Source organism: Flavisolibacter tropicus, from assembly GCF_001644645.1.
GTDB classification, from domain to species: domain Bacteria; phylum Bacteroidota; class Bacteroidia; order Chitinophagales; family Chitinophagaceae; genus Flavisolibacter; species Flavisolibacter tropicus.
Map to the genome: position 1 here is coordinate 1,095,760 of NZ_CP011390.1, position 230,686 is coordinate 1,326,445.

The window sequence follows — 230,686 nt, forward strand, 5'->3', positions numbered from 1 at the left end:
AAAAAGAACGTGCAGAAGATCTATCTAAACGAATCGAAAGTGCCTTTTTCAATTTCAAACCCCAAACCTCAAACCTCAAATTAAATACCTGCTACCTGATTTGGAAAGACCCTTACATGACGGTAGGAGGCGACACCTTTATACATAACATTTTATCACTTGCAGGTCTGGAGAATATCTATGGTTCAAAACAACGTTATCCAGAAATCACAATTGCAGAACTTCAGACTTTAAACTGCGACCTCCTTCTTCTTTCCTCAGAGCCCTATCCTTTTAAGCAAAAGCATATTGAAGAGTTACAGGCTCAATTGCCCCATACCAAAATCCTGCTGGTAGATGGGGAAGCCTTTAGCTGGTATGGAAGCAGACTTCTGCACACACCAGCCCATCTTCAGCAATTGCAAGAAGAGATTGCCTCACTTATATAGTTATATTTACTAGTGGCCTAAATTACAATGCATGCATAAGTCTATGGTAGAATGCTATTTTGGAAACGATAATGAGGCATCACAAAACTGGGGTGTATGCGCTATGAATTTCGGGCAGAATATACAGGTGAATAAGCCAATATGCCTTTATAAAATGAGCATTAACGTTAAAGATCTTAAGGAGTGGTCAGAAAGAGTTTTTAGTGAGATAAAAGCTGATGCCCAAAATTTTCCTAACGATTGGGGAAGGCTTGGCCAGATTCTAAAAGAATATGATGGTATAGATTTTACAGCACTTTTAAGACTGGATTCTTTAGTAGCCTACGAATTTGCAGTTGACTTTGCTTATGAAATACTTTTGGATGTAGAGAAAAAACATAGGTCACCACCTCTAGTAAGTCCAGTTTATTTATTATACACCTTCGATCGAATAGAGTTATCAGAACAACGACTTTTTATTTATGGGAATGCTATTAAAAATAATCAAATAATTATTCCTCAATAATAGATGCAGAACGAAACTGATAAACCCTCCCGGAAGAAACCCTTCTTCCCTGTTAATAAGGAATTACGCAATTACCTGAAAACCCATGGACGTGAAATAGCCCTTCCTATTTCCTATTCCGATTTGGAGCGTATCTCCTACTCGGTTCCTTTGCGCGACAAACAAGGGCGTGATACGCTTTGGGAAAAGGCCTTGTATGATATGAAAGAGTGGAGCTTTCTACGCGAAAGCCTCATTAACCTCTACGCCATTTTAAAAACGGAAGGCGATTATACGTTTACCAAACATTTGGACGTAGCGCGTATCGATTATTGCACGTTTGGAAATTCTAACCCATTTCGTATCCGTATCGTTAACCGCTTTAACGACAACTACGACCATTACTATATAAAAAAGGAAGACGCCTCTCGTATTTATGGACTAGAATTAGAACACATCCTTTCGCCGAACCGGATTACCTACCTTACTGGAAATGATACATTGGTTGAAGAACATATAGCCGGCCTGCCTGGCGATGTATTTATTCAAAATCATATACATCTTCCAGAAACCAATAAGATCCGCTTAGCCAAAGAATTTGTCAAGTTCAACGAGCGGTGTTTTATCCGCCTCTTGGGCGACATGCGTAGCTACAATTTTGTAGTAAATGTATCTCCCGATATTGAAGATTACCAGTATCGAATACGGGCTATCGACTTTGACCAACAGTCTTATGAAGGGCGCAAAAGTCTTTATCTACCCCAGTTCTTTAAAGAAAACCTGCCGTTTGTAGAACTAACACTAAAACACTTGAACGCAGAAAGTATTGCACAATACCAAGCAGAAGAACGCACCCTTATTGCTTTACGCATGGCAGCTAAGCGTTATCGTGTAATGGACCTGTTAAACATAATGAGCAAGGACACCATTTCAACAGATGAAAAAAGAAGGAAACTAAAACAAGAGTTGGCAGATCACTTTCAAACCACCACCCTGCTAAAATGCCGCACAATGGGCGAACTTGTAAAACAGGTACTCCGTTTCTCCTTACGGCCACACCTAAGTCGTATTCAGCAAAACCTTGGAAATATCACTGATTAAGGAAGTAAATAATGTATGATTAATAGTATTATTGATTCTGCAATAGTCAAAGACTAGAATTGCTCGGAACTGTTTATTGACTACTACGAACTTTTACATGTGTATAATTTTACCAACCTCCACCTAATGATTTATAGAGTTGTACAATGGCTGTAAGCTTGCCTCGCAAAGCCTGAGACTCTTCAAATTGAGCATCAAAGAGATTGTCTTGCATTAATATTACTTCAACATAAGAAGTGTAACCATTGTCATACCGCGCATTTGCTAGTGTCAGCGCCTTCTGTGCTGCTTCTACCTGTTCTCTACGCAAGCTATGCTCTTCTGAATAAGTTCTATATGAGGTAAGTGCATTGTCTACATCTCCAAATGCAGCCAATACTATTTTCTGGTATTGTTGGTAATTTTGTTCAAACCGTTGCTCTTGTGCTATTACCGCATTTTTTCGCTGTCCAAAATTAAAAACAGGCCCGGTAATATCTGCAAAACCATTAGCAACTGCCCCCTTACTATTAATGAATGAACTTAACTCCGGGCTGGCAAACCCAAGTATTCCTGTAAGGCTAATGGTTGGAAGCCGGTTTGCCTTTGCAACACCAACCAGTTCAAATTGCGCTTGCATCGATTTTTCTGCAGCCATAATATCTGGCCTTCTTTCCAACAATAATGAGGGAATACCAATAGGAATATCAGGTGAAACAGTTTGATCAAAGTTGCTTAACCCCCTTGATACACTACCCGGACCTAAACCCATTAAAAGTCGAAGAGAATTTTCTATAATTACAATTTGCCTCTTCAATGAAGGTATGGTTGCTGCTACAATATACTCCTGTTGTATAGCTTGCAGTTTATCTACTTCAGCAACATATCCTTTGCTAAACCGGTCCGAAATAATTCGGGTGTTTTCTTTTCTGCCTGACAATGTTTGTTGAGCAATTAGAAGCCGGTTATCAAGATCTCTCAATAAAAAATATTCAGAGGCTGCTTCCGCAACTAGGCTTGCCTGTAATGCATTCCGGTTTTGAACTTCGGATAGAAATTGTGCTACAGCCGACCTACTGCTGTGCCTTAACTTTCCCCATATATCCAATTCCCAATCCAATACAGCGAATAAATTTAATAACCCACCTTCAATGCCACCCGGCACTTTTTGCGCTTCACTGCCGGCATGGCCGCCACCTGCAGATGCTGAATAATTAAGTTGTGGGTAAAGGTTTGCTTTGATAATTGCCGATTGCACACGCGCCTCTTCAATTCTTGCAGATGCGGTAAGCAAATCTCGGTTATTATAGATTGTGGTTCTGATAATAGTTTGTAATGCCGTATCCTGGTACAAGTCAAACCACTTTACCAATGATGAGGTATCGGTTGCTGTTGTATCTCTGTAAGTAATACCCGTGGGAGCTGTAGGTTGGGAATACTTTTTTCCTACCATACAGCCTGATAGTAAAACAAATACACTGAAAAACAGGTAACGATATAAATGTTTTACTTCCATTTTTTATGCATGTTCTGTTGAAGTAGATGCAGTGTCATTTTTCGTGGGCACTTTTTTCTTTTTTCCTTCAATTAAGACATAGAATGCCGGAATAAGCAATACACCTATAATGGTTGCAGCTAGCATGCCTGCAAATACTGCCATACCCATTACTTTTCGCCCTTCCGCTCCTGCACCAGTTGCTGTAAGCAACGGCACCACACCAAGTATAAAGGCCAGCGATGTCATTAGGATCGGCCGGAAACGAAGTCTGGCTGCATCTAGCGATGCTGGCAAGGTGTCTTCTCCTGCATCCCTTTTCATCTTGGCAAATTCCACGATCAAAATCGCATTCTTTGCATTCAACCCAATGAGCATTACCAACCCGATTTGAGCAAATACGTTGTTCACATAACTAAGTGAAAAAATGCCGGCAATTGCCAGTCCAAGGTAGGCCCCCATAACAGCCCATGGTGTTCCCAACAGCACACTGAAAGGAAGTTTCCAGCTTTCGTACTGCGCAGCAAGAATGAGGAACACAAATAAAAGTGCCAACAGGAAGGCCCTGCCCCCAGTACCTGCTGCCGCTTCTTCTTGGTAAGACATATTGCTCCACTGGTAACTCATATCAGCAGGCAATACTTCTTTAGCCACTTCTTTCAGGGCCTTCAGGGCTTGGTCAGAACTATACCCCGCAGCAGGCACACCATTGATTTCAGCAGCGCGGTAGATGTTGAAGTGATTGGTATATTGCGGTCCGGAGGTATCTGAAATTTGAGCAATTGTTCCTATAGGAATTGTTTCCCCACTTGCATTTGTAACATAAAATTGCTGAAGATCCTCTGTCCGCATACGGAAATCCGCATCCGCCATGACATAGGTTTTGTATTGGCGACCAAATTGGTTAAAGTTGTTGACAAATGATCCTCCAAGCAGGGACGAGATTGTGCTGTTCACTTGAGCAAGGTCCAATCCAAGTTTATCGACCTTCTCCCGGTCTATCTGGATACTTTTCTGTGGCACATTGGCACGGAACAGCGTGTATATCCTGCCGATCTCAGGACGCTGGCTGGCGGCTGCTATAAACCGTTGCGACTGCTCTGCTAGATACTGAGGTGTATTTCCTGCACGGTCCTGAAGCATCATTGTAAAGCCGGCACCATTTCCCAATCCCAAAATCGGTGGTGGCCCCACTGCGATAACAGTGGCTTCAGAAACCTTTTTCATGCACAGCGCATTGACCTCTCTGACAACATCCAAAGCTGTTTTATGCCGGTCATCCCAAGGGGTTAAGGTGATGAAAAATGTGGCTGCATTAGGCGCTACCGTATTGTTCAAAAGATTATTACCGTTTACTGTAGTATATAACGCTATTTCCGGAATGCTTTTAAGGATGCTCTCTACCTTTTGAGTTACTTTATCAGTGCGCTCCAGGGAAGCAGCATCAGGCAGTAAAGTGCTTATGATAAAGTATCCCTGGTCTTCCTCGGGCACAAAACCAGATGGAATCTTTTTTCCTAAAACTACAGTCAAGGCAATGATACCGCCAAGGATCAAAAGCGAGATCATTAGTTTGCGGGCAAAGAAGTTGGCCACACTCACATAACCATTTGTAAAGCGGTCGAACATTCGGTTGAACCCCGCAAAAAAACGCGCAAGAATTCCTCTCTGTTCTTTTTTGGGCTTTAGTAACAAGGCGGCAAGCGCAGGACTTAAGGTAAGCGCATTCAATGCAGAGAAACACACGGATATTGCAATGGTAAGCGCAAACTGCTGGTACAATCTTCCTGTAATGCCTCCCGTGAACGCCATAGGAACAAATACGGCCGAAAGTATTATAGCGATGGCGACAACCGGTCCTCCTACTTCTTTCATGGCTTGGCTTGTTGCCTCCCGTGGCGCCATTCCGTGCTCAATGTTATGCATAACCGCTTCTACAACCACAATGGCATCGTCAACCACTAGGCCAATAGCAAGAACGAGCCCAAGTAACGAAAGCACATTCACAGAAAACCCAAGCAGTGGAAATACAATAAAAGTACCGATGAGCGAAACAGGAACAGTGAGTAACGGAATTAACGTAGCCCTCCAGTCTTGCAGGAAGAGGAATACCACCAGGATCACTAAGATCACTGCTTCTATGAGGGTATGCATGATTTCATCAATACCAGCTGTTACCGCCGTTGTGGTATCGAGTGAAAAATCCATCTTCATATCAGGCGGGAAACGGTTTTGCAACTCTTCCATTTTAGATCGAACCGCTTGGGCAACGGCAAGCGCATTGGACCCGGGGATCTGGTAAATGGCAATAGTAGATGCACTTGAGCCATTGATACGGCTGTTCATGGTGTAGTTCTCAGTTCCAAGTTCAATACGGGCAACATCACTCATCCGCACTAAGGCGCCTCCAGCGTTCGATTTGAGGATGATATTAGCAAACTGCTGCTCAGTAATAAGACGCGATTGTAAAAGGGTTGTAAATGTATTTTGCGTTCCAGGGGCTGCTGGTTCACCTCCAAAACTTCCGCCCGGGCTTATCACGTTTTGAGCCTTTAATGCACTGATCACTTGCTGTACAGTAAGATTATATTTTGAAAGAAGATCTGGTTTCACCCACACGCGCATGGCATATTCTGATCCGCCAAATACAAACACATCGCCAACACCATTGATACGTTTGAGTTCGTCCACAACGTTTATAAATCCATAGTTGTTCAGGAATTTGGAATCATAGGTACTGTTAGGAGAGGAAAGTGAAACCAACATTAGCGGAAATGTGAGCGACTTCTTTGTGGTCACACCCAGTGCAGTTACCTCTGGTGGAAGAAAGGGCGATGCCTGTGATACACGGTTTTGAGTCAGCATGTTGGCATTATCAAGGTTCGTACCTACTTCAAAAGAGACTTCCAGTCGGGTAGTTCCATCATTAGCATTTACAGAACGCATATAGAGCATGCGCTCTACTCCATTCACTTGTTGTTCAATGGGTGTAGCTACTGTTTGTTCCATGTTAACGGAGTTAGCACCCGTATAGGAGGCGTTAACCTGTACCATTGGCGGGGTGATCTCAGGGTATTGTGATACCGGAATACCGCGCAGGGCCATAAGGCCCAGAAGCACCATGAATATGGATAATACCATCGCAAAAATTGGTCGTCTTATAAAAAACTCACTCATGAATTTGTATAAAGAAGGTTACATCCCTTGTCCTGGTAAATTATTTTATAGAAGTAGAATCGTAGGAATAGGAAGTCATAACAGGTTTAATGGTTATGCCCGGCTTAACGATAGAATTGCCTACAAGCGCAACTTTATCTCCGGGTTTTAAACCTTCTGTAATAACCCAGTTGCTTCCCACACGAGGCCCGGTTTTTACAGGTTTCGGATTTATCTTATTGCTATCATTTACCACAAAGGCCATATATACACTTTGCATTTGGTTAATTGCCTGTTGTGGCACTAATATGGCATTGGTAATTTCCTCCGATTTAAATCGCACTTTCACATATTGTCCGGGACGCAGCAGCTTTGTTTTATTTTCCACCAATGCTTGTACCAATAGCGAACCGGTAGCCGGATCTATTTCGCGATTAGCAAAATCAAGCTTTCCTTCTTCTGGAAATACAGAACCGTCATTCAATATAAACTGCACGCTAATATTCTTCAATCCTTCTTTGCCTAATCTCTGACTATATTTTAAATAGTCATTTTCAGTAATGGCAAAACGAACCCGCATGGCGCCTACCGCTGAAATGGTGTTAAGAGGTGGCTGTCCTACATTTTTTACATAATCGCCAACCTGAACAGTTGTAATGCCGATAATGCCGTTGATAGGTGCATTGATCCTTGAATAACTTAACTGTATTCGAGCATTGTTTAATGCAGCTCTTGCAGCAACAACCGCCTGAACCTGTGCATCATAAGTAGCCTGTGCTGCATCAAGATCACGCTTACTTAATGCATTCATTTCGGCAAGCGGTTTTACCCTATCAAGGTCTGACTTGGCTTTCACTAATAAAATGTTTGATTGAGAAAGCTGCGCTTGTGCCTGCTGTTCTCTATCCCTTAATTCATCATCTTGTATAACATATAGCAATTGGCCTTTACTTACTACCGAACCCTCCTTAAAATTGATGCTCCGCACCCAACCTTCCACTCTTGAGCGTAATTCAACATCAGATTGGCCAAACGTTTGCCCCACATATTCTGCATATACAGGCACATTACGCTGCACCGCTGTTATCACATTCACCTCAGGAATAACTTGTGGTGCTGCACCTTCTTTTTTGCCTTTGCAACCACATAAAACAATGAAGGAGAAATAAAGAAGTAGTATTGGAATATTTCTCATGAAATAGCCTAAACAAAATGCTCTGTCATCATTTATTCGTTTATAATACTGCGATCTTGAAGTATAAAGAGAAATAGTTAAGTATGTCGCTAAAAGAGAGGCATACCCGATAATCTTACTCAATGATTCCATCCAAGAATGCTTCAGGCATGTACCCATGCGGGTATTGGACAAGGCTTTACTTTTAATGGGTCTTTGTAACCCCTTTAGCAAATTTTCTACTACCATAATAATAGATGTATCATTCATACAACTTTTATTTCCTAACCATACACAACTCCCCTAAAAGAGTCATTTTTACAAAGTTGAGTACAGTATCGAAATGTAGTAATAGTAACAGTTTAACATAAAGAAGACACTTCAAAAGCGCCATTCTCTAGTTTCATTTTGATTTTTTGGCATTGTTCTTTTACAGAATCAAGCTCAACAAATTATTTCGTACCAAAACTGCTGAATATCAATAGGCTAAGGTCTTTGCTTAGCCCCCTTCAATTCTGTCTTTTAGCTAGTTTTATCAATTTGTAGTTTCCTAAATAGCCGACGTGATTCCTCTGGGGTTCTAAAGTTTTAGCGCCACCTAATGCCGCTATATAGTAGTTGTCTTCCCCTTCAATCAAAACAAAGTTTACTTTAACAAAAACTGATTCCACCTTAACTCAACAACAGAGTAGACCAGCGCCTTTTATCCCGCCCTGTATTTTCAGATTCGCCTAATTATCATAGACGTGTGGAATATACAGCGCATAAAGTATTTACGCATAGCAGCAGTCTTTAGTTTCTAAGCTCCCTGCTCCCAACGTTGGGAAGGTATGCTTACAGTAACTTGCCTATGCTAAATAATAACCAAGATATTGGAGCATTGCTGTGCGTGGATGCTCTCCGCCCTAAGCGGACCGGAGGCGTGCGCTTTTGTATCAAGTCAAAAGATAGAAAAGACAAATAGTGAAGGAACACTAAAAACGAAAAGTCTCTTATCCTGCAAATCCAAATTAGAATTCCACCAATCCGCGGTCCGCCCTTTAGGAATTCTTTGCCAACTGAATTAAAGAGAAATGTATCTTCGTAAGGAACGATGCTTGCTTTTGGGAATGATAATCTTTAAACCCGAAAGTTAAAATCATGAAGAAATACAAGTCTGGCGTTTTGTTCGGAGAAGAACTGGAAGCGCTTTACAAAGATGCAAAAGCAAACGCCTTTGCATTACCTGCAGTAAACACTATTGGCACCAATAGTATCAATGCTACACTGGAAACAGCCGCAAAGGTCAACTCTCCTGTAATTATTCAGTTTTCAAATGGCGGCGCCCAGTTTATTGCTGGCAAAGGCATGCCCAACGACAACCTGCAAGGCAACATTTCTGGCGCTATATCAGGGGCCTTACACATTCACAATGTGGCAAAGTATTATGGTGTCCCAGTAGTGCTGCATACTGATCACGCTTCACATAAATGGTTGCCATGGATTAGCGGATTAATTGACGCTGGCGAGCAATATTTTAAAGAAAAAGGACAACCACTTTTCAGCTCACACATGCTGGATCTTTCAGAAGAACCAATTGAAGAAAACATTTCTACTTCAGTAGACTTCTACAAGAGAATGGCTCCCTTAAAAATGGGTATTGAGATTGAGTTAGGCGTAACAGGTGGTGAAGAAGATGGTGTAGATAATAGTGGCGTTGAAAATGAAAAGCTTTACACACAGCCTCATGAAGTAGCCTATGCGTATGAAGAGCTACGAAAAGTCGGCAACTTATTTACAGTGGCTGCAGCCTTTGGTAATGTGCACGGTGTATATAGCCCGGGCAATGTAGAGTTACGCCCCGAAATTTTGAAGAACAGCCAAGAATATATTCAAAAGAAATACAGTACAGACCCTCAACCTGTTTTCTTTGTTTTCCATGGCGGTAGTGGTTCGCCTCAACACCAGATCCGCGAAGCAATTAGCTATGGAGCTATCAAAATGAATATTGACACCGACCTGCAGTGGGCGTTCTGGGAAGGTATCCATGGTTATTATAAAAAGAACGAAGGCTATTTGCAGGGCCAACTGGGTAACCCCGAAGGTGAAGACAAACCCAATAAGAAATACTACGATCCTAGAGTTTGGCTGCGTAAAGCAGAAGAAAGCTTTAGTAAGCGCTTGGAAGTAGCATTTGAAGATCTTAATTGTATTAATAGAAACGCCTGATAATAAGAGCCCTGCTAACACAGGGCTCTTTCATTTTATGTCACCAGTACACATTATGTCAATGGTACACAGTTACTTTGCTAATATTTGGCATCTCCTATCTTTGCCGCACTAATTAAAAAACGATTGCTTTCTAAAACCTTACCATTATGCCAAAAAACATTTCTGAGTTATTGGGCGACAAGGCAGAGTATTTATTAAACCACCAATGCGAAACAATTAGCAAGAACAGCTTGCACTTACCTTCTCCAAATCATGTAGATGAAACCTGGATCAATTCTAACCGTAACAATCAGGTATTGCGCAACATGCAGGCTTTATTAAGTCATGGCCGTTTAGGTGGCACAGGCTATTGCAGCATCTTTCCTGTAGACCAGGGCATTGAACACAGTGGCGGTTCAGCATTTGCACCAAACCCCATCTATTTCGATCCAGAAAACATTATTAAACTGGCTGTTGAAGGCGGATGTAACGCAGTAGCTTCTACTTATGGTGTATTAGGCATTATGAGTCGTAAGTATGCGCATAAAATTCCGTTCATTGTAAAGATCAACCACAATGAGTTCTTAAGCATGCCTAACCGCTTTGACCAAACCATGTTTGGTACCATTAAAAGCGCATGGGATATGGGAGCAGTAGGTGTAGGTGCTACCATCTATTGGGGTTCTGCTGAAAGTGCTCGTCAACTTAAAGAAGTTGCTGAGGCTTTCGAATATGCTCATCAATTGGGTATGGTTACCATCTTGTGGTGCTACCTGCGCAATAACGCCTTTAAAGTAGATGGTGTTGACTATCATACAGCAGCCGATTTAACAGGCCAGGCCAACCATCTGGGTGTTACCCTGCAGGCCGATATCATCAAACAAAAATTACCAACCAACAATGGTGGTTACAATGCAACCAAGCATGGTAAAACCCATAAGCTGGTTTATGAAAAATTATCTTCTGATCACCCAATTGATCTGACACGTTACCAGGCATTAAACTGCTACAATGGTCGTATTGGCTTGATCAACAGTGGCGGTGAAAGTAAAGGTGAAAGTGATATGGTAGAGGCTGTAACCACAGCAGTTATCAACAAACGCGCAGGCGGTATGGGCTTGATTCTTGGCCGTAAAGCCTTCCAGCGTCCATTTGGCGATGGAGTAGAAATGCTGAATGCTATTCAGGATGTATACCTGGATGATTCTATCACTATTGCTTAATAAAGTAGTAAAGCACAATAAAGCCTCACTAACTAGTGAGGCTTTTTATTTGTTTCTTCTCCAATATTATTCCTCTATTTTCAAGCTAACAATTCATTCATTGTATAGCATATTATTTGCTCATTACGTATACTATGCCAATAGATAAACCATACGATGTTATTATAGTGGGTGCCGGTGCCGCAGGCCTCATGGCTGCTTGGGAGCTTATAGCAGCGGGTAAATCGGTATTAATACTTGAAGCCAGAAGCCGCTGTGGCGGTCGCATCCTAACTATAACAGATGACAATTTCCCTATACCAATAGAATTGGGTGCCGAGTTTGTACACGGCAATTTACCAACTACAAAAAAACTGGTAAAAAAAGCAGGAACTAAATGGCACAAAGTAAAAGGCAGCTTTTGGCAACATAGGCACGGGAGGCTGTTCCAAAGTGAAGAACAAATTCTTGGTAGTGATAAAGTATTGAATGCTTTGGATGAAGTAAAAGAAGACATACCCATCGCACAGTTTTTAAACACCTTCTTTCCGGAAGATGAGGAAATTAGAGAGGGGCTTAAAAGCTACGTTGAAGGCTACTATGCGGGCGATATAAACCGTGTCAGTACGTTTGCCCTGAAAGAAGAATTAGAAGAAAGTGATGACGAGGATTACCGCATTGAAGGTGGCTACAAAACAATCATAGACTATCTAGTCAAAGAAGTACAAGGTCAGGGATGCAAAATAATGCTGGACACCCCTGTTTTAGCTATCGAATGGAAACCAGGCGAAGTAATGGTTGCTACTAAAAACCAAACCTTTCAGTCAGAGATGGTTATTATTACCGCCCCGTTGGAAGTTTTACGGAATAATACCATAGCCTTCTTCCCTACCTTACCTCAATTACATGAAGCGTTAGACAGTTTAGGTTACGGACCAGCCATCAAAATTTTATTTTCCTTCAAGACAGCTTTTTGGGAAGAAAACAGTGAGTTAAAAGACCTATCCATGCTCTTTTCTGACGAAGTCATTCCAACCTGGTGGACGCAATTTCCCAAACAAGTACCGGTATTAGTTGGCTGGGCTGCTGGTGGCCAAGCTAAGGATTTAGTTCTTCTTGAAAAAGAAGAGTTGTGTGAAAAAGCACTTCATGCATTAGCAAACATTTTAAATGTTTCAGATGCATTCCTAAAAAAACAACTAAAAGGTTGGTGCCTTAACAATTGGAGTAAAAATCCATATACCCGTGGCGCATATTCTTACGATACGGTCAATGAAAACCAGTTTAAGAATACAATAAAGGCAGGTATAGACAATACGATTTTCTTTGCGGGTGAAGGTTGGTTTCATGGATTAGAACTTGGAACAGTAGAAGCTGCATTTAATAGTGGCAAAGAAACAGCGCAACACATTATAGCCCGCTCTAAAAAGAAAAACGGAAACTAAAGAATACACCAAATCGTTTCCCGGTATAAGTAGGTGAAATATTGCTTGGCAAGGCCCTCCAAACAAAGTCTACACGTAATACTCGGAATATATTATCAACCCCTGTTCCAAGCTCTAAATAGGTTTTACCATCTAGTGTTTGAAAAGGATGCTGACCTACAAAGTTCAGCTGTTTATTAGCATCAGATAGCCTACCCCACAAAGCCTTAGCTGTCCAGAACTGTCGAAAGCCAAATCTCCGCGTTGGCAATAAACGAAACAGGCCATTACCAAAGTTGTGTTCAAAATTGATCCCCGCATATTTATCATGAATAAACTCATAGCGGTTGATCATATTGTAAGCATAGCGGTTGTAATAATAAATTTCATTACCCGGTGCTATATCCAAAAAAACATAGGGTAAAGTACCAAACGTTTTCCCGGCAAACACATTGTAGTAAATACTACCAAAGGGTGGTATCTTTTTAAAATTGCTGACACCTACCATTATTTTATGATAATCATACGCACTATTATTAATACCACTTATTCCCTTTGTGTATTTGGCTTCTATTATAGGGTAAGGACTTCCCAAACTGGTGCGGTAAAAGGTATTTTCAAGAAACTTTTCCAAGTAGGCAAAACGTAATCTTACAGAAGCCTCAAACGTTGTTAGCGGATCAGCCTTAGATTGCGTAAACAATTCCTTCGATGGCAAGTTTTGAACGGGGTTATAGGCTTTATGCCTTCCAGAAAGCAGTACCGATAATCCACTATGCCATTCTTTAAACCCATCCAAACGATACTCTTCTAATTTGATATACTTGATTGGCACCCCATTTTTTCGGATGGCCAATGCAAATATGTTGTCAGAGCTGATCTCACCATAATAATTCTGCCCATAATCAAAGTCATTTACATAAGAGCCGTATAAATAGCTTCTCGGACTTCTATTCAATAAATACATGGCATCAAACTCACCCTTAAATTTCTGATCTTTAAAACCATAGGCGCCGTATCCATGAAACACTACCTTTTGACTAAACTTACTATTTGTAGCTAAATCAAAGCGCAGTCGCAAGCCTTCTACATAATTACCAGATATCCAATTCTGCCAAGGGCCAATTTGAAACTTATTAATATTATAATAGCCCGTACTAATAAAGTTGATCGTATTAGTAGCACGCTTAAAGGCTGGCAAACCCAACAGTGTATCTACCATCTTATAGATACCCTTTTCTGTAGCGCTTAAATCTTCATGGCGCGAGGCCTCCCAAAAAGTGTCAGTTTTCACCAATGCATCTTGGGGCAATACTGTTTCCTCAGTCTTTTTATTTTTTGCCAGTTCCCGCTCTACAGAAGGGTCATTGATTACAATATTCCTATAGGTTGTTGTCTTCCGCCCAATAAAGGATAAACCACTTTTGTTCAATGGGCTGATATCCACAACAAACTTATCTTTCGCTAAAAACCAGGTACTATCATTAATTAACTGGTACTCCTGAATAAGACTTATTTGATCAACAAAATTTACGTTAGCATCCTTACCTAAGCGAAGGTTTAATTTTTGAATAGCAAACGTACTATCGTGTACCCAACCATCACCTTCAAACGTATTTTCGCCTTTTCGTTTTGGAGCAAAAATGAAATGCACCAGGCGTCGGCCATTTACATATTGTGTATCAAGTACTTTATAATTATAATAATTATCGCCATTATCACTTAGTGGGCTTACAAACTGTCTGTCAAATACCGGGATAAAGTTGTTGTACACGTTCACCACTTGGTCCATTCCACCTAATAACCGCGCGGCACTTTCATTTTGAATGCCCAATGTTTTCACCCCTTTAAAAACTTCCCTTCGACGTACTGGCGATTTTTGATAGTAGTATTGGGAGATGGCTTCACTCATATAAGCCGGCAGTATAGGTACTCCGTCTGAAGTATCAATATTGTCAAAGATGAAGGAGAAGGGTTTCATAAATGGTGCATTCACCCATTTATCTTTCTTAATATTCTTAAGATCGAGTTCTAGCTTATTGTATAATTCATATGTGAAGTTGTCAAAACGAAACTGGTTATTCTTGGGTTTAAACTTTACCATTCGCTTCCAAAGCTGCAACCCTCTATTGACCTTTGCTTTCACTACTACACCAACATATATTTTACCTGGTATCAATTGAACCTGCAGCCGAATACTATCTTTTTTCAGAGTAGTGAAGTCAATTGGATAGTTGAAATCTTCATAGCCTACTGAAGTTATTTGTAGCGTATCGATTGTTTCTGCGGGTACTTCCAGATGAAATGCACCTGAAGAGTCAGCTAGTTTACCTATACCTGATTTTTTAAATCGAACTGAGGCAAAAGGAACAGGTTCTGCTGAGTGCTGATCAGTAACAATACCTGTAATTATTCTAGCTTGCGCCGCGGCCCATTGTGTAGCACTGAAAAATAAAAGGAACAAAAATATTGCACGTAATCTTTTCCGAAGCCCAGGCATCATATTGTAAAGTTACAGTTCAGTTAGTTCGGATATGTACAATAACAATACCTTAATATCAGATCAAATCTAGGTTTCTGGTATAATTTTTCTGTTATAGAACAGAAAATAGTGTGTTATGAAAGGTGCAAGATCTCAAAGAACCATGCAAAACAAACAGCAAGTTGGTCACCGCCCAACACCAGAAATAAGAGATAATCTGGATAGTCGTAAAAATGAGGAATACGATACTAAAGGCGATGATGTAACGCACGGTAAGAAACCAGTGCATTCTGATAACCAGATGCGTAAAGGAAAAAAGAAGCCGTAAGTAAGTACTGTTTTACTAGTAAGAAATTGATTTAATAAAAGCCCCTTTACGGGGCTTTTTTATAAGCATTCAAAAAACTATCTTGCTCAAAACATATAAAACTAACATGACTTGTGAAGAAATAATGCAACAATTGGAGGCTATGGGAACTGAAAGTTGCAAAAAAATATTTTTAAACCATGGGGCAAAAGAACCTCTCTTTGGAGTAAAAGTGGGTGATCTAAAAACCATTCAAAAAAAGATCAAAAAGAACCATGCACTGTCCTTGGAGCTCTACAGAACGGGTAATAGTGATGCGCAATACCTGGCAGGATTAATTGCCGATGAAAAGAAGATATCAAAAGAAGAATTACAGGAATGGGCCAACAATGCATCCTCCAATATACAGAGCGAATATACCGTTGCCTGGATTGCAGCAGAGAGTGCTTTTGGTAATGCACTTTCATTAGAATGGATTGATGCAAAAGAGCCTCAAGTACAAGTTTCAGGTTGGTCTACCTTATCCAATCTGGTAGGCATAAAAAAAGATGAGGAATTAGACCTGGCACATCTTCAACAACTTTTGCAACGTGTTACCTCTACAATACATACTGCCCCTAACAGGGTTCGTTATGCTATGAATAATTATGTGTTGGCTATAGGATGCCATGTAAAAAGCTTAACAGCGCAAGCCATTGAAGCAGGCAAAGTTATTGGCCAGGTAATGGTAGACATGGGTGGAACAGCCTGCAAAGTACCTTATGCGCCTGAGTATATTGAAAGGGCTGCTGCTAAAGGGAAAATAGGTAACAAAAAGAAAATGGCACGATGCTAAAATAGAAGGGAACGACTACTGTTAGTTAGTATTGTCGTTCCCGGTTTTCAACAATTTCACAGGCGTTTCAAGTCTGTGTAATTGAAGAGAAGGATGCTTGTAAAATCTTAGAAGTTAAAACAAACATCCATAAGTATAGTTACAAGGACTATGCCAAGAGGCAGGCGCACGCCCCCGGCCCCTAAAGGGGAGGGCCAGGCTAGTCAATGGTCATTAGTCAATAGTCATTGGCCAGCCCACAAAACCAGAAGATCAAACCTCTTATAATAAAAAAGCACTCCTTTAAGTGGAGTGTTTTTTCGTTAAACCTCTTGTCCTATTATTTATTGAAAATTGATCGTTGAGCATTGAGTATTGAACATTCCTTCACTTCTTCCTTCATTATTCCTTGTTCCTTGTTCGTTATTCTGCTCGGCCCTCCCCTTTAGGGACCGGGGGCGTGCGCTGGTTAGTTCGATTTCGTCAACGGCCTATATGGATTCTGATACCACATACCATCGATTTCCTTTACTATAGCTTCAATCTGACGGTCGGTTTCATCTCCCTGTATATCGTAGGGCTGTTTAAGACTACTACCAAAGAAGAATGCAACCGTTTGGTACATCCTGGCCGATAGACCACCTTTATACTCTTTAATGATCTCGTAGCAATCATTACCCGTTTGGCGGTTGATCAATTTCATTAAGATCTTACCTTGATAAACGGAAAGGTTACTTAGAGGATCAGCAAACTGCGTTTTTAATTCTTTCTCTCTTGATTTAATATAAGCCTTCCGGTCCGATTTAGAAGTAACACCCTCTAAGTGAGCTCTTACATCATTTAGCGTGGCACCAGCTGTACGTGCATAGGGATAGGTTACATATACAGCGTTTCGCAGACGGTTATATTTGGCTAACGCCTTAGCTAATTTATCGGGAGGAAGATTAGACACATAGGCCATTTCCAGCTCCTTATAAGGCATCAATTCACCCTCATAATTGATGACGCTAACGATAATAGTATCCTTAGCACCCCATTCAGGCTTTTGGGTGGATTGAGCAAATAGTGTATTACAAAAACACACTAAAAGGAACAGAAAAAAAACACGATATAGTACATTCAAACGCATACCTTATTTCGGACACCTTTTAGGAGACCATGAAACTACGGCAAACGCTGTATATAGGTGTATAGAAAAATCTAAATTTTCTGAAGTTTATTCCGATTTAACTGAACCCTACGAACTGTACTTACGGCAAAACCGGCCACCATTATGATTGTCCCAAGCCACAACAAATTGATCATAGGAAACTTATAGGCCTTTAAGGTCAGGTACTGCATTACAGAATCCGATTCTTTAACACCCACTTCTACCTTATTACCCTGTACTTTTTGTAATTGCAGCACCAAACCTTCTGCTGCTATCGTATCAGGAAAAGACATTAGGTTACCGCCCTTATTGATCAATAAGGGATCTACAGTATAAATAGACTCACTCTTGGCAAATACTTTTATTGTAGCAATGGAAGCACTATCCGTTGGAGACATGCCTGCCCCCGGAATATTGTCCCTAGAACTTACATTCTCCACCACAGCAAAACCTTTTGAATAGAAAAGCGTATCACCGATGTTTACGGTCTCAGTTTTAAAGGTGGATGTATCCTTTGTTTTATTTGGATCAGGCAAAGAGGTAATGTATGTAAATACATCATAACCTAAATGATGCTTGGCATCTGGATTGGCCATCAAGCCCTCATTACCCTTGTAATTAATAAATGCATTGGGTTTTAAAACAAAGACTTCATTGTTCTCCTTGTTTTCAAACTTCAGGTGATAATACCATAAAGGCTTCTTAGGATGCGCAGAGTCTTTTTCATACGTCACCCAATACTTACCCATATCGGTACGCAAGCCCTTTACAAGCGTAAGATTCTCACCTGGTTTTTCTTTACTATCCTTACCAAAATTGATAAAGATCCCGCTCGTATTAAACGAAATCGTTTCTTTTTTAGAAGATGAAATTAAAATACCCACCAACATCAATCCAAAGCCCAAGTGCGAAATAGAACCACCTGATACTTTTAATTTACCATTCAATCCTACCCAGATGTATGCTGAATTGGCAATAACAGCATAAACGCTACTTACTATTGCTAACCAGATAGCTCCTAAATAGCCAATACCATAAGTATTGTAATTAATGCCACCAAAGGCCAGTATCAACGATGCGATTACTACAGAAGCCAATGTCGGCCATAATAAGTTGCGCCAAACAAACTTGCTACTGGTGTTCTTATACTTTAAGAATTGTGTAAAGGCTGTAAGAATACCAAGGATAATGGCAACAAAAATCTGGATACGGTTATAAGCAAATACGGTATCCTCGCTAAAGGCTAATGGTTTGAACACTTCAGTTCCTCTGCCCACAAACAAACCTGCTATTTTGTTGAATACAGGCAAGGAGGTCATGCAAATAATGGTAACCGCCGATAAGAATAACACCAATGAACCGATAAACATCCAAAACTCACGGCTGGAAGTTTCTTCTTCCTTAGCAATATGTGGCAACAGCTTGAAACGCTTAATATATAGCACCAATGAAGGCAACAGAAACGCCAACACAAATGCACGTAAATGCCATTTAGTGATTCCCTCGCCGGTAAACGCATGTACAGATGTTTCCTGCAGATCTCCGCTACGTGTCAGGTAGGTTGAGTATAAAACCAGTAATAGCGATAAAAGGATGAACAAAAATGTAGAACGCAGTGAATGTCCGGTATGCTTATATATCAGCATGGTATGGATACCGGCAACCAAAACTAACCAAGGCACCAGTGACGCATTCTCTACCGGATCCCAAGCCCAATAACCACCAAAGTTTAGCGATTCGTAAGCCCAGGCAGCGCCCATCATAATTCCCAATCCTAATACACCAGCTGCAAATAAGGCCCAAGGCAAAGCAGAACGAATCCAGCCACTATAATCCTTTGTCCATAAACCAGCAATGGCATAAGCAAATGGGAATAATACAGAGGCAAATCCAAGGAATAATACCGGGGGTGGATCACCATCCAGTAGTTCTGCAATAATGGGTTAAGGTCGTTACCGTCTTGTACTAAGGATAAATAATCAGGACGGGAGAAAATTGGTGCAACTAATTCATTACGTAATAGGGTAAATGGATTAGAACCAACCTTTTGTCCAAAGAAAGTGAACCCAACAATCATGGTAGCTAAGCAGAGCTGCATAAAACTAACCACTGTCATTACTGGTGCTTCCCATTGCTTCTCCTTTTTAATAACAACTAAGCCCAATATACAATGCCAGAAGCTCCACAGAAGAAAACTACCTTCCTGTCCTTCCCAGAAACAGCTCAGCAAGTACTTCATTTCCAGTGCCTTACTACTATGCTGCCAAGCATATTTATACTCAAAAAGATGGTTACTGATAATATAAAATAGAATAGCAAATATGCTAACTACAGAAACCGCTTCAGCTACAAAAAAAATGCGGGCTAATTGACGCCAGCGCAGTTTATCAGCTTCCTCTTTATGAGTTGTGCTAAAATAATAGCTTACCGTTGCTGCCAATGAGGCTACGAAAGAAAGCAGTACGAAAAAATGTCCCAGTTTTCCGGGAAAGAGGTGTTCACCTATAAAGTCCATTCTACGTTAGTATTTGTATTCAGTTTGGTCAGATGCTCCAGTTGGTAAATTCTTTTGCGCTTGTTGCATATCATCCTTGTACTTAGAAGGACATTTCATTTGCAGTTTAGTACACTCAAAATGACCATCGCGCATATATCCGTTAAGATCAATGCCTTCACTACGTTCAATATCAGTAGGTTTTGCATTGTTATATAATACTTTAGTACGTTTCCCATCTTGGTCAAACGCATAAAAAACAGTCTTATTAGGGTCTTTTACCTGATCATATTCAACAGGTGCGGTTTTATCCAACTTAACCTTTACTACTACAAATTGCTCTTTTTTGCTGGCAGCAGAAGCAAAGGTCTCATAAGTAGTTAAGTCCTTGATAAAGAACGACATACCGACAATTCCTGCAATAACAAGAACTAGAAGGATGATGTGTATTTTTTTCATAATGGTATATCTGCTGTGCAAAGGTATATCAATTGAGGTTTGCTCCTCTTTAACAAGAGAGCATTTTAATCTTTATATAATGTTTTCACAAAACAATAAGTCATATAGAACTGCTTTGGACGCTATTAAAGTCCATTCACGTTGACCTTTACTCCTTGCTTTCTGGTCGATTAAACAACTATATCCAATCTATGATGTCTCGTATATTTCTCGTCTCTATTAAGGGCGAGATATATACGAGACATATACGAGTTATAAATGAGATATTGCAGGTTGAAGGGCTTATTGAAGAGCCTCTTGCTTTATCACCGGGAACTGAAAACTTGCAACTATATAGTCTTCTAACCAGTTTTTTAACCTTTATATAAATACACGATTTTGCTACCCGGTCAAACGGGAGTAACTTGCACCGCTTTTAAAAAGCGTCAAATATGACAGATCTTTCCGCTTTTGACCCTAATGGTTTAGGAAACCCGAACAATAACATCTTTGGTCTTCCCTTTTCGGAAGAAGATGCCCGTTTAGTTATCATTCCAGTTCCTTGGGAGGTTACAGTGAGCTTTGGCTCCGGTACAGCCCGGGCCTCTGAGCAAATTATGCGTGCATCATTGCAGGTAGATCTTTTTGATCCCGATGTACCAGACGGTTGGAGACAGGGCTTTTACATGAGAGAAACCGATAAAAAGATCCTATTGAAGAGCGACTACCTCCGTAAGGAAGCAGAGCTCTATATAGACTATATTGCCAATGGCGACCTGGTAGAGCAAAACCAGTTCATGTGTAAAACCTTGAAAGAGGTTAATGAAGGCAGCCACTTTCTAAACAACTGGGTCTATCATCAAACTAAGTCCTTACTGGATCAAGGTAAACTGGTAGCCATGTTGGGTGGAGACCATAGCACGCCTCTTGGCTTTTTCAAGGCTATTGCCGAAAAACATGGCGATTTTGGTATTCTGCAGATAGATGCGCATTGCGACCTTAGAGAAGCTTATGAAGGCTTTGTATATTCTCATGCCAGCATTATGTATAATGCTTTGAAAGAAATTCCACAGCTGCGAAAACTGGTTCAAGCTGGAATCCGCGACTACTCTCAGGGAGAATTGGAATTTATCCGGGAAAATCAAGACCGGGTTAAAACCTATTTTGACCGCGATATTCGCTACCGCCAATATGAAGGGGAAACTTTTAAGCAGATTACCGATGATATTATCAGCCAACTGCCTGACAAAGTATATATCTCTTTTGATATTGATGGTTTAGATCCTAAACTGGCGCCCAATACAGGTACACCAGTACAGGGTGGATTTGAAACAGACCAGGTGTTTTACATTTTCAACAAACTGCATCAATCAGGAAAACAGATCATTGGATTTGATCTGAATGAAGTGAGTACAAGTGAATCAGGTTGGGATGCAAACGTTGGAGCCCGCGTCCTATTTAAATTGTGTAACTTACTAGTAGCCAGTAACCCAGCATAATTATGCATAAGCTAGCAGTAAAAATTGAAGGTATTGAACGGCGAAAGAGTAGTACAGGATTACTGCACATAATTGCAGGCTTCTTTCTGTTCATGAATGGCGTTACCTATTTACGCCAGATGAATTTTGAGAAGATAGGCCTGGTACTGCCTTTTTTCCTGGTAGCAACTAGCAGCCTGCTTTATGGCTTTTTCAGAAAGCGGTTTGACCCAGGCGCTCAATTGAATCACTGGATACGACTACTGCAGTTTTTGGCTTTTACCACTTTGTTTATAGTGTTTTTAGGTTTTTCTCAAACACCGCAGATTATTGGTTTACTGTTATGGGCAATAATAACGTTGTTCCTTATGTTCACGGAAAGAAAAGTGTTTCATGATGCTTATCTCCAAGTGAAAACAGATGGCATACATGTGCCAGGATATCTAAGGACCAATGTCATTCCATGGGGACTGATTGAGAGCTTTATTGTTCGTACAGATTATGTAACCATTCTGAGAAGAGATCAGAAATATGTGCAATTAGAAGTCTTGCATGATCTTGGCAAACAGGAAATTGAAGTTATTAACCATTTTAGTAAACAACATATTGATCAATTTGCGCCCAGCGTGGTGCTTCCTTAAAATAACTACGTGTCATTAACTCCATACATATTATACTCAGACGGGAAAGGAAACATTTTTGAAGACACATCGCTCTACGTAGTAGGGCGTAGTGGCTGGGATGCAATGCCTATTCCGGAAGATCATTGGATTGAACTGCCACAAGGCGGTAATTTATATGAGCTACCAGGCCGTAGAGGAATTGGTATTGATGTAAAGACGGGTGAAATGCGCCTTTGTGAAAAAGGCTGGGCAGTTGCGGCTTTTATTCCGCCTGCACATACCGGCTTTTTTATAGCAGCATTTGAAACAGCACCTGACGCTCCTACTCTTCCTTTGTTTTGCTACACAGCAGTAGGTTGGCACGATGATAAGTTTTATGTACCGGCAGTTCGTATTGAGGAAGATATCCGCCAAGAGTGTGGAGGCTTTGATGAAAACAAAGTAAAGGCTGGTGTAGAGAAGCTTATGGATGCCTATCCACACAATCGATTAGTTGCTCACTTAGCCAACAATTGCGCACTCACTTACCAGTGTCCGGCTGCCCGCAACTATTTCATTGGCCGTTGGGAATGTCCCATTCCAGCTTCACCAGCTTGTAACGCCAACTGTGTTGGTTGTATCTCTTTCCAACCAGAAGAGGAAAGCATAGTATCAACACAAGATCGCTTAACATTTAAGCCTAGCGTGGAAGAGATCGTTGAGTATACGGTACCACACCTGGAAAGCGCACCCTATCCTATCGTAAGCTTTGGCCAGGGTTGTGAAGGCGAGCCACTGTTGATGTGGGAAACCATTCGTAAAGCTATTATTGAAATACGCAAGCATACTCCTAACGGTAGTATCAATATTAACACGAACGGCTCAAAACCAGATGCAGTAAAAGCCTTGTGTGAGGCAGGTTTAGACAGTATTCGTGTAAGTACCAATTCAGCGCGCAGAGAAATCTACATGCCGTATTACCGCCCTAACAACTATGAGTTTGAAGATATTATTGAGAGCTTAAAGATTGTTGATAGTTATGGCGGCTGGACATCGATAAACTATTTTGTATTTCCTGGAATGACTGATCGTGTTGAAGAGTATGAAGCCTTACGACAGCTCATCAAAGACACCAACCTGAAAATGATCCAATGGCGCAATTTTAATATTGACCCTGATTGGTATTTAGGAAAAATTGGGGTTGCCGATAGCGGTGAGATCATTGGCGTTAAGCAAATGCAAGAGCTGATCCAGGAAGAATTCCCTAACTTGAAGTTTGGCTATTATAACCCTCCAATGGAACGGATAAAAGGGAACTATAATAAAGATTTTGCCCACTAAAAAAGTGAACTAAACAATAAAGCCCCGCTAGTAGCGGGGCTTTTGCTTGTAAGAAAGTATGATTATTGAACCACTAATTGTCCTCTGATTTCACCACCTGGATTTGCAGCGGTGTGTATATTGTAGTACAACGCTTGTGATAGCGCCTGGCTTTCCTGCTGATCAGTTAACGTGGCAGTACTTGTAACTGTTCCTGATGCGCCAGCACCTGTAGGTAATGGAATAGCAATTAAAACACCTGCTGCTGTATTTCTATCCGCAGGTCCATGAAAGTGGGCTGCTGTAGGCGCGCCAGAAAGGCCAGTCCAAGTTATCGTATAGTTCAGGATGTTAGTATTGGGATCATAAGTACCAGATATAGTAGCAGTTGCGTTTGTTGTTACAGGAGTAGGTCGCTCTTTAGCACCAGTTGCTTGTTCTCCTGTAATTCTTAATGTTGATGCCTGTTTATCATCTTGAAATCCAAGGTCACTTTGACAAGATATTACTGTAAAACTTGCAAAAGTTGCCAGCAGCAAAAAAGGCCGACTAATTATTTTTACGAGCATGGTTAGGTATTTTAAGGTTAGAAATAGTGGAGCATATTTCGTACCATTAAGTTAATACGCTTTTCTTGCAATCCGGTTGCCTAATCTGCCACATAATTAAAACAATGACCAAAAAGATCATTATTGTTGGTGCTACTTCAGGAATTGGTAAAGAAATGGCTTTACTCTATTTACAGCAAGGTCATCAGGTAGGTATTACAGGACGGCGTCAGCAATTGTTACTTGAAATACAGAATAGTTATCCGCAGCAAACCTTTATAGAATCATTTGATGTTCGGGATACGAATGTGACGCTTTATCTGGACAAACTAAACCTGGCAATGAATGGATTTGATATCCTTATTTATAATGCTGGTGTAGGCCACCCTTCCAAAGAGCTGGATGCAGCCAAAGAAAAAGAAACCACGCTTATCAATGTAAATGGTTTTGTTGCAATTGCCGATTATGCGTTTAATTACTTTAGAGAACGGGGGTATGGTCAACTAGTTGTAATATCCTCAATAGCTGGACTAACCGGCAGCAGTTGGGCGCCAGCCTATAGTGCTTCAAAAGCTTTCATGAGTAAATATGCGCAAAGCCTAAACATGAAAGCCTATGCGCTGCAAGCCAATATTAAAGTCACTGATATTAGGCCAGGCTTCATAAACACAAAAGAAGCAGATGGCTATAAGAGATTTTGGGCAGCCACTTCTCTTAAAGCCGCAAATCAAATCATTAGAGCTATTGAGAGCAAGAAACGTGTAGCCTATATTACCAAACGCTGGTGGTTAATAGCTATGTTGCTAAAGGTTTCGCCTTACTGGCTGTATAAGCGCTTTTTATAATTGTTAAAAGTATTGTAACAAGCTTTGTCTATAAGGCAATTTATCTAACTTTTCCACCGTTTTACAGTCAAACCAAGAACAAATACATTTGTATGAACAATACGATCACTATGTCTGCTGAATTTGAAAGACAAAAAAATGTCAAAGCAACGGCTATCACCTTTGGGATAGCAGGCGCCTTGGTATTGTTGTTCATATTGATTAAATGGCCGCTACCTACTGTAGAACCCATACCTGTACAGGAATTTATTGAAGTGAATTTAGGCAACAGTGATGTTGGATCTGGAGACGATCAACCCATGTTACCGGGTATGCCAGCTCCTTCAGAGCAACAAGCCTATACGCCTCCTACCCCTGTTCAATCTCACGTTTCGGATGCTAAAGCTGTAGAAACAGATGATCGGCCAGAGAATGATGCACCTGCTGTAAAAACGCCTACTGTCTCAAAGCCAAACGCAACTCGTATTGATAATGACAATAAAGTAGAAAAACAACGCCTAATCCTGCTCCTGTAGTAGCCCAAGCACCTCCTAAACCCAAAGCTGTTTTAGGAAGAACTGTTGGAGGCAATGGTAATGGAGGCAATGGTGCTGACACGTACAAGCCTGGAACGGGTGAAGGTACTGGTAACGGAGAAGGCGATCAGGGTCGTGTTGGCGGAAGCCCGAATGGACGTGATTATACAGGAACACCCAGCAACTTTGGTGTGCGCGTCATGAACATACCGCAACAAAGTTTTGAAGAAGACTTTGACAATAATGCCACAATAGCCATGGAAGTAGTAGCTGATGCCAATGGCAAAGTAACTTCTGCCACCTATACTTCTAAAGGCTCTACAGGAACTGCTACGCCTAGAATGAAAGAGATTGCACGCGACCTGGCATTCAAATTAAAGATTGGGCCAGCAGATGGCGTTCAGAAAGGCGTTGTAAAATTTAATTTCAGAGTAAAATAATCATTCAGTCATCCCACTTACTTTTGTGACCGCGATGACGTACAACCAAACTATTGAATATCTTTTTACAAAGCTGCCAATGTTTAGCCGCATTGGCAGTGCTGCATTTAAGAAGGACCTTACCAATATTAAAATACTCTGCGATCATTTAGGCAATCCTGAGCGTCAGTTCAAAAGCATTCATATTGGTGGCACAAATGGAAAAGGCTCTACCAGTCATATGCTAGCATCGGTATTACAAACAGCCGGATATAAAACGGGTTTATACACCTCTCCTCACTTATACGATTTCCGCGAGCGCATTAAGATTGATGGCCAACTGGTACCAGAAGACTTTGTTATTGCCTTTGTAGAGCAAATAAAGCCACTGGTTGATGATGTACAGCCTTCCTTTTTTGAAATTACGGTAGCAATGGCTTTTAGCTATTTTGCTCAGCAGAAGGTAGATGTAGCCGTTATAGAGGTAGGCTTAGGTGGCCGCTTAGACAGTACGAATATTATCCATCCAGAGGTTTCTGTCATTACCAATATTGGCTGGGACCATATGAATATTCTGGGTGATACTTTAAAGCAAATAGCTATTGAAAAAGCAGGTATCATTAAACCTGCAACCTCTGTAGTTATAGGAGAAAAAAATAAAACTACCAGTCCAGTTTTTCAACAAATAGCCGCCAATCAAAAAGCACCAATATTCTATTCTCAAGATCGTTATGCGGTTTACTCTTATAAGCTACAAGTGTCTACTCTGGAAGTAACAGTAGCTGATTTGAGTAATGGCTTAGAAACAACCTATATAACCGACCTGCCGGGTATTTATCAAACAAAAAACATTTGCACCGTTCTACAAACAATTGAAGTATTAAGAGAAAAAGGATTTGCCATTAATACTGATAGTATTCACTCAGGGCTTCAAAATGTACAGAAAATTACGGGGCTTGGTGGTAGATGGGAAGTGCTCAAACAGAAACCAACTGTGGTCTTAGAGGTAGCCCATAATGAAGATGGACTACAGCAGATGATAGCTCACTTAAAAGCTTTATCCTTTCATCAGCTTCACTTGATATATGGAATGGTAAAAGATAAAGAAGCAGATAAAGTACTAAAACTACTACCAAAAGAAGCACAATACTATTTCACACAAGCCCATATACCCAGAGCGCTGCCTGCAGCAGAACTCAAAGAAGTGGCTAGTAACTACGGATTACAAGGCAATACTTATGAACATGTAAATACAGCTTTACATGCGGCGTTACAAACAGCAAAAGAAGATGACCTCATTATTGTTTGCGGTAGTATCTTCCTGGTAGCGGAAGTAGATAAGCACGCGTTATAAGCGCATCTCTCCCAGCTTGATCAACCCATACATGATACAGTTAACATGCAAACTTTGCATGATAGTGTTTTGAAGCAAAAAAGCTTTCACTTCGGCTATAGAATGAAACAACACTTCCACATCTTCTGTATCATCTAATTGTTGTTCTGCCACTTTTCTACCACCTGTAGCTAAAAACATATGTGTAAAGTTGGTTGTAGTAGCTGGATTTGCACATATCTTACCTAGATAATGGTACTGCTCAAACTCATAACCGGTTTCTTCCAATAACTCTCTTCGACAAGCCTCCTCAGGGGTTTCTCCTTCATCAATTACGCCCCCGGGAACTTCAATACCTACCTGTCCTAAAGCATGACGGTATTGTTTTACTAAAACTACTTTATTGTCTTCGGTTAGTGCTAAGACATTTACCCAATCTGGATATTCTAAAACGTAGTAACCCGAAATAACTTTACCATTTGGTAATTCACAGGTATCCTTTCGAACAGTCAACCAATTATCCTTATGCAAATAAGTAGACGCTAATACTTTCCAGGTCATAAGATTTGAGATTTGAAGTTTAAGATTTGATATTATCTATCCTTAAACTTCTGTCCTTTATAATCAGACTTGTTTAGATAACTGATAAAGCCTGCAATTTTGCTTGCTAACTCTTCGTATTCTTTGATAAGGTTTGTGGCAACTTCCAGCCCGATGTATTTAAAGTCAATTGCCCTATATAATTGAGATCCTACTTCACCTGCAGAACCTTTTGAGAAGGATAGAAAGTTAAAAAATTCTAATTGACTCCCTCTCTCGAACCCTTCTGCAATGTTATCCATTACAGAACCTGCAGCAGCTCTGATCTGACTACAAAAACGAAAGTCCTTTGCAAAAGGTTCAGGTTGTGTAAGCCCATAAACCTTTAATGACAAAGCACGAGCATCCTGCCATATTTGTAAATCCTCAAAGCGTTTGATGGTAGCCATAATTTCAAACCTCAAATTTCAAATCCTAACTCCACCCTTTCTGCTCACGCAGACTTGTAATATGTGCGGTATGGTGCCGGCTATGCCATGCATACATACCCAATAAATACCATAGGGTCATTGTTTTTTTACTTTCCGGGTGATAAACAGTCCGCTGCCAATCAGCATCTGTAAAGAATTTCAGGAACTCGTACCAGCGTTGGTGCAAGGCAAACAATAAGGTAAGCGAAATATTGATGGGTAAATTCTCTACGTCTTTCGTTATGGCCCACAGCTTTTCTTCATAAGGCTTAATCGTTGGATCCACCTCTGTAAACCCTAACTTAAATCGGATATACGCATTCATATGACTATCAGCCACATGATGAACTAGCTGATGCACCGTCCAGCCTCCTTCCCGGTAAGGCGTTTGCAATTGCTGTTCATCCAGATTGACCACTGCATTTTCTAATGCCTGTGGCAAAAAACGGATATCAGCCAGCCATTGTTCTTTCTGTTCTTCAGAAAATGGCCTTGGTTCATATTGCCCTACCGGGTAGCGAGGATCTGTTTGCATTTGTATGAATTAGTCTAAAACTTTGATCAATTCTACATCAAATACCAATGTAGCACCACCAGGTATACCAGCTCCGGCACCTCTATCACCATACCCAAGATTAGAAGGTATCCATAAACGCCACTTACTTCCTTCACTCATCATAGGCAACACAATCTGCCAGCCTTGGATTAACTGGTTTACACGTGCCTCAAACGGTTGCCCTCTTTTATAAGAAGAGTCAAACTCTTTTCCATCCAACAATGCGCCAGCATAATGCGCTCTAACCATAGAGTTCACTCGAGGTTTAGCCCCAGTGCCTTCTTGCAATACCGCGTACTGCAAACCTTCTGGTAATTCAGTTATGCCTTCTTTGGTTTTATTAGTGGCCAGGAAGGCCGCACCTTCTTCTTTCTGTTTATTGATTTTATCCATCATAGCTTTCTGTAATTTTTCTTGCAGATTCATAAATCAATTTATTCTTCTTGTAAAGAATGTCCGGTTAATGAAATAAACACATCTTCCAGGTTGGCTTTTTTTACCTCTTTAGGTCGCTCAAAACCTGTAGATACCAAATCATCAATTAGTTTATCGGGCGTAGCCAATGCTACAATCTTACCTGCATTCATAATGGCTACCCTATCACACAAGTACTCGGCTTCATCCATATAATGTGTAGTAATAATTACCGTTGTACCAGCTTTACGTATCTCACGTATCAATTCCCACAAATTACGCCTCGCCTGCGGATCTAGTCCTGTTGTTGGTTCATCTAAGAAAATAACCTTTGGCTGATTGATCAAAGTGGTAGCTACAGAAAAACGTTGCTTTTGGCCACCACTCAACTCTTTTACTTTTGCCTTTGTCTTATCTGTAAGGTTTACTTTCTTCAATAGTTCCATGGCATCAACCTTTCGATTGTATAAACCTGAGAATAATTCAATTAGCTCCAACAGGTTTAAACTTGGATAAAAACCACTGGTTTGCAGTTGCACCCCAATAATTTTCTTTATCTCATTGGGCGACTGATCCAAGTCAATGCCATCTACAAAGACCTTACCTTGAGACTTATCACGTAAGGTTTCAATGATCTCCAGTGTCGTGGATTTGCCAGCGCCATTAGGACCTAAGAGGCCAAAGATCTCACCCTCATATACTTCAAACGAGATGCCTTTGACCGCTTCAAAACTTCCGTAACTCTTTTTAAATCCTTTACCGAAATGATTACCTTATTCATGCCTGAACAGTTGAAGCAACAGTAGTTGTACAACTTTCCAATTCATCCATCATTTGGCTGCTACCTACAAAAAACGGAGAACGCTGATGCAATTCGGAAGGCTCAATATCTAAAATAGGTTGTATACCATTCGTAGCTCTTCCTCCTGCTACTTCTACGATAAAGGCAAATGGATTACACTCGTATAACAAACGCAGCTTACCCTTTGGCTTATCAATTGTACCAGGGTACATGAAAATGCCTCCTTTAATCAGGTTGCGGTGAACATCGGCAACCATGCTACCTATATAGCGTTGGGTATAAGGTCCGCCATTATCTTTTGTCTTGTTTTGACACAAATTGATATACTTCTTCACCCCATCTTCCAGTTGGAAGAAGTTGCCATGATTAACAGAGTAAATCTTTCCAGAGTCTGGACATTTAAGATTTGGATGACTTAAGCAAAATTCACCAATAGATGGATCTAGGGTAAAGCCATTCACTCCACGACGAGTAGCATATACCAACATGGTGGAAGAACCATAGATCACATAACCAGCAGCAACCTGATTTCTACCTTTTTGCAGGAAGTCTTCTTTAGTTACAGGAGTGCCTTTAGGAGAAATACGTCTGTATACAGAGAAAATAGTTCCAATAGAAACGTTCACATCAATATTGCCGCTGCCATCTAATGGGTCAAAAAGACAAACATATTTTGATTGATTACTTACATCGTCATCAAAGGCTACAAAATCATCCAACTCTTCTGAAGCTATACCAGCACAGCTTACACCGCGCTGCAACACACCCATAAACTGGTTATTAGCATAAACATCCAGCTTTTTCACCTCTTCGCCCTGCACGTTTACCGTACCGGCATCACCTAAGATGTCTACTAACCCAGCTTTATTTACTTCTACATTAACGCGCTTTGCAGCTAGGCCTATATCCCGCAACAAGGAACTAAGTTCACCGGTTGCATGGGGCAAATTGCGAAGTGATTGGATAGTAAATTCGTCTAGGGTTAAAACTGTACGATTAATAGAGCTCATTTTGAGTGTGGTTTATAATATATTGGCAAAAGTAAGGGTATTAATATCGTGTACAAGGTAGCTAAACAGGCAATTTCGCTACCAATGCTCCTACTTTTTATGAGGAGTTTTATTTATAGATATCCTAGTCTTTTACTATACTTTTAAAATTATCTTGTTTCGTTTATTAAATTTATAGCCCCTATTTAAATACAATTATGAAACAAAACCTCTTACTGCTTATTCTTATTTTACCTGTTTTGTCATTTGCTCAAGAACTGAAACTGGTGAGAAATAAACTTTCATACTCTTTAACTGAAAACTATTATGTTCTGTGGAGTAACAAAAAAGTAAAACATGGATCCTATAAAGTTGTTGATGACAAAAACAGGGTGCTTGTAAAAGGGAATTATAACAATGCCGTAAAAGACGGTATATGGGAATACTATAATGACAATGGCACGCTGACTCAGAAATACGACTTTTCGAATAGCTTACTCCTGCAATTTTCTGGCGACTCCCTCTCTATTGTAAAATCCAGTTATGAACTTTTCAACAAACCCCAAAAAGATGATGTAATCGACGTTCCTTATAAAATAGGGGGAGATTTTTATCTTTTAAGTCTCTTATACAGCCAGAAGAACATTCCACAAGATATAGTAAAAGACAAACTCAACGTTGTAATGACCTATATTCTAACAATCTCTGAGAAAGGTAAATTAGAAGATTGGACCGCAATATATAAAGGGGAGTATTTTGATCAAACAGTTCATGAGTCTGTTAAAAACTTACCTGCCGATGCTTATGAATTCAATCCAGCAATGGTAAATAATGTGCCCGTAAAGAGTAAACTGATTTATACCGTTAACCTGAATTATGACATGATTCAAGTACCACGTATGAACTATATTGTAACACAGAAAAATTAATACTTCAGAAATAGCGGCACGATCAAGCATTAAAGACTTGATCGTGCCGCTATTCACAATTTTAATAAGTAAGATTGACTATTAAGCAATTCAGGCAAATAAGCAAATACTACAATCTTCTTCCTTTATTTACATCGCCAGTCTTTGCTTCCATATCAAGAGAGATGAACAAGAGTGCTTAAAAAAATCAACAATCAGCCTATCATTTAGGCATCTTTGTTGTAAAGTTCAGCATTCATGAAAGTATTCAAATTTGGCGGGGCCTCTGTTAGCACCTTAGAACGCATTCAAAACCTACCTACTATTCTGGAACAATATAAAAGTGAAAAACTACTGATTGTTGTTTCAGCTATGGGAAAAACCACCAATGCACTGGAGAAAGTAGTAGAAGCATTTTTTGAAGGTAAGAAAGAAGAAGCCTTACAACTTTTTGAAAACCTGAAGCATCAGCATTCCCAACTAGCTGAACAACTACTAGGAAAACCGCTAGATCAATTAATAGACTTTTATACTGAAATAGAATGGTTATTACATGACAAACCTGTACGCGGATTTGATTACTACTACGACCAGGTAGTATGTGTAGGCGAATTGCTTTCTACGTGTATTGTTAGTCATTATTTAAACCATTCAGGTGTACATAACCAATGGGTTGATGTAAGAGATGTCTTACGCACAGATAATAATTTCAGAGATGCGAATATTGACTGGACTTTTAGTAAAAATAAAGTAAAGGATACCATTGAGCCTCTTTTACAAAAAAGTAGCATCGTACTAACACAAGGCTTCATTGGTGCCACAGATGAAAATGAGAGTACTACACTTGGCCGGGAAGGAAGTGATTATACAGCAGCCGTTTTTGCCAACCTACTAGATGCCGAATGCCAAACCATTTGGAAAGATGTACAAGGTGTAATGAATGCCGACCCCAAACTATATAGTAAAGCCCAATGGATACAGGAGTTGAATTACAATGAAATGATAGAAATGGCCTACTATGGTGCCCAGGTCATTCACCCCAAAACCATAAAACCACTTCAAAACAAAGGCATTCCCTTGTATGTAAAGTCATTTATTCATCCGAAGGAAGAAGGAACCTATATCCATAATGCTAGAATTGAAAACCTACCTCCTATTATTGTTTATAAAGAAAACCAGGCGTTGGTGCAGCTAAGCTCCCGCGACTTTTCGTTTGTGGGAGAAGGCTTAACGGCCAAGGTGTACAACATATTTGAAAGCCTCAAATTCAAACCCAACCTGACACAAAATGCTGCCATCAGTATGCTTTGTGTGGTAGATAATCAAAGCGATAAGGTGGAGAACTTTGCTTTGCGTACATCTGACTTCTTTGATGTACAAGTACAAAAAGACCTAACGCTATTGACTATCCGCCATTATAATGATACCATACTACAAGAACTTTGTGGAACCCGGTCAGTGTTACTAAAACAGCAAACACCTGAAACGATACAAGTACTGCTGGATAAGGTATAGAGCGCAAAGAATAATGAACATGGGAATAGGAATAAAGAAGGAAAAATTGGAAAGGTGAAATTTGAATTGAGAAATGAAGGAGAAAGAATTAGGGATTGGGAAATGAGAAAAGGGAAAAATCAAGGGAGAATGAATAATGAGTGATGAGTAATGAGAATTGAGCGGGAGGGTTTTGTATCTTTAAGCTCTTCTCATTAAGGGCATATTCCGTGCTTTTTATTACATTTTTTTATTATTTCATGCTGCTTGCAGGCTGGCTGCCCACACAGTGTACCGTGGCAAGGGGGCAGGTTAACCGGTTGAGGAAGGGAATTGATACGGAGTTAAGTAGGCTTCCATACGGAGTAACTAAGGAGTGGATACGGAGTAACCATGAAGGGACAGAGGAGTGGCCATGAAGGAACAGAGGAGTGGCCATGAAGGAAGTACCAAGGATTAATGAGATTTGGGGAAGGATTGACAGGATTAGAAAGAGTATGATTTTGATTTACTCCATAAAAAAGCACCCCTTAAGGAGTGCACTTAAATTATAAGAAAGTTTGAATTAATACCATGCCGTGCTAGAACTCCCCTTTAAGGACCAGGAGTATGAGAGGCCGGTTCAATCACAAAGCCTTGTTTGATTTTCTTCGCTACAGGTTTCTCCTGTAATATAGCAGGCTGCCAGGTAGGCATTTGTTCTAAAACAGTGATCAATTCATCGTCAAAGTCTTCGTTTACACCCTTTAAAACTTTAAAATTAGTAGGCGTACCATCAACATCAACAATAAACTCAACTTGCACGTAGGCTTTTTTGGTACCAGCTGGTAATGACTTTGACAAGGCATGTCCCATTTGAGCAAGGTATTTCAAAAAACCATCTCCACCGCCGCCAGTGAAATAAGGCCAAACATTCACCACATCTGCCACTTCTTTAATATCACGATTACGATGAGGAACAGGCACCTTTTTTACAGGTGGCGGAGGCGGTACTTTTTTAGACAAATTGGCAAACATATAATCACCCTGCGGGTTGATCATAATAACCGGCAATTGATGAGTAAGCTCAAAATGATCATACACGCTTTCCAATCGATCAGCAAATATTCTTAACTGACCGTCTGTTTTTGTTAACTGGGCCAGGTAATCAGCACTTTTTTTATTACTATAACGGATTGGGAAAATATGAACAGGAATAAAATCCTGACCAGAATTTTTAGCATGTGCCGCCAAAATGTATAATTCTTCAATCTGATCGTCCTTCACAGGAATGCAGCCCACTGTTACACAACTGCCATGAATATAGATATCTCCACCCGGACGGGCACTATCACTCAGTATGCGATCTGAAGCGTTGGGATAATTTAAACCCAGAGAAAGATGATAATTACTACGCGGATTCAATTCATTAATGTAGTAAAATCCTTCTGGCACCTGATAATCGCCTTCAATTCGCTTGGGGCCAAGTGAACCGGCTAATGCACAGATCTTATAGGTCTTAAAAAGCTTAAAAGGCTCCTTCTGGTCATTTTTTACCCATACCTCCAATTGGCCATCATACTTAAAAGAGCGGATATACATGTACTTGACCGGCCACTCTAAACCTTTCGATATGAACTGCTTATGCAGGGTATCTTCTTTTCGCCTCAAAGCATCTCCCGGACGTGGAAGTGTACGTTGGAAATTAATAAATGAATAATCCAATTGGGCTTCAGCACCAAACAGGGTCAATGTCAACAGGACGGTGAGCAAATACTTCATACGCTTAAAACAGTTCATACCGTACAGGAAAATTCGTCATTCAAATGCAAAGAAATTCTCAAAATGATTACAGGTTACCTCTGGCCTCTTGTTCGCGCTCTATGGCTTCAAACAAAGCTTTAAAGTTTCCTTTACCAAAGCTCTTAGCTCCTTTACGTTGAATAATCTCAAAAAACAAGGTTGGGCGGTCTTGTACCGGCTTAGAGAACAGTTGTAATAAATAACCTTCATTATCTCTATCAACCAATATACCCAGCTCTTTTAATGGTTCCAGATCTTCATCAATATGCCCTACTCTATCTAACAAATCGTCATAATAAGAAGTTGGCACTTTTAAAAAGTCTACTCCTCTACTCATTAAATCTCTTACGGTTTTAACAATGTCATTGGTAGCTAAAGCCACGTGTTGAACACCTTCACCATCCCAAAACTCCAGGTATTCCTCCACTTGCGATTTCTTCTTACCCTCTGCTGGCTCATTGATAGGAAACTTCACAAAACCATTGCCATTGCTCATTACCTTACTCATTAAGGCAGAATATTCAGTAGAAATATCCTCGTCATCAAAAGACAAGATATTTTTGAAGCCCATTACATCTTCATAAAACTTCACCCAAGGATTCATCTGGTTCCAACCTACATTACCTACGCAATGGTCTACATATAATAAGCCGGTATCTGTAGGTGCAAAATGAGGATTACTCCATGCCCTATAGCCAGGCATGAAGGCACCATTATAATTTTTACGCTCTACAAAAAGATGTACCGTATCGCCATATGTATGAATGCCGCTTAATACTACTTCACCATTAGTATCCTGAAGGCGGTGAGGCTCCATATAACTTTTACCACCACGCTTTGTTGTTTGCTCCCATGCATCTGTAGCATCGTCAACACGCAGTGCTAATATTTTCACTCCATCGCCATGTTTGTAAATATGATCGGCGATATCATTATTAGCACGGATAGGAGTAGTTAATACAAATGTCAATTTGTTCTGACGTACCACATAGCTGGCGCGATCTTTCATACCTGTTTCAGGACCAGCATAAGCAATGGCCTGAAAACCAAAAGCACTCATATAATAATGTGCGGCCTGTTTGGCATTGCCTACATAAAATTCAACATAATCAGTTCCTTGTAATGGCAAAAAGTCGGCAGCGGTTTGCGCTTGCTGCTTCTCAGCTGTAGCAGTTGACATATTCGTTTTTTAAATTTATTTTCTTAAATACACCATGGGAAGGCTTATGTCTCGCAATCGTTTAATCAACCTTCCAATGGAGCAACAAATTTAGAAAGAATGCCTCAAACATTGGTTTAAGGTTTAATGTTTCATGCTTAAAGACTAAAGAGAGTCCACAAGGGGAAACAAATGCATTTTACAATATCAACTTTAAACTTACTCCCAACCCTAAAAGACATTAACTTTAAAAGCACAAACAGCTTTATGGAAAGCGAAAAAATAATCTACGAAGCCGGTCCGTCCCAGATCTTAAACCTTTCCTCTTATTTAATTGGTATTGTTTTAAGCGCAGCTATAATTACAGCAGCTATCCTGACTGAAAACAACTTTGTATTGCTTTTACTCTTACTACCTGTTGTTTACTTACTTTTAAAATGGTTAACCATTCGGTCTATAAAACTAACCTTGACCGACCAGCGCATTATTGTTTCAAAAGGTGTATTTAATAAAGTAACCAATGAAACAGAGCTTTACCGGGTACGAGATACCTCCGTAGAGGAGCCGTTCTTTTTTAGGATATTCGGTTTAGGAACCATAATAGTTTATACAACCGATGAGGCTACCGCTACACACCGTTTTGTAGCCTATCAACAACCTCACTGGGTTAAAGACCAGATCCGTAATTATGCTGAAGTTTGCCGCCAACGAAAACGCTGGGGCAATGATAATGTGCTGCTGCATGACCATTTAGGCTAATAGCCGAATGGATAGGTTTCCGGCATTTTTTCGCTATGGGGCTGCAAGTGCAGCGGATGCAAAGCCTGCGTTTCATCTAAATAAATAAAGGCATCATACCGTTGTGACATTACAGAAGGCACATAGTTGCCATAGCGCTCATGGGCAGGATTATATACTACACCAATAGCCCTATGGTTAATAGCCTCGGAATATTGCTTTCCTACTTCTGGTTCATTAAACAATAAATAACGATTGGCTGTACTTTGCCGATGCAATGTATGCTCAACACTTCCCTCCCTTGCCTTGGGTACATCTAACTCTTGCATAGGCGCTCCCCATTCATCGCCCGCTATAACAGAACCTTGATAAGAGCCAAAGCCCACCAGATATACCTTATTTATACCATATTGCTCACGGGCCAATTGGCCAATATTGATCATCCCTGCACGCTTCATACTGGTTGCCCGGGCATCACCAATATGAGTATTATGCTCCCAAACAATTCCTTTAGCATTATCTCCATGAAACCTCATTAACCGATCGAGCGTTTCCATCATATGGGTATCCCTTACATTCCAACTCTCATTATCAAACGACATCATGCTACGATAATACTTTTCAGCGTTAACAGCAATCAAAGCATTCTGTTCTGTATTAAATCCGGCCTCTGGGTCGCCATCTAGAAAAACAGCTTTGCTGCGAACTTCCTTTAAAAGCGCCAGTACTTTGTCGCGGCAACTCAGTTCAGTTAACGAAACCCTGGCATAGGCATGCTCATTATCTTCATAGGGTTCAAAACACCTAATAGCCTTTTTAGCTACCTGTGCAGCTTGCGGATCTTCTTTTTCCAGGTAAAGCACCATTTCTCGCATACTATCCCAAAGACTATAGACATCTAGTCCATAAAAGCCCACTTTTTGGTTTTGGGGTAAATGCTGATTATATTCTCTTAGCCATTCGGCTAGTGCGGCTATCTCCCAATTAGCCCACATCCAGGTGGGCCAGCGATCAAAAGCGCCAAGCACCTCTCTTATATTATTGCCGCCATCTTTATAGCCCTTTACAAATCGATTGATCTTGTAACAATCGGGCCAATCGCCTTCTACAGCTATAAAACGAAAACCTTCTTCTTGAATCAACCGTTTTGAGATAGCCGTTCGCCAGGTATAATATTCATGAGTTCCATGGGATGCTTCGCCCAGCATTACAACAGGTCGGTCTTCTATATCATTTATAAGTAGAGTTAAATCCTGCGCTGTGTTTAAAGGATACATGTGCTGATTTTGTTTTGTCAGCACAACTCTTACGCCAGAAGGTTTATTGGAAGAAAAGTAATTGTATTTTCCTATTTCTTATTTAAAGTAAAGAAGTAACCAAGGTGGATACCTATTAAAGAAACTGGCTCATTACCCCATATTCCAGCTTTGTATTTGCTTGTAACATGTGCACTTTGATACCGCACACCTACATCCACTTTATTGAATTGGTAACCTGCCCCTGCCACCCAATAAAAGGCTCCAACGGATGAGCGTATCCAATCTCCTCCTTCATCAATCTTTCCACCCAGCTCACCATATCCAGCTTGTGGTTCTATATAAAAATGATTGAAGTAATGCTTATAACCTACCAGTACAGGAATTAATCGAACTTGTGTCTTTTGGCTACCAATGAAAATAGTATTTTCAAAAACCAACCTAGGTTCTATCTTGTATATAGATACACCTGTTTGAAATGTTACTTGTCCACTTTTACTAATTCCATAAGCACCCTTTATAAAACCACCCAAACCCATATTGCCATTTTTGGGAAAGCCTGCTTCTGCAATTATACCCAATTGGTTAATTTTTCGTTGAGCAAAAAGCTGATTTGGTTTTGAAACTAAAAAGACAGCTATACAAGTAGCCATTAGAAAGATTCTCATTTAGTTAGTCTTTGGTTATTTTAAGTATAGATATCAGGTTCCTTATTTAAACAATAGTTGAAAATACAACTGCCAATACTAATTACTGCTATTGGTTCTCCTTTTTACTATTATTAATTAGAATCGAAGTCTAAAAATCCGAAATCGGTTAAACTCCAAACAGTCATTATCTTCGCCTCATGCTAAAAGTCGGTATCCTCGGTGGAGGTCAATTAGGCAGAATGTTGTTACAGGCAGCTGCAAACTATCAGGTAGAAACCTTTGTTTTAGAAAATGATGCGGCCTGTCCAGCCTCCCATTTGTGTCACCATTTTACAAAAGGTGATATCCGTGACTTTGAAGCCGTGTATCAATTTGGCAAAAACCTGGATGCCATTACTATCGAAATTGAAAACGTAAATATTGAGGCATTAGAAAAGTTGGAACAGGAAGGTGTTAAGGTTTACCCTAAACCGACTGTTCTTAGAACAATTAAAAATAAGATTCTTCAAAAGGCCTACTATAAGGAACATGGCATTCCAACCGCTGAATACATTATTACAGAAAATTTAGCTGATACCCGTCAACATCATAGCTTTTTACCTGCAGTTCATAAAATAGGAGAAGGCGGATATGATGGCCGAGGCGTACAATTACTAGATACAGCTGAAGACCTCGAAAAGGCTTTTGATGCTCCAAGTGTATTGGAGAAAAAGATCAAAATACAGAAAGAAATAGCGCTAATGGTTGCTGTTGACAACAATGGCAAAACGGTCCTTTACCCACCTGTGGAAATGGTCTTTAACCCTAACCTGAATTTATTAGATTACCAGCTCTGCCCTGCTGAAATATCAAAAGAAACACTTTGGAAAGTTGAAGCCATCACCGTTTCTGTAGTCCGCAACTTTAAATCACCAGGACTTTTTGCAGTAGAATTGCTAGTAGATCAACGTGGGGATGTTTTTGTAAATGAAACAGCTCCTCGTGTGCACAATAGCGGGCATCATACTATTGAAGCACATTTCAGCTCTCAATTTGACATGCTCTGGCGAATTATTTTGGGGCATCCCTTAGGCAATACAAAAGCCATACTCCCTTCCATCATGGTAAATCTGGTTGGAAACGAAGGATTTTCGGGTCCTGTTAAATATGATGGTTTAAATGAAGCCTTGTCTATTGAAAATGCATTTATCCACTTATATGGTAAGCTGGAAACAAAACCTGGTCGCAAAATGGGGCATATTACTATCATGAGTGCTGAAAAACAAGACCTGATACACAAGGCGAACAAGATTAAACAGTCACTTTCGGTAATATCCTAACTCATCCTTGATATTAACCGCTCATCAGCCGTTTAAGGTTAATTAAAGTTAATGGCACGGCTCTAAGAGTATTTTAAGACCGTTTTGTTTTAATTAGAACCTACTTTTGACGTTCTAACACCAATTGAGACACAAGTGAAACGTTCTTATTTATTTTACTCGTTAGCATTAGTCTGTTCCCTATCCATTTTGGCCACTTCTTGCGATAGTAAGCGCAAAAAAGATGCGGCTGCACAGCAGAAAACGGGACCTCGCCCGCCTGCTAAAGTTGATGGTTATATAGTGCATACCGAAACGGTAAGTGACGCCATTGATGTTCCAGGAACCATCGTAGCTGGAGAATCAACCGATATTCATCCAGAGGTTGCAGGCAGAATTATTTCGCTAAATGTAAGGGAGGGTGCCTTTGTAAGTAAAGGTGCTGTTTTAGCCAAATTATACGATGCCGACCTGCAAGCGCAACGACGCAAGCTGGAAGTGCAGCTAAAGATGGCCCAACAAACAGAAGACCGATACAATCAGTTACAAAAAATTGGTGGGATAAGTAAACAAGACTACGATGTTACTTCTTTGCAGGTTAGTAACATTCGTGCTGACCTTGCAATTATCAATACAGAAATAGAAAAAACTGTTATTCGTGCTCCTTTCAGTGGTAAACTAGGCTTAAAAGCAACTAGCATTGGAGCGTATATAACGCCTCAAAGCATTATTACTTCTATTCAAAAAACAAGCGGTCTACGTGTTGACTTCAATGTCCCGGAAAAATATACTGGCGTGGTTAAAAACGGCAAATATGTAAATTTTACGGTAGATGGAAGCACCCGAAACTATACAGCTGTTGTAATGGCTACAGAGTCAGGCATAGCAGAAGCCACCAGAAGTCTTACCATTCGTGCGCAAGTTAAAGGCGAAGAAGCAGGGCTTGTACCAGGAGGATTTGCAAAAGTGCATGTAGCCTTTGATCCGGATCCTAATGCTTTAATGATACCAACTCAGGCGATTATACCCCAAGCTCGCGGTAAGAAAGTATACGTATATCGTGACGGCAAAGTTGATTTTGTAGATGTAGAAACAGGTATTCGGGACTCTTCCAATGTCCAAATTACCAGCGGGTTAACGAAAGGTGACACTATTATTGTTACAGGATTACTTAGCCTGAAACCAGATTCAAAAGTTACCATCCGCAAAGTAGTTAATGGCACAACTTCACAGCCTGATACTAGTGCGGTAACACAAAAAGCTGCGCTATAATAAAATTGAGCAGCTTCGTTGAAGTAGAAACCATATTAATTAAATCCCCTCTCTTTTGAGAGATATAGGATTGAGTTATGAATTTATCAGAAATCAGTTTAAAGCGGCCGGTTTTAGCCATAGTGTTGAACATTATCATTGTAGTGTTTGGCGTTATAGGCTTTAAGTTTTTAGGTGTAAGAGACTATCCGGCTATTGACCCACCAAATATCAACGTACGAACTTCTTATGGCGGTGCGAACCCAGATATCATTGAAACCCAAATTACAGAACCACTGGAAAAGGCCATCAATGGTATTGCAGGCATTAAAAACATTACATCCAGTAGTAATGCCGGTTCAAGTAATATCAACGTAGAGTTTGATTTGGGTGTAGACCTTGAGGCAGCGGCAAACGATGTAAGGGATAAAGTATCCCAAGCATCACGTTCTCTGCCCTCAGACTTGGAAGCTCCTCCAGTAGTATCAAAAGCCGATGCCAGCTCCGACCCTATCCTCTCCATGACCGTGCAGAGCAATACACGCAACCAATTGGAGATATCAGAGTGGGCCAACAACGTTTTGGTTGAGCGTCTACAAACCATACCCGGGGTTAGTGCTATTCAGATTTGGGGAGAGAAACGCTATGCTATGCGCATTTGGTTTGATCCAGAGAAGCTGACGGCTTATGCGCTTACCCCTGGCGACGTACAGCAAGCCTTATTAAGAGAGAACGTGGAACTACCATCTGGCAAAATTTCTGGTAATGCTACTGAGCTTACTGTGCGCACATTTGGCCGTTTGAACACAGAGGATGAGTTCAACAATATTATAATTAAAAATGTCAACGGTTCAGACATACGTGTAAAAGATATTGGCGAAGCTGTTTTAGGACCAGAAAACGAAGAGTCTCAATTAAGAGAAAGTGGTATCCCAATGATTGCATTAGCAATCATACCACAACCTGGCTCCAACTATGTATCCATCTCTAATGAGTTTTATAAGCGATACGAGCAGCTTAAAAAAGAAATGCCACAGGACATTACAATGAACATTGCTCTTGATCAGACTAAGTTCATTAAGCGCTCTATATCGGAAGTAGAAGAAACGTTGATGATCTCAATTGGGCTCGTTGTATTGATCATCTTTTTGTTTTTCCGCGACTGGCTGATTGCTATCCGTCCGTTGATAGATATTCCTGTTTCGCTGATAGGGGCCTTCTTTATCATGTACCTCTGTGGGTTTACTATTAACGTATTATCGCTACTGGCCATTGTTTTAGCAACAGGACTGGTTGTGGATGATGGTATAGTTGTAACCGAGAACATCTATAAAAAGATGGAACAGGGGATGAACAAGTGGAAAGCAGCTAAGGAAGGTTCAAAAGAAATCTACTTTGCTGTAATTGCCACGTCGATCACGTTGGCTGTAGTATTCTTACCAATCATCTTCTTACAGGGCTTTGTGGGACGCTTATTCCGTGAGTTTGGTATAGTGGTGGCTGGTGCGGTATTAATTTCAGCGTTTGTATCATTGACTTTGACGCCAGTACTGAACGTAAAAATGAGTAAGAAGGATGTACACAAGCATTCCTGGTTCTATATTAAAACAGAACCTTTCTTCCTGGGGATGGAAAATGGATACAAGAGGCTGCTTACGAGCTTTATGAAAGTGCGGAGATTGGCATGGCTCATTGTTATTATATGCGGCGGCTTAATAGCATACATAGGGCAACAGCTTCCTTCTGAATTGGCTCCAATGGAAGACAGAAGTCAATTCCGTCTTCAGGTTACAGCACCCGAAGGAACGGCTTACGACTACATGGATCGCTATATCGATAGATTAACCACTTTCATGTTGGATTCTGTGCCGGAAAAACAAACGGTACTATCTATTACAGCGCCGGGGTTTGCTAGTGGCGCCACTAACTCAGGGATGGTGAGGGTAACCTTAAAAGATCCAATGGAAAGAGAGCGTTCCCAGAAAGAAATCGTAGAAATGGTAAACCGTAACCTTCCAAAATTTAATGAAGGAAGGGCTTTTGCCATTGAAGAACAAACGATCTCAGTGAACCGAAGAGGTGGACAACCGGTTCAGTTCGTAATTCAGAATAACGATTTTAATAAATTAACCCAGATACTACCTCGCTTTTTGGAAGAAGCTAACAAAAGCTCAGTTCTACAGGGTGTCGATGCTGATTTAAAATTCAATAAGCCAGAACTTAGAATTAATGTAGACCGTTTAAAAGCTAGTGAACTAGGCGTTAGTGTTGAAGATGTTTCACAAACCTTACAGTTGGCTTTGAGTAACCGTCGCTTGGGGTACTTTACCAAAGAAGGTAAACAATACCAGGTTATGGGCCAGGTAGCTCGTAAAGACCGTGATGATCCAACTGACTTAAAAGCATTATATGTAAGAAATAGAGATGGTCAAATGATTAGTTTAGACAACTTAGTTTCATTTGAAGAGGCCACTACACCATCTACCATTTACCATTTTAACCGTTTCAAATCAGCTACTATCTCTTCAGGTTTGGCGCCAGGCAAAACTGTTGGCGATGGTATTAATGAAATGGAAGCAATAGCAAAAAAGCTTTTGGATGAATCATTTTCAACGCAGTTAACAGGCACAGCCAGAGACTATAAAGAAAGTGGCAGCAATACCAACTTTGCGTTGTTCTTAGCCTTGGGATTAATCTTCTTGATCTTGGCAGCACAGTTTGAAAGCTTTATCGATCCATTGATAATTATGGTAACAGTACCATTGGCGATAGCGGGTGCCCTACTCTCCCTTTGGATCTTTGGACATTCGTTAAACATCTTCTCACAGATCGGTATGATCATGCTAATAGGTCTGGTAACAAAAAACGGTATCCTTATCGTTGAGTTTGCCAACCAGAACCGCTTGCAAGGCATGGGCAAAATGGAAGCTGCTATTTATGCCTCAAGTCAGCGCTTACGACCTATCCTAATGACCAGCTTAGCCATGGCATTGGGCGCCTTACCTATCGCACTTTCATTGGGTGCTGCGGCTACCAGCCGTATACCATTAGGAATTGTGATTGTAGGTGGTATCGTATTCTCATTGGTCTTAACACTATTTGTTATACCTGCTATGTACTCATTCCTATCTTCTAAAAAGAAGAAAAATGAGTTGGAAGTCATGGAAGAACAAGAACTACTAGAACAACAAAATGCAGCTTCGGTTGCACATACTAAAGCAAGTATTGAAAACTAGAAAACTTGCAGGCTTAAATTTAATTCGAACATGAAACTTAAATATAGTGTTTTTGGCTTGGGGCTTATGTTGGTGTCTGTATTGACACAAGCGCAAACCCGCCTATTAACATTGGAAGAAGCCGTAGCTACTTCTTTAAAGAATAATTACGATATCCAATTATCCAGGAATGATTCCACACTGGCTGCCCTTAACAACTCCTATGCGAACTATGCATTCTTGCCTCGCTTAAATGCAGGAGGTGCCTATATTCACAACGCCACTAACCAGCGTCAAGAACTGGCCAGTGGAGCTAAAAGAGGTGGCGACGTTAAATCCAATAACCTACAAGCGTCGTTAAACTTAGACTGGACGTTGTTTGATGGATTTAAAATGTTTATCACTAAAAAACGTTTAGGGGAATTAGTTGAGTTAGGCGAAATTCAGATCAAAGCCCAGGTAGTAACAACAGTTGCTGATGTTATGCGTGTCTATTATGACATTGTACGCCAGGAACAGCTTCAACGGGCTATGGACGAACAAATGCAACTAAGTGAAGAGCGCTTAAAGATTGCCCAGTATAAATTTGATATTGGAACAGGAGCAAAACCAGACGTTCTTCAGGCTCAAATTGATATGAATGCACAACGTTCAGCACTGCTAACACAACAATCGAATATTGGTAACCTGAAAGAGCAATTGAATAACTTGTTGGCGCAGCCTTTGAACACGCAGTTTTCAGTGGCAGACACTACAATTGCTTTCAATACACACCTTACACTTGATTCCGTTCAAACGGGTTTGACAGCATCTAACCCTGATTTACTTTTGGCTAAACAGAACTTAGTTTTAGCAGACCTCACGCTTCAACAACGTCGTGCTGAGCGCTTCCCTACTATTGAGTTTAATTCAGCATACAATTTCAACCGCACACGTAACCAAACAGTGGTAAATGAAATTACGCAGCCTTTATTAAATCAGAATAAAGGATTAAACTATGGAGTTACGGCTACTATTCCATTGTTTAATGGATTGGAAAACAGACGACTTACCAAGGCCGCCCAACTTGACATTGACTATCAGCGCCTTCAATACGATCGTAATTTGGCGCAACTTAATACGAACATAGTTACCAGCTATCGCAATTATGACCTCTATAAGCGCACATTGGCTTTAGAAGAAGAAAATATTAAACTAGTACGTGAAAACCTATTCATAGCCAGAGAACGCTACCGCTTAGGCATCTCTACATTCATAGAAATGCGTGAAGCGCAGATTAACTTGGCTGAAGCAACCAACCGGTTAATTCAGGCACGCTTTAATACTAAAGTTTCAGAAATAGAGTTAATGCGTCTAAAAGGAGATATAATTAAATAAGACACATTAAAACTTGCGCTAAACGGCCATCTCCAATCGATTGGAGATGGCCGTTTTCTTTTTGAGAAAAGTTGCTACATATCATTTTAAGATTTCTTACGAACTTCGCAGCTTGCATTAATTGCTCAAAACGTTTTTAATAGATGAACAACAAACAAGAATCTCCCTTGGTAGGCATAATTATGGGTAGCGATAGTGACCTTCCGGTAATGAAAGCAGCTGCTGATATCTTACAATTCTTTGAAGTTCCTTTTGAACTAACTGTAGTATCAGCACACAGAACGCCACAGCGTATGCTGGAATATGCTGAATCAGCTGCCAGTAGAGGTCTTAAGCTAATTATAGCAGGTGCTGGTGGAGCAGCACATTTACCAGGTATGGTAGCAGCCATTACACCATTACCAGTAATTGGCGTACCTATTAAATCCTCAAATTCTATTGATGGTTGGGACTCAATCCTATCAATCCTTCAAATGCCCAATGGAGTGCCTGTTGCTACTGTTGCCCTCAACGCAGCTAAAAATGCCGGAATATTAGCCGCTAAAATTTTAGGCACTTCTGATGAAAATCTGCGCCAAAAGATCGTAACCTACATGGAGAACTTAAAAAAAGAGGTAAATGAAAAAGTGGAGCATTTACAGCATAGCGGCTACCCTAACCGCTTTGATGTTAAATAACGCTAAGGCACAGTCTGTAACATTACTAAAAACTGAATACTTAGAAAATTACCCATCCGCATCAGGCATTGAATATAACAATGGTAAGCTCTATATCATGGGTGATGATGCCACCCAGTTACTGGTTTTAACCACAGATTATAAACCTATTGATAGCGTAACCATTTTCCAGCAAAGCGGTAAGCGTATTCATTACTCAATCAAGCCAGACCTAGAGTCGCTGACTTTTTGCAAGTACAAAGGGGAAAAATACCTGGTGGCTACCGCATCTTTTTCATCTGAAAAAAGAAACACATTATATGCATTTCCTGAAAATAATCTAAGCCGCTATAAAACAATTTCTACAATAATTCCAATTCACTACCTAAAGAAAATCGGCATTAGTGAACCCAATATAGAAGGATCGGCTGTAATCAATAAACAGGTGGTGATAAGCAATCGTGCCAACTTTAATAATCGCACGAACTATTTGGTCTCAATTCCTATTAAAAAGCGCTCATTAAAAAAGTATACGCATTGGAAAAAATCTGCAGTAGCTTTTCAAAATTTAGTGAATACTGTTGGCATTTCTGGACTAGAATACTCGCATGAAAACGATCTGCTCTTCTTTACAGCATCTACAGAAATTACCAAAAGTGCTACTGAAGACGGTGCTATTGGTGAAAGTTATTTAGGGTATTTCAACAACTACTCAAACAAAACATGCAAGGCATCAATTGCTCCCGACAAATTAATAAACTTATCAAAGGAGCTTAAAATTGGTAATCAAAAGATAGAAGGTGTTTGCATAGAAAGCCATGAAGGAAATACATACTTCCTTCATTTAGTTGCCGATAATGATGATGGCCGAAGTACGCTCTATAAAGTAAAACTAACGCTTTAATTATTTTCCGTTAAGACAGTAAATTCTTGCTCTAAACCTAAAGAATGCTCATATAAAGCTTCGATAAATTCATGCCCCCAACGGGAGTAGTAGTAGCCTATATTATCAACACGCTCTTGTAGGCTGTTTTTAGGAAAGAGTTTGTTTTTAATAGTCTCAATCTTTAGTTTTTGTTCATTGAATTTCCGTTTTTCTGCACGTAACATTTTCTTCTCTAATTCTTGCAACCGATGCAACGCTTGTTTTTTTATGGCAGCCACATGTTGAGCCAACGTAGGGTCAATATTTTGTGCTTGATCATATATAGAATCATATAAAGCACTCGCGCTTTCCAGCTTACCATTTAATGCAAGATCATGCACTGAATGCTGTTTTACAAGAGAGTTTAAGATAACTTCATTCGGCTGAAAGATAGTTTCAAGTGTGAGGCCTAATTTTTCTATCTTTTGCTGCCAAGACTTCTCTAGTACCAAAAAGGAATTCCTTAAAACCAGTACAGGAAAAGGTACATTAAAGTGTTTAAAAAGATCTTTCAATTGCAGCCAATAAGCAATCTCTCCACCACCACCTATAAATGCAATATTTGGCAATATCGATTCCTGGTATAAACCACGTAAAATAACATTGGGACTAAACCGTTCTGGATGTACGCTTAATTCTTCTTTTAATTCAGATGCTGTAAAGACTATGTCTGTATTATGAACAATGAATTTATCACCACTGCTTTCAATTCGCTCACGAATAGAATTTTGCAGATAAAATAAATTTATATCACGGGCGTGTGCCTGTTCATTGTAATGTTCACTTAATTTCCCTCCTGTATTACTTACAATTTGAGATGGTGCATGCAGAAACAGATCATCTTCAAATACCTGTTTCATACTTATTTTCAACAAAGGTTGGTCTGCAATCAATACGATTAATCCATATGAAGAAAACAAGCTATGCACCAGCTTTAATGTCGCCTGTTGTATAGTGTTACCTTCTTTAAAACAGTTTCTAAGCGTATCTATCCATTCTTTACCGTAAGGATAAATGGAAAGCTGCCCTTCCAGCGTTGCCAATAATGACAAAAGGCTGTTGTCAACCAGCATTCGCCCTACAGCCCCCGTTTGAGAGGTAGCCCACTCATATTTTTTTCCTTCAACAGTAAAGTGATTCAATTCCGCCAAATCCGCATCTTCAGATCCCATATAATAAACAGGAACAAAGTCATATTCAGGCAATTGCTTTTTCAGTTCGCCTGCCAGCTTTATTGCATGAAGAATTTTATAGATAAAATAGAGTGGACCAGTAAACAAGTTAGGCTGATGGGCAGTACAGACAGTGAACGTAGTTTCCTTAGCCAACAATGTTATATTACTGTTTACCTTTTCGTCAACGACTAGCTCTTTATATTGTTCATTTAATGTAGCAACCAAAAGAGGTCGATCTATGGACTGCTTTTGTTTTCTAGCGATGAGCTCCTTTATGCCATCAATAGTTGGATGCTCCTCATAAAATGGAGATAATGTAGCAGCTCCTTCCAAGTAATCTAAAACAATTTTAGTAAAAGCTCCAGTCTGTTGGTATGGAATACGTTGCGCAGAAAACATGGGTTAAAAATACTCACATCTTGTCAATGTGTAACAATTGACGCTTATGTTAACTGATTATTTACAGACTAACATATGATTGAATTAGGCTGGTCAGTTTGCTTCAAAAGGTATATACTTTGAAATAGCTCAAACTTCAAGGATTCAATTTTTCTAAATTTATTGTGTTTAAAGGATTTCATTTAACCTTCAGATTAGTAGTATTCGGTTACACAAACAATAAGAAAACGAATCAATTTATACTAATTACTATTCCTATTATATTTGCTTTTAGTCATAATTATCCGCCATGCCCATAATCCTTTATGTAGACGACGACATAGACGATTTGAACTTTATGAAAGAAGCTTTTAAGGAAATTGATCCTTCTGTTAGTGTTACAGAGGTTAACAATGGCGTAGAAGCGTTAAAACATTTAGAAGCATTGAAATCTAGTCCGGCTTCGTTTCCATCTTTAATTATAATGGATATAAATATGCCTTTAATGGATGGACGTATGACTATCAAGCGTATCAAGGAAGATGCCCTTTTACGCCCTATTCCTATTGTGGCTTTTACAACCTCTAATAATCCAATGGACCGCTTAGTTTGTGGTCAGATGGGCGTAAAATGTGTACTCAAACCAAACAGCGCTGCGGAACTGAAACAAATAGCCAAAGGCTTTTTACTGAACTACGTTTATTCTTAAATAGCAAACGCCTATTAAATATTTACTCTGATCGCCATTATTCATTGGTCATCTCCTTTGCCATCCTACCTAGTTGTTTTAATCCTGTTTCTAACTCCCTACTCCATTTTAAGCCATAGCTTAACCGGATACAATTAGAGTATTGATTTTGAAGGGTAAACATAGGACCAGGAGCTATACTTATTCGTTGGCGATGGGCTTTCTCATAAAGTCTTATAGCATCTATTTTTTTGTTCAACTCTAACCACAATACAAAACCACCTTGGGGTTTTGTTACCCGAGTATCTTCTGGGAAATACTCTCCTATGGCCCGTAGGAACTGTAAACTATTGGTATGAAGAATACCTCGCAGTCGGCGTAAGTGGTTCTCGTAACGCCCATTTTCTAAGAAATCTGCTACTACCTGTTGTGTAAGAGTACTTGCTGATCCGCTATGTAACAAACTTAACCGTTTCACTTGTTCAGTATACTTTCCCGCTGCCACCCAACCTACTCTATACCCTGGGGCAAGTGTTTTTGAAACAGAACTACACCATAGAACATTGCCCTCTTCATCAAACGATTTACAAGATAAAGGACGACTATTACCAAAATAAGTGTCGGCATAGAGATCGTCTTCTAGTAGAGGAATTTCATGTTTAGACAACAAAGACACAACTTCCTTTTTTTGTTCATCGGGCATACAACTGCCCAAGGGATTATTGAAATTGCTTACCAGCAAACAAGCCTTTATTTGTGGCATCACTTTTTTTAAAGCCTCAATTTCAATTCCTGTCTTAGAATTAGTAGAAAGCTCCACTATATTTAACCCAAGACTTTTCGCCAATTGTAATATCCCAAAATAGACAGGACTTTCAACAGCAATGGAGTCACCACATTTTGTTACAGCCATAAGGCTAAGAGCCAACGCATTTCGGCATCCGGCTGTTATAACGATGTCTTCTTCACGGAGTTTGCCTCCCCATGTAAAAGACCAGCGAGCAATCTGCCGTCGCAAGTCTAAATTTCCTTGCGCAAGTTCATAACCCGTACCACTATACGGCAAATTGCGCATAGCATGCAGTACAGCCTTATTGAGTTTGGCGATAGGCAACAATTCATCTGATGGAACGCTCAATGAAAATTGAGTCAGCTTGTTATCACACAAACTATCATTTACCCTCAATACTAAATCGTCAATATAATTATTTGACGTTTCAGAAGTTGGGTGGCTAGTAAACGGACTTTCCAAAGATTTATGAGACAGCTGGGAAACATAATATCCCGACTTAGGACGAGATTCAATTAGCCCTTTCCGCTCCAATTCAAAATAGGCTTGTGTAGCAGTACTCATACTTACTCCTTGCTCTCGGCACACAGTTCTGATAGATGGCAGCTTATCTCCCACCCTTAATACCTCTTTGAATATTTGAAATTCAATACCAGCAGCAATGCGTTGATATAATAATTCGTCTTGCATAAACCCTAATCTGTACCGGTCAAAGGTATCAAAACTGTATCTGTACTTGTATTATTATGACTCAGAACTTTGCTTCATAATCAACATTCACTCACCATGATCATTTTAAATAGTTCATTAGCCGATGTGAACACCATCTTTAACTTGTACAACCAAGCCACAGAGCACCAGAAAAAGGTATTTACAAAAAATTGGGTAGGCTTTGAAAAGAGCTTAATAGAAGCCGAAATCCTGGAAAATCACCAATGGAAAATTATAGTTGATGGTCAAATTGCGTGTGTTTTCGCCACTACTTTCAATGATCCTCTTATATGGGAAGAAAAAGACTTAGAGCCCTCTATTTATATTCACCGCATAGCTACAGCCACCGCCTTTAGAGGGAATGGCTTTGTAAAACACATTGCCAACTGGGCAGTGCAATATGCTAAAACAGTAAATAGATCATTTGTAAGGCTTGACACATGGGGTGGCAACATTAAACTGAATCAATATTATATGGACTGTGGCTTTACCTACCTGGGCACTAGAAGCTTAAAAGATAGCAGCCGTTTACCTGCACACTACAAAGAAGGCGAACTGTATAGCTTATTTGAAATCCCGGTTTAATAAAAAAGGCTAAGGTAGAAACCTCAGCCCGCTTTAAAATCCAATATCCTATGAAAAACCATATATACCTCTACAATTAAGATGCCATTTGATTTATAGGCTCTAGCGAAGGCGATTCTCTATTTCTAGAGATTAACTGAGTAAATGACTATCGAAAGCAGGCAAACAATTCCCCATTTTGCCTTTAATGACCCTATAGAACTCAATTAGAGCTATCACTCAACGCAAATTTCTATTATAGAGTGAAATAAAATAAATGTATTTGAAGGGCTCAAATCGCTCACTCAGGGCACTACAAAAAGATTCAAACTACATGAATTTTAATATTGGGAACATGATGTTGCAATTTGTTTCACCATCATGGAATTCGTAATGCTCTATAATTCCTCCCTCTCTTTTAAATATGTATTTTGCAATCAATTCCCTTTCCCCTAACCATTATACATACCTATGCTGTATGTAACTGCCTTTCAAATAGCCGACAGTATTGATATTAAGGGTTTCAAAGCAGCCTTCAAGGCTGAATTACATTACAGCGACTCTGATGAGCTATTTTATATCCCAGACAATGGTCAATACATCTATGTCTTTAAATATGGCGTTGTTTGTTTTTTGAATTATGATGCAATAGAGATCACCGGCTTCCTACAAATCATTAACCCTTACTGCAAGAACTATTTAGGAGAAAGTTTAAATGAAGAATTCTTAGTTAAAACCGGGGCTAGAGAGACGCGGATCGGCTACAACAGAATCGAAATTGAAGAACCAGCTATCGATGTGTTACGCCTTATAATGCTCAATGTTTCTCAATCGGTAGCTTTAGACTATTATTCCGAACTTACAACTAAGCTGTTGGAGGATACCAATTTCCACACCCTGATCCTAGAGCAAAAGGGCCGCCTTAATATTTCTGGCCGCAACCTAAAACGCTATATTGGCAAGACACTAAATTTAAAGAATCGCATTATCGAGAACCTTTACATTTTCGATTCTCCACCTGAAACCTGGGAAGATGAAAAACTAAATAAGATTGACATTGATTTGAAACGCACATTTGACTTACAAGAACGTACACGCAACATTTCAGAAGGACTAGGCATTGTAAAAGAAAACCTGGACCTATTCAAAGATCTACTACAATACCGCCATAGCAGCGTTCTAGAATGGATAATAATAGCACTGATCTTTGTGGAAGTTGTTAACCTCTTTATAGAAAAACTATTCCAATAGTCAGAAATACTATTTTGCTATTTCAATCTTTATTTTCTTCCCTTTTACTTTTTCATTTTTAATCAATTGCAAGGTATGACTAGCCTGGTTTCTTCTTACTGCTACAAATGAGAAAAAATCCTTTACTTCAATTAACCCAACATCTTCTTTCTTTAGCTTTCCCTTATTTGTCAGGAAGCCTACTATATCTATTTTATTGACTTTATCTTTTTTACCAGCACCCACAAAAAGAGTCACCCACTTTGACTTCTCCGGCACGGCATTTTTTTCCGGAACAGTTAACTCCTCAACTGGTACTGATATGTAAGGCGGAATTGCCTCTTCGCTATTTAAGATTAAAATAGCCGTTCCACTGGCATCCATGCGAGCCGTACGTCCATTTCGATGAGTAAAAATGTCTTCGGTTGCAGGTAAATGATAATGAATAATGTATCGGATATTGGTAATATCCAAACCTCTGGCCGCTAAATCAGTTGTTACTAAGAATTGAATACTTCCATTACGGAATTTTGCCAATGCTACTTCACGATCACGTTGCTCCATAGCACCATGATAAAAAGTGCTTGTTATTCCTTTTTCGCTTAATAGCTTATGCACTCTTTCCACCGACTCCCGGTGATTGCAGAAAATAATAGTTGAACGACTCCCGATGAAGCATAGCAGCTGGAACAAGGTGTCAATCTTATCCTTATCGTCAGAAACAATGTACTGAACAGATAAGGCTGCTTTAGGTGTTGCATCTGCAGGCAAAAAATCCAATTGTTCAAGTGTAGCTGCCCTACAAAATCAGGTACTTCTACCGCCTGGGTAGCAGAAGTCAATATGCGCCTTTTAATATTTTTAAACGCAGAAATAACAGTGGCTACTTCCTCCTGGAAACCGAGCTCAAGCGATTTATCAAATTCATCTAATACAACAGTTTCTATTGAATCGACAGTAATATTGCCACGACGAATATGATCAGCCAATCGGCCTGGCGTACCAATAATTACGGCGGGTGGTTGTATTAGATTATTTTCTTCAATTTCTCTTTTATGGCCTCCATAACAGCAAGTTACTTTTAGCCCTGTACCCATGGTACGGAACACCTGTTCTATTTGCAAGGCCAACTCACGAGACGGTACAATCACTATTGCCTGCGTATTCTTGTTATGGCCATCAATATGCTGTAATACGGGTAGTAAAAAGGCCAATGTCTTTCCCGAACCTGTAGCAGAAAGGATCATTACATTGTCATGTTTTTTAGTGGCTTCAATTGAAGCCTCCTGCATTTCATTTAAGTTTTCAATATTTAAGTTGGAAAGTATGGTCTCTATTGAGTAGTGCCGCTTATGCATATCGGCAAAAGTACGAGGTATCGACTGTTACTTTGTGATATTCAGTCAACTATTGCATTCATCGCTTAAATTTAACACAAGTAACCGTTCATGCCTTGAAAGCTTGATACTACATTGCTTTCCAATCGTTCTTACTTACAACATCCAGCTTTTCAAAAGCATTAAGTTTATTCAAATCTAAAATAGTGGTTGCATTATCAGCTGACTCATGGTACATGGGCTTAAACTTTGCACCCCATATAACTTCATTATAGGTATATGACGTACGCTGCGTTACCTGGTTGGAAAAAATGGAATCAAAGCCCGTCATTTGCACCATCACCTCCAGGTCCGTCTGTTTTATTTCTTCTTCCGTTAAATTTAATAAGGGGCTCTCACCATCTATTGGGTGTACAACTGTCCAGTTCATATTAAACATATCAATGCGAGAACGCTCAAGTGCCAATTGAAAGAATTGATATTCTGGCCTATCATCATTGGGTAAAAGCAAAGAAATGGTAACATTAACCCGTGCTTCAGTAAGGTGGTGATTGCCTTTGTAAGGCACCATGCGGAACATAAATGCCCAACCATCTTTAAATGGACTTATCAATGCATTTTCGCTAAACGACACAAAAGCTCTAGGCCTGGAAAATCGCCCATACAACAAGCCGGTTACTAAAGCAAAGAACAACCATCCACAAAACGCTTCTATTGATGCCACAATATCAGCTCCATCACTTACCGGATTAATTCGTCCGTACCCTACCGTGGTAAAGGTTTGTGAGCTAAAATAAAACAGCTCTCGAATACGCCCCCAGCTTGTTTTTGAAAGTAACCCCTGCAGCTGGTCCTCGCCAATGAGGAAATAAACACATGTAAACAAACTATTTACTATTAAATAAAATGCAAGGATTAAACCCAGAAACCTCAACCAGGACAGCTCTAATAAATAGGAATAAACACTTGTTCGATTCAACCAGGGAATTCCTCTTTTATGCAAATTGAATGTGCCGTCCTTATTAAGAAAGCGTCCTCCGATATTGCTGGCCTGTGCTCCAAATCCCGTATCTGGATTCTTTTTTGAAAAAGGGTTGATTTTAAAAGAAGGCATGTTGCAGTGTTTTGCAACCACAAGGTAAATGTTTGTGTAAGAAATTCAGGAATTATAGCAATAGACTACTTCGTTAGTTATCAGCAGTTAATTCACCTAACTCAAAACGAGCGGTCACAGCTTTTTTGCTTCCTTGTTTATTCAGCGTACTAGAGTTACCTGGACTAATATCGGAAAAATAGATTGTTTCTGAATCTACTAACCGATCACCCTTTTTATAATAGAAAACGTTTACAGCTACCTGTTTCAACTTAACTGTACCCGTGTTTTGAACTGTAATATGAATCTCTTTGATACGGGTACTATTTTCTCCTGGCACATACCGGCCATCCAATTCTGCGGCCTTAATAATAGGAACCTTTGGCACTTCATCTTCTATTGGTGAGCTAGGGAGCACAGGATGAATGGCTAGTTGGCTATCTTTTGATTTCTTTTTTGCTATTTTATCCTGAATATCCTTTCCAGCAGCATCATCTTTGTGCAGTACTTTTCTCATAGAATCAATAAAGGCTTCCATAGTAGTTCGTTGACTATCAGAAACCTGTTGCGGCATAACCGTTTTACTTTCTACTGGAGCTGAATATTGATGCCTTTCTTTTGGCTTGTCCGCTTTTGCTTTATTTTCTACTGCATCTTTTTGTTTGTAAACAGGCCATACGATCTCCTTGTTTTTACCAGCCAATACAAATAAGATAAACACAGCACTTACGGCCCCAAAGGCTATCCAGCCCTTATAATTTAAGTTCGTTTCTCTTTTTTTATGCTTTTTACCATGCAGCCAATCCGCATAATCCTGCTTCAGATCTTCAAGTGAACGAGCATATTTTGTTTGTACATCTTTAGCTTCCTGTTCGTTTTTTTCATTGTACGCTTGAATACGCTGATAAATCGCATTTGCCTTTTGCTCCAGCATTTCAGCTGTTATCTCATTTTCTTCCTGCACCATTACCGCCTCTGAGTCTGGAATAATAGTATGCGTAACAGTTGGTAAAGCGGGTTGAGGTAGCGGTTCTGGAGTGATAGTTGCGGGCGTTGCGCCAATTACATAGGATTTCAGATCTTCTATTTCAGTTGGATACCGCCAACAGGCGCTTTTTCCTTCTACCCAAATAAGGTCATATGGCCGCAGCTTTAATTGTACCAGTTCGTCCAAGTTATATGGACCTTGTTCTTTATTATTACGAAGAATGCGGTACATTATCCTAACAGATTAGCTTGAATAGATATGCAAATCTTAATCCATAGGCGAATTTTCTCTTTTACTGTGGTATATCTAAGTTACGATATTAATTAGTGACTTAAAATAGAGGTGTGATCAGATATAAAAATCGCACGCCTACTATTTCGCCACGTTTTCTTCTTTCTAATAGTGCATACAACCCTCGCTGAAGTGTTGTTCTACCAGGCAAGTTTTATTCAGCCATTGGTTTTCGCTCCGGCACCAAATTGGATAGGTGCATTTGCATAAAGCCACTTAAATTAAAAGTATTTGCTCTTGAAGTTTCACCATTAAGCAGCAATTTTGACATTCAAACTCATCTATGCGGTTTTGGCTTTTTACTATTCTGGTATGTTGTTCTCTAAGTAGTTTTTCTCAAAATACTTTCCGCGCTGTCATTCAAAGCAGATCCACTAATGAAGCCTTAAAAGGGGCAACTATAAAGATTAATCAATCCATTTCCTTCAGTAACGATAGTGGTTATGTAGAGGTAAAGAACTTGCCTGCTGGTGAAATTAATGTAGAGGTTACTTACACTGGCTTTGAAGCGCAAGCTTTAAAATTCGCCATACCCGATACATCTGTACACCTGATTCTTCTGGCAAATGAACATAATGAATTGGAGAATGTAACGATTGTTGCCTCCACGCGTACCAACCAACGAATTGAAAATGCTCCCTTAAAAGTAGAAGTAATTGGACAAGAGGAAATGAGTGAGGAAAACACCCTTAAGCCAGCCAATATTGCCAGTATTCTTGGCGATGTAAGTGGTATACAAATTCAGCAATCTTCCGCTGTATCAGGAAACGCCAATGTGCGCATTCAAGGATTGGATGGCCGCTATACTCAAATCCTGAGAGACGGCATGCCCCTATTTGAAGGCTTTAGTGGAGGCTTTGGTGTTCTTCAAATACCGCCACTAGATCTAAAACAAATTGAATTGGTTAAAGGCGCCGCTTCTACCCTTTTTGGCGGTGGGGCAATTGGTGGCCTGGTTAATCTCATATCCAAAAAACCTTCGTTTAAACAAGAGGGGGAATTAACGTTCAACCAAACAACGCTAAAAGAAAGCAATTTCAACACCTATTTAGCAAGAAGAAACAAACATGTTGGCTATACATTTTTTGGCGGCCTCACGCATCAGGATGCGGTAGATGTTAACAAAGATGGTTTTAGCGATGTTCCTAAACTGAATGCCTATATCATACACCCCCGCTTTTTTGTTTACCCTGCCCAAAATCTGACGATTGCCATTGGGTATTCCGGAACATTTGAAACAAGAAATGGTGGCGATATGCAAGTATTAAAAGGACAAAAAGACGCCATACACCAGTTCTTTGAAGAGGATGCCTCCCAACGCCATACCGGTGATGTTCAAGTGCAATATGCCATTGACCAACAACATACAGTAGAGCTTAAAGCCAGTACCAGTGCGTTCACTAACGGTATAACTACAGATGTACATTATTTTAAAGGTCGCCAGCTCAACTACTTCTCCGAGCTATCTTATGTACTTAATAATCCCACGATCAGCTGGGTGTCGGGTATAAACCTTTTGGGAGATGAGTTCACTAAAAAACCTTCAGACCCCATATTGTTAGAAAACTTTGACAACAATACCATTGGCGCATTTACACAACTAACGGTTCGCCTACCCCATCAAACCACTTTAGAAACAGGCTTAAGAGGTGACCACCACGACCAATATGGCAATTTCTTCTTACCCAGAATTGCTTTCTTTCATCGGTTTAATGAACAATGGGCGACTCGCTTAGGCTTTGGTGCTGGTTACAAAACGCCAAATCCTTTATCGCCACAAACAACCGACTACGCCATAGAAACTATAGCACCATTACCGCCAACTGCAGAAGCTGAAAAGTCACTTGGCTATAATGCAGAAATTAATTTTAAACAGCGCTTCTCTAACGGAGCTTCATTGTTTATTAATAACGCCTTCTTCCTAACCCGGTTAAAGAATCCGATAGTTGCCAATGAGCAAACCGACGGCAGTATTCTTTTTGATAATGTAGGAAGTAATGTTACTTCAAAAGGATTTGATACGTATGTGCAGGCAAATCTGCACGACTGGGAGTTGTATGCTGGCTACACATTTACAATTGTGAATAGAAACTATCTGGAAGAAAATAAGTTCATGCCGCTTACACCCAAGAATCGCTGGGCCTTTGTAATGGTGTATGAAGTTGGTGATAAATGGCGGTTTGGGTTAGAAGGTTCTTATACCGGAAGCCAGTTCAGAGATAATGACACAAAAACACCAGCCTATTTGTTTATGGCTGGTGTGGTATCAAGACACCTTGGTGATCATTTCACCGTAGTATTGAATTGCGAAAACTTGTTGGATTATCGTCAAAGCCGGCATGAAAGCTTATATACCGGAACTATTACTAACCCAGTATTTAAGCCTATCTGGGCCCCTATAGATGGTAGAGCTGTAAATCTTGCCATTCGCTGGAATTGGGCAAAGAAAGTGTAAGCAATTATTTACCGCTTACCACTTCACCTTCCAAGTCATAATCATAGGCCTTGGTGATCTTGACATTATAGAAAGATCCGGGTTGCAGCTTTTCTGAAGTTTGTACAATTACTTCATTGTCCACTTCTACACTGTCAAACTCTGTACGGCCTAAATAGCGACCAGCCTCTTTCTTATCAATTAATACTTTAAAGGTCTGTCCTACTTTCTCCTGGTTCTTTTCATAACTGATCTCCTGTTGCACGGCCATGATCTCCTCAGCACGGCGCTGTTTCTCTTCAGCAGGTACATCATCTACCAATGCATAAGCAGGTGTATCTTCTTCATGTGAATAGGTAAAGATGCCCACACGGTCAAAACGCTGACGCTCCAGGAACCCTTTTAATTCTTCTACATCATCTAATGTTTCACCAGGAAAACCTGCAATCAATGTGGTACGCAGACAAATACCCGGTACTGTTTGACGAATATTCTGAACCAGGTCTTCCATCTCTGCACGGGTAATCTGACGGCGCATCGCCTTCAGCATATTATCAGCTGCGTGTTGCAGCGGCATATCTAAATAGTTGCAGATGTTGTCGCGCTCGCGCATTACATCCAATATCTCCATCGGGAACTTATGCGGATAAGCATAGTGCAAACGGATCCACTCAATACCTGGCACATCACTCAAACGTTTCAACAGATCGGGCAGCATACGCTTTTTATACATATCCAATCCATAATATGTCAACTCCTGCGCAATCAGCATGATCTCTTTTACACCGCGCTTGGCCAGTGTTTCCGCTTCTTTCACCAGATCTTCAATAGAGCGGCTTGTATGGTTACCACGCATTAAAGGAATAGCACAGAAAGCACACGTACGGTTACAGCCTTCAGCTATTTTCATATAAGCATAGTGTTGTGGAGTGGCCAGTAAGCGCTCTCCAATCAATTCACTCTTATAATCGGCTTCAAATCTTTTTAAGATCAGGGGCAATTCCATGGTACCAAACCAGGCATCCACTTCCGGAATACTTTGCTCCAGGTCATCACGATAGCGTTGCGTCAAACAGCCCGTTACATATACTTTATCAAGCTTACCTTTTTGTTTCAGGCTTACTTGCTCAAGGATCGTATTCACACTCTCCTCTTTTGCTTTATCAATAAAGCCACAAGTATTTACAATAACTATGTTATGATCACGCTTAGTGCTTTCATGAACTACATCAATTTCATTAGCCTGCAGCTGCCCGCTAAGAACCTCGCTGTCTACCATATTCTTGCTACAGCCTAATGTGATAATGTTGACCTTATCTTTTTTGAGTGTTTTTGCTTTCATGCGGCTGCAAAGGTAGCCGTATTCTATATTTTATCCTGTTTAGGAATATGTAAATAAGTTTGTAGCTATTGGTAAGGCTTAGATAAAAGGATATTATGCGATTCAGACACCTATATAGAGAGTTTACAGAAAGCGAAAAATCGGGCGGAATTGTTCTTTTAGGATGCACCATTCTTTCTCTTTTATTAGCCAATAGTGGCTGGGGCGAAACCTATACCCATTTCTGGCACGAGGAGGTTAACCTCTCCTTTCCTGCTGTCAATCTGAACTATTCTGTAGAGCAATGGATCAATGATGGGCTAATGACCATCTTCTTTCTGCTGGTAGGGTTGGAAATAGAGCGCGAGCTCTATGCAGGGGAGCTTTCTAACCTTAAAAATGCCACACTGCCTATTGCAGCGGCGATTGGCGGAATGTTAGTGCCAGCTGCCATTCACTTTTTCTTCAACAAAGGCACAGCTACTCAATCGGGCTATGGCATTCCTATGGCCACGGACATCGCTTTTGCTCTTGGCATACTGGCTTTATTAGGCAGGCGTATACCGCACTCTCTAAAGATCTTTTTAACAGCCCTGGCTATTATTGATGACCTGGGCGCCATATTAGTAATTGCTATTTTTTATAGCGGCGGAATTGCCTGGGGCTACTTACTAGCCGCTTTAGCCGTATTTGGCTTACTTCTTCTATTTAACCGCTTTAAGATACGCAGCCTGCCTGTTTACATTGTATTTGGTATCATCATGTGGTATTGCATGTTGCAGTCCGGCGTTCATGCTACCATAACAGGCGTTCTTTTCGCCTTTGCCTTACCCTTCGATAAAGATGATGACAATAATATCTCCTACCATTTACAGCATTTTCTGCACAAACCGGTGGCTTTTGGTATCCTCCCTCTTTTTGCCTTAGCCAATACAGGTATCATTCTTAATCCCGGTTGGTATTATCATCTAACAGAACGTAATAGCTTAGGTATAATCCTGGGGTTGGTTATTGGAAAACCACTTGGAATCACATTGTTTAGTTGGTTACTAATCAAACTTAAATGGGGATCTCTACCGCATCGAGTAAGCTGGAAGCAATTAGCCGGAGCCGGCATGCTGGGCGGTATAGGATTTACTATGTCCATCTTCATTTCCAATCTGGCTTTTAAGGATAGCGAATTGATTCAATTCTCTAAAATATCTGTACTGATAGGCTCCCTAATAGCATCCCTTCTTGGCTTACTATTTCTATACTTTGCAACAAAGAAACCTATTAAAGCCAGTCATAAAGCCTCAGCAGAAGTATAATCTCGCTAATACAAAAGAAATAAAAAGTCCAGCCTAAGCTGGACTTGTATCATTATGAAGAAGATATATTCTAACGTATCGATTAAACCTTGTTCAAGCTAAACAAGCTATCTACAAATTCATGCTTGTCAAATACCAGCAGATCTTCCATCTTCTCACCCACACCAATAAACTTCACCGGAATTTTAAACTGGTTGGCAATAGCTAGTACCACACCACCTTTTGCTGTACCATCGAGCTTAGTAATAGCCATAGCGGAAACATCTGTTGCAGCCGTAAATTGTTTGGCTTGCTCCAAGGCATTTTGGCCAGTAGAACCGTCCAACACCAGCAATACCTCGTGAGGGGCACCCGGCAATACTTTTTCAATACTACGTTTGATCTTACTTAACTCATCCATTAAGTAAAGCTTATTATGCAAACGGCCGGCCGTATCTATCAACACCACATCTGTTCCACGTGCCACAGCGCTCTGCACAGTATCAAAAGCCACTGCAGCCGGATCAGAGCCCATTGCTTGCTTTACGATAGGTACACCTGTTCTTTCTGACCATATAGTTAGCTGATCAACCGCAGCAGCTCTAAAGGTATCAGCAGCACCTAATAAAACCGATTTACCTGCCTTTTGGAAGTTATATGCAAGCTTACCGATAGTAGTAGTTTTTCCGACACCATTAACCCCAACCACTAAAATGATATAGGGCTTTGTAGGCAGATCGGTATGGAAATCATAGCTGTTAGAAGAAGGTGCATCAACCAGAATAGCTTCAATTTCTTCTTGCAATATCTTATTTAACTCACTTGTATTCAAGTATTTATCTTTAGCTACCCGCTGCTCTATCTGGTCAATGATCTTTACGGTGGTTTCAATACCCACATCGGCAGTCACCAAGGCTTCCTCCAAATTGTCAAGTACCTCTTCGTCTACAGTGCTTTTACCAGCAATGGCTTTAGAGACCTTGGAAAAGAAACTGTCTTTTGTTTTTTGTAATCCTTCGTCAAGGCTTTCCTTTTCTTTCTTACCAAATAGCTTGTTGAAAAATCCCATAGTGACAATTCTTACCCCCAGCCCCTAAAGGGAGCAGCCAGACTACTTTGCCCTTTTTTGACCTGAAGGATATTTAAATGATTAAGAAACAGAGCTTTACGATGTAATTTATAACCCAGGGGAAGTATACCCACGGAGCCATCTACCATCAATTTAAAGACCTATTAGGGCTGCAAGATACTAAGCGGATGGAAAACAACCGACATTCAGTACCGGACATAATAAAAGCTGCCCCATGGATATGAGGCAGCTTTCAGGAAAATTTACTAACCCTATAATTATTTTTGAGCTAAGAAATCTTTCACTTTCTCTTTGTGAACGATTTGCTCTTTAAAGGTATAAGCGCCAGTCTTAGGGCTGCGTACAGCTCTAATCACTTTGCTCCAGTTCTTTGCTTCAGCTGCTGCTTTAGCATCTTTAGTTTTCGCGTTCTTTGAAGCTGCTTTTGCCATGATTAATTAATTTGAATAATTTGATAATCAGCTATTGTGCTAAAGGAAAAGGCATACGCCACTTTCCAAATTGGCACATGGCCAAATTTATTTAATTTCTTTATGAACAGTAACCTTCTTCAGGTTTGGGTTGAATTTTTTCAACTCCAAACGCTCAGGATTGTTCTTTTTGTTCTTTTCAGTAATGTAACGGCTAGTACCAGGCACATTAGTGGTTTTTTGCTCAGTGCATTCCAGAATTACCTGTACGCGGTTTCCTTTCTTTGCCATTGTTAATTATTTTAGATATGTTGTCCTTGAGCTCTTAACTCTTTTACAACAGTTAATAAACCTTTTTTGTTGATCGTACGGATTCCGTCAGCAGTAAGCTTTAAAGTAATCCACTTATTCTCTTCTGCTAAGAAAAATCTCTTGGTTTGCAAATTAGGTAGGAAACGACGTTTGGTCTTGATATTAGAGTGAGACACCTTATTACCACCAATTGGCGTTTTACCAGTAACCTGACATACTCGTGCCATGACTTTGGAAAATTTTGGAGTGCAAAGGTAGGGGAAAAAGAGTAATGTAGAAAGGAAAAACGAAAAAAGTCTATAAATCTTTCGTTTTTAACGTTTAGCACATACCTCAGAACTTGCTCAAAGATAGATGAATGTTGAGTTCTAAGTCAAGAGTCAATGGTCATTGGCCGATGGTGAAATCTGAATAATATATAGAGACTTACTCTCTACCCCACCGCCAGGCTGTGCTGTCAGGGATCAGACATCTGGGCTGCTTTCCCGTTTTAGTCCTATCACAACGCTGCAACCCAGTCCTTATTTAATGCTGTCCCGTTCACGCTCTGGGGCCCTCCTTGAAAAATGATCCCTTTCACCAATTTTCAGGTCTTCATCCCCTTTCCTTCGATTTTCCTTCGATTCTTCTTCGATATTGCTTCGATATTCCTTCGATAGCTAGGATCGAACGAAATACGGTGCAAATAGGAAGAAATGTCCTTGTATAATAATATATGACTGCCTTTTTCTGATGATACGGTATTCATTATCTTCAAACTCTCTGCTGGTTATTAGGACAACTGAACGCCATTACCTCCCATAAATAACAATCATAACTATATTATACAGATTAAGAATATCAGGTACATAATCCAATTAATCCATATTCTAAAGCCAACCTATCTGCGGTCCCTTTTGAACGTATCTTATTTTACTTTAGCTTCGCCACGCGAAAATGTTAACGAAAGTCAAACCGTTAGGAAGGTGTTTTTTAACGATTGGCTCGTTGATTGACCCATAATTGTAATTCTAAAATTTAAATTATCATGGCATACGACGTTGTAGTCATAGGCTCAGGTCCAGGTGGTTACGTAGCCGCAATCCGCGCTTCTCAGCTTGGCTTAAAAACCGCGATCATTGAAAAAGAAAGCTTAGGTGGTATTTGCTTAAACTGGGGTTGTATCCCTACCAAGGCTTTATTGAAGAGCGCCCAGGTATATGAATATATTAAGCATGCTGCCGATTATGGTATTCAAGCCAGCGGTGAGCAAGACTTTGGCGCCGTTGTAAAGCGTAGCCGTGGTGTAGCCGATAAGATGAGCAAAGGAGTTCAGTTCCTGATGCGCAAGAACAAGATCGATGTGATCATGGGTTTTGGTAAGGTTGTAGGCAAAGGAAAGATCCAGGTAACAGGCAACGACAACAGCACACAGGCTGTTGAAGCTAAACATATAATTATCGCAACTGGTGGCCGCAGCCGTCAACTGCCTTCTATGCCAATCGATGGCAAGAAGATCATTGGCTACCGTGAAGCTATGGTGTTGCCTCAACAGCCTAAGAGCATGATTGTAGTAGGTAGCGGCGCCATAGGCGTTGAGTTTGGCTACTTCTACAACAGCATGGGTACTAAAGTAACCATCGTTGAATTCATGCCACGTATTGTGCCTGTTGAAGATGAAGACATTTCTAAAGAATTGGAAAAGAGCTTCAAAAAACAAGGTATCGATATTATGACCAACGCAGAAGTTACGAAAGTAGATACTTCGGGCGCTGGCGTAAAAGCTACTGTAAAAACAGCCAACGGCGAGCAAGTATTGGAAGCCGATGTACTGTTAAGCGCAGTAGGTGTACAAGCTAACGTAGAAGGTATTGGCTTGGAAGAATTAGGCGTAAAAGTAGAAAAAGGCCGCATTTCTGTTGACAAATTTGGCCAGACAAATGTTCCGGGCATTTATGCAATCGGTGACGTAGCTCCTGGTCAGGCTTTAGCTCACGTAGCATCTAAAGAGGCTATCATTACCGTTGAAAACATTGCCTACAACGAGAAAAAATACAATCACCAGCCTGAGCCTTTGGATTACGCTAACGTACCAGGTTGTACGTACTGCACTCCAGAGATTGCTTCTGTTGGTTATACTGAAAAACAAGCTAAAGAAGCTGGTTATGAAGTGAAAGTGGGCAAGTTCCCATTAAGTGCGTCTGGTAAGGCTTCTGCTGCCGGTCATACCGAAGGTTTTGTAAAAGTGATCTTTGATGCTAAATACGGCGAGTGGTTAGGCACACACATGATCGGTTACAATGTAACAGAGATCATTGCTCAAACCGTTACTGCCCGTAAGCTAGAGACTACTTACCACGAGGTATTGAACTCTATTCACCCACACCCAACCATCAGCGAAAGCGTGAAAGATGCAATTGAGGTGGCTTATGGTGAGGCGATTCACTTGTAATAAGAACTAGTTAAGAACTAGGATTTATAAGATTAGAAGGATTGGGAGGAAACTTCCGATCCTTCTTTTTTTTAAATTATATCTAGTAAAGAAAGAAGGCAGGAAATATCTCTTTGTTTAAACACAAAGAATGGTTGCATAAAAAAGGAGGCTAAAAACTAGCCTCCTTTTCTCTTTCAACTCTTTTATCTCTTAGTTCGCGAACACCTTCTTCAACAAGTCTGTGGCACGTGCTGCAGGATCTTTACGGATCTTTGCTTCCTCCTGTCCTATCTGGTAGAAAACGCCAGTCAATGCCTTTTCAGTTACATAGGCTGACAGATCAGGATTTACTTTTTGCGCGCTAAATTTATTATAGTTGGTAAATACCAGGTTCCAGTGTTTGGTAGCATCTACTTTTTTCAATGAGTTTTCAATAACTGGGCGGAAAGCTTCGGTCAAAGATGTGATTGTACGGTCTTTTAAAAAGTTGGTTGCGGCATTATCGCCACCCTTCAAAATACTCATACCATCTTGAATGGTAATCCCTTTAATGGCATTTAAAAAGATTGGCTTTGCTTCTTTAGCAGCATCTTCAGCGGCACGGTTCATGGAAAGAATGGCATTGTCTACCAATTTACCCATACCCATGCTACGCAACGTCTTTTCTGCCTTTACAGCTTCTTCAGGCATTAATATTTTTAAAACAGCATCTTTAAAGAAACCATCTACTGTAGACAGTTTTTGTGTTCCTTTTTCGCTACCAGTTGCCAAGGCTTCTTTCAAACCGTTAATGATCTCTTCATTGGTAAGCCCTCCTTTCAATGAGGAACTATTGTTTAATACTTTTCCTAATATACCACTGCCAGAGCTGGAAGTAGTGGTCGATGATTTTGTGGTGTCTGTTGTTGTAGCTTTCTTAATAAGTCCTTTCAATCCCTGCGCCTGTAACAAGCCAGCCGACATAGACAATGAAAGTGTAAGGATAAACGTTTTTTTCATAGACGGTGTTTATACTTTCGAAAGTAAGTATTGAGAACTAAATAGTCCGTTAAAAGCAAAATCAATTAAGAAGTTTTTTCCTATACAACACGAAACTTAAATGAAGTTGCCATTACATCATCGACAAAAGGTTGAATGATAGTTTAACTATAAGCAGTATAGTTTTCTGATTTACAAGTGGCACAAAACTTAACTTTGAGGTGAGCTGGCTTAGTTTCCTAGGGAATATTTTTATTTTAGGCTATTATCCTATCTTTTAAAAAAGAAAGCATGAAAACTCATTTCTTATTTTTAATTGCCTTCTTTATCACAATAGCCTCTTTTGGTCAGATTATATCAAGAAAAAATAGTGATTTTCTACCTACGCTTACCGGGGCGTCACTTGGAAAATCAAAACCAATTAATATAGTTGAGGGAACACCTTTCTTTCAAAATGAATGGGCGAAAAGTAAATTATTTACACCTGACGGGTTTCTTATCCATAACATTCCGACTAAGATCAATCTATTGGAAAACAGTGTTTATTATTTGGATAGCAATGGAAAAGAAGCAGTAGTAATTACACCGCTTAGTGAAATCATTTTAGAACAAACAGGCAAGCCAACGCCTGCTCACTTTATTGACGGACACTTACTACCAAATCCCAAAAAAGGATGGTACCAACTGCTTGTCAATGATACTATCTCTCTTGTAAAGGGGGTTCGTAAGTATTATGAAGAAAGAATACCATATGGTGGCTCACCTGAATACAGATTAATAAATCAAGAATCATATTTCGTTTATTTCTTTTATCAAGAATATTATGTGAATAAACCGTCTGACTTTACCAGAATTTTACCTTCAAGAAAGTCCGATATTGAAAAACAAATTAAAGCCCTTGATAAAAAGTTACCATTGGAAGATCAAATCACATTAATTGCCTCTTATTGCAACACACTACCTGGTTTGCGTCGGTTTAGTAACTAAAAAGCAGTTCATCAAGTACATTTGTTATTCAAGCATTCTCTATGATCAGCATTTGGGAAAAGGAAACCTTCTTTGCACATCAGGATATTATCATTGTAGGCAGTGGCTTTGTTGGCTTATGGTCGGCGTTCTTTCTGAAAAAGAAACATCCGAATCTAAAGATCACTATTCTGGAACGTGGCACTATACCCACTGGTGCCAGTACCCGAAATGCTGGTTTTGCCTGCTTTGGCAGCTTAAGCGAACTGGTGTCTGATGTTAAAACCATGGGGCTAGACAAAACCCTATCGCTGGTAGAGATGCGCTATAAGGGACTTGAGCGGATCCAAAAGCATTTTGATGCTGATGCTATTGACTTTGAGATGTGTGGAGGTTACGAGTTGTTTGATCAATCTATTACATCTGAAAAATTAGATGAGGACATACTATACTTGAATTCACTCCTAAAAGACATAACTGATACTAAGAAAACATTTAAAAAAGTAGATGAACGCATTTCCAGCTACGGATTTGCCAGTACCTCTCACCTTGTAAAAAATAACCTAGAGGGCTATCTTCATTCAGGCAAACTGGTACAGGGGCTGTTGCAACGCGTACAAAGTATGGGTGTACAAGTATTGAATGGCATAACCGTAACCAGTATTGGTCAAAAAGATGATGGCGTGGAACTGATAACGGACCAACCCTATCATTTCACGGCATCTCAATTATTGATCTGCACTAATGCTTTTAACGAGCTGCTTCCAGATGTAGATATTATTCCTGCACGTGGCCAGGTGTTATTAACCTCTCCTATCCCTAATCTGCCTTGGCAAGGCACCTTCCATGCTGATGAAGGCTATTATTATTTCCGCAACCTGGGTAATCGTGTACTATTAGGTGGCGCCCGCAATAAAGCATTTGAAGCAGAAACAACTACAGAAATGCAACCATCTGATTACATTCAGCAGGCTCTGGAAGATTACCTGGAAAATACCATTTTACCACACTTCAAACACCAATATACCATTGAACACCGTTGGGCCGGCATTATGGGTATGGGTAGTGATAAATCGCCCATTGTGAAAAAACTAGCACCTCACATTTTTTGTGCAGTGCGCATGAGCGGTATAGGTGTTGCCCTGGCACCTGTTGTAGGAAGCCAGGTAGAAAGTATGATGCGCTAAAGCTTCACTATTTTCTCATTGATCATTTGACCACTGTTTCTACTTCGTAAGAAGTAGATGCCTTTTTGCAGATTGCCAAGGTGCATCTTTTGTTCTTTATTAGTAATAGAAACACGTTGAATAACAACACCGTTTACGTTTACTAGTTGCAGCTCGCTACCAACCCAACTGGCGTCTAGACTGACAACTATTTCGCTGATAGCGGGGTTAGGATAAATATTGGCTTTATCGGATAACACTGGTACTGGTACCTTTTGCGGCACATCCTCTTCTTCATAAGGTGTACTCACTTCTGAAGACCAGGGAATGCTCAGCCCCTTAGAATAAAGCAATGAGGCACGTTCCCCTCCGTCGCCGAACAGACTACGCATCCTATTTTTTTGTCCTGTAGTAAACATTTGCATACACGCATCATCTGCATAATCCATAAAGTTCATATACATAGTACCATTGACGCCATTGTTACAGGACTGACGCATGCCTGAAGGGCAACCTACCGTGTAGGTACTTTGAGGAGGCGTATCACTAACCAGATCGTCGCCACAATATTTGTCGCCCCACATATGAATTAACCCCAGCCAGTGACCTACTTCATGCGTACCGGTACGTCCCATGTTGAAGGGTGCCGCAGTTCCCATTCCAAATGCAGAAGGACTTAATACTACGCCATCCACTTCTGGTGCATCGCCCGGAACACTGGAATAGCCCAGGATGCGATCCATAGCGCCTACCCATATATTCAAGTAGCTTTTGGAATCCCAGGCATTGCTGCCTCCACTAGCCGAAAACTTGATCTTATCATCGGCATCCCATTGTTTTATGTTTGTTTTTTTACGGACTATACCTGTAGTAGCACGACCCTTAGGATCTACTGTAGCCAAGGCAAACTCTATTTCTATATCAGCCGAAAGTGATTTGAAACGATCGGGTATCTTGCTGGTATCAGCATTTTTCCTTCTAAAGTCGCGATTCATTGCCTCTATCTGGCTTAAAACTATAGCATCAGAAATAGCATTATTACCATATTCAAGTATATGAACAACAACAGGAATGCGAATAACACCAGCAGGCATTTTAGCAGTAGTACCAGTAACTCCATTTGATTGGTACTTCTGAATAAAAGTTTCTATTGCTGCAGCCTTTTGTTGAAGGCTATTATTTTTAGCAAGCCGTTCTATACGATAAGGTGCACTGGCACATTCACGTTGCGCGCCAGCCATCATTGCAACCAATTGCAATGCGATGAGTAAAACTGTCCTCATTAAATCCAGGGTTTAGGAATGAGCACAGGGTAAGCGGAATAAGGTCGCTTTCTTAATAAGTTACGGAATACAGAATGAGGGATAACGGAATAGGTTAGCCATTCGCAGGAACTGGAAAATTGAATCTAATAAGGATAAATGGGGGAAAATGATCTTTTTGAGGATACGGACAAATGGAGTGTAGTCTTAAAAATACACTTTCCCCCGAATATTCAAAAATGAGACCACGTATTTTTGTTTAACAAAGTCCTTTTTTAGTAACCCCTATTTTTGTTAGATGAATCGTTTAGTTTCTTTTTTAAGTCTGACTGCAGCCGTATGTTTAACCAATTGTAATAGCAATACAGATGTACCGGCTAATGAATCGCCTGCTGAAAATAAAAGTAGCGTAGCTGCCTTAAGCTATACAGTTGTGGCATCTTATCCTCACGACACCTCCTCTTTTACCCAAGGATTAGAGTTTTATAAAGGTCAGTTATTGGAAGGTACTGGAATGGAAGGTCAATCTAAACTGATGCAGGTAGACCTGAAAACGGGTAAAGCAAGCAAACAAATTAAGCTGGACTCCTCTTTATTTGGAGAAGGAATAACTGTATTGAATGACACCTTATACCAGCTTACTTGGCAAAACAAGAAAGTACTGGTTTATACAGCAAATGATTTTAAAAAGATCAAAGAGTTTCCACTTAATACGGAAGGTTGGGGTATTACTAACAACGGCAAGGAGCTGATTGTAACTGATGGTAGTAGCAACCTTTATTTCTATGAACCTTCTACTTTTCGTTTAATGCGCACCCAGGGTGTTACGGAAGATGGCAGTCCCTCCGTTAACTTAAATGAGCTGGAGTATATCAATGGATTTATTTACGCTAACCAATGGCAGTACCCTTACATCTTGAAAATTGATCCTAATAGTGGTCATGTATTAGGCAAGATGGATCTGACACAATTGACTACCCGCGCCAAAGCGGAGAATCCAAAGGAACAATACTTAAATGGTATTGCTTACAACCCTGAAACAAAGAAGGTATATGTAACCGGTAAGTACTGGCCGGAGATATTTGAGATAAGTTTTGCGTTTTAAGCGCCCCTGTCCCCCGAAGGGGGAACTTAGATTAAACCCTCTTTACTATAAAATGACGATTCATTTAATAAATCAGTTTAAATGAGAAAGCCTCCCTTAGGGAGGCTTTCTCATTATGTTTAAAATACAAAGTCTGTTTAGGAGATAAAGGTTTATTAGACCTAAGTTCGCCCTTTAGGGACAGGGGGCCTATTATATAGATCAACGAGCTGCATTTCTCCTTATTAGCAAGAGCTGCCAGGTTGGAGCGGAGGCCACTGATGAACGATCCGATCAGGCTTGTTTTGCCGTGACGGTATTTGCTGCTTAACATACTGATGTAAAAACTATCAAACCACATAGGCTTCTCATTGATAACCAGCAGACCATGCTCTTTCATGAGCGTCTGAATGGACTTGGGCGTAAAATGATAGAGGTGGCGAGGAACATCATAGGCCGCCCAAGTAGCACCATAAATAGAAGCATCTACTGATTGGTAGTTGGGTACAGCAATAAATAAACGCCCATTAGGCTTTAATAAGCTTTTCAATTGCTCAATATAAGCATGCAAATCATGCACATGCTCTAGTACGTGCCATAAGGTAATAGCATCAAAGGAAGCAGGTGTAAGAGAGAACAATTCAGCTGAATCTCTTAATTCTAAACCATACAATTCCTTAGATAAGCGGCGGGTACCTGCATCAGGCTCTAAGCCAGTGGCCTCCCACCCTTTTTCTTTCATGGTATGCACAAATGCACCGATACCGCATCCTACATCCAGCAAAGAACCTTTAGAAACACCTGTCACCTGCTGAATCAATTTGGCCTTTTGCTCTAAAGTAAGCTTCCGTACACGCTGGTACATTTGATTGACCAATCCTTTACTAGTATTAGTATGAGAGATATAGTCTTCGGATTGGTAATACGCTCCAATGGATTCTGCATTAGGAATATCTTGTGTAAAGCGTAGGGAGCAGTCACCACATTGCCATATCACAAATTCTTCGTTGCTTACTGTATAGTCTTTAACAGTCAGCAAAGGATTGATAGCAGTACTATTACATACAGGACAATGGGTATAATGCACACGTTTATTCATACAGCGTGCAAATTAAGCGCATAAATTGGAACCGTCAGCAAACATCTGACAGGGAACTTCCTATGTAACCAAACTTTTGCTGGGAGCCGGAGGAAAGCGGTGAAAAGCCTTTTACATAAAACAGATAGCCAATAAAGAGTAGTGCCAACGCAATCAATATCCAGACAATGATCATCAGATAAGAACTGCGGGTTTCTTCGTGCAAGAGCTCTGCGGCCTCATTTGACTGCATTTCTTTATCACCAACGGTTACTGTATGTGATACGTTTTCGCGCATTACCTTATGCGCTTCTACAGAAGTCAGCTTATTTTGAAGAAGTGACTGAAAAACAATTCCTGTAGCCCCTTCTTCCAAACGTCCAATACCGTTCCATTCAAAAGCCTTCTGTGAAATAGCCTGTTTTAATTGTTGTCCCAGTGCTTGTAACTGCTGACTGACTTCACTGCTTCCCATATTCATTGCTTCACTCATAAACGCTATTTGCTGATCATTAACTGAATCGTGTTGATCAAAAACAACTGTTTTAGAAGGAGGCAGAATCAGGCGACTTGCAAAATCTAAGGTAGCTGGCTGGTGTTTTAATTCAAAAGAACCAATTCCAGGAATAGCTACCTGTTTATGTTGCAGCAAATATGTTGTAAGCGTTGTAAGCACTAATTATTGGGTTTAGCGAACGAAAATACGACGCCTCCCAGAAAATTAAAGCCATAAACCGGATATTGTGGCCAACGTTGGTATTCGCGGTTCAAAATATTATTGAATTGGGCCCACAATTTTACGTTTTTCACAATAGCAAACTCAAGTCCTGCACTCAGATCCATAGAGCCTTGTAAGCGTTTACTGCCGTCTTTGACCATATACCAGCTTCCGTCAAATGCATAAAGATCTGTTTTTAAATAAAGGTCTTTCAATAGTTGCAGGCGCATTGCGGTTGTAAACTCAAATGGCAACAATCCCCATGCCTTTTCATTCACATCCAGATTTGTATACTTATTTAATTGCAGCTTAGAGGTCAAGGAGAACTTCTCACCTACTGTATACCCCAGCTCTCCAGTGAAATTAATCACTTTAGCATCGGGCTCGGTTACAACAGTAAAGGCTCTACCTGTAACAGTATCATTTACGTAAAGCGGTAAATTGGTGATAGAGTTAAGTCCCAGTTTGAGATTATAAGTAAAATGATCCGTTAATGAACCTTTTATACCGCCAAAGATTTCCTTAACACGGGAATTATTAGAAAAGCCTGGCGCCCAGATCCAAGGGTTATAATCAGTAAATGAGCGGAATGTGTTGCTACGCATATAGCCTAACCAGCCAACTTGTATTGTAACTTCTTTATTAGGTGTGCTGATCTCTGCACTTATATTTGGCAACAACTTAAACTCATTATTGTCCCAGGTAGGTTTGATTCCACCATTTAGCACTATACTTGACGTTTTCACCAATAATGATGGTGCAAAGGAGAAGTAACTGTTCTTAATCGTTTCAAGCGACTTTGGAGAATAGCGGGTTACATTTCCTTCTAATGCCACATTTACTTCAAACTGATTTCCAAAGGTTTTACGCAATGGTAGGTTAAAATAGGCATTAGTTTCTCTATTGCTAAGTTTGTCGCTAAACACGTTGAGCTCAAACTCCGGAGCATAGGATAATCCATAAGGAGTTTGATTGATATTATGGAGACCAATACGGGTGCTGAAGTTTTGATATTGCACGCGAATTGAGTCATCCGGAAAATCCAAGCTCTTGGGTTCAAAGCCGTAACGGTTATAGCGGTCTACGCTTCCGCCGAAACGACCAGTAAACTCCAGGTTATGGCCTGGCTGCACATAACCGTTCATTTCAATATCCGTATTGCTGAACTTTTGATTTTCAATTTTCCCTTTAGAGGAAATGTGACGGCCATATATATTCAGGCCTGCATTCTGTCCGTTACCCATGGATAGGCCAGTTTCAAAATATGGGGTATTGAAATTACCATAACCGAGTTTAGCATAGTTCCAATTATCCCATTTTATAACTGAATCAATGTTCATAGCCACAGGACGTAAAGAGCCTGGCTGAAAGGCAAAATTCAAGTTCTGATTAGGGATAGCATATTGTAAACGAGGACGGTTTGTATCGGCTGTAGCAGGTGACGCATTGAAGTTGATCTTTGCTGCATCTTTCAAAACAGGCTTAAATGCAGACGTTACAATTACATCTCTTTTACGAATGGTATCTTGTGCCATTACAGAGCCGCTAGCAACTAATCCAGCCAAAAATAAAAACGTTGAACGCATAGTAATATCTTGATCTAAAAGAATTATTTATTATCTGTCTACTTTACTGCTTTGCTTTTCTGCAGCGGTCACCTCATCCAACTTGCGCTGGGCCTCGCTCTTCAAATCTGCATTTAAGCTATTTTCTACAATGCTCTGGTAAGTTGCCTTAGCATTGAAATAGTCTTTTTGCTTGAAATAGATATCACCTAAAAGGATATAGGCTTTTGTTACCCAGAAATCATAAGAGCCAGACTTGTTGATCACTTCAAAAGCCGCTTTTTCAGCATCTGCAAAACGACTCAGCGTAAACCAGCTATTGGCAATTTCATAACGAGCTTCAGCAGCTAAGGCCCCTTTATTTACGCTCACTACATTTTTAAAGGAGTTGATAGCCACATCATATTCGCCTTTGATCTGAGATGATTTACCAATGGCCATATTGGCCAAAGATTTATCATCGGCCGTACTACCCTTTTGTACTACAAGGTCTTTTGCATTCTCAACAGCCTCAGCCCATTTTTGCTGCTGGTACTGGCTACGAAGCAATCCGCGCATAGCCTCCAGTTTGGTTTCCTGGTTGGCTGTTAAGTTCTTTAACTGGGCAAAGTATTTTTCAGACTCTGCATAATTTTTGAGTTCAAAGAAATTGATACGGGCTGCCGCTAATACAGCACGATCAGCAAAACGGTTGGGAGACCTTTCAGCCACTACGGCCAAATGGCTCATAGCGTTATTCCAGTCTTTACGCTTGTTGTAGATATCGCCTGCATAGAAATGAGCATCTACAGCATACACGCCTGTAGCAAAGCGTTGCAGGTATTGCTCAAAACCACTTAAGGCAGCATCGGTATTACCATTTTGAAATTGCAGTTCTGCAGCCGAATAGGTCAGAGAATCTTCAGCACTTACTGAAAGAGGCTTGCCTGCCTGGCGCGCTATATCGACATATTCATTTGGCTTACCTTGCTCTTTATAAATGTTCTTTAAGTTATCCAGTGCTTCATCAGCCTCTTGAGAGTTTGGATAATTATTAATTACTTGTCTGAATTGAGCAACCGCTTCATTTTGGCTATTCATATTGAAATAAGCAATACCTAGCTTCAGAAAAGCTTGTGGTTTCAGACTCGTATTCCCTCCTGCTTTAGTGATATTGTTCAAATAAGGAATTGCCTCACGGAAACGCTCTTCTGCCAGATAGGTATTGGCAATTTCCATATTGGCATCCATCACCAATGAGGAATTAGGGAACTTCCTGATCACCGTATTCAGTGCATTAATTTTTTCTGTTGAATTATTAATACCTGAAATCATGGCTTTTTGATAGGTCGCATAGTCTTCAGCCGGCCATGAGAAGCGAATTATATTATCGTACATAGTTTTAGCCTGTGCGTAATTGCGACTCATAAAATAGGCATCTGCTGTACGCAAATACGCGTCCTGCGTTAAGACATCGGAGCTTAACGAAACGTTTTTAGCTAATGGCTCAAAGAAGGTTTTAGAAACGGCATAGTTCTCTTTGCGGTGGTAAGCATAACCCAAATTGTACTTAACTGTACGCTCGTTAGCTTCGCCGCTGGTTGGAGCACCGGCATTTAAATAGGCGTAATAATACTTGATAGCATCATCAATATTGTTATTGCGATAGGCCAACTCTCCTTTCCAGAAATTGACAAATGGTAAAACAGGAGCATTATTGGGATCCTTCAATGCTTTATCCAATAAAGCATCCGCTTCTGCCAAACGGCCATCATTAATCAATTCAGTTGCTCGTCCAAATAAAATGCGTGGATACAATCGCTTAGTGTTAGCGGATGGATATTTTAAGCTTTCCAACAAGGTCATTGCCTCACGATAGTTATTGGTATTAGTCAATGCCCCTACCAATAAATCGGTTGCTTCTTCATTATATTTTGAGTCTGGATAATCATTTATAAAAGAACGCAAGCTTTTTAGTGCCTCGTCCTGGTATCCAAGTTCATAAGAAAGCTTCGCATAGTTAAAGCGGGATATTTCTCTTTGCGTAGGGTTGCTATTATTTACCGATGAAAACAGAAAGGCATTACGAGCGTCGCGGCGTTGATTGGTTTTTAAATAGGAATCGCCCAGCAAGTACATAGCATGCTGACTTAATGAATCTTCTTTACCGCTTAACTGCTTAAAGCCCTCAATAGCTTTTGTGTAATTATTAGCCTGGTAGTACGAATAAGATAACTCGTACAGATCCTCACGACGCACCTTTTCGGCCTTGGCTACATAGGTTTCCAAATAAGGAGCTGCCTTTGCATACTCTTTACGTTCAAAATAGGCATGACCTAACAATTGCTTCAGCTCTAACTCATATTGTTTGGCTTTGCCTTGCTGTATTTTTGCTTCAGCATATTTCACAGCTTCCTCCTTACGCCCTTGAACATAATAGATCTGGGCAATGTAGTAAGGAACTACATCTTCATAAAGCTGTTGATTTTCAACTACCTTAAATGATTCCAATGCTTCCGTATAGTTACGATCCCTGAAAGCAATAAAGCCATAGTAATAGTTAGCATCGATGTAATTGGGATCGTCCTTCATTTGGCGGATGGAATTCAACAATGGCTTTGCCTGTGCAAACTGCTTTAAGTTGAAATAGGAATATCCCTGATGAAACTTCATGTCCGCGATCTCGCGGTTATTTAGGTTAGCAATATTAGTCGCCTCATATAATGAAACTGCTTCAGCAAACTGCTGTTTGCGAAAACGATACTCCGCCAGGTGGAAATTCATCATTTGCACACGAGCGTTATTCTTTGAGGTGGTAATATATTGAAGGGCATCGTATTCTGCCCTATCTTGATTTTGTTGTAAAGCTGCTACGGTAACATAATAGTCTATTTCCTGTGCCATTAAGGCATTATTGACACGATCTGTTTCTTTTAAGGATTGTTGAAGTTCTTTTAATATAGGATAAGCCAGATTGTATTGTCCTTTCTGAAAGTACTCCTTTGCCATTTCAAATCGCTCATGTGGATTCTTAAAAATAGCATGCTGTTGGGAAAAGCCAGCATATGTAAGAGCGCTGAAAGAAAGGACCAAACCAATTTTCTTCATAATAAAGCCTTTAGCCGTTGCAGATAACGTTTTGATAGGTATAAATATTTTACCCATCAACAAAATGACTTCCAAAGAAAAGGAAAGTTTCTTTGGCTTAATCTATTTAACAAAATATTGTTAAGTTGTTTTTTTACGTAATAAAACAAATTCTATTGTATCATTGCCGCGGAAATATCCTGATATGAAACAACTATTCAGTACGAAGACTTCTGATTCTGCTTTTTCCTTTGGCATGCTGGTATTGAGAGTATGCGCCGGTATATTAATTTTAGTCAATCACGGATTGGATAAGTTGATGCATTTTGCTGAAAAAGCACCTCGTTTCGCTGATCCCTTTCATATAGGTTCCACAACTTCATTAGCCTTAGTTGTATTTGCCGAATTCTTTTGCGCAGCCTTTGTCATTCTTGGCTTATTTACGCGTTTGGCAGCATTCCCATTAGTTATTGCTATGGGCGTAGCCTTATTTTCAGCAAATAGCGGCGCCTTCTTTGGCAAAGGTGAAATGGCTGCCCTGTACTTAACCTGCTTCTTAGCCATCCTTGTAATGGGACCTGGCAAAGCTAGTCTTGATCGTTTTGTTGGAAAATGATTTGGATAATGGTGAGTGAGGTAAGACGAGAGAAAAGGTCCACGGTCGACAGACGACAGTCCACAGAAGGAAAAACATTAATCAGTAAGGCATAGGCCAACACACAAACCAGAAGATCAAACAGCATTCCATAAAAAAAGCACTTCGTTGATGGAGTGCTTTTTTTATGGAATGTTTCTTCCTTCATTAAACATTGATTACTGATAATTGAGGATTGTAAATTTCCTCCTCCCTTTATCCTTTTTTGTTCACTATTCCTTTTCTTCTCGTGGCAGGCAGCCCAAAGTTCTCATACACGATTATAATCAGCCTTCCAATTTTGAATGGCCCGCTTGATATCATCATTGCTCAAGCTTTCATCAATGGCCCGTTGCGCCAATTTTGGAAATTCTGCATCTGAAGCAAAACGTAAGGCAATGATCTGCCCCATACGAAGGCGCGCATCCAATGGTTTGCCTGTTAAGATATAATGGCGTAAATTTTCTTCTACACGAATGACTCGATTTTGTGTCTTTAAAGCAAATATCCTTGCATGAAAGAAGGCGCTGATTAACAAAAGCGTCAATACCAATATCAGCGATGCGGAATATACAGTTTCAGAAGAAGCGTGAACCAAGTTTACAATAGCTCCAACTAGAACAATTGCCGAAACTGGAATAGAAATAAAATGATAAGAAGGTGAAAAACGACGATGATTTTTATAGTTCTGGCTCATATGTATTATTTAAATAAATAGCTTACTGATCTTTATTTTTAGTTTATTTTTTCACGATTGTCGTTTTAGCTTTCACAATAACTTTCCTTACTTTAAAACGTCCAACACCTTATACATTTTTTGTATGAGTGAAGATGCAGAACCATTATAGTTATTAACCAAAAAGGAAAAAACATATTCAGTTCCGTCTTTAGCCTTATGGTAACCACAATATGCCTTTACGCCTCTAATAGTGCCGCTTTTCATTTTCATACCATTGTATTCAGGTAATGACAAATAATATCCGCTATACCAAGATTGCTTTTGAGCATGTTGCAAAACGGTTACTTGTGCATGTGTAGTTACCCTATTAAGGGGAGATAATCCAGAGCCATCAACCATATTCAGTTCTATGGCTTCTATGCCCTTCCCTTTCCAGAAATCTCTCACCAGATCTACTCCTTCATCAGTGTCACCCATGCCTTTCTTTTGAAACGCAAAGGTTTTGACCAAGGCTTCACCATACAGGTTGATACTTTTCCGGTTAAACCAGTAAACAATGCTGTCCAGAGGAGGCGATACCTCTGTATGAATAACCGTACGTTTTGTATCATCGCCATAAGGGTTGTCTACGTTTTTGTAACGGTTTTCTAAAGCGAAGTGTTTTAAACTATCATCAATCGTTGCTGTAAACTGATAATTGGGATCTGGTAAGGCTCCGGAAATTGTAAAGTTTGTTTCGCCTGCTGGAATCGTTCCCCTGATCACTCCTTTTCCTTCATCAAGCGGGAAATAGATATAGGCATTATCGCCAGAGCCTTTTGCGCCTGCGGTTGCTTGTGACTCCAGGCTATACCGGTATAACCAAGGCTTTGTTTTTTCAACAACTACTTTACTACCAACTGCAGCGCCTGATGAAAGAAAAAGATCATATTGGTTTTCACGCCAGTTTAGTCCGGTAGCTCCTGCCCCATAATAATTAGCAATATCCTGCCAGATCCAACCATCTGGAATGGCTTCCGTATTCCATTTCCGATTATCAACTGTTATAGCAGCATAACTCTTAATGCCTGCTTTTTTTACTGCATTGACTATACGTGAGGCGACCTGATCTTCTTTTGTCTGCAGCCAACGCCAACTTCCTAAAGTAGGATCGCCAGAAGGTGTAATGATCAAACGGCCCTGTAATACTCCATTTATAATTGGGTTGGCATATGATAGTTCTGTTTTATAAGTAAAATCTTTACCTAAAAGTTCATACGCAGTTGCACTTGTAATAATCTTTTGCGTAGAAGCCGGTGCCAAACCTATCCTACTGTTTTTATCAAATATTACGTTGCCAGTCTTGCTTTCGATAACATATAATGATGATAGAGCACTCCGCAATTGGGTATCATCTTCAAAGTTTTTAAAAGCCTGCGCCAGACGTTCGTTCACTGTTTGTGCACATACAGTAGTAGTAAAACCACAAATGATCAAAAGGGACAGAATACGTTTCATAACATTCGGTAACATTGTGCTAAAATTAGTTCTTCCTTATAAATATAAATGCATGCGCTCTATTAATGCCTCCATCATCACCATCGGAGATGAACTATTGATTGGTCAAACGATAGATACCAATAGTGCTTTTATTGGGCAGTCGCTGAACAAAATTGGCATCTGGTTAAAACGACGCGTAGCCGTGGGCGATGTAAAAGATGAAATTTTAAATGCCTTACAGGAACAAAGTAAAAACAATGATATCATCATTATTACTGGTGGCTTAGGACCTACTGCAGATGATATTACCAAACCTGCTTTATGTGAGTATTTTAATTCCAGTCTCATTGTTGATGAAAATGTGTTGCAGCATGTCACCAACATATTTGCCCGCTTCAATCGCCCTATGATTGAGCGCAATGCCAAACAAGCTGAAGTACCGGATAATTGCCTTGTATTACACAATGAACGTGGCACTGCTCCAGGTATGTGGTTTGAAAAAGATGACGTAATCTATATTTCGCTTCCGGGTGTACCGCATGAAATGAAAGGGCTGATAGAGCACCAAGTAATACCAAGATTATTACAAAAGTTGGAATTACCTGCTGTATCGCATCGAACACTATTAACAGCAGGCCAGGGAGAGTCGGTTATTGCTGACAAACTGACCACATTTGAGGCAGCTTTACCTTCTCATATAAAACTTGCCTATTTACCAGCCTATGGCATGGTACGCTTACGACTTACAGGTCGCACTAATGATGCTTCCACATTGGAAATTGAATTAGGTGAATACTTTGATCAATTAAAAGGCCTGGTTAACGAATGGATGGTGGCTGACAAGGATATAAGTATAGCGGAAGCCATCATACAGCTTTTTAAAACTAAGGGAAAAACGCTGGCTACAGCTGAAAGCTGCACGGGTGGGTATATAGCACACCTGATCACATCTATTGCAGGTTCTTCAGCCATTTATAATGGCAGTATTGTTAGTTATGCTAACAGCGCAAAGGAAAATCTTCTGGGTGTGGAACCAAGTACCTTGCAAGAATTTGGCGCTGTTAGCGAGGAAACGGTTCAACAAATGGCTCAAGGCGTATTAAAAGCCATGAGTACCGATTATGCCATTGCCACTTCCGGCATTATGGGGCCTGATGGAGGATCGCCCGAAAAGCCGGTGGGTACTGTTTGGATCGCCGTTGCCAATAAGGAGCGCACAAAGGCCATAAAGCTCCATTTTCGCTTTGATCGTCAACGCAATATTGAGCTTACAGCCCACACGGCACTTAACTTATTACGCCTATTTATCTTAGAAGAAGAAAAGGAGTAAAAGCGATTAATCTGGCTTTCCTTATTTTTGACGGCCTGAACCATGATTTGGTTTGACGGAAGCGATTGCTTGCTTTATTATAAACTCGTCCTTCAAAACAAAGGAGCCAATATATTTGCGCTCTTTAATCAGGGTTCTTAAGCTGATTACAAACTAAAAAAAACGACAAACAACTATAATTGTATGGCTACTGTAGACCTGGTAATGCCTAAGATGGGCGAAAGCATTATGGAAGCGACCATTCTAAAATGGCATAAGCAAGTAGGCGATCCTATAAAAATGGATGAAACCGTTTTGGAAATTGCAACTGACAAGGTGGATAGTGAAGTTCCTTCAACCGCAGAAGGCGTATTAGAGGCAGTTCTGTTTAACGTAAACGATGTTGTACCTATTGGAACTGTAATTGCCCGCATTAAAACTGGCGCTGCGGCTTCAACTTCTCCTGCTCAACCAGCACCTCAGCAACAAGCTCCAAAACAAGAGGCAACAATTAGCCAACCCCAGGCTCAAGTTCAACAAACAGCTCCTGCTGCACCTACTGCTTCAGGATCAGCCAATCGCTTTTACTCTCCTTTAGTGTTAAATATTGCAGCACAGGAAGGTGTTAGCATGACCGAACTGGAAAACATTCCAGGTACAGGTAACGAAGGCCGTGTAACTAAGAAAGATATCCTGCAATATGTAAGTGATAAAAAAGCTGGCAAGGTTAGTACACCTGCTGCTAAACAAGAAGTTGGCAGTCAAAAGGCTTCTGCGCCAGCTACTGTTAACCAACTACCCTCTGTCAGCCAACAGCCATCAACTACGACATACTCTGGCAATGTAGAAATCATTGAAATGGATCGTATGCGCAAGTTGATTGCCGACCATATGGTGCGCAGTAAACATACCAGCCCTCACGTAACATCTTTCACTGAGGCAGATGTTACCAACCTGGTTATGTGGCGCGAACGTGTTAAGAAAGAATTTGAAAAGCGTGAAGGCACTAAGATCACCTTTACGCCACTTTTCATTGAGGCAATAGTTCGTTGTATTAAGAAATTCCCTCTGATCAATAGTTCTCTGGACGGCTCCAACATTATTGTTAAGAAAGATATCAATATTGGGATGGCTACCGCCTTACCAACCGGCAACCTGATAGTACCTGTGATCAAGAATGCAGATCAGCTTAACCTGGTAGGATTGGCTAAACAAGTAAATGGCTTGGCTGATAGCGCACGCAACAACAAGTTGAAGCCTGAAGATATTGCTGATGGCACTTTCACATTAACCAACGTAGGCACTTTTGGCAGCTTAATGGGTACGCCTATTATCAACCAACCTCAAGTAGCCATATTAGCTGTAGGTGCTATTAAAAAGCGTCCTGTAGTTATAGAAACACCACATGGCGACAGCATCGCAATTCGTCATATGATGTACCTGTCTATGAGCTACGATCACCGTATTGTAGATGGCAGCTTAGGCGCAACCTTCCTGACAGCAGTTGCCAATGAATTGGAAAACTTTGATTTGAAGAGAAGTATCTAGAACTAGGATTACCAGGATAAAAATGGATTAGTAGGAAATAGTTGGATAAAGAAAAGGCTGCATAAAAATGCAGCCTTTTTGCTTAAAACAGCTCGTGCTAAATGAAAAATTATATTGTTACGTATTGCTTTTGCAGTTCGGCTTTAACTCCTTTCTTCTCTGCTTTTTTACCTACCCAACGCAAACCCTTTTCCAAAACAGATTGCCATCCAGGCAAGTTAGACTCACTTAAAGTTAGCAATATAGCCAAATGATCTAATGTAGACGGTATCCCTTTCTTTGTGCATTTCCCATCTCTTGCGAGCCCATATGCAATTTGCAAGGATTCTTCAAAGCCCCGACAGCCCGGGTTTATGGTTACAGTAAAGCGACACGATTCGTTTGATTCATTAAAGAAGCGGTGAAGATCATAAGATTTGGCTGTGATCACATCCCCAGGATAGAGTGTATGAATAACCTTACCTACCTGCACCTTCAATTCTCCTTCTATACACTCAAATCGTTCCTCATAAGCTTTGTGATAATGTATACCATTGCCACCGCCTGCAGCCAAAATAACATCTACTAATGTATACTTACCGTTTGTTTCTTCGGTTGTTTCCAGGAAAGTGACGTAGTCTTTTTGAATTGGATTATAAATAGTCCTTGATTCGCTCATGTTAAGGTATTTTGGAATACAAACATGCTACGCGGAATCAGCAACCGCAATAAAGAAAGGAACAAGCTGCCCAAATCAGGGCATGAATCGTTTATTTTCCAAAATGACCCACTTTAAACGAGTACTTCTTCCCTTTTCTGTTAATAATAAAAAGGTCGCCGTATTGAGTTTCCGGGAGATCCTTTAATTGTGCCTTTGGATAGAATCGATTCACCAGATCGTCAACCGTATTCGAGTGCCCAACAATCAATACATTACCTTTTGGCAGTGTCTTTACTTTTGAAACAAAGGAAGTATCTCTATGATCATAGGTTTGAATACTGACACCAATGGCCTCACTTAAAGGCTGTGCTGTTGACTTAGTGCGTAATGTATTTGTTGAGTAAATATGTTTTATTTTTTTGTCCTGCAGCTGCGATTTTAATGCTTCAGCACGTTCTTTACCAGCTGCAGACAAAGGAACATCACTTGACATATTCGCAGTTTGCGTCTCCTTCTCAGCATGTCTAACTATAAAATAGGAAGTGGTAGAACAGGCTTGTAACAAACAAGCCACCAGAAGTAAGAATGTGAATCTTCTCATAAAGCAGAACTTTTTCCAAATCTAAGCTTCTTTATAATTGGCTTTTTTTTTAAATTAGGTTTTATAAAATCTGGTGTACTATGAAGCAATTGTCAGAAACCTGGTTTGCCGAAGGATATATAGATTTTGAGTTGAAGAAGTATACACTATTAGCCTACTTGCAGGAAATACATAAGTACTTCAATGAAAACAAACTATACCCACAACTCTCCGATTTGATTTTCCACTATAACAATCTAGTAGCCTTCCGCGAAAACAAAAAACATCTCCAAGAGCATTTTCCCAAAAAACTAACGGGCCTACAACTTGAAAAACTTCAAATGCTTTACGAACAAATGATAGAAGATGATGCCTTAATGCAGGAGCTTGAAGAAATCATTTATTATTCGGCCGACGAAATGAAAACAACCATCAGCAACGGTGCTGAGATCTATGAGTATGTAGAAAACACACTTACAATTTTGCCTGTAGGCTTAGTACCGCTGGATAGTCATGAAGGATATTTCTTTTTGAGCACTGGAAACGCCCACTCAACACGTGTTTATCAATACCGGCTCTCCATTTTTGAAAAGCACGACGAACGATTCAGAAGTATGCAAACTGCCTATATCGATATCATGAAGCGCAGCATGATCAATACATATGAAAGCATAAAGTATGAACTGATCAAAACCCGTAATGAGCTTCCCAATCCGGCTGTGTATAGTATTGAAACTGAGCTTCAGTTTCCTGTTGAAGAAACGTTGCTACCAATTGCCAAGCGCAGTTTGGTGAAGTTTATTACTACAGCTGCTTAGAACTAGGATTAGAAGGATGGGGAGAAAAGCTGCGAGTTATGAGCTGTGAGTTACGAGAAGAGAAAGGGAATTAGCTGATTAGATGATGTGCCAATTAGCTGATGGAGGACAGATTACAGTTGACAGGAGGAAAGTTTGCAAAGGATAGTTGAAAAGTTTACAAGTTGACTGGTTGACAAGGAGGAATTTTCTTAATCTAACGATTACTTATAAAAGAAAAGCTGGCCTGTAAAGCCAGCTTTTCTTTTATTCTTTGAATTGCTGTTTAGCGAACTAAGATTGGAAGCATTATAACTGAAGGGGTGCTACTTTATAGTCAACGATTTCTAAGCCCCATTCTTTTCCTTTCTTCACAGCAGGCACACCCTCAACCAGCCATTTGGCAGGCTTCTCTCCTTTCAACAACCAATCGAAATATTGCTGCTGACGGATTTGGATATCTTTTCTGTTTTTGCGTTCTACCAGGTTATGCGCTTCACCATTATAGTTCAACAACCAAACCGGCTTTCCTAAACGACGCATAGCTGTAAAGAACTCAATACCTTGATACCAAGGTACTGCACCATCAGCATCATTGGACATTATCACCAGTGGGGTTTTTACTTTCGGCAATTGGAATAAAGGTGAGCTTTCAATATACTTATTAGGTGCTTCCCATAAAGTGGCGCCAATACGGCTTTGTCCTTTTTCGTACTGGAACTGGCGGTTATTACCGCTTTCCCAACGGATACCACCATAAGCACTGGTCATATTTGCTACTGGTGCACCCGCCCAAGCGGCTTTAAACATAGAGGTTTGTGTAATTAGCGCCGCTACTTGGTAGCCACCCCAACTTTGCCCTTGAATAGCCATATTCTTAGCATCTACCCAGCTATTTTTTGCTAATGCCTGTGCGCCGCTAACAATATAATTATAAGCATCTTTACCGGGTTGTCCCTTTGTATAAGTAATATCAGGAGCAAACACCAAGTAACCACGGCTTACATAAAATGGAATGTTTAAGCGGCTTGGTGTTGGGCTTGGTGCATTATAGTTATACAAACCATCACTAAGCTTTTCATAGAAGTAAATGATCATTGGATATTTCTTCTTAGGGTCAAAATCTTCCGGCTTATATAAAATACCTTCAGACTGTTTGCCTGTAAAGGTCTTCCAAGTAAACAATTCCGCTGTGCCCCAGTTATATTGTGCCTGCTGTGGATTCAACTCACTAAGCTTGGTTGCTTTATCACCTACCTGTACATACAAATCAGGAGAACTTGTATAGCTTTCTTTTGTATAAATAACAGCAGGTGCATCCTTTGCCTTTGCTAATAAATTATAATTATAAGCGCTGGTTTCAACTACTGGATTTAACACCACCTGGTCAGTTAAAATGCCTTGTACTAAACCAGCTTTTTTAGTAGTTTCATTTTGTACGCGGAAGTAAAGTGGTTGCCCCGTTGTAAAGAAACGCTCTTCATTATCCAATCTAACATAACGATAAACGTCTTTCTTAGAGCGGCCATTACCTGTAAGATTTACAGGCTTTTGTTTACCTGTAGGATCAAGGCGCCACATATCATAGCGATCATATACATAGGCAAAGCTGTCATTCTGATGCCATGTAAAAATACCATATGGGGAAGGGTCACTTGGCACATCGTTCTCTTCATTGTATAAAGGAACTTTCATACCGGAAGTGATATTTTTCAGGGATTGACCGTCCCAAGCCCAGTAGTTGCGGTTTTTATTATCATAAAGCACAATGTACTTGCCCGTATACGAGGAAAAAATCTGTCCACTATGATTCTTCTTCACCAATGTCATTTTACCTGTGGCTACTTCTAAAGCATATACATCCTTTAATGTATTACCACTCCATTGTGAGGCTACTCTGCGACCCGTGTCAGTTACGGCAATAAAGTATTGACCATCTCCTTGTGCTGTTTGGTAAATAGTAGGAATATCTTTAGATCCCAAAGGCTCCATCTTATTTAGGGTAAAGTCATATACGGCCAGGTAACTACGCTTCAGGTCATTTTGCAGATTGAACAATTGCTGTGTTTGCAAGTAATCATCGTTATAATGCCACACATCCACCTTAACCAAATCGATATCAATCAGTGAAGTATCTTTTGGAGCAACAATAGGCGCTGTTCCAAAGAAGAGACGATTGCCATTTTTGCTGAAGGTAATGGTACCATTTTCACTAACTGTATTACCGATCCTCATTCCACACGATTTCTTATCAACAATAAGGGTAGCACTATCATCACCTTCATTGTAAACATACAACTCATAAAAACGCTGTAAAGCCTTAGCACTGGTATCGCGTTCCGCTACAAAAGCAGCTCTGTAACCATCTTCTGAGAAGGTAAACCCTTTGAAATCGTTTCCCCCTTTCAAAATCGTATCCAGCTTACCGGATGCCAGGTTGTAAAGAACAACCGCATTTTTGCTATTAGCATCGCGTGCTGACTTACTAACCCGCATCATCAATTTCTTTCCATTGGGGCTAAATGTATAATCCACTACGTTCTTGAACGTCTTATCCTGGCTAGAACCTAAACGTTTTAACACCAGGTCGCTACCGTCAGTTGTTGTTGAATTACCTGTTGGCTCGTCATCTGCATCAACCATATCTCTATTGCCACCTTTGATATTCTTTAACTCCGTAACCAAAAGCATCAAGGAATCCAGTGATCGCTTTAAGCTATCAACTGTTTTTTGTGTAGGTGCTGATGGTTTTGAAGCTACCGGCTCTTTTTCCTTTTGGAATGCTACCCATCCAGCAGCTTTCTGAGGTGTTTTGAATGATTTTATCTTAGCCGTTTTCCAAAGATTATCTTTTCCTAACTCCATAATAGCAATAGAGTCCTTTGGAAAATCTTCCGGCTTTTTCTTTTTAATACGAGCATCCCGGGTATCCTTGAAAAAAGGTTTGATCTTAAATACCACAAAACGGCTGTCTTCTGTAATTACAGGATTATAGCCACGTGGCACCATTTTCTTGACAGCGGAATTCGCACTGGATTGAATAACCAATTCAGCATCACCTTCCTGAGGGGTAACGGTATACACCACCCATTTTCCGTCATTACTAATTGTGCGCTCGCCTATACTTTGCCATCCATCATAAACCGAGTGGTCCAACGGCTTTTTCTGGGCAAAGAGAAAAAGAGGAGAAATAAACAAAGACAGTAAAACAGTTCTCATATACTATGGTATAGCTTGATGCATAAAATTAAGGGAAAGCATAATGTAATTGAACACGGATTGGAAGATTATACTGTTTTCAGTTGAATAGGCTGGTAAGGGAAATCTAAAAAATTAAATGTCGAAATCCCAAATGGTAGCGACAAATTCTAAATAACAAAATCCAAATTCCCAATTCCAAATTCCCAATTCCAAGAGGAAAGAGCTATAGGTGCTAGTGCTTTTTCATCACTATGCGGGCGGTGTGTAGGGCTACGGCTAAAATGATTAATCCGAAACCAAGATAGAACCAGTTGTTGAATACTTCGTTCTCATGAAAGATAAGAAAGGCTAATAAAATTCCATATACAGGCTCCAAGGTCAAGGTAAGATTCATAGTAAAAGCCGATATGTTCTTCAGGGAGCGTATATACAAAAAGAAAGTAAAAATGGTACACACCCAGCTCAATATCACCAACCATAGCCAATCCAAAGGTGCCGGTTTAGCCAAAGGAATATGAAACAAATAGTTATAAACCGGCAATAAAATACTGAGACCAACAAAACCTCCCGTTAATTGATACAACGTAATGCTTTTGGGTTCGTAGGTATCGATCATTTTCTTATTAAGCACGGATACAATTACCGTCAGAAGTGCAGAAATCAAACCAATAATAATCCCAACAGAAAAATTGAGGTGGGTGTTATAGATCACTACAATTCCTGCAATGGCAAATAGCCCCAAAAGGATCTCAAAGGGATCAAATCGTTTCTTTAGCACCAATGGCTCCAGCAATGAGGACAACAGCGCTGAAGTAGACAAACAGGTGAGCGAAATGGTTACGTTAGAATACTTGATACTGCCATAAAAGCAAACCCAATGCAACGCTTGAATAGTTCCAATAAGACCTATGTAAAGAATGGATTTAGTAGGAAGCTTTTGAATCTTTTTCTGTAGGCCATATAACAGCCATAAACTAGCCACTGTAATTAACAAACGGTACCATACCAACCAAGTTTCGCTTAAACTGATTAAGCGGCCAAGCACACCCGTAAAGCCCCATAGGAATACAGCAGCGTTTAGTTGGAGTAAGGCTTTCTTCATCGGTTGGGAATAGTAGACTTTAGTAAGTTCCTGTGTCTATAAGTTTAAATGTTTACGAGTTTACATGTTCGCCGTAAGAAAGCAATCGTTCTATATATAATCAACAAATCTGTGGTCACTCCTATTATGCCTTAGCATGTGTCTTTTTAACACGTCTACGATAATCCTTGAATAAACTGGACCAGCGAAGATTAATTACACCCAACACACCTTCTTTGATAATGCCTTTACTCATTTTAGATTCACCGAATTTTCGGTCTTCAAACTGAATAGGCACTTCTATTATACGACACCCCAATTTCCAGGCAGCATATTTCATTTCTATCTGGAAAGCATAGCCCACAAATTGGATGGCATCGAAGTTAATGGCTTCTAAAGCTTGCTTTTTATAACAAACAAAGCCAGCTGTAGGATCCATTACAGGCATCCACAAAATCAAACGTGTATAAAGGGATCCACCTTTGGAAAGGGCTATTCGATTTTTTGGCCAGTTCTTTACGCCACCACCTTTTACATAACGTGAGCCTATGGCAACATCGGCCCCCTCTACTTTACAAGCATGGTATAAGCGAGGGAGATCGGCAGGGTTATGGGAGAAATCGGCATCCATTTCAAAAATGAAATTGTAACCTCTTGCCAGCGACCATTTGAAACCATGGATATACGCAGTACCTAAACCCAACTTACCTCTACGCTCCTCTAAAAAAAGTGAATTTGGGTATTGGCCTTGCAACTCTTTTACAATTGTTGCAGTGCCATCGGGTGAACCATCATCAATGACTAGCACATGAAAATCCTGCTGGAGATCATGTACCGCCCTTATGATCTGGGCAATATTCTCCTTCTCATTATATGTAGGTATGATAACAATCTTCTCCAAAAGGGGTAATTCTATTTTTTCTTTAACATGATGCGAGTGTAGATCTCGGTTAGCTTTTGTTTCGTATTCATGGGAAACTCACCTTTCATCATCCAATCGTAATACTGAGGCTCCGCTTTGAGCACATCAGCAATAGTGCGTCCTTTATGTTTACCAAAGTTGAAAACCTCTTCACCTTTGTCATTATAAGCAAAGCGACGGGCAAAGTCAATGATCGTATCATCGCCAACAGCCTTGATAATTGAATCAATGCTGTTGCCAAGCTGCGGATAGCGATCTACCTGAGCTGACAGGATTTCAGCAGTAGCTGTTGCATCTACTTCAGCTCCATGTGCACCATCCAGCTCCTTATTGCAATAAAAACGGTAGGCAGCCGACAGCGTACGTTGCTCCATTTGGTGGAAGATCTTTTGTACATCTACCACTTTCCGGTTTTTCATATCAAAGTCCACATCGGCACGGATAAACTCCTCTACCAGTATGGGCATATCTAGGCGATAGGCATTATAAAAGGATAAGTCACAACCGTCAAGAAACTGTTTGATCTCTTGCGCAGTTTGTTTAAAAGTAGGCGCATCTTTTACCATTTCATCCGTAATGCCATGAATCTCACTGATATTCTTGGGAATAGGCATTTGCGGGTTAATGATCTTACGTTTTACAGTACGGTTACCATCTGGCAGATGCTTAATAATGGCAATTTCCACGATACGGTCGGTAGACACATTTGTACCCGTAGCTTCTATGTCAATAAAAGCCAAGGGCTTCTTCAGTTGTAACATTCCTCTGGGTTATATAAGTGGTAAAGGTAAAATATTGTTGTTTTCCAAGTCGTTAATATTATCCACCCACCTTGGTAATGTGTTTGGCAAAAGCCTCTACATCCATTCCATCATAGTTTCCAGAGCTCATAAGCAGCACTACTGAATTGTCAAACTGGCGTTCTGCCAACCATTGCTCCAACTCCTGCTTCTGATTCAAGACCTGAAGATTCTCTTTACCAAAACCGGCTTTAACCATCTCTTTTTTCAACTCCGGCATCCGTTTAAGCTCTAAGGCGTGTTTACTGTAATACACAGCTGCCTCTTCAGCCACATTTAAAACATCTTTGTATTCTGTCATAAACTGCTCATTCAAACTACTATACGTGTGTAGCTCAAGCAGGGCAACCAGCTTACGATCAGGAAATTGTTCTTTTACCGCATCAATAGTTGCTTTCACTTTGGAAGGTGCATGCGCAAAATCGCGGTATACTGTAGTTGTATTATTCTTACTGAGTAACTCCAAGCGTTTGGCCGCCCCGGTAAAACTTCCAATAGCATGGACAAAGGCTTTAGCTGATATCCCTAACTGCTTACATACCAGCCAGGCCGCATGCATATTCAGAAGGTTATGGTTGCCAAATACTTTTAAAGCGGTTTCTTCCCCTTCTATACACACACGTGTTTCACCATTGCTGATGGTATACGATGGAACAGAATATGGATAGTAATGAATATCCTTGCGGCCTATAGAAGCCACTAAGTCTTTTAACGTTTGATCGCCTTCATTATAGATCAAATATCCCTCTGGCTCTATTTTATTGATGAAAATGCGGAACTGCTCCAGGTAGTTGTCAAAAGTGGGGAACACATTAATATGATCCCAGGCAATACCGGTTAGGATAGCTATATGAGGGAAAAGAAAGTGAAACTTTGGTCTTCTTTCAATAGCGCTGGCCGGATATTCATCTGCTTCACATACAATAATGGGTGCATCAGTAATATCTACCGACTGGTTAAAACCTTCCAGACGAGCTCCCACTAAGTAATCGAATGATTTACCAGCATTCTTTAGCACATGCATCAGCATGGCAGTTGTGGTGGTTTTGCCATGGCTTCCACCTACTGCTACTCTTGTTTTATTTTGACTTTCCTTATAGATATACTCAGGGAACGAATAAATAGGTAACCCCAACTCCTTTGCCTTTATTAGCTCCGGATTATCAGCCTTTGCATGCATACCCAACAGCACGGCATCCAGAGCCCCTGTAATTCGCTCTGGAAACCAACCGATTACACTGGGAAGAAGCCCTTCCTTTTCCAAGTTAGACTTGGCAGGCTCAAAAATTTCGTCGTCACTACCTGTAATTTGGTATCCTTTTCGCTTTAAGGCTATAGCAAGTTGGTGCATAACACTGCCGCCGATTGATATAAAATGGATATTCATTATGCTTTGTTAAGTAATTTTCAAGGCTAGTTGCAATTTCCCTACCTCTTTTCCACCTTGGAGTAAAGAAATGTAGAGATGGGTGTTTACATTTTCTACCTTTGTAAAATATCTGGCAAAATAAACCGTTTTACAACAAACCCTTTTTGCAATGAAGAATAAAATTTTTGCTTTCGTTCTTTTACTATCTACTGTAGCTGTTATGAGTTCTTGTGCGAGCTCTCGCAGTAAATATGGCTGCCCTGCTACAGCATACCAGTATAAGGCAAAGCATCATATTTAATTAGGATCACTTTTTAATTCGTATAGTATGTCATGGATTGCGTTAACCAGCGGGGCCCAGCTGGATGAAATTGTGAAAAAATCGGCCGAAAAGACACAAGTAATCTTTAAACACAGTACTCGATGCTCTATCAGTTCCGTTGCCCAACAACGGCTGCAAAAGGGTAAGCTTCCTGAAGATATAGACTTCTATTATTTGGACTTATTGTCGTATAGAGGTATATCTAACCAAGTGGAAGATACGTTTAAGGTTCATCACGAATCTCCACAGGTTTTGGTTATTAAAGATGGCAAGTGCGTTTATGATGAAAGCCATTTGGCGATATCGATGGACGAGATCGTGGATCAAGCTAAGGCGGCGTAGCAGCGCGGCAGAAGCCGGGCTCGTGAATGGTGAGTGGTGAATAATAAGTAACCGGCACACAAAGCCAGAAGATCAAATTCTCTTACATTATCAAAGCACTCCGATGGTGGAGTGCTTTTTCTATTTATTGACATTTCTATTCTTCTCTCATCTTTCTTCCATTATCAGCTAATTGACACATCCGCTAATCCCCTCCTTTTCTCCTTTGCTCTGTGCGAAATTATATAGCGAAGCGCCGGCCACCAGGCCTGGTGCACGTTGGGCATCGTTTTAACATTTCTCTAAAACCATTGATTTTACAGCGTTTACATCAATCTTATTGTATTTAGATAGTGTAATTCTCCCAAAAACTTGTTTCCCTACCTTTTTAGTATGGTAATATCTTTAAAGGAGAAATTATGGTGAGGCGGATGTTTATTAATTCCCGATAACCTGAACATATATTCATATAGCAAGCAATCGTTCCGTCCGCTGTGTCTACAGTGGACTTTTTTATTTTATCACCTAATCAAAACCCTATAGTATGTTTAAAAAGCTGGAAGCTACGTTCCAACGGCCACTGATCAGCCTGAAGTTCAGCAAGACCGGAGCGCTACCCTTTATCATCCTTTTTGTATTGGTTTGGCTCTGTTTAAAATTTCCCAGCCTCCCTGCCGCTATCCCTTCCTTTCCATCGATCAGCGCCGCCGATACAGCCTGGATGCTTACCGCAACCGCATTGGTCTTAATTATGACGCCGGGACTTGCCTTCTTTTATGGCGGCATGGTTAGCAGAAAGAACGTGTTATCTACCATGCTTCAAAGCTTCATTTGCATGGTAGTTATTACTGTACTATGGGTCACCGTTGGATTTAGTTTAGCTTTTGGTGATTCTATTGGTGGTATCATTGGTAATCCTTCCAGCTTTTTTATGATGAAAGGTGTAATGGAAGGAGCTCCCTGGAAATTAGCTCCTACGGTGCCGTTGATCGTATTTGTGTTCTTCCAGCTAAAATTTGCCATAGTAACACCAGCACTGATCACTGGCGCCTTTGCTGAGCGGATACGCTTTACTTCCTATTTAGTATTTATTTGTTTATTCTCCTTATTCATTTATAGTCCGCTAGCACATGCCACCTGGCACCCGGAAGGTATCCTTTTCAAATGGGGTGTATTGGATTTTGCAGGTGGTACTGTAGTGCATATGAGCGCTGGAGTAGCCGCTTTGGCCAGCGCACTTTATATGCGCATGCGCAATGAGCCTTCGCATAACCCTGCCCGTATTACGTATGTATTGCTAGGCACGGGTTTGCTTTGGTTTGGCTGGTTTGGTTTCAATGCGGGTTCCGCCTTCGGTGCTAATAGTTTAGCCAGCATTGCATTAGGCACAACTACAACCGCTTCTGCAGCAGCAGCATTAGCATGGGTAGCGTTCGATGCCATGCGTGGCAAAAAGCCTTCGGCTATGGGTACCTGTATTGGTGCAGTAGTAGGCTTGGTGGCCATTACGCCTGCGGCAGGCTTTGTTACTATTCCTCATTCTATTGTTATTGGAGTTTTTAGCAGTATTGTCAGCAACCTGATGGTAGAACTAAGAACACGAACTTCCTTAGACGACACACTGGATGTGTTTCCATGTCATGGTGTAGGCGGTATCATGGGCATGTTATTAACGGGCGTATTTGCTCATAAAAATATTAATAGCGCTGTGACTACCAACGGGCTCTTTTATGGAGAAAGCAAGCTCTTTATTGTACAGTTACTGAGCATGCTAGGTGTTTTTGCGTTTGTGCTTATTGGAACAATGATCCTCTTAAAAATTACAGATGCAATTACCCCACTAAGGGTTAGCAAACGCGAAGAAAGCCTAGGCCTTGATAGGACACAGCATGGCGAAAGACTGTAAGCAACGCGAGGCCTCGCACGCCCCAGCCCCTAAATGGGAAAAGGCCTATGCGCAAAAGATCAGACACTCTTATAAAACAAAACCACTCCTTTACCCGGAGTGCTTTTTATAGGGAAAACCAAAATCCTTCTAATTAAAATTATCCTATTCCTTCCTCCTAATTCTTTAATCTCCCCAATTCCTTCACTTCTTCCTTCATCATTCCTTGTTCCTTGTTCATTATTCCCTTGTTACTTGCCTGCTACTCCTACGCTCCTTCATAGCTACGCCCCTGTCCCTTCATAGTTACTCCGTATGGAAGACTAGGTTACTCCGTATGGAAGCCTACTTAACTCCGTATCTCACCCGTACCTCGGCCGATCCTTCGGCCGATCCCTCGGCCCCTACCACCCCCATACCTTAACCGTATGTCGTCACTTGATCAATGTTGTAAACTGTAAAAAATAGTAAAGAAAACTGTAATAAGAAGGGCGAAAATTGCTCTAAAAGAGAAGACCCTAAAGATACAAAACCAGGCTCTCTTCCCCCAATTCCAAATCCCTAATTCCCAACTCCTTCTATCCTCCGCGCTTATCGGGGCCATCTGCGGGAGACACTTGTGCGCAGGAGCTCCATTTAGTGGCCTGGGGCGTTCGTAAGCCTCCTTTCACGTTTGACGTCTCAAGTTTCACTATTTGCCTTCCATTTGCTCTATGAAACCTCTTACCTTCTCCATATCCTTTACTCCGGGTATGATCTCGAAGCGGCTGCAGATATCGACAACAAAAAGATCTTTTGCAACTTCGTCTTTCATGAACTCATGTACCAGATAGGCATCTGTTGGTTCTATGCCACCACTCAGAAAAAAGGGCTTATCTATGCGAAGGCCTTTTAAGCGATTCCAGTTAAACTTTCGGCCTGTACCGCCATACAAGTTTTTATTTTCCCTTTCTTCTTTTGATGCGGGCACACCTGTATCAAATAAAAAATGGTCGGCATCTTCATAATAGTCCTTTATCATCCATTGCACATGATCGTTCTCTGCAAAGCGAAAGGCTTTGATCACATCTATATAATTAGAAATGCGGGAACATTCGTAAGGTGATTCGCGACCATGCAACTGCACCATATCCAATCCGAAAGCATCAATCTGTCTCATGATCTCATCGTACGACGCGTCTACAAATACGCCGACCTTACAAAGTTTTAATTTTGCACGTCTGACATCTGCTCCCTGCAATCCTCTTTTCAAAGCCAAACGCGGACTGGGAGGATAAAAGATAAAGCCAGCAAAAGCCACTCCCACTTCATCGAGCTCATACAATTGATCCATGTCTGTTATGCCACAAACCTTGATCTTCATGCTATATACGTTTTACAATTTTATATAGCAAGCAATCGTTTAAAACCTCTCCATTTCAACTTTGAAAACAAGACAAAAGAAAAATCACATAGCAATAGAATTACAACGAACATGACTAAATAGCCATATAGTTTTAATCAGGAATGTAAAATGAATTCAATAGCAAGCAATCGTTGGAAATATGCGAAAGGGAAAAGGAAGATGACTTCCTGTGTTCCATAAAGTAAAAACAAAACCTTTAAAAGTGCAAGTTATTTCTACTTAATCCCTTTAAAAATTTAAAAGTGCATTTTGAGATAAATTCTAAAGGCAAAATTCTAAATCACAAATACCAAACTGAATTAGGTATTTGGTATCAACTTAATATAGTCAACAAAGATTAGATCTACTTCAGTGAAAAGCAACCGCATGTAAATAGTAACAAGAAAAGTATTTTCTACCACTCTACAGGGAAACACACCTGCAATTCACATCCCATTCCCGGCGCACTTCTAATAATCAGCGAGCCTTTGATACTTTCAGCTCTTGACATCATATTGGAAATACCAATACCATTACTTTTCTGTTGCAGATCAAACCCAAGTCCATCATCATTTACCTGAAGCGAAAGAGCCGATTGTTTTGCTTCTATATATACTTTTACATGAGAAGCCTCACTATGCTTTAGTACATTGGTAAGATGTTCCTGTAAAATGCGATACAAGGCCAGGTGAACATCTTGATTCACCTCTAACTCCTCTACCCCTTTCATTGTTAAACTAATCTGCAATTTATTGGTCGCCCTAACGGCTTCTACCAGTTCTGTAACTGACTCCTTCAATTTAATATCTCCTAATGAGGGAGCCGATAATCGCCTAGACAAGCTACGCACTTCATCAATAGAATCTTGAAGCAGTTTAATAGACTTATCCATAATTTCAGAAGCATTACCGATGCCATCCCTACACAACTCGGTATACAACTTAACGGTAGTTAGTACCTGGTTTACATTATCATGTAGTTCTTGTCCAACAAGAGCACGCTCTTTTTCCTGCGCGGCTATAACTGCAGCCGTAGTACGATTACGTTGTAACTGAAGTTCTTCTTCCAATTTTTTACGATTGGTGATGTCGGTAGAGATTGAAAAATAGTAGAGCAGCTTGCCATTCTCATCAAACATAGGCTGGCTGGAAACATCGGCCCAATAGGTTTCTCCATTCTTACGATAATTGAGCACCTCTATATGAAAAGGTTTTACGCTTTGAAAACAGCTTTCAGCATAACTGATCTTCTTACCATCTGTTAATGGCCCATCAAAGATCTCAGTAACCGTCTTACCTACGGCTTCTTGTAACTTATAGCCACTCATTTGTTCACAAGCCTTATTTATCCAAACAATACGCCGCTTGGTATCACTAATAGCCACTGCATTAATGGTTTCTTGTGCTATAACGGAAAGTTTACGCAACTCATTCTCTGCTTTCTTTCTATCTGTAATGTCAGTATATATTATACAATAGCGTTGTACGCCACCATACTCATTTGCTATAATCTGCCCGGAAACTTCGGTCCATATTTTCTCGCCTGTTTTTGTATAACCCAGCAACTCTGCCTGGAACGGCTTTCCTGCATTAAAACTTTCACGCAGCTGTTGAACAAGTTGGGTATCTGTTTCCGGACCAATCCATATCTTTTCGCTTTTTATACCAATAACCTCTGCTGCAGAATAACCTGTTAAATTCACAAAAGCCTTATTTACCCAGGATATTGTCCCATCCAGCTCTACAAGAGAAACTGCATTGGTGGTTTCTGTAGCGATCAATGAAAGTTTTCGCAACTCTGCCTCAGCATTCTTTCGCTCAGTTATATCTCTGAAAAAAACAGAAAGCCCTGTAGATGACGGGTAGGCATTTACTTCTAGCCACTTATATAAAGGGTTGGCAAAAAAAGCCTCAAAAAGTACTGGCGATTGTTCCTTTATTGCTTTACGGTATTGAGTTTCGAATACCGTTTCATAATCGGCTGGAAAACAGTCCCATATGGACTTCAAATAAACATCTTCCAATGTTTTACCCACCAACTGCTCAGCCTTAGGATTGCCATAAACAATTCGCCAATCTGTGTCCAGAACGAAGTACCCATCGGGCATTCGCTCTAATAACTCTGCCACCTCCTGATCTCTTTGTTTTAATGCTGCTTCGTATTGAAACTCAATATCATCAAAAACCAGTCTTTTTTTTATGATGCTTACAGTGGCGTATAGCAATTGATCGCTTTCATTCCAGCGAGCCACCCAAGAAATTGAAATCACCTTACCATCTTTCCTTCTACACCTATTCTCTAAATACAAGCCTGAATACCCTGAATGAATTTGAGTAAAATAGTGAAGCGTGCGCCGCTTTTCATGTGGCTCAACTAGATCTATGATGTTTGTGTTAAGTAATTCCTGAGAAGTAAAGCCCCACATGTCAAAAGAAGAACTGTTCGTATAAACAATACGACCCGTTTTATCTAAGACTACTATTACATCACTTAGTTCATTTAGAATGTGTTGTGAAGAAATTGTAGGAATGGAAGGAGTAGGCGTAAGGACGCTTTCAGAGTGGTGATTCATCAATAGGTGCAATTTTTCGAGTATCAAGATAAGCTGATATTGTGCCTTAATCCTAACCTTTCTGGTAAAATTTTAATAAAAAGAAACACTTAGTTGCGGTAAATATTTGTATTTAGTTGAAAATAAGCTAAATACGGCTTGATTTATTTTCTAGTTTAATTATTTGTGCCATTTATAAGTCAAAAATTAAACAGTGTCGGTTTTAAATTAAGACTGATTTAATAGCCAAAAGCACACCCCTGCCCTTAAAGGGGAGCACCTATGTACAGAGATTTCCCGCAGATTACGCAGATAGACACAGAGAGGGTTTTACTTGTTTGTTACAGCGAACCTCTTCGGTAAAAATATTTCCTTCAAAAGCTGCCTAAATAAACTAGCAAAATTTAACATTATAAGGCTGCTTTGTATATTTATGTACAAGCTTTCATAAAGCTATTATAGTTGTTGGTACCATGCTTTAATCTAGTCTGCATGCAACTATCTAAATGCTTAACACCACTATTGCTTGTCCTCTCCTTTCTATTGCTTAACCGACCGTTGAAAGCACAAGAAAAATTTTGTAGCGTAGATAGTTTTGCCAAAACCATCAAATTCCATAAAGACATTTACCAACTAACCAAAGAATTGACTAACCCTTATACGCAAGATCTCCTAAAAGCAAGATCTATTTTTATATGGATCACTGAAAATATTTCCTACGATTATAAGTTATACAACTCTGGTAAAGAAAATCAACAGCCGACGTGCAAAACTGGTCAGAACTGTGATGAAGTGTATTTAAACTGGGAGAGAAAATACTTAAATAAGATACTCAGAAAACAAAAAGGTATCTGCGATGGATACGCCCGGCTATTTAAGAAGATGTGTGATATTGCCGGCATTAAAAGCGAGGTTATTTTAGGTTACACCAAAACAAAACCTTACCAGGTGGGCCTAACGGGACCGGTTAACCATGCCTGGAATGCCGTATGGATCGATAGTGCTTATCAACTTTTAGATGCTACATGGGCAGCAGGTTACTGCGTTGAAAAAGAAGGCTCAGGAAAGTTGTTAAGCTTTCACAAAGCGTATAATGATTACTATTGGTTTACCCCTTTCCATGATTTTGCCCGCAACCATTATCCGAAAGAAGGGAAGTGGGTACCAGAACCCAACTACACAAAAGAACGTTTTGCTGCTAATCCGTATTATGCTTCTGCGATCATTAATAAGATACAGTTACAATCGCCAACCACCGGAATTATACAAGCAAAAAAGGGAGATACACTACGATTTCAATTTGACTATACTGATGATTTTAAAGTTTTGCAGGTCAACTCCAATGTGTTTCATAACCCGCCAATCTGGAAAGAAGAAAAGCTAAGCAAGCGACGCAAGATACTTACTATTGATACCTTGGCGCTTAAGAAGCAACAATACATTCCGTATAAACAGTCAGGTAACCGTTATGAGTTTGACTATGTAGTGTCGGACTACTCACTATACTACCTTGAAGTACTATTTGACTTTCGTAAGGTACTACGATTTAAAATAAAGGTGGAAAGGGAAAGTTTATAGCAAGTGTTCTCTTCTTTTAGATTTGAAACACCAATGAATCTTCCTTTCCCTTATCTTCACGCCCTTTCTTACAACTATGGCATTATTGGAAAAGCATCTGGCAGTAAAACCCTCCACCCTTCCGGGTGCAGGTGACGGCTTATTTACAAAAGTTTTTATTCCGAAAGGAACCCGTATTGTAGAATACAAAGGCAAGGTATGTACCTGGAAAGATGTAGAAGATGATCATGATAATGGCTATATCTATAGCATTAACGATGATCATGTGATTGATGCCAAGAACTATAAGAAAGCCCTGGCCCGCTATGCCAATGATGCACGCGGCATTAGCCGTGTGAAAGGCCTTATTAACAATTGCGACTATGTGAATGATGAGGACAAAGTGTACATTGAATCCAAAAAAGATATAGAGCCCGGTAGTGAGATCTTTGTTGATTATGGAAAAGAATACTGGTCGGTTATACGTAGCAATATTCGTATTGAGAAAGAGAAGAAGAAAAAGCTGAAAAAGAAATAGCCAGCACACGCCCAGACATCTCCCTGGCCCCTGAAGGGGAGCACCAGCGCTCAGGTGCCTTGCAGATAGCGCAGATTAGGAACCACGGAGGCAGGGAGGAGCCCAGAGAATATTGAACACGTATCAAGAAATGCTGAAGGAAGAAGGGAGGAAATATTCAATACACAATTCCCAACAATCAATGTTAAAGGAAGCGAAAGAATTTATAAATAATAAGCACTCCTAAATGGAGTGCTTATTATTTATAAAAGGGTTTGCTCCTCAGGAATTGTGCTGTTGCCAATGACCACTGACCATTAACTAGCGCAGCACAGTGTGCGACTAGCCCCTGGTAAAGGCACAAAGCGTACTAAACTAACAAAGCCTGCTTAAAAAAGCAGGCTTATCGCTTAAAATTTGTCATCGATTTTCACTACTTATTTTGCGCCAAAGAACGTGCCGAAAGAAGCGCTACAGGAACATTTGGAAAAGAATAACGTTTATACCTATACGCCAAAGAACCCCCTGTTAAGACAGGGGGTGTCTGATTGCTTGCTTATGAATGAAAAAAATTGCCTATTTGGAATGGCTATTGACACAAGAATTATTCCGATAGCATCTGAGCAGTAAAGTTTCTTATAATTTTTGGCAACCCTTTGAGTGAATGGAGGATGGTCAATAAGTCCATGGTTATTGAGTTATTGATCATTGGTGAGAAGAGGGTTATGCTTAAGTTTTTATTGGTACTAGGCTAAACTTCTATCAGACGCACCATTTGAGTAATGCTAAAATCTATCAATAAAAAAAAGCTGCATTTTGGTGCAGCTCCTTTAAAAAAAAGTATACAAAACTATTCAGGTAGTCCTCCTATTTCTTATGCTTATTAAAGCGTTTTCAATCCTTTTAAGGCGGTAGCATCAGTGGCTTCCATTACACTTATGGCATATCCCCCACCCGGTGCACAAAGCTGGGATAGTTTGCTCTTATTTGTAACAACTGCTTTTCGAATGGTGTATGCTTTAGGATTAGTCTCATAATGTGCATTCTTGGCATCGCTATAAATCGTAGCTACATATTTCTTACCGGGATCTAAGAAATTGAAGTTTATTGTAGAGGTGCGTCCATTTTCATCGCAAGTGCTACCGATAAACCAGTTATTAGTTCCTTTTGCTTTACGGGCAAATGTGATGTAATCGCCGGGTTCTGCTTCTAATACTTTACTATCATCCCAATCGACTGCTACGTCTTTAATGAACTGGAAGGCATCTAAATACTTATTATAAGTTTCTGGTAAGTCGGCCGCCATCTGTAACGGGCTGTACATGGTTACATACAATGCCAGCTGACGCGCCAAGGTGGTATGTACAAAAGAAGTATTACTTGGATTGTACGCACTCACCTTAGTTTCAAAAATACCGGGTGTATAGTCCATAGGGCCACCAATTAATCGGGTGAAAGGCAGAATGGTTGTGTGGTCCGGATTACTGCCACCAAAGGCCTCATATTCTGTACCACGAGCTGCTTCATTACCGATCAAGTTAGGATAGGTACGACTTAAGCCTGTTGGGCGCACAGCTTCATGTGCATTTACCATAATACCATATTCGGCAGCTTTGGCAATAGCATACAGGTAATGATTTACCATCCATTGGTTATAATGGTACTCTCCCCTTGGTAAGATATCACCAACATAACCACTTTTTACCGCGTTATAACCGTTTTCTACCATAAACTTATAGGCTGTATCCAAGTGGCGCTCATAGTTGCGTACAGCACCTGAGGTTTCATGGTGCATGATGATCTTTACACCTTTGGAAGCTGCATAGCGGTGGAGTTCTTTTACATCAAAATCGGGATAGGGCGTTACAAAGTCAAATACGTAATCTTTGTGTTTACCAAACCAGTCTTCCCAACCTACGTTCCAGCCTTCAACTAGCACAGCATCAAATCCATGCTTAGCAGCAAAATCAATATATTCTTTTACATGCTGTGTATTAGCGGCATGCTTACCATTAGGCTTTGCATGTGTAAAGTCTGTTATACCTAATTTGACATTATCCAGGTCGGTATAAGACCATGTGCTTTTACCTGTAATCATTTCCCACCATACACCAATATACTTGATGGGTTTGATCCAAGATGTATTCTTGTATTTTGTAGGCTCGTTGAGGTTCAGAACCAGTTTAGACTCTAAAATATCACCAGCTCTATCGCTCACTATGATAGTACGCCAAGGCGATTTGCTGGGCGTTTGCAAAGTACCCTTATCTCCTACCGCATCTGGTGTAAGGAAGGAATTTAGAATCATGTTCTTATCATCCAATTCCAGGTGCATACAAGAGTAGTCTACCAGGGCGGCTTCGTGGATATTGATATACAAGCCATCCTTGCTTTTTAGCATCAAAGGCGTTTGTACACCTGTTGGAGAAAAAGGTGTTTGCGAAGCATTTGGAGTAATGGCCGCTTTCATTTTGCCACGTACTTCTGACAAGTTTGATGTTACTGTGCTATACTCCTGGGTATCATAATCACCCGGAATCCAAAATGCCTTATGATCGCCAGAGAGTGCAAACTGAGTTCTTTCTTCTTTAATAACAAAATGACCTAGGTTCTTTTGTAACGGAAACTCATACCGGAAGCCTAAGCCATCATTGAAGAGCCGGAAACGGATAACCAGGGAACGTTGAGTAGAGGGTTGTTCCAACGTCACAGCCAGTTCATTGTACTGGTTCCGAATGTTTCTCACTTCACCCCATACCGGTTGCCAGGTTTCGTCAAAACTGGTTGTTTTAGTGTCTTGAACACGGAAGCCTTTGGTTAGTGATGTATCGCTCTTTAACTCAAGTCCCAATTTGCTAGGACGAATCACATCCTTTCCTTTATAGGTAAGTGCATAAGCGGGCACACCACCATCCTGCAAAGAAAAGGTTAGTGTTAACTGTTTATCAGGTGATTGAAGCTGTTGAGCACTTATCAATTGGCACAGAAAGAAACAAATCAATAATAAAACACTTCGCATCTAGATTGATTTAAGTAAACGAATATAATGCGTGTTCAATAAGTTGTGTATTTAAGATATCCACCGCATTTTGTGGTAATATCATGTATAGTTAAATGTTTTACTCAACAAATAAAACCACTACGGCATCTAAATTACTCAGTGCAGCTATATAACAGTTACATAGGCAGCAACAACCTAGGCCATTCATCTATTTTATACAGGTACATCAAAATGCACTTATTAAGGTCTAGTGTTTTTTATTATGTTATTAAATAACACTTGCATCTCTAAAATGTAGATAGTAACTTTATTTCACATGCATCCCATCAGCAGTGATGCGGCGTTTTTATATTACATACAATTGCCAAAGTGCTCAGCTTCCCCTTTGAAACGGCAACCCGTCACTAAAAAAGCTAATTGGACACATTTATAGCTGCTAATTATAAATAGAAAATTTACTTGAATATCTACTTTCATTCACGCAAATGAAGCGTTAATCTCATACTCCTGAAAGCACACTCATCGTCCAATAAATTGTTGAAACAATAGTGCTATAGCGTTAACTAGATATAAAAACCCATTAAATACATATTTCCCTAAGTGAACCAGTGGCAGTACTGACTTTTGAAATTAATGTTTGTAACACTATTCAAATTAGCGTATGAACCTTCTATTAAAAACCAATCCTTTTACCATTTTGGACGTGCGAACGCCATCGGAGTTTGCAAAGGGACATGTACCAGGCGCCATCAACATTCCGCTGGAAGAAATAGCAACACGTGTATTTGAGTTAAGAAAAATGCCCAAACCAATTATTGCCTATTGCATGAATGGAAATGGAAGTGGCATTGCAACCAGCTTTTTAAAAAAGCAAGGTGTAGCTGAAGTATACAATGGTGGTAGTTTACATGATATGTTGCGATCAGCACAATAATAGTTGGTCTTTTCTTATGTTTGGACATTGATATCAGAAAACTCGTCAATCTAAGTATTGATTTACATTCCAGTATGTTTTGTAGATGCAACTGACTTAGATCATAAAAAAAGACCAGCGGTTTTATAGTTTTGAACCAAATAATTAAGCATGAAGATCCAACAATGGGAAGATAAAGGCCTAGCACATTTTAGCTATGCTGTATTGAGTGAATGCGAAAAGAAAATCGTTTTAATAGACCCGGCACGTAATCCTCAACCTTACCTGGAATTTGCCAAAGAGAACGAATCCCAGATTGTAGGCGTTATTGAAACACACCCACATGCAGACTTTGTCAGCAGCCATTTAGAGTTGAGCGAGCGCACAGGTGCTACTTTATATGTACACAGCCTGGTAAATGCCTTCTACCCCCACGAAGCGTTTGATGAAGGCCATGCTATTGAAATAGGTAAAATAAAACTTTACCCACTATATACACCGGGCCACTCACCAGATAGCATCTGTATTGTTTTAGAGCATGAAGGAAAGTCCAAAGCTGTCTTCACAGGCGATACACTTTTCATTGGAGATTGTGGTCGTCCTGATTTGCGCGAAGGCGTAGGCAACCTGCAAGTTACGCGTGAAAAGCTGGCAAGCCAGATGTACCACTCCCTACGAGATAAGCTACTACCACTTCCCGACGACACAATTGTATATCCAGCACACGGTGCAGGCTCCTTATGCGGTAAAGCCTTAAAAGCAGCCCAAAGCAGCACCATGGGTGAAGAAAAGAAAACCAATTGGTGCTTACAAGATATCAGTGAAGATGAGTTTGTAAAACAGCTTTTAGCTGACCAGCCATTTGTACCTGCATACTTTCCGTTTGATGTGGATTTAAACCGCAAAGGCGCACCATCATTTCAAGAACGCATAAGTGCAGTAACGTATGGAGATACTATTAAAAACACAAATGAGGCAGATCGGCTGGACAAGAACATATGGGTGGTAGATGTACGAAATGCTCAAGCTTTTCAACAAGGCCATCTACCGCACTCTATCAATATCGTTGGAGGCGGCAAGTTTGAAACCTGGCTGGGCAGCATTATTCAACCTGGCGAGACGTTTTATTTAGCAAGCGACAACAAAGAGCAGCTGGGAAAATTGGTAGATCGTGCTGCCGCTATTGGATATGAAGGGCAGGTAAAAGAAGCATTCGTTTTGGAAAATGCTTTTGAAACAATGCCGGCATTAGATGTAGACGAGTTTAAAGGGCATACAGCCAATTATACGGTTGTGGATGTACGTAATAATGGAGAAGTTAGTCAGAAGAAGATCTTTGCCAATAGTATACATATACCATTAGGCGAACTAAGAAAACGCTGGGCTGAAATTCCAACCAATAAGCCAATTGTAGTTCATTGCGCAGGAGGCACAAGGAGTGCAGCAGCCAGCTCGCTGCTTCAGGAAGAACTAAACGGCTCTACCAAAGTGTATGATTTAGGTGAGGCGGTTAAAACGTTTGGTTAAGGAGTTAAACGTGAAAGGTGAAACGTGAAAACTAAGCTTGTTCTCACGTTTCACCTTTCATTTATCCCTATACTCTAGACAACCTTATTTCTTATTGTCCTTTTTCATTTGGCTATATTTCTGAATGATTTGCCAGGTAGTTTTATCACTATCAAATACAGTATATAGGCCTTGCTCCTCCATTGGCGGGTCTCCCATATAGTCGTCACCCACTTTCCAAAATACTTGTCCTTGCTTAGGGCGAGCCACTCCGCCAAAAGCCCAGAAATTAGCACCCGCCACAACACCATTTGTATTTTTACTTTGCGCCCAGACAGAAAAAATGGTTTTATAGTATTGATCGCGTAGTGTGGTTGTTGACTTTGGATCAAACGAATATTGATCACGAGGTAGCCCGAATTCTTCAATCACTAACGGCTTATTCAGCTTTTGTGCGGCACTAATATGCTTATTGATATAATCGGTAGTCTTATTTATTGCTTGTTGAAAATCGGCTTTCATGGAATCTGGCCGCATCCATGCCCAGTTTTTGGGCCAAATATGTATGGTCAGGTAGTCAACACTGGGGTACGCATGTAATTCTTCAAAATAAGACAGGTCACTTTCTAAAGAAATATCCCCTTCATGTCCAATGGTTACCAGGTGGTTTTTGTCTTTTGACTTGATATGGTTACTAACATCACTAATCCATTGTTTATAGAGCTCATTCGCCGCAGGTCGCATAGGACGCGGCTCGTTAGCCAATTCCCAAGCCATTATAGCCGGCTCGTCACTGTATTTCTTTTTGGATATCTTATTGGTCCGGTTGAGAATAAAGTCTACTTGCTTCAGGTAGTCTTCTTTACATGGGGAACAGGCATAAAACTTCATTATCTCATCACGCATAGTCTCCCATTCCATTTTGTTTCTGAAAACAGAGTCGGGTATTTGATTGTTCCAACGCAGGTATTGCAAAAAGCCACCGCTCCATTCCCAATTGTTGCTTAGGAATACAATAGCTTTCATATCACGCTTTGTCAGCTCGGCTAAAAAGATGTCCAGCCCATCCAGTACTTGTTCATTAAACACGCCTTTGTCGGTTTGTAGTGCTGGGCCAATACGCTCCACACCAGCCACCAAACCTTGTCCTTCAGCACCAGCCACCAAGCGTAGATTAGCAACGCCTTTTGATTTCAAAAAATCCAATTCTTTTCTTAAGCGATCTATACCTCTTTTCTTGTCCTTTTCCAGCCCCAGCAAACCACCATACCAATAGTTAGTTCCAATATAATAGTAGGGCTTACCGTTTAAAACAAACTGATGCCCTTGGCGTTTTACAAAAGATTGGGCGACACTATTGTTACTTTGAAACAAAATAGCAAGAAGAAGCAATACAAAAAGCGGTTTCACTTTCATTTACAAATGGTTTTCAGTACAACAAAGGAAATCAAATAACAACTTATAAATAGCAGGACTATTAAATATAATAAATGAATTTTTACGTGTTAGAAGTCTATCGTTTTATACTTACACAAAGACACAACTGCTTTTAAAAGTTCTTACTACTTTTGATCTATAACAAGTCATGCATTTATACATTAAAAATATGGTTTGCGACCGCTGCATAATGGCAGTGCGGCAAGAATTAGATAAAACAGACATTGAATATAAGAATATTCAATTGGGCGAGGTGGAATTATCCAAACCACTGGAAGAAGATCAAAAGGAAAAATTGAGCGAAAGCTTGAACAGCTTAGGCTTTGAACTGTTAGATGATCGTAAGTCTGCACTTATTGCTCAAATCAAGTCTACCATTATTAAAATGGTACATGCCAATGAATTGGTAGAGTCCAACAAAAAGCTTTCGGTTATCCTTTCTGAAAAGCTGGGAATGGATTATCATTATATCTCCTCCTTATTCTCCTCTATAGAAGGTGTTACTATTGAGAAATATGTAATTCTGCAACGTATCGAGCGGGCAAAAGAATTATTGATCTATGACGAATTGAACCTAAATGAAATTGCAGATGCGCTGGGGTATAGCAGTGTGCAACACTTGTCACTGCAGTTCAAAAAAGTAACAGGATTAACACCTACCTACTTTAAACAAATGAAGGAAAAAAACAGAAAGCCGCTGGATAAGATTTAATAAATCCGAAAAGAAGCATTATCGAATCACGAGTTAATCTAACTACCTCACATATCGCTTCTGTCATCTACCAACTATCAACTATTAACTTATTAACAATAAGCACCTTAAAAGACTAATACCACGGAATCAACTTTTTCATGGCGGTTTTATCAAATGCTTTATACAGCAACGTTAGTTCATAAGCATTGCGTACTTCAGCAGCTGTTTTTAAGGACGAAACGGTATGATCATAAGAAAGTCCTACTTGAAATCCACCCCAAAAATATCCAACATAAGGTATCACAGCATCTTTGTATCTATACCAGAGCCCAATATTGATTTCATTTTTTATTCCGTCTGTCAATTGCTGCCCGTAAGCGGCACCAACAGTTGTTTCTTTTGCCTCGCCCTGCTGCATATGTGTAATTGAAAAATAAGCTTTGCTATATTCCGCAATAAAAAACTGTGCGCCAGCTTGGGCTGTAATACGCAGCGGCATCCGAAATTCATCTTCAATAACATTTTCTGTATGACGCAGAATATTATAAACAGATACTCCTCCAAAAAAAGCCCGGTCTTCCAAAATAATATTATATACCATCCCGGCATTGACATCGAAATAACCAACACTCTTATTGTTTAGACCTTCTCCAATTGGCAATGAAGGATCATATCCAGCAGAGCCAAACTGGTTACCAAAAGATAGCTTGGAATAGTCAATTAACCGCTGGTGATATACACCCTGAAAACCAAGACCTATACTATGATCGCCATGAATGTCTAATGGCACATGGTAAGCAGCACTAAAGCCAACAGCATTAGTTTTCAAAGCACCATTCAAGGATTGATCATTCATTAAATAAATACCAGCCCCTGCCTTATGATACTCGCTTAAACGATCTTGAAATAAGTTAAAATCGGCAGACAAATAACCTGTGAAATAAGCGCCACCACCCATTTGGCCTTGTGTACGAAAATTAGAAGCTATCCGATATGGCCCTTCTAGGAAACCTGTATTTGCCGGGTTGGTTAAGAGTGGTGTTGAAAAGAATTGAGAAAAATGATAGGATTGTGCTTGCAACACCTTGCACATAAACATCAGTCCCAATACGGTGATCCATGCTTTTTTCATTGCAAACAATTATCTGATTAATACACTTCTTCCGCTTTGCCGGATAACCTTACCATCATTGTCAATACATTCTAATATCCAGCTATACGTTTCACCAGGCTGCGGTGTTCCATTGATTGTACCATCCCACCCCTGCCCTATGATATTTGTTTGATAAACCTGTTGCCCCCAGCGGTTATACACTTTAAACAGCACCAATTGACGGATATTGATGAAGTAAGGCATCAGCACATCATTTTCACCATTTCGATCAGGCGTAAACGCCGTTGGTACAAATACCCTTGTTTCCCCTGTGGGTACACATACCTGATACTTTACAACTACTGTATTTGATGCTAAGGCAGTACAAGTACCATTATTGATCATTACACTATAGCGACCTGCCTGTGTTACTTTATAAGTTGCAGCTATTGCTCCATTTATAGCTACGCCGTCTTTAAACCACTGGTATGAAAGACCGCTGCTTGCAGTTAGTATTTTAGATTCTCCATTACATATTGTAGCGAGATCGGCGGGTGAAATAGTACCGCTTGACGTATTATTAATGGTAATCTCCACAGGCTTGATCGTAAAGCAACCTGCCGCATTGGTGCCTTTTACAAAATATCTACCTGCATCAACAGCCTCTGGATTAGATAGTGCACTGGTAGCATCTCCATCCTTCCAGTAAGTGTAGACTAATCCGCTTTCTGACCCCGCTGTAATAGCAGCATCCTTTAGGTTTATAGTTGAGCCAGCACATATTGGAGCTGGATTGTTAACTACCAACGATGGTGTACCGGCGCCTTTTTTAACTTCGAGTGTCATTTCTAATATACATCCCACGTTATCTTTTACCCTTATGCTGTGTTTACCTATCACTACATTAGTAAAGGCTGAACTATTTTGGTATACTCCATTATCGAGACTAAATTGATAACCGGGTGTACCACCAGTTGCCGCCACTTCCACCCTTCCTTTTGTTTCATTGCACTTAGGATCAATAACAGTAGCGGTAGCTGTTATGGTTGAATTTAGTTGCTTGATGGCAAACTTTGTCTCGGCAGTACATCCCATTGCATCTTTTACTCGTACAGCGTAATTACCTGATGCTAAATTGGTAAATACATTACCAGATTGATCTGTACCGTCATTCAGTTTATACGTATACGGAGCTACACCACCTGCCGCGCTTATAGTTGCTTTTCCAAATTGCTGCCCACATACAATATCAATTGGAGCAGCAGAGACAGTTATTGTATTTTCAATTTGCTTTACTGAAACACTTACCGGTTCACTTTTACAACCGGTGCCGTCTTTTACAACTATTTGATATTGGCCAGGGGCAAGACCTCTGAATGCATTTTCGGTTTGATATGTTTGACCATTGTCTTTTGAATATTGATAACCTGCACCGCTTCCTCCCACAACAGAACCAACTTCAATGATACCATTGGCTACGGTGCATCCAGCAAGTGTAGCTCCTGTTTTAAAAATGATTGGTTTGTTATAACTAACAGTAACCGTATTAGAGGATGGACCACTGCATTGTCCATTATGTATAGTAACACTGTATTGCCCGGGCGTGCTTGCATTATAAGTAGCAGCAGTAGCTCCACTAATAATTTGGCCATCTTTTAGCCATTGGTACGTGGTACCGCCTTTTACTGTCAGGGTAACAGAGGCGCCCTCGCAGATACCTGCAACAGCAGGCGAAATGGAACCATCAGGCTTGTCACTAACAGTAACCTTCACTTCATTTCCGGCTTTCCCTTTACAGTCATTTTTGATAATATCTGCCGTGTATAAACCAGCCTCGCTAATAGTGAGCGTACCTTGTGTAGCACCATTTATGACAACTCCATTCCTATACCATTGATAGGATGTTCCCCCACTAACAGTAAGTGTACCCATACTACCATTACAGATAGTAAGCGTTCCGGGAGTAATCTCCCCTTTGGGTTTTGGAGTTACAATTACATTGGCTTGATTAGTAGCAGGAGCCTTACAACTTCCTGATTGTATAACTACAGTATAGATACCACTCTCTTTTACATTCAAGGTCGCTGCAGATTCGCCGCTAACAGTAACTCCCTCATGGAACCATTGGTATGCATCACCTCCATTAGCCGTTAAGACTCCTGCACTCCCACTACATATGGTTAGTGTAGCTGGAGTAATAGTACCAACAGGCTTTGCTTGTTGACTTACAATACTTTCATTAGAGGATTTTGCTATACACCCATCCTCATTGAAGATACTGACGGTATAGGTTCCGGGTTGTAAAGCAGCATAAGAAGCTGTAGTAGCATTCTCTATCGCCATATCATTTCTATACCACTTATAACGCACACCACCTACAGCTTTTAAGGTTACCGCATCTTTTCCACAAACAACAGCAGTGGTAGGCGAAATAGTTCCAACTGGCACAACACCAGCTTTAATGATAGCACTATTTGATGACCGACCCTTACATTCACCTCTAAACAATTCAAAAGTATAAATACCCGGTTCTTTAACTACAAATGAATCAGTGGTTGCATTCGCGATCAATACATTGTCCTTATACCATTTATAAGTGATACCACCCTCAGCCGAAAGGGTTATAGAATCACCCGGACACAAAATGGCTGATGCCGGATTTAATGGCCCATCCAATTCCTCCCGCAACTCTACATAGGCCACAGCAGCCTCGCGCCAGGTGCAATTGTTTTTGATTGCATCAATGGTATAGGTACCTGGCTCTGTAACCATATAAATGGATGATTGAGCCCCAGATATAGCACTTCCATTCAAATACCATTGATAAGAATCGCCGCCGGTTACAGTTAACAAACCAGAACCACCATTACATATGGTCAGTCGGAAGGGAGATATTGTTACCTCTTCCTCAAATGCATCTGTAATAACACTCTCATTTGATGCTTTACCTACACAACCATCTTTGATTATATCAGCAGTGTAGACTCCTCCTTCTGTTATTAATATGCTACGCGAAGTTTCTCCAGAAATCGCAACGCCGTCTTTATACCATTGGTAAGAATCGGCTGCTGTAGTAACTACTAACCCATACTGTTCTCCCTTACAAATGGTACCTGTTGCAGGGCTAATGTTCCCAGTTGGTCCTCCAACCAGGTTTACTACCACAGGCTTCACTGTATTACAACCACTTCCATTAGTTGCTTTTATATAGTAAGTGCCGCTTTGGGTAACGTAGCTTGGATTAGCCAGAGAAACTGTAGCACCTACATCTATCCAATAGGTATAGGCTAACCCTGCATCGCTACCGGCTGTAATAGCAACTGCAGTTAAGTCCACTGGTTTGCACCCTGCTGGCGGATTATTAATTTTTACAAAACAAGTTGGTGGCTGTGCCAGTAGGTCAGAATGAAAGGAAATAACAGCAAGCAAAAAAATGATCGCAAGTACTTTCCATTTCCACTCGAGATCTTGAAGAGAAGCGACTTTTAATTTGTTTCCCATTTATAAACCTGCGTTCATAAATTTTTAAATAAGGTAGCATCAGTTTATAGAGTAGTGTAACTGCAACAAAATAGAGGATTCATTTAATTACAGTTGCAAAGCGGATGGAAAGCCATTACACAAAAAGGCATAAAGGGTTAACAAATTCCCTTTGTGCAATGTTTGGTTCCCTAGATAAGATTGGATAATGAAGAATACAGCTCTTATAGAAGAGATAAGCTCCTATTAAGTTAATGCTTTAAAAACGAATATTCATCTGTTTAAGTCCTTTTTCTTTGCAACCCTTGATCAAATAAGAAAAAACCAGCTTCAGCTGTTAACGTATAAGTACAATAAGCTTAGCCAATTATTGCAGAGCTTAATGCAATACGAGAAACAACAATCCCTTTTTCAATTCTACTTCTGCGGAAATAGCAGGCAGTTATTGCTTTTTGAGATCTTCAACCTTTACTACTCTTGCTTTCCCTTCAACATGGGAACAAAGGAAAACTTATCAAAAGTTTCTTCAGTTATTGAATCATCGTGGTGTTTTGTAATACGCACCATGCGTTGCACAGGTGCCTCTCCCAAAGGCAATACCAACTTTCCGCCTCTTGCCAATTGGTGCACTAAGGGTTGTGGAACCTGGGGCGCCGCAGCTGTAATTAGAATGCGATCGAAGGGTGCATCAGCAGGCAACCCCTCATAACCATCACCATAATAGAAATGGATATTATTAAACCCTCGTAGATAATCAAAATTCCGATTCCTATCAAACAGCTTCTTTTGCCGTTCAATGGTATATAAATCAGCTCCCATAACGGCTAATACAGCGGCCTGGTAACCACTTCCAGTTCCGATCTCCAATACTTTCATACCTTTTTCCACATCCAGCAACTGTGATTGATAGGCCACCGTATAAGGTTGTGATATCGTTTGTCCTTCCCCTATTGGAAAGGCTCGATCCACATAAGCTACAGACTCATCCTGTGGCAACATAAAATATTGGCGGGGTATAGTAGCTATAGCATTCAACACACGTCGGTCCTCAATACCATGTTTAAAAAGATGATCAACCAGGTTCCTGCGAAGTTGATGATGTTCACCGGTATCCTCGTGAAGCCTTTTCATATAAAAGGGTCTACCAAAATCAGACCGTGCATAGAATGGATGGGAAAGGGATTAGCGGGATTGGGCAATTATACTCTATTAAGTTAATCGTGTGATCTAGAGATCACATGTACAAACAAAAAAAAGGAGCTTGTTAGCCCCTTTAATACAATTGTAAATCTTTTTTATTCCTGACGTATTAGCGTGCGATTGAACTGTTCAACCATCTGCGCAAATATGCGGTTAGAATCTTTTTCTTTATTCACCAGGTCATGCAGGGTTACTTGGTCTAGAAACTGATCGATCATTAGTTGCACCATTTGCCATAGAGAGCGGGAAGAGCAGTCCACTGAATGCGTGCAGAGCTTTACCGTTCCGGCATGTGTACCACAAAATGAAGAGTCAAACAGAGCTCCACCTAGTGCCTTCAACACGTGATTGATAACAATCTCTTGTGCAGGCATAGCCAATACATAACCGCCTTTGTAGCCTGGTGTGCTATTAATAAAACCAGCCATACGCAAACTGCGGGTCAACTTAGCTACGTAGTGAGGGCTAATTCCTTCTGCCTCACTTAGCTGAGGAATGCTCATGCCGTCCTGGTCTTTACAGGAGGCAATACGTATCATAATACGTAAGCCATATTCTTCCTGGGCGGTGATCTTCATGCTATTTTAAAAAAAATGTGTTTTACTATTTTTTAGATTCATTAAATACTACGTGAAACGTGAAATTTAAATACCTTTTCACTTTTGACATTTCACTTTTCACGTCTTTACAGCCAACCTAATTCCAATTGCGCCGCCTCAGACATCATGCTCTTATCCCATGGTGGATCCCAGGTTACTACCACATGTACATCGTTGATCCCTTCTATCTCACGCACTTTCTGATCTACTTCCACAGGTATGGTTTGTGCCGCCGGACAGCTAGGTGCAGTCAGCGTCATAGTGATCTGTACGTTATTTATAGGCAATATGTCAATACGGTAGATAAGGCCTAACTCATAAATGCTCACAGGTATTTCCGGATCAAATATGGTTTGTAAGCATTCTACAACCTTATCCCGCAATGCTGCTGTATCCATTTGTATCTATAATAATTTAATTTCTAAAATTACTCCCTCAAGAATGTTTACCATTGACCACTCTCTTCTGTCAACTGTGTACTGTCCTCTGTAGCCCCCTTTCACGTCACACGTTTGACGTTTCACGATTTCTCACCATCCACCCTTAATTATTGAGAGAAGCATCTTTCACTTTATAGGCCAAAGCATAATTCTTCATTTGTTTCACCATAGCCAACAAGCCATTAGAGCGTGTCTGCGCCAGGTGCCCCATCATACCTATTTCATTAATGAAATCCAGGCGCGTGTTTATAATGGCATCAGGCGTTTGGCCCGACAACACACGGATTAGCATACTGATCAAACCCTTTACAATTATAGCATCACTATCAGCCTTATACATTACTTTGCCTTCCTGGTAATCAGCTACTAACCAAACCGTAGATTGACAGCCCCTTACTTTATTCTCATCTTTCTTATGTACATCTTCCAATGGTGCTAACTTCTTTCCCAGGTCAATGATGTATTCATATTTATCATCCCAACTGTCAAAGAGAGAAAACTCTTCAACAATCTCCTGCTCAATAGCCTCTATGGATTGATTTTCCCTCATGTTCTTATGCTAATAGTTTAATGGCCTTTTGTAAGCCAGCGATCAATACATCTACTTCTTCTTTTGTATTGTACATAGCAAAAGAAGCCCTTGTTGTACCACGAATACACAAACGATCCATTAATGGCTGCGCACAGTGATTACCAGTTCTTACAGCAATACCTCTGTTATCTAATAAAATACCGATATCCTGTGGGTGAACATTATCGATAACAAAAGAGATCACACTGATCTTTTGCTTGGCCTGACCAATGATCCGCAAGCCCGGAATAGCCTCCAGCTGAGCTGTAGCGTAAGCCAACAACTCATTTTCATGCTGGCGAATATTTTCCTTGCCAATACCCTTTGTAAAATCTAAAGCAGATTTAAACGCTATAGCATCGGCAATATTAGGAGTACCTGCTTCATACTTGTAAGGCAGGTCATTATAAATAATATTATCAAAATAAACTTCTTTGATCATCTCTCCGCCACCCTGGTAAACAGGCATTGCTTCCAGAATATCCTTTTTACCATATAAGGCCCCCATACCTGTGGGACCATATAGTTTGTGAGAAGAGAAAACAAAGAAATCACAACCCAATGCCTGTACATCAATGTCCAAATGCACCGTAGACTGTGCACCATCTACCAAGGCCAGCGCACCAACCTGGTGAGCTTTTTCAATGATAGTTTTTACAGGATTGATAGTACCTAATGCATTGGATACATGTACTACAGAAACCAGCTTGGTCTTTGGACTTAAAAGCTTTTCAAAAGCTTCCATATCCAATTCACCTTCATCGCTGATAGGAATAACTTTCAGAACAGCCCCTTTCTCCTGGCATAAAATATACCATGGAACAATATTAGAGTGGTGCTCCATGTTAGAGATGATAATTTCATCTCCAGCCTGGATATTCTGGCGGCCCCAGGTTTGTGCTACTAGGTTGATCCCTTCAGTTGTTCCTTTTGTAAAGATGATCTGCTCACGACTTTCAGCGTTCACAAACTCCTTTATCGCATCGCGGGTAGCTTCAAAAGCAGCAGTAGCTTCCTCAGCCAGCGTATGAATACCGCGGTGGATATTAGCATTATAGCCTGTATAATAATTGACCAGTGCATCAATCACCACTTGCGGTTTTTGGGTAGTAGCCGCATTATCAAAATACACCAATGGTTTCCCCTTTACCTCACGGTTCAATACAGGAAACTGCTGACGAATTGCATACACATCAAAACTGGTTTCTATTATGGCAGGTTCTATCATACTAATTCAACATCTAAACGTTCAGAAATTAATTGATCAACATATTCACGTACTGGATCCAACTTAATATGCTCCAAAACATCAACCGCAAAGGCATGCACTAACAACGACTTGGCCGTAGGCTCTGACACACCTCTTGACTGTAAGTAAAACATACTTTCTTCATCTAACTGTCCTACAGTACAGCCGTGTGAACACTTTACATCATCTGCAAAGATTTCCAACTGTGGCTTCGTGTTAACGGTAGCATTTTCAGAGAGCAGAATGTTTTTGTTAGACTGAAATGCATTGGTCTTCTGTGCATCTTTCTGCACATAGATCTTACCGTTGAAAACAGCCGTAGCGTTATCATCGATAATGCCTTTATACAATTCATTGCTGAGACAGTTCGGCATCACATTGTCCACTACCGTGTGGTTGTCAACGTGAGTATTTCCTTTTAAGAAATACAAACCGTACATATAAGAATCACAATATTCTGCTTCTAAAGACAGGTTCAGGTTGTTGCGTACAATACCACCATTCAATGAAATGGTTACAGCATGTACCACACTTTTCCCAACCTGGCGGAAGTGCGTTGTGCTTACCTGGTTGGTATGAGGCGCATCGTTTTGAATCTTATAATATTCAACAACGGCATCCTGCTCTACTACCATTTCTAATACCTGGTTGGTAAAGCTTTCCGCAGCACCAATGGTAGCATAGTTCTCTACAAAGTCTACTTGCGCTGCTGCACCTATATGCACCAGGCTGCGTGGCTGTGCTAATATATTAGTCTCGCGGGCATCTGTAATATGATAGATATATACAGGATGCTCTACTATCTTACCTCTTTTTACTTGGATAAACACACCTTCCTGAGCAAAGGCCGTATTCAGGGCGTGAATACCATCTTTAATATAGCGGCCGCTGTGTCCTAAGTGCTTCAGCACTAATTCTTGGTTCTCGTTGTGTGCAGCTTCTTCCAACGACTGTATTTCCAGGGAAGAAGAGCGAATAGTAGATAGTGAAGGATTATAAAAACCATTCACAAATACCAGTTCATTGGCTTGCTCAAAACCAGGCAGGCGTACAGTATCCAAATTCTCTGCAGAAATGGAACTGGTTGCAGGCGCAGAGGCCATTGCCAGGTCTTTATTAAATACACCGCTGATGCGTGTGTACTTCCACTCTTCGTGCTTAACAGTAGGGATACCCTGCTTGTTAAAAGCATCAAAGGCGTTTTGTTCCAACTTCGTCAGCACACTGCTGCCGTTTTTGGACTGTATTTGTTGATATCGTTCTTTGATCGTTTCTATAGTGTTCATGCCTTGTGGTTTAGTGGTGAGGACTTAGGCTTGCTGCCCCTCATTCACTTCGTTTTTAATAAAGTCGTATCCTCTTTCTTCCAGCTCAAACGCCAGTTCTTTAGTACCTGATTTTACAATACGTCCATTATATAGAACATGCACATAGTCAGGAACAATGTAATCCAGCAGGCGCTGGTAGTGCGTTACCAACAGTACCGAATTGTCTTTATTACGCAGCTGGTTTACACCATTGGCTACAATACGGATAGCATCGATATCCAAACCAGAATCCGTTTCATCAAGGATAGCCAGTTTAGGTTCTAGCATAGCCATTTGGAAGATCTCATTACGCTTCTTCTCACCACCGGAGAAACCTTCATTCAAGGAACGACTTAATAAAGACTGGTCAATATGAACCATCTTCATTTTTTCTTTCATCAATTTCAGAAACTGTACAGCATCATAGGGTTCTTCACCACGGTATTTTCGTACTTCATTTACAGCGGTCTTAATGAAGTTGGTAGTTGTCAAACCTGGAATTTCTACCGGGTATTGGAAAGCCAGGAAGATACCCTCACCTGCTCTTTCTTCAGGAGATAACTCCAAAAGGTCTTTACCTTGGAATTCAACAGTGCCTTCTGTTACTTCAAAATCTGCACGACCAGCCAGTACAGAAGACAATGTGCTTTTACCAGATCCATTAGGGCCCATGATTGCATGCACCTCACCAGGTTTGATATCCAGGTTAATACCTTTTAAGATTTCTTTACCGTCAATGTTTGCATGTAAGTTCCTTATCGTTAACATTATCGCTTATTAATTATTATTTACTAATTATTGTTTTTGATTCTTTCATTAGCTAATTACCAAATCAGCTAATCAGCTAATTATCCAACACTACCTTCTAAGCTGATAGCAAGGAGCTTCTGAGCTTCTACAGCAAACTCCATTGGCAGCTGCTGCATTACCTCTTTGGCAAAGCCATTGATGATCAGCGCTACGGCTGTTTCTGTATCAATACCTCGTTGATTACAGTAGAAGATCTGGTCTTCACCGATCTTAGAGGTCGTGGCTTCGTGTTCTACTACGGCAGTGTGGTTTTTAACTTCTATATAAGGGAAGGTATGTGCACCACATTTATCACCTAGCAACAGGGAGTCGCACTGAGAGAAGTTACGTGCGTTAGAAGCATTCTTACTTACGTGCACCAATCCGCGATAACTATTGTTACTCACGCCGGCAGAGATACCTTTCGATACGATGCGGCTGCGGGTATTCTTACCCAGATGCATCATCTTAGTACCGGTATCAGCCTGTTGATGGTTATTGGTAACGGCCACAGAATAAAACTCACCGATAGAGTTATCTCCTTTCAGGATAACGCTTGGATACTTCCAGGTAATGGAAGAACCGGTTTCTACCTGTGTCCAGGATATTTTAGAGTGATTTCCTTTACAGATACCACGTTTTGTTACAAAGTTGTAAATACCACCTTTACCGTCTTTATCACCAGGATACCAGTTTTGTACAGTAGAGTATTTAATCTCGGCATTATCCATAGCAATCAGCTCTACCACAGCAGCATGTAATTGATTCTCGTCACGCATAGGCGCAGTACAGCCTTCCAGGTAGCTAACATAGCTTCCTTCGTCAGCCACAATCAGTGTACGCTCAAACTGGCCTGTATTCTCTGCATTGATACGGAAGTAGGTAGACAGTTCCATTGGGCAACGAACACCTTTAGGAATATATACAAAAGAACCATCGCTAAATACGGCAGCGTTTAAAGCGGCAAAGAAGTTGTCTGTAACCGGTACAACAGAGCTTAGATATTTACGAACCAGGTCAGGATGGTTTTCAATAGCCTCGCTCATGGAACAGAAGATAATACCCAGCTCGGCCAGCTGCTCTTTAAAAGTAGTAGCAATAGAAACGCTATCGATTACGGCATCTACCGCCACACCAGTCAAGCGCTTTTGCTCATCTAGGGAGATACCTAGTTTTTCAAAAGTCTTGCGCAGTTCAGGATCTATTTCGTCCAAACTATTAGGTTTTACCTTTTGCTTGGGTGCAGAATAGTATATAATATCTTGATAATCAATAGGTGTATAGTTCAAATTACCCCAATGTGGCTCTGTCATCTTTTGCCATTGTGCAAAAGCTTTTAAGCGCCACTCCAACATCCACGCTGGTTCATTTTTTTTAGCAGAAATGAAGCGAATCGTATCTTCGTTAAGGCCTTTGGGAGCCTCATCAGCTTCAATATTGGTTACAAAGCCATATTTATACTCACTGATGACCACTTTTTCAATCTCACTGCGGCTATCATCAAGGATATTGTTCTCCGGCTGCAATACTTCTGTTTTCATGGCGCAAAATTACGCCCATTTATACAAAAAAGTATAAATAGATTGTTTAAATAACACACAAATCCGCTTTTTGATTGGTAATAACTCAGCAATACAGGCTTACAGCCTACAAAAGCCTTTTAATATTGATTTTTTCTAATACCCGATCAATCAAATATATCCGAGGAAAGCGCCTTAAGCTTGGATTTCTGACGCTCATTACCAGCCCTCCTATCCTACTGTAAAACAAGACGCCCAAGCTGAGCTTGGGCGTACTATTTCATACAATTGATTCTTTACGAACTAAACCGCTCTCATTTTCTATTACCACTTGGTCGGTTTCCAGACTTACGCAAGTCATCGGCGAATGGGTCTTCAACTTGCTCGCGGTTTCTACCTCCAGCATTTTGAGCACCTGTTTGAGTGGTATTTTGCTGATTACCAATAGAATTGCTGGCATCTTGCTTTTGTGGACCAGGTCTTGACCGGTCTTTGTTTTTGTCTTTCATACATTAAAAACTTTTATAGTTAATAATAATTGTTGACGGAAAAAACGGTGCCACATTAGTGAGTTTAGGAACAGAATCGAGTTATGGCTTATAAACAAACTCCCAACTCCCCTCTTTTTAACAGCTAACTACTCAAATAATGTCCCGGTTTTTCAGGGCACTACTACCTTCTTTCATCTAAATGAAACTTCTATTTCAACTACTATTCTTTTATAGGATAACCTGAGGATAAAGAAAGGATAACCTGAGTCTATATAAATACAGGTAATCTACAGCTTATCGTCTCCTTATGTTGTATTTAAATACAATGTATCCTTTGCGACTCCCAAAAATGCTATAGCCAATAACCAGAATTAGTACAGACATGGTATAAAAATTTACTACCCGTTTTCGAGCTTAGTACAAACTCTAGTCATTCCATTATTACCTGAAACAAGAAATTGGTACAAATAATGCTGAACATTAATTGGAAGGAAGGTCTCCTTGTGTAAACAAGATCTGCTGCAAAAAGCAGCGCCCTAGACAAAACTTCTTGCTACCAAACCTTCTATAATGAATAAAATTGTCATTGCCTTTGATGGCACTTTGTTTTCAGATGGAGCTTTTGCGCTGGCCCGCGAACTCAATCAAATGCATCCAATTCTGCTTACTGGCGTATTTGTACCACAGGTAAATTATGCCAACTTATGGAGTTATGGTACTGCCATGGCTGGCCCAGGCTTTATCCCATTAGTCGAAGAAGAAGAAACTGAAGCTATTCAAAAAACGATTCAGCAGTTTGAAGAATTATGCCAGCGCTATGGCATTAAATACACCATTCATAAGGACTTCTATGACTTCGCACTTCCCGAGCTTAAAAAAGAATCCAGGTATGCTGATCTATTAATTATTAGTAGTGAAAGGTTCTATGAAAACATGTTGAAGAACTCGACCAATGAGTATATGGAAGATGCTATCCACCATGCTGAATGCCCTGTTATTGTAATTCCTGAAGCCTTTAACTTCCCTACTCGTAATATTTTGGCCTACGATGGCAATCCTTCTTCCGTTTATGCCATTAAACAATTCGCTTACCTTTTTCCAGACTTGTGCCAGAATGAAACACTATTGGTCTATGTAAGTAAAGACGAGAAGGAGGGCTTACCTTCTGAAGAACACATCACAGAATTGGTTTCGCATCACTTCCCTAATTTAAATATTGAACGGCTGCAGATCGATTCCAGAAAACATTTTGCTACCTGGTTAAACGAAGAATCCAATGCATTCTTAGTCTGTGGCGCCTATGCCAAATCTGGCTTTGCTTCTATGTTTCATAAAAGCTTTGTAAGTGAAGCCATAGGCTCACATCGATTGCCAGTATTTATTGCACATAAATAAAAATTAAGCAAAAATGATCTTGCACATCGATGATTCAATGACCATAGCTGAAATACAAGAGAAATTTGAAAAAAGCTTCCCAGCATTAAAGATTGAGTTTTATAAAAAGCCGCATCACTTTAAAGAATCTTCACCTGCAGAACAACTAATAGACCCCAATACGGTTATTGCCAGCATTCACAAAACTCATGATCCTGGAAACTTAATTATATTCTCAACAGATAGTGCAGGACACATAGAAAATGAATTCAAGAAACTATTTGGATTAAATGTTCAAATTTTTCAAAAAGTCAACGGCGCATGGATACAAACCAATAATACCGATAATAACAGCTTAAAAAATTTAAGTGATTTATCTTCTGGTCTTATTCATTAAACGACTGTACTGCTAACGTAATACCTGACAGCATACTTAATTGCGCATATTTTTAAGCTTGACTTCATTTAGAATAACAATATGTCCATCCTTTATATCAATCAGCTTTTCATTTTTAAAATCTGTTAACGTGCGAATAAACGATTCCGTTGCCGTTCCGGCTATGGCAGCCATATTTTCGCGGCTTAATTGAATGGAATGCAAGCCTTCGGGTTGTGCGTAAGATAGTTTCTCCTTCATAAGCAAAAGGGCATCGGCTACTTTTTTGCGTAAGGAGTTATAGGCTATGTTTAGTAACTGTTGCTCCTTTTCAACCAGGTTATGTGATAGCAACTTAATAAAGGATTTAGCTACCTCTGCATTATGATAAATCAATTCTTCAAATTCAGACTTGGGTATAGAAATCAGTTCTGCATCTTCTACTGCTTGCGCTGTTTCTTTATAAGTGGCACCTTCTAACATAGAGACATACCCAAAAAACTCACCGGAATTATATAACCCGGTTATCAACTCTTTACCATCATCATTCGTTTTGAAGGTTTTTACCTTACCTTTTTTTACATGAAAAAGAAATAAAGGATGATTTCCTTCAAAATAAACTACTTGTTTCTTTTTAAAATTACTGATCCCTCTCCCATCAATAAAATGGTTAAGCGTCTGCTCTCCTGAAACGGACAAGTATAGCTGATTATCGTCTTTAATCCCTTTAGCAAATACCTGCCTGATGGATTCTGACTTCTGAAGCCGCCGCTGTATGGCATTCAATAGCTCTGTAGCTGTAAATGGTTTTGATATGTAATCATCAGCACCAAGATCCATTCCTTTCCGGAAATCACTACGATCCGACTTTGCCGATAAGAAAATAAAAGGTGTGCGACTGAGATCTGAATGTTGATTGAGTACTTGCAGCACACCATATCCATCCACTTCGGGCATCATGATATCACACAATATCAGATCGGGCTTTTCTTTGATAGCCACTTCAATCCCCTGTCTGCCATTTTCTGCCGTTAACACATGATAATTCGAGAGCTCAAGTAGCTCTGCCGTATTTTCCAACAGAGAAATATTATCTTCTATAACAAGAATCTTTTTCATTGAGAAAGATTTTGCTAATTAGCTATCGCAGTTATCTGTAATGATTAAAGTTGTAAGGGTAGATCAAGAACGTACATAAAGCTAATTATTCAAGAGTTTTTCTTAAAATTATTAGCCTCCTTTTTCTAATAACGAAAGACAATAAAAGAAATTTTAGCAATCTCATAATGTCCAGCAGCTATTATACAACTTTCAAAAGAGTTCACAAGTTCCTTTCAACTAACAGGTGAACTTTTAAAAGCGTGAACACAAAAAGAACTCATCAATTCAAGTATTTCAAATAAGCCCTTCAGCAAATCTGACAACTATCAACATTTCCCTTGACTCTGATCCAAGGAACCAGAGTAAAAATGGGGCTAACTTTGTATGTTATTAGGATTTGAGCATTACTACCACTTCTATTTACTGATTGTTGAATATAGCATGAAGAGCCTTATCTATAAAGCTGTCTTTATTTTGCTATTGGCGAATTCTTGCATTTCATTTTCTCAACTCTCTGTCTGGAAAGAGCAAAATAAACCAAGGGTTAGGCTGAATAAGATCCTGGTTGTAAGCATTGTACATGATTCTTTATTTGAAGTAAGAAAGAATATAGAAGATTGTTTTGTAAAAACACTAAGTAATCATGGTCACCATTCTGTTTCTGCGCTAGAGACATTTGGCTATAAAGGCCTTGCAAACATGGAACTAGAACAAACTTATGTTGTACTCTGCAATCAAGGTATTGATGCCGTATTAACTATTGCATTATTAGATGACAATAAAGATTATAAACATCCCAGTAACTATTCAGACAAGTTCACCAGTTCTTATTACTACAAACGCATATTAAACTATCGAGCCTCGCAAGTTGACATAGAAGGTTCTGCTCAAAATAAGGAAGAGCCTGATCAAGTATTGTGGGAAGCTACACTGTTTAACCTTTCAACACTTTCTCCTGTTTACTGGGCGCAAACCAAACCTTTTAAAGTTGCCAATGTTAAGAGCTATGACAATTATTGCAGAATGATACTGAACAATATGTTCAAGCAAAAAATTCTACGTTAAAAGCCTAAACTTTTAATTCTTTTCTGCTTATTTTCAACTACTGATAAAGGAGTTACATCTATATATAAATAGTTGTCATCCTTATCCTTAAGGAACAGCTTATTCCCACTACCCTGTAGAGATCTTACATTAGATCACGACCTCGTAGAAGATTAGCATTTTTTATAACGTGAACGCTAAATGCACCACTCTATTAAACTGACGGAAAGAGGTTATAAGTGATCGTTATCAATTGAACTACTGATTTCATTCATTGAGTATGCAGACAGGGATATCTATTTTTAAACCCAGTTTACTCAGCTATTAACGTACTAAATAGTCTAAGCTGAACAATACAGACCGGCTTCACCGCCATTGTAAATAGACACAAAGCAGTACTGTCAATAACTGAGGCTTTAAACTATTAAGTATGAAACCGGTTTTCATATCCAAAACACGCAAACCATTTGTAAACATAACACTGCTAGCAGGTGATATTGGGGCTATCAAAACTAATTTGGCTTTAATCCGCTTTAATAGAGATAGTTTTTCGGTATTAAATCAACAAGGATTTCATACTAAAGATTTTGCAAGCATTCATGAAATGCTGCAAGCCTTCAGCCAAGGAACTGAAAGGCCCGAAGTAATTAGCCTGGGAGTAGCAGGACCCGTGCAGAACGACAAAGTAGTACTAACCAATGTGCATTGGGAGATTGACGCTGCTCATTTATCTCAACTGTGGGATAACACTCCTGTTTTCCTGCTTAACGATATTGAAGCAATGGCTTTTGGTTTAGGAACGCTAAAACCAGAAGACATTCATACAATTTATATGGGAAATGAAGGTGGACAAGGAAACATGGCCGTCCTATCACCTGAAGCAGGATTGGGAGAAGCCGGACTGTTTTGGGATGGAGAAAGCCATTACCCTTTTGCAACAGAAGGAGGTCATTGCGATTTTGCTCCACGCACACCTTTAGATGTTGAATTTTACACGTATTTACAGAAGAAGTTTAGTCATGTAAGTTGGGAACGTGTTATTAGCGAAGCTGGTATTTACGCCATCTTTCAATTTCTACGTGACAAAAAAGAAAGGGAGGAACCTGCCTGGCTGGCTGAAAAATTACTGGTTCATAACCCGGCTGAAGTAATTGGCGAATATGCTACAGCCTGTTCTATTTGCAATGAAACCATGGAGCATTTTTTCCGCTACCTGGCATACGAAAGTGCCAACATAGCTTTAAAGTTAAAAGCCACGGGTGGCATTTTCTTGGGAGGCAGTTTATTAAGACAGAACAGTCACTTGGTGGACAAACATGTTTTCCACAGAAATTTTTGTAGCAGCGGGCGGCTACACGCCTTTCTGGAAGCAATTCCTATTCATGTATTGGCCAATGACAAATTAGCTTTACTAGGAGCAGCTTACTATGCTACTCACGTTGCAGTACCTGATCCTACCGGGCATTTGGCCACCTTATAGTGTTTGAATAGAAGTAATAACTGTATTAACAAATAATCATCAACCCTATCAATATGTAAAAACAGAAATAGCCATAAAACTGATTTAAGAAGCAATTTTGACTATAGCACTACAAGCACATTAGCTTTAGTTTTACAGTACCCAATTTTAAAGCCAGACCATGTACCTTTTACGATCACCGTTAGTTTTCCTACTCCTACTCATTTCCTGTAAAAGCAAGCAGGAGCAAACACAACCCACTATTGAAAACATTACCGAATCGGTTTACGCCTCTGGTATCGTTAAAAGCAAAAACCAATACCAGGTTTTTTCAACCTCTAATGGTCTTATAAAGGACATAATGGTAACAGAAGGTGATCTTGTACAAAAAGGAACGCCGATCATCCGTATTGAAAACGAAACAGCACAATTGAGTGCTGAGAACGCACGACTGGCTGCCGATTACACATCTGTAAGTGCCAATGCAGATAAGCTACAAGAACTACGGATCAATATTGACCTGACTAAAAGCAAATTGAACAACGACTCGCTGCTCATGGTAAGGCAACACAACCTTTGGGCGCAGGGAATAGGCTCACGCAATGAACTGGACCAACGGGATTTGGTTTATCAGAATTCTAAAACGGCCTATGAGGCTGCAGTTCTTCGTTACAGAGACCTGCAAAGACAAGTAAGCTTTTCAGCACAGCAATCGCAAAAAAATCTTCAAATCAGTAACAAGCTAGCTAGCGATTTTACTATTAAGAGTGAAACCAATGGTAAAGTCTATAATATTTTGAAAGAAAAAGGTGAAATGGTAAATATGCAGACTCCAATTGCTATAATAGGAGACGCTACAAGCTTTCTGTTAGAACTGCAGGTTGATGAATATGATATAGCACAAATACGGCTTGGCCAAAAAGTATTGGTGACTATGGACAGTTATAAAGGCAAAACATTTGAAGCCAGCATTAGTAAGATCAACCCGATCATGAATGAGCGCTCTCGTTCCTTTACAGTAGAAGCCACCTTTATTACAGCACCACCTTCACTTTATCCCAACCTGACAGTAGAATCAAACGTACTGATTCAAACGAAGGCCAATGCACTGACTATTCCTCGCAGTTTTCTTATCAACGACTCTTTCGTAATGTTAGCCAATAAAGAAAAAATAAAAGTGACAACAGGCTTGAAAGATTACAAAAAAGTAGAAATACTAAAGGGACTGGCTGCTTCTGATTTCATTATTAAGCCTGTAAAATGAACACTAAGTTAATTTTAAGCATTGCTAAATCTTTATTGTTAGCCCGGTGGCGACAAACGCTGGTTGCAGCTATAGGTGTTACTTTCAGTATTGCCATGTTTATTACACTATTAAGCTTTATGACTGGCCTAAATGCTATGCTTGATGGTTTAATTGTTAACCGACTCCCGCATGTGCGATTGTATAATGAAGTGAAACCTCGTGTACAACAACCTATCAATACTTCTGTTGAATACAAGCAGTATTACAACTTTGTAAGGTCTGTAAAAGCAACCAACATCCGCCAGGAGCTATATAATAGTGGTGCCATTATACAGGCGGTACAAAAAGATGATCGCATATTAGGCCTAGCACCGCGGCTTACCACACAGGTATTTTTTAATGAAGGAACAATTGATGTTACAGGAATGATCAATGGCATTGATGTAGAAGCGGAAAGCCAGCTATTTCATTTTAGCGACTATATGGTTGGAGGAGATGCACAGGATCTAAAAACGGTATCCAGCAGTATTGTGTTAGGCAAACCACTAGCCGCCAACCTGAATGTAGAAATTGGTGATGTAGTGCAAATAACTACTGCTAATGGCGAACGCTTTCCCTTACGCGTTGTCGGCTATTTTCAATCGGGCATCCAGGATTTTGATAAATTACAGAGCTATACCTCCATTGCCACTGTACAAAAACTGCTTGGCAAACCGGGAAACTATATAACAGATATCAATATCAAATTAAAAGATATAGCGGAGGCGCCAGCTGTAGCTAAGGAATACCGGCAATTATTTAATACAGATGCAGAAGATATACAAACAGCCAATTCGCAGTTTGAAACCGGCAACTTCATTCGTACACTTATTTCCTATACGGTAGGCATTACCTTGTTGATAGTAGCAGGCTTTGGCATTTATAACATCTTAAATATGATGATCTATGAGAAAATGGATTCCATTGCTATTTTAAAAGCTACTGGATTTTCAGGCAAAGACGTAAAGCGGATATTTTTATCTATTGCTATAAGCATTGGTTTTTTTGGTGGCATGGTTGGTTTACTACTTGGCTTTGTACTTTCTGTAATCATTGACCAGATTCCCTTTATTACAGAAGCCTTACCTACAATCACTACTTTTCCAATAAACTACGATCCGACCTTTTATTTTATTGGTTCGTCTTTTTCATTGATCACTACTTATATGGCAGGCTGGTTTCCTGCCCGCAAAGCCAGCAAGGTGGATCCTGTTATTATAATAAGAGGCAAATAGCATGAGCGCAACAATATTGGAAGCAAGACATATCAATAAGTACTTTCACGATCCGGTAACCACACAGGTCTTGAATGACGTTACCTTTTCAGTAAAAAAAGGAGAATTTGTTTCAATAGTAGGCAAATCGGGATGTGGCAAGTCTACCCTACTCTATATTCTTTCTACCATGGATACCGATTACGAAGGAGAATTACTAATAGATAATGAATACATGACTAATAAAAAGGAAAGTCAACTAGCCCGTATCCGCAATGAAAAGATTGGCTTTGTATTTCAATTCCACTACCTATTAAATGAATTTACTGTACTTAAAAATGTAATGCTACCCGGGCTAAAACTGGGCAACCGCTCTGCCAATGAAGTAGAGCACAAAGCAATGGAATGGTTACGGGTACTGGGCATAGAACATGTAGCTCATAAAATGGCGAACCAAGTGTCGGGAGGCGAAAAACAACGCGTGGCTATTGCGCGCTCCTTGATCAATGATCCGCATATCATAATGGGTGATGAACCAACAGGCAACCTGGATAAAAAGAACAGCGAGTTAGTATTCAATATTTTTAAGGAACTGGCTGAAGAATATAAACAAACCTTGCTTATTGTAACCCACGACCCCGCTTTTGCTGAAGGCACGCAGCGTATTATTGAAATGGAAGATGGAAAGATTATAAAGCAATAGCTTTTTAGGAAATCTAAAAAAGCAAATTCCAAAGAGTAAATTCCAAATTCCAGAAAACAATTCTAAAAAGCAAAATTCGTAATACGAAAAACGAAATGCGTGGATTTCCTTTCTATTTGAAATGGAATGTTAGTGGCATCTTAATAGATATCTCTACTGCGTTTTATCAGTAAAAGTGCTTCTTCTCCTATTTGATTTTGCTTTTCCAAGGTTAATTTATTGGTCTCTGATGTTTCTATCCATACGGTACCCATTTTGCGAAATACGAGAACCGGCAAATTAAATTGTTGCTGAAACATTAAAGCCACCTCTCCTACACTCTGTGTTGGTGCTATATCTATCCCGTCCTGCCTTATGGTGCCAATAATATTTACAAGCAATGTATCATCGGAGGTAACGTCGTCTACAAATGCACTCTTGTATTTATTATAATTCTTTTTACCAAATTCCAGTTTTAAAAACGGAAAAGCTACATGGAAAGCCTCTTTTATGTCTCTAACCCTTGAAGTGGCAGAAAGTGCAAGATGCATGCAACTACAGTTTACGTACTACTAAAGTTGAATTACTTAAATATTAAATGCAATGATAAACCTCACCACTTTTGGATGATGACGGTCAGTTGCACTTGAACGCTGAATTCCTCAGCGGTAACAATGAGGCTAATAAAAGTCCGGAAAGAGAATAGGCTTGGCAGGGGGCTTGCACTGGCTAGTTTTTTGCTTTAAAGGATACAAAAGACAATCGAATTATACTTTTAACCAGTTTTCCTTGATTCTATAAAACCAACCGCTCGGCAATAAATTGTGACCAAACATAAATAAACAAACTTGCTACTGATGTTTGAATGTGTTAATTCCATATACCTTTGCTCTTCATTTTTACTCATGACGGCTACTAGCCAAACTTTTTATGGGTTCACATATTAATAGCAGGGTCTCTGCAGCCGGCCTTTTGGTTGCATTGGGCATTATCTATGGCGACATTGGAACTTCTCCTTTATACGTACTAAATGCAGTTTTAAAAGATAGGGTTGTCACTGACCAGCTCATACTAGGGGCTTTGTCTCTCGTAATCTGGACCCTTACCTTACAAACAACCGTTAAGTATGTCATTTTAACCCTACGAGCAGACAACCGCGGTGAGGGTGGGATCTTTTCTCTTTTTGCCTTGGTGCGGCGCCGTCAGAAATGGCTGGTATTCCCTGCTATGATTGGAGGTGCGGCTCTTTTGGCCGATGGCATGATCACACCGCCCATCTCAGTAACTTCAGCCATTGAAGGCTTACGCAACATTGAGTATTTTCACAACATTGGAGATCATACAATTGTTGGAATTGTATTAACCATCATTGCTGTCTTGTTCTTTATGCAGCAATTTGGCACCGCTTCTATAGGTCGGTTGTTCGGGCCGGTAATGTCCGTATGGTTTGTAATGCTGGCCGTTTTAGGTGCTAGCCATCTATTGGATGACCTGGGTGTATTTAAAGCCCTCAACCCTTACTATGGCATTAATTTACTGATCAACTACCCCAAAGGATTCTGGCTACTAGGCGCTGTGTTTTTGTGTACAACAGGTGCTGAAGCCCTATATTCTGACCTTGGCCATTGTGGCAAGGGCAACATCCGTGTATCCTGGATCTTTGTAAAAAGCTGTTTGATCCTGAACTACCTTGGCCAGGGTGCCTGGTTATTATCTCATTACAGAGGACAGACTATAAAGGAAGAGTTGATAACCGCTGGCTTTAACCCTTTTTATGGTATCATGCCAGATTGGTTTGTGATGATAGGTATTGCTATAGCTACCAGTGCGGCTATTATTGCCAGCCAGGCCTTAATTAGTGGTTCTTTTACCCTGATCAGTGAAGCCATGCGGCTGAATCTTTGGCCAAAGATGAAGATCAAATACCCATCAGAAGCCCGGGGACAGCTTTTTGTACCAGGCATCAACGCCATGTTGTTCATTGGTTGCAGTGGTATTGTCTTATACTTCCAAAAAGCCACTAATATGGAAGCTGCTTATGGTTTGGCCATTACCCTGTGCATGTTGGCAACTACACTACTTTTTTCAAACTACCTGGTACTTCATCGGGTAAAACCTATTTTGATCTATTTATTCCTGATAGTCTATGTAACCATTGAAGGTTCATTCCTTGTAGCAAACCTTGAAAAGTTTCCACATGGCGGTTACATTGCCCTTTTTGTAGGTGGCGGCCTGTTTTTAATCATGTTTGCCTGGTTTAAAGCCCGCAAGATCAAAAACAGGTATGTGGAATTTGTACGGATTGAGGATTATATTCCCAAGATACAGGAATTGAGCAACGATCGCACTGTTCCCAAATACGCTACTCACCTTGTATACCTGACCAGCGCCGATAACCCAAAAGAGATTGAGCATAAGATAATTCACTCCATTTTAAACAGGAAACCCAAAAGAGCTGACATTTACTGGTTCATACACGTAGATACAGTTGATGATCCCTATACATTAGAATACGAGGTAGACCACGTAATTCCCAATGATATAATACGTGTTGAATTTCGCTTAGGCTTCCGCGTTCAGCCACGTATTAACCTACTCTTCCAGAAAGTAGTGGAGGATCTAGTCACTAACCGTGAAGTAAATATTACCAGCCGTTATGAAAGCCTGGAACGCAGAAATGTGATTGGGGACTTTACATTTATTGTTATGGAAAAATTCTTAAGCCAGGATAATGAACTCCCCTTCTTTGAGCGCCTGGTTATGAGGCTACACTTCTGGCTAAAAGAAATAAGCCTTTCGGAAGAACGTGGTTTTGGATTAGACACCAGCAATGTAGTCGTAGAAAAATTCCCACTTGTTGTGGCGCCAGTAACCAATATCCGTTTAAAAAGAACGTTCAGAAAAGAAATTGAATAGACTAGTGATGGGGAATCCGAAATGGTAAGTATAAATTCCTAATAACAAGTTTCAAATTCCAAATAGCAGATGGAATTGCCTTTACTCATTTTAATTAGGTTCAAATAACCCGCTTAAGCTAAGTTTTACAATCATTCTCTGATAGAAGGTGCTACTAAAGTCTTTTACTTTACTATAGATTAACTAAGAGTGAAAGCCAATTGTTACCATTTTAACTAAGTGCGAAAAGGCCGAATAGTATTAAACAAATGCCTTAATGGAAATAAAAAGGCCGAAGTGGAAACTTCAGCCCGTTTTTAATCCGTACCCTATGAAAACTGTTTCTAATTAATCAAGAACTATACCTAAAATTGCCCTTCTAGATTTTATTAGCCTGAGAAAGGAAATTCTCATGAAATCTTGATTTGAATAAAGAATAGTAGTGAGGCTTTACCTGGAAGAGAATTCAACAAGCTTATTTTGATAGCATCTTCATTGGATGCAAGTATTGCTCTAACCAACCTGCAGTGGAAAGGCAAACTTTTTCCATGGCCCCTTTTTCTTCAAATAAATGGGAAGCATCAGCAATAACTTCCAGCCGCCTGGGACAATGCATAACTGATAGTGCTTTTTGATTTAACAGCAATACATCATCATCGTTGCTACCGACGATAAATAAGGTAGGTGCTTGTAGCGTTGGCAATACTTCCATTGCCAGTTCTGGGCGGCCGCCACGGCATACAACGGCAGCAATTTCTGACCCCTCCGCTGCTGCCGCATACAAAGCAGCGGCAGCACCAGTACTAGCTCCAAAATAAGCCTGGTGTATGTTTTTTGTTTGGTCATAAGACAGTAGCCATTCACTCACAATAATCAACCGCTCCGCCAATAAACGTATGTTATGTCTATTAGCATGATCATTAATCTCTTCCCGGGTTAACAAATCAAATAAAAATGTACCGAAATGTTGTTGCGCCAAAAAGTCTGAAACCATCTTATTTCTTGGGCTCAATCGATTGCTAGCGCCACCATGAGAAAAAATGACCAACCCCTTTGCATTATCTGGCAATATCAGATTACCTGATACAGTTCGATTATTACCTATTGATATACTTAAATCTGTTTTACTTGGCGGTAGCATACGTTTATTTTATGACTGGAGCTTTAGCCAGTTCATTTATATCTGAATGCGCTTGAATTGAAAGTTGCTCATCGATACGTTTTTCATCTTTTTCTGCCCTAAGGAATATGCTGGCGGTATCTCTTTGCCCTAACTCATTGAAATAAGCTGTAACGGTACCATAAATGGAAATCTTATAATGATTGATCTCCTGCACTGCAGCCAATAAACATGCATCATATATTTCAGCATCAGCACAATGCCTTAACTTCTCGTTTGTATCATCGATCAATGCTCGCATAACCCTATTTTTTCCAATCGCAGTTTCTGACTGCTTAATAAAGTAATTGGTCATTTCTTCAGCATGATGCTCAATATAGGATTGATATTGAAAAAGAATATTACGTAACAGGGAGGATGTTATCCGATGAAGCCATGTAGGCAAAGCTTGAATTAACTCTTTTTCACCTTGCATGATCCGACTTGCTTCTAAAGCCAATAGGTCGTTCAGAGAAACTATACTATGAACTTTATCCATAAAATCACATTTATTGTACAAGATTTACATAGCAGACTACAAACCTAACAGACCTATTCCATTAGAGCAATGACGGCTATCAGCGTTTCTTTTGATGCCACTCATTGAAACTGATACGCTTACAATGTTGCTTTGAATTGCCATAAACCAATTAAAATGAAGAGTACCTCTAATCACCCAGAGATAAATAAGGCCATCGATTATAAGGTCTTAAAAGTAAACAGCCCAGCCTTTGAGGAAGGAGGTGCTATACCTTCCAAATACACCTGTGAAGGGGAAGATGTAAACCCTGCACTAAACATAGAACACATTCCCGTAGAAGCCATGACCCTGGCTGTAATTGTAGATGACCCTGATGCTCCAGCAGGCGTATGGGTACACTGGGTTGTCTGGAATATCCCAATTACACATCAAATTAAAGAGAACACGGAACAAGGCATTCAGGGGTTAAATGACTTCCGTAAGAAACGATACAACGGTCCTTGTCCGCCAAAAGGCACACACAGGTATCTGTTCAAAGTATACGCATTGAATGCCATTCTTGATCTGCCTGCAGTGGCAAATAAGAGTGAATTAGAACGGGCCATGTCTTCTCATATCATTGCTTTTGGAGAACTTACAGGCCGCTATGAACGAACTGCAAAACGATGATCTGACTAAGACTGAACAATTAAATTATTATCTGAATGCAGGGGCTCTTTAGTATGGACCCAAAATGGTTTTTGATGAAAGATTGCCTTATACACAGCTTGCATTATAAAAACTATACCCAATGGAAAGCAACAACTAAACAGGAGTAATAGTAACGAGTAGTTTTGAAAAGTAATGCCATACATACCGGCTAGTGCCTGCAACACCAATAAACTTTCCGTTGTAAATAAAGAAAATAGAAAGAGTGAAACGCCAACCTTAATTTGTCCAACCCATCTGATCTTATAAGACTCAATAATAGTAGCAATGACAAAAAGACTAATAAAGCCTAATAACACTAAGTGCAGGTAAGCAATTACAAAATTTCGCTGATGGTAAGCTAATAAAGCCGTATCAGGAAAAGAGCTGATCAACTGCAATACCAATTTCAAAAAGAAAGCGAAAAAAGCTAATTTAAATAACCCTCCTATTTTGTGTCTCTTAGAATAAAGCTTCAGATCCTGAAGCAAATAAAAAAAGCCAACTAGCTGTATGAATGCACTTAAACCACCAACTATATTAAACACAAAGCCAGGTTGATTCCAAAGAATAGAAAGAATATAAGAAGGAATGCATGCAATATTAAATAAAAGAAAAATCCTTTTATTATTAGTAGCAACGCCATTGTTTTCCATCATTCGATACAAAAGAGCCAAAACAGCAAACGTAAACCAACCGTTATATTGAAAGTGCAGGTAAAAATATACGGCGTTATAATAGATAGGTGTACCCTGATATCCCAAGCTTATTAATGGACCTGTGGCAAATGGTCCCATAGCAGATAAAGCAAGATAAAAGACACCCCAGCGTAAAAATGAAGTGCTTGTTGTAGTTTTTGCGCCTTTTAAAACTTTCCAAATAATTATAGTTAGGTAAAAGCCAGCACCAACTGATAAGGTTGAAAAAATGATGCTAACAGCACCATATCCCTGAAAAGGAAAGCTCAGCAGCATACCGTATGCGGAACTCAACAATAAATAAGCAATATTGCGCCAATGTTTATAGGCGACTTTACTAGTACTTTCAGGAAAATACTTTAGCAAAAGCGCCAGCATAACAGGCATAACCCACCCACCAAAAGCAAAGTGAGAGTGCCCATGTAAAAGATTTTTATAGCTTAAAGAAATATTTTGCAGGAAAGGAAAGGATCTTAGGAGTAAACCCAGCAGAGCTACCAAAAGCAAATTGTAAAAAGAAAATTTAACCAATTGTGATTGCAGAATAGAGCACTTTACCTCTTCTTTATTATACAAATGCTTTCGGGTATGTTTCCCTGCTTTAGAAACCATTGCCAAAAATGCTAAGAACTTTAATTATAGAAACTAGCATTTCTCAGCTTTTATTATGATAATGATCAGCTAAACGCTATAATCACCAGTTCGCATAAAATAAAAAAGCTGGTCTTAAACCAGCTTCCTTCATTTGCAAATTGTTTTTACTCATCATCTTCTTCAAAGGTTTGTGCGGCCTCCTCTGCACTAATATCGCTTTTTTCATTAGTGCTCAGCTCCTTGGTTTGATAATTACTCCATTCACTGCCCCGTTGTGGATTGGAAACATTTATATCTTCTTGGTTTTGGGAAGTATTTCTATTTCCTGATGAGCTATCATTGCTTCTACTTTCATTACCACGACCGGATTGCTTGTCCAAATTAGTTTCTGCCATAAAAAAGTGTTTTTGATGAAAAAACGATTACCCGGAAATGAACACAAATAATGTGCTGCAATTTATTTAGCAGTCAAGAAAAGGGCTGATCAAAAATGGTCAACTAATATCAGGACATATAGTAGGTTGACTAACCATTCATATGGATAGCATTTTAATATTTTGTCTGCTAACGTAACATTTAATAAATTCTATCAAATGAAAATTCATATGCTATGGGTATAGAAGCCGCTTAGATATTATTTACCAGGATAACAGGACTAACCGCAAGGAAATAGAATTATCGCATCCCCTTAAAGCACCCTTTTGATACACGAATAATAACATTGCTATGATCAGCAAGGAGCAGGATCACTTTTCGTAAGCTGGGTCTGCATAACACTTGCAACATCTTTTCGAGGCACCTGCAGACGGCCGCAGCGTTTTACCTTCCAGCGTGAAAGATATCGCGCTTTCTTTACCATTCGATTATTGGGAACCGCTATAGGCTTTGGCATAGGCAAAGGCGAAGAAGCTTTTGTATTCGCTTCAGTGATTTGCTTTTGTGTAGAATGAACAGGCTGCTCCAACGTAGTCTTTTCAGCAGGCACAAGTGTCTGGCAATGCGCCAGCAGCAGTTCCTGGGCCTCTTCCTTGGTCTTGCCCTGGTACAACCACTTATTGACCATGCCTGTTAGCCTGGCAAACAAGCCGGGTTTGCGCACGGTCCCTGGCAGCTGGCGGTAGTACACGCGCTTCACCATCCGGGCGGCCACCCCAAACCGGTCGGCATTGGCCATCGTGCGCTTGAGGCCGGGATCCTTGCGCATCCTCTTAGCACTCTTATAATCCCCCTTGCTACGCAGGTAATACGTGTCCCCTAACTTATAGAAGATGATGCCATCAATGGTGCCGGTAATGAAGACGGGGCCTACTTGTTTTGCCATAATGAGTACAGGTTAAAAAGTGGAGAGTTAATAGGTAAACGTTTAAAGCCTAAGGTTAAAAATCCAGGCCTCCCCTTGCTTCCTGGATCTTATCCCCCGAGCCTTAATTACTAATTATTTTAGCAAACCTACCCATTTCTACCTTTCCTTACAAGCGATTTTCATCCTTTATTTATACACATGTAGGCCACTTCTAATATCACTAATTCCTCTGCGTCAATCTGCGCTACCTGCGGGAGTCTTCTTGTGCGCGGGTGCTCCCCTTTAGGGGCCGGGGGCGTGTGCTGGCTACTCACCATTCACCACTCACCACTCACGAGCCGGGCTTTCTCCTAATCCCCAATACCCTAATTCCCAATTCCATCTCTCTTCATTGAACATTGAGTATCGAAAATTGAGCATTGAACATTTCCTCCCTTCTATATTCATCATTCCTTGTTCCTTGTTCATTATTCTCTCCCTCCTCTCTCCCTGGTCTCCTATACCTAGTCTGTACCTAGTCTGTACCTCTTCTGTAGGTAAGTCCGTACCAACTGCACAGATAAAGCCCTCTACCTGCCTTCCACATTCACTACTCCTCCTATACTACTCCTATACTCCTCCTATAATAGTTCACTACTATATAGGGGCTGCTATTAAGTATGGCTTATTAAATAGAGTTTTAACCCTATATGTACATTTTGTTAGTTCTCCCCTACCAGTGCTATTTCGTTAATGCCTATTTCTGACAGTTCTTGGGTGAAGCAGATGATTCCTTGGACAAGCTTAGGATATTGTACAGGGTGACAAAGGCAAGAGGCGCATTGGAAGGCTAACAAAATAGACTATGATTTGATTGTATTAGCCCAAAAAAGCCTTTGCTTCTACCTGGCAGCTTATTAAAGAAACAAAGGATGTGGACATATCTCTTGTTTGGGCCCGCCACTACTTACACATAAAGGTTCATTTTTAATTCATTTCGTTGTAGTCAATTTCATTTCTTACCACTCAAAATTGTTACTCTTCATTTTAGCAGGTGTTTCGCAGGCTGGAACAATCGTTTTTTTCCAAAAAGGAATTCGAGCACTATTAAGTGCTTGCCACGGCTGAACCGGTTTAACCAAGAGATGGTATACGTTAACGCTTAAAACGTATTCCTGTTATTTTGGGTCTTTTAAGGATATTCTAGCAGGTTATACCATGGAAAAAGCATAGATTTGTTGTCCTGTTTTAATGGGTAGCCCTGTTGCTGATTAGATCAGGAATCTACAAACACACAATGGGGGTGTTTGGTTTTGACAGCATCGATCTTTGAAAGTGTAAGCATGTCGAGCGTTGGATAATTAGCTCGTAAATCTGAATATTCAAACTACAAATGGCAATACTCAGTATGCCATGGCTGCCTAATCAGTGATTAAGTAGTCATTAGGGCCGCCGCGCAGGTTAGTCTCTTACCAAGCGCCGCCGCCGACTTAAAACAAATAGAGGCTGCTGCAATGGAAGGCTGTGACCATTGCTTAAGACCATCCAGCTAAGGAAGTAATTGGTTTGTTCCGTTCCTGTTATTTCCCTACAAGTAATTCGGAAATAAACATGTAGAAAGCTTTTGGATATCATGTTTGGACACCGGTTCGATTCCGGTCACCTCCACAATTAGTTTCTTAAATGCCTTGCAAATCAATGATTTATGAGGCATTTTTGTTTTTGGGGCACTGTTGGTATGCCTAGGCTCATCTTTAGTTTTTTGATACCTATTTGCTTTGCTTCACAACGGAGAAGGTATTGCTGCTGTACAGGCAGTCTGTGTTCATGCCTTTTACGTTTGCACTAAGATAATCAGAATTGGTTTGTACGGCCTATGTACTACAACCTGTATTTTGGATAACCTGTGTGCTTGTTGCACAACTCAGCCTCCTAAAGCCACTGTAAAAGTGGTAAATTAAACCATGCAAGGAAAGAAACCTTTTCAAGACAAGCGCCTTGCTTCCTTCCGCCTCTCGGAGCGGGTGCCGCGTGACAACTTCTACCGCCGCTTAAAAGCAATCATGGATGTGGAGTGGCTCTATGAAGCCACCCAAAAGTACTATGGCCGTGAGGGCCACAAATCGCTGGACCCGGTGGTGTTCTTCAAACTCATTTTAATTGGTTATCTCGAGAACCTCTTAAGCGATCGAAGAATCATCCAGACCGTCAGCCTGCGCCTGGATCTTTTGTACTTTATCGGTTACTCCCTGGACGAACCGCTGCCCTGGCATTCTACCATCAGCCGCACGCGTCAACTTCTGGGTGAAGAGGTCTTTAAAGAACTCTTCAAACGGGTCTTACGCCAGTGTGTGCAACAAGGCATGGTGAAGGGCAAACGCCAGGCCCTGGACTCGGTGCATGTCAAAGCCAATGCGTCGATGGACTCCTTAAAAGAAAAAGAAATTGTGCAGGACGGGGAAGCCTATGCAGGTGAACTCGGTGAAGATGCAGAGGACGAAGAGCAAACAGAAAAGCAAACCGTCTCCGTCTTCAAACACCAGCAAGTGCAGTGGCATCACGGCTGGAAGCGGAAGGCCTACAAAGGGCGGCCCAGTGGTGGATGGCGGGCTCGCTTTGTCTCCAACCACACCCACTACAGCACTACCGATGGGGATGCCCGTGTGGCCGTCAAACCCGGCAAGCCCCGCCAGTTAAACTATTTGGGGCAACTCAGTGTCGATACCGCCCATCACGTTATTACTTGTATACAGGCCGACTATGCCAGTAAAAAAGACTCGCAGTGTTTGCCCTCATTACTCCGGCATACCATTGACAATGTAAAGGCGGTAGGCTTAAAAGTAAAAGAAGTACTCTGCGATGCGGGCTACTCCTCTTCGGAGGCCCTAAAAGCACTGAAGCAGTACCGTGTCACCGGCTATATCCCCAACTTTGGGCAATATAAACCCACCCGGGAAGGCTTCCGCTATTTTGCCGGCGGGGATTATTACCAATGCTCCCGGGGAGTAAGGCTTCCTTTTAAACGCATCAAGGACTCTCATGATGGCACGTACCAGATGCGGGTCTACAGAAGCAGTTCTTTGGATTGCAGGAACTGCCCTTTGAGAAAAACCTGTATTGGTAAAAGTGATTTTAAAAAGATTGAAGACACTGTAGACAAACCCCTCTATGATGAGATGCATCTCCGGCTACAAACCCGCAAAGCCAAACGTATGAAACGGCTTAGGCAAGCCACCGTCGAACCGGTGATTGGTACCCTGGTGAACTTTTTAGGGATGCGACGAGTGAACACAAGAGGCATCCAGCTGGCCAACAAGTGTTTGCTGATGGCCGCCGTGTGTTATAATTTGAAAAGACTCCTAAAATGGATGGGGGAAGCCGAAGGCAAAGGCGAAAAAACGCTTGGCCAGCTACTGGTTATGCTGTACTGGCTACCGGTTCTCTACAGCCGAAGAGGAGAGCAAATACAAACCAGCTTAAGCTACGCTTGCTAAAATCAAAAAACCACATACAAATACTGTTTTAGTTCCGAGTTGTGCAACAGCCACCTGTGTTAGCCGCTTCTCTAAAACAAGCCAACCATTTGAGTAAAGGCATAATTAAAAAACATACGGCATAGATAAGCCAGTACGATTCCTGCAAAACTGTATAAAGCCAATCGGATGACTATTCCTCCAACTTGTACAAGAGCTAGTCGCATGTTGCCTTCAAAAGTCTTATGAAGCGATACAGCACCAAATGAAACACCTGTGATACCTCCATATAATAACAAAGGCATTTCAATGATTTCAAATCGCCCAAGGAAAAGCAAGATTGCAGTTACTAAACTTAACAGGAAAGTCAGGCCATATCTGAGAAAAGTATGTCTATCCGCAGAGAGAACAGAAAACAACAGTATAGCATAATAGTTTATTCCCAGACTGAAAAAGAGTGCTGAAAAGGCAAGTAAGATTATAACTATTGTCCACAACATAAGAGAATAGTTGTAATTGCGGCTAACTGAACAGGTGTTGCTGACAGTACAGGACGTCTGAGTTATTGTAGCCTACTCTTCAATCGTTATTGGTAATTTATTTCGGATGTAAGTTAATGCAAAGCATGTGGTGCAGCAATACCATGCTCTCAACAGGTTGGCAGCGGTAAATAATTTATTGGCAACATTGCTTAAACCAGTAATGATCTATTTCATAAAGACGGTATCCTTTTTTAGTCTCAATAAAACCAAAGTAGATTTTCGGTGGATTATTATTTTTGGTACTGCGGGTGACCACCATTTTCCTTAGCCGGTAGCCGCTACCTACCTTCTTAATTTCTTTTTTAACCTGAGAGGTAAGCAGATTATAAAATTCTACCTCTGAGGAGGTATATTCCAATTTGGTTCTGTCAACAATTCTTTTCTGTACCTCATCATCAATCACTTCCCCAAAACATTTATCTATAAACTTGCCTACTGGAAGCAGTTGGTCGCATACGTATAAAGTATCCAGTGCAATATTTTTGAAGTTCTTCATCCCAGGTTCTTTTACTGCTGCTACAAAGGTTTTCCAGAATGCCAGAAATTTTAAATCATCTGCACTGGGTGGCGTTTTGGGTGCTTCAGGTTGGCCTGATTCCACCATGTCTTCTTCCTGCTCGGCAGTAGGCACAAATAATCCTCTGGCGGTCAGAACGCCTGACTTTTTTAAAGCAAACAGGTCTTCGACATAATTGCCATAAATAGCAATGGCGCTGTCGCCCTCTGTTTTAAAATAGGGTTTTGGAAATAAATATTCAAGCTGTCGCCCTTCATCGTCAACCGTTTTCGTTGGAAAGGTAACTTTCGCAACAAATTTTATTTTTACAGGTTTGATTTCCGTGTGCTTATTGTAGGGATGTTCATAGTCGTCGGCTGTATACGTACCCGCCCATCGTCCGTCTTTGGTTTTGTAAACGTCATTGTATTGGTACTTCTGGTGATAATATGTACCGCTGTCCGCTGAAACATACAGCAAAACATTTTTATACTTAGAAAAGGGCGGTTTTCCATAATGGTCGTAGGCGACAAATTCAATAGTGTCCTCTGGAAAATCACCATACACTTTTTGCAGAATGGCGTATTTCCCTTTAAATCCGTTGTCCATAGAACCTTGTTCATGAGGCAATGGTTCAACTGAGACCCTTTCCCCAACAAAAGCAAATAAGCGGTTGCTGTTTCCTGCACCGTAGTTCTTTATAAAACTTCGGGGTGAGTCAACGAATGCAGCTTTTTTGATGTTAGATATTACGGTATCTTTTTTACTGCTGTTAGTCGTGTCATTTGATTGACTGTTACAACTTAATAGCAGTGTAATACTAAGAGTTATTGTTAGTTTAAGTATGGTTGCCATAATGTTGCCACTAGCAATCTAATATATTAACCTTCTAGTCTAATTTACTTTTTGCTGCTTTATAAGACTATCGTAGCCTATCTCTAACTTCCATTAGTGCAAAGCCTAGCAGGTTCTGCCCACGCCATTGGTGCGGGTTCTTTGCCTGCATACTATCCTGCGTGAGTCCTATGCCCCAGATGGTATCCACTGGACTGGCTTCCACTATTACCTTATTGCCCGTAGCCAGCAAGTATTCCTTATAACCTTTGTTCTGGGTAAACTTGTGGTAGTTGCCTTCCTTAACAATGGTAAAACAGTGCTGCTCCCATGCAGTTGCATCAAATCTTTTCACCTGCCTACCCAAATCTTTAGCTTCTTTGGGCGTATTCGCATTGATAATCTTTTCTAATATCTCTACATCATTGAATAACCTGGCTTTACCTGCCATCATCCTGTGTTCTGCCGTTGGGTAGGTTATTCCATCAACAACAAAGTGGGAAGGATACCATTGGCTGAAAAGAAACTTGCCAACCTGCTCTCCTGTTTTGTTGGTGTGTCCCCAGAAGAATAGGTAATCAATACTTTCGTTATTGTCGTATCGCTGTTGTAGCCAGTTTATATCATAGGAGATCATATAGTTATAGTGTTTTTATTCAGAGTATTTATTTCTAGCTATAAATACTACTTATCTTTTGTTTAGTCACAGAACTAGTCTTATCCATTTATTATCTCAGGGTTTCGCTCAATAGCTTCTTTGAATTTAACCTGCCAGCTTACCAGATGGATGGCCGTTTCCTCTAATTGTTCATCGAAGTATATCCAACAATTACAAGCATTTGACAACTGTTGCAAATGATCTATTTCAGTTTTTGTAATGCAGGTTCTTCCATACTCCCGTTCACCATTCACCAAAGCATCCCATAAAACATACTCTAGATTTTGTAACCAACCAGCAGAGTAGCCTGCTTTAGAAATGTCACTCATTGCATCTGCCAATGCCTGTTGCTTTTCAGTAAGATCAATTAGCATGGGTGAACATCTTTAGCTTTTAAAGTAAAAGTAACCTGACCGTTATACTCAATGTTGTAACCGTCATTGTCCAGAAATTCAACCTCAACTGTTTCTTCATCCCAAACGCCAAGAATAACACCCTTCATCCCTATTTTGAGCATAGGATTGATGTCTCTTAATAATTCTATGGTCTGATATGGCTGAAACATATATAATAAATTAAAAGTAAAGCATGAGAGGCAACAAACATAAATTGACTTATATAATTAAAAAGCCTCTCGTGATTGAGAGGCTAATGTCTTAGGCTATAGTATTTTAACCCAATTCATCAATAGGAGCTTTCAACACAACCTTGTCATACTGTTCTGCACCTTTGATTAACCGAGAGGCATATTCATAGAGTTGGTTGTTATCCTGAATCTCCACCTTTTCCTCCTTACCTGTATCAAAGAAGGTTACATGCTTCTTCTTTCCATTGAAGTGAAGCCTACAGATTGGCTTACGGTTATTATCATCTAACAAAACACCGAAGTAAGTCTGTTGGTCTCTTTGAGTGATACGACTAACATTGAATTTAGAGCATAAGATAGCACGTACAATGTAGAAGGCTTCCAACTCTTCTGCCGTTGTCTGAATCTTGTTCTCTTCTGTAGCTGTTGTAGCCGTTGCTGTTATTTCTTCCTTTTCAATCTCTTGTTGGCGTTGTTGGTCAGTAGCTAATGCTGATTTTAATCGCTCATTAATAGCATCATTAATATACTGGTGGAAGGAACGCTTTACCAGTCCACGAAACTGCTCTAATACTTTTGCCGTTACCACTGTAGGATATACCGACTTGGCAAAGTAGCGGGTAAAATCATCTGAAGGTTCACTAATTTCATGCACAATCTTGGCTCTCAATTCTGACATGAACTTTAGTTCACTGGCTGTATTAATGATGCTCTCTAGATTAAAATAGCTTTTATGGAACTCCTTCAGCTTTTCTACCTGTACGTCTTTGATGTCATCAATGCGAAACTCAAAGAATGGCTTTTCATCCATCTTATTGGCTTCTACTAGGTCAGTGTAGAAACGATACACAATCCCATTTGTCAGGATACCAAACTTAGCGGAAGATGTATGGAAGTAACGGAACAACTGGCTGTTATGTGGATTTAGATCAGCCGACCAGTGTTTGCATTCAATTAAAATAATTGGCTTCTCATCTTTCAGTATTGCGTAGTCAACTTTCTCACCTTTCTTAATACCGATGTCAGCCACAAACTCTGGCACTACCTCCAACGGGTCAAATACATCGTAGCCTAAACATTGAATGAAGGGCATAATGAAGGCGTTCTTGGTAGCTTCTTCAGTTTGAATTTTATCCTTCATTTTGGCAACTCGGTCAGCAAGTTGCTTTACTTGGTCTTTGAAGTCCATAAATAAACAGTTGGTTTTGGTTTGTAATGTAAGAATTATTCTATAGAAAATATAAGCGTTTATACATATCGCTTAGGGTAAGTTATAACAACGACTTTAATATTAAAAAGACCCAGTTTCCTGTTTCTAGACCTTAACAGGAGGAAACAAGAAACGATATTTAATGCTTCCGCTATGGCAGTAAACTTCATGTTAGCTGAAGTGATTTACTCCTCATACCGATAGTTGTATAATGACTCTAAGAATGCAACAAAGTCATTCCCCAAGAATGCAATAGGGTCAGTATCAAAGTTGGACATTAAGCCAAACGAATGAAATGTGCTGTTGATTTTATGGAAGGCATAACCAGTATCGGCTGCATCCTTACCAAAGAGAAAGTAATCTGGAATGTCAGACATTAAAAGTTCATAATCAATGTTAACCTGCCTGAGTTCAGTAATAGGAAAAAAACACAGCCAACTATCTTCTCCAACCTCACCTTCACCACCATTAAACCCTTTCATTACCTCAATGTAAGAGTCAGGAAATCGGAATTCAAATGATTTGATTATTCCTTCAAATTCCAGTTCCTGCATTGGTTCATCTTTTTCCAGACCTGATAGAAGATGGTCAACTCTTTCTTTTAAATCCTTTTGCACTTTCTTGAAGATTGTTAATTTCGGCTAACGGAGAGGCTTTCTGAAGCACAGGCATCTGTGATTCTGTAACCTCGTTCCTGATTTAAAGATAATAGAATTTATGGGTTGAGTGTTTATACTACAGCCTGTATTTCGGGAAACCTGCGTTATCGGCTCAGCTCAGGCATCTAGCAATTCAGCTTCATTAAATTCTACAAACCGACTGCCTGCATTGGTCATGATTTCAACTTTAAGTTTTGAGCTTTGAACAGTTCCATAAGCATTCATGTATGTATGCTTTTGTGAATGAAGCTGTTTTATTTCCATTATAGTGGGTCGCCCTAAAAACGGAATTTCTTTTTTGATGTATACAATAGCATCTTTAAAACGAAGCACCTTGTTTTCAAATACGTTGTTTTCCCAGTCTACAGGAAAGTGAAGCAAGAAATCCAATGTCTGAGAGGCAGTATCTTCTCTTACTTCAAGAACTATCGCATCATGGAAGGAAAAATCGTCGAAAATCATAATGGTTTTGGTTGCCGATAACTATCTAATATATGCAACTCCTTGTTCCATTTACTATTGACTACCAATAAAATTTGGAACAAATTTGCACTGGTAATGCGAATCTGGTAACAAAGAAAACGCAAGTTCTACTAATTACTATTGCAGTCCATTTGTGGCTTACAACAACTACTATTCTTTCTCTCAATGATTGCAGTTTACAATTAAAGGCAAGTAAATAAATAATAGCGTTTTAAAGAGGCAATAAATAAAAAAAAGAAAAGCACTCTGTTAAGAGTGCTTTTCTTTTATGTAAACTATATTATTACTTCTCAATTCTACCTAGTCATGTACTTACTTAAATAAGCGCCAAATGTCTAAGCCAAAAGCATAGACCATCAAGCTCAACAGCAGTACCATACCTACCATTTGCGCATACTCCATGAACTTATCGCTAGGCTTGCGGCCAGTGATCATTTCATAAATGGTAAACAGTGCGTGACCACCATCCAGAGCCGGAATAGGAAGGATATTCATGAAGGCCAGGATAATAGAGAATAAGGCTGTCATGGTCCAGAAACGCTGCCAATCCCAGCTGCCGCCAAAGGTTTTACCAATGGAAAGCACACTGCCTAGGTTGTCTTTTACTTTATGTTCTTTAGAGGTGAACAATAGCCCTATACCTCTAACATATTCTTTTAGCTTATCTACACCAAAGCTAATACCCGCTGGAATAGACTCCGCAAACGTGTATTCCTTCTTCTCGGTTACAAATACGTTTTTAGGGAAAAAGCCTACACTACCCGTCTCCGTAGTTTTTACGCTAACATCAACTGTGTCTTTGCCATTGCGTAACACTTTCAGTGTAACCGGTGTGCTCTTAAACTGGCGTTTTACTTTTTCAAATTCATGGAAGTAAGGTGTAGGCTGATTATTCAGCGCCACTATCTGATCACCTTTTTGTAGTTTACCGCTGATATAATTTACATCGTCAGAAAGGCTGTCAATGATAATAGGGAAACGCGGAGAAACAAAACCTTTCAATTGGTTTTGCGTTAGCTTACTTATAAATCCTTCTGGCAGGTTAATGACTGTATCCTTTCCGCTTCTGTTGATAGTCAGGTTGGCCTTTTCATTCAACATTAAGCTAGCTGGAAGGTCGTTGTAATAAGCCAGCGGTTTATTATTAATGGCTGTGATCAAATCGCCATCTTTAACACCCACATTCGTAGCCAATGAATCGGCCGCCAATCCATAGGTCAGGTTTTTCATGGGCAGGCGCTCTTCACCCCAAACAAAAAGGATCATAGCAAACAGCACCAGTGCCAGGATAAAGTTCACTACTACCCCACCGATCATAATGATCAAACGTTGCCAGGCTGGCTTGCTACGAAACTCGTAAGGCTGAGCCGGCTGGTTCATTTGCTCTTTATCCATGCTCTCATCAATCATACCAGCAATCTTCACATAGCCACCCAAGGGTACCCAGCCAAGACCGTATTCTGTTTCTCCTATTTTCTTCTTCCACAGGGAGAACCAGGGATTAAAAAACAGGTAAAATTTATCGACGCGGCAACCAAACCATTTTGCAGGAAAGAAGTGCCCCATTTCATGGAGTACAACCAGTATAGAGAAAGCCAAAATAAATTGCCCGATGTTGGCAAATAAGGCGGACCAATTAACAGCTAATAAAAACATATTGAATGATATCAGAAGAATCTTTTATTGAAAAAATCAAGTAACAAATATCTTATAATAAACCAACCTGCGTGCACCCTTTGTCATTTTAGGACGCAGCTCAGCTATTATTAACGGTGTTTTAAGTGTTTGATTTTACAGCTTGATCATCTCTGCGGCATAGGTTCTGGCCTCACCATCGCTATCCAAATACTCCTCCAAAGTAGGCTGTTGAATGAACTTCACTTTTTGCATGGTATGCTCTATAACATCCGTCATATCAAGGAAGCCCAGCTTGTTCCGTAAGAACGCATACACCGCAATTTCGTTGGCGGCGTTCATAATACAGGCCAGATTTCCTCCCTTATTCAGGGCTTCAATGGCCAGCGTGAGATTACGGAAAGTGCGATAGTCGGGCTCGTCGAATGTTAACGTTTTGAACTTTTTGAAATCGCAACGCGGATAGCTATTTTGAATGCGCTGAGGGAAAGCTAAAGCGTATTGAATGGGTAACTTCATATCTGGCAGTCCCATTTGCGCTTTGATGCTACCATCTTCAAATTGCACCATGGAGTGCACGATGCTTTGTGGGTGTATAAGCACCTCAATCTGTTCAGGACGTAGATTGAATAACCATTTGGCTTCAATCATTTCCAAACCCTTATTCATCAATGTAGCTGAATCTACGCTGATCTTGGCACCCATGCTCCAGTTGGGATGTTGCAGGGCGTGCTCCCGTTTTACATTCACCAGGTAGTTTGGCTTACGACCCAGGAATGGTCCACCAGAAGCGGTTAGCAAGATCTTCTCAACCGGGTTGCGGGTTTCCCCTACGAGGCATTGAAATATTGCGGAATGCTCGGAATCGACGGGAATAATTGGTACGCGCTTTTGAAAGGCCGTTTGCATTACGATATCGCCAGCCACCACCAGCGTTTCTTTATTAGCAAGCGCAATAGCCTTGCCGGCATTGATGGCGCTAAGTGTAGGTTTCAAACCAGCATAACCAACAATGGCTGCCAGCATGAGGTCATAGATATCCATACCTGCCACTTCTTCCAATGCTTTCTCTCCAGCAAATACTTTACTATCCGAAGATGCTAAAGCTTCGCGTACTTTGGCATATTTACTTTCATCGCAGATCACCACCACGTTTGGCTTAAACTTAATCGCCTGTTCAATCAGTAGATCCTCGTTGCCATTGGCGGTCAATATTTCTACAGAAAACTTATCAGGGTTAGCCGCAATCACATCCAGGGCCTGTGTACCAATAGACCCTGTTGAACCAAAGATGCCAATGCGTTTTATCGAGGCGTTTGCATTCATAGTGGATTTATAAAAATAAGTAAGTCATTAGGGAATAACAAAATAGGTTCATTATGACTCTATCCAGTTTTGTAAAGCGTTAGCAATAGCACGATCGTTACTTAAGCGAGGCACTTTATTCTGCCCGCCTAACTTGCCGATCGATTTCATATAATCAATGAAGCCATTCTTGCGCACCACAGAAATTTTCAGCGGCTGCAAAATATTACCCCTGATCAGATCATCGTAATAGATATTTTTTTGACGCAGGTTCTCATTTACCTGTTGTGCAAAGGCTTCAAGATTGTCAGGTTTGTTTTCAAATTCAACGAACCACTCGTGGTAGCTCTTTCCTTCGCCCTGTTGAATAAATGGAGCTACGGTGAATTCGGTGATGCGTACATTGTTTCTTTCAGCAGCTTTTAACAGGCTGTGTTCTACTTCTTCACCAATAACGTGCTCACCAAACGCCGAAATAAAATGCTTGGTACGACCTGTAACAACTAAACGATATGGATCTGTACTAACAAACTTTACTGTATCGCCCAGGTTGTAACTCCATAAACCGGCATTATTGTTTATAATCAAGGCATAGTTCTCTCCCACTTTTACATCGTGCAAAGAAAGACGCGTAGGATTATCATTAAATATTTCGCCAGCAGGAATAAATTCAAAGAAGATACCGCTATTGGTATTTAACAATAGGCCTTCTTCTGTTTGCGTATCCTGGAAAGCGAAGAAACCTTCAGAGGCAGGGAAGGTTTCGATAGCATCGATCTTCTGACCAATGCTTTCAAAAAGTTTTGCTCTATAAGGTTCAAAGTTGACGCCGCCATGCACCAACACAGAGAATTGCGGAAAAAGGTCTTTGATCCTTTTACCACTTTTTTCCTGCAAGCGATCAAAGTACATCTGCACCCATGGCGGAATACCGCTGATCAGTGTCATGTCTTGGTTGATCGTTTCCTCTACAATCTTATCCAACTTGGTTTCCCAGTCTTCAATGCAGTTGGTCTCATAGCTGGGCAGTTGGTTAGAGCGCAGATATTTAGGAACGTGGTGATTGACTATGCCGCTCAAACGACCTGTAGGAATACCGCCAATACGCTCCAGCTCTGGCGAGCCAGACAGGAAAATTAATTTGCCGTCGGCAAAGGCTGTATTTCCTGTTTCAGCCATATAGCAGAGCAAGGCATTACGGGCTGTATTGATGTGGTTGGGAATCGATTCATTTGTAATGGGAATGTATTTTACCCCACTAGTAGTGCCAGAGGTTTTGGCAAAATAGATGGGCTTACCCTTCCACAGTACATTATGCCGGCCCTCTTTTACCTTATTTATATAAGGCTTAAAGGCCTCATAATCGCGAATGGGCACGCCTTGAGTGTACTCCCTATAGGAGTTAATATTTCCAAACTGGTGATCTTTTCCGAACTCTGTATTCTTTCCAACCTTTAAAAGCTCCTTTAAAATAGCATCCTGATCGGCAAGGGCAGTATGCATACCCTTACGTATTTTTGAATGTATATAGGAAGCAAAAGGCTTTGCTAATAGTGATTTGATTTTCATCGTAGGCTTATATAAAGCTGCTGCCCCTCTTCCCAGAGGGAAAAAATGGCTGCTAAACCGGCACGAATATACTGAATAGCCGTTAAGGCGCTCTTAATTTAGCTTTAACAAAAGGGAAATTGTTGGTCACTTCAGAAAATACCATTACCTTTGCCAACCTAATTTTTGAACCGTTATGTTCGCAATCGTAAAAATAGCTGGTAAGCAATTCAAGGTTGAAAAAGACCAAACTTTATACGTGCCTAATATTAAAGGCAACGCCGGCGACAAAGTAGAATTTGGCGAAGTGATTTTAGCTGATGCCAACGGAAATTTATCATTTGCAGATGCTGTAAGTGTAAAAGTACAAGCAGAGATCCTTGATCATGTAAAAGGTGATAAGGTAATTGCTTATAAGCAAAAGCGTAGAAAAGGTTTCCGTAAAAAATTAGGTCACCGTACGCACTATACTAAAATCAGAATCAGCAATATTGCTTAACCCTTTGTCAGCTTAGGGAATTATTAATTAATAACTATCATTTTTAAAATAAACTATCATGGCTCACAAGAAAGGTGAAGGTAGTGTAAAGAACGGCCGCGACTCAAACAGCAAGCGTTTGGGCGTAAAAATTTACGGTGGTCAACCCGCTATTGCAGGTAACATTATTGTTCGTCAACGTGGTACTGTATATCACCCAGGTTCAAACGTAGGTGTTGGTAAAGACTATACACTGTTTGCTTTATCTGATGGTGTTGTTGAATTCAAAAAAGGCAGACAAAACAGAACATTCGTATCTGTTAATGCCGTTGAAGCAACTGCTTAATTGCCTTGCCTGAATTAATGGTGCATAAAAAATTTGACGGTATAAAATTTGTTTCTAACTTTACTATCGTTATTTTTTAACTAACCATTAAATTCAAAAACTATGGCAACAGCAAAAAAAGCTGCCAGCAAAGGTTCAACATCTAAAGCAGCTCCTAAAAAGGCAGCCGCTAAAAAAGCAGCTCCTGCTAAAAAAGTAGCAGCAAAAAAAGCAGCTCCTGCAAAGAAAGCAGCAGCTAAAAAAGCAGCTCCTAAAAAAGCAGCAGCAAAGAAAGCAGCTCCTGCTAAAAAAGCAGCTCCTGCAAAGAAAGTTGCAGCAAAGAAAGCAGCTCCTGCTAAAAAAGCAGCTCCTGCAAAAAAAGCAGCAGCTAAAAAGAAATAAGAACAAACTTTCTTATTTATATGGGTCCCGATTATTCGGGACCTTTTTCTTTTATTGCAGATTATGGGATTTAGAATGGATTTCGCAGTAAGAGAATAAAAGGATGGCTTGTTTTCATAGACACCAGAGACCTCTCCGCTAATACTTTTCATTTATAAAGAATCATTTCTGCCTCTATCTAAATTATCAACTTCACAAAAAATATAACCGTTACTTCTAAACTTATTCATGCAGCTTCCCCCTGCAGCATTTGAAACGACAAACTTCTTTGCCGGATCTTTCCTTCGTCCCTTCTCCCCTTTTTATTTGGAATCCATTATTCGCCAATGAGCATTGGCGATTCACTATCTTGCAGTCATGGATAATTACCAGATAGCAGAGCAACTGAACTTACTTTCCAAGTTAATGGACATTCATGGCGAGAACAGCTTTAAGTCTAAGAGCTATTCATCGGCTGCGTTTGCCATTGAGAAGTTGCCACAGGCCTTAAGTACGTTACCCGAAAACAAAATATCCTCTATTAGAGGCATTGGTGAAAGTGTGGCCAAGAAGATTGTAGAACTGGTACAAACAGGCGAACTATCAGCTTTGAAAGAGCTGTTAACTATAACTCCTGAAGGTGTTTTGGAAATGATGAGCATAAAAGGTTTGGGACCTAAAAAGATTCACACTATCTGGAAAGAATTACACATAGCTACCATTGAAGAATTGAAAGAAGCTTGTCAAGAACACCGCATTGCCAAGCAAAAAGGCTTTGGCGATAAGACAGAACAAAAAATTCTAGAGGCTATACACTTCCAACAACAGAACAAAGGAAAGTTTATGTATGCCGAAATAGAAAGTTTTGCAGAAGCCTTACAAACCAAGCTATCTGAAAAATATAGCCAGGCCCAGACAAGTATTACCGGTGCCTTTAGAAGACAACTAGAGGTAATAGAAACCCTGGAATGGGTAACTACCTTATCAAAAGAAAACCTGATTCACTTTTTCCCTAAAGAAGAAACAGAAATCCTTGATGAGAGCGATGCGCATATTCATTTCTTGGCAAATGGCTCTATTCGATTATACTTTCATTTAGCATCACCAGAAAATTTTATACAGAAGTTATTTACTACTACTGCTAGTCCGGCGTTTTTAGAAGCTTTTGGCGCAGTAATCACAAGTGAAAGTGAAGAAGCTATTTTTAGCACTAAAGGGCTCCCTTTCATTCCTCCTTATTTAAGAGAGAACAGCGATGTTCTACATAAAATCAAAGAGCAGGGTGTTCCAGATGTAGTGCAAGTCAAAGACATTAAAGGACTGATACATTCACACAGCACCTGGAGCGATGGTTCTTATTCGCTAGAAGAGATGGCCAATGAACTGATTCGCCTTGGCTTTGAATACCTTGTTATCTCAGACCACTCAAAGGCTGCCTCTTATGCTAACGGCTTAAGTGAAGAACGAATAAAAGAACAGCATCGTGAAATTGATGCCTTAAATAAAAAGTTAGCTCCTTTTAAGATCTTCAAAAGCATTGAGTGCGATATATTAGGAGATGGCAGCATGGACTATAGCAATGAAGTGCTATCTAGTTTTGACATGGTGATTGCCTCTATCCATAGCAACCTGGATATGGATGAAGAGAAAGCTATGCAGCGTTTAATGGGTGCCATTACCAATCCTTATGTAACTATTTTGGGACACATGACGGGCCGCCTGGTTATTCGCCGTAAAGGCTATCCTGTAGATCATAAAGCCATCATTGATGCTTGTGCAGCCAACAATGTGGCTATAGAGATAAATGCCAGTCCTTACCGCCTGGATATAGATTGGCGTTATATAGATTATGCCTTGGAAAAAGGCGTACTTCTTTCCATCAACCCTGACGCCCATGCGTTGGAAGAGTTTGCTAATATTAAGTATGGTGTATTAGTAGCGCAAAAAGGAGGATTAACAAAACAGCATAACCTCAGCAGTTATAGTCGAGAAGCATTTGAAGCCTTCCTTCAAAACCGAAAAGCCATAAAAAAGCTTAGTTAATTGTAGGTAGTTCTACAACGAAAGTAGTTCCACCTCCTGGATTGTTTTCAAACCAGATATTACCTCCGGCTTGCTCAACGATACTTTTTGACATGGCCAATCCAAGCCCTGTTCCGGAAGACTTCGTTGTGAAGTTGGGGGTAAAGATCTTAGACTGCATTTCTTTGGGAATACCAATACCATTGTCTTTAATGTGAATAGCAAACATGCCTTCACGTTGTACTGATTCTATAACCTCTACAATACACGCTTTCTCATTTGAGCAAGCTTCAATTGCATTCGTTAACAAGTTAGTAAACAAGCGATTCATGTGTGTTTTATCCGCTTCTATGTACAAGGCATGAGGCAACGGATACCACTTTAATGTAACCTTAGGGTTAGCCCGATTTAAATCGATTAACCCTTCTAAAACTGCATGAAGATCAAAACGCTCTAAGTGGCGGTAACCAATATTTGCAAATCGGGCAAAGTCGGCAGCGATCTTAGAAAGATGGTCGATTTGCTCTACAAGCGTATTGGCCACATTGGTCGTTAAATCTTTTACATTCGGCTGGTTATTATTAACTGCTTTTTGCAAATACTGAATGCTCAACTTCATAGGTGTTAGTGGATTCTTGATCTCATGCGCTACCTGGCGCGCCATTTCCCGCCAAGCCCCTTCCCGCTCACTTTTGGCCAAAGCAGTAGCACTTTCCTCTAATTGATGTACCATTTTATTATACTGCGTTACCAGCTCTCCTATTTCATCGTTACGATTCCAAACAATTTCCTCATTAGTTTTACCCAACTGTATTTCCTTCATCTTATCTCCAATGATGGAGAAGGAACGTGTAATGCGGTTTGTAATAAACAAAGCAATAACACCTGCGATAAGGAAAATAAAGGCGTTCAGATTAATGATAGTCACTAAAAAATTAGAAATCTCCTGGTTCAGATCAATCTGGGATAAGAAATACGGGATATTCAGATAGGCATATACATTTCCTTCTTCATCTCTAACAGCCGCATAAATACTTAAATACTGCAGGGAGCTCATACTTTCTTCTTGTACGTATTGCACTTGCCTTAGTCTGTTTAAGTGAAAGTATGCCTCTGGATGCATCTTTTTGCTCAATATACCCCTGTTATAAACTTCATTCTCGGATGATACCTGGAGATTTCCCTGGAGATCATATACATTGACATCGACATTATGTATATCTGCTACATCGTCAATCAGTTCCTTTAAATTCTCGTTGACAATTGGATCATAAATTTTCACAACATCATCAAAAACGCCATATTCGGTAACACGCTTTTGCAGCTCTTTTACCATGATACCTGCGGTACGGCTGAGTCTGTCAATATTGTTACGATTATATCGGGAAATGAAAAAAGAGATAGTTGCCACCCCTATAATCAGGAATGATAAAATGCTAATAAAGATCACGGTCCCATGAACCTGTGATCGAATATTCATTTGCCAGAACACATGCAAAACTTTCCAATCTTCCCCTGCCCTTAATAGAATGGACACTATTTGTAAGAATGCCACCAAAAAAAGGAAGGCGCAAAACAAGTAAGAAAATAAAGTAATGCTTTCTAATAGAGAATCTTGCTTTTTAGCAATCACAACCACCTTCTCAGTGCTTGCTCTAAACCACAACTCATCATAATCGCCATTTAAAAAGCGTGTAAACTCCTGCACTGGAACTTCACTAGGCATCAGGTTAATCCTAAAGGGATACTTGGTACTTGATGCAACCAGAATATTCTTCTTATAAATAGCATATGAGTACAGTGGTGAATTTTCCGGATCATCGTCATTGATACGGCGAAACAATTCTGGATATAAGGCATCCTGATTGTATCGCTTGGGCGTAGAAACAATAAAGAAGGTACCTATAGGCAGCGAATCCTTAATAGTACGTTTTGTTATATACGTGTATTGATCAAAAGAGGTTTCGTGATAATACAAGTCCGGGATTTTGGTAGATCTACTTTGAGTGGTTAATACATTATTAAGCTCAGTGTAGGTTATCGGATCTTCATTATTTATTGGCTGATTCTTAGCATCAAATACAAAAATCCTCGTATCGTATTTATTGAGAAAGCCTGTAGATATATTTTGCCGAATAATGCTATCTCTGATTTGCCTGTTTTGTTCAGGCTGTTTAAAACGCCAGAAATTAGCCCGTAGAAAATCATTATCAAGGTAAGTCAATGCAATACTTAAAGTAAGCTCACTGGTAGGATCTGTTAACTGGTCGTACTTTTCAGCTATACCTTTTCGAATTCGTAATTCCTTAACCCTATTCTCTTGTAAAATAATTCCAGCCAGAGAAATGGAGAAGATAAATATCCAAAAAAGAGCGCCCGCTATTGTAACCCTAAACCGGTTTATAATAAATGTTTCCTGGCTAACTAAAAGCGTATAAATAATTAGCCAAAGTAAAATGGGGAGCTGAAACAGAACAACCTTGTTATTTGTTTTAAACGTTAACAAAAGCAAGCCTACTAACGCCAGGGTAAAATAAATATAGACTTGCCGCCCTTTAAAGGTTGGGAAAATAAAATGGAATAAAATGCGGCTAAAATAGTAATAGGTTAAGGATAGTAAGGCCAAAACCACAAAACCCACAACAGTGAACTTACCTAAGCTAAAAAAGTCAGTAACATTATAGGATATCTGGGAGTCCGCAACCAGGCTTCTGACTGCCTCTGCAAACTGAAAGGTCATTAGTATTAACAAGACAAGTGAGGCAATTCCTATTACCCATAATCTTTTACCTTGAAAGAAAGAGGGCAATTGCTTAAAAGAGCCAATATTATACCAGGCAAATATTACCAACCAACATAAGAGAATTGCATTTAACAACAGGTCGCCTAACGACCGGTTTACCCAATTGGCGCTAAAGATGGTAGGATCAAATAATTCAAACTGACGTAATGAAAAAACGTTAGAGAATGAGAGAAGTACAACCCGTACCGTTATAAGTAATACAAATAATAATACTGTTCCTTGTACGGCCCCTCTTTTTCGTACAAAAGAGGTGGCTATAAAATGTATATATGCTAATAGTAACAAAAAAGCCAAAATGCGTAATGTAACCGTTACTGCATCATTGGCAAAAATGGGCATGTATGTTTTAGGCTCTAAATGGAACAGAGGCTTACCGTGTAACGAACGAATTAGATAAGGTGTCCTTTCGCCCGTAATACTGATCTTTTTTATTGCATCTTTATCATGAACAAACTGTGTTCGTAAATAATTAGACTGCTGAAAATCGTATTTGTATAGAATAGGTATCGTAGCATAACATGTAACAGGAGCAACTCCTACTAGCTGTATCGGACGCTTTACAACTAGGTAATACCCATTTGATAGCAGCATGAATGTTTCACCATTTACTATCGATTTATTTTTAAATGGAGGTAAAACGCGCTGACTATTCCAAAACACCAATTCCGGTTCATTGGAATTAGTTGTATTTACTAAAAAGATCCCATAAGGGGTATTCTCTACCTTCTCAAACGTATTTAATGTTTCTCTATGAGTTGCCAGTTGTTTAAGTAAAAGGGTATCTTTTAGAAATGTTTCAAAATCCGCTTCCTGATTTTTGATATACTTCTGAAGACTTTTGACTTCGTTTCTGATGGAGGGAGCAACGCTAAAATACCGAGCAGAAACAAACGACAATAAGAAAAGAATTACTGCTGCCAGCAGTAATGTGACTTTAGGCAATCGATTATTTAAAGAAGAAAGTTTCAACGGGACTTCTGTTTGACTTCATTCCAGATGGTATCCATTTCCACCAAGGTCATATCATTTAGTTGCCGACCTCTTTCTAAAGCTATTTCTTCCATCTTCGTAAAACGTTCTATAAACTTCTTATTGGTTACTTCAAGAGCGTTTTCGGCATCAACATTCAAAAACCGTGCGAAGTTCACTAATGAAAACACCACATCACCAAACTCTTCTTCAACTTTCTTTGGATCAGCATGTTTCATAGCCTCCTGGAGTTCACCAACTTCCTCCTGTACCTTTAACCATACTTGATCTTTGTTATCCCACTCAAAACCTACCTGTTTGGCCTTCTCCTGAAGGCGCATGGCTTTCACCAGTGCGGGTAACGTCTTGGGAACGCCAGAAAGTACCGACTTCTTGCCTTCTTTTAGCTTCAACTTTTCCCAGTTTCGTTTTACATCTTCATCGCTGTTCACTTTAACATCACCATAAATATGTGGATGCCGGGCTACCAATTTATCACAAATGGCATGAATCATTTCCGCTAACTCAAACTGCTTTTCCTCTTTTCCAATTTTAGCATAGAATACAATATGCAAAAGCAAGTCGCCCAGCTCCTCTTTTATACCAGGCCAGTCTTCAACAGTTATAGCATCGGCTAACTCATATACCTCTTCTAATGTAAGTTGACGCAATGATTGAATTGTTTGCTTTTTGTCCCAGGGACATTGCTCTCGCAATTCATCCATAATTGTTACTAAACGCTCAAATGCCTCTGCATGCTTTGTCATAACTTAAAGTTGATATGCCGTAAATAAGAAGAAAAATAATAATAGCGCCGCGATTAATACAAGTCCTGTAAAGTTCAGTAGCAAAAACTTGAGAAACGTAATTCCTCTACGTTGACCATAAAAGTTACGCAATCCTTTATATAGATATACAAACCAAAGAATAACCAACATAAAGGCTAACCAACCAAATAGTCCCCAATTTAACACATCACCGAGCCTGATAAAACCAAATATGACTAACAAAATGATAAAACTGAAAATGTAGTGGTAAAGGGTAAACACAGCATGATCACTATAATAGAAAGATTTCCTCCTGATATATAACAGCTTTAACAGCCCTGCAAAAAACGGCAGTGAAAGGAAAAGTATATAAGGAAACCGGTGTATAAAATGTTCAAGTAAGCTCTTAAGTAAGAGGTTTCCATCCCCCTTAAACTTTTCATCTAACTCGAGGCTTTTACGGGCAAACTTTCGTGCTATCCACCCATCTCTTTTAGGTCCTGGCAATGCTTTTTGTATTGAATCATACTCAGGAATGGAATAATAGCGCCTGTTGTTGATTTCAATGCCGCTATCAATCTTCACATCTGCTTTAAGTACTGACTGGCTAGTATCCAGCAATAAGGCAATCTTTTTACCTAAAAGCGTATCTAAAGGCCTTTCCTTAAATTGTTCTCTATATTTTTCTACCAATTCCAGGCGTTCCTTATTAGAAAGATTTGCCGCTTGTGACCCTTCATTATCCATGGTATTAATATGACTAATAGAGAAAAACACCAAGAAAAAAACAGCCGACGTAAATAGATACATACGGATCGGATCCAAGTACTTCATCCTTTTTCCGCTGACATATTCATTAGCTACAAACCCTGGCTTAAATAGCAAAAACCGCAACGTGTCAAAAAACTTTCCATCAAAATGGAAGATATCGAAAACAAAATGTTTGCTTAAAGACCAAAAGTTTTGATGGGTAACGACATTTTCCTGGCCGCAGTTCTGACAAAACCGGCCTTGTACGGTTGTTCCACAATTAAGACAGTTCTTTTCTTTACGTTCTGGTTGATGAGACACGTCAAATTTTTGCTAAAAATAGTCACAAAATAGATTATTCTCTGCAGGTATACCGTACAGCCTAACCGTTTGTTTAACTTTGAGTAAAAGCTCATTATCCAATGAAAAAGATTCTTTTTAGTAGTCTGTTGTTTATCAGCCTGTCGGTATCGGCTCAATATTATTACAGTGATATTATTGGCACCAATGAAACAGCTACTACAATAAAGCTTTATAAGCAAAATAAAGTGAACCAGGTTGTTTTGAATAGCTACGATGGTGACGGCACTAAGAGTGATGCTTTTTTTGTTGAACAAACCTTCTCACCCACAACCAATACCCTTAAGACGATTACCCGGTCCGGAATTACATCAGCATCTATATTAACTACATTCTTTAACGAAAAAGGACAAGTATCAAAGACTATAGACAGCAGCGATGCCCTGGTAAATACAATGATCTATACTTATGATAATGAAGGATTATTAATAAATGTACAGCAATCTTCTATTGATTCGGCTAACGTGTTTTCGCAATTCGAAGAGCACCAATGGCAATATGAAAAAGGGAAAGTGAGCAAATTAATTCGTATAAAGAATAAGAAAGACACCTCTATTGTTCAATTTAAGTTAGACGAAGCCGGCAATATTGCAGAAGAACAAAGTTTTATTAATGGCAAGGCAAGCGAACCTGTTTATTATTATTACGATGATCAAAATCGATTGACGGACATTGTACGCTATAATAATAAAGTACGCAAACTACTTCCGGAGTATATGTTTGAGTATTCTAAATCCAACCAGGTTATTCAGAAAATTACCGTCCCTTCAAACAACTCTGATTACCTCATTTGGCGATTTCAATATGACAACAGAGGCTTAAAGATCAAAGAAGCTATATATAACAAACAAAAGCAATTAAACGGAAAGATCGAATATATCTATTCGTTTAGCTCTTAGTATATGGAGTACCAATACCTTGGAGACCGGAATACCACCCTTATTTTAAAAAATAAATTGCGTAAAGCCGTTCGAAGAAACGATGGCAAATGTAAACGCGGAAAGAACGGAACGATGCTGGTTGAATTTGAAAATGGAGAAAAACACGTAATTATTGGTAGGCTTTTGCGGAAAGTAAAGAAATAAAAAAAGCAACATAATGTGTTGCTTTTTTTATGCTGTTTCTACACGCGATAGACAGGTAAGTTAACAATACCCTTGACGGTATACGCATCCTGGTAATGTGCCGTATTGTGTTCCAACAGGCGCCTTTCCGCATCATCTGTTGTTCCAACATAAAAGCGGTTCAATTTTTCAGAGTAAAGGATATAGACCAGGTAGGGCATAAAACAAAAATAGCCGATCTTAAAAAGATCGGCTATTTAGTGCCCCGGAACGGACTTGAACCGTTACGACCGTTGCGGGTCACAGGATTTTAAGTCCTGCGTTCCCGAAGCTTCGGGATACCAATTCCACCACCACTACATTTTAGCAAGAACCGATTCAAGTACACCAGGAACGTCTTTGAGCTTTTGAATAAAAACCGATGACTTCATCTTTTTAACAAAGCGCTCCAGTTTATACGCTTGTTCACTGTTTGTGCACGCTATTGTCAAGTAAATCGTCCATGGAATGCCCTTGACGGTATACGCATCCTGGTAATGTGCCGTATTGTGTTCCAACAGGCGCCTTTCCGCATCATCCGTTGTTCCAACATAAAAGCGGTTCAATTTTTCAGAGTAAAGGATATAGACCAGGTAGGGCATAAAACAAAAATAGCCGATCTTAAAAAGATCGGCTATCTAGTGCCCCGGAACGGACTTGAACCGTTACGACCGTTGCGGGTCACAGGATTTTAAGTCCTGCGTTCCCGAAGCTTCGGGATACCAATTCCACCACCACTAAATTTTAGCAAGAACCGATTCAAGTACACCAGGAACGTCTTTGAGTTTTTGAATAAAAACCGATGACTTCATCTTTTTAACAAAGCGCTCCAGTTTATAGGCTTGTTCACTGTTTGTGCACGCTATTGTCAAGTAAATCGTCCATGGAATGCCCTTGACGGTATACGCATCCTGGTAATGTGCCGTATTGTGTTCCAACAGGCGCCTTTCCGCATCATCCGTTGTTCCAACATAAAAGCGGTTCAATTTTTCAGAGTAAAGGATATAGACCAGGTAGGGCATAAAATAAAAAAGCCGATCTTAAAAAGATCGGCTATCTAGTGCCCCGGAACGGACTTGAACCGTTACGACCGTTGCGGGTCACAGGATTTTAAGTCCTGCGTGTCTACCAATTCCACCACCAGGGCTCCAAAAAAAATCCTCCCAAAGCGGGAGGAAATCTTGAGCGGAAGACCGGGCTCGAACCGGCCACCCCGACCTTGGCAAGGTCGTGCTCTACCAAATGAGCTACTTCCGCTTTTAAAAGAACTTTTGTTTTGTTCGGGTTGCAAATATAAGGTAGCCTTACAATTCCAACCAAATATTTTTAAATTTATTTGTACTTAGGCGTATACTGTGTACTCTCCTGAACGGTAACATTCTTCAATGGCTCAAATCTCTCTCTATAAAGTCTGAAACAGCTACCCAAAAAGAAAACTACAAGACAAAAAATAGACAAATAAAATAGAAATGCAGAAGAAGAAACCCAGCTATGTGTGAAATCACGGTCTTGTACTTTCTGCAACTCTTCATGATATTCTTCCTGCTGATAATCCATAGACTAAATTTGTGGTGCAAAAATAAGGGGAACAAACTAAAATTAACAAATTGAAAATGGCTCAAGACTTCACAATAGCACTAAATAATTTCTGACCTTTTACAAAGTACTGCCAAATTACACTTCCATTATATACGCCAGGCAACTGTTTGAGAGGTTTAGCCACGTATTTTTTGCTAACAGCTTTCTTTGAAAACAACCATCTAAAAAATGCAATTTGCGCTTTTTGAACTGCCATAAAATACCTCTTATCCCCTCCTACTAACTCTTTAAATGCAGTAACCTGATCCAGTAATAAACGCACCGGCAACTTCCACCATTTTTCACTAAATGGGAGATTCTTTGCCAGCATGATATTGTTATTTCGAAAATTCAAAAATGTCTTTTTAGGGCTTCCCTTTGCCAAGGTGCCCCCTCCTACATGATATACAATGGATGAAGGGCAACAATAAATCTTATAGCCCGCCAGATGAATACGCCAGCATAAATCAATTTCTTCCTGGTGAGCAAAAAAGAAATCATCAAATCCTTTCATTTCATGAAAAACATGACTTCTGACCATAAGAGCAGCTCCACTTGCCCAAAACACCTCTACCGTATCATTATATTGAAGATCATCTTTCTCGCAAGTATCAAAAACACGTCCCCTAGCAAAAGGATAGCCAAGACTATCAATCCATCCACCAGCAGCACCAGCATATTCAAATTGATCTTTTTGGTGAAATGCTAACAGTTTAGGCTGACAAGCAGCGTTTTTTTCATCCTTCTCCAATATAGCCACCATGGGCTGCAACCAACCTGGGTCTACTTCTACATCTGAATTTAAAAGCACATAAAAATCTGCTTTAACCTCCTTCAGCCCCTCGTTATACCCTTTCGCAAACCCAAAGTTTTGTGTAAGCGTTATAATATCTACATGTGGAAAGTTTTTTTGTATTACGCTAATGGAATCATCTGTTGATGCATTATCTATTACAACCACGCGAAAGTTAGAATATGTTGAAGCCAATACAGACGGCAGAAATTGTTCTAAATACTTTCTTCCATTCCAGTTTAATATAACAACAGCTATTGAAGGTAATGCAGCCAAAACAACTAAATAATTTCACCAAAATTAGGCGAACGTTTATTATACTGCTTATTTTCGGCACATGTTTCGTCAACTCCTTACCTGGCGGGCTTTATTAGCACTAGTAGCCATCCTCATTGTTAGCGGCACTATTTCATACTCATCCTACCTAGCCAAGAAGATCGAGAAAGATGAAAGAGAAAAAGTAGAACAATGGGTAGAGGCCGGTAATTTTATAAATAACCCAAGCAACCAAGATATTCGTCTGGCGTCATTGATCCTTATTCAAACAGACATTCCCATTATAGAAACCAATGAAAAGGATAGTATTACAAACTGGGTGAACCTGGATTCTGCCGAAGTGAAAAAAGGATGGCCTAATCATGAGCCTACCAAGAATCTAAATACCAATAACTACCTTAAGGGCCGCCTAGTTACGTTCCAATCATCCCGTCCTCCAATAGAATGGACAGACCCCTTAGATTCAACACACCGCAACCGATACTATTATGGCAACTCAAAGCTTTTAAATGAGGTGCAGTATTACCCTATAGTACAACTATTTATTGTAGCACTATTTATTATTATAACCATATTAGCCATACGTAGCAGCTACCTATCTACTCAAAACCAGGTATGGGCAGGTATGGCTAAAGAAACAGCACACCAGTTAGGAACACCCGTATCATCTTTGGAAGGATGGCTTGAAATATTGCGGGAAACACCTGGAAATGAAAAATATGTGCCTGAACTTGAAAAAGATATTTCACGCCTTCGCTTGGTGTCCGATAGATTTGGCAAGATTGGTAGCTCGCCACAACTAGAAAAACTAAATGTTGTTAAGCAGGTAGAAGAAGTAGTAGAATATGTACGTAAGCGAGCCCCAGGCAAAGTACTGTTCAAGCTCAATAATTATTTGAGTAACGACATAATCATTCCTTTGTCGGGGCCTTTGTTTGACTGGGTCATTGAAAACCTTTTGAAGAATGCTCTTGATGCCATGGAAGGGAAAGGAAGTATCACAATAGATCTTCAGGAAAACAAAAAAGAAGTAATTGTAGATGTCAGTGATACCGGGAAAGGAATAAGTTCCCAAAATTTAAGCAAGGTATTTAAGCCAGGCTTTACTACAAAGAAGCGTGGATGGGGCTTAGGGCTTAGTTTATCAAAGCGAATTATTGAACAATATCACAAGGGTTCTATAGAAGTAAAAAACTCTGAATTAGGAAAAGGCACAACGTTTCGCATAATTTTAAAAAAATAAGATATTTTTGCGCTCCACATGCCCAGGTGGCGAAATTGGTAGACGCACTACCTTGAGGTGGTAGCGCTGGAAACGGCGTGCTGGTTCGAATCCAGTCTTGGGCACAATTTATTACGCCGGAATACTATTATTCCGGCGTAATAATTCTTATTAAGCTGAATTTGGCTTGTTTCCAATTCGCCCTTGTACAGAAAGGGTTTCCAAGCTAGGTTTATTCCGACATATTGTATCGGAATAATATTATTTACTATTTATAATTGCTACTTGATTCTAAAAGTTCATCTCTGTTAATCAGACGATCATAAGCTTAAGTTTCCTTAGAGGTAATGGTTTAGATTTTACAGTAGACTACCCAAGCATTGGAGTAACAGAATTATCGTTTACAAACTAATTTGAGGAATAAAATCTTTGCGCATGGGGCTAAATACATCAATCAATGTTCCGGCTTCCAAACAAACTACGCCGTGCCACTCGTTGGAGGGAATAAAAAAAGCATCACCGGCTTTTAGCACCTGCTTTACTCCTGCTATTTCTACTTCAAAGATGCCGCTTTCAATATTCGTTAATTGCGTATGTACATGCTGATGTACAGCGCCAATGCTTCCTTTCTCAAAGGCCACCTTTACTAACATAACATCATCCGTATAGGCCATCACTATTCTTCTCACACCCTCTCCTACCTTTTCCCAGATTATTGATTCGTTTTGAATAAAAACAGATTTATTATTTAGAGTAATCATTTGTTACGTATTCGTATAAAAGTACTTTAAAAGCTGCTTTTTCATTAATGATTTTGCATGCAATTATGCTTTCTCAATTCTACGCAGATACAATCGTTGTATACTAATCGCATCATAGATTTTTGAAGGGCAAATACATTCTTACTATATGGCGCGTCGAACAATTGATTATATTTAAACAATATGAAATTGTGATGTACTTTAAGAAAATCACCCTTCCTATATTTGGCATCTTCAGCCTATTTGTTGTCTATGGGCAATCACTTCCATTTGAAAAATACACTTCTAAAAATGGTTTGATATCCGATCGTATTACAGCCATTGCGCAGGATGAGGAAGGCTTTATGTGGTTTGGTTCCTATTTTGGCATTTGTCGTTACGCCGGACTTGCATTTGAAAGGCTTGAACTCCCTTCTCAACAACAAAACCGATATGTCACTTTTTTAGGGGCAGCCAATGGCAAAATGTATGCAGGCTTTTTATTCAGTGGTGGCTTGGCTGAATGGAGCGGAAATAAAGTGAATATGCATTTTATCCGGGGAAAAGATTCGGTTTTGGCAAATGAATTTGTCTGTATGTACGACAATAAAGACTGAAGCATTTTGCTCTGTAATCGCTCCAGTCAAATCCACCAGTTCAAAGACGGAACGTTTTCGCTTGTATACACTATTAAGAAGAAAAATCTATCACCATCACAAATAATTACGCCGGAATAATAGTATTCCGACGTAATATTATTCTGAAGTCATAAGGAAGCCATCGCTACTTACGGTTATGCTACAACCATCAATTTATTGTTGCAATTAGCTGCCCGGGAAATAGTTTTGACCCGGCAACTAAACGCTCCACTTTCAATGGCTTCGCCCCTACTGTTTTTCCCATCAAACGAACTGGTTGAAGTTTGAACTTAGAAATTAATTACTGAGTGCTTGTACCCGTTTTACATTCAGATGAAAAAGTATCGGATGAGAGACCTAATTCCCGCTACCGGCCCGGTTGATCTCGTCTGTGGCACCACCCTCAGATCGTCTTACGGCTTTCATCGTCTTGCCAAACCGCCAACTAAAACTGAGTCGCGCCACTCTAGTGTCCCATTTTATCCTGAATGGTTCGTGAGCGTTCTCAAATGTGGAATAGCCGGAATAGTTCTGAAAATAAGTGATATCACGGATGCTTAGTTTGAGCGAACCTTTACCCTTCAATACTTGCTTTGAAACGCCTAGGTTTAGTTCCCCCTGTGGCTTCAGCCACTCCTGTAAATCTATCTGGCTTTTTGTTTGATAAAATCCGCTGATTTCGGCTCCCCATCCTTTTTTAAACTGGAACTGGTTATTCAGGCTCACATTCAACTGACTTATTTTTACCGTTATAGGAGCCCAAACAACGCCATTTATGATCTTGTGATTGAATATGGCAACGGCAGTCATGTTCCACCATTTTGTTACCGGAACCTGGTAGGTTTCACTGACACTGAAATTCTGGAAGGAACCTACATTACCCCGGGTATAGATAATAATATTCTTATTTTCATTACTGCTGTTTGAATCAATGATGAATATCTGTGAAAAATAATCCCGCAGGTATCCGTACGACAATTCCGTGGTAAGCTTTTCCTTGTAGGTGTGCGCCAATGCAACATTCCAAGTGTATTGTGGCTTGATAAAAGGGTTACCGCTTTCGTAGGTGTATTTGTTCAGTATCCTGAGGAAAGGATTTAGGTTTTGAAACGGAGGCCGATCTATTCTTCTTCCTGCCCGAATGGTTAATGTGTTATTGCTATCGGCCTGGTAAGAAACAAAAGCAGTTGGGAAAAGGCTGCCATAGGTCCTCTTGAAGGCCGAATCCTTTACCACAGCATTTCCAAGCTGGTGTGCCTTGTAAGATGTAAACTCGTATCGCAACCCGGCCTGCCCATGCCATTTCCCTTTCTCGGCGTCTGCGCTTGCATATGCAGCACTGATCTTTTCGTTATATAAAAAATGGTTGGTGCGGCTCAAGTCGGGCCGCCAGTTGTTATTATCGAGGTAAAAATATTCGGCCAGGTTATCTGTTTTGTTGACTGCTGTTTTCAAACCTGTTTCCAGCAAAATTGTTTTAAAGCGTTTAGCGTAATCCACTTTGAGTGTTACAATATCCAACTTCGACGGCGTATTACCTTTTGTCGTCAATACAGGACTGCCCGGTATGAGTAGCTGTGTTTGATAATGTTGATCGTTGTCTATATTGAAATTCACATAATCTACGTCGAAGCTCAATTCGGTGGTTTTATTGATTTGATGCCTGCCGTTGAAATTAACTCCACCTCTTTTAAATTCGGTAGTGTTTTCGCCAAGGGTATTAATCGTAGAATCGATAATATAGTTTTTGTCCATCCAATTGATGTCGCTGGAAAAAGATCCGTTCCGGTTAAAGAGGCCCCCGGTAAATACAAGGCCCAGGGTGGTGCGATTGCTTACAAAGAAATCTAAACCTGTTTTAAGGTTATGCGCCGAAGCTCTGTTCTTCCCAAAATTCGGTTGCTCAAGCAACGCAGAATCTTCCCCTTGATTATCGAAATAAGTCCGAAGTGTCCAGATGTCCTGAAACTCAGTGTTTGCACGAATGCCGTAGTTCAGGAACCCGTTTATTTTCCCTTGGCGGTAATTCAGGTTAAGGGTATTGCCTGTTTTGGAATAAACGCCCTGCCCAACACTTAGATTTAAGGAGCCATTGAAACCTCTCTGGTTGTTGGTCTTGGTTTTAATGTTAATAATACCAGCGTTACCGGAAGCATCATATTTGGCACCCGGGTTTTCAATAAGCTCAATCGCAGCTACCTGTGAAGCACTGATTCCTGAAAGATAGGCCTGCAAGTCGGCACCACTAAGTTGTATCGGTTTCCCATCAATTAATACCGTGACGGCAGGCTTGCCTTTCATAATGATGGAGCCATCTTTTCCGATGGTCAAGCCAGGTGATTTTTCAAGGACATCCATCACCGTTGCGCCTGCGTTTGTAATATTGGCCTCCGGATTTATAACGGTTTTATCCGGCAGAAATTGAACGAATGGCTTTTTGGAAACGACGGTTACACCGGTCAGTAAGCCTGCTTTCGGCTGTAGTATAATCGTATCTATAACTGAAGTATTTTTTTGGAGATCCAACCACCGGCTAAAACCGTCTTCGTGTCCCGAACTGGTTGCCTTAACCCTGTATGTTCCGAGGTTTATATCAGAAAATTCAGTTGTACCGTCGGCGTTGACTGTCTCCGTTTGGATTGCAACGGAATCCACCGTTAATAAATATACGGTTGCCCCTTGTAATGCGACTTTCTTGTCATTTAGCACGGCAATGCGAACACGCCGATTAACTTGTGCATCAACACTGCTATAAAAACAGATTAAAAAAAGAGGCAAGACCACTTTAAACATGAGAGAGGCAGTTTTACACGAAAATATTTGAGGAGTGTAAGATAAGCCCGGCTTTTTACTCCAGCGGCAATAATCTTATCTAAGGTTGTACCATACAGATGCTCGCTACCATGACCTTACTCTTAACAGTTATACATATTCCCTGCTGCGAGTTTTGGGAACATTTGTTTCAGGTTCCATTTTCTTCCTCCTAACTAAAGGGGCCAGCAAACGCCTATCCTATAAAGAAATTAAAAAGGGCTTAGAGAAAAAGCCGCTAACCTTTGTCCTGGAGAAACCCTGTGGCGTAGGCCGTTTTAGCATGCTGGCATTTGTAGCATTTACCAAATTACAAAGGAGTCTTCACTTGTAGATTATTGATAATCAGCCAACATTTTCAAATATTCAAACTCAAAGTTCGATCTGCTGCTAGGCCTGTGCCTGAATTATTACGTCTGACTCTAAACCTGCTCGCTATAATTAAGTTGTGTATTAGTATTTAAGTATGAATAAGCCTTAATTCAACGTTTCCATGAAGAGATGATGTATCGTTATCTAGCATGGTCTCCTATATATTATTAATGACAACTTGCTTCCTGCCCTTGAACAATATAAGCTGGTGGATCTGGACTCAAATATGGAATACCCAATCCCAAGCCGCGTAATATCAATAAGGCCGCCATGACAAAGAGAAACACGGGCACCAGGCGACGCAACCGCAGGCGCAATTGCTGGTTCAGAAAACTACCAAAGAAGACTATACCCAACATAGCGGGGAATGTACCTAAACCAAAGAAGAACATAAACATCCCTCCTTTTAGCGCGCTACCTGTAAGGAAAGAAAAAGTAATTGCCAGGTACACCATACCGCAAGGTAATAGCCCATTCAATAACCCAAAGCTAAAAACTGAGCTATACTTCTTTGAATGCAACAGTTTACCTAACGCCTTCCCTAAAAAAAGGAAAGGATCATATCCTTTCATCATCTTAAGGCGATTTGATTTCCAAACAGCAGGTACCAACAAGTAAAGAAGAATACCGCTTCCTAATACAATGGAAAATACACTTTGCCAGCGTGTGGAAATCACATATTGACTAGTAAGTCCTAACAAAACCCCTAATAGTGAATAAGTAGTAATGCGACCAAAATTATACAACGCACCACCTGCTGCCCGTCCCCAATTATTCCGGTGACTGATGGGCAATGCAAAGGCCAATGGACCGCACATGCCAATGCAGTGCAAACTACCCACGGCTCCCATAATAATAGCCGATGTTATAATTTCCGGAACGCTCATAAAATAATTATTAAAAGGAATGGTTTTGCTCCTGGAAGTACTGCTCTCCCTTCCATTCCCACGATAACTTAACCGTATACAACCCTGTTAGTGACAGGTTAAACTGTTTATTATATGCGCCGTTGTTCGTTTCAAATGATTGGCGGATATCCTGACTGGCGTCAGAAGCGCGGTACAAATACACTTCCCCTTTTACTGCGGAACCTGCGCATTCTGCAGGAAACTGAATGGATAATTGATTGTTCTTATAAGCGATAACTGGTTCAGCAGATAAATGTGCCACGCGTTTCTTCTGATCAATTATATCCTGATATTTGAGTTCCTGCTCGTAATAGTTTTCTGTAACCAGGTCAAAGTGCTCATTATTCGCACGAAATACCAAGTATAAAATACCAGCTACAAATAACAGGTAAGCTATTGCTATTTTATATCCCCAACTCAGTTTCATAATCTTTATTATTTTATGGTGTAAGCATGTTATCCAATTGTGTCTTGACATCAGCCAGGGTTTAATAACCGGGGCCCAAAAATGTGGTGGTAACCGTTTTTATTTTTTTAGTGCCTTCATAAATGCCAATGGTGAGGGGCGTCTTCCGCCGAACAATATGCGCCCTATCCACTTTTACAAAAAAGGTTGTCTGGAAATAAGATTCAGCTGGTACGGCTAGCTCTTTAGCAATGACCGTGATCTCTCCACTTACATTCTCCAGCCTCATGGTTACTGGAATAGCCGTTTTGGTTTTATTAGCTAACTTGATATTGTATAAATTACTGATCCGGCCATCAGGCTGGGTTTGAAAGATCTGCCCGGGCGTACGCAGGAGCGTGACATCAACATCACTGCGGCTGGCTAACAAATACACCAAGGCACTTAACAATAAGACCAATACAGTTGAATAAGCAGCTAATCGCCAGTTGAACGATGTTTTCTTTCCTGTAGCAATATTTTCCTCTGAGTCAATGCGTATTAATCCCAACGGTTTATTGATCTTTTCCATGATGGCATCACAAGCATCAATACAGGCCGTACAGTTCACGCACTCTAATTGTGTACCGTTTCGGATATCGATACCTGTTGGACAAACCCTGACACAGGCCGTGCAATCAATACAGTCGCCAGCCGAAGTATCCAAAGTGGCTTTTTTCAATTTGCCCCTTGGTTCTCCGCGTACGTAATCATACGCTACTACCATTGACTTACGGTCTAGCAGTACACCTTGTAAGCGGCCATAGGGGCAAACTATAATACAAGCCTGCTCGCGAAACCAATAGAATACAAAGAAGAAAACAGTGGTGAAGCCAAGCAACGAGAAGAACGTTCCTAAATGATCGGCGATTCCATCTTCTACCATCTTTATTACCCGATCCATCCCAATGATATAAGACAGGAAGAAATTGGCAAACACAAAAGAAACCAGGAAGAAGACAGCTACTTTTAAGGATCGCTTTTTAAACTTATACGCATTAAAGGGCATTTCCTTCAAACGCTTCTGTGCCGCCGCATCGCCATCAATCCAGTACTCCAGCTTGCGAAATACCATTTCCATAAAAACGGTCTGTGGGCAAGCCCAACCGCACCATACTCTACCGAACACCACGGTAAAGAGTACGATAAACACCATGAACGTGAGAAAACCAATAGCGAAGATGAAAAAGTCCTGTGGCCAGAAGATTTGCCCAAATAAGATGAACTTGCGCTCCACAACATTAAATAGAAACAGTGGCTCTCCCTGTATTTTTATTAAAGGCAGGGTAAAAAAAACAGCCAAGCATAGCAACGAGACAATCGTCCGCCAGCGGTACAACTTTCCCTTAGGTTGCTTAGGGAAAAGGAAGTTCCGCTTTCCCTTCTGATTAATGGTAGCAACTGAATCCCGGAAACTCTGGTCCAGCAATTCTTTTTTCTTTTCACTAATCGCTATTGGGCTTTCATTTTGCATTTTGATATTATTTCTTAGTGGCAGTATCCACTTGCACTTTTGCCAATTCATTCTCGGCAAACAATTCGCCTTGTGGCGATTTAGCATTGGCAGGCTTAGTACCTTTTAATGACTTAACATAACTAGCAATGTTTTTGATCTCTGATGGAGAAAACGCTTTTTCCCATGCCGGCATACCCTTATCAGATACACCATATTTGAGGGTTTTGAATACATCATTAATACTGCCACCGTGCAACCAATAGTCATCGGTTAGGTTTGGACCTACACCACCTTCTCCATTCATGCCATGGCATACAAAACACTGCTTATTGAAGATTTGTTTTCCAGCAGCGATGCCTGCTGCATCAGACATTGTAACGGTCTTTTCATCCACCATATCATTTGACGACTTTCGGTAAGCTTCAATTTCAGCAGCGGCAATACGCATTTCGGTGTTATACTCCTGTTCAGGATTTGGCCCGGTTTTCCAAACGTGGAAGCGAAGCAGGTAAAAAAAAGCAACAACAATTGTAGCATAGAAGCCGTATTTCCACCATGGGGGCAATGAGTTATCCAGCTCACGGATGCCATCATATTCATGGTCTAATATGAACTCCTCTTCTTTTTCAAGAGGTATGGCTTTTGTAAAGAATTTAGCATCAATAGTAGCCCACCATTCTTTGAACGTAAGGCGTTTTTCAGGTTCGCTTTCATCCAGTTTTTTCAACCGAATGAATACGTTAATCATTAAAAAGATCATGAATAGGATCATGGAGGTTAAGCCCCACACCCATGCATTACCGCCACCTTTAGGCGCTACAATCTCTAGTGCCGCCTGCTCTTGTCCAAAGGCAAGAGTGGTGACAAATAGGAGTGATAAAGCAATTAATATCTTGAAAGTGTGTTTTCTTCTCATTGTTTAAGCTTGATTTAGGAAATTGGAGAATACATTTTTCTCTTCACTCAGATCCAGCGGCAGATTACTTATAGCCTCAACCCGCTGCTTATCCATCTTTTTTACGTAATACAGAACGGCAATAAAGAAGATAACAAAGACTAACAATGAAAAAATCGGGTAGATATTGATCCCTTCAATTGAAGCTGCATATTGTTTGATATATTTTAGCATGATTGACTATTTGGGTTGTGCTTTATTGTTATCGATGTCTTTTCCTAAGCGCTGCAGGTAAGCTATAATAGCAATGATCTCACGGTTAGAGGGCACATTAATACTGTCCTTATGTAGATTAGCTGTAATCTGATTGGCCTGCTTTACCAGATCTTGGTTAGCAATCATATCATAACCTGCCGGATAGGATACACCTACTGCTTGCATAGCACGGATCTTTGCACCAGTGCTTGCTGTGTCAATTACATTATCAATGAGGAACGAGTAGGCTGGCATTACAGAACCTGTAGAAAGTGATTGAGGATCATCCATGTGGTTGAAGTGCCATGTATCTGACTTCTTATTATTACCAGCACCTTCACGAGATAAATCGGGGCCTGTACGTTTAGAACCCCACAGGAATGGATGGTCAAAAACAAACTCGCCTGCCTTTGAATATTCTCCGTATCGCTCTGTTTCTGAACGGAACGGCCGAATCATTTGTGAGTGACAGGTATTGCAGCCCTCACGCACATACATATCGCGCCCATGCAGTTCCAATGGTGTGTAGGGTTTTACACTAGCGATGGTAGGGATGTTTGACTTTACCATAAAAGTGGGGATCATTTCCACTGCACCACCAATTAGGATCACGATCAGTGTCATCACTAGTAATGGTGTAGGCTTACGCTCGATCCAACGATGCCAGTGCTCGCCAGTATGTTTTGTATATTCTTTAGCTAATGATGGAGCTTCTGCTTTTTCATCAGCCAGCAGGTTGGCTTTACGAACGGTCCTAAATAGGTTGTACATCATTACAATGGCACCAGTCACAAACAGGGCGCCACCGAAAGAGCGTACTGCATAGTACGGCTTCATAAACGTTACTGTATCCAGGAAACTATATTTTAATTGACCGCTCGGTGTAAATTCTTTCCACATGGAAGCCTGCATCAGTCCAGCCCAATACATGGGAATAGCATAAAAGAGAATACCCAATGTTGCAATCCAGAAATGGAAGTTGGCCAGCTTTTTAGAATGTAATTCCGTACGGAAGATCTTAGGCACTAACCAGTATAAGATACCGAAGGTGAGCATGGCATTCCAACCCAGGCCACCAACGTGTACGTGAGCTATGGTCCAATCTGTAAAGTGGCTAATAGCGTTGATACTCTTCAACGACATCATGGGTCCTTCAAATGTAGCCATGCCATAGGCCGTAACCGCTACTACCATAAACTTCAGGATCACATCTTCCCGTACTTTATCCCAGGCACCACGCAAGGTCAATAGTCCGTTGATCATACCACCCCAGCTTGGGAAGATGAGCGTAAATGAAAACACAATACCTAAAGACTGCGCCCAGTTAGGCAATGCTGTATATAACAGGTGGTGTGGACCCGCCCAGATATAAATAAAGATCAAAGACCAGAAATGAATAATGGACAACTTATAGGAGAATACAGGACGATTGGCTGCTTTTGGCAGGAAGTAATACATCAAACCCAAGTAAGGCGTAGTCAGGAAAAAGGCTACCGCGTTGTGTCCATACCACCATTGTACCAGCGCATCCTGCACACCGGCATAAACGGGATAGCTTTTCAAAAAGCTGACAGGAACTTCAATAGAATTAACAATGTGGAGTACGGCAACTGTGACGAATGTGGCAATGTAAAACCAAATAGCTACATACAAATGACGTTCCCGGCGCTTTAGGATCGTAGCAAACATATTCCAGCCAAAGACCACCCATACTACAGTGATGGCAATGTCAATTGGCCATTCCAGTTCTGCGTACTCTTTACCAGAAGTAAATCCAAGTGGTAGCGTCAAAGCCGCAGCGACAATAATTAATTGCCAGCCCCAGAAATGGATCTTGCTCATTGCATCACTCCACATGCGCGTTTTAAGCAGGCGCTGAATAGAATAATAGTAGCCCATGAAAATGCCATTGCCGACAAATGCAAAAATCACTGCATTAGTATGTAGTGGACGCAGCCGACCGAAATTGAAATATGGCTGCAGGTTCAAAGTTTTTGGGAACACCAGTTGTAAGGCTACCCAAAGACCTGCCAGCATGCCTACTACGCCCCAGATAATGGTGGCATAAGCAAAGTTTCTTACAATCTTGTTATCATAATAAAACGTTTCCCGCTTGCCCACTGAATGGTGTTGGTGTGGAGTTCCAACGGCTTCACGTCCTTGAATGATTTGGTCCGGCTGCATGTATGTATTTGTTTTGAATTAGTATAAGGAAATCAAGTGTATTTTATTCTGCTGGGGGCTTGTCATCAAACAGCATTCTAACTGAAGGCGTATAAGCATCATCATATTGGCCTTTTTTTACCGACCAGATAAAGGCGACCAGGAATCCGCCGGCCACAATGACACTAACAATGATTAATACAAATAGTACACTCATTTATAAATTCTAAGCTGGCAAAAGTATTAGGGCTGATAGGCAGGGGCGCTGAGTTGAATCATACAGTTTTATGACAATTATCAGCTATTGCACCCCGTTACGACGAGCAGCTATGGAAGTGGCAATCGTTACAAAGGTGACAATGGTAATAGAACTCAAAGGCATTAATATGGCAGCCACCATTGGACTCAGTTTTGCCTGTAAAGCAAAGCTCAATCCTACAATATTGTATAAAATAGAAAGTGTAAAACTGATAGAAACAACGCGTTTGCCCGAACGTGCGTATTGCAGGAAAGCATCTAACATACCTACTTTGCTACTATCTAAGATGGCATCACAAGCAGGCGTAAACTGGCTGGTATTCTCTGCTACCGCAATACCTACATCACTTTGCTGCAAGCTACCTGCATCGTTAAGCCCATCTCCCAGCATTAAAACGCGTTTGGTAGCACTGGTTTGTTGCAAGTGTTTAATGTACTCCAGCTTGTCCTGAGGTGTTTGGTGGAAAAGAAGTGGTATCTGCTGCCCAAAAAACTGTTGCAAGGCTTCTTTTTCAGCGCTATTATCTCCAGATAAGACATGAAGATCATAAGAGCGCTCCTCCAGCTTTTGTACCATTTCATTGACGCCGTTTCGGTACTGATTACGAATAAAAAAACATCCTCGCACGCTGCTATCTATAGCAATCCACACCTCAGTAGCCGAAGTACTTCGCTCTTTTCTAAATCCTTTTACAAAAGCAAAGGAGCCCACACGTATAGGCGTTTCATTCACCAATGCTTCCATACCTTGACCAGCTTTTTCGGCAAACTGGCTTATCGTTAGAGCCTGCACCGGGTGTTGGTGCAACAAATAATCCGTAAGCAGGCGGCTTAAAGGGTGTACCGATTGACTGACAACCGAGTACAATAGGCTGCATTCTTCATCACTCAAGGGCTTTCCTTCAAAATCAATTTGGGCTTTGGCCGAAAAGGTAAGCGTTCCTGTTTTGTCAAACACAACCGTATTGATCCTGGCTAATGCCTCTATGACACTAGCATTTTTAAGATATAGCTTGCTTTTTCCAAAATGCCGCAGCATGTTTCCAAATGTAAAGCTGGAGGAAAGTAAAAGTGAGCAAGGACAGGCTACAATCAAGGCCGCGGTGAGGGCGTAAAATACTTTATGTGCATCTACCACATACCAGTAAACACTGGCAATAGCAGTAATACTGAAAAGTATGGCAGTAAAATAGCGGCTCCAGGGGTGTACAAACGATTTATCTTTATTCTTTTGCTCTCTGAAAATATCGTTATTATTCCATAACTGGGTAATATAGCTTTGTGATACCGGCTTTACTACTTCCAGCTCAATACGGCCAGAAAGTTGTTTGGCTCCTGCGTAGATCAACTCCCCTGGTCGTTTTAAAACGGGAAGGTTTTCCCCCGATACAAAGCTGTAGTCAATATTGCCTTCACCATTGATCACAATAGCATCGGCAGGTATCATCTCATTACTTCGTACCAGAATACGATCTCCTTTTTCTAAAGCATTGATCGGTATGCATTCCTCCCTTTGCTCCTTTATTCGGGTTACTCCTAATGGAAAATAAGATTTATAATCCCTGTCAAAAGAAAAGGCATCATAGGTTTTGTTTTGAAACCACCTTCCTACCAGCATAAAGAGCACAATGCCACTCATACTATCAAAATAGCCCGCACCTGTTCCACTTACTACTTCATAAACACTCCGGCTAAAAGTGATCAGGATAGACAATGCAATGGGCGCGTCAATATTTAACCATTTCTGCTTCAGTCCCTTACAAGCTGAAATAAAGAAATCAGAAGCGCTATAAAAAAATACAGGAAGCGACAAGAAAAGGTTCAAATACGTAAACAGGTGTTTTAGAAAGGCTTGCTGGATATCACCTGAAGAAAAATACTCGGGAAAGCTTAGCATCATGATATTGCTGAAGCAAAAGCCTGCTACCCCTATTTTATAAAATTGCTGCCGGCTAATAGACTTGGGCCGTTTTTTCTCAGAGTCATTCAGGCTGATATACGGCTCATAACCCACATAGCTTAAGAGCTCGATTACCTTACGTAAAGACGTAAGCTCCAGCTCAAATGCCACAACTATCTCTTTATTATTGAAATTAACCTTTGAATATATAATACCTTGTTGTAAGACATGCAGGTTTTCCAGTAACCATACGCAAGAGGCGCAATGCATTTGGGGCAGGGAAAGGCTTACATGGCTTTGTTTACCGTCAGTAAAACGTACCAGCTTTTGCTGCACCTCTTGATTGTCCAGGTAAGCAAACTTCTCAGCGGCGTAATTGCCTTTTACCTTTATACCCGGCGTATTACTTAGATCGTAATAGTTGCAAAGATCATTGTCTTTAAGCAGCTTGTATACAAACTGGCAACCATCGCAGCAGAAAGCATAATTGTCAAACTCAATCTGCCCGGTGCAGGTTTCCCCACAATGAAAACAATGTATTACTTCAGCCTTCAATGGTTTAGATCGGTGTAACGGTAGCGTGCCAGGAGTAGCCATATTAGCTGCAAAGGACGCTTGCGTGTTCATATATTATTTATGACTCCCTTCATAAACAATGCTGATTGAAGTCAGGCGAATTATGAAAAAATAACAGAAACCTATAATATTAAATTGTTACATATTTTAGTTATGAAAATATTCAAGCACCAATTATAAGTGGTTGAAATGGATTGAGGAGAGTCACAGCAGAACTTCATTTCCCCTACGGGTTTCACCGCCTGACAAATATGCTGCAAGCGTAGATAAGGCGCTTTTAAGAGTTGAAATCATTTAGTTCCATCGTAATAAACTCTTACAACTTAAAATGTAGTAAATGCTACCTCTCTTTCCATTACACTTCCCAGCATTTGTTTATCCTACACATATTTGCAATAATTTGTAGCCATTTAAGTTTCAATACCATGATGAAACAATTATTCACGTCTACTTATGCACTATTGTTTTCTGCAGTCGCTTATTGCCAGCCGTCAGTAAAACCGGTATCTATTATTCCAGAACCGGTTAACCTGATTCAACAAGCAGGTCAGTTTGTACTACCATCTACGCTACTGGTAGAATCTGACACCACCGCAGAACTCAAATACGTACTGAATTATATAAGATCTCATATTGCACTTCCGACCGGTAGTTCCCTGGTGGTGCAACGTGTAGCGCCGAATGCAACCTTGCGCCTAAAGCTCAACGCAAAAGCCGATAGCTCGATTAAAAAAGAAGGTTATCGGTTGTCTATTACTGATAAGCAAATTACTATTAACGCAAACCAAGCCGCAGGCGTTTTCAACGGAGTGTTGTCGCTGATCCAACTTTTTCCTAACTCTATTGAAAGCCCGGTACCGGCTGCGAATGTACAATGGACTCTACCGCAGGTAGAGATCACTGATTCCCCTCGCTTTGCCTGGCGTGGCCTAATGTTCGATGTTACGCGGCACTTCTTTACCAAAGAGGAGGTCAAACAATACATTGATGCCATGGTGCGCTACAAATACAACTTGTTGCACCTGCACCTAGCTGATGATGAAGGCTGGCGTCTTGAAATCAAAAGTCTGCCAAAACTTACGCAGGTTGGTGCCTGGAGGGTGAATAAGACCGGCTACTTTGGCAACTTTACTCCACCTACACCGGAGGAACCCAAAGATTATGGCGGTTATTACACACACGAAGACATTCAGGAGCTGGTGCAATATGCTAAGGAGCGTTTTGTCAATATCCTGCCCGAGATCGATGTTCCTGGCCACAGCCTGGCGGCCATTGCCTCTTATCCTGAGCTATCATGTACCCCTGAAGCTGTAAACTACCGGGTTCGCTCAGGTGAAAAAATTATCGATTGGAAGCCCGGTGGTTTTGAAGCCCTGATTGACAACACCCTTTGCCCAGCCAATGAAAAAGTATATGAGTTTCTAGACAAAGTTATAACAGAAGTGGCCCAGCTCTTTCCTTTTGAGTACATACATATGGGTGGAGATGAATGCGCCAAAAACTTTTGGGAAAAAAGCGAAGCTATTAAAACGCTGATGAAGCATAAAGGCTTGAAGAATATGCATGAAGTGCAAAGCTATTTTGAAAAACGGGTAGAGAAGATTGTTTCATCCAAAGGCAAGAAATTTATGGGCTGGGATGAAATCCTAGAAGGCGGTTTAGCACCCAATGCTGCTGTCATGAGCTGGCGCGGGTTGAAAGGAGGCATTGCGGCAGCTAAATTGGGGCACGAGGTGGTCATGAGCCCTACCACTTTTGCCTACCTGGATTATATGCAGGGTGATCCTCTTGTAGAGCCGCGGATCTATGCTTCCCTGCGCTTAAACAAGGCCTACCAATTTGATCCTCTTCCCGATAGCGTTGATGCCAGATATATTAAAGGAGGACAGGCGAACCTATGGACCGAGAACGTATACAACATCCGTCACGCTGAATACATGACCTGGCCAAGGGGCTTCGCAATTTCTGAGTCGTTATGGTCACCTAAAGAAAAAAAGAACTGGAACCACTTCTTTGCAAAAACCGAAGAACATTTCAAACGTTTTGATGTAGCAGAGATCAAATATGCCCCCAGTGTTTATGATCCAATTATTTCAGCCAGTAAAACACCGCAAAACGAGTTAAAAATTGAACTTAGCACCGAAGTGGATGGGTTGGATATTTATTACACCTTTGATAATTCCTTCCCTGACCGCTTTTATCCAAAATACACCCAGGCGCTTATTCCGCCTAAAGACGCTGTTATGCTGCGCATCATAACCTATAAAGGCAAGGATCCTAAAGGACGTATGATCACTATACCGCTTGACGAGTTGAAAAAGCGCACTGAAAAGAAATAAGTAGCACACCACTAACAAAAAAGACTTCCCCAGGGAAGTCTTTTCGTATATACCAGTACGTTATTTATTGCATGTCTATTGGAATAACGATCAACGGGGTTGGCAGGCAGGAGGCGCCGGGTGGCGAATACGTGTAATTAATCGTCTGCACTTCTCCATTCTTGGCGGGTGGAAATATCTGGACCAAGATCGCTTCTGGTGCACCTTTGGTGCGCAATTGATCAGCCGGTAGCTGGATAATTCCTTCTTTAAACTTGCCGTCGCTAACTACCATGGTATTCGCCATGCCACCACACCACTTATTGTCACCTGCCCTGGCATTCCAGGTAACCAGTGCCAACCCTTTACCATTGGTGCTTTTCCACTTCATTTCAACGTTATACATGACACCATAATTACCTGCCAGTTTAGCCATATCACCAGTACTGGCATCTTTACCCATTATCCATGGATCTTCTTTACCGTCTGCCATTACAAATGCAGCCGCTTCGTTTTTAGTATCGAAAGTATCTTTTGTTACCACCAGGTAATTGCTGACGCCAAACAAGCCACGACCTGCATTGGTATGCCGTGAGGAGGCCACGTCCTTTATACGGGCAGCCGCTTTGGGGCCTGGTGTAGAAGGGTCTGTTTGTAGAATGCTGATCTCGGCCGGTTGGTCAATCACAAATTCATAAAACCCATGAACCAATTCATCGTATTTAACAATTTGCTTTTCCAGCTTTTCATCAATGGCAATAATCTGCCCGGGTTTTACCGTTCTTCCTTTCATCTCCGGCTGTGAAGCGAAATAGTCTGCCAACCCATTTTTACCTGCCAGGAAATAGTTGGTAGTTGGCTTTTGTGACGAATAGCGAAGCATACGGATCGTCATATTGGATTTACCTGTATTCTTGATAACGGCCGTAATTTTTCTATCAATCTTTTGGGGCTCCTGAATACCATTTACATTATACACATACAAGCGAACGGCGCCAGGCTGTACAGCTTCTTTCAGGGCAATAATTTCTGGCACACGGATGTATTCCGGATCGTCAGAAATTATGTACTGCGGACCAGGCAACACCATTTTTTGGTACGGAATAGAAGAAATTTTCTCCGTTAAAAAGCCAGGCAATTCAACAATTGATCCCTGCGCCGCAATCAGCAAAGCTTTATTGTGTTCAGAGGTGAGTTGTTGCCCCTTCAGACTCAAGGATTGCAGTGCTAATGCACTAGCAAAAAAGAAAGTGAGTTTAAAATGCTTTTTCATATCGCAATGACTAATAAGTTTAAAATGAACGATAACTTTGATAAACGAATCAGAGGTAGTTTCTTTCTTTTAAATAATTCACCCAAAGAATATAACTCGCAGCTCTCAAGTGAATACCATCCAGTGTCAACTCTTTTTTCAATTCTCCCTGTTCATCAGCAAACAAGGTGTGTAAATTCACATAAGTACAATGAGTAGAAGCGGCCAGTTGCTGCAATCCTTCATTGACTACTTTTACGATTGGGTTTTTCTTTTTCAGATAATCGTATTTCAGTACGCTTTCATTCAGCGGCAAAATGCTTTGGATATATACAGTTGTTTTAGGCGATGCCGTTTTTATGAATTGAATAATGCGACTATAATTATTAAGAACAACATCCACAGGCAATCCCCTACCAATATCATTAATACCTATCAGCAAGAAGATCTTTTTGGGATGTGATGACACCACTTCATCCAACCGGGCTAACACGCCAAAAGTATTGTCGCCACCAATACCTCGATTTATTACAGGCTTACCAGGAATCAGTTCCTGCCACTCTCCTTGCTCGGTAATACTATTGCCTAAAAAAACAATTTCATTTTTCTGATCGGGCATTTTTCTAAAGAGTTCTTCCCGTTGTTTATAATGTTGATTGGCATAACTACTATCAATCGTGACAGCCGCCTGGGCAAATCCCTTAGTGTGGAAACTCAATAGTAAATAAAGCCCTGCAATTATTTTTCTCATTTATAAATATCCTTTCTCTGTTAAATATTTCACCCAGCTTACATAGGCATCAGGCCAAAGATGAATACCATCTATAGTTACCCCCTTCGGCAGCTGACCTTGTTCGGTTGCAAACACTTCATGTAAATTCACATATGCTACACTGTAAGCAGCTGCCAAAGCTTTTATCCTAGCGTTTAGCGTTGCTACTTTTGCGCTGCTTATTCTTTGGTAAGAGGCTGGCAGTAAAGTTTCATTAACAGGCAACACACTTTGCAGATAAAGCCTGGTCGTTGGACATTCCTTCCTGATTCGAGCCACGATCCTTTCATAAGTGCATGCAATGGTATCGACAGGTATTCCTCTTTTTAAATCATTAATTCCAATTAGTAGAAAAAGCTTTGCAGGCTTTATAGCCAAAACATCTCCAAGACGCGCCAGCACACCATAGGTTACATCGCCACTGATGCCTCGGTTACAAACGGGTTTACCGGGAATTAACTCCTGCCACTCACCCGCTTCAGTAATGCTATTTCCTAAAAAAACAATCGCGTTTTTTTGTTTGGGCAACGAACGAAACAATTGTACTCGATGCTGGTAGTGACTATTGATATAACTGCTGTCGATAGCAATAGACTCCTGTGCGGCCAGAGTACCAACAAACAATAACAGTATGGCCAGGTAAATAATCCGCATGGATCAGGGTTTAACAGCGTTATTGGCTGATATATAATATGGCTTTAGACTTTTCGTCCCTTCAAAATAAAAAGTAGATTCGCCTTTAAAGCCATACTTGCGATTGAGCTTAATAATTTGAGTCAACATTTCTTGCTTAATTCTATAGCCATCTCCCAAAGAAGTAAGGATACCGGGAAACACCTTTTGCTTCATGCCTGGAGGCACTTGCTCACTTAACTCTTTTAATACTTTCTCATAAGCAACAATGTCATAGCGATATAGCTGTGGAAGCACCTGGTCGGCATAACCGCCTTTTAACCATGCAGGCCAATCTTGCAAATACTGCTCTTTGCTCCAAGGGTAAATACTAGGAGCCCAGGAAACCACACATTGTTTTTTCACCTTTTTCACATCAGCATACAATCCTTTTATATACTGGCTTAGCTTATCCGCCCGCCATTGCACCCAAGTTTCATCTTTTGCGTTATCAGGAGGCAATGCATTATTATGCTCCGCCGCATATAGTTGTTTGGTATAGCTATCATACCCACCTTCACTTGGCATGGCTGGCAACCGGTCATCACCCTGCACGCCATCCACATTGTACTTCTTTACGACTTCCAATACAAGCGATGTCATAAACTGCTGTACCTCTGGATGAAGCGAATTCCACCAGTAAAACTTATTTTTTTGTAATAATTGTCCTTTTGCATCACGACCCGCCCAATGGGGGTATTTCTTTAACCAAACACTATTGGTGTCGTTATAATCATAGGCAAAACCATATTCAAACCATGCAAATATTTTCAAACCGGCCTTGTGCCCTTCGGTAATAACCTCTTTGATAGGATCAAAACCTTTGTAGACGGAATCTTGTTTTATACCGATATACCGTTCCACTACATCACTTGGATACATGGTTACCCCTTTGTTCCATACCACTACATAAAGTGTGTTTAATCCATATGACTTGCATAACTGCACGGTCTCCCTGATATCTTTTTTAGTCCTTAAAGCATTACTGGCCACGTTGGTTACCCAGGTGCCATAAACGGGTGCCTGTGACTTTTGCCCGTGACAAAACAGGGTGCAAAAAAGTAGAAGGGTATAAAAAGAAAATGACAGACGGTTTATCATAAAGTGCTTTTGTATTCTTGATAGCGATTATATAGATGACGGGCTTGTATATAGGCACTCTGAGGGCTCATAAAATGAGAAAACTCGAATGTGATGGCTTTATCGTAACCCGCTTTACGTGCAGCCTCTAGCTTTAGGCGCAACTTCTCAAACTTTATAGGCAAAAACTTAATAGGCATATCCCGGTCAAATGTTTCGGCATTCGTCCAGCATTGCATCCCATACTTATCAGCCAGTTTTTTATTAATTGTAAAAAAGTCTTCCAGCTCTGTATAATCAATATGACCATCCTGAAAGGCTACCGCATCTACCACCCCTTGGATGCCATCAAAGATTTCATCCCACTCTTTTTCATGAGCCTGCAAACTGACAGCATCTTCCTTGGTAATTGCTGCATTAGCGGCCATGACAGCTTTCTTACCATCGATCCAGGGAGAGATAAATGTAGGCAAGCCATTACTTACATCCTTGCATAGCTGGCCCAGCGTACGAAAGGCCGTAACAGCGCCTTTTGTTTTACGGCTTATTTCCATACTCAAATACCAGCCTTTGAAAGAGGGATGATGGCCATACTGCTTCCACACTTCATCAATGACAAACTTATTGGCTTCTATTTCCGTTGTCATATCGTTTGTATCCCAATAATGCCCACTGTCATACAGGCCAAAATAGAAGCTCAAACCATATTTATCTGCCAATGTCAAAAACAATTCTACCAAGTCCACAGGCGGTTTAAAACAACCATGCTGGTTGATCAGGTATGTAGAAGGATACGTAATAAAACGTCGATAGCCACTTCTGATGAGTATAACGGTGTCAATACCGGCAGCTACCATATGCTGAAAGTCCTGCTCCCATTCTTCAGGGCCCCAGTTCTGGTGTGGAATATCATGGCTGATTTCGTCAATAAATGTACCTGTGATCAACATAGTATAAAAGTCAGTTCTAATTATTTCATATATCCTTTTGCTTCCAGGATTTGCTTCCAAAGTGCATATCCATATCCGTTGATATGTAACCCATCATTTGTATAGCGATTATCGAGCTTACCAGTTGCATCTAAGAAAGAAGAATACAAATCCACGTAAGTACAACCAGTAGATGTAGCTAAATTCTGAAGCGCTTGATTCACGTACCGAATATGTTCATCTTTATTCTGGTGCCGTATAAATTCTGTAAACCCACTGTTTGTAGGCAAAACACTTTGCACGTATACTTTTGTTGCAGGTGAGGTTTGCTTTATGCGTTCCAGCATCTTTTTATAATTAGCAACAATAACAGTATCAGGTGTATTGCGGGCTATATCATTGATGCCAATCATAATAAAAATCTTTCGTGGCTTGCCAGATAATACTTCATCCAATCGAGCCAGCACCCCGAACGTGTTGTCTGAAGAAATGCCACGGTTTCTAACCTTTCTATTACGCCAGATTTCTGCCCATTCAGCTATATCGGTAATACTATCGCCAAGAAAGATGATTTCATCCTTACTGTCAGGTTGCAGGCGAAACATCGTTACTTTCTGTTCATAATAGGTTGTTCTGTAAGAAGTATCGACACCAGGTTGAGCAGCAACCATTTGATTCATGCAAATACATAAAACAAGGAGCCATAATGACTGTAATCTCATATGATAGGATTTAAGCAATAGCTACTTCTTCAGTCGTTTCTACGGCTACAACTTCCTCTTCTACTTTGTGCAGGGGAACAAGCCAGGTTACAATAAATGCGGGTATGGTTGCAATCAACACCCAGATGAAAAATTCACGGTAGCCTAAATAATCACTCACAAAACCACTCACCATAGAAGGAATCATGAATCCCAAATTCAGTAAGCCGCTGGCAAAGGCATAATGCGCCATTTTGTATTTGCCTGGAGCAATGTTTTGCATGATAAACAATATGATGCCTACAAATCCAAAGCCATAACCGAAATATTCGATGGCTACCGCTGCCCCTATCACATACACATTGACTGGAAGAATAATCGCTAAAAATGCGTATGCAGCAAAAGGTATATTAAAAAAGCAGCAAAGAACAATAAGCGTCTTACGTGTCAGCCCTTTGTTCGATACAAAATAGCCAGCAGCTAAAGAGCCTAACACAAAAGCAATGGCACCAGCTACGCCATAAAGAACACCAATTTGCGACGTAGACAACCCAAGTCCACCTTCCGCACGTGACGCCTTGAAAAACAAAGGCGTTATTTTTATGGCCTGTCCTTCTGCAAAACGATAAAAAACAATAAAACACAAGCTGAACCAAATATGCTTTTTTTGAAAAAAGGTGACAATCACATCTTTCAAGGTATCGACACTCTCTTTTACGGAATGCACCGACTTTGCTTCACCACCAGAAGGCAGCATGCGCATATTATAGATTCCCAGCAACACCATGATGATGCCATATGAAAACATGACGATCATCCAGGCGTTTGTTATACCTATGCGCTTTTCCAGTTCTCCAGCAGCGTATACCAACACCCCGCTGGACAATACTTTCGCAATATTGTAAAAAGCCCCCTGCCACCCTACATATTGAGCTTGTTGTTTAGGGGATAATTCATTTAAGTATACACCATCTGCTGCAGTATCGTGCGTGGCCCCACTAATGGCAACAATAGCCAACACCGAAATGGAAATACTAAAGAAATGATCCAATTGTAGACTAATCCCTACTAAACCAAACAATACGCCGGTGAATATTTGCGTGGTGTATACAAAGAATTTTTTGGTTTTAAACATCTCCAGAAAAGGTCCCCATAAAGGCTTCAGCGTCCAGGGCAGCATGATGAGTGATGTCCAAAAAGCAATCTGGGAGTCCGAAATCCCCATGTTTTTATACATAATGGAGGTAGCCGCAGCCAAGACCACAAAGGGTAGCCCCATAGCAAACCAGGTAGTAGGAATCCAGCTGATGGGATGTCGTTTTCGGGGTTGATGATTTAGCACGCAATGTCTTTTATAAAGTTAAGATTGGCGAACAAGTTAATTAATTATTTTAAAAACTATCGACCGATTGAAAATATATTTTATTAAGTTGCAAGAGAATATTTGCCATTATGAGAAAGACTATATTATTGCTTGCTATGGCCGTCAGCGGTTTTTGCTCTGCTCAGAAGCTTACTGACAAAGTTGATGTTTTTTTAGGAACCGGAGGACATGGACATGTTTATCCCGGTGCAACAGTTCCTTTTGGAATGGTGCAATTAAGCCCGGACAATGGTGTAGAGGGTTGGGATTGGTGCAGTGGCTATCATTATAGCAGCGACAGTATTGCAGGCTTTTCGCATACACATTTAAGCGGCACTGGCATTGGCGATTGGTGTGACATTTCTGTTCTTCCATTAACCCGTTCTTCCCGCCCACAAAGTGGCAAAGTTGGCTTTTCGCATAAAAATGAAAGTGGACGCCCAGGGTATTATAAAGTATTACTGAATAATGGTGTGCTTTGCGAATTAACCGCTTCTGCACATAATGGCTATCATAAGTATACCTTTCCAGCATCAAACGGATGGTTACAGTTTGATATGGGCTTCCGTATTAACTGGGACAAACCTACAGATGCTTCCCTCCAATTGATCAATGACAGTACTTTGGCAGGGTATAGATTTTCAACAGGCTGGGCCAAGAATCAGCGTGTCTATTTTGCAGCCCGCTTTTCAAAGCCCATAATCGGATCTAACTTAACGGCAAAGCCACTTCATCAAAAAGATGCAGCCGCACTACTGCAATTTAAAACGGACCAACAACCGCTATATGTTCGCGTTGCCATTAGCAGTGTCAGCTCAGAAAAAGCCCAGGAAGAGTTGAAAGAAACAGCAGGTGAAAGTTTTGAACTCGTAAAAACAAAAGCAGATGCATTATGGGAAAAAGAATTGCGTAAAATAACGATCTCGGCCACTAACAAAAACTTTGAAACACAATTTTACACGGCCCTTTATCGCACCTGTTTAGCACCCGTTCTTTATTCCAATTCAGATGGCACTTACAGAAATCAGGATAGCAGTTTACATAAAGTAAAAGGCAACAAATACACGGTGTACAGTCTTTGGGACACATTCAGGGCACTGCACCCTTTATTTACTATTACACAAAAGGAAAGGCTTCCGGACTTGATCAATAGTTTACTGCAATTCTACGACGACAATGGTCTATTGCCTGTATGGGACTTAAGTACATGGGAAACCAATACCATGACAGGCTATCATGCCATTCCTGTATTATCTGACGCCATTTTAAAAAATGAGACTGGATTTGATGTAGAAAAGGCATACAAAGCCATGCAAAAGAGCGCGTATCAAAAGCAAAGAGGCACACCCGATTACATAAAATATGGCTATTTACCGCAAAGCAAACATGGATGGAGTGTAACCATAACACTGGAATATGCTTTTGATGATTGGTGTATAGCCCAAGTGGCCAAAAATTAGGCAAGACAGCTGATTATAATACGTTTATGAAACGTGCTATGAGCTATAAGAATCTCTTTGATGCCAGAACAGGTTTTATGAGAGCCAAAGACACAACAGGGCGATTTATAGAACCATTTGACCCGCTACTGTCAGAACATGGCTTTGAAGGACAATACATTGAGGGCACCGCCTGGCAACATAGCTTCTTTGTTCCACATGACATCATGGGGTTAGCCAAATTATATGGAGGCAAAGAAAAGTTGGTGCAAAAGCTGGACACGCTTTTTTCCACCACTTCTGAATTACACGGTGAGAATGTATCTGCCGATGTAAGCGGCTTGATTGGCCAATATGCCCATGGCAATGAACCTAGCCATCATATTATCTATATGTATACAGCTTTAGGCTACCCGCAAAAAGCCGCTGAAAAAATCCAGATGGTAGTTGATAGCATGTACAAGCTTGGGCCGGATGGCCTTGCCGGTAATGATGATTGCGGCCAAATGAGTGCCTGGTTAGTATGGTCTTCTTTAGGTATGTACCCCATGAATCCTGCTTCAGGTAATTATGTTTTTGGGTTGCCATTAGTGGATAGCGCTATAGTGCAACTACCCAAGAATCGCACCTTACAAATTCTTGTAAAGCACATAAAAGCAAAAAATATGAACCGTGGTATACAGCAGGTAAGGTTAAACGGAAAACGCCTTCCTGTCATTGCTATTACACATCAGCAAATCCTGGAAGGCGGTGTTCTGGAATACCTGGTCAATGATTGATCAGGTTTTCCAGAACCATTTCCGTTGGGTAAAAAAGATGGTAATCAGCGAAACAATCCCCGTAAACAGTGCACCTCTTAAAAATCCAATCCAGGCATTACTGTTCATGCTTTCAAACAAGGTTATTCCACCGGTAAGATGCAAAAGAGGCAACAGCAATAAATTTCCTGCCACATAGGCTACCATGGGATTGCGCCCGTTTAAACTTAGGTAATGCGTAAGGCGACCACTCGATTGAAAAAGTTGCAGTCCATGAAATCCTATAAGCATAAAAAAGGCTAAACCACTGGTAACGAAATAATAACTGTAGGTTGAAAAGTCTTTCTTAATACCTCCTTCATAGGCTTCAAAGAACAATCCAAGCAATAAAAGATAAACACCTGCTCGGAAAAACCGTTGCAGCATTAAATGCTGTCGTTTATTGATTGATCGCAACAGGAAACCAAGTATCGTTAAAACAACTACTGTAATAAGCAAATTCATTACCAGGTAGCGACTAAACAATAAGGCGACATTCAAGATTACCAGTGAGAAAGAAAGAATGCTAATTACTGCCATTCTTTTATAGTCTGTAACAGGCGTCTCTGTTTTTTGAACAGCAGCTCTTAGCAACCACTCTCCTGCCATTGTACCAGGAATGATAATAAACAGATACTTTAAATAATAAAATTTGTACGCCCAAACCATTGGCGAAAATTGGAACAACGTTTCATTCCAGCTACCGCTTTCTTTCCCTCCTAAAAAAACAGCCATTACAAATGGTAAAATCCCAATACGCAACATCGGTCGATAGCGGGTAAACCACCAGATTAACGTTCCGAAGAATGCCATATTACCTAATACCAGTATAATGATATCGCTCTTCTCCAAGGAGAAGGGCTTGCCGTTAAAAGAAAGGAAATACAATAAAGCGACCGCTATTAGAAAAGCGGCAACTTTAAGTAGGCGAAACAGTTGGTAATAGCGCTCTTGCTTTGTTTCATAAAACTGAAAGAACAAAAGGATAAACCCCAGTATGGAAAGTAAATACTCTTGTGTGCCAGGAGCACCCGATATTACCCAAGCCCGCATGTGAAAAGTAAAGAGCGCAAAGAAGGTAAGTAAAACATAGCGGCGTGCGGCTGTGAATAATACAGCGGTCCATGGGCCATCTTGCTTGGCATACCGATCCAGTGATAAAGGAATGGCTGCTCCCATGCTAAACAGGAAGAAAGGAAACACCAGGTCTACCCAAGTAATACCAGGCAGCGTTGGATCAAACGTATGATTTGGCGGTGGCACCTGAGCGTGATACATCCACGCAGGCAACACATCTCCAAATGCAATACTGCCTGATAACACCATTGCCAAAATAGCAAAGCCACGTAAGGCATCTAAACTTTGGTTACGCTTCATAAAAAGTAGTATAGAAAAGGCGCCTTACAGCGCCTTTTATTGAAAATTATTGCCAACCGGGATTATTTGGTTTGAGATTTGGATTCATTTCTAACTCACTTGGCGGTATAGGCCATAGCTTATATTTTGGATCCGCATTGTTACGGGTTTGGTTGCGGAAACGGATCCTTTGATTAACGCTATTTGTGTAATTAGGAACTTCGTCTTCATCAAACACTGGCGTACCTGCTGGGACCGCGGGGTCTAGTGAAGCGCCAACTACTGGAAAGCTATTTGCTTTTCCATAAATGCCCCATCGTCTCAGATCAAACAAACGCAAGCCTTCTCCAGCAAATTCAACAGCTCTTTCACGACGCACGATCTGTCTTAATTCAGAGGGGCTCGTTGTAGTTACGGCAGGCTGTCCCGCTCTAGCTCTAACGTCATTGATCGCTTTCAATACGGTATTATCAACTTCACCTAACTCAATTTTCGCTTCTGCATACATTAACAAAATATCAGCATAGCGCATCAATATATATCCGGTTTTGGTTTCCCAAGTGTACTGAGTTGAGTCAACATATTTCCGCCACACATAACCTACGCCTCCGATATTTCCGGTAGCGCTTACTTGCCATTGTATCCCTGCTGCCTGAGCACCGATCCAATCATTGTTGCCACCATTAACAATATCATATACACCTGTATTCCAGTTGTACTTTTTACGCACATTGCTATATATATTATAGATGGTTCTTTCTTTTGGATTAATATAGGCTGTAGGTGTAAAAGGCGCCTTTGCTACTGTATACGTCATGGTATCATCTGGCATATAAACCGTCCATTTTAAACGGTTATCGCGGTTCAGTCGCGGTGCCGCAGGATTATAAGCCAGCGATTGGTCGATCCTTTTACCGTCTTTTGCCTCAAACTTATCCACGAGCACTTGGGAAGGGAAATGGCTGCTTTGAGACGTAGTTACTTGTCTTGGAACAGTAATAACAGCCGCCCAGTTCTGCGGGTCCAAAACATCTGTTGGATAGGTTTGATTAAACATGATCTCACGGTTCACATTAGCCTGTTGTCCAGCTAATAAAAACAGATCTGTATACTTTGGATTTAACCCATACAGCCCCCCATCGATTACAGCCTGGGTTGCAGTTGCTGCAGTGCGGTAATCTTTGATCAATAAGGCCAGCTTGGCTTTTAAGCCTAGAGCCACTCCTTTATTAACCATACCCATTTGCTGAACAGCAGGTGTTTTGGCCGCATCGAAACTGGCGACAGCCTCATCCAGGTCTTTGTATAAATCAGCAACGATGGTAGCAACAGGAGAACGTTTAGAATTCAGCACCTCATTGACTGACGGCGTTGCACGATAATAGGGCACATCACCAAACCAATACATCAGGTGAAAATAAGCCCAAGCACGCAGCACCATGGTTTCTGCCTTTATCTTCCCATACACCTGTGGAGAAACATTGTTCTTTCCATTTTCCATACCTGCCAATTGCTGGTTAGCACGCTGTACCAATCGGAAAGCCTGACTCCAAGCCGCACTAGGAATAGAATTGCTAATAGAAAAAGGGCCTGCATCACCTAACGCAATCAAGTCTTCAGCATTTCCGCCACGGCGAATCCCTAAATCTGTAGATGATTCAATAGAGAACAATAAAGGAAGGTAATTAGGCACAGACCAGAAAGCAGAAGCATAAACACCATTAAGGCCCTGCTCCATTTCAGCCTGGTTGCTTAAAAAGGTAGAGGCTGCAGAAGCATCCAATGGCTTTCGATCCAAGAACTTCTTACATCCGCTTAAAAGGATTACGGATGAAGTAAAAAATAGTATAAAGACTTTTTTCATTGTTACAAGTTTGATAGGTTCTTAAAAGTTTACATTTAGACCGGCAGTCCATGTGCGCATCAAGGGATAGAACTCCGCATTGGCACTATTGATCTCAGGATCAAAGCCTTTCCATGCCTTACTAAATGTAGCCAGGTTGGAACCTGCAATAAATACTCTTACTGAATTGATATTTACTTTATTCAGTACGGTTGCTGGTAACCGGTACCCTAGATTCACATTCTTAATACGGAAGTAAGATGCACTACGAATCCACTGTGTAGATGTCAGGTAATTGTTTCCACCAAAACCAGATGGCAACAGACGAGGGAAGTCTGCATTTGGATTTTCTGGCGACCAGTAGTTCTTATGAATGGCCAATAAGGAAGCGGCAAAATCGCCACTGTTAAAAGGAACAGCACCCGTACCACTCAGGTAATTATTGCGTTTACCTACACCTTGACCTAATATATTAAGATCAAAGTTGCCATAACCAATATTAAAGTTCAGGCTATACTCGTAACGAGGAAAGGCATCACCAATGAAAGTACGGTCATTCAAATCAATTTTTCCATCAGGTTTACCCTCTGGCCCACTGATATCAGCATATTTAATATCACCAGCTTTAGGTCCTACCGTTGGACTGGCATTCCAGGGAACACCGAATTGAACGGGAGAATTCTTCACATCGTTATCATCTGCAAAAAAACCAACGGCCTTATAGCCGAAGTAAGAATTCATTGCATATCCTACTTGTGTGCGCGTACTTCCATTGTCCAGGTAAGGTGTACCCTCTACCAGGTCAAGCACCTTGTTTTGCACATCGCTCAACATTCCCGTCAGGTCCGTTCTCCATTTTCCAAACTGGTTCTTGTAATTCAATGACAACTCCCACCCTTTATTCTCTAACTGACCAGCATTGATAAAAGGGTTACCCAAGCCCCCTGCTGACGCAGGAAGCGTTCTTTTCAAGAGCATATTATGCTGGGTTTTCACAAAATAGTCGGCAGAAACCATAAAATGTTTGAGTAAGCTAAGATCCAGACCAGCATTAAATTGTCTTGCCGTTTCCCATTGCAATTCCGGATTTGCAAATTGTAATAAGGCTACACCAGGAGTGGTAACGTTATTGAAATAGGCATTCGTACCGTTTACATGAGAAGAGGCATTGTATCCGGCATTTTCATAAAACACATCATATGCATAAGGCAAGCCCGTGTTTTGGTTACCATTCCCTCCATAAGAAACACGCAGTTTACCAAAACTGATCTTATTGGCAAGGCCGCGCAAAAATGCTTCATTAGTAAATACCCAACCAGCGGATGCCGACCCAAAGTTACCCCACTGCTTTTCCAATGCCTGAGAAAAGCGAGATGTTCCATCGCGGCGGCCATTGACTTCTAACAAATACTTTCCACGATAATTATAGTTGATACGGCTGAATAAACCTACCAAGGCACTCTCACTGGCACCAGCATTATTATCACGTGCGCCTGTACCTAAGTTTAAATAAGGTTGATCAGGGTTGATAAACCCTTGGCGTGACGCGCCAAAGAAATAATAAGTATTTAACTCTGACTGCGCACCGGCCAACACTTTGAATGAATGATCGCCAAACTTGAAACCGTAAGTAGCCTGTCCCAAATACGTTGTGTACACATCATTACGATAAGCTTCTGAAAGAGTGGTACTACCCGGCCAATCAGCCACTTTATCATAAGTGTTCGTTACTAAATTGGGCTGATAGATTGAGGCGTTTTTAATAAAAGTCTTAGTTGTTGGATTACGCTGTTCCCGTCCCCAAAAGCCTTCTATATCCAATCCTTCAATTGGTTTGTAATTAAAGCCAAAGCGGGCTAATAACGTACTTCCATTCGTTTGAGAGGTACCAGTAGCTTCAGCCTGTGCTATTGGATTCCGATTATTGGATTGACCGGCATTACCATACATACCTTCACCAAACTTCCCAGCTCCAATAGCTGGCAAACCGATTGCCTCACGTATAATAAATTCAGCACTACCTGTTGATGGGTTAATGGTTTTGCTGCGTGTATAGCCGAAGTTCCCAGTCAGGGTCAACTTTTTATTGAGTTTAAATTCTGGATTTAAACGCAGGTCATATTTCTCATAACTATTGTTTTGAATCAAACCCTCTTGGTTCAGATAAGATAATGAAGCAAACATATTCACCTGCTCGCCACCTGATGTCAGCTGCACATTATGGTTTTGCATAAAGCCGCTGTTGGTCAACACTTCTTTCAACCAATCGGTGTTGATGACATCCATATTATTAGCGGGCGTAGTTTTATACTTATCAATCAAGGCTTGTGAATAAACAAACGCAGCAGCGTTGCCTGTACGGTTTCGTTCAGCTACATTGCTCAATTCCATATGCTCAACTGCATTAACGCGATCAGGAATGGCAGTAGCCTCTTGCTTAGTAAAGAAACTATTATAGCTTAATTGAATACCTTTTTTATTGGCACGTTTCGTTTTTACAATGATAACACCGTTGGCGGCACGGTTACCGTAAATGGAAGTAGAAGCAGCATCTTTTAAAACAGTTATTGACTCAATTGCATTTGGGTCAATTTGATTGAATGCAGACATATCCAGGATCAACCCATCAACTACTACAATTGGCGTATTTGATAAAGAAATAGAGTTCTGTCCTCTGATCACAATGCTGGAAGCATCGGCGCCAGGCTTTCCTGATTGCTGTTGCACCGTTACCCCTGGCGCTAAACCCTGTAACAGGTTGTTAGTAGAAGCCACTTGTCGGCGGCTCAAATCTTCATTATTTAAGGCAACAATCGAACCGGTTAGGTTGGCACGGCGTTGTGTGCCATAACCCACCACTACCACATCACTCAGCGTTTGGCTGCTGGCATTTAATGAAACGTTGATTGCGGCCTCATTAACCACCACTTCCTGCGGAGCAAACCCAATACTGCTAATTAATAGTGTCTGACCTTTTTCAGCATTGATGACATAATCACCATTATTGTTAGTGGTCGCCCCTATCCGGTTGCCTTTCACAACCACAGAGGCATTTTCAACAGGCCGGCCATTACCATCTGTAACCCGCCCTGTTACTCTCACTGTTTGTGCAAATACCACTATATTATAACATAGCAGTAAAAGCACGAAGAGCATAAATTTTCTCATAACTGTGTTTTAAATGTTTGTTTTTTTATAATTCATCTCAAGCAATAGCCAGCATCTAAAGCGATTGAATGACAGGTTTCTAAAAGCCATGCCGTTCAATACATTTTCATTATTGTTATTTATCTTTCCCTAAACCACACTTTGACATTTACGTTTGCATTTACCATTTAGTCAACTCACATTACCTGATGTAGCATTTTCCATCACAAACTACCTCCAGACACAAGCAAAGCAGGCTTTCATGAAGTTTTATCTTACTGCTTTCAGTAACTAAAACCTCAAACTGTACCCTATATTCTATATAAGATTCCAGTTTGATGGCCATTAGTACAGCCAACTAAATTGAAAGGCAAGGTTTACAGGATATAAAAGACCAAGAAAAAAGACAACACTTTTTTCCAATCGCACATCTATTTGAAAATTGGTACTGGTCGGCAAAGTTCTCTCCTATCACTAATAACTATTTTGCATAACCGTTATAACCTATTTGAAGTCGCTCAAATGGATCAATGGTATTGTTCAGCAAAACAGCCAATTCTTTTCTTGTTATAAACCGGCCAGGCGTATAATGGTCCAGCCCCCAGCTTTGCCAGCTCGTCTCTACCAGTTGCGTTAAAGTGCTTTTTTGTTTAGATAGCGATTTTATTTTGCTACCCTTTACCGAACCTGCAAGGGCAATGTCTAATTGATGAACAATGTCAATTGCCTCTTGAATCCGCAAGTTTCCTGTTGGTATTTTGTAATTATACTTCTTGAAAGATTGTAAATCGGCTGCCAATGATTGCCCGTTTACCAGCGAATCGGGATAAAACCAGGTCTGATTCGCCCATTTATAGGGAATGCCGTGCCCTTTTAAAATGCCCGTAGCTCCAATTTTTTGAACGGCTTCAAAATACGGTGCATCCGGCTTTACATCGATATAAGGCATGATAAAAGCCTTGGCATCCAGCAAATACTTTTGAACAAGTCGTACCGGCACTTTTTTAGGAATAAGTGATTGCTTAATGCTTAAGCCTGCTAAAGCACCGGCTGCTTGTCCTATTAATAACACACACGGTTGCAAACGGGTTGTTCCATTGACTACATTGCTAACACTAATGCCCTTTTCGGCAATAATCAAGTTTTCAACTTGCTGAGGAATTAATGCACCTAATGGCACATTAAAAGATGGTACAGGATAAAACTCCAAATGCTGTGGGGCAGCAAGATTTTTTTTATGGTGATGATCAATAGGATAGTCTCCTACGGCTATACCTGTACGATACAGTGGATCACCATAGGTATATGGCTCTGAAATATGGCGCATATTAAAGCGCACCAGTCCTTCCACCCGCCTACCTTCCCTATGATAGGGCATCAAAGCCAGCCGATCTTCTGTCGGAAACTCATCATCAGCTAATCCCAGGTTCTTATACCCTAACTCATTTTGAATAAAATAGATAAAGCGCTTTGTTTGTTCTTTGGCCTTTTCCAGCTCTTTATTACGGCTTGCTTCATCCAATTCTACAATGTTCAGATATATATCATTTCCATAAAGAGGCCAGTTCAACATATACTTATTGTTTGGCAACTTGCCATACTCAAGCATTTTCTTGCCATCCACACCGGGAGCCTTCCTGGTTTTATCAATGTAATAGTCTGTACAGGCAGCATCAAACTCTTTGGGATCATAGTTTGACGGTTTTACAATTGTACAATCAGCGTTCCTCCCATAGTCTTTTAAAACTGCTACGTAAGTAAGATCCTGGACGACATTATTCGTTTGACTGACGCCTACCTTTTCTCCAGTAAGACTACCGGCTTCCATGCCTAAACTATACGGCACTTTAGCGGCCGCCATTACATCGCCTAATTCTGTAGCATCAATGACAAGTTTTGGCAGAATGATAACGGGTTTTTGAGTGGCCTTATCCAAAACGGTAACAGAAATAATCTTTTGGCCGCGTCGAACTAATGATTGAAAATGGTGGTTATACAGGATGGTTAGTTGCTTCTCAGCTGCAGCCATTTGTTTGAAAATACTGTCAGCGACATGAGGCTCAAATTGTGTATTACTGACCCAACCAGTTTCAACAGCTTTTGGTCCTCCATAAACTGCATATAGTTTATTTCGGAACTCCGCCCAGAAACCAGAGGGAAGCTTATGATTTCCATCAGTAGCAGAAACACCAGCCCCACTGATCATACCTCCAAGCCATGTTGTAGATTCTACAATCAGTGTTTTCACGCCTAAGCGAGCGCACTGTATACCGGCAGCAGTGCCACCGGTGCCTCCACCTACAATCAGTACATCAGTCGTTATCGTTTTTTGCGCAGATAGGGTTGCTCCCCAATACAGGGTCAAACCAAGAATTACAAGCAATCGTTTAGTTTTCATAGGGACTAATGCATTTCCAATGTTTTAGAGATTTGATATAGGGCGCGGGGTATATGAAAACAACCTTTCCATTTTCCACCTTTCAATGGCAACAACACTTCACCCCGTCTATTTAAATAACCAAACCACTCTTTATACTGCGGATCTTTAAAATGCGACCATGTATAATTATGTATGCGTTCAAACCATTCACGACATTGATCATTGCCGGTTAAAGTATAACCTTTTGCTAATGCTACTAGAGCTTCCACATGCACCCACCAAAGTTTTTGATCCCACTCAAGCTGCTGCGGTGGAACGCCCTTTACATCGAGAAAGTAAAAGATACCTCCATACTCAGCATCCCATCCCGCCTTTATTGTATCGATCATAATGCTGCAAGCCTTTTCTATTAAAACCTGATCATTCAATCGTTTACCCAAGTCCATAATAAACCACATGGCTTCTATAGCATGCCCTGGATTTAACAGGCGTCCTTCATGACTGTCACAGAAACTGCCATCCTCATAGACATTTTCTAAAATCAAGCCCCGTGCTGGTTGATAAAAAACATTCATGACCTCATTGATCACTATTGGAATAAACTCATTTACCCGTTGTGAACCCAGAATATCTTCAAGTTCCAGCGACAGGTTACAAAGGATCATGGGCAAACTGAAGTTTTTTAAAGATCGGGTACCAGGATACGCTTTGTTATAAATGCCTTTCCAGTTATGTTGACGCTTTAAAATGTTTTCAAACGTATCTATAGCTATCTTTCTATAGCGCTCTTCAGGCTTTATCTTGTTCAAAGCGGCAAAAGCCATTGTAGCAAAGCAATCACTGAAAATATTATAGGGCTGTACCAGCGGCTTGCCATCAGCAGTCAGAGAGAAGTACCAATTACCTTCTTTATCACGGCCGTACTTTTCCATGAAGTCAGCACCGTGCAAAGCCATGTCCAACCACTCCTGCTTTTGAGCTATGTTTGCATACATATAGCTGAAACACCACACTTCACGCCCCTGTAGCCACATAAATTTGTCCGTATCGTACACACTGCCATCTCTATTCAAGCAAGTATAAAATCCACCATTAACAGTGTCCTTACTGTGTTCTAACCAAAAAGGCAGAATATTTTGAAGTAGTTCGTCACGGTATAGGGAAGCATATTGCACCAGGCCATCTCGCGCATCCGATATTGGTTTTTCAAGCTGTTGCGATGTAATCATTTTAAAATTTCCATGTAAACAATGCTCGAATTTTATAATTTTTTTATTATTAACAAAATACTTTTTAAAATTTTTTATTTAGTTCCAATAATTATTGGATAACTATCTTCTTTTTCGTTGTTTTATACACTGAATTTTAATTAACATATGCCGAAACAGCATTTCGAAGTTTTTTCTGATGAAAATATATCCGGGGTAGCTTTTAAGAATAAAACTTTAAAACGGGCTATCATTAACTTTCTGGACAATGCCGGGAATGCAACAGTAGCTGAATTGAATAAGGAGTTTAATATTAGTACCCCCAAGATTATTACACTGGTAAATGAATTAATTCATGACGGTGTTATCAAGGATTACGGCAAAGTGAATTCAACAGGTGGCAGAAGGGCTAGTGTATATGGATTGCTAGCAGAAGCTGGCTTTTTTATAGGCGTTGATATTAAACGCTATTGCATCAATATCGGTCTCCTAGACTTTAAAAAGAACCTGGTAACCATAAAAGAGAATATTCCGTATAAACTGGAAAACACACCCGAGTCTTTTCAGGCGCTATTGAAAAGCATCAAACAATTCATTTCAGAACTTCCTATCCGCCGCAACAAGATTCTTGGTATCGGCATAAACTTATCGGGCCGCGTCAACCACGCCAGTGGTTATAGCTACAGCTACTTCCACTTCCAGGAAGAGCCGCTGACCAGTATCATTGAATCAGAACTTAAAATCCAGACCTTTCTGGAAAACGACTCAAGAGCAATGGCCTATGGCGAGTTTTGCTGTGGCGAAGTGCACAGCGAAAAAAATGTACTGTATGTAAACATGGACTATGGTATAGGCTTGGGTATTTTAATTGATGGCAAGATTTATTATGGCAAGTCTGGTTTTAGTGGTGAATTTGGGCATATCCCCTTTTTTAACAATGAGATCATTTGCCATTGCGGAAAGAAAGGCTGCTTAGAAACAGAAGCCTCTGGTAGCGCCTTGCTTCGAATTTTCAAAGAGAAAGTAGAGGCCGGCACCACTTCACAATTAGCGAAAAAATATAAGCACCTTGATGAGATCAAACTTCACGATCTCATAGAAGCCGCATACAATGAAGACATGCTCTGTATTGACCTGATTGCACAAATTGGCGAAAAGATCGGGCGTGGCCTGGGTGTACTGATCAACTTATTCAATCCAGAATTGGTCATTCTAGGCGGTATGTTAGCTAAAACGGGAGACTATATACGGCTGCCGATCAAAAGTGCTTTAAACAAGTATTCACTGAGCCTGGTAAATAATGACTCTCAATTGCGCATCTCCAAATTAGGAGAAAAGGCAGGTGTAATAGGTGCCTGTTTAATGGCGAGAAATAAAGTCTTTAATAAATAAGTCATAAGAGAGTCAGGCAAGCTATTTAAAAATGCCTTCGTAACAAATAATACCAGGCAGATAAATTGACCTTCTTATCAAATAAATTTTAAAAGCTGCAAACCAGATGAGCGCTGTTACTTTTAAACACTAAGAAGACTGGATACTAAGTATGCGCTGCTCAAAAATATTGCATCCAACCGGGCAGTACAACAACCTTTTCAAAAATAAAGCGAATACAAAAGCCTAAAACAATTAATTCAAGGTAATTCAGATCGCTTTTTTACTTATCAAAAAATATAAGCCCTTATGAATCACTTGTTTAAATGTTTAGTAGTTGCACAAGTAATTCTAGCCGTTTCAACCCCTGCATTCAGCCAAAATGAGTTTGCTTTTACCCGGGCTGTTAACCGCAGCCAACATGACCAATACCTGAAGGACAGCATGATTACTCGCTCCCTCCAAGTACCACTCTCCACAACTACCGAAAAAGAATGGCAGAAGGCTTTCTGGGCCATGGAGTTAATGTTGTATAAGACTACAACAACAAAGAACAAACTTAGTGAAGCGTGGCAAAAGGCTGACACATTATCGGAAGGCTTTCAGAAATCACTACTTGAAGTAAGTTATACGCTTTACCCGGATGCATTTAAACGCCCAGTCACCCACCTTCTTCATAGCACTGTTTCACCTTCTGTCTTTATCCGAGCAGCAGAATATATTTGGCTAACCGATCAGAGCAAGCAAATAAAGCGGATGCTTCAAAAGCAAATGGCCCAAAAGTTCAAGGAGTCAAACTATATTGGTCTTACCCTATTGCAACAAAGACTAAACCGCACGAATCAAAAACGCCCTCCAATCGAGGCATTGTTTGATTCAAATTTCTTAACCGGCCAAACCATTATCTATAGCCTGCAACGAAGCAACCGCAATTTTCCAGGCTTAGTATTGATTCGAAAGCCAAACGGCCAATTTGTGCGGAATCATGATGGCAGTTTCTTTTTTACAACTCAACTGGCAAGAGCCATAACCAACTATCCCTATTATATCACCAATGGCAATACACCACAAGGATTGTTACGCTGGACGGGTTTCGACAGTTCTTCGAATAACTATATTGGTCCTACCACCAACCTGCAATTAGTACTACCTTACGAAGCAACCCCGGCTATTTTCCTGGCTAATAACCGTATTACGGATACCGTATGGATGCAAAACATTTATACGAATTTATTACCCGATTCCTGGAAATCTTACCATGAATTATATGAAAGTTTTTGGGCAGGAGCAATTGGCCGCTCTGAAATTATCATGCATGGAACTACGATCAATCCGCTCTATTATAAAGGCCAGCCCTACTTTCCCCAAACTCCCTCGTTAGGCTGCTTGTGCAGTTATGAAGCATGGGACACAAACGGGCGGTTAATTGAAAGTAACCAGGAGCAAATTGTCAGAACGCTAATATCAATAGGCAGTACAAATGGCTACGTGATAGTGATAAATCTGGATGATCAAAATAAAGCAGTGCGATTAAATGAAGTGATGCATTTGGTCAAATAGAAATAAGTGATTCATTATTGGATATTTACTATATGATAAGACTAAAGTGATAATAAAGACTTAACAACTTAGCTACTTTAAAAATCAACCTATTCATAATCAGATACCATTTTCAAATCTTCCAACCAAAAATCAAACTGCAGCTAGGCAATTACGGCAGTTCCTTGATAATCACTAACTTGTTTTTTCCAACCCGACTTTACATACCTATTGGCAACATTCTTATATAGCACTTGGCTATATTACGCGGTTTACACAGTTAACTTCATTTAAAAATGCAATAATTGTATAAAGTTAGAGATATGAAGGATTCTAGTAAAGGAATTCAATCTTAAGGCGTCAGTAATAAAATCGTTTGTAACATCTGCTGCATTAGCTATTAAAATTAACTGGAATTTGCAGCAAAAGCTATGTATTTTAGATAATTGTGCGTAAACGCACTAATCAACTTAATAGACAAAACTTTTAGACAAAATGAGCAAGACATCAATATTCTTTTTAGGGATTGTCACTTCATTTTGTTTTGGTTTTGCTTTTAAAACAATATTTGTTCAACCCAATAATTCTAACTCGACAAAAATGAAAAAGGTAACAGGAATTGGTGGCATCTTTTTTAAATGCAAAGACGCTGATAAAATGAGAGAATGGTACAAAACGCATTTAGGTTTTGACGCAAACCAATATGGGGCAAACTTTGAATGGCGACAAGCTGAAGACCCAACAAAAAAAGGATCTACGCAATGGGCTCCTTTTGCTGAAACTACAAAATATTTTGAGCCTTCAACAAAAGACTTCATGATCAACTATAGGGTTGATAATTTAGAAGCACTTGTAGAGCAACTTAAAAATGAAGGAGTCACAATAGTAGATAAAATTGAGTCTTATGATTATGGCAAATTTGTACATATTATGGACGTTGAAGGAAATAAGATTGAGCTTTGGGAACCAACTGATAAAGAGTAGAATAAAATAGTTGGGGATAGAAAATAGAAAAATGATTCCCCTGTTAAACCAAGCTTACAAATTCTATTAAAATTATATTTCGTTTGCCCCAGCCATTAGCTGGGGCTCATCACTTCACACAGTATCGTGGACTCCTTATGAAGTATACTTTGGTCGAGTCTTAAACTTTGATATTAAAGAATGAATGAGGGGTGCCAAGGACAGAATTATTCAAAACAAAGTACAACTGTTGATGATGCCGATTGCTACAACTTCAAGCCGCACTTGCACAAAGCCCATTGTTGGAAGTCGTTTTTTGTTAGAACCCATAAGCAACAAGTCTGCCTTTATAAGTTTTCAGGTTTTCCTGAATGAATTTATTTTGTACTTATTCAATTTTTAAAGAATTCTATCAACAAGTCGGCAGTATAATTAAAAATAGCTACGTTGTTATTTAGATACTGTTCTTCTTTTAAAATCTAAAAAGCCAACGATAAGAAATAAGAGAGCATATACCAAAGAAGTCCAGGCAATTTGAGTTAGCGATGATTTCAATTTTGTGGATACTGGAAAAGCATGGAAACTATAAGGAAAATAATAAACCAGGTTTGACTTGTATTGTACGGCCATGATTGTGCCTGTCAGCCATAAAGCAAAACCAATTCCAATTGGAACAATAAAGTTTCTGAATCGCAGTCCCATCCAGAATTGTATCGCACAAACAGCAAGCAATAGAATATAAGCATTAGCTGCATTTACCCATACGGTGTTACCATTCAGTGGATGTTTAAATAAATTCAAAGTTGGTTTTATAAAGTTTACTCCTACAATAGTCAAAAACATGAATAAATGAGTGGCAATAAGGAAAACCAGCATTAATAAATGCACGTTCATAAATTTTGCTAAAAACACATTGACTTTTGTTTGTGGAGATGCGAATACCTGTTTCCACGTATTATTCCTGTACTCGATCTGTGGCAGCAGTGTGCAGATTAGTATCACAAACAAGGGAAAAAGGGCTGCACCATTCATTTCAAATAGTATTCTAAATAGAGCGTTCAGCGGATCCTTCTCTGACGCATCAATTTCATTTTCATCTACTAAAACATTCAACAGGAATATGACCGGACCAACAGCCGCGCCAATTAGAGTAAGATATAAAGATGCTGTTCGTGTTGTTTTTAACAACTCAGACCGAAGTGATACAAGTAAGTTCATTATGGGGCAGTTGTAAGATCAATGAATAATTGTTCGAGATCGCTCTTTTTTGGGTAAAGAAGATAAACATCCAGGTTGTGACTTGTCAGCTTTCTGTTAATCTCCGCTACCTGGTTAATGTTTTCAAACGGCACAGACACTGCTTCTCCCTCTTTTTCGGGTTGATACTCCTGCAACAGTCTGAACGTTGTTTCATTATCGGATGTTTTGATGAATACTCTTGATGCTTTTTGTTGAAATGAATGAAGCGCTGAGAGCGGTCCCTGAAAAATGATTTTCCCCTTAAAAATTATCCCAACATGACTGACTATCTTCTCTACTTCTCCTAGCAAATGACTGGAGATAATGACCGTCATTCCATGGGTCTTGTTTAGTGTTTTGATCAATTTGCGAAGCTCAATGATACCTGCCGGATCCAAACCATTTGCAGGTTCATCCAATATCAACAATTCTGGATTTGGCAAAAGGGCAAGAGCAATAGCCAGTCGTTGCTTCATCCCCAATGAAAACTTTTTTACGGTCTTCTTACCTGTGTCTTCTAATCCAACAATATTTAAAACTTCAGCTATTCTTGCTTTTGATGCTCCGTAAACTTCTCTATAAACTTCCAGGTTTTCTTTGGCTGTTAGATGACCGTACAAAGAAGGCGATTCTATTAATGACCCTATCTTCTTTAAGATACTGACCCTATCTGATGTTAGCGGCTTTCCAAAGATCTCAATATGACCTTCCTGTACTTCTAACAAGCCTAGTAGCAGACTCAGGGTGGTGGTTTTGCCAGCGCCATTAGGCCCGAGAAAACCATAGATACACCCTTTCTCTATTGTCAGATTGATATCAGTGAGCGTGGCTACGTCTTTTTCGTAGCGGTAGGTGAGGGATGTAGCTTTGAGCAATGGGGATTCACTCATTTGGAGACTTGTTTTCAATGTAAACAAGCAAGATTACTCATCTTCTTTTTTGCCTCTAAATGCTTGTGATGAAACCAAATTTAAATGTGACGAAACCGGGTAATGAAGATGTGAAATAAGAAGCGATGACAGGCCAAAACCAGAGAATGTATTTAACCTGCAACAGTGTTGGTTTTTCCTGCAGGGCCACCGAGTCCACGCCTACTGCACAAAAGCCAGGAATTGAGACTCGACGGGGGGAAGGAAAACGTCTACAAAAATTATAGCTCGTTGGCCCCAGCCTCGCCTCTTGTATACAACCCAACCATGCTCTTACGCCCTATTTTACAGTTAAGACTGCCACAAGCTTTTCATCTCTTGAATGACTACCAACAACTATTTTATAATTACCTGGATATAACTTCCATTGTTTTTGTTGTAAATCCCACTTCTGTAATTCGCTAACAGGTATACGAAACACAACTACCGTTTCTTTTCCTTTTTGCACCGTCAACCGCTGAAAACTTTTCAACTCTTTAAGTGGCATCCGATCCAAAGAAGGATATTGGATATAAGCCTGTATTACTTCATCCCCATCCCTATCACCCGTATTTTTTACCACCACAGAGAAAGAAAGTGTATCTCTAGCCGAAGCAATCTTTCCCGGCTGTTTTGCCCACTGGTAGGCAAATGTGGTATAGCTCAATCCAAAGCCAAAGGGATATTGAACATTGCCTTTAAAATACCGATAGGTTCTTCCTTTTACTTCATAACTATCATAAGCCGGTAGATCAGTGAGTGAATTATAAAAGGTAACTGGCAAACGGCCTGCAGGAGAAATTTTTCCAAATACAATATCGGCCAAGGCATTACCGCCCTGCTCACCAGGATACCAGGCCATGATAATAGCATCGGCATAGGGTTCAATAGAAGCTACATCTATATCACTACCCGCCGTAAGCACTACCACCACCGGTTTATTCTTTTTCCGCAAGGCTTTTAATAGAGCTATATGTGCGGCAGGAATACTAAGATCTAACTTATCTCCTCCATGTGGAGCCAGGAAGGCATCTCCTTCTTCTCCTTCTAAAACGGGAGTTAGGCCTATAACGGCAATGGTTATGTCGCTTTCACCAGCCGCCCAAATACCACCAAAACGCACTGTATCTGTATAATCACTTCCCTGGTCATATTGAACTGCAGTTGCAGGCCCTGCCGCCTCAGTTATGCCTTCCGCAAAAGTGACCATGTTGCCAGACATACCATGATAGTTGGCCACCAGAGGATCCATGGCACCTGCATTAGGCCCCAGTACCATGATCGATTTATATTGTGCCTTCTTTAGTGGCAACAATCCTTTATCATTTTTCAGCAATACCATACTTTGCTGTGCCGCCTTTCTGGCAAGGGCAATATGAGATTCTCCATGTACGTCGCTTTCTCCTAACTGGCTAAACGGAATATGTTTGGCATCGTCATAAAAGCCTAATTTAAATTGTGTCCGCAGTATGGCAGATAAGGCCGAATCAATTTCAACATCCGTTACCAGCTTTTGCTGATAAGCCTTAATAAGATCAGCCTGTAAAAGATCAGAACAATCCAGGTTCACTCCTGCTTTCAAAGCAGCTGCTGCCACCTCTATTCGATTGTTCATCACTTTGTGCGCATTCCATATGTCATCAAGCGCCCAACAGTCTGTAACCACATGCCCTTTGAAGCCCCATTCTTTTCGGAGAATATTTTTCAATAAGGCATCACCGGTACAACAAGGTTGATCGTTCACACGGTTGTAAGCGCACATCACTGATTCTACTCCTGCATCTACTAATTTTTTAAATGCATACAAGTAGGTTTCCCTTAAATCCTTTTCATCCACTTTAGCATTAAAAGAATGCCGCCCTGCTTCCGGACCACTATGTACCGCAAAATGTTTGGCGCATGCGGCTGTTTTCAAATAGCGTGGATCATACCCTTGCATCCCTTTTACAAAAGCCATCCCCATTGTAGCTGTTAGAAAGGGATCTTCCCCATAAGTTTCTTGCCCTCTACCCCAGCGCGGATCTCGGAAGATGTTGATATTAGGCGACCAGAAGGTAAGCCCCATGTATTGTAAGCGGCGATCTTGTGCTGTTGCCAAATTGTACTTTGCACGCGCTTCAGTAGAGATCACTTCTGCCACAGCCCTAAGCAAACTATCATTAAACGTAGCCGCTATGCCAATGGCTTGCGGAAAAACAGTTGCTTGTCCTGCCCTGGCTACTCCGTGTAAGGCTTCATTCCACCAATTGTAGGCTGGTATACCTAAGCGTGGCACTGCTTTACTGTTATATCCCAGTAAAGAAACCTTTTCTTCCAAGGTAAGGCGACCTAACAAGTCAGCTACTCTATTTTCTATAGCCAACCCTTCATTTCGGAACGGCAATTGAGCTTCCTGTGCCTGTGTTTCAAGATTAGCGCCAGCTATTATCAATAAAATCAGGCCCAATAAAATTCTTCTGTATAGCAACATGCGAAGTATTCGGATTTACGATTGAACGCTATATTATTCAGCTGCCTTAAAAGAAAAGGCCCATGCTGGATACGTATTTTTCTCTTGTAATAATTTGGATGGAATAGATACCGTAACCTTTCCGTTTTCCTGCTTCCACTTTACTGATTCTCCTGTCTGCAACAGTGTCATTTTCGAACCCTTCTGTGGCACATTACCGCTCCACTCTACTACCTGTGGCAAGGCTTGATTTTCTTTTAAACAAACTAAGGCATACCGCACTCCTCCGGATTTGGATGCCGTGAAATAGGTGTTGCCATCTTTATAATTATCTGTTGTGCGGGTGTTATAAATGGCAGCCCCGTTTTTATCCATCCATTTGCCGATTACTTCTAAACGTTGCACCGCCTCTTCAGGCAAGGTACCATCCGGTTTTGGACCCACTCCTAACAAAAGACTACCTCCTTTCGCTACTACTTCAATCAGGGATTGAATCACTTTTGCAGGTGTTTTAAATTGATCATTAGGTACATACCCCCAGTTGTTAGCCAAGGTCATGCAACTTTCCCAGGGATGATCCAGTTTCTTTTCCGGAATACGTTGCTCCGGTGTCTGGTAGTTTTCATAAGGGCCATGCACCGTACGGTCTACAATGAGCAAACCGGGTTGCGCTTTACGGGCCATTGTAGCTATGCGTGGAATATCAATATCCTGGCTCCATTCTGGTATCCGGGCTCCCCAGGAAAGCACTTCATCGTTAACCGTTTCCCGTGGCCGCACCCATCCGCCATCCAGCCACAGGATATCTATAGCGCCATAGTTGTTCATCAACTCACCAATCTGGTTATAGGTAAATTGTTTGTATTGATTCCAGCGCCAGGGGTACTTGCGTATATCGTAATTATTATTGCGGTCGGCCGTTGCATACTTAGGCCACCAGTAATACTCGGAGTGCCAGTCGGGTTTAGAGTAATAAGCCCCGATCATAAAGCCTTCTTTGCGAAACGCATCGAATACATACTTGGCGACATCTGCTTTGGGATTGTTTTTAAATGGGCCATCAGAGATCTTGAAATCGGTTTGTTTGGTATCAAACATGTTAAAGCCATCGTGGTGCTTGGTCGTAAAAACAAGGTAACGCATACCTGCTGCTTTTCCTACTTTGGCCCACTGGTCGGGATTAAAATTGACAGGATTAAAATCTTTCTTTAACCCCCAGTACCACTTCTTAAATTCATCATAACTAATGGTGCTGTCCCGATCGATCCAGTCTTCAGAGCACAAAGCCCAGGACTCAATCATACCCGGTACGGCATAAAGACCCCAGTGTATGATCATTCCAAATTTCTGGTCCTGCCATTGGTCCAGTTTCTTTTTCACATCAACATCTTTCGGCCATTCATAAGCTGTCGATTGCGGATGCACGTTTTGCTGAGCATTTGTATCAACCTGGGTACACAACAGGAAGCTTATAAGAGACATTATTCTAGTCCATTTCTGAAAACACATGTAAGTGAGTTTATCGTTCAACATAGTTATTTTATTCAATAAGGCATATTGGCTAAAACTGGTACAAATCCTGAAAAGGAATTCACTAGGTATACTTATTTATAAAGACACAAAACACTATCGGCCCTGCGCAAGCCATATAGCGATTTGAAAAACGCAATAAAAAGAACCGAGAACCAATTCATTAATTATCCAAGGAAATTGTTGATGTCAAATTATCCCAACCACCGGTTGCAATGTAACGGATTGAATTAGTATAAATGAGTTTTACAAGTAGAAAAAAGGAAATGTTTAATGCGAAAGGGAAGAGAATTAGCTGATGAAGGAAAGGAATAATGAATAAGGAAGGATGAAGGGAGAAAATATTCAATGCTCAATACTCAACAATCAATGTTCAATATAGAGGAAAGAGAACTATAAAAGAGCTTCGCTCTAGGCTTGCAGCTTATAGCTTACCGCTTTCTTTTTCACGTCTCACCACCCACAACTCACCATTCACCATTCACCACTGACCACTCACCATTCACGAGCCGGGCTTTCTCCTAATCCCCAATACCCTAATCCCCAATCCCCTTGCCGTCCTCCTCTCTTGCACCTCTCCTGTACCTCTTCTGTACCTAGTCTGTACCTCTTCTGTACCTCTTCTGTAGGTAAGTCCGTACCAACTGCACAGAAAAAGCCCTCTACCTGCCTTCCACATTCACTACTGCTCCCACTATCCTTCTATCCTCCTCCTCTCTTCATTGAACATTGAGTAGTGAACGTTGAGCATTGAACATTTCCTTCCTTCACTATTCATCCTTCCTTGTTCCTTGTTCATTATTCCTTTCCTCCTTTCTCACCGCGCAAAACTCGTATTATACCCCATCTACATGTGTATAACTAAAGGGAGCAAAACCCTTGCAAGAGGACCCGCTCTATAGTAAATTTGCTAAAATACTTAGCAGTAAGTCATCCGTCATTCATCCTTAACAAGCACCCGTACACCATGGCAAAACAAGTAGGCCCCGTCTTTATTACCGGCACCATTGATGGCATCATCTTTTATAAACTCAATGGGCAGTATTACCTGCGTAGCAAGGGGGATTATAAAAGCGCTAAGAGGATGCGAAAAGATCCCAGCCTCCAGCGCACGATGGCCAATGCCGACCGGTTTGGCGTGGCCTCTAAGATGGTGAAGCGCGTGTACTACCGCCAGCTTCCAGGGACCGTGCGCAAACCTGGGTTGTTTGCCAGGCTAACCGGCATGGTCAATAAGTGGTTGTACCAGGGCAAGACCAAGGAAGAAGCCCAGGAACTACTGTTAGCGCATTGCCAGAAATTAGCTGCCAAGCAAACGACAATAGAAGCTACGCCTTCTGTACGTACAACTGCACCTGTGTTGCCACCGCACCCCACACCAGCACTGACTACCACAGAAAAGAAAAAGGAGATAACAAAACCAACTCCTCGTGTTAAGCAGGCGCGCTACTTATCCAACTGGAAAGTGAAACGCAACGGCCGCTTATACATTCCTAAACAATGTCAAAAAAACTGTGTACCAATGATAATGCCTCGTTCTTTTGTCATTCCAACTAAAACACAAAATCGTAGAGAATAGAAACGCAATAGTATAATGGCTTGCATATAGGAATACGTTGGGTGCCGATTTGTGGCCAAAGCAATGACTTGTGTTTATCACTTACAGGACGTTGTTTAGCCATTCACCCGGGTACTAAAACGCCGTGTCATGGCCTATACAAAGGAAAAAGTAAAGACTGAGAATTAAGCAATCCCATTAAGAATTCAGACTTTGGAGCATTACGTACTGATTATTCGAAATGGTAAAAAAAGCTACCCCTGTAGAAACAGGGGTATTGATTGATTGCTTACTGTTTAGGATGAGAAAGTTTTTGAAAAGCTTCATTAGTTTATCCGATTAACCTCGGTCTTTCTTTTGCCACTTGCAAAACAAATTCACCGAAAATCGTATTTGCCCAGGCAAACCAATCACGGGTGTATTTTGTTGGATCGTCTTTATGAAACGACTCATGCATAAAGCCTTTACCACCATGTGTTTTTTGCAACGTGTCAATACAATATTTTATTTCTTGCTCGCTGCTGCTGGTTAACCCTCTCATAATAATACTTAAAGGCCAGATCATATCTACGGCCACATGTGGCCCACCGATACCCTCAGCCGCCTTTCCTTTAAAGAAGAAAGGATTGCTCTCCGACAAGATCATTTTTCGGGTATTGAGATATACCGGATCTGTCTTACTTACACTACCTAAATAAGGAAGTGATAATAAGCTAGGCACATTAGCATCATCCATGAAAAGGTGATTACCGAAACCATCGGCTTCAAACGCAAACACTTTCCCAAATTGGGGGTGCTGTGCCGTTGCATGCACTTTTAGCGCTTCATTCACTTCATTGGCCAACTGTGTGCATTCAGTAGCAAGCTTACTGTCTTTATGTATAGACTGCAGCATTTCCGCAGCCTGCCTTAGCGATACAACAGCAAAGAAATTAGATGGAATTAAAAAAGAATAAACTGTAGCATCATCGCTTGGACGGAACGCCGAGCAAATCAATCCTACAGGTTTTACTGGATACCCATATCCCTGCAATGGAAGTGTATCAGTTGCCTTAGCGGTATTTCGCTGAAAATGATAAGGGCCTCTATCCCCCTTTCGTTGCTGTTCTTTAAATGTTTTTACAATCAAGCTGATGGCCTCTTTCCACTCATTATCAAACGGTGCTGTGTGTCCGGTCTTTTTCCAATAGGCATACGCCAGTCGAATAGGATAACAAAGAGAATCGATTTCCCACTTTCTTTCATGTACACCAGATTTCATATCAGTGAGATCATCCTTCCATTCGCTCACCTTGTTTTCATCATTATAAAACGCATTAGCATATGGGTCTTTGTAGATATAACGCGTGTGGCGATTAATAACGCCTTCAATAAGCTTTTGCAGCTTTACATCTTCACGCACCAATGCCAGGTAAGGCCACACTTGTGCAGTGCTATCCCGCATCCACATGGCATCAATATCGCCGGTAATCACATAGGTATCAGGGCGGCCGTTGGTCTCTTTGTAATAAACAGTTGTATCTAGTGTATTGGGATAACAATTCTCAAACAACCAGGCCAGCTCTTTATTACGGGTTTGTTTTTTTATTTTCTCGATAGTTGCTTCAACTGCCAGACTGGTGAAGTGTCTATCAGCAAGCGGTGGTCTTTTCGTTTCAAAGTCATTATAACCAATAGCAAACGCCTGGGCTTTATTGAGGATAAGTCCTCCACTTAAAATACCGGAGGCCTTAATAAATTGACGACGTTTCATATGTTTCCAAATAGTTTATTTCAAATAAGATTTATGTACTGTTCGGTGTCTATAAAAATGGAATAAAAGCCAGAACACCATACATCTATGTAAATACTTTTTATAATGATACTTTCTTAAGGCAACCGTCGTTACTCTTTTATATCAACCAATTGCTCATCAACGTTCCACCCATAAACCTGGACTTGCTTTTCGCCCTTGTTATCTTTTTCAGTAAAATCAATTGTTATGGTCTTTGTTTCACCAGGCAACACACTCAGATAATTGTCAGAAAAAAATGCAGGAAGAACTCGCTGCCCTGATTGTTTATTGATCAAAGCAATTCGGTTAAAAAATGCAATAGGATTGGCTTTGTCATTTGTCACCGTCAGACTGACATGGCTTCCATTTATCCTTTTTGCAGATACAGTCAACTTCGTTTTTTTCATTTGCTGTAAGGCCGTGTAATTACCATCTACGCCCGGCAGCCAATATAAATTTTCACTAAGCAATTGTTTTTGTTCAGAGAATAGTTTTAGTGATACAAACACGCCTTCTTTGTTATTTAACCCTTTTAAAAAACCACTGATCGGAAATACCTTTTTGCTCATACTGGCTCCCACCTCGTTAAATAGTAAAGAGTACAAGCTGTCCTTTCCGGTCAACATATCATATGTTTTAACCTCCAGCATCAAATTGCGTCTTATATCAAATCCATTATTCACCAGCATCACCATACTGTCAGAAGGGTTCATCATAACATGTAAGGATTCGCTGCCCTTTCTCAATCCATACAAACAGGCATTTACATCCAAATAATAATCATACATCTGTCCACGCAGTGCTGTCCAGGGATTCTGTGTTTTCCAAATTATACTGCCAGTATACCAATCCCACATATGAGATGAAAAACCTTCCATCAGGGCACGGTATTGATTGTAATTGACCAACTGCGCCTTCATGGCAAAGTCTTTAGCATCTTTTGCCGCGCCGTATTGATCAACATAGTGCTCGTAAGAAATGTATTTATGATACTCCCAAACCGAATCGGCATGGGATGGATATTTGGGCGGCACTAAGTTTTGCGCAGGAATAAAGCGTTGCAAAGAAGCATAGTCTCCCACTCCTACTGAGCCCACCTCCGAATTGTAAGGGAAGGTTTTGCGGCTCCAGAATGTTTTAGTATCCTGGACAGAATAAGGTCCATCGCCATTGCCACCGATTGTGTTCAGCGACATGCTGTCACTGTTAGAATAGTCAAAGAAATAACGGGTACCATCTAATGTTGGCAACAATGAGTCTCTCAACGGAATTAATATATCATCGGGTGGTGTAATCTCATTGCCACCGCACCAAAACGCCAGTGAGGGATGATTACGGATCAACTTGATTTGGTCTGTCGCTGTTTGCAGGGCCAGCTGATGATCATCAGGGTACTTTCTTCTTGTCCACTGATCTTCTTTTTTCATAGGATCCAGCCATCGTCCATTACAATCGCCACTAAACCAGAAATCCTGGAATACCAATAAACCATATTTATCACAGGCTTTGTAAAATTCTGGACGTTCAGTGATCGCACCACCCCAGATGCGGATTAGATTCAAATTCATATCCCGGTGAAACCGGATCTCTGCATTATAACGTTGTTCACTAAAACGAAGCATGGCATCCGAAATGATCCAGTTGCCACCTTTAATAAAAACTTTTTGCCCGTTAACAAAAGCCTGCATGCTACCAGTGTGCGCATTCCACTGATTGGTTATTTGCCTTACACCAAATTGAATCGTTTCTTCATCAGATATTTTTTGGCCCGACAAAAACTGCAATTTGATATTGTATAAGTTCTGTTCACCATATCCATTGGGCCACCAGAGTTTGGGGTTTTCTAATACAAAATCAGGAAGCTTAACGGTTGTCGTTTTATTAGGTGCCAGTGTAACGGCTTTGCTGATCGTTTTGTTAGCCAATTGATATTGCAATACTCCATTAACCGATTGGTTACTGGCATTGGTCAATTCAGCACTTAGCTTTATGGTGGCAGGAGTTTGTTTTACGTCATCAGGCTTACGCACACCTGGTACCAGTGTTACGATGTACGGATTGTTGATGTTTACCGCATTTGTTTTTTCAATAAATACTTTATCCCAAATGCCGGTATTGCGGTCACGCATCGGCTGAATCCAATCCCAACCAGCTGTGTACTGTGTAGTCAAATTTTTAGCTATGGTTCCATCGCCCCCTTGTCCTCCGTTCGGGTTTCCTGGCACATCGGGCGGCAATACTAAAACGGCTAATCGATTATTGCCATCCTTGGCTAAATAGTTCGTGATATTGAATTGAGCCCTCATCAACATGCCTTCATGCACGTTCTCATTTAACTTTTTGCCGTTGAGAAATAGATCATACTTATAGTTTACCCCTCTCAGTTGCAACCAAACCTGTTCACCAGAGGCAGCCTTCTCCTTGAAATCTTTTACAAACCAATAAGTGTAATGATCATTGCCGGTGAAGTAAATATCTGGAATGTATTTATTGTTCATTCCATAAAAGGGATCGGCAACCTGCTTGTTGTTGAGTAATGTAGTAAGTACTGTGCCCGGTACTGTTGCCGGTAACCAGTCCGTAAGTTTATTACGGCTAGATGAAATGACTTCCCCTTTTTCTTTTACATTCTTAATATTCGTGCAATACCAACCACTATTAAGTTCGTAGCGGTTCTGCGCATACAAACCTAGCGTTAGGAACAACAGGCTGATAAGTAAATGACTCTTCTTATGTAACATGCCCTCTTTATGCGTTTAGGTTAAATAAAATACACCTGATGCTAAACCAGCCACAGACAACTTAGTGACATTAGCCTTAACGTTAGTCTGTCTAACCGCGTTTCCATTTACATTGAAAACCGTTAACGCTGGTTTACTGCTTACATCAGGAACTGTAACTGAAACAATACCATCTTTTACAACCGGATTGCGTGACAATGAAATGCATTTTCTATAACAAATGGCTCAATAATCTTAGCTTAAAATTGAAAGCCAGGACGATATTTTTTATCTATCCCCCATTTTTCACCAGGTTTGTTACCCATTTTAATAACCAACTCTCCGCCAGCTACTATATCCTTATGCAATAAGTAGGAATAGGGATATGGCTTGCCATTCAATGTCATTGACTGAATATAAAGGTTGGCCTTACTGTTATTTTCAACTTTAATTGTGAACGGTTTCTTACCTGAATGGATAACCGCTTTGTTGATCAGCGGACTACCCATTACATACGTACCACTAACCGGATTTACCGGATAAAGCCCCATTGTCGATAGCACATACCATGTACTCATTTCTCCAGCATCATCATTGCCACATAGGCCATTGGGCTGCGCTGTATAAAAACTATCAGCAATCTGGCGAATCTTTTCTGCGGTTTTCCATGGCTGTCCTGCATACGCATACAGATAAGTAATATGATGATTGGGTTCATTACCTTGTGCATACTGCCCAATCATTCCGGAGATATCAGGCGAACTACTCTCATTTAAAACTGGTGTGGCCGAGAATAGACTATCTAACTTCTTAATGAAGGTTTGCTCCCCTCCCATTAACTCGATTAACCCATTAGCGTCGTGCGGCACCAACCAGGTATATTGCCAGGCATTGCCTTCGCAATAATCGTTTTGCCGGTGTAAGGCACTGAAAGGATTAAAAGGACTTCTCCAGGTTTCTTTTGATAACCGACCTCTCATAAACCCTGTGGAAGGATCGAAATAGAGTTTATACAGTTCGGCTCTTTGTGAGAAATATCGATAGTCGTCTTGTTTATTCAATTTCTTTGCTACCTGTGCAATAGCATAATCCCCAATTGCATACTCCTGTGCTTTGGCTACTGATTCAGCTACACTATCAGCAGGAATGAATTGAAGCTTTTGAATAAACTGAATACCATCTTTTTGCTGCATGGCAGAATGCTTCATAGCCTCATAAGCCAGGTTAACGTCAAAGCCTTTAAAACCTTTCAGGATAGCATCAGCAATTACTGGCACAGCGGGGTAACCGATCATGGTATTGGTTTCATTCCCCTGGAAATGCCAAACCGGCAACTTGCCCTGTTCTTTATAAATAGCCAGGAAGGTGTTGATATAATCACTTACTTTCTCTGGTTGAATTATGGTAGCCAGTGGATGCAAACCTCTATACGTATCCCATAATGAAAATAGATTGTAGGTGGTATAACCGGGATTGGAATGAGGTTTTAAATCGGCCCCTAAGTAATCACCATTGTGATCATTAAAAATGGAAGGCGCAAATAAGCTATGAAATAGAGCCGAATAAAAAATGGTTTTGATTTTTCTGTCTGCCTCTATTTCAATTTTTCCAAGCTCCTTGTTCCATTTATCGGCTGCCTGATTTTTTATCTTTTCAAAGTCCCATCCCGAAACTTCTGCTTTTATATTCCCTAAAGCATTCGCTGCGCTCACGGCTGATAGCCCCACCTTCACTCCCATTTTCGGGTTGGCTGTAGCATTAAAATATAAAGCGGCTTTTACAAACTTACCTTTTGCCTTGTTGCCAGCTATAGATGTTGTGCTGTCATAAAACGAAAACTTTGTCACTGGCTGGGAAAGCTTTATGGCAAAGTATACCCGCTGATCTCTTGCCCACCCTTTCGAAAACCGATAACCGGTAAATGTGGAGTCATTTAATTTTTCGATATAAGTATCTACTGGCGCATCCCAACCCATACCAAACGATAAGTCAATGAGCAAATGCGCATTGTCCGTTTTTTCATATTTGTATTGATGAAAACCTACTCTTTCTGTAGCAGTAAGCTGCGCATCTACTTTGTACTTATCTAAGTAAACCCGATAATAGCCAGGCTTACAAGTTTCGTTTTTATGCGAAAAAGAAGAGCCGTAACCAGATGCTGGATCCTCAATCTTCATTTTTTCCAATTGCAAGCTACCGTTGGCAGGAAGAATAAGAATATCATTCAAATCGCCAATACCTGTACCGCTTAAATGTGTATGCGTAAATCCAAGGATTTCCTTACTTGAATAATTATACCCACTACACCAGTCCCACCCATTGAATTTATCCCAGGTTTGGATAATGTTAGAAGGCCCTAATTGCACCGCACCGGCAGGTACATTGGCCCCTAGAAATACGTGACCATGTTCTGCGGTACCAATGAAGGGATCTACATATTCAGTAAACGATTGCTTTTTTCCTGCTTGGGAAAAACTTACTAGCGTTGAAAAGGAAAAGATAATTAGGCCAAGGGGATTGACAACAGCCTGTAGGCCAATGGCACGTTTCCTCATAAAGCTGGCAAATAAACTTCTATTCTTCATGCACATTTTATTATTTATAATTCTGAAAACTTCGAACTCACAGTTTTAACTTCTGAATGATAAACCCACCAATTTGTTTCCCCTGTTCCTGGCCATTCTCAATAGCATCACGGTAATGAATACCTCCATAAAAGCGGGAAATGGCAGCTTCATCTGCAACTTGTTTAAACGATTTAAATCGACGCGCACCCAAACCAAACTCCTTTTCTGAATTATCGTTAAAAGAAAAGCTTTCGCCAAATAGCTTGGTCAAAACCACAGCAGCAGCAGCAGCAGCAGTAGAAACAACACTATGACCTGAAGGGTATTCTGGAAATGGCGGTGTTTGTAATAAAGGTCGCCACCCTCATTCAAAGTAAATCCAATACATTCTTATGGTTATGCCGATGAAGCGTAATAGTCTATTGTACCTTTCCTGTTGGTTATCTGTGCCTGTCCTGTGGGTAAGTCCGTACCAACAGCCCAGTAAAAGCCCTCCATCTGGGATACTACCACAGTACGTCTTCGTTCAGCAGCCTATGCTACTACTGCCTTTCCCTCTGTGGACTGTCGTCTGTCGACTGTTGACTTCTTCTCCTCCCTTCTTCCTTCATCATTCCTTGTTCCTTATTCAATATTCCTTTTCTCCTTTCCCTCTTTTCATCTCTTAGCTTCTTTGCGCTGTTCCTCCTTAGCGTCTTTGCGTGCAACCCCAGCCCTCGCATTACAACCTCTCCTAAAGTATATAGCTAAAGCAGCCCCCCTTGCAAATAAACAAAATCAGAAGCAAATCACTAAATTGCTTAGCAAGCATAAATAACTTTAAACCTAAGACCTTAAATTCGCCCACATTGGCACAATAAGTAGGCCCGATTTTTATCACCGTTACCATCGATGGCATCATCTTTTATAAACTGGGCGACAAGTATTACATGCGCTCTAAGGGCAACTACAGAAGCGGCAAGCTGATATGCAAGGAACCCAATCTCTAAGGCACCATGGCCAATGCCGACCGGTTTGGTGAGACCTCCAAGATCGTCATGTCTATTTGCTATCACCACCTGTCATCAGAAGTGCGCAGGCAGGGATTGTTTGGCAAGCTAATGGGGAAGGTAAACTTCTGGCTGCGAGAGGAAAATAGGGAAGAAAAAAAGGAAGCGTTGAAGACACATTGACAAATGCTTTTGCATCTAGCAATGACTATCCCATAATAACCGGATCCTGCTATTAAAAAGCAGTTGACTGCAACACCGAATACAATATGCACAGCGCCACTAATTACTCAGAAGGTAGTAACAGTCCGCGATAATCGAAAAGTAAAGAAAGAATGGTATGCATCACACTGAAAGGTAACGCAAATAGTAAGCTACAAATACTAAATAAGAGTGTAGATATAATCCGTTTAAATGTGGTTGTGCTACTTCCTGTCAACCAGAACTTTTTCCTATAGCCAATAGCCAGATAATGTGAAAAGCGATTACTTTAAATCCATACGTGAATAATCCTAATGGAATAAATACGAGATTGAAAATGTAGCATGCACATTTGCTACATCAACATTTTCATCCAATGCAGTATTATACTGCCACTGATAGTTTAAAGAGCGAACAAGAGAAAGATTAGCAGAATATATAAAGCGCTTTTGAAGCCAACTTTTGTTAAGACTAAAGGCTAAATCAACCCAATGCCTTCCAAATTCCTGTCGCGATGCAAATGCATCATAATAAAAGTCATTATTATGAACAATCCGTTCAAACGTAACACCAAACTTATTCAAATCTTTAAGCCAGTTTACCCCAATAGTCTGACTACTCCCACCAGGCCCTATACCAGCACCTATTACCTGACCTTGGTTTGTATAACCATGTTTTACTTGATGGTGTATATACCAACTTTGCAGTTCCCTTACTTGGATAGTTTGCGGCATTTGCAAATGGGTAACTTCAATAAACAATTCAACTTCTTTGCTTTTAGTAGCTGAGAATAATTTTCTTCCTCCTATAATATAAGCCCTTGCATGCTCAGGCTCCAATAGTAGATCTCTCCCATTTTGCGAATGATCATTCCTACCATATTCTGCATAAAATTCAGCTTTACTTTCGGGCAGAACCAGCCGAGTCAAAAGAGAAAACACTTGGTCTCTACCAAATGCATCTTCTTTTCTGGCATTTCCCTTAAATAAAGCAGTAACAACAGGTAAGTAACCATTTAATGAAGTAGATACATTTGATTTGTATTGATAAAACACCCTTCCAACACCTAAATGAAGACCAGGGGTCCATTTAGGCTGCCAAGTAATTACCATCCCATTGATATATCGATCACCTTCTTCTGGTTTTGGAATATATAACTTTTGACCTTCAAAAGTACGAGCCGTATCTGGGGGTAATATATTAGAGGTGGATAAAATTCCACTAATTACTTGCCCTTCAAATGAGCCAATGCCCGTAACAATTGGAGCTGTAGTATTAAGTGTTAAATGCTTAAACCCAGGTGCATTATTACTCATTAACAATGAGTTTCGTACACCAGGCCCCCACCACAAATTCTCTGTAGAAACACCTAAAGAAAGCTTTTTATAATTAATCCGAACACTCGATTGACCAGGAAAAAGCTTTACATACTCTTTAGTACCAAATCGCTCGGGTGCGTCAATACGGTTTAATACATAATAATAGCTTTTCCAGATACTATCACTATGAGATGCAGGAAAAGTAGTGAAACTAGCATTTTGTGCATAGACAAGTTCTGGTTTCAGTTGAATACTTAACGGCCCCACTTTAGCAAATAACCCAGTAGACATTTGACTTTGATAGCCTTTAGCAGGAACCATAGATCCATCATTCCATCCAAAAGGATGGTGAGAATTGTACAGTTGTTTTACAGAAACCGGTAATATAGCTAATGAGAACTTATCCTTTTTAAGGAATAGTTTGTTGCCTTTACTGTAATCGCTTTCAAGAGAATTAGAATCAGGAAAAACGAGCTCTATATTACTCAGTGGTCTTACTAAAAAAGAAGTATTTAGTCCTACTTTGCCCTCCAATTGCAAAAATCTGGCGCCATCTTCTAGCAATGGAGTGCCGACAGGTAATGATTGGGCAGCTGAAAAAATAGATATAAACTGAAAAAATAAAACGAAAGCTATTGTTCCAGAAACTCTTATAAAAGCTTTCTCTCCCGCAAACAAAAATCTAAAATGCATTCTTCTCTCCTTTCACCATATTTACCAAAGTCTGTACAATAATTTGTAAATCAAGCCAAAATGTCCAGTTTTCCATATACCACACATCATGTTCTACCCTTTTCTGCATTAAATGAGGCACTCGGGTTTCACCCCGGTAACCACTCACTTGAGCCCATCCTGTAATACCTGGTTTAACCCAATGACGCATCATGTAATTCTCGATACTATCCTTAGAAGCAATATTTAAAGGAACAGGATGAGGCCTAGGCCCAACCACAGACATTGTACCCAATAATACATTAAGGAATTGCGGAAGTTCATCAAGGTTAGATTTCCTTAGAAACTTACCGATTGGAGTAATTCTAGGATCATTTTTGGAGGCTTGTTGATATTTCCCATTTTCATCCACGTCTTTACTTGCGGAAACCATAGACCGAAACTTATAGCAAGTAATTACCTTATTATTTAAACCCCATCGTTCTTGTTTGAAAAAAACAGAACCTTTCGAGCTAATTTTAATCAAAAGTGCAATAATTGGAAATAACCAACTGAAAACTAAGGTAATTACTAGAATAGAAAAAACAATATCAAACAATCGCTTATAAACTTTATTATCAACTACATCTAACGGTAAGGATCTGAGTGTAATAATAGGTAAAGAGCCTAAGCGATCTACCTTAAACTTCCCGGATCCAAAACGCTGATAATCAGGTATGATCCGAATTCTTTTCCCTTCTTTTTCACCTACAGTTACAATGTTTTGGATTTGAGCTTCTTGAGTAATGGGAAGTGCCACAATTATATCATCTAATTCATGACTAGCAATTACTTTATTAAGCTCTGATGTTTTTCCTAAATAATGTCCATTTAAAGAAGAATTTTTAATATCATCTATAAAGCCAGTGAGTGTATAACCATATTTTTCATTCTTGACATACTGTTGGTAAAAATTCATTCCTGTATCACCAGCTCCAACAATTAAAACTTTCCTTTTAACACTCTCACTATCTCGAAATCGTTTCAAAGCAATACGAATAGCTAACTTCTGGGCTGGTAATAATACGAAGATCAAACAGCTATGAAGCAATAAATCCCAATGTCCAATGGGATTATACTTCATTAACTGAAAGGAGAAGAAAGAACTTAGTAAAGTATAAAGGACTAATGCTTTTAAAAAAGCAATCCACTCAATAGAAAATGGCTTTAGGCGAAAATCTACATATAAGCCCATAGCCCTACCAGAAATAAACCAGAGAAATAAGCTGGTTAGAAGAACAACCAGGTTTGTATCTGAAAATGAAAGTGCTTTATCGTTAAATAAATTACTTTGAACTGCTATACTGATCAAAGTCAGTATCAACAAATCAGCAATTACTTTACCACGTATTGAAAAGCTTGAAACTCTTTGCATAAAGTAGGTTTTCGAACTGCCCTTAACCTAATTATTCACACAAGTAATTTTAACTTCGTCAATAATCGGCTGGCTACCCTTACAAAAAGTTTATGAAGTCTATTTCTTTCAGGAAATTAAAAAGTATTCTAACTCCCAAAATATTCTCTTCATAAGCAGTTTGCGCTTTGGCTTAAAGAATCGAATTAAAAATTATCCAATTCTTTGACAAAGATAGCTTAATAAACGTTGCTTCAAAAATCAACAAATTACTTTTTAAGCCTTTGGCTCTTGCGAAACCATTCTTAGTAAACATTTAACTAAGGATTCTAACAAAACTAAATCTTAGGGGCAAAGTATTTTCATTTTGATTAAGAATCGAAATCCAAACAATATCTGTTATACAAAACAGTAATCTTTATTTGAAAATAAAACAGCCCATTTCTAGGCTATTTTAATGAAGTCGTAAGTGCAATTTAGAATACTAGTATCTTATCAAGTTCAACCTAATAACTTGACTTTCAAGCAGTTATATAGCCACTATCAATAATGGCTATATATTTATAGCAAAAAATAGTAAATGAACTGCAATGACACAGAATTCATTAAGTCAAAGATGAATACGAAGCTACTTGCTACGTCTGAATTTTAAAACTAATATCTCTAATGTAGCAAAAAAAATAAATTGGGGTATAGTTTTGAAATATCGCTTCCACAATCTGTGTGGTTCTTGAATTAATCGATAAAGCCATTCAAGTGAAGCATTCTTCATCCAAGATGGAGCATGTTTCGTATTCCCTGCTAAATAGTCAAATCCGGCGCCTATACCAAAAAGTAGGCCTTGATCTAGCCGGTCAAAGTTTTCAAACATCCACTTTTCTTGTTTAGGAGCCCCTAAACCTACCCAAATAAAATCAGGCTTAGCCAAGTTTATTGCGTGAATAAAATCTGCATTATTCCACTCCGCAAAAGGCTTGAATGGTGGTGAAATCATTCCGGCTATTTGGGTCCCAGGATATTTTTCTTCAATGGCTTCTTTAAGTTTTGACAATGTTGCTTCAGAACTACCAAAGAAAAAATGTGTAAGATTATCTTTACGCCCCCAATCAATAAACTTCTCCATTACCGTTGGACCAAAAAGCCTTGAAATATTCTTATTACCTTTCAACCTGCCCACTATTTCCAAGGGTTTCCCATCGGGTAAGGATAGATACCCTTCATTGATAATGGCTTGGAAAGAAGAATCGTGAAATCCTTCAATCATTGTATGAACATTATTGACAGTTACATATCCTTTTCGAATATTTTCATTTCTAAAATCATCAATAATATTCTGATATAAGTCATTATATCCGTTGAAACAATTGACCTTATTCCCCAATATCTTTATACGGCTGTTCATTAACTTAAATTATGCGCTACAATGGACTTGGCTAGTCCAGCAAATTTTTCTTTCCAGATAATAGATTTAGGGAATAACTCTTGCATCTCCTTAGTTTTTAGCAATCGGATTTCTTCAACTATCGAACGGGCGTCTTCAATATTTCCCTTTCTACAAATATGGCCCAAATTAAATTTATTGATAAGTAACACTCTTACTGACTTTGGAAGAAACTGAAAACCTGGAAAAAGAAAATGAGGTTCCATTGGAAAATAATAATTTGGTGTTTGAATGAAATGATATTTTCCTACCCGCATAACTTCCCTAGCCATTCGGCCTTGATTTTCTTTTGTAAAAAGATGTTCAATAACAGAGTTTGAAAAAACAATATCAAAACTCCTATTAGCATACTCACTTAGATTCGTAGCATCACCGACCACACTTAAAAAATTAGGAGATGTTGTTGTTTGTAATGAAAGGTTTAAAAGTGTGATTTTAATGTCTTTGCTATCTACACCCATATTAATCCAATACTCTTGAGTTCCACCTATATCTAAAATAGTAACTGGTTTATTTAATTTATCAATTAAACTTTTAAAATAAACAAATCGCTTATATCTCATCGAATGAGATAATGAGGCTGTCGATGAATTATCTGCAACTTTTTTTACCAAACTCATAAAGTAGTTGTTTCTCTGAGTCTTTAAAACTCATATTTAGAAAAAAGGTATTAAAATGATACTGATTGAACGATATAAGTGAAAGGGCACCATAATTTATAAAAGCTGACTTGAAATCTGAAATTATGCATCACAGTTAATACCCTTCATGTCATATCAACCCTTGGAACTCTTCAGCCCGAACTATGTCCAAATTTCATTGTAGAATTCCAACTGATTAATAACTTCTGAGGATATCTTTTATTTAGTGAGAGTTATACTCTGTTATGTCCTTTCTAATGAATTAGAGTTATTTTGTATCGCCTACACAATTATAAATTTCAACAGTTTTTTCGGCGGTTTTTTTCCAACAAAAATTATTCATAAAATGAAATTGCAACGCCAATTGTTTCTTCCTTATTTCATCATTCTTTAAAAATATCTTTATTTTTTCACAGATCTCATCTGGGGAGAAACAATCAAACAACATATCTTTTGAACAAGACAATTCTAAAAGTGAAGAGGATTTTGAACAAACAACAGGCAAACCGCTAGCATAACCTTCTAAAACTGGCAAACCGAATCCTTCATAAATTGATGGATAAACTTTGAGCATCGCAAGATTGTATAAATATGGTATTTCCTCATCAGCTAAATATCCTGTAATTATAATTTCGTTTTCTAAACCAGAATTCTTAATTTCTTGCAGCACATATTCACTACCAGACGCCAGCTTTCCGGCAAATACCATTTTTACTTCTGAAAAACTTTTATCTTCTTTTAGAATCTTAAATGCCTTAACTAAATTATAATGATTTTTATTAGGATGCTCAATCCTACCCACATAAAGTAAGAAAGGAAAACTATACTTATTCTTAATCTTAAAAGGTATATCCTCTAGGTTTCTAGGTTTAAACTTTTCACTTGTTCCCTCATAAATAGTCGTTATTCTTCCTTTATTTATTCCTACACATTCTTGTAAATCCCTGCTTGTATTTTCCGAAACAGTTATAAAATGATCGATTTTTTTTATAACTGGGAAAATAATTCTTTTATTATAGAAACTTCGAAATACACCAAACCTATTTGTTTTCAAACCAATTAAGTCATGAACAGTCATTACCTTTTTGCATTTTGAGAATAGGACAGTCCTTCTGTATTCAGGAAGATGAACCAGGTCTATCTTATATTTCCATAAGTAAAAAGGATAAATAAAGAAATGCCAAAATATATTGGATACAGCACCATTAAAAAATGAACTTGTAAAATGAATTACAACATTACTTTTGGATGTTGCAACAATCTCTCTAAATAAAGCGGTGTGATTTTGGGGAATAAATAAATGATACTCATTTTGATCATCATATTCAATGATACTTTCCAACAATTCATTCATATATACCGAAAGCCCACTCCTTTGGCTGCCGATCTCAGACGAAGTCGAAAATGCTATTTTATATCTTTTATTATTCATGGATCAATTGGGTAAAATAGCCACTTAATTTTCCTTTCAGCGAATAGTAGTAGTATTTAACTCTACTCTTTTGCAAAAGCAATCCGAATAAAAATATCCCAATTAATGGCCTGATAATTTGGTATAGAAATATATAGATTGGAAACTTATGCTTCCGAAAAACATAACTAGAACCTTTTGTATAGCTAAAAACTTTTGCCCATTGATTATAGTTTGTAATTATTGGAGGGTGAATTATTTTAATGGCAGTAATATGAACAATTGAAAAGCCATTATTAATTACCCGAAGTAAATAATCCGTCTCTTCACCAGCACCGAGCCCCGTTCCAGAACCAACCCCTAAATTCTCGTCAAATAAACCAGTTTTAGTTATTACATCTTTACGTAGAAAAACAGTTGCAGACTTAACCGTTTCCCATATATTTTTCTTATTAATAACGGCAGTTGATTCTTTTATAGGCAAATTAATATCCTCGGTTAAACTACCACTTATACCGCTATAGTTTGAATGCTCACTAAATAGTTTATTAAGCTGTTTCAATAAATCATTAGGGTACAAACAATCATCATCAGGAAATGCGACAATATCACCTGACATTTTTTGTAAACCTACATTCCTTGCTTTTGAAATTCCGGTTTCACTTCTTAAGTGCAAAATATTTAACTGCTTTCCATATTTAGCAACCACATCTAACAGCCGTCCATCTTCATTTTGATCAACAATTATTATCTCAAAATTTCGGTATAATTGTTTAACAAGTGATTCCAAAAACTGCTCTAGCTCGACAACCCTATTTTTGGTTGCTACAACCAATGAAAACTTTAGGTTATAGCTGATTGTATTATTAAAATTATCCATGAACAACTTCTATATAATAACTTATATAATCATCTATCATTCTGCCAAGAGTGAACTTGCCTTGAATAACTGAAAGAGTATTTCCTGAAAGAAAAGACAAATAGCCCCTATCCTCAACTATTCTTTTTATTGCTTCAGAAAGAGAAGAAGCATTTTCTGGTTCAACGAGTATGCCATTAAAGTTGTTTTTTATCACTTCCGATACCCCCCCAACATTTGAAGCTATTGCCGGCACCCCTGATGACATAAATTCAAGAATCGCATTAGGCAAGCCTTCACCACTCTTTTTAAACGACATTAAAACACCGCAATCCATAGTCGGTAAAAACTTTTCAATATTACTTACACTGCCATAAAAAGTTATTTTCTTTTGAAGTCCTTTTTCTTGAACTTTTGTTTCAAGTTGTGGCCTCAAAGGTCCATCTCCAAAAACATGCAACGTAATGGGCAACTCTCTTAATGAGTCGACAGCCTCAATTATAGTATTATAGTCTTTATAACTTGTTAAGTTAGCAACAGAGCATAAGCGAACCTCTTTAGCCCCTTTACTGTATTCGCTTATATTTTTAACTATAAATCTATTGGGGTCTACTCCGTTGTAAATTACTTTCGTAAACCGGCGTCTTTTTATATTATAAACTTTAAGGCCGGCAAGACTATTAGAAATAACATACGTAGATTGTTTAAGTAAATACCTTTTTTGCAATTGCCTTCTACTTAATCTAGCATCAGCATCCCTAATACTTCCATTTATCCATTTAAAATTTAGTAGTTTAGACAAAACATAAATCATTAATGAGTCTTCTAAACTCATCGTATGAATAATATCAAAGCTATTGCCTTTAATTAGTTTATACAATCTATTAAAAGATGAAACTCTTTTCCAATCTCCTGGCTTTGCTGTAAGAGAATATAAGGATGCATAGTCTTTAACTATTTTGTCGTAGTAGCCATTGCTTGTAAGTGTAAGAACGGACACTTCAAAATCTTTATTCTTTGAAAAACCTTTTACCAATTCTATAACCTGTCTTTCCGTCCCTCCAGAATTCAAGGAATCAACTGTTATTAATACCTTAACTTTTTTCACCATCATTTTGTTATAGAGCTATTACGTTTGAGATAGAAAAAGTATGATGCTAAAAGCATGGTGGGATAACTAAGTATTTGTGTCATCCACTCCCCTGGCATGATCAATCCTGTAAAGAAAAAAACAAACATATTAAACAAGAATACAATTCTCAATATCTTATTTAATCCTGTAAGGTTTTTCTGTACATATACAGTCTTCACAATTTTAAAAACAAGCATAAAAAAAATAGTGAATCCGACAAATCCAAATTCTACTAATAGATTGGTAAAAAAATTAAATGGACGATCAAAGGAAGAGTTGAAAGCCAACTCGCTCATGCTTATATAAAAGTCATTCTGCTGATAAATTAAGTTTTTAACTCCTTCAGTAAAGGCAGCCAATGCACCAGCACTGGCATAGTTGCCGGGTCCCAACCCAAAAAGAAAAGTGTAGGGATTAGTAAGCCAGTAATGCATAGCTATTTGCCAAGCTTTTATTGGTCCAATCTGTGAAAAATCTATGGATTTAATTAGCCAGAATAATCGAAAGTCGATTCCCATAGGCTCTAAAAAGCTTTCAATATCAAAATTGGAAAACATAAGAAACAGTACAAAACCAGCGAAAATATAGGTGACTCTACGAGTAACTTTGGAGTAGGTAAATAAAAGGATAAAGATAAATAGCAGATTGGCAATAATAACTTTCTCATTTGAAGAGAAAAAAGAAATCAATAACACAAAGTTCGAAAAAATTAAAAACTTCAATTTCTTTTCATAAATAAATTTTGCAAAGAAAGCAATTGAAGTCATTGCCATAAAAGTACCAAAGACATGTGCATCACTAAAAAATCCATTAACATTATCCGAATGTACTGGCCAATAATTAGGTATATGCACAAATAAAGCCACCAATGCATTCAATAAAATATAACCGAAGTAAAATTTTACTACCCGCTTTATAAAATTTTCATCGATACCTATTGAACAAAATACATCATACAACCAAAGAGGCGAAAGCAATAAATATATGGAGACAAACTGATAATAACTGTAACTAAAGTTAAAGGAGACAATTATTCCCAGGATAGACAAACAAAACAATAAAAAAACAAATAGCTTAGTTTTCCCCAAAGATCGATCCTTAGCATACTTTATTATTGCAACTATATAAAGTACTGTTATAACTAAAATTTCTACAAATCTGAAAAATTTAGGGATAGGTATATGAGACCAGGAATACCCTAAATCAGCTTCATACATTAATGAATTGTTATACAATACAAGCCATATAGTTACAATATAAAAGACAATCTTCTTTAACATAATTAAGCTGCGCGAAAGACCGGCATATCACTATTTCTTCTTCTTTCCTGAGATGTTGTAAGGGATTAATCTATTTGTAACCTTAGTCCCAACTAGCTTTAGAACCCCATTTAAGCCTTTTGCATTATATGCTTTTTTCAACTGATCTTTTTTCTTAAAATAAGAATGGGAGTATTTGTTCCATTTTAATTCTCTGATCTTGTTTTTCACGAAAGCACTATCATAATCTATAGGTATGTCATTTTGTGCCAGTAATGAATTCAAGCCATCTGTAAATTTACCTTCTACAGGTTTGCGGCTAAGCAAATAATTCCATATTTCAACATGCTTTTTTGCATAATCAGCCCA

At 40.1% G+C, this 230,686-nt stretch carries 192 protein-coding genes, 3 tRNA genes, 1 other RNA gene and 1 pseudogene (2 of these 197 running past the window's edge); 70 read left to right on the forward strand and 127 right to left on the reverse strand.

All coding sequences use genetic code 11. The annotated features are described in order from the left end of the window. The 3 genes in view from SY85_RS04455 to SY85_RS04465 are tightly spaced (at most 31 nt apart) and all read left to right on the forward strand, a layout consistent with a single transcriptional unit that may run on beyond the window. On the forward strand, window positions 1-428 hold the 3' portion of the coding sequence (locus SY85_RS04455) for an ABC transporter substrate-binding protein (protein WP_226999004.1). It extends 391 nt beyond the left edge of the window; the window shows 428 of its 819 coding nt (coding positions 392-819); its start codon lies off the left edge, out of view; its stop codon occupies window positions 426-428. A gap of 31 nt (window positions 429-459) precedes the next feature. Continuing rightward, the gene (locus tag SY85_RS04460; protein WP_066401991.1) at window positions 460-933 is read left to right on the forward strand and encodes a hypothetical protein; all 474 of its coding nucleotides are present in this window, start codon (window positions 460-462) and stop codon (window positions 931-933) included. Window positions 934-936: 3 nt separating this feature from the next. After that, window positions 937-2,013, forward strand: coding sequence for a hypothetical protein (locus SY85_RS04465; RefSeq protein WP_066401992.1), 1,077 nt, complete (start codon window positions 937-939; stop codon window positions 2,011-2,013). Window positions 2,014-2,122: 109 nt separating this feature from the next. Here SY85_RS04465 and SY85_RS04470 read toward each other — a convergent pair whose 3' ends face one another. Genes SY85_RS04470 through SY85_RS04480 form a run of 3 tightly spaced genes read right to left on the reverse strand, consistent with a single transcriptional unit; the run spans window position 2,123 to window position 8,087 of the window. Continuing rightward, window positions 2,123-3,508 (reverse strand): efflux transporter outer membrane subunit, encoded by a 1,386-nt coding sequence (locus tag SY85_RS04470; protein ID WP_066401993.1) that lies wholly within the window; start codon window positions 3,506-3,508, stop codon window positions 2,123-2,125. 3 nt (window positions 3,509-3,511) lie between these two features. After that, entirely contained in the window at window positions 3,512-6,664 is a 3,153-nt protein-coding gene (locus tag SY85_RS04475) for an efflux RND transporter permease subunit (RefSeq protein ID WP_066401994.1), read from the reverse strand. A gap of 40 nt (window positions 6,665-6,704) precedes the next feature. Continuing rightward, entirely contained in the window at window positions 6,705-8,087 is a 1,383-nt protein-coding gene (locus SY85_RS04480) for an efflux RND transporter periplasmic adaptor subunit (protein WP_082886296.1), read from the reverse strand. A gap of 870 nt (window positions 8,088-8,957) precedes the next feature. Here SY85_RS04480 and fbaA point away from each other — a divergent pair. From fbaA to SY85_RS04495, 3 genes are all read left to right on the forward strand, one after another. Further along, entirely contained in the window at window positions 8,958-10,025 is a 1,068-nt protein-coding gene (fbaA, locus tag SY85_RS04485; protein ID WP_066401995.1) for a class II fructose-bisphosphate aldolase, read from the forward strand. A 149-nt stretch (window positions 10,026-10,174) separates the two neighbouring features. Next, complete coding sequence (locus tag SY85_RS04490; RefSeq protein ID WP_066401996.1) at window positions 10,175-11,230, forward strand: class I fructose-bisphosphate aldolase; 1,056 nt, start codon at window positions 10,175-10,177, stop codon at window positions 11,228-11,230. A 134-nt stretch (window positions 11,231-11,364) separates the two neighbouring features. Further along, window positions 11,365-12,654 carry a flavin monoamine oxidase family protein gene (locus tag SY85_RS04495; protein ID WP_148661115.1) on the forward strand — a complete coding sequence of 430 codons (1,290 nt, stop codon included), beginning with the start codon at window positions 11,365-11,367 and terminating at the stop codon, window positions 12,652-12,654. Here SY85_RS04495 and SY85_RS04500 read toward each other — a convergent pair. Then, a complete protein-coding gene (locus SY85_RS04500; RefSeq protein WP_226999005.1) occupies window positions 12,632-15,136 on the reverse strand; it encodes a DUF5686 family protein in 2,505 nt (834 codons plus the stop codon). The genes SY85_RS04495 and SY85_RS04500 overlap by 23 nt on opposite strands. 115 nt (window positions 15,137-15,251) lie before the next feature. Here SY85_RS04500 and SY85_RS04505 point away from each other — a divergent pair, with 115 nt between their 5' ends. After that, window positions 15,252-15,443, forward strand: a complete 192-nt coding sequence (locus tag SY85_RS04505) for a hypothetical protein (protein ID WP_066401998.1) — start codon at window positions 15,252-15,254, stop codon at window positions 15,441-15,443. A gap of 106 nt (window positions 15,444-15,549) precedes the next feature. Then, the gene (locus SY85_RS04510) at window positions 15,550-16,257 is read left to right on the forward strand and encodes a DNA alkylation repair protein (protein ID WP_066401999.1); all 708 of its coding nucleotides are present in this window, start codon (window positions 15,550-15,552) and stop codon (window positions 16,255-16,257) included. 448 nt (window positions 16,258-16,705) lie between these two features. Here the strand turns inward: SY85_RS04510 and SY85_RS04515 are convergent, their stop codons facing one another. The 4 genes from SY85_RS04515 to SY85_RS04525 form a co-directional block, all read right to left on the reverse strand. Next, window positions 16,706-17,365, reverse strand: a complete 660-nt coding sequence (locus tag SY85_RS04515; protein ID WP_082886297.1) for a DUF4294 domain-containing protein — start codon at window positions 17,363-17,365, stop codon at window positions 16,706-16,708. Window positions 17,366-17,436: 71 nt separating this feature from the next. After that, the gene (ccsA, locus tag SY85_RS04520) at window positions 17,437-19,242 is read right to left on the reverse strand and encodes a cytochrome c biogenesis protein CcsA (RefSeq protein ID WP_226999086.1); all 1,806 of its coding nucleotides are present in this window, start codon (window positions 19,240-19,242) and stop codon (window positions 17,437-17,439) included. Continuing rightward, window positions 19,161-19,901, reverse strand: a complete 741-nt coding sequence (locus SY85_RS25875) for a heme lyase CcmF/NrfE family subunit (RefSeq protein ID WP_226999006.1) — start codon at window positions 19,899-19,901, stop codon at window positions 19,161-19,163. Before SY85_RS25875 ends, ccsA begins: the two co-directional genes overlap by 82 nt. A 6-nt stretch (window positions 19,902-19,907) precedes the next feature. Then, on the reverse strand, window positions 19,908-20,339 hold the full coding sequence (locus SY85_RS04525) for a cytochrome c maturation protein CcmE domain-containing protein (RefSeq protein WP_066402000.1): 432 nt from the start codon (window positions 20,337-20,339) through the stop codon (window positions 19,908-19,910). 431 nt (window positions 20,340-20,770) lie between these two features. Here SY85_RS04525 and SY85_RS04530 point away from each other — a divergent pair, with 431 nt between their 5' ends. From SY85_RS04530 to SY85_RS04540, 3 genes are read left to right on the forward strand one after another with little or no spacing between them, the layout of a single operon-like run. Then, entirely contained in the window at window positions 20,771-21,817 is a 1,047-nt protein-coding gene (locus SY85_RS04530) for an agmatinase family protein (RefSeq protein ID WP_066402001.1), read from the forward strand. A gap of 2 nt (window positions 21,818-21,819) precedes the next feature. Next, window positions 21,820-22,437: a hypothetical protein gene (locus SY85_RS04535; protein WP_066402002.1), complete on the forward strand. Its 618-nt coding sequence runs from the start codon at window positions 21,820-21,822 to the stop codon at window positions 22,435-22,437. Window positions 22,438-22,446: 9 nt separating this feature from the next. After that, entirely contained in the window at window positions 22,447-23,739 is a 1,293-nt protein-coding gene (locus SY85_RS04540) for a radical SAM family protein (RefSeq protein ID WP_066402003.1), read from the forward strand. 62 nt (window positions 23,740-23,801) lie between these two features. Here SY85_RS04540 and SY85_RS04545 read toward each other — a convergent pair whose 3' ends face one another. Further along, on the reverse strand, window positions 23,802-24,287 hold the full coding sequence (locus tag SY85_RS04545; RefSeq protein WP_066402004.1) for a CHRD domain-containing protein: 486 nt from the start codon (window positions 24,285-24,287) through the stop codon (window positions 23,802-23,804). A 104-nt stretch (window positions 24,288-24,391) separates the two neighbouring features. On the opposite strand from SY85_RS04545, the gene SY85_RS04550 reads away from it, so the two are divergent. From SY85_RS04550 to SY85_RS04565, 4 genes are all read left to right on the forward strand, one after another. Then, complete coding sequence (locus SY85_RS04550; protein ID WP_066402005.1) at window positions 24,392-25,111, forward strand: SDR family NAD(P)-dependent oxidoreductase; 720 nt, start codon at window positions 24,392-24,394, stop codon at window positions 25,109-25,111. 92 nt (window positions 25,112-25,203) lie between these two features. After that, the gene (locus tag SY85_RS04555) at window positions 25,204-25,626 is read left to right on the forward strand and encodes a hypothetical protein (RefSeq protein WP_066402006.1); all 423 of its coding nucleotides are present in this window, start codon (window positions 25,204-25,206) and stop codon (window positions 25,624-25,626) included. Between the two features lie 200 nt (window positions 25,627-25,826). Beyond that, complete coding sequence (locus SY85_RS04560) at window positions 25,827-26,066, forward strand: hypothetical protein (protein WP_066402007.1); 240 nt, start codon at window positions 25,827-25,829, stop codon at window positions 26,064-26,066. 34 nt (window positions 26,067-26,100) lie between these two features. Then, window positions 26,101-27,399, forward strand: a complete 1,299-nt coding sequence (locus SY85_RS04565) for a bifunctional folylpolyglutamate synthase/dihydrofolate synthase (protein ID WP_066402008.1) — start codon at window positions 26,101-26,103, stop codon at window positions 27,397-27,399. On the opposite strand, the gene SY85_RS04570 is transcribed toward SY85_RS04565, so the two are convergent. The 6 genes from SY85_RS04570 to fbp all read right to left on the reverse strand — a co-directional run bounded on the left by SY85_RS04570 (window position 27,394) and on the right by fbp (window position 31,170). Next, the gene (locus SY85_RS04570) at window positions 27,394-27,939 is read right to left on the reverse strand and encodes an NUDIX hydrolase (RefSeq protein ID WP_066402009.1); all 546 of its coding nucleotides are present in this window, start codon (window positions 27,937-27,939) and stop codon (window positions 27,394-27,396) included. The genes SY85_RS04565 and SY85_RS04570 overlap by 6 nt on opposite strands. A 32-nt stretch (window positions 27,940-27,971) precedes the next feature. Next, a complete protein-coding gene (locus tag SY85_RS04575) occupies window positions 27,972-28,367 on the reverse strand; it encodes a four helix bundle protein (RefSeq protein WP_066402010.1) in 396 nt (131 codons plus the stop codon). 25 nt (window positions 28,368-28,392) lie between these two features. Next, the gene (locus tag SY85_RS04580; protein WP_066402011.1) at window positions 28,393-28,923 is read right to left on the reverse strand and encodes a YfiT family bacillithiol transferase; all 531 of its coding nucleotides are present in this window, start codon (window positions 28,921-28,923) and stop codon (window positions 28,393-28,395) included. Window positions 28,924-28,932: 9 nt separating this feature from the next. Further along, a complete protein-coding gene (locus SY85_RS04585) occupies window positions 28,933-29,370 on the reverse strand; it encodes an FKBP-type peptidyl-prolyl cis-trans isomerase (RefSeq protein ID WP_066402012.1) in 438 nt (145 codons plus the stop codon). 8 nt (window positions 29,371-29,378) lie between these two features. Further along, entirely contained in the window at window positions 29,379-30,071 is a 693-nt protein-coding gene (locus SY85_RS04590; RefSeq protein ID WP_099459370.1) for an ABC transporter ATP-binding protein, read from the reverse strand. A 64-nt stretch (window positions 30,072-30,135) separates the two neighbouring features. Beyond that, window positions 30,136-31,170 carry a class 1 fructose-bisphosphatase gene (gene fbp, locus SY85_RS04595; protein ID WP_066402013.1) on the reverse strand — a complete coding sequence of 345 codons (1,035 nt, stop codon included), beginning with the start codon at window positions 31,168-31,170 and terminating at the stop codon, window positions 30,136-30,138. 197 nt (window positions 31,171-31,367) lie between these two features. Between fbp and SY85_RS04600 the strand changes: the two genes are divergently transcribed. Together SY85_RS04600 and SY85_RS04605 are read left to right on the forward strand one after the other, a co-directional pair. Beyond that, window positions 31,368-32,078, forward strand: coding sequence for a toxin-antitoxin system YwqK family antitoxin (locus SY85_RS04600; RefSeq protein ID WP_066402014.1), 711 nt, complete (start codon window positions 31,368-31,370; stop codon window positions 32,076-32,078). 237 nt (window positions 32,079-32,315) lie between these two features. Further along, the gene (locus SY85_RS04605; protein WP_066402015.1) at window positions 32,316-33,572 is read left to right on the forward strand and encodes an aspartate kinase; all 1,257 of its coding nucleotides are present in this window, start codon (window positions 32,316-32,318) and stop codon (window positions 33,570-33,572) included. Window positions 33,573-34,145: 573 nt separating this feature from the next. Here SY85_RS04605 and SY85_RS04610 read toward each other — a convergent pair. Further along, window positions 34,146-35,312: an energy transducer TonB gene (locus tag SY85_RS04610; protein WP_066402016.1), complete on the reverse strand. Its 1,167-nt coding sequence runs from the start codon at window positions 35,310-35,312 to the stop codon at window positions 34,146-34,148. 67 nt (window positions 35,313-35,379) lie between these two features. Beyond that, window positions 35,380-36,513 (reverse strand): 4-hydroxyphenylpyruvate dioxygenase, encoded by a 1,134-nt coding sequence (hppD, locus tag SY85_RS04615; RefSeq protein ID WP_066402017.1) that lies wholly within the window; start codon window positions 36,511-36,513, stop codon window positions 35,380-35,382. Window positions 36,514-36,759: 246 nt separating this feature from the next. Here hppD and SY85_RS04620 point away from each other — a divergent pair, with 246 nt between their 5' ends. Further along, a complete protein-coding gene (locus SY85_RS04620) occupies window positions 36,760-37,251 on the forward strand; it encodes a PH domain-containing protein (RefSeq protein ID WP_066402018.1) in 492 nt (163 codons plus the stop codon). Here the strand turns inward: SY85_RS04620 and SY85_RS04625 are convergent. Then, window positions 37,248-38,507, reverse strand: a complete 1,260-nt coding sequence (locus SY85_RS04625) for an erythromycin esterase family protein (RefSeq protein ID WP_066402019.1) — start codon at window positions 38,505-38,507, stop codon at window positions 37,248-37,250. The genes SY85_RS04620 and SY85_RS04625 overlap by 4 nt on opposite strands. Before the next feature lie 71 nt (window positions 38,508-38,578). After that, window positions 38,579-39,154 (reverse strand): hypothetical protein, encoded by a 576-nt coding sequence (locus tag SY85_RS04630; protein WP_148661116.1) that lies wholly within the window; start codon window positions 39,152-39,154, stop codon window positions 38,579-38,581. A gap of 179 nt (window positions 39,155-39,333) precedes the next feature. Here SY85_RS04630 and SY85_RS04635 point away from each other — a divergent pair, with 179 nt between their 5' ends. From SY85_RS04635 to SY85_RS04660, 6 genes are all read left to right on the forward strand, one after another. After that, window positions 39,334-40,455, forward strand: coding sequence for a 5-(carboxyamino)imidazole ribonucleotide synthase (locus SY85_RS04635; RefSeq protein ID WP_066402021.1), 1,122 nt, complete (start codon window positions 39,334-39,336; stop codon window positions 40,453-40,455). Between the two features lie 135 nt (window positions 40,456-40,590). After that, window positions 40,591-41,706 carry an efflux RND transporter periplasmic adaptor subunit gene (locus SY85_RS04640; RefSeq protein ID WP_066402022.1) on the forward strand — a complete coding sequence of 372 codons (1,116 nt, stop codon included), beginning with the start codon at window positions 40,591-40,593 and terminating at the stop codon, window positions 41,704-41,706. Between the two features lie 77 nt (window positions 41,707-41,783). Continuing rightward, window positions 41,784-44,921 carry an efflux RND transporter permease subunit gene (locus tag SY85_RS04645; RefSeq protein WP_066402023.1) on the forward strand — a complete coding sequence of 1,046 codons (3,138 nt, stop codon included), beginning with the start codon at window positions 41,784-41,786 and terminating at the stop codon, window positions 44,919-44,921. 30 nt (window positions 44,922-44,951) lie between these two features. Beyond that, the gene (locus tag SY85_RS04650) at window positions 44,952-46,277 is read left to right on the forward strand and encodes a TolC family protein (RefSeq protein ID WP_066402024.1); all 1,326 of its coding nucleotides are present in this window, start codon (window positions 44,952-44,954) and stop codon (window positions 46,275-46,277) included. Window positions 46,278-46,420: 143 nt separating this feature from the next. Next, window positions 46,421-46,954: a 5-(carboxyamino)imidazole ribonucleotide mutase gene (gene purE, locus SY85_RS04655; protein ID WP_066402025.1), complete on the forward strand. Its 534-nt coding sequence runs from the start codon at window positions 46,421-46,423 to the stop codon at window positions 46,952-46,954. Beyond that, a complete protein-coding gene (locus SY85_RS04660) occupies window positions 46,896-47,837 on the forward strand; it encodes a DUF6929 family protein (RefSeq protein ID WP_148661117.1) in 942 nt (313 codons plus the stop codon). Before purE ends, SY85_RS04660 begins: the two co-directional genes overlap by 59 nt. Here SY85_RS04660 and bshC read toward each other — a convergent pair. Next, window positions 47,834-49,432 carry a bacillithiol biosynthesis cysteine-adding enzyme BshC gene (gene bshC, locus SY85_RS04665; RefSeq protein ID WP_066402027.1) on the reverse strand — a complete coding sequence of 533 codons (1,599 nt, stop codon included), beginning with the start codon at window positions 49,430-49,432 and terminating at the stop codon, window positions 47,834-47,836. The genes SY85_RS04660 and bshC overlap by 4 nt on opposite strands. A gap of 289 nt (window positions 49,433-49,721) precedes the next feature. On the opposite strand from bshC, the gene SY85_RS04670 reads away from it, so the two are divergent. After that, window positions 49,722-50,120: a response regulator gene (locus SY85_RS04670; RefSeq protein WP_066402028.1), complete on the forward strand. Its 399-nt coding sequence runs from the start codon at window positions 49,722-49,724 to the stop codon at window positions 50,118-50,120. 37 nt (window positions 50,121-50,157) lie between these two features. Here the strand turns inward: SY85_RS04670 and SY85_RS04675 are convergent, their stop codons facing one another. Next, complete coding sequence (locus tag SY85_RS04675; RefSeq protein ID WP_066402029.1) at window positions 50,158-51,579, reverse strand: aminotransferase-like domain-containing protein; 1,422 nt, start codon at window positions 51,577-51,579, stop codon at window positions 50,158-50,160. A gap of 96 nt (window positions 51,580-51,675) precedes the next feature. Here SY85_RS04675 and SY85_RS04680 point away from each other — a divergent pair, with 96 nt between their 5' ends. Both SY85_RS04680 and SY85_RS04685 read left to right on the forward strand, forming a co-directional pair. Continuing rightward, window positions 51,676-52,185, forward strand: a complete 510-nt coding sequence (locus SY85_RS04680; RefSeq protein WP_066402030.1) for a GNAT family N-acetyltransferase — start codon at window positions 51,676-51,678, stop codon at window positions 52,183-52,185. A 450-nt stretch (window positions 52,186-52,635) separates the two neighbouring features. Then, window positions 52,636-53,415, forward strand: a complete 780-nt coding sequence (locus SY85_RS04685; RefSeq protein ID WP_066402031.1) for an RMD1 family protein — start codon at window positions 52,636-52,638, stop codon at window positions 53,413-53,415. Between the two features lie 9 nt (window positions 53,416-53,424). Here SY85_RS04685 and SY85_RS25880 read toward each other — a convergent pair whose 3' ends face one another. From SY85_RS25880 to SY85_RS04700, 4 genes are all read right to left on the reverse strand, one after another. Next, complete coding sequence (locus SY85_RS25880; RefSeq protein ID WP_226999007.1) at window positions 53,425-54,087, reverse strand: helicase-related protein; 663 nt, start codon at window positions 54,085-54,087, stop codon at window positions 53,425-53,427. Beyond that, window positions 53,997-54,752 carry a DEAD/DEAH box helicase gene (locus tag SY85_RS25885; protein WP_226999008.1) on the reverse strand — a complete coding sequence of 252 codons (756 nt, stop codon included), beginning with the start codon at window positions 54,750-54,752 and terminating at the stop codon, window positions 53,997-53,999. Before SY85_RS25885 ends, SY85_RS25880 begins: the two co-directional genes overlap by 91 nt. A 109-nt stretch (window positions 54,753-54,861) precedes the next feature. After that, window positions 54,862-55,845, reverse strand: coding sequence for an ion channel (locus SY85_RS04695; RefSeq protein ID WP_066402032.1), 984 nt, complete (start codon window positions 55,843-55,845; stop codon window positions 54,862-54,864). 73 nt (window positions 55,846-55,918) lie between these two features. After that, the gene (locus tag SY85_RS04700; protein WP_066402033.1) at window positions 55,919-57,043 is read right to left on the reverse strand and encodes a DUF4339 domain-containing protein; all 1,125 of its coding nucleotides are present in this window, start codon (window positions 57,041-57,043) and stop codon (window positions 55,919-55,921) included. A gap of 343 nt (window positions 57,044-57,386) precedes the next feature. Here SY85_RS04700 and SY85_RS04705 point away from each other — a divergent pair, with 343 nt between their 5' ends. Then, window positions 57,387-59,558, forward strand: coding sequence for a TonB-dependent receptor (locus tag SY85_RS04705; RefSeq protein ID WP_066402034.1), 2,172 nt, complete (start codon window positions 57,387-57,389; stop codon window positions 59,556-59,558). Between the two features lie 4 nt (window positions 59,559-59,562). Here the strand turns inward: SY85_RS04705 and rimO are convergent, their stop codons facing one another. Further along, on the reverse strand, window positions 59,563-60,879 hold the full coding sequence (rimO, locus tag SY85_RS04710) for a 30S ribosomal protein S12 methylthiotransferase RimO (RefSeq protein WP_066402035.1): 1,317 nt from the start codon (window positions 60,877-60,879) through the stop codon (window positions 59,563-59,565). Between the two features lie 95 nt (window positions 60,880-60,974). Here rimO and nhaA point away from each other — a divergent pair, with 95 nt between their 5' ends. Then, on the forward strand, window positions 60,975-62,168 hold the full coding sequence (gene nhaA / locus SY85_RS04715) for a Na+/H+ antiporter NhaA (protein WP_066402036.1): 1,194 nt from the start codon (window positions 60,975-60,977) through the stop codon (window positions 62,166-62,168). An 82-nt stretch (window positions 62,169-62,250) separates the two neighbouring features. On the opposite strand, the gene ftsY is transcribed toward nhaA, so the two are convergent. From ftsY to rpmB, 4 genes are all read right to left on the reverse strand, one after another. Next, window positions 62,251-63,216, reverse strand: coding sequence for a signal recognition particle-docking protein FtsY (gene ftsY, locus SY85_RS04720; RefSeq protein ID WP_066402037.1), 966 nt, complete (start codon window positions 63,214-63,216; stop codon window positions 62,251-62,253). A 278-nt stretch (window positions 63,217-63,494) separates the two neighbouring features. Then, the gene (locus tag SY85_RS24985) at window positions 63,495-63,668 is read right to left on the reverse strand and encodes a DUF4295 domain-containing protein (protein WP_071890937.1); all 174 of its coding nucleotides are present in this window, start codon (window positions 63,666-63,668) and stop codon (window positions 63,495-63,497) included. Between the two features lie 87 nt (window positions 63,669-63,755). Further along, a complete protein-coding gene (gene rpmG, locus SY85_RS04725; RefSeq protein ID WP_066402038.1) occupies window positions 63,756-63,938 on the reverse strand; it encodes a 50S ribosomal protein L33 in 183 nt (60 codons plus the stop codon). 11 nt (window positions 63,939-63,949) lie between these two features. Then, the gene (rpmB, locus tag SY85_RS04730) at window positions 63,950-64,186 is read right to left on the reverse strand and encodes a 50S ribosomal protein L28 (RefSeq protein WP_066402039.1); all 237 of its coding nucleotides are present in this window, start codon (window positions 64,184-64,186) and stop codon (window positions 63,950-63,952) included. Between the two features lie 800 nt (window positions 64,187-64,986). Here rpmB and lpdA point away from each other — a divergent pair. Beyond that, window positions 64,987-66,390 (forward strand): dihydrolipoyl dehydrogenase, encoded by a 1,404-nt coding sequence (gene lpdA / locus SY85_RS04735; protein WP_066402040.1) that lies wholly within the window; start codon window positions 64,987-64,989, stop codon window positions 66,388-66,390. Window positions 66,391-66,582: 192 nt separating this feature from the next. On the opposite strand, the gene SY85_RS04740 is transcribed toward lpdA, so the two are convergent. Continuing rightward, complete coding sequence (locus SY85_RS04740) at window positions 66,583-67,371, reverse strand: DUF4197 domain-containing protein (protein WP_082886299.1); 789 nt, start codon at window positions 67,369-67,371, stop codon at window positions 66,583-66,585. Window positions 67,372-67,641: 270 nt separating this feature from the next. Here SY85_RS04740 and SY85_RS04745 point away from each other — a divergent pair, with 270 nt between their 5' ends. Further along, window positions 67,642-68,337 carry a hypothetical protein gene (locus SY85_RS04745; RefSeq protein WP_066402041.1) on the forward strand — a complete coding sequence of 232 codons (696 nt, stop codon included), beginning with the start codon at window positions 67,642-67,644 and terminating at the stop codon, window positions 68,335-68,337. A gap of 41 nt (window positions 68,338-68,378) precedes the next feature. Continuing rightward, the gene (locus SY85_RS04750) at window positions 68,379-69,503 is read left to right on the forward strand and encodes an NAD(P)/FAD-dependent oxidoreductase (RefSeq protein ID WP_066402042.1); all 1,125 of its coding nucleotides are present in this window, start codon (window positions 68,379-68,381) and stop codon (window positions 69,501-69,503) included. On the opposite strand, the gene SY85_RS04755 is transcribed toward SY85_RS04750, so the two are convergent. After that, entirely contained in the window at window positions 69,500-70,765 is a 1,266-nt protein-coding gene (locus tag SY85_RS04755; RefSeq protein ID WP_066402043.1) for a M43 family zinc metalloprotease, read from the reverse strand. The genes SY85_RS04750 and SY85_RS04755 overlap by 4 nt on opposite strands. 277 nt (window positions 70,766-71,042) lie before the next feature. Between SY85_RS04755 and SY85_RS04760 the strand changes: the two genes are divergently transcribed. Continuing rightward, window positions 71,043-71,849, forward strand: coding sequence for a glutaminyl-peptide cyclotransferase (locus SY85_RS04760; RefSeq protein WP_066402044.1), 807 nt, complete (start codon window positions 71,043-71,045; stop codon window positions 71,847-71,849). 64 nt (window positions 71,850-71,913) lie between these two features. Here the strand turns inward: SY85_RS04760 and SY85_RS04765 are convergent, their stop codons facing one another. The 4 genes from SY85_RS04765 to SY85_RS04780 are packed head-to-tail and all read right to left on the reverse strand — an operon-like array spanning window position 71,914 to window position 78,276. Next, on the reverse strand, window positions 71,914-72,927 hold the full coding sequence (locus SY85_RS04765; RefSeq protein WP_066402045.1) for a class I SAM-dependent methyltransferase: 1,014 nt from the start codon (window positions 72,925-72,927) through the stop codon (window positions 71,914-71,916). Window positions 72,928-72,961: 34 nt separating this feature from the next. Continuing rightward, window positions 72,962-73,582 (reverse strand): HU domain-containing protein, encoded by a 621-nt coding sequence (locus SY85_RS04770; protein ID WP_066402046.1) that lies wholly within the window; start codon window positions 73,580-73,582, stop codon window positions 72,962-72,964. Continuing rightward, window positions 73,582-75,210, reverse strand: a complete 1,629-nt coding sequence (locus SY85_RS04775) for a TonB-dependent receptor (RefSeq protein WP_066402047.1) — start codon at window positions 75,208-75,210, stop codon at window positions 73,582-73,584. The genes SY85_RS04770 and SY85_RS04775 overlap by 1 nt, the downstream gene beginning before the upstream one ends. Before the next feature lie 30 nt (window positions 75,211-75,240). Beyond that, on the reverse strand, window positions 75,241-78,276 hold the full coding sequence (locus SY85_RS04780) for a tetratricopeptide repeat protein (protein ID WP_066409374.1): 3,036 nt from the start codon (window positions 78,274-78,276) through the stop codon (window positions 75,241-75,243). A 184-nt stretch (window positions 78,277-78,460) separates the two neighbouring features. On the opposite strand from SY85_RS04780, the gene SY85_RS04785 reads away from it, so the two are divergent. Then, on the forward strand, window positions 78,461-78,871 hold the full coding sequence (locus SY85_RS04785) for a DoxX family protein (RefSeq protein WP_066402048.1): 411 nt from the start codon (window positions 78,461-78,463) through the stop codon (window positions 78,869-78,871). Window positions 78,872-79,160: 289 nt separating this feature from the next. On the opposite strand, the gene SY85_RS04790 is transcribed toward SY85_RS04785, so the two are convergent. Both SY85_RS04790 and dacB read right to left on the reverse strand, forming a co-directional pair. Then, the gene (locus SY85_RS04790) at window positions 79,161-79,586 is read right to left on the reverse strand and encodes a DUF6526 family protein (RefSeq protein WP_066402049.1); all 426 of its coding nucleotides are present in this window, start codon (window positions 79,584-79,586) and stop codon (window positions 79,161-79,163) included. A gap of 87 nt (window positions 79,587-79,673) precedes the next feature. Beyond that, window positions 79,674-81,065, reverse strand: coding sequence for a D-alanyl-D-alanine carboxypeptidase/D-alanyl-D-alanine endopeptidase (gene dacB, locus SY85_RS04795; protein WP_066402050.1), 1,392 nt, complete (start codon window positions 81,063-81,065; stop codon window positions 79,674-79,676). 52 nt (window positions 81,066-81,117) lie between these two features. On the opposite strand from dacB, the gene SY85_RS04800 reads away from it, so the two are divergent. Next, window positions 81,118-82,377, forward strand: a complete 1,260-nt coding sequence (locus SY85_RS04800; protein ID WP_066402051.1) for a competence/damage-inducible protein A — start codon at window positions 81,118-81,120, stop codon at window positions 82,375-82,377. Window positions 82,378-82,560: 183 nt separating this feature from the next. Further along, window positions 82,561-83,904 carry a dihydrolipoamide acetyltransferase family protein gene (locus SY85_RS04805; protein ID WP_066402052.1) on the forward strand — a complete coding sequence of 448 codons (1,344 nt, stop codon included), beginning with the start codon at window positions 82,561-82,563 and terminating at the stop codon, window positions 83,902-83,904. Window positions 83,905-84,013: 109 nt separating this feature from the next. Here SY85_RS04805 and SY85_RS04810 read toward each other — a convergent pair whose 3' ends face one another. Together SY85_RS04810 and SY85_RS04815 are read right to left on the reverse strand one after the other, a co-directional pair. Continuing rightward, window positions 84,014-84,562, reverse strand: coding sequence for a cupin domain-containing protein (locus SY85_RS04810; RefSeq protein WP_066402053.1), 549 nt, complete (start codon window positions 84,560-84,562; stop codon window positions 84,014-84,016). Window positions 84,563-84,653: 91 nt separating this feature from the next. After that, window positions 84,654-85,145, reverse strand: coding sequence for a SixA phosphatase family protein (locus tag SY85_RS04815; RefSeq protein ID WP_066402054.1), 492 nt, complete (start codon window positions 85,143-85,145; stop codon window positions 84,654-84,656). 80 nt (window positions 85,146-85,225) lie between these two features. Between SY85_RS04815 and SY85_RS04820 the strand changes: the two genes are divergently transcribed. Further along, entirely contained in the window at window positions 85,226-85,942 is a 717-nt protein-coding gene (locus tag SY85_RS04820; protein WP_066402055.1) for a hypothetical protein, read from the forward strand. A 288-nt stretch (window positions 85,943-86,230) separates the two neighbouring features. Here SY85_RS04820 and SY85_RS04825 read toward each other — a convergent pair whose 3' ends face one another. The 5 genes from SY85_RS04825 to SY85_RS04845 all read right to left on the reverse strand — a co-directional run bounded on the left by SY85_RS04825 (window position 86,231) and on the right by SY85_RS04845 (window position 93,312). Further along, the gene (locus SY85_RS04825; protein ID WP_066402056.1) at window positions 86,231-89,140 is read right to left on the reverse strand and encodes a S9 family peptidase; all 2,910 of its coding nucleotides are present in this window, start codon (window positions 89,138-89,140) and stop codon (window positions 86,231-86,233) included. Window positions 89,141-89,354: 214 nt separating this feature from the next. Further along, window positions 89,355-90,224: a DMT family transporter gene (locus SY85_RS04830; RefSeq protein WP_066402057.1), complete on the reverse strand. Its 870-nt coding sequence runs from the start codon at window positions 90,222-90,224 to the stop codon at window positions 89,355-89,357. Window positions 90,225-90,348: 124 nt separating this feature from the next. Next, window positions 90,349-91,104 carry a polyprenol monophosphomannose synthase gene (locus tag SY85_RS04835; protein WP_066402058.1) on the reverse strand — a complete coding sequence of 252 codons (756 nt, stop codon included), beginning with the start codon at window positions 91,102-91,104 and terminating at the stop codon, window positions 90,349-90,351. Between the two features lie 11 nt (window positions 91,105-91,115). After that, window positions 91,116-91,886 (reverse strand): 3'-5' exonuclease, encoded by a 771-nt coding sequence (locus SY85_RS04840; RefSeq protein WP_066402059.1) that lies wholly within the window; start codon window positions 91,884-91,886, stop codon window positions 91,116-91,118. Between the two features lie 58 nt (window positions 91,887-91,944). After that, window positions 91,945-93,312 (reverse strand): UDP-N-acetylmuramate--L-alanine ligase, encoded by a 1,368-nt coding sequence (locus SY85_RS04845; RefSeq protein ID WP_066402060.1) that lies wholly within the window; start codon window positions 93,310-93,312, stop codon window positions 91,945-91,947. 310 nt (window positions 93,313-93,622) lie between these two features. Here SY85_RS04845 and ytxJ point away from each other — a divergent pair, with 310 nt between their 5' ends. After that, window positions 93,623-93,958, forward strand: a complete 336-nt coding sequence (gene ytxJ, locus SY85_RS04850; protein ID WP_066402061.1) for a bacillithiol system redox-active protein YtxJ — start codon at window positions 93,623-93,625, stop codon at window positions 93,956-93,958. Window positions 93,959-94,481: 523 nt separating this feature from the next. Continuing rightward, window positions 94,482-95,843, forward strand: a complete 1,362-nt coding sequence (locus SY85_RS04855) for an ammonium transporter (protein WP_066402062.1) — start codon at window positions 94,482-94,484, stop codon at window positions 95,841-95,843. Window positions 95,844-96,513: 670 nt separating this feature from the next. On the opposite strand, the gene SY85_RS04860 is transcribed toward SY85_RS04855, so the two are convergent. Next, window positions 96,514-97,185: a phosphoribosylanthranilate isomerase gene (locus SY85_RS04860; protein ID WP_066402063.1), complete on the reverse strand. Its 672-nt coding sequence runs from the start codon at window positions 97,183-97,185 to the stop codon at window positions 96,514-96,516. 436 nt (window positions 97,186-97,621) lie between these two features. Next, window positions 97,622-99,778, reverse strand: a complete 2,157-nt coding sequence (locus tag SY85_RS04865; protein WP_066402064.1) for a PAS domain-containing sensor histidine kinase — start codon at window positions 99,776-99,778, stop codon at window positions 97,622-97,624. Between the two features lie 471 nt (window positions 99,779-100,249). Here SY85_RS04865 and SY85_RS04870 point away from each other — a divergent pair, with 471 nt between their 5' ends. Then, window positions 100,250-101,335, forward strand: a complete 1,086-nt coding sequence (locus tag SY85_RS04870; RefSeq protein ID WP_082886301.1) for a transglutaminase domain-containing protein — start codon at window positions 100,250-100,252, stop codon at window positions 101,333-101,335. 76 nt (window positions 101,336-101,411) lie between these two features. Then, window positions 101,412-101,852, forward strand: a complete 441-nt coding sequence (locus SY85_RS04875; RefSeq protein ID WP_066402066.1) for an SET domain-containing protein — start codon at window positions 101,412-101,414, stop codon at window positions 101,850-101,852. 862 nt (window positions 101,853-102,714) lie between these two features. Here the strand turns inward: SY85_RS04875 and SY85_RS04880 are convergent. Further along, the gene (locus SY85_RS04880; RefSeq protein WP_066402067.1) at window positions 102,715-104,850 is read right to left on the reverse strand and encodes a glycoside hydrolase family 97 protein; all 2,136 of its coding nucleotides are present in this window, start codon (window positions 104,848-104,850) and stop codon (window positions 102,715-102,717) included. A 643-nt stretch (window positions 104,851-105,493) separates the two neighbouring features. Between SY85_RS04880 and SY85_RS04885 the strand changes: the two genes are divergently transcribed. Both SY85_RS04885 and SY85_RS04890 read left to right on the forward strand, forming a co-directional pair. Further along, the gene (locus SY85_RS04885) at window positions 105,494-105,766 is read left to right on the forward strand and encodes a rhodanese-like domain-containing protein (protein WP_066402068.1); all 273 of its coding nucleotides are present in this window, start codon (window positions 105,494-105,496) and stop codon (window positions 105,764-105,766) included. A 150-nt stretch (window positions 105,767-105,916) separates the two neighbouring features. After that, entirely contained in the window at window positions 105,917-107,272 is a 1,356-nt protein-coding gene (locus SY85_RS04890; RefSeq protein ID WP_066402069.1) for a rhodanese-like domain-containing protein, read from the forward strand. 84 nt (window positions 107,273-107,356) lie between these two features. On the opposite strand, the gene SY85_RS04895 is transcribed toward SY85_RS04890, so the two are convergent. After that, window positions 107,357-108,667: a glycoside hydrolase 5 family protein gene (locus SY85_RS04895; RefSeq protein WP_066402070.1), complete on the reverse strand. Its 1,311-nt coding sequence runs from the start codon at window positions 108,665-108,667 to the stop codon at window positions 107,357-107,359. A gap of 211 nt (window positions 108,668-108,878) precedes the next feature. Here SY85_RS04895 and SY85_RS04900 point away from each other — a divergent pair, with 211 nt between their 5' ends. Continuing rightward, window positions 108,879-109,400 (forward strand): helix-turn-helix domain-containing protein, encoded by a 522-nt coding sequence (locus SY85_RS04900; RefSeq protein WP_226999009.1) that lies wholly within the window; start codon window positions 108,879-108,881, stop codon window positions 109,398-109,400. Window positions 109,401-109,515: 115 nt separating this feature from the next. Here SY85_RS04900 and SY85_RS04905 read toward each other — a convergent pair whose 3' ends face one another. From SY85_RS04905 to SY85_RS04955, 11 genes are all read right to left on the reverse strand, one after another. After that, a complete protein-coding gene (locus tag SY85_RS04905; RefSeq protein ID WP_066402072.1) occupies window positions 109,516-110,514 on the reverse strand; it encodes a PorP/SprF family type IX secretion system membrane protein in 999 nt (332 codons plus the stop codon). A gap of 9 nt (window positions 110,515-110,523) precedes the next feature. After that, window positions 110,524-113,976, reverse strand: coding sequence for a T9SS type B sorting domain-containing protein (locus SY85_RS04910; RefSeq protein ID WP_066402073.1), 3,453 nt, complete (start codon window positions 113,974-113,976; stop codon window positions 110,524-110,526). Window positions 113,977-114,426: 450 nt separating this feature from the next. Then, on the reverse strand, window positions 114,427-115,086 hold the full coding sequence (locus tag SY85_RS04915; RefSeq protein WP_066402074.1) for a protein-L-isoaspartate(D-aspartate) O-methyltransferase: 660 nt from the start codon (window positions 115,084-115,086) through the stop codon (window positions 114,427-114,429). 164 nt (window positions 115,087-115,250) lie between these two features. Beyond that, complete coding sequence (locus SY85_RS04920; RefSeq protein ID WP_066402075.1) at window positions 115,251-115,733, reverse strand: RrF2 family transcriptional regulator; 483 nt, start codon at window positions 115,731-115,733, stop codon at window positions 115,251-115,253. 107 nt (window positions 115,734-115,840) lie between these two features. Further along, window positions 115,841-116,152 carry an iron-sulfur cluster assembly protein gene (locus SY85_RS04925; protein ID WP_066402076.1) on the reverse strand — a complete coding sequence of 104 codons (312 nt, stop codon included), beginning with the start codon at window positions 116,150-116,152 and terminating at the stop codon, window positions 115,841-115,843. Window positions 116,153-116,297: 145 nt separating this feature from the next. Continuing rightward, window positions 116,298-116,744 carry a SufE family protein gene (locus tag SY85_RS04930; protein WP_066402077.1) on the reverse strand — a complete coding sequence of 149 codons (447 nt, stop codon included), beginning with the start codon at window positions 116,742-116,744 and terminating at the stop codon, window positions 116,298-116,300. 4 nt (window positions 116,745-116,748) lie between these two features. Then, window positions 116,749-117,993: a cysteine desulfurase gene (locus SY85_RS04935; RefSeq protein WP_066402078.1), complete on the reverse strand. Its 1,245-nt coding sequence runs from the start codon at window positions 117,991-117,993 to the stop codon at window positions 116,749-116,751. Beyond that, the gene (gene sufD / locus SY85_RS04940) at window positions 117,990-119,300 is read right to left on the reverse strand and encodes a Fe-S cluster assembly protein SufD (protein ID WP_066402079.1); all 1,311 of its coding nucleotides are present in this window, start codon (window positions 119,298-119,300) and stop codon (window positions 117,990-117,992) included. The genes SY85_RS04935 and sufD overlap by 4 nt, the downstream gene beginning before the upstream one ends. A 24-nt stretch (window positions 119,301-119,324) precedes the next feature. Further along, the gene (sufC, locus tag SY85_RS04945) at window positions 119,325-120,089 is read right to left on the reverse strand and encodes a Fe-S cluster assembly ATPase SufC (RefSeq protein WP_066402080.1); all 765 of its coding nucleotides are present in this window, start codon (window positions 120,087-120,089) and stop codon (window positions 119,325-119,327) included. Between the two features lie 80 nt (window positions 120,090-120,169). Beyond that, window positions 120,170-121,651, reverse strand: coding sequence for a Fe-S cluster assembly protein SufB (gene sufB, locus SY85_RS04950; RefSeq protein WP_066402081.1), 1,482 nt, complete (start codon window positions 121,649-121,651; stop codon window positions 120,170-120,172). 293 nt (window positions 121,652-121,944) lie between these two features. Further along, window positions 121,945-122,139, reverse strand: coding sequence for a hypothetical protein (locus SY85_RS04955; RefSeq protein WP_066402082.1), 195 nt, complete (start codon window positions 122,137-122,139; stop codon window positions 121,945-121,947). A gap of 552 nt (window positions 122,140-122,691) precedes the next feature. Here SY85_RS04955 and SY85_RS04960 point away from each other — a divergent pair. Beyond that, complete coding sequence (locus tag SY85_RS04960) at window positions 122,692-123,516, forward strand: universal stress protein (RefSeq protein WP_066402083.1); 825 nt, start codon at window positions 122,692-122,694, stop codon at window positions 123,514-123,516. A 13-nt stretch (window positions 123,517-123,529) separates the two neighbouring features. Next, complete coding sequence (locus tag SY85_RS04965) at window positions 123,530-123,892, forward strand: hypothetical protein (protein WP_066402084.1); 363 nt, start codon at window positions 123,530-123,532, stop codon at window positions 123,890-123,892. A 36-nt stretch (window positions 123,893-123,928) separates the two neighbouring features. On the opposite strand, the gene SY85_RS04970 is transcribed toward SY85_RS04965, so the two are convergent. Continuing rightward, window positions 123,929-124,990, reverse strand: a complete 1,062-nt coding sequence (locus tag SY85_RS04970) for a response regulator (RefSeq protein WP_066402085.1) — start codon at window positions 124,988-124,990, stop codon at window positions 123,929-123,931. Window positions 124,991-125,356: 366 nt separating this feature from the next. On the opposite strand from SY85_RS04970, the gene SY85_RS04975 reads away from it, so the two are divergent. The 5 genes from SY85_RS04975 (at window position 125,357) to SY85_RS04995 (ending at window position 130,677) form a co-directional block, all read left to right on the forward strand. Further along, on the forward strand, window positions 125,357-126,037 hold the full coding sequence (locus SY85_RS04975; RefSeq protein ID WP_066402086.1) for a hypothetical protein: 681 nt from the start codon (window positions 125,357-125,359) through the stop codon (window positions 126,035-126,037). Window positions 126,038-126,446: 409 nt separating this feature from the next. Then, on the forward strand, window positions 126,447-127,496 hold the full coding sequence (locus SY85_RS04980; protein ID WP_066402087.1) for a glucokinase: 1,050 nt from the start codon (window positions 126,447-126,449) through the stop codon (window positions 127,494-127,496). A 160-nt stretch (window positions 127,497-127,656) separates the two neighbouring features. After that, the gene (locus SY85_RS04985; protein WP_066402088.1) at window positions 127,657-128,739 is read left to right on the forward strand and encodes an efflux RND transporter periplasmic adaptor subunit; all 1,083 of its coding nucleotides are present in this window, start codon (window positions 127,657-127,659) and stop codon (window positions 128,737-128,739) included. Continuing rightward, window positions 128,736-129,995 carry an ABC transporter permease gene (locus SY85_RS04990; protein WP_066402089.1) on the forward strand — a complete coding sequence of 420 codons (1,260 nt, stop codon included), beginning with the start codon at window positions 128,736-128,738 and terminating at the stop codon, window positions 129,993-129,995. The genes SY85_RS04985 and SY85_RS04990 overlap by 4 nt, the downstream gene beginning before the upstream one ends. 1 nt (window position 129,996) lies before the next feature. Continuing rightward, window positions 129,997-130,677 carry an ABC transporter ATP-binding protein gene (locus SY85_RS04995; protein ID WP_066402090.1) on the forward strand — a complete coding sequence of 227 codons (681 nt, stop codon included), beginning with the start codon at window positions 129,997-129,999 and terminating at the stop codon, window positions 130,675-130,677. Between the two features lie 140 nt (window positions 130,678-130,817). Here SY85_RS04995 and SY85_RS05000 read toward each other — a convergent pair whose 3' ends face one another. Next, entirely contained in the window at window positions 130,818-131,207 is a 390-nt protein-coding gene (locus SY85_RS05000; protein WP_066402091.1) for a hypothetical protein, read from the reverse strand. 379 nt (window positions 131,208-131,586) lie between these two features. Here SY85_RS05000 and SY85_RS05005 point away from each other — a divergent pair, with 379 nt between their 5' ends. After that, window positions 131,587-133,572, forward strand: coding sequence for a KUP/HAK/KT family potassium transporter (locus SY85_RS05005; RefSeq protein WP_066402092.1), 1,986 nt, complete (start codon window positions 131,587-131,589; stop codon window positions 133,570-133,572). Between the two features lie 454 nt (window positions 133,573-134,026). Here the strand turns inward: SY85_RS05005 and SY85_RS05010 are convergent, their stop codons facing one another. Both SY85_RS05010 and SY85_RS05015 read right to left on the reverse strand, forming a co-directional pair. Beyond that, on the reverse strand, window positions 134,027-134,692 hold the full coding sequence (locus SY85_RS05010; RefSeq protein ID WP_066402093.1) for a dienelactone hydrolase family protein: 666 nt from the start codon (window positions 134,690-134,692) through the stop codon (window positions 134,027-134,029). Between the two features lie 4 nt (window positions 134,693-134,696). After that, window positions 134,697-135,209, reverse strand: coding sequence for a YciE/YciF ferroxidase family protein (locus SY85_RS05015; RefSeq protein ID WP_066402094.1), 513 nt, complete (start codon window positions 135,207-135,209; stop codon window positions 134,697-134,699). A 156-nt stretch (window positions 135,210-135,365) separates the two neighbouring features. Here SY85_RS05015 and SY85_RS05020 point away from each other — a divergent pair, with 156 nt between their 5' ends. After that, on the forward strand, window positions 135,366-135,860 hold the full coding sequence (locus SY85_RS05020; RefSeq protein WP_066402095.1) for a YbhB/YbcL family Raf kinase inhibitor-like protein: 495 nt from the start codon (window positions 135,366-135,368) through the stop codon (window positions 135,858-135,860). 5 nt (window positions 135,861-135,865) lie between these two features. Here SY85_RS05020 and SY85_RS05025 read toward each other — a convergent pair whose 3' ends face one another. The 3 genes from SY85_RS05025 to SY85_RS05035 all read right to left on the reverse strand — a co-directional run bounded on the left by SY85_RS05025 (window position 135,866) and on the right by SY85_RS05035 (window position 138,491). Further along, on the reverse strand, window positions 135,866-137,188 hold the full coding sequence (locus SY85_RS05025; protein ID WP_066402096.1) for a hypothetical protein: 1,323 nt from the start codon (window positions 137,186-137,188) through the stop codon (window positions 135,866-135,868). A gap of 146 nt (window positions 137,189-137,334) precedes the next feature. After that, window positions 137,335-137,565, reverse strand: coding sequence for a hypothetical protein (locus tag SY85_RS05030; RefSeq protein WP_066402097.1), 231 nt, complete (start codon window positions 137,563-137,565; stop codon window positions 137,335-137,337). A 335-nt stretch (window positions 137,566-137,900) separates the two neighbouring features. Then, window positions 137,901-138,491 (reverse strand): hypothetical protein, encoded by a 591-nt coding sequence (locus SY85_RS05035; RefSeq protein ID WP_066402098.1) that lies wholly within the window; start codon window positions 138,489-138,491, stop codon window positions 137,901-137,903. 1,260 nt (window positions 138,492-139,751) lie between these two features. Here SY85_RS05035 and ssrA point away from each other — a divergent pair. Both ssrA and SY85_RS05045 read left to right on the forward strand, forming a co-directional pair. After that, window positions 139,752-140,123, forward strand: a transfer-messenger RNA (tmRNA) gene (gene ssrA, locus SY85_RS05040). Window positions 140,124-140,416: 293 nt separating this feature from the next. Beyond that, window positions 140,417-141,946, forward strand: a complete 1,530-nt coding sequence (locus SY85_RS05045; RefSeq protein WP_066402099.1) for an IS1182 family transposase — start codon at window positions 140,417-140,419, stop codon at window positions 141,944-141,946. 71 nt (window positions 141,947-142,017) lie between these two features. On the opposite strand, the gene SY85_RS25405 is transcribed toward SY85_RS05045, so the two are convergent. From SY85_RS25405 to SY85_RS05100, 11 genes are all read right to left on the reverse strand, one after another. Continuing rightward, on the reverse strand, window positions 142,018-142,230 hold the full coding sequence (locus SY85_RS25405; RefSeq protein WP_148661119.1) for a hypothetical protein: 213 nt from the start codon (window positions 142,228-142,230) through the stop codon (window positions 142,018-142,020). Between the two features lie 370 nt (window positions 142,231-142,600). Beyond that, window positions 142,601-143,818, reverse strand: a complete 1,218-nt coding sequence (locus SY85_RS05055; RefSeq protein WP_066402101.1) for a hypothetical protein — start codon at window positions 143,816-143,818, stop codon at window positions 142,601-142,603. 67 nt (window positions 143,819-143,885) lie between these two features. Beyond that, window positions 143,886-144,434, reverse strand: coding sequence for an NADAR family protein (locus tag SY85_RS05060; RefSeq protein ID WP_099459371.1), 549 nt, complete (start codon window positions 144,432-144,434; stop codon window positions 143,886-143,888). 80 nt (window positions 144,435-144,514) lie between these two features. After that, window positions 144,515-144,829 carry a hypothetical protein gene (locus tag SY85_RS05065; RefSeq protein ID WP_066402102.1) on the reverse strand — a complete coding sequence of 105 codons (315 nt, stop codon included), beginning with the start codon at window positions 144,827-144,829 and terminating at the stop codon, window positions 144,515-144,517. After that, a complete protein-coding gene (locus tag SY85_RS05070; RefSeq protein WP_066402103.1) occupies window positions 144,823-145,020 on the reverse strand; it encodes a hypothetical protein in 198 nt (65 codons plus the stop codon). Before SY85_RS05070 ends, SY85_RS05065 begins: the two co-directional genes overlap by 7 nt. Window positions 145,021-145,126: 106 nt before the next feature. Then, window positions 145,127-146,230, reverse strand: a complete 1,104-nt coding sequence (locus SY85_RS05075; protein ID WP_066402104.1) for a type I restriction endonuclease — start codon at window positions 146,228-146,230, stop codon at window positions 145,127-145,129. A gap of 206 nt (window positions 146,231-146,436) precedes the next feature. Further along, complete coding sequence (locus SY85_RS05080; RefSeq protein WP_066402105.1) at window positions 146,437-146,868, reverse strand: SMI1/KNR4 family protein; 432 nt, start codon at window positions 146,866-146,868, stop codon at window positions 146,437-146,439. A 159-nt stretch (window positions 146,869-147,027) separates the two neighbouring features. Next, window positions 147,028-147,372, reverse strand: coding sequence for a hypothetical protein (locus SY85_RS05085; protein ID WP_066402106.1), 345 nt, complete (start codon window positions 147,370-147,372; stop codon window positions 147,028-147,030). A 333-nt stretch (window positions 147,373-147,705) separates the two neighbouring features. Then, the gene (gene rseP, locus SY85_RS05090) at window positions 147,706-149,049 is read right to left on the reverse strand and encodes an RIP metalloprotease RseP (protein WP_066402107.1); all 1,344 of its coding nucleotides are present in this window, start codon (window positions 149,047-149,049) and stop codon (window positions 147,706-147,708) included. A 135-nt stretch (window positions 149,050-149,184) separates the two neighbouring features. Then, window positions 149,185-150,354, reverse strand: a complete 1,170-nt coding sequence (locus SY85_RS05095; RefSeq protein WP_066402108.1) for a 1-deoxy-D-xylulose-5-phosphate reductoisomerase — start codon at window positions 150,352-150,354, stop codon at window positions 149,185-149,187. Between the two features lie 51 nt (window positions 150,355-150,405). Next, window positions 150,406-151,902: a GH3 auxin-responsive promoter family protein gene (locus tag SY85_RS05100; RefSeq protein ID WP_066402109.1), complete on the reverse strand. Its 1,497-nt coding sequence runs from the start codon at window positions 151,900-151,902 to the stop codon at window positions 150,406-150,408. A 175-nt stretch (window positions 151,903-152,077) separates the two neighbouring features. Here SY85_RS05100 and rplU point away from each other — a divergent pair, with 175 nt between their 5' ends. From rplU to SY85_RS05120, 4 genes are all read left to right on the forward strand, one after another. Continuing rightward, entirely contained in the window at window positions 152,078-152,380 is a 303-nt protein-coding gene (gene rplU / locus SY85_RS05105; protein WP_066402110.1) for a 50S ribosomal protein L21, read from the forward strand. Between the two features lie 58 nt (window positions 152,381-152,438). Then, window positions 152,439-152,705 carry a 50S ribosomal protein L27 gene (rpmA, locus tag SY85_RS05110; protein WP_066402111.1) on the forward strand — a complete coding sequence of 89 codons (267 nt, stop codon included), beginning with the start codon at window positions 152,439-152,441 and terminating at the stop codon, window positions 152,703-152,705. Between the two features lie 102 nt (window positions 152,706-152,807). Next, window positions 152,808-153,086, forward strand: a complete 279-nt coding sequence (locus tag SY85_RS05115; RefSeq protein WP_148661120.1) for a hypothetical protein — start codon at window positions 152,808-152,810, stop codon at window positions 153,084-153,086. Between the two features lie 357 nt (window positions 153,087-153,443). Then, entirely contained in the window at window positions 153,444-155,108 is a 1,665-nt protein-coding gene (locus SY85_RS05120; RefSeq protein WP_066402112.1) for a helix-hairpin-helix domain-containing protein, read from the forward strand. On the opposite strand, the gene SY85_RS05125 is transcribed toward SY85_RS05120, so the two are convergent. From SY85_RS05125 to SY85_RS05135, 3 genes are read right to left on the reverse strand one after another with little or no spacing between them, the layout of a single operon-like run. After that, window positions 155,101-158,859, reverse strand: coding sequence for a sensor histidine kinase (locus SY85_RS05125; RefSeq protein ID WP_066402113.1), 3,759 nt, complete (start codon window positions 158,857-158,859; stop codon window positions 155,101-155,103). The genes SY85_RS05120 and SY85_RS05125 overlap by 8 nt on opposite strands. After that, on the reverse strand, window positions 158,856-159,626 hold the full coding sequence (mazG, locus tag SY85_RS05130) for a nucleoside triphosphate pyrophosphohydrolase (RefSeq protein ID WP_066402114.1): 771 nt from the start codon (window positions 159,624-159,626) through the stop codon (window positions 158,856-158,858). The genes SY85_RS05125 and mazG overlap by 4 nt, the downstream gene beginning before the upstream one ends. A 3-nt stretch (window positions 159,627-159,629) precedes the next feature. Beyond that, window positions 159,630-160,697 (reverse strand): DUF3667 domain-containing protein, encoded by a 1,068-nt coding sequence (locus SY85_RS05135; protein WP_066402115.1) that lies wholly within the window; start codon window positions 160,695-160,697, stop codon window positions 159,630-159,632. A 101-nt stretch (window positions 160,698-160,798) separates the two neighbouring features. On the opposite strand from SY85_RS05135, the gene SY85_RS05140 reads away from it, so the two are divergent. Beyond that, window positions 160,799-161,635, forward strand: a complete 837-nt coding sequence (locus tag SY85_RS05140; protein WP_066402116.1) for a hypothetical protein — start codon at window positions 160,799-160,801, stop codon at window positions 161,633-161,635. Between the two features lie 224 nt (window positions 161,636-161,859). Here SY85_RS05140 and SY85_RS24990 read toward each other — a convergent pair whose 3' ends face one another. The 6 genes from SY85_RS24990 to SY85_RS05175 form a co-directional block, all read right to left on the reverse strand. Further along, window positions 161,860-162,021: a GIY-YIG nuclease family protein gene (locus SY85_RS24990; RefSeq protein WP_082886302.1), complete on the reverse strand. Its 162-nt coding sequence runs from the start codon at window positions 162,019-162,021 to the stop codon at window positions 161,860-161,862. A 135-nt stretch (window positions 162,022-162,156) separates the two neighbouring features. Further along, complete coding sequence (locus SY85_RS05150) at window positions 162,157-162,441, reverse strand: GIY-YIG nuclease family protein (RefSeq protein WP_066402118.1); 285 nt, start codon at window positions 162,439-162,441, stop codon at window positions 162,157-162,159. A gap of 135 nt (window positions 162,442-162,576) precedes the next feature. Continuing rightward, a complete protein-coding gene (locus SY85_RS05155) occupies window positions 162,577-162,861 on the reverse strand; it encodes a GIY-YIG nuclease family protein (RefSeq protein WP_066402119.1) in 285 nt (94 codons plus the stop codon). Window positions 162,862-162,900: 39 nt separating this feature from the next. Next, window positions 162,901-162,986 (reverse strand) — tRNA-Leu (locus tag SY85_RS05160). A 37-nt stretch (window positions 162,987-163,023) separates the two neighbouring features. Further along, a tRNA-Gly gene (locus SY85_RS05165) sits at window positions 163,024-163,096 on the reverse strand. Window positions 163,097-163,457: 361 nt separating this feature from the next. Continuing rightward, window positions 163,458-164,486: a glycosyltransferase family 2 protein gene (locus SY85_RS05175; protein WP_066402121.1), complete on the reverse strand. Its 1,029-nt coding sequence runs from the start codon at window positions 164,484-164,486 to the stop codon at window positions 163,458-163,460. Between the two features lie 61 nt (window positions 164,487-164,547). Between SY85_RS05175 and SY85_RS05180 the strand changes: the two genes are divergently transcribed. Further along, window positions 164,548-165,729 (forward strand): sensor histidine kinase, encoded by a 1,182-nt coding sequence (locus SY85_RS05180; RefSeq protein ID WP_066402122.1) that lies wholly within the window; start codon window positions 164,548-164,550, stop codon window positions 165,727-165,729. A 20-nt stretch (window positions 165,730-165,749) separates the two neighbouring features. Continuing rightward, window positions 165,750-165,833: transfer RNA gene (locus SY85_RS05185), tRNA-Leu, on the forward strand. Window positions 165,834-166,109: 276 nt separating this feature from the next. Here the strand turns inward: SY85_RS05185 and SY85_RS05190 are convergent. After that, a complete protein-coding gene (locus SY85_RS05190) occupies window positions 166,110-166,469 on the reverse strand; it encodes a cupin domain-containing protein (protein ID WP_066402123.1) in 360 nt (119 codons plus the stop codon). A gap of 194 nt (window positions 166,470-166,663) precedes the next feature. Between SY85_RS05190 and SY85_RS05195 the strand changes: the two genes are divergently transcribed. Continuing rightward, on the forward strand, window positions 166,664-167,065 hold the full coding sequence (locus SY85_RS05195) for a two-component regulator propeller domain-containing protein (RefSeq protein WP_066402124.1): 402 nt from the start codon (window positions 166,664-166,666) through the stop codon (window positions 167,063-167,065). Window positions 167,066-167,443: 378 nt separating this feature from the next. On the opposite strand, the gene SY85_RS05200 is transcribed toward SY85_RS05195, so the two are convergent. The 9 genes from SY85_RS05200 to SY85_RS05245 form a co-directional block, all read right to left on the reverse strand. Further along, window positions 167,444-169,879 (reverse strand): outer membrane beta-barrel family protein, encoded by a 2,436-nt coding sequence (locus SY85_RS05200; protein ID WP_066402127.1) that lies wholly within the window; start codon window positions 169,877-169,879, stop codon window positions 167,444-167,446. Window positions 169,880-170,436: 557 nt separating this feature from the next. After that, window positions 170,437-171,156, reverse strand: a complete 720-nt coding sequence (locus tag SY85_RS05210; RefSeq protein WP_082886303.1) for a sulfite exporter TauE/SafE family protein — start codon at window positions 171,154-171,156, stop codon at window positions 170,437-170,439. A gap of 10 nt (window positions 171,157-171,166) precedes the next feature. Further along, the gene (locus tag SY85_RS05215; protein WP_066402130.1) at window positions 171,167-171,604 is read right to left on the reverse strand and encodes a FixH family protein; all 438 of its coding nucleotides are present in this window, start codon (window positions 171,602-171,604) and stop codon (window positions 171,167-171,169) included. Window positions 171,605-171,665: 61 nt separating this feature from the next. Continuing rightward, the gene (gene ccoG, locus SY85_RS05220) at window positions 171,666-173,096 is read right to left on the reverse strand and encodes a cytochrome c oxidase accessory protein CcoG (protein ID WP_066409383.1); all 1,431 of its coding nucleotides are present in this window, start codon (window positions 173,094-173,096) and stop codon (window positions 171,666-171,668) included. 7 nt (window positions 173,097-173,103) lie between these two features. Beyond that, window positions 173,104-173,994 (reverse strand): cbb3-type cytochrome c oxidase N-terminal domain-containing protein, encoded by an 891-nt coding sequence (locus SY85_RS05225; protein ID WP_066402131.1) that lies wholly within the window; start codon window positions 173,992-173,994, stop codon window positions 173,104-173,106. A 3-nt stretch (window positions 173,995-173,997) separates the two neighbouring features. Continuing rightward, the gene (locus SY85_RS05230; protein WP_066402132.1) at window positions 173,998-174,207 is read right to left on the reverse strand and encodes a CcoQ/FixQ family Cbb3-type cytochrome c oxidase assembly chaperone; all 210 of its coding nucleotides are present in this window, start codon (window positions 174,205-174,207) and stop codon (window positions 173,998-174,000) included. Between the two features lie 6 nt (window positions 174,208-174,213). Further along, the gene (gene ccoN, locus SY85_RS05235) at window positions 174,214-176,412 is read right to left on the reverse strand and encodes a cytochrome-c oxidase, cbb3-type subunit I (RefSeq protein ID WP_082886305.1); all 2,199 of its coding nucleotides are present in this window, start codon (window positions 176,410-176,412) and stop codon (window positions 174,214-174,216) included. 43 nt (window positions 176,413-176,455) lie between these two features. Beyond that, entirely contained in the window at window positions 176,456-176,608 is a 153-nt protein-coding gene (gene ccoS / locus SY85_RS05240) for a cbb3-type cytochrome oxidase assembly protein CcoS (protein ID WP_066402136.1), read from the reverse strand. Window positions 176,609-176,692: 84 nt separating this feature from the next. After that, a complete protein-coding gene (locus tag SY85_RS05245) occupies window positions 176,693-179,176 on the reverse strand; it encodes a heavy metal translocating P-type ATPase (RefSeq protein ID WP_226999011.1) in 2,484 nt (827 codons plus the stop codon). 374 nt (window positions 179,177-179,550) lie between these two features. Between SY85_RS05245 and SY85_RS05250 the strand changes: the two genes are divergently transcribed. Then, window positions 179,551-181,464, forward strand: a complete 1,914-nt coding sequence (locus tag SY85_RS05250) for a beta-N-acetylhexosaminidase (protein WP_226999012.1) — start codon at window positions 179,551-179,553, stop codon at window positions 181,462-181,464. Window positions 181,465-181,528: 64 nt separating this feature from the next. Here the strand turns inward: SY85_RS05250 and SY85_RS05255 are convergent, their stop codons facing one another. From SY85_RS05255 to SY85_RS05285, 7 genes are read right to left on the reverse strand one after another with little or no spacing between them, the layout of a single operon-like run. Beyond that, window positions 181,529-182,716: a copper amine oxidase gene (locus tag SY85_RS05255; RefSeq protein WP_066402140.1), complete on the reverse strand. Its 1,188-nt coding sequence runs from the start codon at window positions 182,714-182,716 to the stop codon at window positions 181,529-181,531. A gap of 49 nt (window positions 182,717-182,765) precedes the next feature. Next, on the reverse strand, window positions 182,766-183,446 hold the full coding sequence (locus SY85_RS05260; RefSeq protein WP_066402143.1) for a GDSL-type esterase/lipase family protein: 681 nt from the start codon (window positions 183,444-183,446) through the stop codon (window positions 182,766-182,768). Then, entirely contained in the window at window positions 183,447-184,121 is a 675-nt protein-coding gene (locus SY85_RS05265; RefSeq protein ID WP_066402145.1) for a GDSL-type esterase/lipase family protein, read from the reverse strand. A gap of 3 nt (window positions 184,122-184,124) precedes the next feature. Then, window positions 184,125-185,240, reverse strand: coding sequence for a glycoside hydrolase family 10-like protein (locus SY85_RS05270; protein WP_066402148.1), 1,116 nt, complete (start codon window positions 185,238-185,240; stop codon window positions 184,125-184,127). Continuing rightward, on the reverse strand, window positions 185,237-186,169 hold the full coding sequence (locus SY85_RS05275) for a DUF4434 domain-containing protein (protein ID WP_066402150.1): 933 nt from the start codon (window positions 186,167-186,169) through the stop codon (window positions 185,237-185,239). Before SY85_RS05275 ends, SY85_RS05270 begins: the two co-directional genes overlap by 4 nt. A gap of 20 nt (window positions 186,170-186,189) precedes the next feature. Beyond that, entirely contained in the window at window positions 186,190-186,870 is a 681-nt protein-coding gene (locus SY85_RS05280; protein ID WP_066402151.1) for a GDSL-type esterase/lipase family protein, read from the reverse strand. 10 nt (window positions 186,871-186,880) lie between these two features. Further along, entirely contained in the window at window positions 186,881-188,191 is a 1,311-nt protein-coding gene (locus SY85_RS05285) for an MFS transporter (RefSeq protein WP_226999013.1), read from the reverse strand. A 110-nt stretch (window positions 188,192-188,301) separates the two neighbouring features. On the opposite strand from SY85_RS05285, the pseudogene SY85_RS24995 reads away from it, so the two are divergent. After that, a pseudogene (locus SY85_RS24995) lies at window positions 188,302-190,430 on the forward strand (GH92 family glycosyl hydrolase). Here the strand turns inward: SY85_RS24995 and SY85_RS05300 are convergent. The 5 genes from SY85_RS05300 to SY85_RS05320 all read right to left on the reverse strand — a co-directional run bounded on the left by SY85_RS05300 (window position 190,431) and on the right by SY85_RS05320 (window position 200,403). Continuing rightward, the gene (locus SY85_RS05300; protein ID WP_066402157.1) at window positions 190,431-191,825 is read right to left on the reverse strand and encodes a DUF5009 domain-containing protein; all 1,395 of its coding nucleotides are present in this window, start codon (window positions 191,823-191,825) and stop codon (window positions 190,431-190,433) included. It abuts the pseudogene before it with no gap. Between the two features lie 46 nt (window positions 191,826-191,871). Further along, window positions 191,872-193,668, reverse strand: a complete 1,797-nt coding sequence (locus tag SY85_RS05305; RefSeq protein ID WP_066402159.1) for a RagB/SusD family nutrient uptake outer membrane protein — start codon at window positions 193,666-193,668, stop codon at window positions 191,872-191,874. A gap of 21 nt (window positions 193,669-193,689) precedes the next feature. Next, the gene (locus SY85_RS05310; RefSeq protein WP_066402161.1) at window positions 193,690-196,815 is read right to left on the reverse strand and encodes a SusC/RagA family TonB-linked outer membrane protein; all 3,126 of its coding nucleotides are present in this window, start codon (window positions 196,813-196,815) and stop codon (window positions 193,690-193,692) included. A gap of 460 nt (window positions 196,816-197,275) precedes the next feature. After that, window positions 197,276-199,192, reverse strand: coding sequence for an FAD-dependent oxidoreductase (locus SY85_RS05315; RefSeq protein ID WP_066402166.1), 1,917 nt, complete (start codon window positions 199,190-199,192; stop codon window positions 197,276-197,278). A 5-nt stretch (window positions 199,193-199,197) separates the two neighbouring features. Further along, window positions 199,198-200,403 (reverse strand): n-acyl-d-glucosamine 2-epimerase, encoded by a 1,206-nt coding sequence (locus SY85_RS05320; RefSeq protein ID WP_066402167.1) that lies wholly within the window; start codon window positions 200,401-200,403, stop codon window positions 199,198-199,200. 147 nt (window positions 200,404-200,550) lie between these two features. On the opposite strand from SY85_RS05320, the gene SY85_RS05325 reads away from it, so the two are divergent. The 3 genes from SY85_RS05325 (at window position 200,551) to SY85_RS05335 (ending at window position 204,276) form a co-directional block, all read left to right on the forward strand. Then, window positions 200,551-201,774 (forward strand): ROK family protein, encoded by a 1,224-nt coding sequence (locus tag SY85_RS05325; RefSeq protein ID WP_066402168.1) that lies wholly within the window; start codon window positions 200,551-200,553, stop codon window positions 201,772-201,774. Between the two features lie 288 nt (window positions 201,775-202,062). Further along, the gene (locus SY85_RS05330; protein ID WP_066402170.1) at window positions 202,063-203,313 is read left to right on the forward strand and encodes a hypothetical protein; all 1,251 of its coding nucleotides are present in this window, start codon (window positions 202,063-202,065) and stop codon (window positions 203,311-203,313) included. Window positions 203,314-203,787: 474 nt separating this feature from the next. Continuing rightward, window positions 203,788-204,276, forward strand: coding sequence for a VOC family protein (locus SY85_RS05335; RefSeq protein WP_226999014.1), 489 nt, complete (start codon window positions 203,788-203,790; stop codon window positions 204,274-204,276). A 429-nt stretch (window positions 204,277-204,705) separates the two neighbouring features. On the opposite strand, the gene SY85_RS05345 is transcribed toward SY85_RS05335, so the two are convergent. The 4 genes from SY85_RS05345 to SY85_RS05360 form a co-directional block, all read right to left on the reverse strand. Beyond that, a complete protein-coding gene (locus SY85_RS05345; RefSeq protein ID WP_066402181.1) occupies window positions 204,706-205,473 on the reverse strand; it encodes an ABC transporter permease in 768 nt (255 codons plus the stop codon). Beyond that, complete coding sequence (locus SY85_RS05350; RefSeq protein WP_066402183.1) at window positions 205,473-206,384, reverse strand: ABC transporter ATP-binding protein; 912 nt, start codon at window positions 206,382-206,384, stop codon at window positions 205,473-205,475. Before SY85_RS05350 ends, SY85_RS05345 begins: the two co-directional genes overlap by 1 nt. A 319-nt stretch (window positions 206,385-206,703) precedes the next feature. After that, window positions 206,704-208,872 carry a glycoside hydrolase family 3 N-terminal domain-containing protein gene (locus tag SY85_RS05355; RefSeq protein ID WP_066402185.1) on the reverse strand — a complete coding sequence of 723 codons (2,169 nt, stop codon included), beginning with the start codon at window positions 208,870-208,872 and terminating at the stop codon, window positions 206,704-206,706. A 33-nt stretch (window positions 208,873-208,905) separates the two neighbouring features. Next, window positions 208,906-210,360 carry an alpha-L-fucosidase gene (locus SY85_RS05360; RefSeq protein ID WP_066402187.1) on the reverse strand — a complete coding sequence of 485 codons (1,455 nt, stop codon included), beginning with the start codon at window positions 210,358-210,360 and terminating at the stop codon, window positions 208,906-208,908. A gap of 988 nt (window positions 210,361-211,348) precedes the next feature. On the opposite strand from SY85_RS05360, the gene SY85_RS05365 reads away from it, so the two are divergent. After that, window positions 211,349-211,960, forward strand: a complete 612-nt coding sequence (locus tag SY85_RS05365) for a hypothetical protein (RefSeq protein WP_066402188.1) — start codon at window positions 211,349-211,351, stop codon at window positions 211,958-211,960. 310 nt (window positions 211,961-212,270) lie between these two features. Here the strand turns inward: SY85_RS05365 and SY85_RS05370 are convergent, their stop codons facing one another. The 5 genes from SY85_RS05370 to SY85_RS05390 form a co-directional block, all read right to left on the reverse strand. After that, a complete protein-coding gene (locus SY85_RS05370) occupies window positions 212,271-213,692 on the reverse strand; it encodes a glycoside hydrolase family 125 protein (RefSeq protein WP_066402190.1) in 1,422 nt (473 codons plus the stop codon). Between the two features lie 131 nt (window positions 213,693-213,823). Beyond that, window positions 213,824-216,454, reverse strand: a complete 2,631-nt coding sequence (locus tag SY85_RS05375; RefSeq protein ID WP_066402192.1) for a glycoside hydrolase family 2 protein — start codon at window positions 216,452-216,454, stop codon at window positions 213,824-213,826. Window positions 216,455-216,469: 15 nt separating this feature from the next. Beyond that, window positions 216,470-216,652 carry a T9SS type A sorting domain-containing protein gene (locus SY85_RS05380; RefSeq protein ID WP_066402194.1) on the reverse strand — a complete coding sequence of 61 codons (183 nt, stop codon included), beginning with the start codon at window positions 216,650-216,652 and terminating at the stop codon, window positions 216,470-216,472. A 41-nt stretch (window positions 216,653-216,693) separates the two neighbouring features. Continuing rightward, window positions 216,694-219,018, reverse strand: coding sequence for a GH92 family glycosyl hydrolase (locus tag SY85_RS05385; protein ID WP_226999015.1), 2,325 nt, complete (start codon window positions 219,016-219,018; stop codon window positions 216,694-216,696). 37 nt (window positions 219,019-219,055) lie between these two features. Then, window positions 219,056-219,271 carry a phosphatase PAP2 family protein gene (locus tag SY85_RS05390; RefSeq protein WP_066402196.1) on the reverse strand — a complete coding sequence of 72 codons (216 nt, stop codon included), beginning with the start codon at window positions 219,269-219,271 and terminating at the stop codon, window positions 219,056-219,058. Between the two features lie 724 nt (window positions 219,272-219,995). Here SY85_RS05390 and SY85_RS25595 point away from each other — a divergent pair. Then, window positions 219,996-220,172 carry a hypothetical protein gene (locus SY85_RS25595; protein WP_158512934.1) on the forward strand — a complete coding sequence of 59 codons (177 nt, stop codon included), beginning with the start codon at window positions 219,996-219,998 and terminating at the stop codon, window positions 220,170-220,172. Between the two features lie 329 nt (window positions 220,173-220,501). Here the strand turns inward: SY85_RS25595 and SY85_RS05405 are convergent, their stop codons facing one another. From SY85_RS05405 to SY85_RS05445, 9 genes are all read right to left on the reverse strand, one after another. Further along, a complete protein-coding gene (locus tag SY85_RS05405) occupies window positions 220,502-222,202 on the reverse strand; it encodes a capsule assembly Wzi family protein (RefSeq protein ID WP_082886306.1) in 1,701 nt (566 codons plus the stop codon). Next, complete coding sequence (locus SY85_RS05410) at window positions 222,192-223,595, reverse strand: undecaprenyl-phosphate glucose phosphotransferase (RefSeq protein ID WP_066402204.1); 1,404 nt, start codon at window positions 223,593-223,595, stop codon at window positions 222,192-222,194. The genes SY85_RS05405 and SY85_RS05410 overlap by 11 nt, the downstream gene beginning before the upstream one ends. Window positions 223,596-224,202: 607 nt before the next feature. Further along, window positions 224,203-224,976 (reverse strand): WecB/TagA/CpsF family glycosyltransferase, encoded by a 774-nt coding sequence (locus SY85_RS05415; RefSeq protein ID WP_082886307.1) that lies wholly within the window; start codon window positions 224,974-224,976, stop codon window positions 224,203-224,205. Continuing rightward, complete coding sequence (locus SY85_RS05420) at window positions 224,976-225,635, reverse strand: class I SAM-dependent methyltransferase (protein WP_066402206.1); 660 nt, start codon at window positions 225,633-225,635, stop codon at window positions 224,976-224,978. Before SY85_RS05420 ends, SY85_RS05415 begins: the two co-directional genes overlap by 1 nt. A gap of 289 nt (window positions 225,636-225,924) precedes the next feature. Then, a complete protein-coding gene (locus SY85_RS05425) occupies window positions 225,925-227,088 on the reverse strand; it encodes a glycosyltransferase family 4 protein (protein WP_082886308.1) in 1,164 nt (387 codons plus the stop codon). After that, entirely contained in the window at window positions 227,081-227,947 is an 867-nt protein-coding gene (locus SY85_RS05430; protein WP_066402208.1) for a glycosyltransferase family 2 protein, read from the reverse strand. Before SY85_RS05430 ends, SY85_RS05425 begins: the two co-directional genes overlap by 8 nt. Beyond that, entirely contained in the window at window positions 227,940-229,040 is a 1,101-nt protein-coding gene (locus tag SY85_RS05435) for a glycosyltransferase (protein WP_066402209.1), read from the reverse strand. Before SY85_RS05435 ends, SY85_RS05430 begins: the two co-directional genes overlap by 8 nt. Next, on the reverse strand, window positions 229,037-230,338 hold the full coding sequence (locus SY85_RS05440) for a hypothetical protein (protein WP_066402210.1): 1,302 nt from the start codon (window positions 230,336-230,338) through the stop codon (window positions 229,037-229,039). The genes SY85_RS05435 and SY85_RS05440 overlap by 4 nt, the downstream gene beginning before the upstream one ends. Window positions 230,339-230,368: 30 nt before the next feature. Beyond that, window positions 230,369-230,686, reverse strand: partial view of a hypothetical protein gene (locus SY85_RS05445; RefSeq protein ID WP_066402211.1) — the end only. It continues 810 nt past the right edge of the window; the window shows 318 of its 1,128 coding nt (coding positions 811-1,128); its start codon lies off the right edge, out of view; the stop codon is at window positions 230,369-230,371.

Excerpts from the sequence above, each read along its gene's own strand:
- SY85_RS04645 (WP_066402023.1), top strand. The coding sequence starts at position 41,784 with ATGAATTTATCAGAAATCAGTTTAAAGCGGCCGGTTTTAGCCATAGTG.
- SY85_RS05140 (WP_066402116.1), top strand. The coding sequence starts at position 160,799 with ATGAAAAAGATTCTTTTTAGTAGTCTGTTGTTTATCAGCCTGTCGGTA.
- SY85_RS04895 (WP_066402070.1), bottom strand. The coding sequence starts at position 108,667 with ATGAAAGTGAAACCGCTTTTTGTATTGCTTCTTCTTGCTATTTTGTTT.
- SY85_RS04670 (WP_066402028.1), top strand. The coding sequence starts at position 49,722 with ATGCCCATAATCCTTTATGTAGACGACGACATAGACGATTTGAACTTT.
- SY85_RS05370 (WP_066402190.1), bottom strand. The coding sequence starts at position 213,692 with ATGAAACGTCGTCAATTTATTAAGGCCTCCGGTATTTTAAGTGGAGGA.
- hppD (WP_066402017.1), bottom strand. The coding sequence starts at position 36,513 with ATGTCAACTGCTACAGCTGAGAAGCAGCAAGCGCAAACCGCTGCCGAC.
- SY85_RS05035 (WP_066402098.1), bottom strand. The coding sequence starts at position 138,491 with ATGGCAAAACAAGTAGGCCCCGTCTTCATTACCGGCACCATTGATGGC.
- SY85_RS25405 (WP_148661119.1), bottom strand. The coding sequence starts at position 142,230 with ATGCCTTTGTTATTATATGGAGGTATCACAGGTGTTTCATTTGGTGCT.
- purE (WP_066402025.1), top strand. The coding sequence starts at position 46,421 with ATGAACAACAAACAAGAATCTCCCTTGGTAGGCATAATTATGGGTAGC.
- SY85_RS04955 (WP_066402082.1), bottom strand. The coding sequence starts at position 122,139 with ATGAAAGACAAAAACAAAGACCGGTCAAGACCTGGTCCACAAAAGCAA.
- rimO (WP_066402035.1), bottom strand. The coding sequence starts at position 60,879 with ATGAAAGCAAAAACACTCAAAAAAGATAAGGTCAACATTATCACATTA.
- rplU (WP_066402110.1), top strand. The coding sequence starts at position 152,078 with ATGTTCGCAATCGTAAAAATAGCTGGTAAGCAATTCAAGGTTGAAAAA.
- SY85_RS04605 (WP_066402015.1), top strand. The coding sequence starts at position 32,316 with ATGAAAGTATTCAAATTTGGCGGGGCCTCTGTTAGCACCTTAGAACGC.
- SY85_RS05055 (WP_066402101.1), bottom strand. The coding sequence starts at position 143,818 with ATGGCAACCATACTTAAACTAACAATAACTCTTAGTATTACACTGCTA.
- SY85_RS04635 (WP_066402021.1), top strand. The coding sequence starts at position 39,334 with ATGCTAAAAGTCGGTATCCTCGGTGGAGGTCAATTAGGCAGAATGTTG.
- SY85_RS24985 (WP_071890937.1), bottom strand. The coding sequence starts at position 63,668 with ATGGCAAAAGCAGCTTCAAAGAACGCGAAAACTAAAGATGCTAAAGCA.
- SY85_RS04660 (WP_148661117.1), top strand. The coding sequence starts at position 46,896 with ATGAAAAAGTGGAGCATTTACAGCATAGCGGCTACCCTAACCGCTTTG.
- SY85_RS05005 (WP_066402092.1), top strand. The coding sequence starts at position 131,587 with ATGGGTTCACATATTAATAGCAGGGTCTCTGCAGCCGGCCTTTTGGTT.
- fbp (WP_066402013.1), bottom strand. The coding sequence starts at position 31,170 with ATGAGCTCTATTAATCGTACAGTTTTAACCCTAGACGAATTTACTATC.
- SY85_RS04555 (WP_066402006.1), top strand. The coding sequence starts at position 25,204 with ATGAACAATACGATCACTATGTCTGCTGAATTTGAAAGACAAAAAAAT.
- SY85_RS04820 (WP_066402055.1), top strand. The coding sequence starts at position 85,226 with ATGAAGCAATTGTCAGAAACCTGGTTTGCCGAAGGATATATAGATTTT.
- SY85_RS05060 (WP_099459371.1), bottom strand. The coding sequence starts at position 144,434 with ATGATCTCCTATGATATAAACTGGCTACAACAGCGATACGACAATAAC.
- SY85_RS04560 (WP_066402007.1), top strand. The coding sequence starts at position 25,827 with ATGAACATACCGCAACAAAGTTTTGAAGAAGACTTTGACAATAATGCC.
- SY85_RS04490 (WP_066401996.1), top strand. The coding sequence starts at position 10,175 with ATGCCAAAAAACATTTCTGAGTTATTGGGCGACAAGGCAGAGTATTTA.
- SY85_RS05265 (WP_066402145.1), bottom strand. The coding sequence starts at position 184,121 with ATGCGGATTATTTACCTGGCCATACTGTTATTGTTTGTTGGTACTCTG.
- SY85_RS04905 (WP_066402072.1), bottom strand. The coding sequence starts at position 110,514 with ATGAAAAAAGCATGGATCACCGTATTGGGACTGATGTTTATGTGCAAG.
- sufD (WP_066402079.1), bottom strand. The coding sequence starts at position 119,300 with ATGAACACTATAGAAACGATCAAAGAACGATATCAACAAATACAGTCC.
- SY85_RS04650 (WP_066402024.1), top strand. The coding sequence starts at position 44,952 with ATGAAACTTAAATATAGTGTTTTTGGCTTGGGGCTTATGTTGGTGTCT.
- SY85_RS05225 (WP_066402131.1), bottom strand. The coding sequence starts at position 173,994 with ATGAGAAGAAAACACACTTTCAAGATATTAATTGCTTTATCACTCCTA.
- SY85_RS05095 (WP_066402108.1), bottom strand. The coding sequence starts at position 150,354 with ATGAATGCAAACGCCTCGATAAAACGCATTGGCATCTTTGGTTCAACA.
- SY85_RS05345 (WP_066402181.1), bottom strand. The coding sequence starts at position 205,473 with ATGAACTTACTTGTATCACTTCGGTCTGAGTTGTTAAAAACAACACGA.
- SY85_RS04740 (WP_082886299.1), bottom strand. The coding sequence starts at position 67,371 with ATGAAAAAAACGTTTATCCTTACACTTTCATTGTCTATGTCGGCTGGC.
- SY85_RS04840 (WP_066402059.1), bottom strand. The coding sequence starts at position 91,886 with ATGTTACAACTGAAGAAGCCCTTGGCTTTTATTGACATAGAAGCTACG.
- SY85_RS05420 (WP_066402206.1), bottom strand. The coding sequence starts at position 225,635 with ATGAGTTTGGTAAAAAAAGTTGCAGATAATTCATCGACAGCCTCATTA.
- SY85_RS05020 (WP_066402095.1), top strand. The coding sequence starts at position 135,366 with ATGAAGAGTACCTCTAATCACCCAGAGATAAATAAGGCCATCGATTAT.
- SY85_RS05065 (WP_066402102.1), bottom strand. The coding sequence starts at position 144,829 with ATGCTAATTGATCTTACTGAAAAGCAACAGGCATTGGCAGATGCAATG.
- SY85_RS04975 (WP_066402086.1), top strand. The coding sequence starts at position 125,357 with ATGTTATTAGGATTTGAGCATTACTACCACTTCTATTTACTGATTGTT.
- sufB (WP_066402081.1), bottom strand. The coding sequence starts at position 121,651 with ATGAAAACAGAAGTATTGCAGCCGGAGAACAATATCCTTGATGATAGC.
- SY85_RS04900 (WP_226999009.1), top strand. The coding sequence starts at position 108,879 with ATGGCAGTGCGGCAAGAATTAGATAAAACAGACATTGAATATAAGAAT.
- SY85_RS05280 (WP_066402151.1), bottom strand. The coding sequence starts at position 186,870 with ATGAGATTACAGTCATTATGGCTCCTTGTTTTATGTATTTGCATGAAT.
- SY85_RS05115 (WP_148661120.1), top strand. The coding sequence starts at position 152,808 with ATGGCAACAGCAAAAAAAGCTGCCAGCAAAGGTTCAACATCTAAAGCA.
- SY85_RS04775 (WP_066402047.1), bottom strand. The coding sequence starts at position 75,210 with ATGCGTTCAACGTTTTTATTTTTGGCTGGATTAGTTGCTAGCGGCTCT.
- SY85_RS04875 (WP_066402066.1), top strand. The coding sequence starts at position 101,412 with ATGGCATTATTGGAAAAGCATCTGGCAGTAAAACCCTCCACCCTTCCG.
- mazG (WP_066402114.1), bottom strand. The coding sequence starts at position 159,626 with ATGACAAAGCATGCAGAGGCATTTGAGCGTTTAGTAACAATTATGGAT.
- SY85_RS04755 (WP_066402043.1), bottom strand. The coding sequence starts at position 70,765 with ATGAGGACAGTTTTACTCATCGCATTGCAATTGGTTGCAATGATGGCT.
- SY85_RS04780 (WP_066409374.1), bottom strand. The coding sequence starts at position 78,276 with ATGAAGAAAATTGGTTTGGTCCTTTCTTTCAGCGCTCTTACATATGCT.
- SY85_RS05085 (WP_066402106.1), bottom strand. The coding sequence starts at position 147,372 with ATGATTTTCGACGATTTTTCCTTCCATGATGCGATAGTTCTTGAAGTA.
- SY85_RS04750 (WP_066402042.1), top strand. The coding sequence starts at position 68,379 with ATGATCAGCATTTGGGAAAAGGAAACCTTCTTTGCACATCAGGATATT.
- SY85_RS05210 (WP_082886303.1), bottom strand. The coding sequence starts at position 171,156 with ATGAGCGTTCCGGAAATTATAACATCGGCTATTATTATGGGAGCCGTG.
- dacB (WP_066402050.1), bottom strand. The coding sequence starts at position 81,065 with ATGAAACGTATTCTGTCCCTTTTGATCATTTGTGGTTTTACTACTACT.
- SY85_RS04765 (WP_066402045.1), bottom strand. The coding sequence starts at position 72,927 with ATGAATAAACGTGTGCATTATACCCATTGTCCTGTATGTAATAGTACT.
- ccoN (WP_082886305.1), bottom strand. The coding sequence starts at position 176,412 with ATGCAGCCGGACCAAATCATTCAAGGACGTGAAGCCGTTGGAACTCCA.
- SY85_RS05230 (WP_066402132.1), bottom strand. The coding sequence starts at position 174,207 with ATGCTAAAATATATCAAACAATATGCAGCTTCAATTGAAGGGATCAAT.
- SY85_RS05365 (WP_066402188.1), top strand. The coding sequence starts at position 211,349 with ATGGCAAAACAAGTAGGCCCCGTCTTTATTACCGGCACCATTGATGGC.
- SY85_RS05270 (WP_066402148.1), bottom strand. The coding sequence starts at position 185,240 with ATGATAAACCGTCTGTCATTTTCTTTTTATACCCTTCTACTTTTTTGC.
- SY85_RS05190 (WP_066402123.1), bottom strand. The coding sequence starts at position 166,469 with ATGATTACTCTAAATAATAAATCTGTTTTTATTCAAAACGAATCAATA.
- SY85_RS04620 (WP_066402018.1), top strand. The coding sequence starts at position 36,760 with ATGGAAAGCGAAAAAATAATCTACGAAGCCGGTCCGTCCCAGATCTTA.
- SY85_RS04510 (WP_066401999.1), top strand. The coding sequence starts at position 15,550 with ATGACTTGTGAAGAAATAATGCAACAATTGGAGGCTATGGGAACTGAA.
- SY85_RS05075 (WP_066402104.1), bottom strand. The coding sequence starts at position 146,230 with ATGGACTTCAAAGACCAAGTAAAGCAACTTGCTGACCGAGTTGCCAAA.
- SY85_RS04860 (WP_066402063.1), bottom strand. The coding sequence starts at position 97,185 with ATGAAGATCAAGGTTTGTGGCATAACAGACATGGATCAATTGTATGAG.
- SY85_RS04610 (WP_066402016.1), bottom strand. The coding sequence starts at position 35,312 with ATGAAGTATTTGCTCACCGTCCTGTTGACATTGACCCTGTTTGGTGCT.
- SY85_RS04920 (WP_066402075.1), bottom strand. The coding sequence starts at position 115,733 with ATGAAGATCACCGCCCAGGAAGAATATGGCTTACGTATTATGATACGT.
- SY85_RS04705 (WP_066402034.1), top strand. The coding sequence starts at position 57,387 with ATGCGGTTTTGGCTTTTTACTATTCTGGTATGTTGTTCTCTAAGTAGT.
- SY85_RS05250 (WP_226999012.1), top strand. The coding sequence starts at position 179,551 with ATGATGAAACAATTATTCACGTCTACTTATGCACTATTGTTTTCTGCA.
- nhaA (WP_066402036.1), top strand. The coding sequence starts at position 60,975 with ATGCGATTCAGACACCTATATAGAGAGTTTACAGAAAGCGAAAAATCG.
- SY85_RS04910 (WP_066402073.1), bottom strand. The coding sequence starts at position 113,976 with ATGGGAAACAAATTAAAAGTCGCTTCTCTTCAAGATCTCGAGTGGAAA.
- bshC (WP_066402027.1), bottom strand. The coding sequence starts at position 49,432 with ATGTTTTCTGCGCAACGTATTCCATACCAACAGACTGGAGCTTTTACT.
- lpdA (WP_066402040.1), top strand. The coding sequence starts at position 64,987 with ATGGCATACGACGTTGTAGTCATAGGCTCAGGTCCAGGTGGTTACGTA.
- SY85_RS05310 (WP_066402161.1), bottom strand. The coding sequence starts at position 196,815 with ATGAGAAAATTTATGCTCTTCGTGCTTTTACTGCTATGTTATAATATA.
- SY85_RS05155 (WP_066402119.1), bottom strand. The coding sequence starts at position 162,861 with ATGCCCTACCTGGTCTATATCCTTTACTCTGAAAAATTGAACCGCTTT.
- rseP (WP_066402107.1), bottom strand. The coding sequence starts at position 149,049 with ATGTTTTTATTAGCTGTTAATTGGTCCGCCTTATTTGCCAACATCGGG.
- SY85_RS25885 (WP_226999008.1), bottom strand. The coding sequence starts at position 54,752 with ATGCATAAGCGGCACTACTCAATAGAGACCATACTTTCCAACTTAAAT.
- SY85_RS04760 (WP_066402044.1), top strand. The coding sequence starts at position 71,043 with ATGAATCGTTTAGTTTCTTTTTTAAGTCTGACTGCAGCCGTATGTTTA.
- rpmG (WP_066402038.1), bottom strand. The coding sequence starts at position 63,938 with ATGGCAAAGAAAGGAAACCGCGTACAGGTAATTCTGGAATGCACTGAG.
- SY85_RS04625 (WP_066402019.1), bottom strand. The coding sequence starts at position 38,507 with ATGTATCCTTTAAACACAGCGCAGGATTTAACTCTACTTATAAATGAT.
- SY85_RS04970 (WP_066402085.1), bottom strand. The coding sequence starts at position 124,990 with ATGAAAAAGATTCTTGTTATAGAAGATAATATTTCTCTGTTGGAAAAT.
- SY85_RS05215 (WP_066402130.1), bottom strand. The coding sequence starts at position 171,604 with ATGAAACTGAGTTGGGGATATAAAATAGCAATAGCTTACCTGTTATTT.
- SY85_RS04960 (WP_066402083.1), top strand. The coding sequence starts at position 122,692 with ATGAATAAAATTGTCATTGCCTTTGATGGCACTTTGTTTTCAGATGGA.
- SY85_RS04885 (WP_066402068.1), top strand. The coding sequence starts at position 105,494 with ATGAACCTTCTATTAAAAACCAATCCTTTTACCATTTTGGACGTGCGA.
- SY85_RS04890 (WP_066402069.1), top strand. The coding sequence starts at position 105,917 with ATGAAGATCCAACAATGGGAAGATAAAGGCCTAGCACATTTTAGCTAT.
- fbaA (WP_066401995.1), top strand. The coding sequence starts at position 8,958 with ATGAAGAAATACAAGTCTGGCGTTTTGTTCGGAGAAGAACTGGAAGCG.
- SY85_RS05030 (WP_066402097.1), bottom strand. The coding sequence starts at position 137,565 with ATGGCAGAAACTAATTTGGACAAGCAATCCGGTCGTGGTAATGAAAGT.
- SY85_RS04930 (WP_066402077.1), bottom strand. The coding sequence starts at position 116,744 with ATGAGGGAAAATCAATCCATAGAGGCTATTGAGCAGGAGATTGTTGAA.
- SY85_RS04745 (WP_066402041.1), top strand. The coding sequence starts at position 67,642 with ATGAAAACTCATTTCTTATTTTTAATTGCCTTCTTTATCACAATAGCC.
- SY85_RS05255 (WP_066402140.1), bottom strand. The coding sequence starts at position 182,716 with ATGAAAAAGCATTTTAAACTCACTTTCTTTTTTGCTAGTGCATTAGCA.
- SY85_RS04785 (WP_066402048.1), top strand. The coding sequence starts at position 78,461 with ATGAAACAACTATTCAGTACGAAGACTTCTGATTCTGCTTTTTCCTTT.
- SY85_RS05415 (WP_082886307.1), bottom strand. The coding sequence starts at position 224,976 with ATGAACAGCCGTATAAAGATATTGGGGAATAAGGTCAATTGTTTCAAC.
- SY85_RS04880 (WP_066402067.1), bottom strand. The coding sequence starts at position 104,850 with ATGCGAAGTGTTTTATTATTGATTTGTTTCTTTCTGTGCCAATTGATA.
- SY85_RS04460 (WP_066401991.1), top strand. The coding sequence starts at position 460 with ATGCATAAGTCTATGGTAGAATGCTATTTTGGAAACGATAATGAGGCA.
- SY85_RS04480 (WP_082886296.1), bottom strand. The coding sequence starts at position 8,087 with ATGAATGATACATCTATTATTATGGTAGTAGAAAATTTGCTAAAGGGG.
- ccoS (WP_066402136.1), bottom strand. The coding sequence starts at position 176,608 with ATGAGTGTACTATTTGTATTAATCATTGTTAGTGTCATTGTGGCCGGC.
- SY85_RS25875 (WP_226999006.1), bottom strand. The coding sequence starts at position 19,901 with ATGGACTTTATAGGTGAACACCTCTTTCCCGGAAAACTGGGACATTTT.
- SY85_RS05410 (WP_066402204.1), bottom strand. The coding sequence starts at position 223,595 with ATGCAAAGAGTTTCAAGCTTTTCAATACGTGGTAAAGTAATTGCTGAT.
- SY85_RS04995 (WP_066402090.1), top strand. The coding sequence starts at position 129,997 with ATGAGCGCAACAATATTGGAAGCAAGACATATCAATAAGTACTTTCAC.
- SY85_RS04870 (WP_082886301.1), top strand. The coding sequence starts at position 100,250 with ATGCAACTATCTAAATGCTTAACACCACTATTGCTTGTCCTCTCCTTT.
- SY85_RS05300 (WP_066402157.1), bottom strand. The coding sequence starts at position 191,825 with ATGAAGCGTAACCAAAGTTTAGATGCCTTACGTGGCTTTGCTATTTTG.
- SY85_RS05025 (WP_066402096.1), bottom strand. The coding sequence starts at position 137,188 with ATGGTTTCTAAAGCAGGGAAACATACCCGAAAGCATTTGTATAATAAA.
- SY85_RS04985 (WP_066402088.1), top strand. The coding sequence starts at position 127,657 with ATGTACCTTTTACGATCACCGTTAGTTTTCCTACTCCTACTCATTTCC.
- SY85_RS04565 (WP_066402008.1), top strand. The coding sequence starts at position 26,101 with ATGACGTACAACCAAACTATTGAATATCTTTTTACAAAGCTGCCAATG.
- SY85_RS05360 (WP_066402187.1), bottom strand. The coding sequence starts at position 210,360 with ATGTGTTTTCAGAAATGGACTAGAATAATGTCTCTTATAAGCTTCCTG.
- SY85_RS04575 (WP_066402010.1), bottom strand. The coding sequence starts at position 28,367 with ATGGCTACCATCAAACGCTTTGAGGATTTACAAATATGGCAGGATGCT.
- ftsY (WP_066402037.1), bottom strand. The coding sequence starts at position 63,216 with ATGGGATTTTTCAACAAGCTATTTGGTAAGAAAGAAAAGGAAAGCCTT.
- SY85_RS05195 (WP_066402124.1), top strand. The coding sequence starts at position 166,664 with ATGTACTTTAAGAAAATCACCCTTCCTATATTTGGCATCTTCAGCCTA.
- SY85_RS05180 (WP_066402122.1), top strand. The coding sequence starts at position 164,548 with ATGTTTCGTCAACTCCTTACCTGGCGGGCTTTATTAGCACTAGTAGCC.
- rpmA (WP_066402111.1), top strand. The coding sequence starts at position 152,439 with ATGGCTCACAAGAAAGGTGAAGGTAGTGTAAAGAACGGCCGCGACTCA.
- SY85_RS05430 (WP_066402208.1), bottom strand. The coding sequence starts at position 227,947 with ATGGATAATTTTAATAATACAATCAGCTATAACCTAAAGTTTTCATTG.
- SY85_RS05375 (WP_066402192.1), bottom strand. The coding sequence starts at position 216,454 with ATGTTACATAAGAAGAGTCATTTACTTATCAGCCTGTTGTTCCTAACG.
- SY85_RS04865 (WP_066402064.1), bottom strand. The coding sequence starts at position 99,778 with ATGAATCACCACTCTGAAAGCGTCCTTACGCCTACTCCTTCCATTCCT.
- SY85_RS05015 (WP_066402094.1), bottom strand. The coding sequence starts at position 135,209 with ATGGATAAAGTTCATAGTATAGTTTCTCTGAACGACCTATTGGCTTTA.
- SY85_RS04935 (WP_066402078.1), bottom strand. The coding sequence starts at position 117,993 with ATGATAGAACCTGCCATAATAGAAACCAGTTTTGATGTGTATGCAATT.
- SY85_RS05315 (WP_066402166.1), bottom strand. The coding sequence starts at position 199,192 with ATGAAAACTAAACGATTGCTTGTAATTCTTGGTTTGACCCTGTATTGG.
- SY85_RS05330 (WP_066402170.1), top strand. The coding sequence starts at position 202,063 with ATGAATCACTTGTTTAAATGTTTAGTAGTTGCACAAGTAATTCTAGCC.
- SY85_RS04815 (WP_066402054.1), bottom strand. The coding sequence starts at position 85,145 with ATGAGAAGATTCACATTCTTACTTCTGGTGGCTTGTTTGTTACAAGCC.
- SY85_RS04700 (WP_066402033.1), bottom strand. The coding sequence starts at position 57,043 with ATGTACCGCATTCTTCGTAATAATAAAGAACAAGGTCCATATAACTTG.
- SY85_RS04570 (WP_066402009.1), bottom strand. The coding sequence starts at position 27,939 with ATGACCTGGAAAGTATTAGCGTCTACTTATTTGCATAAGGATAATTGG.
- SY85_RS05320 (WP_066402167.1), bottom strand. The coding sequence starts at position 200,403 with ATGATTACATCGCAACAGCTTGAAAAACCAATATCGGATGCGCGAGAT.
- SY85_RS05305 (WP_066402159.1), bottom strand. The coding sequence starts at position 193,668 with ATGAAAAAAGTCTTTATACTATTTTTTACTTCATCCGTAATCCTTTTA.
- SY85_RS05275 (WP_066402150.1), bottom strand. The coding sequence starts at position 186,169 with ATGTTGATCACAGGTACATTTATTGACGAAATCAGCCATGATATTCCA.
- SY85_RS04830 (WP_066402057.1), bottom strand. The coding sequence starts at position 90,224 with ATGAAGAAAGCCTTACTCCAACTAAACGCTGCTGTATTCCTATGGGGC.
- rpmB (WP_066402039.1), bottom strand. The coding sequence starts at position 64,186 with ATGGCACGAGTATGTCAGGTTACTGGTAAAACGCCAATTGGTGGTAAT.
- SY85_RS04580 (WP_066402011.1), bottom strand. The coding sequence starts at position 28,923 with ATGCAAACAGATCCTCGCTACCCGGTAGGGCAATATGAACCAAGGCCA.
- SY85_RS04855 (WP_066402062.1), top strand. The coding sequence starts at position 94,482 with ATGTTTAAAAAGCTGGAAGCTACGTTCCAACGGCCACTGATCAGCCTG.
- SY85_RS04475 (WP_066401994.1), bottom strand. The coding sequence starts at position 6,664 with ATGAGTGAGTTTTTTATAAGACGACCAATTTTTGCGATGGTATTATCC.
- SY85_RS05325 (WP_066402168.1), top strand. The coding sequence starts at position 200,551 with ATGCCGAAACAGCATTTCGAAGTTTTTTCTGATGAAAATATATCCGGG.
- SY85_RS04925 (WP_066402076.1), bottom strand. The coding sequence starts at position 116,152 with ATGGATACAGCAGCATTGCGGGATAAGGTTGTAGAATGCTTACAAACC.
- SY85_RS04465 (WP_066401992.1), top strand. The coding sequence starts at position 937 with ATGCAGAACGAAACTGATAAACCCTCCCGGAAGAAACCCTTCTTCCCT.
- SY85_RS04600 (WP_066402014.1), top strand. The coding sequence starts at position 31,368 with ATGAAACAAAACCTCTTACTGCTTATTCTTATTTTACCTGTTTTGTCA.
- SY85_RS05100 (WP_066402109.1), bottom strand. The coding sequence starts at position 151,902 with ATGAAAATCAAATCACTATTAGCAAAGCCTTTTGCTTCCTATATACAT.
- SY85_RS04990 (WP_066402089.1), top strand. The coding sequence starts at position 128,736 with ATGAACACTAAGTTAATTTTAAGCATTGCTAAATCTTTATTGTTAGCC.
- SY85_RS05350 (WP_066402183.1), bottom strand. The coding sequence starts at position 206,384 with ATGAGTGAATCCCCATTGCTCAAAGCTACATCCCTCACCTACCGCTAC.
- sufC (WP_066402080.1), bottom strand. The coding sequence starts at position 120,089 with ATGTTAACGATAAGGAACTTACATGCAAACATTGACGGTAAAGAAATC.
- SY85_RS05385 (WP_226999015.1), bottom strand. The coding sequence starts at position 219,018 with ATGAAGAATAGAAGTTTATTTGCCAGCTTTATGAGGAAACGTGCCATT.
- SY85_RS04825 (WP_066402056.1), bottom strand. The coding sequence starts at position 89,140 with ATGAGAACTGTTTTACTGTCTTTGTTTATTTCTCCTCTTTTTCTCTTT.
- SY85_RS04515 (WP_082886297.1), bottom strand. The coding sequence starts at position 17,365 with ATGCGTTTGAATGTACTATATCGTGTTTTTTTTCTGTTCCTTTTAGTG.
- SY85_RS04585 (WP_066402012.1), bottom strand. The coding sequence starts at position 29,370 with ATGAATCTGCAAGAAAAATTACAGAAAGCTATGATGGATAAAATCAAT.
- SY85_RS04500 (WP_226999005.1), bottom strand. The coding sequence starts at position 15,136 with ATGATGCCTGGGCTTCGGAAAAGATTACGTGCAATATTTTTGTTCCTT.
- SY85_RS04980 (WP_066402087.1), top strand. The coding sequence starts at position 126,447 with ATGAAACCGGTTTTCATATCCAAAACACGCAAACCATTTGTAAACATA.
- SY85_RS04685 (WP_066402031.1), top strand. The coding sequence starts at position 52,636 with ATGCTGTATGTAACTGCCTTTCAAATAGCCGACAGTATTGATATTAAG.
- SY85_RS04805 (WP_066402052.1), top strand. The coding sequence starts at position 82,561 with ATGGCTACTGTAGACCTGGTAATGCCTAAGATGGGCGAAAGCATTATG.
- SY85_RS04470 (WP_066401993.1), bottom strand. The coding sequence starts at position 3,508 with ATGGAAGTAAAACATTTATATCGTTACCTGTTTTTCAGTGTATTTGTT.
- SY85_RS05010 (WP_066402093.1), bottom strand. The coding sequence starts at position 134,692 with ATGCTACCGCCAAGTAAAACAGATTTAAGTATATCAATAGGTAATAAT.
- SY85_RS04800 (WP_066402051.1), top strand. The coding sequence starts at position 81,118 with ATGCGCTCTATTAATGCCTCCATCATCACCATCGGAGATGAACTATTG.
- SY85_RS05435 (WP_066402209.1), bottom strand. The coding sequence starts at position 229,040 with ATGATGGTGAAAAAAGTTAAGGTATTAATAACAGTTGATTCCTTGAAT.
- SY85_RS04550 (WP_066402005.1), top strand. The coding sequence starts at position 24,392 with ATGACCAAAAAGATCATTATTGTTGGTGCTACTTCAGGAATTGGTAAA.
- SY85_RS04695 (WP_066402032.1), bottom strand. The coding sequence starts at position 55,845 with ATGCCTTCTTTTAAAATCAACCCTTTTTCAAAAAAGAATCCAGATACG.
- SY85_RS04680 (WP_066402030.1), top strand. The coding sequence starts at position 51,676 with ATGATCATTTTAAATAGTTCATTAGCCGATGTGAACACCATCTTTAAC.
- SY85_RS04530 (WP_066402001.1), top strand. The coding sequence starts at position 20,771 with ATGACAGATCTTTCCGCTTTTGACCCTAATGGTTTAGGAAACCCGAAC.
- SY85_RS04965 (WP_066402084.1), top strand. The coding sequence starts at position 123,530 with ATGATCTTGCACATCGATGATTCAATGACCATAGCTGAAATACAAGAG.
- SY85_RS25595 (WP_158512934.1), top strand. The coding sequence starts at position 219,996 with ATGGCCAATGCCGACCGGTTTGGTGAGACCTCCAAGATCGTCATGTCT.
- SY85_RS05355 (WP_066402185.1), bottom strand. The coding sequence starts at position 208,872 with ATGTTGCTATACAGAAGAATTTTATTGGGCCTGATTTTATTGATAATA.
- SY85_RS04790 (WP_066402049.1), bottom strand. The coding sequence starts at position 79,586 with ATGAGCCAGAACTATAAAAATCATCGTCGTTTTTCACCTTCTTATCAT.
- SY85_RS24990 (WP_082886302.1), bottom strand. The coding sequence starts at position 162,021 with ATGCCCTACCTGGTCTATATCCTTTACTCTGAAAAATTGAACCGCTTT.
- SY85_RS05120 (WP_066402112.1), top strand. The coding sequence starts at position 153,444 with ATGGATAATTACCAGATAGCAGAGCAACTGAACTTACTTTCCAAGTTA.
- SY85_RS05070 (WP_066402103.1), bottom strand. The coding sequence starts at position 145,020 with ATGTTTCAGCCATATCAGACCATAGAATTATTAAGAGACATCAATCCT.
- SY85_RS04525 (WP_066402000.1), bottom strand. The coding sequence starts at position 20,339 with ATGAAAAAAATACACATCATCCTTCTAGTTCTTGTTATTGCAGGAATT.
- SY85_RS05260 (WP_066402143.1), bottom strand. The coding sequence starts at position 183,446 with ATGAGAAAAATAATTGCAGGGCTTTATTTACTATTGAGTTTCCACACT.
- SY85_RS05150 (WP_066402118.1), bottom strand. The coding sequence starts at position 162,441 with ATGCCCTACCTGGTCTATATCCTTTACTCTGAAAAATTGAACCGCTTT.
- SY85_RS05405 (WP_082886306.1), bottom strand. The coding sequence starts at position 222,202 with ATGCATTTTAGATTTTTGTTTGCGGGAGAGAAAGCTTTTATAAGAGTT.
- SY85_RS05200 (WP_066402127.1), bottom strand. The coding sequence starts at position 169,879 with ATGTTTAAAGTGGTCTTGCCTCTTTTTTTAATCTGTTTTTATAGCAGT.
- SY85_RS04505 (WP_066401998.1), top strand. The coding sequence starts at position 15,252 with ATGAAAGGTGCAAGATCTCAAAGAACCATGCAAAACAAACAGCAAGTT.
- SY85_RS05000 (WP_066402091.1), bottom strand. The coding sequence starts at position 131,207 with ATGCATCTTGCACTTTCTGCCACTTCAAGGGTTAGAGACATAAAAGAG.
- SY85_RS05425 (WP_082886308.1), bottom strand. The coding sequence starts at position 227,088 with ATGAATAATAAAAGATATAAAATAGCATTTTCGACTTCGTCTGAGATC.
- SY85_RS05440 (WP_066402210.1), bottom strand. The coding sequence starts at position 230,338 with ATGTTAAAGAAGATTGTCTTTTATATTGTAACTATATGGCTTGTATTG.
- ytxJ (WP_066402061.1), top strand. The coding sequence starts at position 93,623 with ATGTCATGGATTGCGTTAACCAGCGGGGCCCAGCTGGATGAAATTGTG.
- SY85_RS04535 (WP_066402002.1), top strand. The coding sequence starts at position 21,820 with ATGCATAAGCTAGCAGTAAAAATTGAAGGTATTGAACGGCGAAAGAGT.
- SY85_RS04630 (WP_148661116.1), bottom strand. The coding sequence starts at position 39,154 with ATGAGAATCTTTCTAATGGCTACTTGTATAGCTGTCTTTTTAGTTTCA.
- SY85_RS04495 (WP_148661115.1), top strand. The coding sequence starts at position 11,365 with ATGCCAATAGATAAACCATACGATGTTATTATAGTGGGTGCCGGTGCC.
- ccoG (WP_066409383.1), bottom strand. The coding sequence starts at position 173,096 with ATGCAAAATGAAAGCCCAATAGCGATTAGTGAAAAGAAAAAAGAATTG.
- SY85_RS04845 (WP_066402060.1), bottom strand. The coding sequence starts at position 93,312 with ATGAATATCCATTTTATATCAATCGGCGGCAGTGTTATGCACCAACTT.
- SY85_RS04915 (WP_066402074.1), bottom strand. The coding sequence starts at position 115,086 with ATGAAAAGGCTTCACGAGGATACCGGTGAACATCATCAACTTCGCAGG.
- SY85_RS05335 (WP_226999014.1), top strand. The coding sequence starts at position 203,788 with ATGAGCAAGACATCAATATTCTTTTTAGGGATTGTCACTTCATTTTGT.
- SY85_RS04675 (WP_066402029.1), bottom strand. The coding sequence starts at position 51,579 with ATGCAAGACGAATTATTATATCAACGCATTGCTGCTGGTATTGAATTT.
- SY85_RS05245 (WP_226999011.1), bottom strand. The coding sequence starts at position 179,176 with ATGAACACGCAAGCGTCCTTTGCAGCTAATATGGCTACTCCTGGCACG.
- SY85_RS04810 (WP_066402053.1), bottom strand. The coding sequence starts at position 84,562 with ATGAGCGAATCAAGGACTATTTATAATCCAATTCAAAAAGACTACGTC.
- SY85_RS04545 (WP_066402004.1), bottom strand. The coding sequence starts at position 24,287 with ATGCTCGTAAAAATAATTAGTCGGCCTTTTTTGCTGCTGGCAACTTTT.
- SY85_RS05045 (WP_066402099.1), top strand. The coding sequence starts at position 140,417 with ATGCAAGGAAAGAAACCTTTTCAAGACAAGCGCCTTGCTTCCTTCCGC.